This is a genomic window from Brucella pituitosa, from assembly GCF_965577835.1.
Classification (GTDB): Bacteria; Pseudomonadota; Alphaproteobacteria; order Rhizobiales; family Rhizobiaceae; genus Brucella; species Brucella pituitosa.
Genome location: NZ_OZ264092.1, coordinates 2,097,968 through 2,324,298, shown reverse-complemented (window position 1 = coordinate 2,324,298; position 226,331 = coordinate 2,097,968). Strand labels below are relative to the sequence as shown.

Genomic DNA, 226,331 nt, shown 5'->3' with positions numbered 1-226,331 from the left:
AACTTTACGAGCCGGATTCCATATGAGGCACATGCCTCAACGGTATTTCGGACTCACTTTATATATATGGTCGAAATCGAGCCCAAACGTGAGAGACGCGACTGCACGCCGCCTCGCCGAACAGAACATTCTCTGTGTTCAGAAAATTATCACTGCCCTGATTGCGATTTGCGGAAAGATTTGGCGCATGTAAGCCAATGAGCAAGATTGCTTGCCTTCAATTAACTGAGTGCACCTCTAAAATTCCCAAGGATCACACACTGCGACATCGGTTCGGCTTACAGAATCGATGACTTCAAAAATTTACGCGCCTGAAAGGGCTGAAATTTCAGCCTTGGGCAAAAGACAGGATTCGCAAGGAGAGAGCGTTGGGCACATATCTGCTTGCCAGCGGTGACGTTCTGGTCATTTTGGCCGGAATTCTCTCAGTGGCTTACCTCTCGTGGAAGAAAAAGGCAAAATAGCCTCAGCTTTCAACGCGGAATCACATCGCTCTCTACCTAGCGAATCCCAATTTTCGAAGCAAACTTGCCAAACGCAAAAACCACTGAATCAAAACAATGATTGCAGCGATCAATTTCGAATATTTAATAAAAAGAGAAAAAGAGAAAAAGAACGCGAGGTGCGCCATTTCCATCAGGATTTCTGTTTGATTTCCTGAATGAAAATGGCGCGAGTGACGGGGCTCGAACCCGCGACCTCCGGCGTGACAGGCCGGCACTCTAACCAACTGAGCTACACCCGCGCATTTCATTTTCAGCCGTTTGGCTGGGTAGTCACCGGCGTTTCCGTTCGGTGTGAGCGGTCGTTTAAGGGGTTCTCTCACCAGTGTCAAGCGAGTGGTTTGAAGAAAAAAGAAGAATTTTGTTTTTATTCAAAAAGCCACGCTTTTATAGGCTTCCGAATTTGACCTGTATTATCCACAACGAAGCGCCCCTCACCCGAAGGCATTCAAAAATCACATGAATCGGAATCACGATTCAGGTCAGTGACCATGAATCATACAATTCCCAGTGCTCTATTTGGAATGACTCTGCTCGTTATAATTGATGAGGCCTGTGGATTTTAGCCGGGAAAATAAAAAGAATGCATTTTTGTAATTTTGCGCTTGCACTCTTCGAACGAATTGCCTAAACGGCTCTCACAGCGGCTGACAAGTCAGTCGGGCGATTAGCTCAGTTGGTAGAGCGCTTCGTTTACACCGAAGATGTCGGGAGTTCGAGTCTCTCATCGCCCACCATATTTTCCAATTACTTAGATCGAAAATATGAAGTTCCCTTGAGGTTCAAAGAACCTTGGGACTGCCTGGACAATCCCTCTCTCAGTCCTACCTCCATTCAAAACGGAGGACACCATGAACGGCCCAAAGCACGAGGGCAAGTAATCATGCGAACGACCTTGCTATCGAAGCCGGCCCGTTCAGTTCAGCATATCCTCAAAATATCAGCGAGACTCAGAAATTCGCAATATAGTGGCTATGGGTGCAAAACAACGAACGACCCAATATGGGCATCGGCGGAATTCCCCCTACAGAAGCTGAAACTGCTGCGTAAGCTCTACTGCTCAACTCCGTTAAAAATGGGGGGATTATAGCCTATCTCGCTCAATATCTTTTTCCAGAGGTCTACAAGTTTTCGACCGGTTGCAATGTCCGGATCAAAACTCTGGTGTACCGCTATGCCGCGCAGCACCGACAATATGAGATGAAGTTTTAAGGTGTCCGCTTCGTTGTCGGGTTCAAAACCCACCAACTTCGATACGCGCAAATCACGTATATCAACCCATCGCTTCATTTCATCGCGTAACCTCTGCCCCAATTCGTTATCCAACCGCGCTGCAAGCATCAGTTCAATGGCTGCAATGTATCGCGGGTCGGCGAAGATATTGAGCCACAGCGTTTCAGTTAGTTCAGCGAGTGAATAACGTGTCTCATCCGGATTTGCCGCAACAGGATGAACCACCTCCCAGTCCTCGTGAAGCTGGTGAAGCGCTGCAACGAGCAAATCATTGCGCGAAGGAAACTGGTGTGTCAGCGCGCCACGTGAAACTTTTGCCTTTTGCGCGATCATAGCTGTCGAAATAAGCCCGTGGCCAACTTCAGCGAGCGCTTCAAGTGTTGCCTGGCAAACTCTCGACCGGGTGGATGACGAGCGTTCCGCTTGCGTTTTTCTACGCAAGTGCGCCGAATTTTGAGCCCTGATCGGTTTAGCGGAGCTGTTCATTAGGTGAGGTCTCTACAGATGACAACGGATTAAATAACTGCCTCAATATTAAGCGAACTGCATCGAGAATCAACACATGCGGCCATCCACCCCTTTCTAAATATAAATTAAAACAGTGGCATACACTGGCTTTCAACAAAAAAACAAGCTAGCCTGTTTTTATGTAGACAAACCCCAAACCTCGTGCAAGGATGCGACGAATATACTTGTTGTATACAAGCGTCGAAACTGGCGCATTATGGGGAATGAACAATGACGAGCTTTGTGTTTTTTGGTGGCCAGGTTCTTGATGTTGACCACGGCGTACTCAAGTCGGGACTTGAGGTGCTGGTCGAGGGAGATCGCATTGTTGCTGTCAGTGACCAGCTGATCGATGCTCCAGATGCGCAGAGAATTGATCTTGCCGGCCGCACATTGATGCCAGGCCTCGTCGATGCACATGTTCACGTGGCAGCCACGCTCGTCGATCTTGCTGAGAATGCAGCTCTGCCAACTTCCCTGATCGCTCTGCGCAGCGCGAAGATTATGCGCGACATGCTTATGCGTGGTTTTACAACTCTGCGCGATTTGGCAGGCGCTGATCTTGGCTTGAAACTTGCTGTCGATGAAGGAGCAGTTGAAGCCCCTCGTCTGGTTATCTGCGGTAAGGCCTTGAGTCAGACGGTCGGCCATGGCGATTACCGGAAGCGCTACGACAATCGTCCCTTGCACGAATCGCGACTTGGAAGTCTGGGACGCATTGCCGATGGCGTTGATGAAGTTCGCCGCGCTGCTCGCGAAGAAATCAAGAATGGTGCGCAGTTCATCAAAATCATGGCCAATGGCGGTGTCGCCTCTCCCAATGATCCCATTCACGTGCTGCAATATTCGCGCGAAGAAATTTGCGCCATCGTGGAAGAAGCCGAGAATTACGGGCTTTACGTTGCAGCTCACACATATTCAGACGCCTCCATTCGCCGTGCAGTTGAATGCGGTGTCAAATCCCTTGAACATTGCAATCTCATAACACCTGAAACAGCAAAGCTCGCCGCTGAGGCTGGAGCAATTGCCTGTCCAACACTGGTTGCTTATGAGGGCTTGGCCCTGGAAGGTGCAAACTTCGGGTTAGGTGCGGATTCCCAAGCCAAGATTGATACGGTGCGTCGTGGCGGGTTGGAATCGCTGGCAATTATGCGTGATGCCGGTCTTCCAATGGCATTCGGATCAGATCTTCTCGGGCAACTTCACAAGTATCAATCGATGGAATTTTCATTGCGCGCAAGCGTTTTGACCAATCGCGAAGTGCTGCATTCAGCAACAAGGGTTTCGGCAAAGCTCTGCGGCATGGAAGACGAAATTGGGGTGATTATGCCCGGTGCCTTTGCCGACCTTCTGATTGTGGATGGCAACCCGCTGGAAGATATCACCACATTGGAACGTCACGACGAGTGTTTGACTGCCATCATGAAGGGCGGCGTCTTTCATAAAAACACCCTGGCGGAGTAAGTCGATGGTCCGAGGCAAATCTCTTACAGAGCGCCTGGGACGATTGGGAGCAGCGACAATGATTGCATTCAGCCTTGTGCTGATGCTTCTGCCCCTGGTGCTGGTTTTCTGGCTGTCTGTGATCTCGAATGAGATACTGTCTTTGCCAGTCGAAGGCTACTCACTTCACTGGTTCTCGGAAGCCTTTCGTCAACCTCAGTTTCTGAGTGGTTTCCTGCTTTCTATAGCTGTCGCAAGCTTTGCGATGCTGGCCGGTCTTCTGGTTTCCGTTCCTGCGGCTATGGTGATTGTGCGGCAGAGTTTTCGTGGTCGCAGTGCTTTGATCCAGCTTTTGATGTCACCTCTTACGGTGCCAGCAATCGTTATTGGTGCCGCGCTGTACGTGACGGCTGTTGAAATTGAAATTGCGTCTGGCGCACCGATTGTCGGTTCAACCGGTGTCTTTGTGGCAGGGCATGTTTTGCTGACAATTCCTTGGTGTATCCGCTTACTTCTTGCTTCGCTTGAAGGCGTGAACATGTCTGTCGAAGAGGCTGCAGCATCACTTGGAGCCAAGCCAGCGACAGTTGTTTGGTTGGTAACGCTACCGCTTATCAAGCCGGGGATTTTCGCAGCCGCTGTATTCTCCTTCGTCGTCAGTTTCGGCAATCTGGAGGTCTCTATATTCCTTTCTGGTCCCGGTCAGGTGACGCTTCCAGTTGCAATGATGCAGTATCTGGAATGGAAAATTGATCCGACAATCGCCGCCGTTTCTGTCCTGCAGGTGCTCTTTGTGGCGCTTATGCTGATGATTTCCAATCGCTTTGTAAATATTTCGAGGATGGTCTGATGGCTGACGTTCAAATTCAGGGACTGACCAAAACCTACGGGGCTTTCAAGGCCGTGTCCGATATGACGCTTGAGGTTCATGAGGGCGAATTCCTTATCTTTTTGGGGCCATCAGGCTGTGGGAAGACGACAACTTTGCGCATGCTGGCTGGTTTTATTGAACCAGATGCCGGAACCATGCGTCTGGGAAGCCGGGAAATCACCTACGAGCCGCCGCATCGACGCAATATTGGTCTGGTGTTTCAGAATTATGCGCTTTTCCCGCATCTGAGCATTTTCGAGAATGTTGCCTTTGGTCTGCGCCGCCGAAAGGTGGCGGAACCCGAACTGAAAAGTCGTGTGCAGCATGCTCTGGAACTTGTGGATCTTGCGCATTTGATGGACCGCTTACCAAAGCAGCTATCCGGCGGTCAGCAACAGCGTGTCGCGATTGCTCGCGCTATCGCAATCCGGCCCGACATGCTGCTCCTTGATGAACCATTGTCCAATCTGGATGCACGCTTGCGTCTGCAAGTGCGTGACGAGCTTCGTAGCCTGCAAAAGTCACTTGGTATCACGACAATTATGGTCACCCACGATCAGGAAGAGGCCATGTCGGTCGGCGACCGGTTGGTGCTGATGCGTTCCGGAGTGATTGAACAGATCGGCAATGCGGAACAATTGTACAAGCAGCCCGCAAACCGCTTTGTTGCTGATTTTATTGGTCGTGCAAATTTTCTAACCGGAAAAGCAACTGGAAATGGGAGTTTTACGACCGATGGAGGTGTGCAGTTTCATGCCGCTCAGAGTTCCAACGTGGCAACCGAGGTACTTATCCGACCAGAAGCACTACGTTTGAGCAAAGCGCCCTTACCTTCCGCTCAGAACAATCAGACAGCAATTATCAAAAAGCATGTGTTCCTGGGTGGCATGGTCGAAATTGATCTCGTGCTTGCCGACGGCCAGCATCTGACAGCCGTTGCTTCGCCACGCGAACTCAATGAGGCCGGCATCAACCTTAATCCTGATACCTCGATAACAATTAGCATCGCGCCGGAGGACGTCGTGTTGCTTTAGCCACTCATTCCCGAACGAGGCGGCAGACCTCCGGGAACAGTCAATCAACGATTAAAAGGGGAATTAACATGACCAAAATAAGCAGACGGACTTTTGGAATTCTTTCCGGTAGCCTTCTGGCGTCTACGATGCTGCCTTCTTTTGCCAAAGCCGCTGGACGGCTTGTGGTTGGTACCTGGGGTGGTGACTATCAGAATCTGCAACAAATCAATATCGCGGATGGCACCCTGAAGGGCAGTGGAACACAGGTCATCTATGATCCCGCGACAGATACAGTGCGCAGGGCAAAACTGTTGGCGGAACGGCGTTTGCCGCGCGGATCGATGGATATTGCCTGCCTTACCCGACAGGGTAGCTTTGAGATGTTCCAGAACGGACTGACTGAAGAGCTGGATGAGACCAAGGTTCCCAACCTGAGTAAGGTTCTGCCCTTCATTCGTACAAATTATTCGATCCCGCATATCTATACTGGTCGCGTTATTCTTTATAATCCGAAGCAGGTTAGTCCCGCACCGACGTCCTACGCTGACTTGTGGGACCCGAAATATGCCGGTCGTGTAGGTGTAATCGATCTCCAGTATCAGACGACGATTGAATCTGCCGCGATGATTGCTGGCGGTGGTCCTTCGGACTACGAGCCAGGCAAGGCCAAGCTGCTGGAATTGAAGAAGCAGGGCGTTAAAATCTACCCGACAAATGAAGCTCTCGCACAAGCACTTAAGTCCGGTGAAATCGTAATGTGCATCATGTGGAATGCACGCGGTTACATGTGGAAAAAGGCAGGCATCGATATTGAAATTGCTATTCCGAAGGAAGGCATTGGCCTCTACCTCTCGGATATGAGTGTGCCTAAAAACGCACCAAACAAGGCAGCCGCATATCAGTATCTAAATGCCATGCTTGAACAGACGCCTCAGTCTGCATTTGCAGAGCAGATGGGATATGCGCCGACAAATGCCGAGGTCAAGTTGCCCGATGAACTCGCATCAGCCGTTGATTACACATCAGAGCAACGCGAAAAATTTGTACTCCCCGATCTCGAATACGTCGCGAAAGCGGATGCTGATCTGCAAAACTGGTGGAACAAAGAGTTCAAGGCCTGATTGTTGCCACGGCCTGTCTGGCTTGGCCAGACAGGTACAGCTCTAACTTTCTCGGTATAGCCATGCAAAAAACTTCTTTCTCCGCCGCCGCACTTCTCATGCCTGCGACCGGGCTGGTCATCGTGTTCATGGCCCTGCCGCTGCTCTACCTGTTGCGCTATAGTTTCAATGATTTTGTGCCCGGCGAATTCTTGATGCAGGGCTTCACTTTAGCAAACTTTGCAACATTCTTTACCGACACATATTACCTAAAAGGCATGGGTACGACCCTGCTCATGGCTGGGTCAGTTACCGCAGTCTGCATAATACTCAGCTTACCACTGGCAAACTGGATTTCGCGCCAAAGCGGTAGCCTTAAAACGTTGCTTCTAATGGCAGTTATCTTACCGCTGTTTATCTCGAATGCTGTTCGTGCTGCAGGCTGGATGGTGGCTTTCGGTCAAACCGGTGTACTTAATTTTCTTCTCATGAAGATCGGTATCATCGACACGCCACTGACGATCATGCAGACACCGACGGCGGTGTTCATCGGCATAACTGCAGTCAATCTTCCCTATGTCGTTCTGACTCTGCAAAGTGTTTTTGAGGGATTGGACGAGAATATTGATTACGCCTCAGCAAGCCTCGGGGCGTCGCCATTGCAGAGCTTTATGCTTGTCCGCTTGCCACAGATCATGCCTGGCCTTCTTGCAGCTTCGGTTCTGTCTTTCATTCTGACTATGAATGCATACGCCACGCCGGTACTTCTTGGCGGTCCATCTTTCCGAATGATGGCACCGATGATTGTGACGGAAATACTGAACAAGGCAAACTGGCCGCTCGGTGCAGCCCTCGCCTTTATTCTGCTCACCGTAACGGTCACGATATCTGTGCTTGCCGGGCTCTTTATTCGCCGCCGATACTAATCGGTATTTAGATCTGGTTGAGCTTTAAGACGTAGCGACTACGCGCTTCAATAAAAGCTAAGGATATGTCGCGGTCGAGTTAGCTCTCCGCGCCAGTCCGCCACTACGTCTTAAATACTTCTCTCTTAGAGCATGATTTCGAAAAGTGGGAACCGGCTTTCGGATAAAGTCATGCTCAAGCAAAAGTTTAGAACGGGATAACGATTCAACTTAAAAACATCACGCTCTAATCTGATAAATTGCGCTCGGAGGAAATCAGCACAACAAAAAAGGCCGGGGCAAAAATGCACCGACCTTCCTGATCATCAATGTCTACCAGTGCCAGTACATCCGTGGTCAAAAGCGTCAATTGATGGAGGCTATTGCGAGCGACAGACGCGTTCCAGCGCTCATAAGCAATGCCTATGTCGCGTCGTATAAACCGACATTGTGTTCAAAGAAAGTTTGTTCGCAAAAACTCAGGCGCGGCGAGCAAGCTTCAAGCCTCTGTTAAGCGCCAGAAATGCAATAATAAGCACGGCACCCAGTCCATAAGCCAAAACGTCAAGCCAGTCAGGTGTTGCGCCAAGAATAATCCGCAGGGCTCGATTGCCAATTTCAACACCCGTTATTTTTGCGAGATACTGGCCCAGCTCGATAGCAGCTCCAACCAAGAACGCTGCAAAAGCCAACAAAACCCTGTTCCCGTCAATCATGATGCGGAATGCTGAATAGACAAAGATCACTGCGATCACATCGCCAAGAAAGCTTCTTATCCAGCCCAGACCAGCGCCTGCCGTGGCTAAGAGAGCCAACGCGACGAGCAGAGCAATGGTTACGATGAGAGCAGGTAGAGAAAACTTGAACTGCACCAAAGGACTCCTGAAAGTCAGCCGCAGAAAGCTTTGGAACGCAAATTGTTAACCAGAAACAATTGAATTAAAATCCGCCACCCCTGCAAAGCGTGCGGCGCGGACCTTGCCGAATTTGCTTTCATCAACGACGAGATGCTTCTGCAATGCTCGCTGCATCGCCATTTGTTTGACCGGCACTTCATGGAAATGAGAGCAGGTTACACCGTGCTGTTCATCGACCCCGCCTGCTGACAAGAACGCCTTGTTGATATTGATCCGCTTGAGCACTTCAATACCCTCGTCGCTCGAAAAAGATGCCGCTTCGGGATGATAAACACCACCAAGCACGATCAGCCGGACATCATCCCGACGAGATAGAATCTCGGCAATATTCAGGGAGTAACAAACCACGGTGATATGCTGGTTGTGCGGAATCAACTGCGCCAGATGCGGAGTTGTCGTGCCACAATCGATGAAGACAGTATCATGCGGCTCGATAAGCGCGACCGCGGCGGCACATGCCTGCATCTTGGCATTGGCGTGACAGTCTTTTTCAAAATCAAAGACATAATCGCTGCCGTTTCCGTTATCCTGCACCGGAATAATGTAGCCACCCAAACAATTGAGCGGCCCGGTATCATTGCCAATATCACGCCGGATTGTCATCTCCGAAACGCCGAGCCTCAAGGCCGCATCGCGAATACGCACGACCCCTGTTTCATCCACAAGGGCTGCGAGTTCGGCAATCCGTTCGTCTTTACGGCTGATTCTGCTCACTGATTCCCCATTTCGGTTGCTGCTCACCTTCGTTTAGCTTGCCGCATCAATTGGTGCAATTGCGACGACACATACTTGACAGGCCGAACAGAAATATGAAACGATCCAAACATAATGATCGAATTGTAACATTATAATTCGCATTATCGGGAGATTCTGACAACAAGAATTTATGGCAACGGCAGCGCGTCATGCGGCCGGTGCCAAAGAGAGGAATTTGCGGCCTTTAGCGCTGCAAAGGAGGAGACACTGGTGTCAGCAACAAACTGCAAAGCACCAGCGTAGAGATAAGTAGTCACCAATCTCGTCTGACGATGATGCGTTTGGGCGGGGGCTATTCGTTTCCAGGGAGGAAATACCGGTGAAGAAGTTTATAGCGTCCATGGCTATTGCCATGTCTGTTGCCGTGCCACATGCTTTTGCTGAAGGCGTCGTCGATACATCCAAGATCAACAAAGATCTGATCACCACTGCCAACGACAAGAAATACACGATTGCGACAGTCGTTAAGGTCGACGGGATTGCCTGGTTCGACCGCATGCGTGATGGTGTCGAACAGTTCAAGACAGATACCGGTAACGACGTATGGATGGTCGGCCCGAGCCAGGCAGATGCTGCGGCTCAGGTGCAGATCGTCGAAAATCTGATTGCACAGGGCGTTGACGCCATTGCCATCGTGCCCTTCTCCGTCGAAGCTGTTGAACCAGTTCTGAAGAAGGCGCGTGAACGCGGCATCGTGGTCATCAGCCATGAAGCTTCCAACATTCAGAACGTCGACTATGACATCGAAGCCTTCGACAACAAGGCTTACGGCGCCAATCTCATGAAGGAACTCGGCAAGTCGATGGGTGGCAAGGGCAAGTATGTTGCTACTGTCGGCAGCCTGACGTCCAAGTCGCAGATGGAATGGATCGACGGTGCCGTCGAATACCAGAAGGCCAACTTCCCGGAAATGGCAGAAGCAACCGGCCGTCTCGAAACCTATGACGATGCGAACACCGACTATAACAAGCTTAAAGAAGCGATGACCGCTTATCCGGACATCACCGGTATTCTCGGCGCTCCAATGCCAACTTCTGCTGGTGCTGGCCGTCTGATTGCCGAAGGTGGCCTTAAGGGCAAAGTCTCCTTCGCAGGCACGGGTCTTGTGTCGGTGGCCGGTGAATACATCAAGAATGACGACGTTCAGTACATTCAGTTCTGGGACCCGGCAGTTGCTGGCTATGCCATGAACATGCTGGCCGTCGCAGCACTTGAAAAGAAAAACGACCAGATCAAAGCCGGTCTCAATCTGGGCCTGCCGGGCTATGAAAGCCTGCTTGCGCCGGACGCTGCAAAGCCAAACCTGCTCTATGGTGCTGGTTGGGTCGGTGTAACCAAGGAAAACATGGATCAGTACGATTTCTAATCGTTGCTGAACCGGAGAAAGAGGCCCTCGCCTCTTTCTCCTTCTCCATCTGCATTTGCATTTGCAGCCTTGTACGAGGCCTTCATGACTGAGAATCTCATCGAATTGCGCCATATCGGCAAGCGCTTCGGCGGCGTTAAGGCGCTGGACGACGTATCTCTTGCCATCAAGCCGGGCGAAATTCACTGCCTTGCAGGCGAAAATGGCTCTGGCAAATCCACTGTAATCAAAATCATGTCTGGTGTTTACACGCCTGAAGACGGTGAAATCCTTATCGACGGCAGGACCGTCGGCAAGCTTGATCCCGTCAAATCCGTGCATCACGGCATTCAGGTTATTTATCAGGACTTCTCGCTATTCGGGAATCTGACGGTCGCAGAGAACCTTGCGATCAATACATTTCTCATGGAAGGCCGCAAGGCTGTGGACTGGAAGCGCGTGCGCGAACTTGCGCAGCAGGCGCTCGACCGTCTTGGCGTTCAGATGGATCTGGATGCCGATGTGGACAGCCTGCCGACCTCCGGCAAGCAGATCGTAGCAATTGCGCGCGCCGTTATGGCTGATGCGCGGCTTCTGATCATGGATGAACCTACAACCGCCCTCACCCGGCATGAAGTCGATGCGCTGTTCAAGATCGTGCGTGATATTCAGGCGCAGGGTATCGCCGTACTCTTCGTCAGCCACAAGATGCGCGAAATGCTGGAAATCAGCGAGCGGCTCACGGTTTTCCGCAATGGCAAGAAAGTCGCGGAAGGCCCTATCAACGAATTTGACGAACCGGCAATCACCCGTGCCATGACCGGCCAGGAGTTGACGGCGCACAGCTATCATTGGGCTCCGCGCGATGGAGCGACCAGCCCACCAAGCCTTGAAATTGAAAATCTGATTGTTCCGGGTGCAGTTGAAAAAGCCAGCCTTACGCTCCATGCCGGTGAAATTGTAGGTATTTCTGGTCTTATCGGCTCTGGTCGCACCGAGCTTGCCTTGGCTCTCTTCGGCATGAAGCCGGATTTCACCGGCACTGTTCGTATCGAAGGCAAGCCTGTTCATCCGAAAACCGTACAGGAAGGGATCGCCTGTGGCGTCGCCTATGTACCGGAAGACCGTCTCACAGAGGGGCTTTTCCTGACCCAATCGATTGAGCGCAACATCATCGTCACTTCCATCGAGAAATTCGTGCGCGGCCTCTTCATCGACCGCAAGAAGGCTGACACCACGACGCGCGACATGTTTTCGGCAATGCACATTGTTGCCCCTGGTCCGCATACGCCGGTCAATCACCTGTCAGGCGGCAATGCGCAGCGCGTGGTGCTGGCACGCTGGCTTTTGACAGGCGCGAAAGTGCTGATCCTCAACGGGCCGACTGTCGGTGTCGATGTCGGCTCCAAGGCTCAGATCCACAATATCATCCGCAAGCTTGCCCGTGATGAAGGTCTCGCCGTCCTGATGATTTCCGACGATGTGCCCGAGTTGGTGCAGAACTGCAATCGTGTGCTGGTGATGCATCGCGGACGTTTCGTCGACGAACTTTCCGGTGAAACCATGACCGAAGATGCCGTCAATGACCGGCTCAAGACGCTGAATTGAGGAACCGGCACATGAAATTCTTTCGCAGCACCGAATCCATCATTGCCTGCGTGCTTTTCGCGGCGATGGTCATTATCGGCCTCATCAATCCGGCTTTCTGGTCGCTGGACAATATCTTCGGCCTTCTGCGCTCCAATGTCGTGATCGGCATCATGGCGCTCGGCGTTCTGCTGGTGATGATTTCCGGCGGCATCGACGTCTCCTTCACCGCCTTTGCCATCGCGGCCATGTATCTGACCGTCCGCGCCATGGTCTATCTCGGCTATGACGGCGTGTTCATTCCGTTCGTGGCGGCGACACTGATCGGCCTGCTGCTCGGTGCATTCAACGGTTTCATCATCCATCGCTTCAAGATGATCCCGCTGATCGTGACGCTCGGCACCGGCTCCATCGTACGCGGGCTGGTGCTGGGCCTTGTCGGCACCAGCATCGTCAACATCAACAAGATGCCGAAGGAATTGATCGAATTCGGCAAGACAGATGTGATCTCACTGACATCAGCCTCCGGCACGGCGTTCGGCCTGACCGCAATGTTCCTTGTCTATCTGGCGCTGGCGCTGCTGATCCACATGGTCCTCAATTATACGATGATCGGGCGCAGCGTTTATGCCTATGGCGGCTCGCCGGAAGCGGCAAAGCGCGTCGGCTTCAATACGCGCCGCACCATCTTCTTCGTCTATTGCGTGGCCGGAGCGCTCGCAGGTTTCGCGGGCCTTCTGCATTCCTCGATGATCTGGCTTGCCAATCCGCGCGATTTCGTCGGGCTGGAGCTGGACGTGATCGCAGCCGTGGTTCTGGGCGGCGCATCAATCTTCGGCGGACGCGGCACGGTTCTCGGTACGCTTATGGGCGTCTTCATGCTCGTGATGGTCAAAAACTCTCTCATCATCATGAAGGTAGACACCACGTGGCAGCGCGTCGTGGTCGGCCTCATCATCATAATCGCTACAGCCATCACCGCATGGCGCGATCGCAAAAGCATCGCCTGAAGGGAGAACGCGACATGAAACAGTCTTTCGACATGCGCCGCATCCTTGGCGGAGACAACAACATCATCCAGCTCATCGTCATCACCATACTGGTCTTTGCGCTGATGACCTGGATGAACCCGGACAAGTTCCTGCGCTATTACAATTTTGAATCCATCAGCTACATCATGCCGGAGCTGGGCATCCTCTCGGTCGCCATGATGATTGCCATGCTGACAGGCGGCATCGATCTTTCGGTGGTGGGCATCGCCAATCTGGCGGGCATCGTGGCCGGGGTTTATTTCCACTCAAGCATGGTACAGGCGGCACAGACGTCGGGTTCCGGCATGCTGTTCTACACCATCATCGGCATATTGCTTGCCGTGCTGATCGGCCTGCTATCGGGACTGGTCAACGGCCTGCTCATAGCCAAGCTCCGCATCACGCCAATCCTTGCCACACTCGGCACCGGACAAGTGTTGATGGGACTTGCTCTGGTTCTGACCGGCGGCCCGGCCATCGTCGGTTTTCCCGATGCATGGAACTGGGTCGGCAACGGCAAGCTGTTCGGCGTCGCCACACCTTTCCTGTTGTTCATTGCGGTTTGCATCGTCGTGGCAATTCTGCTGACACGCACGACGCTCGGCATCAATCTCATGCTGATCGGCACCAATCCGCGTGCTGCCGTCTTTGCTGGTATCCGCAAGGATCGCATGGTCCTCTATTCCTACATGCTCACCGGCGTGCTTGCCTCCATAGCCGGGATCATTCTTTCGGGCCGCACCAATGCCGCCAAGTCGGACTATGGCGCATCCTATCTGCTGCAGGCCGTGCTGATTGCCGTCCTCGGCGGCACCAATCCGGCAGGTGGAAAAGGACGTGTTCTGGGCGTCGCCATCGCGCTGATTGCTCTGATGCTGCTTTCCTCCGGCTTCCAGATGATGCGGTTCTCCAACCACCTCATCGATTTCATCTGGGGCGCTTTCCTCATTCTCGTCATCGCGATCAACGCATCGCGCAATCAGGGCAGGTGATCCCTTATGCAGGACATCGAATTTCATCTTCGCCGTCAGGATTTTGTCCAACAGCCGCATGTCATCGCCAACACTTACGGCCTCAGCGTCACTGCCTTTCGCTATCCAAGCGGTATCGAGGCGCTGCTGGTCGAGAACGAACGCGGCAATATCATTGTGCTGCCTTTCATGGGGCAGATGATATGGGGTGCAGAGTTTGACGGCATCGAGCTGACCATGGGCAACAGCTTCTCCATGCCACGCCCGGCAACCACCATCGTCGAGACCTATGGCTGCTTTGCGTTCCATAGCGGCATCCTGCGCAATGGCTGCCCTTCGCCTCAGGACAATCATCTTCTGCATGGCGAAATGGCCTGCGCAAAGATGGACAAGGCCGGTCTTCTCTTCGGCCATGACGAGCGCGGCGTCTTTGTCGAAATCACCGGCGAATATGAATATGTGATGGGCTTCGGCGCGCATTATCTGGCGCGGCCAAGCGTGCGGCTTTATGCCGATGAAACTCTGTTCGACATCACCATGGATGTCGAGAACCTTTCATCCGCTCCGATGGAGCTGATGTATATGTGCCACGTCAATTTCGCTTATGCAGAAGGTGCGCGGATCGTCCAGCCGGTGCCCTATACGCCGGATCACGTGCAGGTGCGCACCGCCGTTCCCGGCCACGTTACGCCCAATGATGATTACCTGTCGCTGATCGATGAACTGGCCTCCGACCCAGCCGCGATGGAAGTGCTGGACGAACCGGAGCGCTACGATCCCGAGCAGGTCTTCTATATTCGCGGACTGCCGAAAGATGCCGAAGGCAACACCCATCTGATGATGCAGCTTCCCGAGGGCGACGGATTTGGCATTTCCTACCCGACCGAAATCTTCCCAAAAACCGTGCGCTGGATTCTCGTGAACGGGGACGCTCAGGTTGCAGCCTTTGCTCTCCCCTCGACCTGCGAGCCGGAAGGCTATCTGGCGGAAAAGGCCAAGAACAATGTGCAGGTGCTGGCATCGGGTGAGCGCGCCGTTTTCCCCGTACGCGTCGGCTATCTCGATACAGCCGCCGCCGAACAGTTTGAAGCCACGATCAAGGCACTCTGAAATTTCAAAGGAACGTCTCATGACCAGAAAGATCGGAGTGGTCGGCTCCAACATGGTGGATCTCATCACCTATGTGAACCGTATGCCCGGCCCCGGCGAAACACTGGAAGCCCCGACATTTGAAATCGGCTGTGGTGGAAAAGGCGCCAATCAGGCCGTGGTTGCCGCGCGCCTTGGCGCAGATGTGATGATGGTCACGCGTGTGGGCGACGATATTTTTGCCGACAACACCATCCGCAACCTGAACCAGTTCGGCGTCGATACGCGCCATGTGTGCAAAGTGCCGGGCAAATCGAGCGGTGTAGCACCCATCTTCGTCGAGCCATCGGGGGAAAACTCGATCTTGATCGTCAAAGGCGCCAATGCCGATCTTCTGCCTGCCGAAGTCGACAAGGCTGCCGACGATCTGAAAGCGTGCGGCCTCATCCTGATGCAGATGGAAGTTCCGGTCGAGACAGTCTACCACACCATCGCTTTTGCGGCTGAAAACGGCATCGAAACCATTTTGAATCCTGCGCCTGCTGCCGCCGATCTTGATCCCGAACTGATCCGGCAGGTGACCTTTCTCGTGCCGAACGAGAGCGAGCTTGCAATCCTCTCCGGCCTGCCGACCGGCACGGACGATGAAATCGTCACCGCAGCGCGTTCGCTGATCGCTCGCGGCATCCGCACCGTCATTGTCACGCTCGGCGGACGCGGCGCGCGCATGATTACCGCAAGCGAAATCGTCAATATACCACCGGTCAAGGTCACGCCCAAAGACACCACCGGCGCGGGCGATGCCTTTATCGGCTCCTTTGCCCGCTTCTACGCCGGGACCGGCGATGTGGAAGCCTCGCTTCGCAAAGCAGCGCTCTACGCGGCCCATTCCATCACCCGGCCCGGCACGCAGAAAGCCTATGCCAGCCAGGAAGAATTCGAAACGTTCTGCCGCGATCACGCCCCCTTGATCGAACGCGCCTGATCGTAATTGAACCTATGAACGGATAATGAAATGACCGAAGCCCTTCCCCGCAATAACGGGACACCGCTCAAGCCGGAATGGTTTGAGGATGTATCCGTCAATCGCAGCGCTTCCGAGCGCCGTGCTGCTACGATTAGCGCCCGCCGTTCGGTGAAAAAGGAATATCAGGCGGCGTGGCTCATCCGCGCCATCCAGTGCATAGACCTCACCACGCTTGCAGGCGACGACACGGCGGGCCGCGTGCGCAGGCTCTGCGCCAAGGCGCGCCGCCCGGTACGCGAGGATATTCTGGAAGCGCTCGGCCTTGCAGATGCAGGCATCACCACAGGCGCGGTCTGCGTTTATCCCACCATGGTGCCCCATGCCGTGAAGGCGCTTGAAGGTTCCGGCATTCCGGTTGCCTCGGTGGCGACGGGCTTTCCCGCCGGGCTGACGCCGCTGCCGCTCCGCCTTGCTGAAATCACCTATGCCGTCGAACAGGGCGCGCATGAAATCGACATCGTGATTACGCGCGAGCATGTGCTGACACAGAACTGGTCAGCGCTTTACGATGAAATTGCCGCCATGCGCGAAGTCTGCGGGGATGCGCATATGAAGGCGATCCTCGCCACCGGCGATCTCAATACACTCACCAATGTCTATCGCGCCTCGATGGTGGCGATGCAGGCAGGCTCCGATTTCATCAAGACCTCGACGGGCAAGGAAGACGTCAACGCCACCTTGCCAGTGAGCCTGACCATGGTGCGGGCACTGCGCGATTATGGCGAGCTTTCCGATCAGAGTGTCGGCTTCAAACCTGCAGGCGGCCTCAAGACCGCCAAGGATGCGCTCGCCTGGCTCACACTGATGAAGGAAGAACTCGGCAATCGCTGGCTGGAGCCCGATCTGTTCCGCATCGGCGCATCGTCGATGCTTGGCGATATCGAACGGCAATTGGAGCACTTCGTGACAGGGCGCTACTCCGCCACCAACCGTCACGCCGCTGCTTAAACTTGGAATTTCGCATTCTCCTACGCAAAACCGCTTCGCACTTTTGCTGGAAATGCTCGTAAGGAAAATTTGAAATGCGACCCATCAAGGACATCCTGAAGACCATGGAATATGGACCTTCCCCCGAAGCAAACGGCGATGTGAACCTGTGGCTGGAACAGCATGGCCGTTCTTTCGGCCACTATATCAACGGGGCCTTTGTCAAACCGGAAGGCCGCAAGGCAATTTCGGTTGCCAATCCGGCCAATGGTGACAAGCTCGCCGACATCATCTGCGGCAATGCGGATGATGTCGATCAGGCGGTGAAAGCTGCCCGCACCGCTTTCGGCAAATGGTCCAAACTTTCGGGCTATGAGCGGGCCAAGTATCTCTATGCCATCGCGCGCCATATTCAGAAGCGCGAGCGTTTTCTGGCCGTGCTGGAAACCATGGATAACGGTAAGCCGATCCGCGAAACCCGCGACATCGACATTCCGCTCGCCGCCCGTCACTTCTATCACCATGCAGGCTGGGCCGAGATGGTTGAAGACGAATTCAAGGGCTTTTCGCCGGTTGGCGTCTGCGGTCAGGTCATTCCGTGGAATTTCCCGCTTCTCATGCTTGCCTGGAAGATCGCACCAGCTTTGGCCGCCGGTAACACGGTCGTGCTGAAACCCGCCGATCTGACGCCGCTCTCGGCCATTGCCTTTGCCGAGATCTGCCATGAAGTCGGCCTGCCCGCCGGTGTCGTCAACATCGTGCAGGGCGATGGCACCACCGGCGCGGAAATCTGTGGCCATGATGGCGTGGAAAAGGTGGCCTTCACCGGCTCGACACAGGTCGGTCGTGTCATTCGCGAGCAAATTGCCGGATCGGGCAAGAAGCTGTCGCTGGAACTGGGCGGAAAATCGCCCTTCATCGTCTTTGAAGATGCCGATCTTGATGCCGCAGTTGAAGGCGTGGTCGATGCCATCTGGTTCAATCAGGGCGAAGTCTGCTGTGCGGGTTCGCGCCTGCTCGTGCAGGAAGGCATTGCCGAGCGCTTCTATGCCAAACTCAGAAAGCGTCTCGAAAGCTTACGCGTCGGCGATCCGCTCGACAAATCCACCGATGTCGGCGCCATCGTTTCACCCGGTCAGGTGAAGCGCATTTCCGATCTTATCCAAAAGGGTATCGACGAAGGCGGCGAGCTCTGGCAGACGCCAAACCCGCTGCCAGCCAAAGGCAATTATATCGCTCCCGGCTTCTTCACCGATGTGGATCAGGCCTCAACCGTCTGTCAGGTGGAAATTTTTGGGCCGATTGCGGCAGCAACAACCTTCCGCACTCCCGATGAAGCCGTCTCGCTTGCCAACAATACGCGCTACGGGCTTGCCGCGTCGATCTGGTCTGAAAATATCAATGTCGCGCTCGATCTTGCTGCGCGGGTGAAGGCCGGCGTCGTCTGGATCAACTGCACCAACATGCTGGATGCGGGCGCAGGCTTCGGTGGCTACCGCGAAAGCGGGTTCGGTCGTGAAGGTGCACGCGAAGGCATGTACGAATATCTCGTCTCCGATTGGGAGAAAGCACTCCCCTCGGCCAAGGTTACGGACGCCTTCGTGCCATCAGCTTCACCCTCCGGCGATGACAAGATCACCATCGACGGTATCGACCGCACGATGAAGAACTATATTGGCGGCAAGCAGGCCCGCCCGGATGGCGGCTATAGCTATTCGGTCACTGGCAAGGGCGGCTCGGTCATCGGGCAGGCAGGCATCGGCAACCGCAAGGACATCCGCAATGCGGTGGAAGCTGCAAGCAAGGCTGGAAGCTGGGGCGCGGCGACGGCGCACAACCGAGCGCAGGTACTCTATTATCTTGGTGAAAACCTCGATGCACGCCGCACGGATTTCGTGGCACGGCTGATCGAAAACACCGGCATCAGCGGGAAAAAAGCGGAAGAGGAATTTGAAACCGCGCTGCGCCGGATTTTTTATTATGCCGCGCAGGCCGACAAGTTCGATGGAGCGGTTCATTCCACCAAGTCGCGTCATGTGACACTGGCAATGAATGAACCTTGGGGCGTGATGGGCATCGTCTGCCCCGACGAAGCGCCGCTTCTATCGTTCGTTTCGCTGATACTTCCCGCCATTGCCATGGGCAACCGCACGGTGGTCGTACCTTCGAGCCGTCATCCGCTGATCGCAGGTGATTTCTATCAGGTGCTCGACACATCCGATGTGCCGGGCGGCGTGGTCAACATCGTCACCGGCGAACGCGATCTTCTGACGAAGACACTTGCCGAACATGATGAGGTTGCAGCGCTCTGGTATTTTGGTTCACGCGAGGGCAGCGCCATGGTCGAAAAGGCATCAGCGGGCAATCTCAAGGCCACATGGGTCAGCAATGGCCGCCAGCCCAACTGGCTCAACAAGACGGAAGGGCAAGGCCGGGATTATCTGCGCCGCGCCATTCAGGTGAAGAATATCTGGGTGCCTTACGGAGCATAAGAAGAAAGGCCCGGTCACAATGACCGGGCCTTTCTTCTCTCAATACCCTCGCCAGCTTTAAAGCCGGATCACATATTCCTTGCGCGTGGTTTCGATCACTTCCCAAGTGCCCTTGAAGCCAGGGCGGATGACAAAGCTATCGCCCGCTTTAAGCGTGCGCGCCTCGCCACCCTCTTCCGTCAAAACCGAATGGCCAGCGAGAATATGACAAAACTCCCATTCGTCATATTCAACACGCCACTTGCCCGGCGAACTTTCCCATATGCCTGCGAAGAGCTTGCCATCGGCAGTTTCTTCGAGGTTCCATGTGCGGGAGCGCGGATTACCGGACAGGACACGCTCTGGTAAAGGCGCGCCCTCCTCCGGTTCAACCTCAGTCAACTCGAAATCAACAAGCAGGCTCATCACATCAGACCTTGGCAAGTGCCTGTTCGATATCAGCGATGATGTCATCCGCATCTTCGATACCGATAGAGAGACGAACCACTTCCGGACCGGCACCGGCTGCAGTTTTCTGTTCATCGGTCAACTGACGATGGGTCGTTGATGCCGGGTGAATGACCAACGAGCGCGTGTCGCCAATGTTCGCGAGCAGCGAGAAGAGATCAAGGCTGTCAACGAACTTGACGCCCGCATCATAGCCGCCCTTCAGACCGAAGGTGAAAACAGAGCCTGCACCCTTTGGTGAGTATTTCTTCTGCAACGCATTGAACTTGTCGCTCGGAAGGCCAGCATAGCTTACCCATGACACCTTATCGTGGCCGCTCAGCCAGGTCGCAACCTTGAGCGCATTGTCGCTATGGCGCTGCATACGCAGCGGAAGTGTTTCAACACCCGTCAGGATCTGGAATGCATTGAACGGCGAGATCGCAGGACCAAAGTCACGCAGACCCAGCACCCGAGCCGCTATTGCGAAAGAGATATTGCCGAATGTCTTGTGGATTTCGAGGCCAGCATAATCAGGACGCGGCTCTGTCAAAAGCGGATAATTGCCCGACTTTGCCCAATCGAATGTTCCTGCATCGACAAGAATGCCGCCCATCGAATTGCCATGTCCGCCGATGAACTTAGTCAACGAATGCACGACAATGTCCGCGCCGTGTTCAATCGGGCGGATCAGATAAGGTGACGCCAGCGTGTTGTCGACAATCAGCGGTAATCCGTGCTTGTGTGCAACTTCAGCAATAGCTGCGATATCTGTGACAATGCCGCCCGGATTTGCAAAGCTTTCAATGAAGATTGCACGGGTGCGTTCATCAATATGCTTTTCGAAGTCGGATGGATCCGTTGCTTCGGCCCAGCGCACCTGCCAGCCAAAAGATTTGAAAGCCTGACCAAACTGGTTCATCGAACCGCCGTAGAGCTTGTTAGCGGCGATGAAATTATCACCTGGCTGTAGCAGGCAATGGAAGATCAGCAATTGTGCCGCATGGCCAGATGCCGTGGCAACAGCAGCCGTCCCACCTTCGAGTGCGGCAATGCGCTCTTCCAGAACAGCGGTGGTCGGGTTGGTAATCCGCGTATAGATATTGCCGAAAGCCTGCAGGCCAAACAGAGAGGCTGCATGGTCGGCATCTTCAAACACGAAAGACGTTGTCTGATAGATCGGCGTCGCACGTGCACCCGTCGTTGGATCGGGTTTTGCGCCCGCATGGATTGCCAGTGTTTCGATGCCGGGTGAGCGTTTGGACATAAGTTCCTCCTGACAGTCTATGCCAAATAATTCGAGTGGACGTTAGGCTGTGCCACAAAGAAAGCAAAGGAGGAATTTGCGCCAAACCACGCAATCGCGGAAATTAATTTCCGAACTTCAAGTCATCGCATAAGGCGTGGATACTCAATGGCCGGGCAGCGGTCCATTACCACTTTCAGCCCTGCTTCTTCCGCCCGCCTTGCGGCCTCTTCATGCACAACGTCAAGCTGGGTCCAAAGAACCGTTGGCCGTTGTTTCATGGCAAGAATTTCATCCACAATGCCCGGAAGCGAATGTGACGCGCGAAAAACATCCACCATATCGACTGGTTCATCAATATCAGCGAGATTGGTTACCACTTGCTGCCCATGGATGCTTTTCCCAACCTGCCCCGGATTAACGGGAATGACATGGTATCCCCAATCGAGCAGGAATTTCATAACACCGTTGCTCGGGCGCTCGGGCTTGGGCGATGCACCAAGAAGCGCAATCGTTTTGACGGACTGAAGAATTTCGCGAATCTGATTGTCTGAAGACGCTTGCATTTCATTCCTCCGCTGTAAATTCGGGGCCAGAGCGGTCTCGTTAAGATTGAAACGTTTGAACTGCTCTATCTATTTTGCTTCGCATTATCCTACGCAAAACCGCTGCGCACTTTTGCTGGAAATGCTTTATTTTTTGCATATCGCAACGCGTGCTTGCAAGATTGGCCAAACTCCCCCTATTCCTTATTATAAGGGAGAGAACATGAATATCAGCACTGCACACCATGCGGCCTTGAGCCCGGTCATGAATATCGACGATTTACGCCTCTTCATGAAGCGCGAATTTCCGCAGCTCGATGACAGTTTTGAGATCGTCTCGATCGATGACGGTGCAGCGACCATGCACCTCCGCGCCAACGATCAGCACTTGCGCCCCGGTGGCACCGTTTCAGGCCCTTCCCTTTTCGCACTTGCCGATGTGGTAGCTTATGCAGCAATCCTCGGTCATATCGGGCCGGTTGCTCTCGCAGTGACCACAAATCTCAATATCAACTTCCTGCGCAAGGCCACTCCGGGAACGGTCAAGGCAGTGGCTAGGATTCTCAAACTTGGAAAGCGTTTGGCCGTACTGGAAATAAGCCTGACCAGTGATGAGACAAATGGGCTAATAGCCCATGCGACGGCGACTTATTCCATTCCACCGCGATAAAAAGATAGGGTATTATAATACCAATATCGTAAGTCATTGTTTTTATTAGTCTATTAAAAGAATGCTGTAAAAACAGCGCTTGACGATCTTCCAGAGTTTGTGTATCGACCCGCCCAGTGCGTATGGAAGCTCGCTTTCTAACGCCCTTAGGGTTGGCCGTCCTTATGATTGGCGTGACCAACACAAGCAACAAGAAAAGCCCGGGTCGCAAGATCTGGGATTAAGTCAAGGAAGACTTCAATGGCAACTTTTTCTCAGAAGCCAGCCGAAGTGGTGAAGAAGTGGATTCTGATCGACGCAGAAGGTCTCGTCGTCGGTCGTCTCGCATCCCTCGTCGCCAATCGCCTGCGCGGTAAGCACAAAGCAACCTTCACCCCGCACGTTGACGATGGCGATAATGTCATCATCATCAATGCAGACAAGGTTGTTCTGACCGGCAAGAAGTACACCGACAAGGTTTACTACTGGCACACTGGCCATCCAGGTGGCATCAAGGAACGTACTGCTCGCCAAATTCTCGAAGGCCGTTTCCCGGAACGCGTTCTTGAAAAGGCTATCGAGCGTATGATCCCACGTGGTCCACTCGGTCGTCGCCAGATGAAGAACCTGCGCGTTTATGCAGGTGCAGATCATCAGCATGAAGCTCAGCAGCCAGAAGTTCTGGACGTTGCAGCGCTGAACCGCAAGAACAAAGGGAATGCATAATCATGGCTGAGCAGCTCAACTCGCTCGAAGAACTCGGCAGCGTAGTCGCCGAACAGGCCGCTCCGGTTCATGTTCAGAAGATCGACGCTCAGGGCCGCGCTTATGCGACCGGCAAGCGTAAAGACGCGATTGCTCGCGTTTGGGTCAAGCCAGGTTCCGGCAAGATCACCGTAAACGGCAAAGAATTTGCTGCGTATTTCGCACGTCCGGTTCTGCAGATGATCCTGCAGCAGCCAATCGTTGCGTCGAACCGCGCTGGTCAGTTCGATGTTGTCGCAACTGTTGTTGGCGGCGGCCTTTCCGGTCAGGCCGGTGCAGTTCGTCACGGCATCTCCAAGGCACTCACCTATTACGAACCAGGCCTTCGCACGGTTCTTAAGAAGGGTGGCTTCCTTACTCGCGATAGCCGTGTTGTTGAACGTAAGAAGTACGGTAAGGCCAAGGCTCGCCGTTCTTTCCAGTTCTCCAAGCGCTAATACGCTTAGGGCCAGTTCTCAAGGCGCTAATATTTATCGCTTCAAAATTACAGAAAAACGGGCCTTCGGGTCCGCTTTTTTGCTTTGAATTATCCGGATTGCTTTAGCCCGCCCAAGCGCGAATGGTTTTGCGGTTAATCTCCAGCTGTTTCTCAACAGGCTGTTTGTAATAGTCCGGCGCCATGCCCGAAATCCAATCTCCATAGTTTGGATTTGGCAGCATGAAAAACTTCGTACCGAACGCTTCGCTATTGGCTGCGACGAAAGTGCGGCGTTGCTGGTTATTCTTATGATAAGTGGCGCTTCCGAAATCATTCAGATTGTCACCAACATAGACCACCACATCGAAGCCAGCTGCTTTGACGGCGTCAAAACGCGCCTGTTTGTTGGATTGACCACTATTGAGAAGCAGGGTCTTCGCTGAGACCCCGGGAAAGCCGAGCTTCCTGATGTTGGCAGCTGTATGGTCAAATGATTTGGCATCACGGTTCGTGACATAGAACATTGTGCCTCCATGCGAATTCACATAGCGCGCAAACTCGACAGAGCCCGGGATAGGTCGTGCCTGTTCGGCAGCCACCCAACGACCCCAGGTCTTCTCCGTGTACGGCACATTATGCTGGATGCGCCATCCGGCATAAGCCGAATTGTCGATCATCGTCTCATCAAGATCAACGATCACCGCTTTCCTGCGTCCCTTCCTCACCTTTGCCGTATCGAATGCTTTACGTGCACCGTTAAAGGCCTGATAGGCAAGCGCATCATATTCGCCCGATTGTTGCATCCAGTTGAGCGCACTCACATTCTGCTGCTCCAATTGATGGCGGGCCGCATGCTGATCGGTCATACAACCGGACAAGGCTGCGGAACAGGCAAGCGCGATTGAAATTGGAAATACTGCTTTCTTCATAAAGTCCCTCTCTGAAAGAGAAGTATTTGCCAACACGCTCCGTGTTCTCACAATCGCGGTTTATCGCTCGCGCAATCTTGCACCCTTCGTATGACGGGCAGCGCTCTAACTATTGAATTTGCGCATCGTGCTTTCGAAAAATCGATTCGGATTTTTGGGCTCATGCCGTAGACGCAGTTGCAAGCCCCGGCGACAACATTCATGAAGGGTGAAGCCCAAGATTCTTCGATAATGGAACACGCCCATGTCTACGACTGAACGTTTCGCCAACACGCCGCAACCGCCTTACTTTGTTGTGTCATTCTCGTCGCAACGCTTCGGCGATGATGGAGGTTATGGTGAAATGGCCGAGCGCATGGCAGAACTTGCTGCACGGCAGCCTGGCTATATCGGTGTTGAAAGCGCACGCGATGCCGAAGGATTTGGCATCACCAATTCATTCTGGACGGATGAAGAAAGCATTCGGGCATGGAAACGCGATGTCGATCATCTTGTCGCGCAAAAACTTGGTCGTCTGCAATGGTATGAAACTTATCGCGTTCGCATTGCCCGTGTAGAACGTGCATACGGATTTGAAGCAAAAACCGCATAAAGCAATCTCCCAATTTGCTTCATGAAGCGCTATGAGAGTTGAGACGCCATCCGGGAGCCGGCCATGCCCTCTAAGACGATTGACCATGCTTTCACTGCCAGCAGCCTGAACAGTGCTGCCACTGACCCCACCCACGCGGGTGTGTTGTCATTCATGCGGCGCCTTTATAGTAAGTCGCTGAAAGGGGCCGAAGCCGTCGTCTGGGGCATTCCGTTTGATGCAGCGGTTTCCAACCGACCCGGCGCGCGGTTTGGTCCGCAGGCGATCCGTCGTGCATCGGCCATTTTCGACAACGATCCGCAATATCCGTTTGAGCGCGATCTGTTCGAAAATCTTGCTGTCATCGACTATGGCGACTGCCTGCTTGATTATGGCAATCATTATAAGACGCCAGCAACGATAGAACGGGAAGCCGCGAAGATTCTCAAATCTGATGCGTTTTTGCTGACGCTTGGCGGCGATCATTTCGTAACTTGGCCCCTACTCAAAGCCCATGCTGCGAAATATGGTCCGCTGGCACTGGTTCAATTCGATGCACATCAGGATACATGGTTTGACGATGGCAAGCGGATCGATCACGGTTCTTTCGTAGCCCGTGCCGTGCGGGATGGAATTGTCGATCCCGAGCATTCTATCCAGATTGGCATTCGCACGCATGCGCCGGAAGACTGCGGTATCAAGATCATCTATGGCCATGAAGTTGAGGATATGTCAGCGCAGGCAATCGCCGACGAGATTCTCAAACGCACAGCTGGCAAAAAAACCTATCTGACGTTCGACATCGATTGTCTTGATCCGGCCTTTGCACCAGGAACCGGAACACCCGTTGCTGGCGGTCCCTCTTCGGCAAAGATGCTTTCCGTGCTTCGCAAGCTGACGGCTCTTGATTTTGTGGGCGCCGATGTGGTCGAGGTTGCACCGGCTTACGATCATGCCGATATAACGGCAATCGCCGGAGCGACCATCGCAATGTATTATCTTGGGCTTCTGGCTGAGCAAAAAGCACGACGACGATAAATGCTGCTCAGAAACTGATTCAAGCAGCTCAAAAATTGATTCCGAATATTGGCGTAACTTTCTGAAATCCAAAGGCAAAGCGCATGAAACCGAAAATCTTCATCGACGGCGAACACGGCACCACAGGTCTGCAAATCCGCAGCCGCCTTGCCGAGCGCGACGATCTTGAAGTTATTTCCATCCCGGAAGCCGAGCGTCGCAACAAGGACTTGCGCGCTGACTATCTGCGCTCTGCCGATATTGCGATCTTGTGCCTGCCGGATGACGCGTCCAAGGAGGCTGTTTCACTGCTCGAAGGTCACAACTCGACCCGGATCATCGATACTTCGACTGCTCATCGTGTGCATACTGATTGGGCCTACGGCTTTGCAGAACTTGCCAAGGGTCAGCGTGAGCGCATCGCAGAAGCACGCCTCGTCGCCAATCCGGGCTGCTATCCGACCGGCGCAATCGCGCTTGTGCGTCCATTGCGCGATGCGGGATTGTTGGCAGCTGATTATCCGATCAGCGTCAATGCAGTTTCCGGCTATACCGGCGGCGGCAAGCAGATGATTGCGCAGATGGAGGACAAGAACCATCCGGAGCATCTTGCGGCCAACAATTTCCTCTACGGTCTGCCGCTGCGTCACAAGCACGTTGCGGAACTGCAATTGCATGGCCGCCTGGATCGCCGCCCACTCTTCAGCCCAAGCGTCGGCCGTTTCCCGCAAGGCATGATCGTTCAGGTACCACTGTTCGTGACTGAACTTGAAGGCTCACCGTCGCTTAAGGATGTCCATAACGTTTTGACCGCACATTATGCCGGGCAGAATATCGTCGAAGTTGTTTCGCTGGAGGAAAGCAGCCAACTGCCGCGTGTCGATGCGGAAGAGCTTGCTGGCAAGGATGGCATGAAGCTTTTCGTGTTTGGTACGAAAGGTGACAATCAGGTCAATCTCGTGGCGCTCCTCGACAATCTCGGCAAGGGCGCATCGGGTGCCGCTGTTCAAAATATGAACCTGATGCTCGGCAAAGCCTGATGACGGAAAGGCCGATATTCCCCGCCGAATGGAATATCGGCTCTTATGTGCCGCTCGCAGACACGCATTCCAGCCTCGTCTGGAAAGTCGAACGTAGCGATTATCCAGGCGAGTTTTTTGTTATCAAGCAGCTGAAACCTGCAGGAATGGAAGAACTGCGCGGCGCGCATTATCTCGACTGGCAGGACGGCCATGGTGCCGCACGATTATACGGCCTCAATGGCACATCGATGCTGCTTGAATATGCGGGCGACTATCATCTTGACGAGCATCTGAAACGCGGCAAGGATGCCGAATGTTTGCAGATATTCGGCGAGGTTCTGAACGCGCTGCACACGCCCTCTCCTGCCCCGATACCGGCTGATTTGCAACCACTGGACAAGCATTTTTCCGGTCTCTTCGCAGTAGCAAACGAGAGCTCTATCTATGCGGATGGCACGGCGGTCGCGAAGTGCCTGCTGGCGACGCCGCATAATGCTATTCCGCTGCATGGTGACATTCACCATGAGAACATAATCAAGGGACCGCGTGGCTGGCTTGTGATTGATCCCCATGGGCTGGTGGGGGATGCAGCCTTCGATGCGGCTAACATCTTCTACAATCCGCTCGATCGTGATGATTTGTGCCTTGATCTCGAACGCGCTCAGCGCATGGCAGAGCATTTCGCACCGATCCTCAAATGCGACCCCGCTTATGTCCTCGATTACGCATTTGCCTATGGCTGCCTCTCCGCCGCCTGGCATCGCGAAGATGGCAATGATGCCGATGAAGCACGGGAGCTGAAAATTGCTTCCGCGCTAAGGCATCTGCGTCAGACGGCTTACTCTTTGTAAGCGCCCTTTGTTGCGCGCCAATGTGCAACGGCGAAAGCCAGAACCATCAGGGCCACAAACTGGTGCGTGAGGCCGAGATCCAGCGGCACGCTCATCAGGAGCGTCGCGATTCCAATCGCTGCCTGCACCAATATCAGGCCGAGCAAAACGATTGTGCGACGGGCATGGGTGGTTGCTGCCGCATTTTTCCAAACCTGCACAGCATGAACAACCGCCAGAACCAGAACTGTGTAGGCAAACATGCGATGTACGAACTGTACGGTCTTGGGATTTTCAAACAGATTGCGCCACCATGGCGACTGGATGAACAGGTCTGACGGGATGATCGCCCCGTCCATCAGCGGCCAGGTATTGTAGGTAAGACCGGCATGAAGCCCGGCGACAAGACCGCCAAGGTAGATCTGCACCAACACGGCAAAGACTAACCAGCCCGCAAAACGCTGGATAGACCGTTCCGCCGGGCGCTCGGTATAAGTGACGAGCCCCCGCGCGATATAAAACACCGCCGTTATGATGACGCAGGCTGTCGTCAGATGAATGGCAAGGCGATACTGGCTGACACTGGTAAGCTCGCTCAGTCCCGATGCAACCATCCACCAACCGATAGCACCCTGAAAGCCGCCCAGCGCCAGAAGGCCAAGCATCCGGTATTTAAGACTGCTGTTCAGGCGTCCGGTAAGCCAGAAGAAGGCAAGTGGAATTGCAACCAGAAAACCCACGAAGCGCGCGAGCATGCGATGCGCCCATTCCCACCAGAAGATGGACTGGAATGCTTCGAGCGACATGCCCTTATTGATCTGCTGATATTGCGGAATCTGGCGGTATTTATCGAACTCTTCCAGCCATTCGGCATGGTTGAGTGGTGGAATGACGCCGTGGATCGGTTTCCATTCAGTGATCGACAGGCCAGAGCCTGTCATGCGCGTCGCGCCACCGACCATGACAATAGCGATCAGAACGACAAAAACCGCATAGAGCCAATAACGGATCAGTCGACGGTTTTTATCCTCGCCGGATCTCACTGTGCCCTGCCCTTCATGTCGAACGGAAATTGCCGCCATGCCATCTCATCCTTCAATATTAAGTCTGGATTAAGTCAGGGATACATGCCGCATAGGAGAAGCGGTTACAAGTCAGGCTCACGCGACATGCCGACGCGTTTTCTCTTCCTTTGTGCGTTCTCACAAGCTAGTGAAGAAGTGGATAGAGGAGAATGACATGCCCGTTCGGCTGAAAAAACTCATAGGCACATTTCTGCTGGTTGCTCTTGTGATCGTCTATGCAGTTTTTGCAACAATCATTGCCGTGGCTCAGCTTGGTAATTCGCCTGCATGGGTGCACCTCCTTTATTTCTTCTTCACCGGTATTCTCTGGGTATTGCCTGCAATGGGAATCATCTGGTGGATGGCTCAGCCTCCGCGCCCAAAACGTCGTTGATTAATTTGCGGGGGCAAACGAAACGTGACTGATGAAGCCAGAGCCAGTCTGACGCCACGTCTCGTTACCGACTACGCGCAACTGCGTGACTTCTGGACAAAGCCGGGCGCACTACATGGCAATGCGCAAACTTTCGACTGGATCGACTGCTGGCGCAGGCATGTCAATACGGACAGTCTGGTTGCCGGTCTGTTTACCAACGATACGCCAATCATGATGCTGCCGCTTGAAGCTGTCAACGAGAATGGCGCGCACGTGTTGCGCTATCCGGGCGGAAGTCACGCAAACTGCAACTTCCCCTGGCTTGACGGTTCGGTCGACCGCGCATCCGTGAGCCAGCTTGTGTCGGCCATTCGAACCGCTCGACCAGATATCGATATGCTTTCGCTAACAAGGCAACTGCCCTCTCTATCGGGCGAAGATAACCCTTTATTGCAGTTGAAGAATATCGAGAACCCCAATCCTGTGCTTGCTGCGTCTCTCGGACATGGTTTTGATGCCGTGCTTGGGCGGAGCAATACAAAGCGGAAACTCAAAAAACATCGTCAGCATGGACGTCGTTATGAAGAATCCGGCGGTTGGCGCATTTACGCTCCGCAGTCTCGTAAAGAAGCCGACGAGATACTCGATATTTTCTTTACTCTCAAGGCGCATCGATTCAAGCAAATGGGGATCCGTGATCCTTTTGCCGGTGCACATATTCAGGCATTCTTCAAAGAGCTTTACGGCGATGCGGCTGAAAGCCAGAACGCGGTATACCAACTGCAAGTTCTTGAAGTCGGTGGCAAGATCCGCTCACTTATAGGTAAAGCCTTCTCAAAAGATGGTCCGACCGTTGAATTCAACGCGATAGCGGATGACGAGTTAATAACTGCCAGCCCCGGCGAGTTTCTGTTTTTTGAAGATATCAAGAAAAGCTGCGACGCTGAACTGCCAGTTTATAGTTTCGGTATTGGCGATGAGCCGTATAAGCGAGAATGGTGCGATATCGAATCGCGCATCTACGACGCCTTTGTCCCGTTGACGACCAAAGGCAGAGCATTCACCGCTCTGCAATCAATACGCAGCCAAGCCGTCGCAACGGTCAAAAGCAATCCCCGCCTATGGCGGTTCGCGAAAGCACTCCGCAGCAAACTGGCAAAGCGCTAAGATTTAACAATAAGCAGCTCTCAATTTGATTCAGACGAGAGTGCTATCTTGTTGATCGTGAATCGAAATCAGGCTGTTGGTTGCGATGCATCAGGGTTAGCACCCGTTGTGCGCTCAGGATTGTCCATCAGAATGATGACGTCTTCATAGCCACCCTGATCCATATCGAGCGCCGCCGCGACAACGCTGTTGTCGTCGGGATTGACGATGTTCATGATCACGACCGCCGGACCATCCGCAATACGGCGTATCTGTCGCGATGTAGACGGACCGCATTCAACCACCACGAAATCATAAACCGTTTCCAACGCGTCCAGGATATATGGCAGGCGATCAGCCGAACGCATCGCGTTCTCCGGCGGCACGTTTCCAAGCGGCATTACATGCGCCTGAGAATAGTGATCCGTATGAATGACATCGTTGAAACGCCGTTCACCAGCCAGAAGCTCAGTAATACCGGCTCGGCTGTTGCCGTCGAGCATAACCAGACCCAGCGTGCCGAAGGCCGTCATATCGATCAGAATAGCGCGTTTGCCCCGATCCGCCAGCTCCCGCAGCAGACGCACAGTTGCAGCTGATGCGTTATCTCCTTCCGGAGATACCGCAATGACCCGCTTCAAACTGCCATCAATCAGGCGGTTGGCCACTGTCTTCACACCATTTGGATTTTCTGGCGCCTCTTCCTCAGAGACAATTTTTGATCCCGACATGAAAGGCGAAGTCCAGCGTCGTACAGGCTTACCGGAAGCTTCCAGTTCTCTTTCAGAAAGTGGGGTAAAAGCCATGTCAGTTGCCGCTTCAATCACCGGCATTTCGATTTCTTCCACTGCTGTAATACGGCGTCCATCCACGCTGACAAAGGCGCGTCCACTGAACAATTCACGGAGCAATACGAAAATCGAAAGGAGCAACAGTCCAGCAACAAAGGTCGCGCTGACAACCGGCAAGGTTTTTGGATAATAGGGCAATCCCGGCGCATCGGCGCGTGAGAAAATCCGCGCGTCGGCAGGGACATAATTGCGGTCCGTGCGCGAAGCAGCTTCGCGATAGCGTGTCAGATAGGTTTCAAGAAGCTGTCGCTGTGCCGCCGCTTCACGTTCGAGCGCTCGCAGTTCGACTTCCTGCTCACCAGCCTGAGCCGCCTGCGCCTTGACGCGGTTTAACTCACGGTTGAGTTCATCTTCGCGCAGTCTTGCAGCACTCACCTCGTTGTTGAGGCTCGCCAAAAGCTTGCGCCCTTCCACATTGATTTGCCGGTCAAGATCGGCGAGTTGCGAGCGCAACGATTTAATACGCGGATGGCCTTCAAGCAGCGTCACCGAAAGATCAGCAATTTGCGAATTGAGCTGAATGCGACGTTCAGAAAGGCGCTGCATCATACCGGACGCTACAACATCCGGCAGGGTATCAACAGGAACACCGGCTGCAAGCGCTCTGCGAATGCTTTCCGCTTTAGCTTCAGACGTCGCACGGCTTGAACGCAGCCGCGTCAATTCCGTCGAGACTTCGGATAGCTGCTGGGTGGCAATGGTGCTGTTTGTCTGCCCCGTCAAAAGGCCATTCGCTGCACGATAGTCTGCGACCTTCTTTTCCGAATCCCGCACTCTGCCGCGCAGATCCTCGATTTCTGGCGCAAGCCAACCGGTTGCATCATCATTAGACTGGAGCTTTGCAGCGCCTTGCAGCGCGATATAGGCGTCAGCCACGGCATTTGCGATACTGGCTGCTTCCTGCGGATTTGCAGACGTATATTGGACAACAATCACACGCGAACCGGTGATGTTGAAGACCTCTAAGTTCTGGCGCAACTTTTGCAGTACACGCTCTTCAGGTGTCAGACTGGCCGGATTATTGCGCATGCCAAGAAGAATCAAAGCGCGCGTCCAAGGCTTTATATTTGTTGAGGTAAATGCATCATTGTCTGTGAGCTTCAGCTTGTCGGAAACCTGTTTCAACAGATCTCCGGAAGTCAGCACTTCGACCTGGCTTTTAACCCCTTCCGGGTCCATCAATGGTCGCTCAGTTGTAGCTTCACCATTTGGACGTGTGAAAACGGATTCGCGGGATTCGATCAGAATACGGGTCTCAGCGCGATAATCAGGCGTCAGAAGGAGGCAAATGATCCAGGCAAGCACTGCCATAATGACCGCGCCGCTGACAATCAAAAGCCAATTGCGGCGCAAGCTCGAAAAGAGCGCGCCAATATCAATATCTGCGTCTTTCGACAGCCTATCGACTTCAGACATTCTCATACTCCGCCCGATGCTCCGCCCAACACTCCGGATGCGCGGTGCTCGAACAACCGCCTCGCTATTTGTTCTTACGCATTATCCAACGCAAAACCGCTTCGCACTTTTACTGGAAATGCTTCAAAGGTATCGCAGGCCAATTTTGTAAGAAAATGTAAACGAACAAGGTAACCAGAGGGTTAAACTGTCTATTTGTTCGACCTTGCGGGAAAGAGAGAAAGTTTTTCCAGAACCGCACCACTTCTTTACCAGCCATTAACCTTAATCAAACGATAACGTCATGTATCAGCATTCGGATATTACCCGTCCGAATCTACAAATGCGGCAGTGCTTTTCGGAAGAGACCGAGGCGACAATGACGATGCAGAAAACTCATAAAAAGCGCACAGGCCGACTGGTTCTTGTTGCGCTTGGCCTTGCGGCGATGACGCTTTCCGCATGCTCGAGCTATCGCCCTGCCCCACCGGCGTTTCATGCCGCATTAAACGAACCCTATTTGCTCAATGCTGGCGACCGTGTGCGCGTTACCGTGTTTGAGCAGGCAAGCCTCACCAATAATTATAGCGTCGACCAGTCGGGTTACATCGCGTTCCCACTTATCGGCAGCGTTCCGGCAAGCGGAAAAACCGTAAAGCAGCTTGAAGGTGTTATTGCCTCAAAATTGCGTGGTGGCTATCTGCGCGATCCAGACGTAAGCGTCGAGGTCGACCGTTATCGCCCGATCTTCATCATGGGTGAAGTGGGTGGTGCGGGCCAATATTCATACGTGCCGGGCATGACAGTGCAAAAAGCAATCGCTGCGGCTGGCGGATTTACTCCACGCGCCAATCAGGAAAGTGTCGATATTACACGTACTATCAATGGAGACGTGATGACAGGTCGTGTCCTGATCTCTGATCCGATCCTGCCGGGCGACACCGTCTATGTGCGCGAACGTCTGTTCTGATGGCGATAAATGTCTGATGAAAAGCACAACAAGCCCTTACGGATTGTCCATTGTTTTCGAGAACCTGCGGGTGGCCTGTTCCGCCATGTCCGCGATCTCATCAGCATTCAGGCTTCAAACGGGCATCAGGTTGGCATTCTCTGCGATGCGACGACCGGTGGTCCGCGCGAAGATGAACTACTGGAAGAATTACGGCCCAAGCTTGCGCTGGGCATCCATCGTATCGCCATGCAAAGACATGTCGGTATTGGCGATATCAAAGCAGCATACAAAGCCTATCGCATTGTCAAGAAATTGCAGCCGGACATCTTGCACGGACATGGCGCCAAAGGTGGCGTTTATGCGCGTCTGTTCGGCTCAGTTCTACGGGTTTTTAAGTCTCGCGTAGCCCGTATCTACTCACCGCATGGCGGCAGCCTGCATTTTGACAGAAAGACGCGTCGTGGCGGCGCGGTCTTTCTGATCGAAAGGCTGCTGGCTCCGCTCACTGACGCTGTTCTGTTCGTTTCAAACTTCGAGAAGCGGACATATGAAGAGAAGGTTGGCAGGCCATACGACCTCCATGCGGTTATCTATAACGGCTTGTCGGATGAAGAGTTTGTTCATACGGCGACCGCACCTGACGCTACTGACTTCCTGTTCATAGGAACGATGCGTGCGTTAAAGGGGCCGGATCTGTTGATCCGCGCCCTTGCTTCTCTTCGTGACAAACATGGTGAGCGCTTTACCGCGACTATGGTCGGCGACGGCACAGAGAAACCTGATTTTCTGGCACTTGCAGATGAGCTCGGTGTGGCTGATCAAATCCGCTTCCTTCCCGGCATAGCCGCACGAGAAGCATTTCCGCTTGGCAAAATCATGATCATTCCATCACGCGCGGAAGCATTTCCTTATATCGTGTTGGAGGCGCTGGCCGCTGGCAAAGCCGTCATTGCGAGCAATGTTGGCGGCATTCCGGAAATCTTTGGCCCCAACTCCCCGGCTCTTGTTGAACCAGACATCGAGTTGCTTGCAGCCAAGCTGCTTGCAGTTGTGAATGATGAGAGTGGTTTTCTCTCATCAATGCCCAACAGCATGCGCCTGCGCGAACGGTTCAGCCTTCAGGCAATGGCACATTCTATAGAATTGGTTTACCGTGAAGCACGTTCCTGAAAATCTCGCAGCCGCCAGGACCGTTTGATCAGCAAATCCTTAGGATTTGGCATTAGATATAGTCCGGCACTTTGATTAGCAGGGGTAAAATTGTGCGGGATATTGATGCGCCTTCTCCAATCGATCCTGAGGCAAGCAATGCCAAAGATACGAATGGTTCCAAACCGAGCGAACAGATCGGGTTGAACGCCATGGCGCGCCAGATGGCTGCGCAATACGAACGGAATACCCTGTCGCCGACCATGCTGAGTGGTGTGATACGGCTCGTTGAATTTGGCATTGTTTTACTGTCCGGCATTCTGAGCTTTGCTTACTACGTCAGTTTCAACACCTCGCTCCTTATCTACTATCTCCTCATCATGCTCGCGGGCGGCGGCCTCTACGTGCTTTTGATGGAAATAAACAATGGCTATCAGATCAACATTCTGCGCAGCCCCAGCCGCCATCTGAAACGCGTGATCATCAGCTGGGCAACCGTGCTGGGAGCCGTTGCCGTAGCAGGCTTTCTCTTCAAGGTTTCGTCGGATTTTTCGCGCGCCTGGTTTCTGATCTGGGCCTTGAGCGGCATGATCGTGCTCATCATCTGCCGACTCTTTGTCTCGTGGAGAATCCGTCGTTGGGCACGAAATGGCATTATGGAGCGCCGCGCTGTCATTGTGGGCGGCGGCCCCAATGCCGAAGCACTGATCCGTACACTTGAACAGCAACCAGACAATGACATTCGCATCTGCGGTATCTTCGATGACCGCGACGACAAGCGTTCGCCGCCCATCGTAGCAGGCTACCCCAAACTCGGAAATATCAAGGAGCTGATCGAGTTTGCGCGTATTGCGCATATCGACATGCTGATTGTTTCGCTACCAATCAGCGCCGAAGAACGCATTCTGATGATCCTCAACAAGCTGTGGGTCTTGCCCGTCGACATCCGCCTATCAGCGCTTAACAACCATCTGCGTTTCCGCCCACGCGCCTATTCCTATATCGGCAGCGTGCCGATGCTCGACATTTTCGACAAGCCAATTAACGACTGGGACTCGGTTGCCAAGCGTATTTTCGACATCACCTTCAGTCTGCTTGGCATCGTCTTTCTTTCGCCCATCATGCTGGCAACCGCAATTGCCATTAAGCTCGATAGTAAAGGCCCGGTGATCTTCAAGCAGAAGCGTCATGGCTTTAACAACGAAGTCATCAATGTCTGGAAGTTCCGCTCGATGTATGCAGAGCAGAGCGACCCGACTGCACGCAACGCTGTCACGAAAAACGATCCCCGCGTGACCCGCGTCGGGCGCTTCATCCGCAAGACATCCATCGACGAACTGCCGCAGTTCTTCAATTCGTTGACGGGTTCACTGTCGCTTGTCGGCCCGCGCCCACATGCGGTGGCCGCACACTCGCACAACGTGCTCTACAATGAGGTCGTAGACGGTTACTTTGCGCGCCACCGCGTCAAACCGGGTGTAACTGGCTGGGCGCAGATTAATGGCTGGCGCGGTGAAATTGACAATAATGACAAGATACGTATGCGCACAGAATATGACCTGTTTTATATTGAAAACTGGTCGCTCTGGTTCGATCTAAAAATCCTGTTCCTGACACCCATCAGACTTCTCAACACGGAAAATGCCTATTGAGGACGGTCGCAAACAGAGCCAGCGATATATCGACACCTTACCGCGTTTTACCTGCAACAGAGGTTGCAGGTAAGCGCGCTTTAAACAGAATTATCGCCAATTTTGCCATCGGACTTGGTATTTTTCTGCTTGGTTTCGTGATGAGCGAACCCGCTCCCTATGAGCTTTATATGGTCGCGCTCATAGCTGTGGCCCTGCTTTTTGGGATGCGGCTGACACGAACGAACCTGGTGTTGCTAGCCCTGCTGACCCTATTCAACTTCGGCGGCATGGTTTCAGTCATGCAAATGGCGGATACGAAAGATGCACCGCTATATATCGCCGTTTCGCTATTCCTTGCCTTCACGGCTGTCTTTTATGCTGCAATTATTGAAGCAGACTATCGTCGTCTGAAAACAATATTCAACGCCTATCTTCTGGTCGGCATCCTGTCGTCGTTGCTCGGCATTGCGGGCTATTTCAACCTGTTTCCCGGTGCCGATGTCTTTACCCGCTTCGGTCGCGCGATGGGTGGATTTAAAGATCCGAATGTTTACGGGCCGTTTTTGGTGCTCCCCTTCACATGGAGCCTTTACCGCATCATGAAAGGCAACGGTCGAGATCTGCTCGTCTATTTGCCTTTATGCTGCATACTGACACTTGGCATACTGGTTTCTTTCTCGCGTGCTGCCTGGGCCATGGCACCATTCTCATTTCTCTGTCTTTTTGCAGTTTTGTTTCTTCAGAGCGAGAGCAACAGATTTCGCTTGCGATTAATCGCAATCGGTCTGCTTGCGGTTCTTGTCATTGTTCTGGCTATTGTGCTGCTCCTGCAAATTCCCGATGTAGGAGCATTCTTTTTCGAGCGCGCGCGCCTGGAGCAAAGCTATGACAGTGCGCGTCTGGGCCGGTTTGCCCGACACTGGCTCGGCATGGTGCTGGCGACAGAACACCCTTTGGGAATTGGACCGCTGGAGTTTGGTCCCATGTTCGGTGAAGACACCCATAATGTCTGGCTGAAAGCAGTGCTTGACTACGGCTGGATCGGTTTCATCGCCTTCATAACGCTGACATTCCTGACGCTGGCCATCGGTTTCAAACTGATGTTCAGAAACCGGCCATGGCAACCATTCCTGCTTTGTGCCTATGCGACTTATCTTGGCCATGTGCTCATCGGCAACGTGATCGACACCGATCACTGGCGGCATTTTTATCTGCTCTTTGGCCTCATATGGGGGTGTGCCGGGTTGGAATATAAACACCAACGCGAAGTTGCTTCACACAATCAATACCAAGGAAATCTGCTTTGCAATTCTTGATCTATGCCGCCGCAGCTATATTCGAGATTGCGGGATGCTTCTCGTTTTGGGCATGGCTTAAACTGGACAAATCCCCGCTCTGGCTCATTCCTGGCTTGGTTTGTCTCGCCCTTTTTGCCTATCTGCTGACGCTGATCGAGAGCGACGCTGCGGGACGCGCTTACGCCGCTTATGGCGGGATTTACATTATCGCATCGATTGTGTGGATCTGGGCCGCCGAAGGCATGCGTCCAGATCGCTGGGACATTATCGGCGCGACCGTAGCTTTTGCCGGAGCGTGCATTATTCTCTTCGTTCCACGCACTTAGAACACCTACCGAAAAGTGTAAAACGCTTCAGCTGATCTTGCTGAATTCGATATAAAAATCGCGGATACCCGACGCAAGAAACTGTACGGCCACACAGGTCAGCAGAAAGCCCATGATTTTTGTCACTGCCTGCATACCGTGTTCACCGAGCACCTTCTCGATGAGCGGTGCGGAGGACAGTGCGAGATAGGCTACGCAGATCGTTATAGCGACACCCAAAATAACGACCACATGGCCGACAATGGAGTGTTCAGATGGTATCTGCGACGCGAAGCTCATGACAACCGCTATAGAGCCCGGGCCTGCGAGGCTGGGCATTGCCAGCGGTGAGAACGAATAATCCAGATCAGCCTTTTTAATATCGGCAGGCTCTGCATCTACTTCCGACGACGAATCCTCACCAGAGAAAATCATTCGCAGCGCCAGAATCATGATGATCAACCCGCCGGCCACACGAATACCCGGCATGGATATGCTGAAAAGCGAAATGATCCCGTTCCCAAGTAGCAGGAAAGCAGTCAGAATCGAAAACGCATATATGCAGGCTTTTCGTGCCTGAACGCGTTTGTTTTCAGCACTCATGCGTTTGGTCAGCGACATATATAATGGAATTGTGGTCAGGGGATTCATGATAGGCAAAAGACCGATCACAACGATCGACACGTATTTTACAAACTCAATAATCAAACTCATTCCATTCAGCCTCAAACACCAAGCATATCTGAAAACAATATCGCAGAAAAACTTGGATAAACAGTGCTTTAATACGACCAGCTACCGCATTCGGCTGCCGATTAACACTTGGAAAGTCGATCAAGTACCTATGCAATTTCGGCCATCTTAAGGCGCATTAAATTGTATCAAAAGGTCAAATTATTACTGTGGAGAATATTCCTATACGGAAATAAATATCGCGGTCTCTCTGCATCATCTACATTATTGCGAGCGCACAAGTGCGATTGTTAAAACAGAAAATTATTATTAAATTGCCTCATACTACAATGATAAAATTTTGTATTTATAATTCATGGATAATGCCGATTAGTTATTTCTCTAAACTCCATTGAAACAAAAGGGTCACGTTGCCCCCGTACGTGATCTTTTGAATATGTATAGGGTTAAGATTGCCCCCGCTGACAGCAGGGGCTTTTTTTTGACCGCAGAGCATGGTTTTTTCTATAGACTCATAAAATCGCCATAACTTCTTCACGTGCACAACTAAGCAATCCATGACTGACTGTTAATTTTATCAGTATTTTTAAGTAAATAATAAATATCTATTTATGGAGCTTTGCACCTTTTACCAAATTTTTGACTATTTTCTTTTCTGCCCGAATAGCTATACCGACAACATTTGCCGATTCAGGTGTAAAATTCGAGAACACATCTCTGTTAGCAGCGTCATGCCCAGTAGAAAACATCTCCTCAACATACAAGGATGTTGTGATCCCTCTCTCCAGCGACTTCATGTGGATCTTGCGCATTTGGCTAGCATCCACAGACAAGACAACTACCGGCTGGACAGACAAAGCATTGTAAGTGTTGCCGGCCCCATCCTGATACGGCTCACCGATAATATCCGGATATTGACTGACAATCCCGCTTGCTAGAAAAGCGGTGACATTCAGCCCCTGCCAGGAAGCCAAATCGTCCCGCAAAACAATTGTGAACTTTGTATCAAACATGCAAAAATGATCCCGTTATATTCGTGCTAAGCGGATAATAGGGACCGCAATATTTTGAGTATTGAACGTTTGTGCAAATCTGAACGAATTCTGCATGCTCCGACAGAACGGGGTATTGATCGCATTGATGCGAGATTCCATGGCGTGGGGTTTAGCCCACATCGTCATGATACTTATGCGCTCGGAATTACCTTAGCCGGCGTACAGACATTTCGTTATCGTGGAGAATCTCGTGTTAGCGTTCCTGGAAATACGATCGTCATTCACCCCGATGAACTACATGACGGTGCAGCAGGCTCTGAAAACATGCTGCATTACAGGATGTTCTATTTTCCCCCGGAATTGTTGCTGGCAGCGTCAAATCGCACGCATATCTTACCTTTTGTCAAAGAGCCGATACTATCTGACAAGATGCTTCATCAACTGTTGGTCGAGGTTCTTATAGATCTGAATAACGAACCCGATGAACTACTACTCGACGATGTTATAACACGTCTGCACTCCAATCTCTGGAAGCATGCCGATGGAGAGATTAGACATCCCAAAGTTATTGCACGTGACGCGATCCTGAATACTCGCGAGTACCTTAAGGAGAATATTGACAACACAGTGTCGTCTGACGACCTTGAGAACGTTTCCGGCCTCGACAGGTACACATTATCACGCCATTTCAGAGCACTTCATGGAACGAGTCCGCACCGTTATCTGATTATGCGCCGGCTTGAAAAAAGTCGACGTATGCTGTCTGACGGCAACTTAAGCCTGGCGGAAATTGCCGTAGCCTGCGGCTTCGCAGATCAAAGCCATTTCACGCGGCACTTCAAATCAGCCTTTGGAATGACGCCCGGTCGCTGGTTACGTTTTACACAGCCATAACAGACCACCCATCACGCAATTCTATGTTAGTTGCGCAAAGGAAAGACCGAAAAAGGGACCTAGCTACAAGCTAGACCGCAAACGGTTCATCAGCGTCATTAATGCATTTCGATTATCGGGGTAAATGGTCGGAGCGGCGGGATTCGAACCCACGACCCCTTGACCCCCAGTCAAGTGCGCTACCGGGCTGCGCTACGCTCCGAGCCGGAGAAAGCCCTAGAATATAAAGGCTTTTCCCGCAAGCCTAAAAATCGAGTCCCATAACAAATTGAAAGCTGATGAATAGATTCAGAGGATTGAGACCGAAACCCCTACCACGATCTTTCAATCCAGTGGCTCATTCCGCCGCTTCGAAAGTAAACGGTTCTGCAGGAACGAACTGATCTGATACTTCTCCGACAAGCACGCGGCTCATATCAATACCCAGATCAAGCTTGCGAACTTGTGCGCCCTCGGAGAAGTCGAGTTTCTTCATGTCCACCGAGAAAATATTGGGTGATGTCGCCGATTCGCCGTGGAAAAACATAGCCTTCTGATCAGCCACCACTCGCCAGCGAGTTGTGGACAGGTTCGGCGCATCAGGAAGGCTCACGCCATAAGGCACTGAAGCGTTCCGGATCACACTGAACACCGCAGCAGCAGCAATTCGCGGGTTATCGCTTTGGGTCACCGCATTTACGTAAAAACCGGCGCGCACGAAACGATCTTCAGAGCGGCCACTCCCGGGAAGAAAGTTGAGCGCGTTGACCCCACTCCAGTATTTCTGATTGGCAAGTTGAATATCAAATGGCGGATCGTTGGTGACAACCTGATATGAACGATCGTGATGAATACTCAGCGCCCCGTCGATCCACTCAAGAACGGCACTATCGCCAGTTGCATCTGAGAGCGTCAAATGGAGTGGGGCAAGACTGCCGGGACGCCCCGGCACTTCCCCGCTCACGACCTGAACAGGATTGTTGCGCGTATATTCGACTGCCTCTGAGACTGTTGCGAACTGATCAAGATAGAATTGGGCCCAAATCGCAAGCGACATGCGGGGCGTGCTCTTGTCATCTTCGGGAAACGCGGTGGCATTGAGCCACAAAAGGCTGGCATTGAGGCCAGCTTCGTTCATGCCGTCGACCGTTGAAATGTCATAACCGGATACGGCAAGACTGCCGAACTTTGAAGTCCATTCCATTGAACGTGCGCCGGCCCGTCCGTTGCGCTTCATTCCACGGGGAAACACCCAGAAATTGCTGACCATAGGATCTTTGAAATCCATATTTCGGCCTGTGAGCGTCCGACCGGCTTCTCCGTGATAGACGACCCGCGTACAGGCTTGAACTTCTGCGGTCATCAATCCCGTGGTGGCTGCTAGTATGGCAAGCATATGGGCGAAACGAGACATGTCAGATACCTATTCATCAAAGAATGCTCTTGCCCTGTCAGTCATAACGGGATTTTCTTCGGGAAAGTAGAAATATTTTATGTAAACCAATAGTTTGTCGGCACGGGTTGCACTCGACTTAAATAAGTCAGGATAAGTGATTGAGGCTAAAACTATAAAGTTCATTCAATGCTTTGGTGGAACATCGCGTTCTGAGCCGAAAAAACACAATAGAGCAACCCACGGTGCAAGGTTTATTTTCCAGCTTCGTGAAAATGAAACCCCTTGCACCGCAAGTCTGTCGATTTAAGTGTTACGAATTTGGTAGGTTTCCGGGATGTAACGATAGCCCTCACCTTCACGCTGCAGATATGCAAGCGACGGAAATGGCATGTGATAACCAATGAAAGGCAGCCGGTCGGTAGCAATCATATCGAAGATGCGCTTTCTGGTCTCAACCGCCATGTCCTTGTCTATATCGAATGAAACGTGCCAGTCGGGACGCTGCAAGGTAATAACCGAATGGTTAGCCGTATCTGAAATCAGCATGAGCGATTTGCCATCCGATTCCACCCGGAATGCCAAATGCCCCGGCGTGTGGCCGTAAGCGCCGATAGCATGAATACCGGGGACCACTTCTTTGCCATCATCGATGAAGGTGGTCTTTTCTGCTAACGGCTTCACATTCTTTTCGACCATTTGTGCGACAGTCTTTGCCGGGCTTTCGAGCCGGGCTGGATCAGTCCAGAAATCAAACTCTCTCTGTCCGGCAGCATAGCGTGCATTTGCAAAGGCTGGTTTGCCGTCCTCCATCAAACCGCCGATATGATCGGGATGGAAATGGCTGAGAACAACAAGGGAAACATCACCCGCCTTGTAGCCTGAAGCCTCCAGTGCACTGATCAATTTGCCTTGCCCTGCTTCACGGGCTCCTGCCCCCATTCCTGTATCGAACAGAACCAGCTCCTTGCCAGTATTGATCAGAACGGGCGTAAAACTATTCACAAAACGATCGGTAGGAAGCAGATTTTCTTCCAGCAGGGCCGCGACATCTTTCGGATCCTGATCGATCGCATAGGTCTTCTCTGGTGCTTCGCCTGCCCGGCGCCCATCAGAAAGCGTCGTGATTTCGAAGTCGCCAAATTGAAACCTATGAAAACCAGAGTTTTCAACCTTCGACACAGGCGTTTGCGCCGCAGCTTGCGAAGCTTCAAATGGCGATAAAGCTACTCCACCACCTGCAGCGGAAGCTGCAACGATAAAATTTCGCCGTGAAATAGCCATCGATCTGTCTCCAGAGTTGTTGAGGTAATTAAGGATAGCGTAAAAAGCTTATCGATCCAGAGCGAAACAATTAACTTTTCGTAAGCTTCGGCTCGTTCACGGACTTGCAGCTCGCAAAAAAATTCTCTATCTGAGGGCTGCGCGGGACGACCCGCGCCTGTGTTCGCATAGGGGACGGCCCCATTTGGAGGGGCGCTCCATGGCCGGGCCTATAGAACAATTTGCAATCCGACCTATCGTCGAGCTTGGCACCGTGGGTGGCCAGCAGATTGTTTTCACGAATTCCGCACTTTACATGCTGCTGACTGTAACAGTTGCTGCAGGCTTTCTCTTCATGGCCTCGCGACGCAGTAGAGTCGTGCCAGGTCGTTGGCAGTCGTCGGTGGAAATGCTTTACGAGTTTGTATCAAAGACTATACGTGAAAATGCAGGTGAACACGGGATGAAATTCTTCCCCTTGGTGTTCTCGCTTTTCATGTTCATTCTTGTGGCTAACCTCATCGGCATGTTTCCTTATGCCTTCACGGTAACAAGCCACATCATCGTCACGTTCGCGCTGGCAATGCTCGTGTTTCTGACGGTTACAATTTACGGATTGCTGCGCCACGGTTTCAAGTTCTTCCGGTTATTCATGCCAGCCGGCGTCCCGGTGATGCTCGCTCCGATTATCGTTCCTATCGAACTCATGTCTTACATTTCGCGCCCGATCAGCCATTCGGTACGTCTGTTTGCAGTCATGCTTGCCGGTCACATCACGCTGAAGGTATTTGCCGGATTTGTCGTTGGACTGGGCAGTCTGGGTTCGCTGGGGCTCATGTCAGCCATCATGCCTCTCGCCATGACAGTCGCACTGACAGCACTTGAATTGCTGATGGCTATCATTCAGGCATATGTCTTTACCATGCTGAGCTGCATGTACCTCAATGACGCTCTGCACCCTTCTCACTAGATTTACAATATTGACGAAAGGACGGCCTTTCGTTCTCTTAAAAATTGGGACGGCCCATACCTAGGAGCACTAAAATGGCATGGATCTATCTGGCACTGGCTGGTGGCCTCGAAATTGTTTGGGCCTACTTCATGAAAAAATCGGAAGGCTTTTCGCTTTTAACGCCCAGCGTCATCACGATTGTAACGATGATCGGCAGTTTCGCCCTGCTTTCGATTGCAATGCGCACCCTGCCTTTGGGCACAGCCTATGCAATCTGGACCGGTATTGGCGCAGTTGGCGCATTCGTCGTCGGAATTTTCATTCTGGGTGAAGCAGCAACATTCTTCCGCGTTGCCAGCGTCACACTTATTCTGGCCGGTATTATCGGCCTGAAACTATCGTCGACGTAAGTGATAAAAAGAAAGGGAGGCATCGCCTCCCTTTTTCATTTTATTGCCCGGCAAGCGTGAGCTGACCTACTAGCGAACCTGGTCCAGCAGGCGTTTGCATTCCAGCAGGTCGAAAAGCGCTTCCTGCAGAAGCGAACGGTTATCCTTCGATGGACGCTTCCCGTCAGCGCCAATCGGGCCGTCTTCCTCACCCTTCAACAAGCCAAACAGCTTGCGCGCAGGTTGCGGTGCTTTGATGCCGCTTGGCAGCGCCATTTCATTATCGGCGGCGCTTTCCATCGCTTGCTTTTCAGCAGCAGCCTGCTTTTGGCGCGTGATGGCTTCAATAGCCTGAACATCACCATTGCCAAGCGCGATGATGAATTGTGCATTGTTTTCGCGGAGGAGTCGCTGGACACCCTTGATAGTGTAACCCTGATCATAAAGCAGGTGGCGAATGCCTTTGAGCAATTCAACATCAAGCGGACGATAATAGCGACGACCGCCGCCTCGCTTCATCGGTTTGATCTGGGTAAAGCGCGTCTCCCAGAAGCGCAGCACATGCTGCGGAAGATCGAGATCTTCTGCTACTTCGCTTATAGTCCTGAATGCATCAGGGCTTTTGTCCATCTGCTTGCCCTTTCCAGTGGTTTGGCCTCGCCGTGCAGCGAGTCCTGCCAGCCCAGATCGTTCAAATGGCAATCGACACATAATTTCGTGTCGGCCAAAGTATCATAATAATCGAACGGCGTTTAACATATAAATATCGAACGAAAAGCCCCTACTTTTCGGATTGTTATATTAGGGAACCGACTCGCTCTGTCCGTAGATTATATAATATCAGAACTTTATAAGCACCCCTTCATATATAACAGGAAGAAGCACAGATTTCAGGCTGCTGATGTCACTGGATATATAAGCAAGCGAAATACTTCGCCCCAAAAGGGGCGACGCAATAAAGAATAAAGAGATTAAAAACCTCTATCCATCTAAAAACTACGATTTGGCGCTTTTCGACCCGCGCTTCTGATGTTCTTGGAGGATGCGTTGCTTGAGAACGTTAGACGCTTTGAACGTCATGACGCGACGTGGAAGAATTGGTACTTCCTCACCGGTCTTCGGGTTGCGGCCGATGCGCTCATTCTTGTCACGGACCTGAAATGTCGCGAATGACGACAATTTCACAGTTTCACCGTTTACGATAGCGTCACAGACTTCGTCGAGGATCATCTCGACCAGAGCCGCCGATTCAGTTCTGGATAGGCCTACCTTGCGGTAAACAGCCTCTGCCAGATCAGCGCGTGTGACCGTCTTACCTCCCATAACAGAACCTACCTGGTTAGCGTTTGAACAGATAATATCCTTAAGTGACAGGAGGTTACACAAATAAACGCGGTCCGGTCAAGCCGCGAGTTTCCTCGCGGCCCATCAAATTTCTAATTACCAGCGCAACAACACCGCGCCCCAGGTAAATCCGCCGCCCATGGCCTCCAGAAGAACAAGGTCGCCCTTCTTGATGCGACCGTCTGCAGCGGCTGTCGCAAGCGCCAGAGGAACCGAAGCTGCCGATGTGTTGCCGTGCTTGTCAACGGTGATAACCACCTTTTCCTCGGCGATATTCAGCTTCTTGGCCGAAGCGTCGATAATGCGCTTATTGGCCTGATGTGGTACGAACCAGTCGATATCGTCTGCAGTCAGACCTGTTTCGGCAAAGGACGCTTCAATCACATCGGTGATCATACCCACAGCATGCTTGAAGACTTCACGGCCTTCCATGCGCAGATGACCGACCGTTTGTGTGGTCGATGGGCCACCGTCCACAAAAAGCTTTTCCTTGTGATTGCCGTCAGAACGAAGGTTCGCAGCGAGGATACCGCGATCCGACGTCAGGCCCTTGCCCTCGCCCGCTTCAAGGACCAATGCGCCCGCACCGTCGCCAAACAGCACACAGGTCGTGCGATCGTTCCAATCGAGAATGCGCGAGAAGGTTTCCGCACCTATGACCAGCACACGCTGAGCCATGCCACCACGAATATAAAGGTCCGCTGTTGTCACGGCATAGATGAAGCCGCTGCAAACGGCCTGAAGATCGAACGCAAATCCTGAAGTGATGCCCAACTCGCGCTGAATTTCGACGGCACTTGCCGGAAATGTATGATTTGGCGTCGAGGTTGCCACTAGGACCAGATCGATATCGGAAGCTTGCAGACCAGCATTTTCAAGGGCCGCACGCGCAGCCGCGGCACCAAGCGATACTGTGGTCTCGGTTTCATCTGCGATGTGGCGCTGGCGAATGCCCGTGCGCTGGACGATCCATTCGTCAGAGGTTTCAATCACGCCTTCAAAATCGGCATTTTTCATGATCCGCTTAGGCAGCGCTGAACCAATACCTCTTACGACAGATCTTATCATCTTTTTCCTGTCCTTGAACGGCTTCTATTTTCCCTGAACCGGAAGAGCCGCTCTATCGTTTTGTTTTATCGCAGTTTCGTTTTGCTTTATCGAAGTTTCGGGCGAAAAATCGGTCCTCACTTTTTCTGAAACTGCTCTAGCCTGACCACATCAGTCGCACGCTTACCGGTCTACATTCACACCCAATTTAAAGGGCTAACAATCACTTGGCTGCTTCGCTGCCGTCATTGGACACAGCATGCGGATGACTGTGGTGGAAATGAGCCAGATCGGCTTCAATCTTTTCAAGAAGCTTGTTGCGTACCATGTCATACCCAACTTCGACTGCTGAGCAGAAACCTTCGGCGGTGGCACCGCCATGACTTTTGATCACAACACCGGTCATGCCAAGCAACACGCCACCATTCACCTTGTTCGGGTCCATTTTTTCGCGAATGCGGTCAAATGCGCCCTTTGCAAAAATATACCCAATCTTCGCAAGCCATGTGCGGGTCATCGCCTGACGGAGCAGTTGCGCCATTTGTTGCGCCGTACCTTCAGCCGTTTTCAGTGCAACATTACCCGTGAAGCCCTCTGTCACGACCACATCAACAGCCCCTTTGCCGATACCGTTGCCTTCAACAAAGCCGGTATATTGCAACCCCTCCAGCGGTGTATCGCGCAGAATCTGGGCAGCTTCCTTGATCTCGTCGAGGCCTTTAACTTCTTCTGTACCGACGTTAAGCAGGCCAACCGTTGGCTTTTTTATCTCGAAAAGCGCGCGCGCCATACCCGCGCCCATCACCGCATAATCCACGAGTTGGCGCGCATCGGCACCGATAGTCGCACCGACATCCAGCACAATACATTCACCGCGCAAAGTCGGCCAGATAGCCGCAATAGCCGGGCGCTCTACATCGGACAACATGCGCAGACAGAACTTTGACATGGCCATAAGCGCACCAGTGTTTCCGGCTGAAACACAGACATCGGCATCACCGGTCTTTACGGCTTCGATCGCCTGCCACATGGAAGACTTGCCGCGACCGGAACGAAGCGCCTGACTCGGCTTATCATCCATTCTGACCGCAACCTGACTGGCGCGGAATTCAGATGCTGCCTGCAGTTTCGGGTAACGTGCCAATACAGGCTCAACCTGACCGGCCAGCCCGAAGAAAATGAACCGGATGTCAGGATGGCGTTCAAGTGCCTTCGCCGCGCCGGGGATGACCACTTCTGGGCCAAAATCACCGCCCATGGCGTCAATCGAAATTTTTATCACTATTGATTATTCCTGTGCGATCCCTTTCCCCAATCCTGCCTGTCTGAAAGCAGAGGGGTTTTCCGCGAAAATAGTGTTTTTCCGGTCGCGCACAACCAGATTCTCTCAAGCATCGGTTAAATCACGGCTTATTCTGCCATTCCGAAAGCTTGGCAAAAGGCGAATCAGGCTTCTCTTCCTCTTCCACGTCACCGAAAACGGCCGGTTCAGCGTCATCGGGCAAACCCGGCTTGCGCGGATATGGATCAAGTGCGAGTTCAAAAAACTCTTCAGCAACAGCGCCAATATCAATCTTATCGCCGACAAACGTCTCGGGAATATCTGCGCCGTCAGCATCCAACAGCAACTCGCCGCTTTCATCGAGCTGAATTTTAGCCAGGCGTGAATTTTCTGGTACGAAAATCGTGTCCACTTCTTCAGAAACCGTAGCATTGATGGGTTCCAGCGTCACAACGCAAGACTGCACGATTTCTGCATTGATGGTGCCACGCAGGCGAATGCCGTTCTTTTTCCACTGCGTCAGCAAAAACTCAGCGTCAAAAGAATTCACAGCCTGGAGGCCATGTTCGGCTGCCAATGCTGCTCTTTCCCTGTCGTTTGTCCCGATCTTCACCGTTAAGCCCTTCTGGGGCAGATGAAGAACCGGAACGGGATAGGTCAGCGCCGGTTTGTCAGTCATTCTCGTTTGCCTCTTTTGTACTATCAATTGGCGTAAGCATCATTTCGTCAGCATCCATAAAGGATATGTCGCCTGCTGCCAAAGCACTGTTTTCAATCTCTGCCAACCGATCACGGCAGGCAAATACATATTCACTCAGATAGTGAGCATGTGGCCAGAATTCGAGATCAGGCTGAATGTTTCGCGTCAAAGCGATAGCCAACGCGTTTTTGTCATCGGCATCCAGTGCCGTACCATACGAACTGACGCGCCCGTAAAACATGCGCGCGAGCTTCTTCATACGCTTGGGAACGCCTTGATCACCGATTCCCAATTCTCGCAAAGAATGATCCACATCCTTGAAAAATTCGTCTGCGATGTCTTGCGCAAGCGGCATCAGCACAGAATTTTCGCCCTTCATGCGATGAAGAGACAAGAAAATATGAACCGAAAGCATCTCGTAACGACCTAATGGCGTATCAGGCACCTGAAATTGTGCATAAAAACGCTTTTGCCGCGCCGCCGCCACGATCGTCTCGTAAACGCGAAGCACAACTGTCTCATTTGCTTTGTTTTTGCGGCGAAAAAGTCGAAGAATCATTCGTATACGACCGTACTTGTTGCATCCAGAAGCAAGGTGGTTTACCGAAGTTCTCCTGACGGCGAAAGTGCCGCGCTGATATAGAATGTATGGAGAGGTCTTTGTTGCAGCGAATTTTCCCAAGCGCACGCAAACAGCGTGCCCTTCTCGCAGGCACAGCAATTCTCTTTTCGGCGGCTCTTGCCGGATGTAACACTGCATCCACGCTAAATCCGTCGGAAACGCTTACAGAGGGTTATGTGCTCGATCAGGAGGCGCTTGATTCGGTTCCGGTTGGCTCCAGCCGTGAACAGGTGCTTCTCGCACTCGGCACACCGTCCACCACGGCAACCTTCGACAATGAAGTGTTTTATTACATTTCGCAGAAGCGCTACCGTGCGGCACAGTTCATGAAGCCGAAGATCATCGACCGCCATATCCTTGCTGTTTACTTCGACAAGGACGGTAAGGTCAGCAATATTGCCAATTACGGCCTCCAGGATGGCAAGCTGTTCGATTTCGTGTCGCGCACGACACCAACGGGCGGCAAGGATCAGACCTTTATCGGTCAGATCATTCAGGGTGTTGGCAAGGCTCCAACATCCTTGCCGGGTGCGGTAGGCGGCGCAAACAACTGATTTGCTACAAAATTCACAAAAAAGCCCGGCGGTTTGCCGGGCTTTTTATTTCTGCGGTTCACATCAGAGCGGTTCCAATTGATGTTGAATCGTTAGAACCACTCTAACTATTTATTTTTACGCATTTCCGAACGCAAAACTGGTTCCCACTTTTGCTGGAAATGCTCTAAGCCGTATGTGCCAGCACCGCCAGCAGCAAGAGCGCCACGATATTGGTGATCTTGATTGCAGGGTTGACCGCTGGGCCCGCGGTATCCTTGTAAGGATCGCCGACGGTATCACCGGTTACGGAAGCCTTGTGCGCTTCCGACCCCTTCATGTGCTTCACGCCATCGGCATCGGTAAAGCCATCCTCAAAGCTCTTCTTGGCATTGTCCCATGCTCCACCACCCGATGTCATGGATATAGCCACGAACAATCCGTTGATGATGACGCCCAGGAGCGACGCACCAAGCGCTGCAAAGGCTGCTGCTTTTGAGCCTGAAATGAGCAGCACACCGAAATAGACGACGAGTGGCGCCAAAACCGGCAGCAGTGATGGGATAATCATTTCGCGAATTGCTGCTTTGGTCAGAAGATCGACTGCGCGCGCGTAATCCGGACGTTCCTGCCCCGTCATGATGCCGGGCTTCTCACGGAACTGACGTCGTACTTCCTGCACTACCGCACTTCCTGCCCGCCCCACGGCCGTCATAGCCATGCCGCCGAAGAGGTATGGAATCAAGCCACCAAAGATCAGACCCGCAACCACATATGGGTTGGACAGTTCAAAGGAAACCGGCCCCATATCGGCAAAATATGGATAGGTTTGGCCGTTCGCGGCAAAATAAGCCAGATCGTTGGAGTAAGCTGCGAACAGCACCAGAGCACCCAAACCTGCCGAACCAATCGCATAACCCTTTGTGACGGCCTTGGTCGTGTTACCAACAGCATCCAGCGCATCGGTTGATTTGCGGACTTCGGGGTCGAGCCCGGCCATTTCCGCAATGCCACCCGCATTATCGGTCACCGGGCCAAAAGCATCGAGTGCCACAATCATACCGGCAATGCCCAGCATGGCCGTCACAGCGATTGCAGTGCCAAACAAGCCCGCCAGCTGGTAGGTACCAATAATGCCGCCAACGATGACAATCGCAGGCAAAGCGGTCGATTCCAGCGAAACGGCCAGCCCCTGAATAACGTTTGTGCCATGGCCGGTAACGGAAGCCTGCGCGATGGAATTGACCGGGCGTTTGTTGGTGCCGGTATAATATTCCGTAATCACCACGATCAGGCCCGTGACAAGGAGACCAATCAGGCCACAGATAAAGAGATTGGTGCCTGTAATCGTCATTCCTGCAACAGTGCCGATTTCACCCCAGCCAATTGTCAGCGTGTTGGCAACTACCAGGCCCACAATGGACAGAAGTCCGGTTGCAATGAGACCTTTGTAAAGCGCGCCCATAATTGAGCCATTGACGCCAAGCTTCACAAAGAAGGTGCCTGCAATCGAGGTCAGCACACACGCGCCGCAAATGGCTAGCGGATAGAGCATGACGCTTGAAAGCACATCGGAGCCGTTGAAGAAGATCGCACCCAGAACCATTGTCGCAACAACAGTGACTGCATAGGTCTCGAACAAGTCCGCCGCCATGCCCGCACAGTCGCCGACATTGTCTCCCACATTATCGGCAATAGTTGCAGGATTACGTGGATCGTCTTCGGGGATGCCCGCCTCGACCTTACCAACCAGATCGCCGCCGACATCAGCACCCTTGGTGAAGATGCCGCCGCCCAGACGGGCGAAGATCGAAATCAGCGAGGCACCAAAACCGAGCGCCACAAGTGCATCGATCACTGTACGGTCAGATGGCGAGTAGCCCATCCAGGCTGTTAGAATCAAATAATAGACGGATACACCGAGCAGCGCGAGGCCAGCGACAAGCATGCCGGTAATAGCGCCAGATTTGAACGCGAGTTCCAATCCGCCAGCAAGGCTTAGGGAAGCGGCTTGTGCAGTTCGTACATTTGCACGGACTGAAACATGCATGCCGATAAATCCGGTCAAACCGGAGAGAACAGCCCCGATGAAAAAACCGATAGCTGCAGTAATCGACAGCAAATACCAGACTGCCAGAAAGACGACGACGCCAACAAGGGCGATCGTGGAATATTGTCGTGTGAGGTAGGCGGACGCGCCTTCACGGATAGCGCCGGCGATTTCCTGCATACGCGGCGTGCCCTGATCGGCCGCAAGCACCGAGCGAATCGCCCATACGGCAAAAAGAACGGAAACGACACCGCAGGCAATGACGAGAAGAAGAACTCCAATTCCCATTTAGGCCAACTCCCATTGAGCTCGCGCCAGCCACAAGCAGATCGCTCACAAATGAGTTGCGATTACCTGCACACATCGGCGCATAAAAGACCCGAAAACCCCTCCCCGGGCCAGGACTGGCGGCATGGAAGTGCCTGAAACCGACTCTTCACCGGGCTTCATCGGCTAATTCTTATTTGTTTTTAGTTCTCGAAACATCTGCCTGAAATCAAATATTTGGCAGAAGTTTCTGCATTTCAGCATTCTCAATGCCGCAGGCTCAACATGCGGAAGCTGCCTTAAAAGGTCAAGCCGTAGTTTGTCGGTGAACAAACCAAAAAGGCTGCGATTTCTCGCAGCCTTTTTCAGTTCTCATGATCCGCTGACTATTACTTGCCGCGCGGCTTTGTACCGCGGCTTTCGCCGCGCAGCTCAAAGGCAAGACGATCAAGTACGGCATTAACCAGCTTCGGCTCGTCTTCCGTGTAGAACGCCTTGGCAATATCCACATATTCGGAAACGATCACAGCTGTTGGCACGTCTTTGCGGGTCTTCAATTCCCAGGCACCTGCACGCAAAATTGCGCGCAAGGTCGAATCGAGGCGTGAAAGCGGCCAGTCCTCAGTCAGTGCATGGTGGATCAGTGGATCCAGCGTAAGCTGATTATCGACGACACCTGCAACAATACCGCGGAACCATTGTGGATCAGCATCGAGATACTGCATACCGTCCACTTCCTTGCCAAGACGATGTGCCTCATATTCAGCCACAACTTCCATGACGCCCGTACCGGCGACATCCATCTGGTAAAGCGCCTGCACGGCGGCCAGACGGGCAACGCCGCGCTTGTTTGCAGATCGTGGGGCGTTCGGTGCGGAACGGCCTTCAGAAGAAGAAGTCATCGTCTCAGGCTCCGAATTTCTTACGCAGATCGATCATGGTCAGCGCTGCACGAGCAGCAAAGCCGCCCTTGTCCTTGTCTTCACGACGCGCACGCACCCACGCCTGTTCGTCGTTTTCGACCGTTAGGATACCATTGCCGATTGCGAGTCCTTCCTCAACCGAAAGATCGGTCAGAGCGCGGCAGGATTCATTGGCAACAATATCGAAATGATAGGTTTCGCCGCGGATGACTGTGCCAAGTGCGACAAAGCCATCATACTCGGTGCCGCCATTTTCGGCACCATCAAGGGCAAAAGAAATAGTCGCAGGCACTTCAAGTGCGCCGGGCACTGTCACAACATCATATGTTGCGCCAGCCGCATCAAGAGCCGCCTTTGCGCCATCGAGAAGCGCATCGGACAAATCCTCATAGAAACGCGCTTCGACAATGAGCAGGTGCGGCGCATGCGCCTCGTGCTTGGACATGAGAAACTCCATGACAGAAATCGCGGACCGCAAATCCTGCGGTCAACGCTAAATTCAGAAAATAGCTTAGGGTTCTTAGGCTCTAAGCTTATTTCTGATATTGCGCAAGCCTTGCTGCATAACGTGCAAGCTGATCGATCTCGATATTGATCTTATCTCCCGTCTGACGATCACCCCAAGTGGTGACTTCCAATGAGTGGCGAATGAGCAGAACATCGAACTCGTTTCCATTCACGCCATTGACCGTCAGCGACGTGCCATCAAGCGCAACAGAACCTTTTTGAGCAATAAAAGGCGCAAGCTCTTCCGGCACGCGCAGAGTGAAACGGACTGCATCGCCCTCGTCCTTGCGCGCAACGATTTCCGCCTGCCCATCGACATGTCCGGACACCAGATGACCGCCCATTTCATCGCCAAGCTTAAGCGAACGCTCAAGATTAATGCGTGTGCCATTTTCCCATTTTGAGATGGTGGTCAGGCGAAGAGCTTCTTCCCATGCTTCAACTTCAAACCAACGCGCATTGGTGCCTTTTTCCGGCAAAGCCACTACGGTAAGGCACACGCCGGAACATGAAATAGAAGCACCGAGTTCGATTGTTTCAGGATCGTATATCGTTTCAATGCGCAGCAGTACGCCTTCATTCAGCGGTTTGATACGATCCACTTTACCGATGTCGGTGACAATCCCAGTAAACATTACGCGTTCCTTACATACTCGATACAGGCATCGTCGCCGTACTGCGCTCTGCGCAAAATAGTAAATTCATTATCAATATGGGATTGCAGATCCGTGACAGCAACCCCAATTGTTGCGCCGATTTCCACAGGCGAATGGAAAAGGACAAGCCGATCAACCAGCTTTTCCTTCAGGAAATTCTTGGCAACGCTGGCGCCACCTTCAACCAGAACGGAAGAAATGCCCTGTGCTGCAAGATCGTCCATCAGTTCCGGGAGGGCGATATGCCCACCATCGCTTTCCGCAGCAACGATCCGGCATCCTGCTGCCTGCATTTCATAACGCCGTTCAGACGCTACATGTTCGCAGCACGCCAGCCATAGTGGAATGGCCTCAGAACTGCGTACAAGCTTTGAATCGAGTGGCAGCTTCAAGCCGCTATCGAGCACAAGGCGGATCGGGGAACGTTGCTCCAGGCCCGGGAGGCGGCAGTTGAGGATGGGATCATCGGCGATTGCCGTATCGACGCCAACAAGGATCACATCGGTCTGCGACCGCAGAATATGTGATTGCGCGCGTGAAATCGGGCCGGTAATTGCGACCTGTCCTTCACCTTTTTTCCCGATGAAGCCATCGGCAGAAAGTGCAAGTTTCAGAATCACTTCCGGGCGTTTTTTAGAAGATCGATTCAGATAGCCCGCGAGATCGTCCGCAGCCTTATCGGACAGGATGCCAGGCAAGACCTCGATGCCCGCTTCACGCAGAATGGCAAAACCTTTTCCACTTACTCTTTCATCGGGATCAGTAGCCGCAACGAATACCCGCGCAACGCCAGCGCGTACCAGTGCCTCTGCACAAGGCGGTGTGCGACCGTGATGAGCGCATGGTTCGAGAGAAACATAAGCGGTTGCTCCGCGTGCCGCTTCGCCAGCATCTGCCAGCGCCTGTGGCTCTGCATGCGGTCGCCCGCCAACCGCCGTTACACCTCGCCCGACGATAACGCCATCCTTGACGATTATCGTGCCAACGGAGGGGTTGGTGCCTGTCAGACCTTTATTACGGCGTGCATAACGGATGGTTGCTTCCATGAAACGGAGATCATCCGAGGTCACATTGGCATGCGGGAATTCCAAGCGGCTCATATTATGCGTCCGGATCGCGTTCATTCTCGGTCGTCGTCAGCTCGTCAATCACATTGTGGAAATCAACGGCCTTGCTGAAATTGCGATAAACCGATGCGAAACGGATATAGGCAATATCGTCGACACCCTTGAGCGCGTCCATCGCCAACCGACCAATTTCATCAGACGTCACTTCCGCCTCGCCAGAACTTTCCAGCTGTCGCACAATGCCGGAGATGGCACGCTCGATTCTGTCGATATCCACATCACGTTTGCGCAAGGCCACGTCGATGGAGCGGGTAAGCTTGTCGCGATCAAAAGGCACACGGCGACCGCTCTTCTTCACGACCATAAGATCACGCAGTTGCACGCGTTCAAACGTCGTAAACCGCCCGCCACACACTGAACAGACGCGACGCCTGCGAATAACCGCGCCATCTTCCGCAGGGCGGGAATCTTTCACTTGAGTGTCTTCAGATTGGCAGTAGGGACAACGCATGGCACTCTTTCAACTGAACGAGTGTTTCCTATTTTGATTGAATAGCAGGAAACGCTCCAATTATTTCTCTTTCGCATTGTCCTACGCAAAAAGCTCACGCCTTTTGCAGGAAATGCTCTGTTGATTCCTTCAAATGATAACCCATCAGGCGAATGCCGCCTAATTGAGACAGATATGAAAAAGCCCCGCTCAACAAGGTTGAACGGGGCTTCATCAAAATTTGAAGGGTTTTAGCCCTGATACCCGTACATAGGGAAACGGTCGGTCAGTGTAATGACCTTCGCCTTAACAGCTGCTTCAACGGCTGCATTGCCTTCATCGGAATTTGCAACCTTGAGACCATCAAGTACTTCCGCGATCAGCGAACCGATTTCCTTGAATTCAGCTTTGCCAAAGCCGCGGGTCGTGCCAGCAGGCGTACCAAGACGAACACCCGACGTTACGAATGGCTTTTCCGGGTCGAATGGAATGCCGTTCTTGTTACAGGTGACATTTGCGCGGCCGAGAGCTGCTTCAGCGCGCTTGCCCGTCGCATTCTTCGGACGCAGATCAACCAGCATCAGGTGGTTGTCAGTACCGCCTGAAACGATGTCGAGGCCCTGCGACTTCAGTTCGTCCGAAAGCGCACGCGCATTGTCGACAACGTTCTGAGCATAGACCTTGAATTCCGGCTTCAGAGCTTCCGCGAAAGCAACTGCCTTACCAGCAATTACATGCATCAGCGGGCCGCCCTGCAGACCAGGGAAGACAGCCGAATTGAACTTCTTCGCCAGATCAGGATCATTGGTCAGGATCATACCGCCGCGTGGGCCGCGAAGCGACTTGTGAGTCGTCGTGGTGCAAACATGAGCATGTGGAATTGGTGATGGATGCACACCACCGGCAACCAGACCGGCGATGTGAGCCATGTCGACCATCAGATATGCACCAACTTCGTCGGCGATCTCACGGAAGCGCTTCCAGTCCCAGATACGGGAATAGGCAGTACCGCCAGCAAGAATCAACTTTGGCTTGTGTTCACGTGCAAGGCGCGCAATTTCTTCCATGTCCAGAAGATGATCGTCTTCACGAACGCCATAGGAAACAACATTGAACCACTTGCCCGACATGTTGACTGGCGAACCGTGCGTCAGGTGGCCACCCGAATTGAGGTCGAGGCCCATGAAAGTGTCGCCCGGCTGCAGAAGCGCCAGGAACACGGCCTGATTCATCTGGCTGCCGGAGTTTGGCTGCACGTTGGCGAATTCTGCACCAAACAGCTTCTTCGCGCGTTCGATTGCCAGTTCTTCAACCACGTCAACATACTGGCAACCGCCGTAATAGCGCTTACCCGGATAACCTTCAGCATATTTGTTGGTGAGGATGGAACCCTGAGCTTCAAGAACCGCACGCGAAACAATATTTTCCGAGGCGATCAGCTCGATTTCATGACGCTGACGACCGAGTTCGTTACGGATCGCACCGAAAATATCGGCATCGATTTCTTCAAGAGTTGCGTTGAAAAAAGCGGTATTGGCTTGCGACATGTTTCACACCCTCCGGGTTAGCCGGTGATAGCTATATGATATGAGGCGCAGTATCACACTTCGATTGGCAAGGCCAATGGCGCTTAAGCGAAAAGCATCTTCCAAAATGCGGCATGACGTAGCTTGGAGTATTCCCCCCAATAAAAAAGCCGTCCGAAACGGGTCCGGACGGCTTTTTTTGTAAGTGAATTCAGATCAGGTATCAGTGCCGAGAGCCAGTTCGGTTGCGCCATCCATCTTGTAGATATCGTCGCGGAACTGCACCACACCATCGCCGGTCGACCATGCTGTAATGTAAACGAAATGCAGCGGCACAGGATCAGACACCTGAATAGGCGTGTTAACGCCTGATTTAATGGTGTTCTCGATGTTCTGACGATCCCAGCCTGCAGTGTTCTTCAACAGCCAGACATCGAGGTCACGAACATTCTGCACACGGACACAGCCAGACGAATCGAAACGCATGAGCTTGTTGAAATAGCTCTTCTGCGGGGTGTCGTGCATGTAAACGGCATGCTGATTGTGGAAGTTGATCTTCGTCGAGGACATCGCGTTGATCTTGCCCGGGTCCTGACGGAACATCAGCTTGACGGCATCATCCGTGTTCCAGTCAACGCTTTCCGGCGGAACTTCCTGTCCCTGCGCGTTGTAGAGACGGATCTTGTTGTTTGCCAGATATTGCGGGTTTTTCCGCATCAGCGGAATAATATCCTTCTGGATGATCGACTTTGGTGCCGTCCAGTAAGGATTGAGAATAACTTCATGGATCTTCGAGTTGAGGATCGGTGTCTGACGGTCGATTTTACCGACGACAGCGGTATGACGCTGAGAAACGTTGCCGCCCTCGACTGCCTCAATACGAGCAGCCGGAATGTTGACCATCACAAAGCGCTGCTCTGACTGGCTTGTAGCAGCCATGCCCGAAAGGCGCTGAAGGTTGGTTTGCAGCTGTCCAAGACGCGTATTGGCGTCCACATTCATGGCAGCATAGGTAAACTGGCCCATAACGCCATCAGCTGGCAGACCATGACGCGACTGGAAGCGCTTGACGGCTGCATCAACATAAGTATCGAACGCGCCGGAAACACCTGCTTCGCGCGGAAGATCACCAGAAACAATAAGACGCTGACGCAGAGCCTGCACCGACTGCGCATTCGCACCCAGTTGCAGCTTCGCATTGCCGGGAACCTGTGGCCAGCCACCGCGGCCTGCTATATCGGTATATTGGGCAATCGCTGACTGAAGATTACCAACAGTCTGCTGGCTGAGAACCGGCTGATTGGTTGCAACTTTCTGACCACCTGTCGCACGGGCATCAAACTGGTCATCCCAGTTGCCACGGCGGGGTGCGGCAAGAATATCATTTAAACCCTGCTGCTGGGCAAAAGCTGCTGGAACCATTGCCGAAGCAGCGACGGTAAGACCGGCAGTTGCTGCGCCACGCAGGAAGCTGCGACGACCTACATTGAAAGCTTGCGTCTTCTTGTCGGTTTTGGTCATAGATTTGGTCCCAAAGGCTAACAGGTTGCGCCCAGATGCGCTGCATCTGCAGATAGCTCTAAATTATGCGCTGTATATTCGCTTATGTCGATTTTTATGGCTTATTCATGTCGCGGAGAACCAATTTCAAGTCAGGCCATGCTGAAATAGCTCGCAATCATGAAGTTCCATGAACAAATCATACTAATTGTGACCGTTCTGCAACAACCTGTTAGAGCCGGTAAGCAATGCTGTCATTCCAGAAGCGATCAAGACGCTGGAGCGAACGGTTCATTGCGGTGAACTCTTCCACCTGAATTCCGCCCACCTGCTCAATGGACGCAATGTGGCGCTGATAAAGAGCCTGCACCTGATCGGCAATCTCATTGCCCTTATCGGTCAGGCTCACGCGAACCGAACGACGGTCAGTGCTGGAACGCTCATGATGGATAAAGCCCATCTCGACCAGCTTTTTGAGATTATAAGAGACATTCGAGCCCAGATAATAGCCGCGCGAACGCAGTTCGCCAGCTGTCAGTTCTGAATTGCCGATATTGAACAGGAGCAACGCCTGCGTTGCATTGATATCGCTGCGTCCATTGCGGTCGAATTCGTCCTTGATAACGTCGAGCAGACGACGATGCAGACGCTCAACCAGCTGAAGAGCTTCGAGATAAAGCGTGCGGAGAGCTGCTTCGGGATTCAAAAGCGGAGCAGATGCATCCATTCTGTGCTGTGCATTGATCATTTCTTTTGCCTCTCTGTCGGAGCAACCTTTCATGAGGTCGCTCTCTTTGTCCTGTTTTATGCGGTGTATTTTCTCACCGTTCATGAGAGGACTTTAGGAGAGATGCATAAAATTCGAATTAAAAGTCAGCCTTAACAGTAGCTTACCAAAGGAAATGCAGTTTCAGGCTTAATGTTCTGTTACTGGTGGATTGAATTTGACGTTTGAATCCCGCCTGACATAAATGCTGTTTCAAACGTCAAATTCGTAAAATCCACTAGATTCAATATTATACTAGTATGGCTTGGAACCCGAAATTCGTTCCAACTGTCGCTTTATGGTGTGACGAATTTCGGGTTCGGCATACTAGGCAATAATTTCAGCTGGCAATTCCCATACGTGGCCCCATACGTGATTGCCGCTTTTTCTCCAGGAAAAGCACCACACGGAAAATGATATAGACAACGATGCAAACCGCATTAAACCCGACGGTAATTGGCTTATATTCAAAGTGGCGCGCAAAGACGGAATAGATGGCGATTTCGCCAATTGCCGCAACAAACCACAATACAGCACCCCATGGGGCGCGCATCCAGAGGCCTGTCGCTGCAACGGGCATGAGAAGAGCAAGTGCTACAGATGCAGTCTGCCACTGCCATGGCATGAGATCGAAGCGCCACAGCAATCCCGGCTGAATACCGATCAGTTTTATCCAGTAAAAAACACCACTGGCCAGAGCAGCCAATGCGATCAGCCGCATGAACCAGACAAAAGACCACTCAGCACCACTGGGCTGTAAATGCTGGTGCAACTCATCCTGACGCATCAAAAGCTCAGTTCCCTCTCGCCAAGATTTGCAAAATACGCGCTCACCATTTCCGGCTTCACATCTTCGATTGAATCTGGCTTCCAGGCAGGCGCACCATCCTTGTCTATCAGGACAGCCCGCACACCTTCGTAAAAATCATGTGCCTCAAGCATACGCGATGCGATGCGATATTCCATCCGCATACAATCATCCAGATCGAGAGCTCGCCCATCGGCAATCTGGCGAAACGTGACTGCGACACTTGTCGGCGAACGTGTTGCTAAAACAGTGAGAATATCGTTGGCATGCTTGCTGCCAGCTGCGGCCGACTTTTCCAGAGCCGCAACACATTCAGTAAGTGTAGCGTGAGCAAAACTTGCTTCAATCAACTGCCGCATTTCCACAGGAGTTTCAAAATCCGGATACTGGCAGCGTGCCAATGCCGTATCGACATCAGCCGTTGCGATGAGGTCGTCGCGCAGATCATCAAGATCATTCACAGCGACTGCATGGGTAGCAATACCGCTTTGCAGGCAATCGCCCCAGCGAACGCGATTTCCGGTCAGCGCCAGATAATATCCGAAATTGTCATGCAAATGTGGAAGGAAAGCACTTCCGCCTACATCCGGGAAAAAGCCAATTCCAGTTTCAGGCATCGCGAAAAGTGTGTTTTCGGTCACGATACGATGGGAACCATGCACAGAAATACCTGCACCTCCGCCCATCACAATACCGTTCAACAACGAAATATATGGCTTTGGAAAACGTCCGATGCGCGCATTGAGACGATATTCGTCACGGAAAAAATCGAATGCAGGCGTGCCATTCTGTCCCGCCTTGTAGGCCGCAACCACATCGCCGCCAGCGCAGAAGGCACGGCCCTCACCCTCAAGAATCACACAGGCGACGTCTGGATCGGCTTCCCAGGCTTGAAGCGCGCGGTCGAGAGTAAGAATCATATTATGCGTGAGCGCGTTGAGCGCAGATGTGCGCGTTAGCTTGACAAGCCCTGCCTTGCCCTTGCGTTCAAAGCCGATTTCGCTACCGCCACCGAAGTCAATCTGCATGTCGTTTCTCCCGTTTGATTAAATGGGTAGAAACTGAGAAGCCCCGCGTCAATCCTGCACAGGCCATTGTGCTTGGTTTAGCCACTTTTCCCGTGATAAACCGTGGCCATCTGATAACAAGCTTCCGAACCGTTAGATTCCCAAGCTTTATTCTCTCGGGAACGTTTCCATGACTGATCGTTTGTCCAACATTTCTTCTGCCAACATTTCAGGTCACGTTGATGATGTGACGGGAGGCCGTCGCCTGCGCCGCATGCGCAAGGCCGATTGGTCGCGAAGACTGGTGCAGGAAACTCATCTAACGGTGAACGATCTTATCCTGCCATTCTTCCTTACCTATGGAACAGGCGTCAGCGAACCCGTGGATGCGATGCCAGGCGTCGAGCGCTATTCGGTCGATATGGCTGTGCGCATGGCCGAGAAGGCTGCGAAGCTTGGCATTCCGGCCATTGCGCCCTTCCCGCGTGAAAAGGCTGAAGTGAAGACCGAAGACGGTGCTTTCGTTGCAAGCCCCGACAATCTGATCAATCGCGCCGTGCGGGCTATCAAGAAGGAAGTGCCGGAAATCGGTATCATTACCGACGCGGCCCTCGATCCATTCACGACCCATGGCCACGACGGCATTTTGCGCAATGGCGAGATCATCAATGATGAATCGGTTGCGATGGTCGTGCGCGGTGCGCTCGCGCAGGCTGAAGCAGGTGCAGATGTTATCGCACCGTCCGATATGATGGATGGCCGTATCGGCGCAATTCGTCAGGCCTTGGATGCCCATGGCTTCAATCATGTGCCGATCATGTCCTATGCGACCAAATTCGCATCTGCCTTCTATGGTCCTTATCGCGATGCAATCGGAACGGCAGGTCTGCTGAAGGGCGACAAGAAGACCTATTACATCGACCCAGCAAACCCTGAAGAAGCGGTGCGCGAGGCCGAACAGGATGTGGCCGAAGGCGCCGACATGCTGATGGTCAAGCCCGGTATGCCTTATCTCGACATCATCCATCGTCTGAAAAGCACGTTCCGTCTGCCGACCTATGCCTATCAGGTGTCAGGCGAATATTCGATGATCAAGGCCGCAGGCATGAACGGCTGGATCGACGAAGAGAAGGTCATGATGGAAAGCCTGCTGGCTTTCAAGCGCGCTGGCTGTGATGGCATTCTGACTTATTTTGCGATGGAAGTGGCAGAAAAGCTGAAAAGCCAGAACTAAATTCCGAAACACTGCTTCCTTGAAATAGCCAGTTTCATACACCACCTTGAGACTGTTCCGCGTAGTGCGGAACAGCGGACGGGTTTATTTTTCCGGACGCTTCTCGTTTTAACGACTGGAAGGGACAATGTCCGACCATATTCTGCACGGCGAAATAATGGGGCCGCGTTACGAAAGCCGCGCATTTTTTGAAGGCGTACGTACACGCCGTATCATGGCTTTCCTCATCGACTATCTGATCGTCTTTTTGCTCTGCATTCCAGTGGCAATCGTGATCTTCATTCTGGGCATTGTCACCCTCTCTTTGGGATGGGCGCTCTATGCCATCATGTTCCCGGTTGCCGCTTTGTTTTATATATCGCGTACACTCGGCGGGCCTCAGCAGGCCACCAAGGGTATGCAGATGATGAATATCAAGCTGGTTCGACTTGAAGGCGGTACAGTCGACCCTATGCTGGCGGTGGTTCATACGGTCCTGTTCTGGGGCCTGAATGTCGTGCTTACGCCGTTCATTCTGTTGGCTACACTGGTGATTGACCGTAAGCGTACTGTGCACGACCTCTTGCTTGGAACAGCAGTCATCCGTTCGGACCGCTAAATCAAGCATCAAAAAAATTCAGGGCCGGCTGCACAAAATGTCTATTGACGTTTTGTGCAGCCGGCTCAATCTTTAGAGCATGTCTCCCGAAAGTGGGAACCGGTTTTGGGAGACGTGCGTAAAATAACTCATCGTGATGGTCCGGTATTGCCGTTTCGTGGATATTGAATGACCCATCAACCGCAACAGTCTCCGCAGTTTTTTCTAACGGCTCCATCGCCTTGCCCTTATCTTGAGGGTCAGCTGGAGCGGAAAGTTTTCACACATCTCGTCGGCGACAAAGCCAGCGAGATCAATGATCTGCTGACACAAGGCGGCTTTCGCCGCTCCCAGAACATTGCCTATCGACCAGCCTGCGAGCTTTGCCGCGCCTGCGTTTCGGTACGAATTCTGACTGGCGAATTTGAGATGAACCGGAGTATGCGCCGAGTCTGGAACCATAATCGCGATCTCATCGGTCGCCAGCACAAAGCGCAGCCAAGCACCGAACAATATGCACTCTTCCGCGACTATCTGGATGCACGTCACCACTCCGGCGGCATGTCCGATATGACGGTACTAGATTACGCAATGATGGTGGAAGATACGCACGTCAACACGCAGATTATTGAATATCGCAGACGCGGGCCGGACAGCTTTATCAGTGCCAAGGGCGACGGAGAGCTGATCGCAGTAGCCCTCACTGACGTGATGGCAGATGGCCTATCTATGGTCTATTCGTTCTTCTCTCCGCATATGCATGAGCGTTCGCTCGGAACTTTCATGATCCTCGATCATATCCAACGTGCACGAGCCGCTGGCTTGCCGCATGTCTATCTCGGCTATTGGGTCGAAGGGTCACGCAAGATGCAATATAAGACGCGCTTCAGGCCGCAGGAGCATCTCGGCCCACGCGGCTGGCAGAGGTTTGAGAGATAAACAGAGAAAAGGCGGCTTAAAAGCCGCCCTTTTTATTTGCATCTAAACCTTAGAACTTACCCGAACGCGGGAACCCCTTGGGCACCAAACGCCCTGCGGACGCGCGGGCAGCAATCCACTCGACAAGCTCTTCCTTGCTGCGATTGAAGGTGCGATCTGCTGAATCCTGCCATGACAGGCCCTCAGCAATCGCAAAGGTACGGACATCGGACACGCCGCCGTCCTTGTACTTCTGCAGGCGCACGCCCTTGCCGCGTGTCATTTCCGGGATTTCTGAAAGCGGGAAGACAACCATCTTCCGGTTTTCACCCACCACTGCAATGTGATCGCCCGAAATGCGTTGGCACAGCTTTGTCTCGTCCGGGACTTTCACGTTCATCACCTGCTTACCCTTGCGGGTATTGGCGACGGCCTCATTTTCCGGAACGATGAAACCATTACCCTCATGAGAAACCAGAAGAAGCCTGGCTTGAGGGTCATGCACGAAGGCTGTCAGGATATCCTGATCGTTCTCCATATCGACCAGAATACGAATCGGCTCGCCGTGGCCACGACCGCCGGGAAGCGTGTTCGCACCAATAGTGAAGAATTTTCCGCCTGTCGTGACCAACAGAATTTTGTCTGTCGTCTCCGCATGGAAAGCGAGCTTGAGCTTGTCACCTTCTTTGAAAGCCAGCGTGGAGAAGTCAGCCAGATGCCCCTTCATTGCACGCAGCCAGCCTTTTTCAGACACGACAATGGTCACTGGCTCGCGTTCAATCATCGCCTGATGAATGTCTTCGAGATCATGAGTCGGCGCTTCAGCAAAAGTGCTGCGACGCTTACCCAGTTTTGTAGCCGGGCCAAATTTCTCGCGTACTGCCTTAATCTCGGCACTGATCTTCTTCCACTGGCGCGTGCCCGAAGCGAGCAGGCCTTCAAGATCAGTTTTCTCAGCAGTCAGACCGTCGAACTCCTTGCGGATTTCAAACTCTTCAAGTTTGCGCAAGGAACGCAGGCGCATGTTGAGGATTGCTTCGGCCTGATTATCCGTCAGATCGAAGAACCGCATCAGCTCCTGCTTCGGTTCATCCTCTTCACGAATGATGCGAATGACTTCATCGAGATTGAGGTAAGCCTTCAGGAAACCGCCCAGGATTTCCAGACGTTTCTCAATTTCCGCCAAACGATATTCGGAACGGCGAACCAGCACTTCCTTGCGGTGTTCCAGCCATTCACGCAGCACGCCGCCCAGTGACAGAACATTCGGCACTTTGCCGTGCGAGAGCACGTTCATGTTGAGCGAAACGCGGTTCTCAAGCTCAGTCAGCTTGAACAGCGATTCCATCAGCAGTTCTGGATCGACCGTGCGGTTCTTGGGTTCCAGAACGATGCGGATATCTTCGGCAGACTCATCACGAATATCATCGAGCAACGGCAGCTTCTTTGCGAGAAGCAGCTCCGCAATCTTCTCGATCAGGCGCGATTTCTGCACCTGATATGGGATCTCGGTTACAACGATAACCCAGGTTCCGCGATTCCCCTCTTCCTTCTCCCAACGCGCACGTGCGCGGAAAGAACCACGCCCTGTGCGATAGGCTTCGACAATGTTGGCATGGTCTTCAACCAGAATGCCGCCGGTCGGGAAATCCGGGCCGCGCACTTTGCACTTGAGAAGTGCAGCCGGGTCGCTCTCCGCTTCCTTCTTCAACTCTTCCCACTGTTCTGGGGAAGTGATGAGTTCTTCCACCGACGCATCAGGATGATTGATGAGATAAAGAGCCGACGAGCAAAGTTCAGCTACGTTATGCGGTGGAATATTGGTGGCCATGCCAACCGCGATACCGGCCGATCCGTTGGCAAGAAGATTCGGGAAAGCACCCGGAAGAACGATAGGTTCCTCGTCTTCTTCGTTATAGGTCGGGCGGAAGTCGATAGCATTTTCGGTAATGCCCTCAAGCAACAGCGTTGCCACTTCAGTCATACGCGCTTCGGTATAACGCATCGCGGCGGCATTATCGCCATCGATATTGCCGAAATTGCCCTGTCCGTCCACGAGCGGATAGCGCACTGCAAAATCCTGAGCAAGACGCACCAGCGCATCATAGATCGAAGCATCGCCGTGCGGGTGGAACTTGCCCATCACGTCGCCGACAATACGTGCACATTTTGCGTAGGCCTGATCGGGATTGAGCCGTAACAGACGCATGGCATGCATTATGCGGCGATGAACCGGCTTCAAACCGTCGCGCACATCCGGCAGCGCACGATGCATGATCGTGGACAGCGCATAAGCGAGGTAGCGCTCCTCGAGGGCCGACTTAAGATCGACCCGTTCGATATGTTCTTCGCCGTCGCCCGGCGGAATCAGACTTTTACCCATACTTCTCAGTACCAATTGCGCGATTCGTCAGCAAGTAGCGATGAGAACCAATCCAGTACATTCGTCGCAATGTTGCCGTCATTAAGCATCTATAGAGGAATTGTGGATGTTTTCTCCACAGCAATCATGGCGCGAACGAAACGGGCTGTTTTTCCTTGCGTAAAGGCTTATGAAGGCTATCTAAAATTTACCAAATGATCAGGAGCCAATAAATGAAGGTTTTCGTTGTTAGCAAGCAGGCCGTGCGTGTCTTCGCCGCAAGCACCGCGCTCTCGCTTGTTCTTGGCAGTGCGGCAATGGCTGCAGATGCAAATGCAGTCGCAGAGCGCGTCAAGGCCCTCTATACAAAGCAGGGCGGAGAGCTGAACTTCGCCGAAGTTCAGGCTGACGGCGACAACATTTTGCTCAAAGGCACAACAATCAAGCTGCCCACCGTTTCTGACCGCGCGACGCCTGTCGGCGATATAACGCTCGAAAACGTGCAGGACACGCCAGAAGGCGGCTATAGCATCGAAAAAGTTTCGGTTGCAGATATGGCCTTCGCTCCGGAAGGCGCGGACAAGAACGATAAGGCCACGATCAAAGGCATTTCGATGGAGAACGTTGTTCTTCCATCCGAGAAAGCCGAAGGCCCGCTCGCCAAGATGGTCTTCTACGACAAGATGAAGATCGACGAATTTTCGGTTGGCACTCCAGGCAAAGATGGCGCCCTGATCAAGGGCATGGAAGTGACGCTGAACTCGGCCAACAAGACCGAAAAGATCGACTACGCGCTGACAATCGCCGATATCGATGCAGTTTTCGAGAAGAACGGCAAGAATCCACTTGCTCCGCTCGATATGAACGCACTCAAAGGTTCGATCAATTCGAAGGGCACATGGCAGCCAACTTCCGGCAATGCGACGTTGGATCAGTTTGAAATCGATGCCAAGGACCTTGGCAAGATCAACCTGACGGGCGCTATCGACGGCTACGATCTTTCCTTTGTCGAAGCTCTGCAGAAGACACAGGAAAACATGACCAAAGCCGATGCAGAAAAAGATGCCGCTGGTTTGGCACTTCTCGGTCTGGCTGAACAGCTGAGCCTCAAGAACCTGACAATCCGCTTCGATAACGAAACACTGACGCAAAAACTGCTCGAATATTACGGCAAGCAGCAGGGTGCGGATGGCAAGCAGCTGGGCGAACAGCTCAAGATGATGGTTCCGCTGATGGCAACACAGCTCAAGAACCCTGAGTTTGCTCAGCAGCTCAAGGCCGCAGCTGAAAAGTACTTCGATGATCCAAAGTCGCTGACGATTTCCGCTTCGCCTGACCAGTCGGTTAGCTTCGCATCCATCGTTGCGACCGCTTCGCTCGATCCAACGAAAATCATTCAGCTTCTGAAAGTTGGCGTTGAAGCCAACAACTAATCAGATTGATGCTAATGAAGAGAAGCCCGGTGAGTTCCGCTCACCGGGTTTTCTTTTTGCCTTTTCATTAGAGCGCGTTTCGATCTGATTGGATCAGATCGGCGCTCTAAATATTTGTTTTAACGCGCATCTTTGTCCGAAAACCGTTTCACACTTTTCGGGATGCGCTCTAAGCCAAACAAAAAGCCCGGTCTTGCGACCGGGCTTTTCTGTTTTAAATCTTAGATGGATCAGCTCTTCTGAGTCGGCGCCAGACGAATGTGCAGATCACGCAGCTGTGCTGGCGTTACATCCGAAGGCGCATTCATGAGAAGATCGAGCGCCTGCTGATTCATCGGGAACAACGAGATTTCGCGCAGATTCTTTGCACCAACCAGCAGCATGATCACGCGGTCAACACCGGCAGCCATGCCGCCATGTGGAGGCGCGCCATACTGGAACGCACGGTAAAGACCACCGAAGCGCTCTTCCACGTCCTGCTGGCTGAGGCCTACCTTTTCGAACGCTTTAACCATGACATCCGGCAGCTGGTTACGGATCGAACCCGAAGCGATTTCAAAGCCGTTACAGACCAGATCATACTGGTAAGCCTTGAGTGTGAGCGGATCCTGTGTTTCCAGCGCTTCCATGCCACCCTGCGGCATCGAGAACGGGTTGTGTGCGAAGTCGAGCTTCTTGTTGTCTTCGTCCCATTCGTAGAACGGGAAGTCGATGATCCACGCCAGTTCAAAACGCTCGCGATCAACGAGGTTCAGTTCTTCACCAGCACGGGTGCGTGCGTCGCCTGCAAACTTGTAGAACTTCGATGGCTGGCCGGCCACGAAGAAACAGGCATCGCCATCACCGAGACCAAGCTGGTTGCGGAGGGCTTCAGTGCGTTCTTCGCCGATGTTCTTGGCAATCGGACCAGCGCCTTCGAGCTTGTCGCCTTCTTTGCGCCAGAAGATGTAGCCGAGGCCAGGCTGACCTTCACCCTGTGCCCATGAATTCATGCGGTCACAGAATGCGCGGCTGCCGCCGGTCTTAGCCGGAATGGCCCATACTTCAACCTTAGGGTCGTTGGCGATCATGTTCGCGAAGACCTTGAAGCCCGAACCTGCAAAATGCTCGGTCACAGCCTGCATTTCAATTGGGTTGCGCAGGTCTGGCTTGTCCGAACCATAGGTGCGGATCGCATCATCATAAGCGATGCGGCGGAACTGCTGCGTGACTGGTTTACCTTCGGCAAACTCTTCAAAGATGCCGCGCATGACTGGCTCCATCGTTTCCCAGATTTCTTCCTGGGTCACGAAGCTCATTTCGAGGTCGAGCTGGTAGAATTCGCCCGGCAGACGGTCGGCACGCGGGTCTTCATCGCGGAAGCAAGGTGCAATCTGGAAGTAACGATCGAAACCGGCAACCATCAGAAGCTGCTTGTACTGCTGTGGAGCCTGCGGCAGCGCGTAGAACTTGCCTTCGTGAATACGGCTCGGTACGAGGAAGTCGCGCGCGCCTTCCGGCGACGAAGCCGTCAGGATCGGCGTCGAAAACTCGTTGAAGCCGATTTCGGTCATGCGGCGACGCATCGCTGCAATGATTTTCGTGCGGCTCATGATGTTTTTGTGCAGCGTTTCACGACGCAGGTCGAGGAAACGGTACTTGAGGCGGATATCTTCGGGATAATCCGGCTCACCAAAGACCGGCAATGGCAATTCCTTGGCAGCAGCGAGAACTTCAATCTCAGTTGCAAAGATTTCGACTTCACCGGTCGGAAGGTTCGCGTTTACCGCTTCGTCTGCACGCGCCTTCACTTCACCGTCGACGCGAATAACCCACTCGCCACGAACAGTTTCAGCAATCTTGAACGCGGGCGAATCAGGATCAGCAACAACCTGCGTCAGGCCATAATGATCGCGAATGTCGATGAAGAGAATGCCGCCATGGTCACGGACGCGATGAACCCAGCCAGACAGACGGACTTTGGAACCAACATCCGATTTGCGAAGGGCTGCGCAGGTGTGGCTGCGATAACGGTGCATGATTTCTGCCTTTTGGAACTCAATAATCTTGTGCAGGCAAAGCGCTGCAAATTCGGGCGGAAAAGCGCATTTTGCTCACGCTTTGTCAAGCCGACACTGTCTGTGTTAAACCAGCTTGACAGAATATGTCGACAAAAATCACTATTTCCGTGTTATTCCCTCGCAATATCATTCTTGCGGCGCGACAAGCGGCCCGCCTTTGTCTAAAAAGAAGAACATGCAGCTCATTACGACAACAGAGGCCCTTGAAGAGGCCGTATCCGCCCTCGCCAAATCCGACTTTGTGACTGTCGATACCGAATTTATTCGGGAAACGACCTTCTGGCCGGAGCTCTGCCTCATTCAGATGGCTTCTCCCGACCACACTGCATTGGTGGATGCACTGGCTCCCGGCCTCGATCTTGCACCATTCTTCCGGTTGATGGCCGATGAAAAAGTGGTCAAGGTTTTCCACGCCGCACGTCAGGATATCGAAATTGTCTTCCATCTTGGAAACCTGATCCCTGCTCCCATCTTCGACAGCCAGGTGGCTGCGATGGTTTGCGGCTTTGGCGACGCGATTTCCTATGATGCACTGGTTCAGAAAGTAACTGGCAAGCAGCTCGACAAGTCGTCCCGCTTTACCGATTGGCGCCGTCGCCCGCTTTCTGACAAGCAGCTCGATTATGCGCTGGCTGACGTTACCTATCTGCGCGACATCTATCTCTACTTGAAAGCAGAACTGGAGAAAGAGGGTCGCAGCGAGTGGGTCAATGAGGAAATGGCCGTACTCAGCGCGCGAGAAACCTATGACCTACATCCGGACGATGCGTGGAAGCGCGTTAAAACCCGGATGCGCAAGCCGATTGAACTTGCAATTGTGCAGTCCGTTGCAGCGTGGCGCGAACGCGAAGCGCGCGAGCGCAATGTTCCGCGCGGCCGCGTCATCAAGGACGATACGATTGCGGAAATCGCTCAGCAGCAACCAAAAGATGCGGAAGCGCTGGGCCGTCTTCGCTCGATTCCAAAAGGTTGGGAACGCTCAGCTCAGGCAGCAGGTCTTGTGACTGCCGTTCAGGCCGCACTGGCTATTCCAAAAGAAGACCTACCGCGTCTGCCAAAGCAGTCGCATTCGCCTGAAGGCAGTGCAGCAGCGGGAGATATTCTTAAAGTGTTGCTGAAGCTTGTGACCGAAGAACACGGTGTTGCTGCAAAGATCGTCGCAAATTCCGATGATATCGACAAGATCGCAGCAGAAGGCGAAAACGCCAATGTGCCTGCATTGCACGGCTGGCGACGGGAAGTCTTCGGGCAAAAGGCACTCGACCTTATCGCTGGCAAGATCGGTATCAAATTTGAAAACCGTCGCATTCAGGCGGTCGAACTGGACTAGAGCGCATCCCGAAAAGTGTGAAACGATTTTCGGGATGCGCGTTAAAACAAATATTTAGAGCGCGTTTCTATCTGATCCAATCAGATCGAAACGCGCTCTAAGCAAAAAGGCCGGCGGAGGAAGCTCCAGCCGGCCTTTTAATTTCCAGATCATCTTTTTCAATGATGCTCGTTTGCTTCAATGGCGCTATCGCCGACGGCAAAATACAGGTTTTTTCCTGTGAGCTTTGCAAGCTGTTGCAAACGTCCTTCAGGCCGATCCGAAATCAAATCTGCCAGATCTCCAGGCACAACCAGCGCAATGCCGTTATCCTCTTCACGCCAGTAAAGGCGCGGAATCACGCCCGGCATGGACGCTGAAAGCAGATAGATAACGCGTAGCAGCGCACCCAGCAGTCTGGCTCGCTCGCGCAGACGCGGCGTTGCAAGCTGCAAAATCTCCGGCGCAATCTCGTCTTCGACCAGTCCCTCATGACGATAGTAATTTGCCAGTGCCATGAAAGAACGGCCCGGATGATCAATACCACCGAAAGAACCATGCGCAATGATGTTCAGTGCCTGCGAGCCACGATAATCAGGATGTGCACGCCAGCTTATATCGGCCACAAGGCATGCGGCCTGCCGATAACGGCTTTCGTCTTCGGTCTCGTCAAATCCGAGAACCGGCAAAGAAAGCGTCGTCCATGTTGCAAGTTCGCGTGCGTGACGCGGTGAACGCGAACGCAGGATTGCCAGCTCTTCCGCCGATGCCAGCAGAGGATCCAGCCTCTGCTCATTCTTCGGCAGCAACGAATAAAGATATCCTTCACGCACACCGAGAGCCGAAAACACGATCTTGGATGGTTTCATGCGACGGATGGTTTCAAGCAGAACGGTCGCGCCATAAGCAAGAAGCTGACGGCGATTTTTCGACACGGCTTCGATGCCGCGCATCGTGTCGAGATTGCCTTTCGCAACACGCTTGAGGAAACTCTGCGCTTCTACCGGGTCCATCTCATAGCCATGCATGACATGAAGCGTATAGTGCTTTGCAGTCATATGCAGCTTGGCAAGATTTCGCCACGTACCGCCAACAGCGTAGAACACCTCTCCCTGATGCTGTTCAAGCAGCGTTGCACGCGCGAGCTCCGTACGGGTGATTTTGGCCGCCTCAGGAAGCTGTTCGTTGGACATGTCCTGCAACCGAAGTCCGCCAAGCGGAAGCGTAATCCCCTCGCCGACTTCGTGATCGTTGACGCTGACCAATTCAAGGCTGCCGCCACCAAGATCGCCCGTTACCCCCTGTGGCTTGTAGAACCCCGAAATAATGCCGAGCGCGGAATAATAGGCTTCTTCCTTGCCGGACAAGACTTCGATATGCCGCCCGAGAATGGCTTCAGCCTGCGCGATAAAATCGGGACCGTTCTTCGCTTCGCGCGCAGCTGCAGTTGCCAGCGCATGAATGGAAATCGCGCCAGCCTGTTCGGCCAGAACGCGAAACCGTTTCAATGCGCGCAATGCTATATCGACAGATTTTTCATTAAGCTTACCGGTCTTGGCCAATCCTTTGCCAAGACCGCAGAGTAGCTTTTCGTTAAAAAGCACCGTTGGCGAACGAACGATGCCTTCATAAACCACGACACGAATCGAGTTGGACCCAATGTCGATGACTGCGACGGGCTTGAGGCCTTTTAAGCGGCCTTGTGCGATTGCTGGACTCATGAAGTCGTGTTTCTTTCCGCCTGCGCGCGTTTACGATGCGCAATAAGGCGGGGGGCAGATGACTTCAGCGACTTTCCGCGACCCGACAAGCTTGGATTTGTCATGAAATATTCCTGCGCGTTGAAAGCTTCCTCTCCATCTTCTTTTTCTATCCGGCGAGAGGTGCCATCCGCAAGTAGCTGATAGCTCTGCTGGTTATCAATTATGTTGGCAAACATAATCTGCGACAGGATTTGCTGATGCACGGTGGCGTTGGTAATGGGCACCAAAGTCTCAACGCGACGGTCGAGATTGCGTGGCATCATATCGGCGGAACCGAAATAGACGATTGCCTTGCCAGAAGGCAGATCATGCCCGTTTCCAAAGCAGAATATGCGACTATGCTCAAGAAAACGGCCAACGATGGACTTCGCGCGGATGTTATCCGACAGGCCAGGAACGCCCGGTCGCAGGCAACATATGCCACGCACCACCAGATCGATGTGAACGCCTGCCTGACTTGCCTTATAGAGCGCATCAATAATCTGTGGATCGACGAGCGAATTCATCTTCATCCAGATCGCAGCAGGCTGTCCGGCCTTCGCATTGGTGATTTCGTCCTCGATATGCTTGAGGATTCGCGTGCGAAGCGTCAGCGGTGAAATAGCGATTTTCATCTCTTCAGCCGGCTGCGCATAGCCGGTGATGAAATTGAAGATATGTGCCACATCGCGCGCAATATCCGGATCGGATGTAAAGAACGACAGATCGGTATAAATTCGTGCGGTGATCGGGTGATAATTGCCGGTGCCAAGATGCACATAGGTGCGCAGTCTCTGGTCTTCACGGCGCACCACGAGTGACATCTTCGCATGCGTTTTCAGTTCAATGAAGCCGAACACAACCTGCACGCCAGCGCGTTCAAGATCGCGTGCCCAGCGAATATTGGCCTCTTCGTCGAAGCGCGCCTTCAGCTCGACGAGTGCTGTGACTGACTTACCAGCTTCTGCGGCATCCACCAGCGCGCGCACGATCGGGCTGTCATTGGAGGTTCGATAAAGCGTCTGCTTGATAGCCAGCACATCCGGGTCTGCGGCCGCCTGACGCAGAAACTGTACCACAACGTCGAATGATTCATATGGGTGGTGGACAACAATGTCCTTTTCGCGAATCGCCGCAAAGCAATCGCCGCCATGTTCACGAATACGCTCAGGGAAGCGTGGATTGTAGGATATGAACTTGAGATCATCGCGGGGAATCGACACAATTTCCGAAATCATGTTGAGCGCGAGGAGGCCTTCCAGAACGCTGATCCGGTTTTCCGATACGCCAAGCTCGGTCGCAACGAACACGCGCAGCGCTTCAGGAATTTCGGAGTCAAACTCGATACGGATAACCTGACCGCGCCGACGACGCTTCAATGCGGTCTCAAAAAGGCGCACCAGATCTTCCGCCTCTTCTTCCACTTCGATATCGCTGTCACGAATGATGCGGAACGTTCCTGCGCCACGCACTTCATAACCTGGGAAAAGGCGCCCGATGAACAAGCTGACTGCGTCTTCAATCGTGATGAAGCGGTAAGCATTCTGCTGCTCGGTCGGAAGCTGGATGAAACGCTTCAGCGCAACAGGAATGCGCAGGAGTGCGGTCATCGGATGGCTGTCGAGACGACGCGCCAATTGCAATGCAATGGAAAAGCCGAGATTTGGAATAAACGGAAACGGATGGGCCGGGTCGATGGAAAGCGGGGTCAGAACCGGGAAAATCGTCTCAAGGAAATGGTTCTCAAGCCAATCCTTCTCCGGCTTCGACAAAGCCGAAGCCCGCACGATCTCTATGCTTTCTTTTTCAAGCTCTTCGCGCAGCGTGCGCAAACGCTCCTGCTGGCCTTCCTGAAGGCGCCCTACCTCCTCCAGAACGAAATCAAGCTGCTCTTGGGGTGTGCGGCCATCCGCGCTGCGCATGGCAACGCCAGCACGCACCTGTGCAGCAAGTCCGGCAATGCGGACCATGAAAAACTCATCCAGATTGGCGGCCGAAATGGACAGAAATCGCAGGCGTTCCAGCAGTGGCTGGCTGATATTCGCAGCTTCTTCCAGAACGCGACGATTGAACTGAAGCCAGGAAAACTCGCGATTGACGAAGCGCTCGGGGCTTTGCATCAGCGCAGATGTCTTGTCATCGTTCAAAGCTTCGTGAGCGTTTTGAACTTTGCTGCCATTCTTACCCGCAGAAACATCATTTGCTGCCTTGCTGCTCGCATTGGAGGCCAAATCGGTGGTTTGGGGTGCCATAACGCTGTTTTCGTTCATTTTTCCTGTCCCGGCTTTTACCGGAAAATCCCGGCGCGACCATAAGCCTATGGCTGTCATATGACAGTTTGATAGCAAACCGCTTGAAATGTCTTCAGAATTGATGAAAACGCTTCCAGAAACAAGCCGTTCGCGGTAAACCCACCCCAAATAGCCATCCTATTCAGATGTCGCGATCCACAAGCACCGGAGCGTATCATGTCCGATCACATCATCCCACACTTCCAGAATGACGCTGGCCATAATGCCATTGAAATCGGCGTGAAGGAATTCATGTGCGTCGGCGCGAATCCTCCTTTCGATCATCCACATGTCTTCCTCGACATGGGTGATGAGAGCGAAGTCGTCTGCCCTTATTGCTCGACGCTCTATCGCTACAATGCGCAGCTTCATGCTGACGAAACTGTTCCAGCGGGCTGCGTCTACGAAGCTCCTGCCGACAAAGCTGCCTGAAAGTAACTTGGGCAAAGGGCGCATATTGATTGCAGGAGCGGGCGTTGCAGGATTAAGTGCAGCGCTTGAGCTTGCAGCCAGAGACTGGTCAGTAGAGCTTTTCGAAAAAGCCACTGTGCTCTCTGAGGTTGGCGCGGGCCTGCAACTGGCCCCGAATGCCATGCGCCATCTGCAACGTCTTGGTATTGCAGACAGGCTTTCCACACAAGCTGTCGCGCCCGAAGCACTTTTCCTCGTTGATAGTCGCAGCGCACGCCCCCTTCTCGCGATGGAGCTTGGCGATAAAGCGCTCAAACGCTGGCACCATCCTTACCTCGTCTGCCACCGCGCCGATCTGCAATCCGCTCTTCTTGCTGCTTGCCTAGAAAATCCTGCCATAAACATTAATCTTGGCTCGGAAATCACTCGACACGAACTTATTGGCCAAGAGATAGAGGCTGAGGTTCGCCGCGGAAATTTAACCGAGACTATCAAGGCGCACCATCTCCTTGGATGCGACGGCGTGTGGTCGGCAGAGCGGGCCAATGCTGCACATAGCAAAGCCCGCTACAGCGGACACATCGCGTGGCGCAGCACTATCGCTACCACTGATTTGCCCGCAACTTTTATCAATGCGCTGCCGCTCAAAAAGGCTGTATCGGCATGGTTGGGCAAACAGGTTCATTTTATCGCCTATCCGGTCAAAGGTGGGGCGTATTTCAACTTCGTCGCAATAACGGGTGGTGAAAACCCGGGCGAAGGCTGGTCAAAGGCCGGAGATCGCGAGCGGCTCAAATCAATTTACCAGAACTGGCATCCGGCGGTCCGTGATGTGATCGCTACAGCGCCAGAATGGACTTACTGGCCATTGTTCGAGATGCCAGACGCGCAATTTGTCTGCGAAGGACGCACGATTCTGCTCGGCGATGCTTCTCATGCTGTTACGCCTTTTGGGGCGCAAGGTGCAGCCATGGCCATTGAAGATGCCGCAGCACTTGCGGAAGCATTGGATGCGACCGATCAAACGGCAGCGCTTCAGCATTTCGACAAAGTACGCAAGGAACGGATTGCTGCTGTCGCCAAACGAGGGCAGCTGAATAAGTTTGCCTATCACTCAACCGGCGTCTTTGCGCTCGGCCGCAACATGCTCTTTGCCATGCGCAGCCCGGATAGTTTCCTGAAAGATCTGGACTGGCTTTATGGCTATGATGCTGTTGCGGCCGTGCGAAATTAACGCGCGTCGCGCGCTGCTTCCAACGTTGCAATATCGATCTTGACCATTGTCATCATGGCATTTGCGACACGCTGTCTGACGTCCGGCGCACCGTCTTGCAGGATATCGAGCAGAAATTCCGGCACAATTTGCCAGGCAAAACCATATTTATCCGTAAGCCAACTGCATTCCATTGGCGAGCCACCTTCCAGCAACCTGTCCCAAAATGCATCAAGCTCTGCCTGATCCTTACATTTCAGAATAAGCGATGTGGCCAGATTGAACTTGAACTCCGGTCCACCATTCAGAGCGGTCATCGCCTGTCCGTCCAGCGTAAAGTTTGCGGTCACGACATCCGTACCGCCAGTTTGATGACCATGTTCAAAGCGGATAAAACCATCAATTGATGCAGGCCTTCCCAAATCACGGAAGAGCGACACGTAATAATTAGCTGCCTCTTCGGCCTTGTTATCAAACCAGAGGCAGACATTTAAACCAGACATGGATTTCTCCTCCCATATGTCTCAGCCCCCTGTCTTTTAGAACGGTTCCCGCTGATATTAATCGTGGAACCGCTCTATTTCGTTTCCGCATTATTCCGCGCAAAAAGCTCACGCACTTTTGCAGAAAATGCTCTGTTTATTTTTCGCATTATCCCACGCAAAACCGCTTCGCACTTTTGCTGAAAATGCTCCAGATTTAGCCCATAGCTTTGGCAGCGGCTTCCATATCCATCCACATCAGTTCCCATATATGGCCATCAAGGTCTTCAAAGCTGCGACCATACATGAAACCATAATCCTGCTTGGCAGCAGGGTCGGCCCGACCGCCAGCCTTCACGGCTTTCTCAATTGTTTCATCCACTTCCGCCTTGCTGTCCGCTGATAAGCAGATCAACACTTCGCTTGTAGCATTCGCATCAGAAATCTTCTTTGGCGTGAACTGGCTGAACTTGTCATGGCTGAGGACCATCGCGTGGATGGTGTCAGAGAACACCATGCAGGATCCTGTTTCATCCGAAAACATCGGATTTTTGGTCGCACCAATCGCTTCATAAAAGCTGGTGGAACGAGCAACGTCTTTGACGGGCAGGTTCACGAAAATCAACTTAGGCATGTTATTCCTCCATTGGTGGGCTTGAAACACCCATTTTTAATTTTGGTTTTCTATCGCCCGCCCGATCCCCTTGGCGATATAGTTGGGTTCAATGCAGTGGCTAGCCCCAACCAGCGTAAGTTTGCTTGCACACAATGACAGATAAGTTATAATTAGCAACTATGAAGTTAGAAAAAGTAACTAAAAATGAACAACCCACTGCAAGACGCAGCTATGATGATGCATGCGCTGCAGCCCATGCCCTTGATTTGATTGGTGAACGTTGGGCCTTGCTCGTCATTCGCGAATTGATGTTTGGCCCTAAACGCTTCAGCGATTTACGCGCCGACCTACCGGGCATAAGCGCCAATGTCCTCACCCAGCGGCTTGAGGGGCTGGAAGAAGCCGGTATCTTACGCAAATCGAAGCTCCCACCTCCTGCTTCAGTGCAAGTCTACGAACTGACCGCATGGGGCTATGAGGCTGAACCCATCCTACAGACGCTTGGCCGGTGGGCAGCGCGTTCACCCAGCCATGATCCGAACTTGCCAATCTCGACCACTTCGTTCCTGCTTTCTCTCAGAACCATGATCGATCCCGGTCTTTCAAAAGGCCTGAAAGCCACTATTGGGCTTCGACTGGATGGAGAAGATTTCATCGCGCATTTGCAAGGCAGCAAACTGGAGATTGTGCGCGGCAAAGCTGAGCAATATGACATCGCCTTTGAAAGCTCGCCTCGCATGATGGCTGCAGCCATTTACGGCGGGCAACCCCTCCCGGCTCTTGAAGCTGCAAATGTGCTCACACTCAAAGGCGACCGCGTTTTAGCGGAAAAGTTCGTTATGCTTTTTCCTCTTCCAGCCAAAGCATCTCCGCACGATTAATTAAATGCAACCTTTTGGTTGCTTTTTGATTCGGATCGTGTAAATTGGCAACCATTCAGTTGCTAATTTGAAAGGATGTAGACCATGACAACGGCATTAGTAACAGACCGGATAGAGAAGACTGTGGACCTTCGCGCGGGCATTGATCGCGTGTGGCGCGCACTCACTGATCACGAGGAGTTCGGTGAATGGTTCAAAGTCAAAATTGATGGGCCATTTATCGTAGACACCCCTTCGACTGGTCACTTTACGTTTGACGGATGCGGCGATACCAAATGGACGTCCTTCATCAAGGACATGAAAGCTCCGCATTATTTTGCCTTCACCTGGCATCCTTATGCGGTTGAAACCGATGCTGATTACTCTAAAGAGCCGCAGACACTGGTGGAGTTCAAGCTTAGGGAAATTGAATCCGGTACAAGGCTTACCGTCATCGAAACAGGCTTCGACGCGCTACCGGCTGACCGTCGCCCAATAGCTCTTCGAATGAATACTGGTGGGTGGGAAGAGCAAATGCAGAATATAAAGGAATACCTCGAAAACAAATGACCGAAGCCTCGTTCACGCAATCAGGAAACATGTCTGCCATTTTTGCAGCGCTGGCCGATCCTACCCGGCTGGCGCTGATCGAGACCTTGAGTGATGGCGAAAGCCGCTCAATCGTCTCACTTTCGCAAAACGGCAGCATCAGCAGGCAGGGAATGACCAAGCATCTTTCGGTGCTTGAACAAGCAGGACTGGTTGAGCGCGACAAAGTGGGCAGAGAGAGCCGCTTCCGGCTTTGCCCTACCCCGCTTGTCGATGCCAGAGCTTATCTCGCCACCGTTTCCTCGCAGTGGGACGATGCACTGCAGCGTCTGCGCCGCTTTGTTGAAGACTAATTCATCGTTGATAGAACAGCAGGGTCGAAGTGCCCTTCACAAAGCCGAACTTTTCGTAAAAAGGGGTGAGCCTTTCGGGACAATAAAGCTCGAAACTTTTCACCCCCTGCAGTTTTTCGTGGTTGATAATGCGCTGGACGAGAGCCTGTCCAAGCCCTTGGCCGCGGCACTGTTCAGCCACGATCACATCAAAAATCATAGCCTTGAAGGTGAAGTCGCTCAGCACACGTGCGAAACCGACAACCGCTCCATTTGCATCGCGTCTGAACAGCGTAAGATCGCAATGCGTGAGCATATGCGAAACATCCTCAAAGCTGCGTGCGGCGGTCCACCATTCTTTGCTGTAAAAAGCGTGGAACTCGCGATATTGCTCTGGCTCCAGATGTTCCGTCCAACCATACTCTGTCACGATTACCTCATTTATCGAAGATGAAATACCAGTTGCAAAGGCCAGCCGGAATGACAATCCATTTTGAACAGACCTGCCCTATCTTCCGCATTTTCGATATCGAGAAAGCCAAGGATTTCTATGTCGGCTTTCTGGGCTTTACGCTCGATTGGGAACATCGCTTTGCAGAGGGAATGCCGCTTTATATGCAGGTTTCGCGTGGCGATCTGGTGCTTCATCTAAGCGAACATCACGGCGATGGTAGTCCAGGCGCAAACATTTTCGTCCGTATGCAAGGCGTCGAGGAATTCCAGAAGGAAGTCAATTCGCGGGGGTATCGCTATATGCGGCCCGGCATCGAGAATGCACCGTGGGGCCGTGTAATGGCTGTCATCGATCCGTTCGGCAATCGCATTCAATTTTGCCAGGGTCCGCACGACGAATAAGCCATCACACCCAACCTAAAAGAAAACACCCGCCAGATCATCTCTGGCGGGTGTTTTTAATGCAAGGTACTCAACCGGATTAGTGCAGAATCTGGCTCAGGAACAGCTTGGTGCGCTCATGTTGTGGATTGTCGAAGAACTCGGCAGGCGAATTCTGTTCGACGATCTGGCCCTGATCCATGAAGATCACACGATTGGCAACCTGACGCGCAAAGCCCATTTCGTGCGTCACACAGATCATGGTCATGCCTTCATCGGCAAGACTCACCATCGTATCCAGCACTTCCTTGACCATTTCCGGATCGAGCGCCGAGGTCGGCTCGTCGAACAGCATGACCTTCGGGTTCATGCAAAGCGCACGGGCAATCGCCACACGCTGCTGCTGGCCGCCTGAAAGCTGGCCCGGATATTTGTTGGCCTGTTCCGGAATTTTCACGCGCGCCAGATAATGCATGGCGATTTCTTCCGCCTTCTTCTTTGGCATCTTGCGTACCCAAATCGGTGCCAGGGTGCAGTTTTCCAAAATGGTCAGATGCGGGAAGAGATTGAAATGCTGGAACACCATGCCGACTTCGCGGCGTACTTCATCGATCTTCTTCAAATCGTTGGTGAGTTCAATGCCATCAACAATGATCTGGCCCTTCTGGTGTTCTTCCAGACGGTTGATGCAACGGATCATCGTCGACTTGCCCGAGCCCGACGGACCCGCAACAACGATACGTTCGCCGCGCATGACCTTCAGGTTGATGTCACGCAGAACGTGAAACTCCCCATACCATTTGTGCATATTCTTCAGTTCGATGGCCACTTCGGTCTTCGATACTTCATGTTTTTTACGGTCGATTTCGACACCGAGCTCGGATTGTGGGAGGGCGCTTTGTGCACTCATTTCCATTATTCCCTTGATTCTTATCGTTTATGACCCGTGTCGAGCCTTCGTTCCATGAATATAGAGTATCGCGACATAGCGAAACAGAAAATCCAGAAAACAAAGCCCGCAAAGATCAGTCCTGTTGCAGGTGTCTGTGGAGAAGCCCAGTTGGCATCGGAGAAATTCTGACGGACGATACCGAGAAGATCAAACATGCCAATGATGTAAACAAGGCTTGTATCCTTGAAAAGGCCGATGAAGGTGTTCACAATACCTGGTATCACCAGCTTCAAAGCCTGTGGCAATACGATCAGGTTAGTCTTCTGCCAATAACTGAGACCTAAAGCATCTGCGCCTTCATATTGTCCGCGTGGGATCGCCTGAAGGCCACCACGTACCACTTCAGCCATATAGGCCGACGCGAAGAGTGCCACACCAATAAGTGCACGCATCAACTTATCAAAGGTCACGCCCGGTGGCAGAAACAGTGGAAGCATTACGCTGGCCATGAAGAGCACAGTGACCAGCGGCACGCCGCGCACCATTTCAATAAAGATGATGCAGAAGGTTTTGATGACCGGCAGCTTTGAACGTCGACCGAGAGCAAGCACCACACCGAGTGGTAACGAAACCGCAATACCGACGAAGGACAGAACAAGCGTTACCAGAAGACCGCCCCAAAGCGAGGTTTCGACATAACGCAAGCCAAACCAGCCGCCGACGAGAAGGAAGAATGCGACCACCGGAAACACAAGGAAAAACAAGATGGCATTGATCGTCTTGCGCGGGACCTTCGGAATCATCAGCGGCACCAGCAGAATGACAAACAGTGCTGCCGTCAGATTAACGCGCCACCGTTCTTCAAACGGATAACGACCATAGATGAATTGCTGGTACTTCGCGTTCACAAATGCCCAGCAGGCACCCGACCAGCCTTCCGGCTGCACACCACCCTGCGCGACAGTCAGACATGCCGTGCGATCACTACCAGTCCATGCTGCATTGACGAATAGCCATTGGATCATTGACGGGAGAAACCACGCCACAATCGCGAGACCGAAGAGTGTCAGTGCGGCATCAACCGGCGTTGCAAAAAGATTGACACGCAGCCAGTGCGAGAAGCCCTGAACCGACCGCGGCGGCGTCTCGCCCTCGACCATTTGCGTGCGCACATATTGGAGATCAGCGTTTTCCATTGTCATCTCTCCACCAGCGCCATCTTGGCATTGAACCAGTTCATAAGACCGGATGTAACAAGGCTAATGCTGAGATAGATAACCATCCAGATTGCCACGACTTCCACAGCCTGGCCGGTCTGGTTGAGAATCGTTCCGCCGACGGCCACAAGATCCGGATAGCCGATGGCAATGGCGAGCGAGGAGTTCTTGATAAGATTGAGATACTGGCTCGACAGTGGCGGAATGATAATCCGCAATGCCTGTGGCACGATGATAAGGCGCATCGTCTGCCCTGATCTGAGGCCAACAGCATAGGCTGCTTCCGTCTGCCCCTTGTTCACCCCAAGAACGCCTGCACGCACAGTTTCAGCAATGAACGAGGCTGTGTAGAACGACAAGGCCAGCAGGAGAGCGAGAAATTCTGGCTTAACCTGCGCGCCGCCTGTCAGATTGAATGTTCCAAGCTTCGGCAAATCGAAAGTAATCGGAAAACCTGTCACGATCAGCGCGAGGATCGGCAGACCGATGATCAGCGCTGCACACACACGAAGCGTATGAAAAGGCTGACCGGTTGTCATCTGACGGCGCTTTGCCCAGCGAGCGACAAAAAACGAAGTCACGATGCCCAGCAGCAGCGCTACCGGTAATAGCCATGCCCCCTCACCCCATACAGGTGATGGCATGAAAAAGCCGCGATTGTTCAGATATGTTCCGAGCGGTAATGAGAGACTTTCACGCGCTTGTGGGAGAACGGAAAGAACGCCGAAGTACCAGAAGAAAATAACCAGAAGTGGCGGAATATTGCGGAACACCTCCACATAGACCATGCAGATTTTGCGGATCAGCCAGTTGCGTGAAAGTCGGCCAATACCGACGAGAAACCCAATAACTGAGGCCAGAACTACACCAAGAGCTGCGACGTAAAGCGTGTTCAGCAGACCAACGAGAACTGCCCGGCCATAAGTGGAATCGCTCGAATAGGAGATCAGCGTCTGGCTGATATCGAAGCCCGCGCGTCCGTTCAGGAAGCCAAAGCCCGAGGCAATGTTGGCGCGTTGAAGATTAGTGATCGTGTTACCCACGATCCAATAAATAGAGGCCACAACAGCGGCGAACACCAGAACCTGATAAAAGATGCCGCGAACGCGCGGATCATACAGGAGAGACGTTCCACCGCCGCTGCGGCGTTGTTCGGTTGCGGAATAGGAAGCCATATGTTTCCTGTCTTCTTTCGGCCTTCGCATCAGCTTTGAAAAAATAGCTGTCGCTCCCGACCCCCACCGGGATAATCAGTTCAAAGCAGTTACGTTTAAATGCCGAGCCGTGCAGCCTGCACATTGGGTGCGAAGCGCGGGTTAAATTGCTTGGTACGATGCGCCAGATCTTGAGTTGTGATCTGGTTGCACGAAGGATGTCTGAACTTGCTACTTCTGCGCAGTATCGCAGAGCCGAAAAATCCGGCGGGCGCATAACTGCCCCCGCCTGACATCATCCAACAAGAGCACAATCCTTAGCGGATAGGCATACCGTACTGAACACCGCCCTTGGTCCACTGGGCATTCAGACCACGAGCAATCTTGAGCGGGCTACCGGCGCCGAGATTGCGCTCGAACAATTCGCCGTAGTTGCCAACACCCTTGATGATGTTCACGACCCAATCATTGGTGAGACCGAGATCCGTTCCAATCTTGGTGTCAGCTTCAGAGCCAAGCAAGCGCTTGATTTCCGGGTTGTCGGAGTTTTTCATCTCTTCGACATTTGCCTTGGTGATGCCGAACTCTTCAGCATTCAACAACGCATAGTGGGTCCAACGGATAACATCGGCCCACTTGGAATCACCCTGGCGGACAGCTGGTCCAAGCGGTTCCTTGGAAATAATTTCCGGCAGAACGACGTGATCGTCTGGATTGGCCAGAGTCAGGCGGGTCGAGTACAGACCGGACTGATCAGTCGTGTAAGCGTCGCAACGACCGGAATCGTAAGCCGCGTTGGCTTCTTCGAGCTTTTCAAAGACGACCGGATTGTAGTCCATCTTGTTGGCACGGAAATAGTCGGCCATGTTCAACTCGGTGGTCGTGCCAGCCTGAACGCAGATGGATGCGCCGGAAAGCTGAAGCGCGGAATTGATGCCCGAAAGCTTCTTGGAATTGATCATGAAGCCCTGGCCGTCATAATAATTGACGCCCGGAAAATCGAGGCCAAGCGACGTATCGCGGCTGATCGTCCAAGTGGTGTTGCGGATCAGTACGTCCACTTCGCCCGATTGCAGCGCAGTAAATCGTTCTTTCGCGTTCAGTGGTGTAAACTTAACTTTGGTTGGATCGCCAAAAATGGCAGCGGCAACCGCACGGCAATAATCCACGTCAAAGCCCGACCATTCGCCCTTGTCATCTGGCGATGCGAAACCAAGCAAACCTGTATTGACGCCACACTGCAGGAACCCCTTCGCCTTCACATCAGAAAGCGTGTCTGCCGATGCTCCCGAAGCCGCGCCAAACAACGCCGCTGCACCCAATACCCCTGTCAAAACAGTTTTTTTCATCTGGTCTGCAACCTTTTATGTTCCCTGGAGATCGACGAGCCAAACAGCCCAATCGTCCCTGTTGCTTTATTTTTAGCATTAAGCTGAAGAACCAGTCGTGCGACCTCCCCCAACCCCTGCTTTACGCAAGCCATCCTCCGCCCGGAGCCGTTATCGACCCTTGTTGGTTTTTATGAGCGTAAGATGCCTGTCGCCTTCACAACTCTATCGAAGGCGATATTTTGGTTTTGGTCAAGCTATTAACGTCTGGAGAAAAGCCTGTTCATCCAAAAAAACGTTGCGACGTATGCAGAAATTTACATGATTTCCCAATTTTCGGGTAAAATGGCTCTGCCTATGAAATAGGCTATGCTTAAAAAGAAGCTAACCGAAATAATGAAATAAAAACAATAGTTTATGATTATTTCGTAGTGATGCGCCAGTTGACAAACACCTCACTTTTGCCTCGCTCATACGCGTGGCATCATCTGATCTTCATCAACAGAAAAAATAATATTTCGCGTCGCCATAAAGCGAGCTGTCCACCATGTCGCAATAAAGCCAATTGCCAGTCCAGCCACGACATCAGTCGGGTAATGAGCACCGGCAGCAAGTCTGCTTATCACGAAAAGTATGCAAACCGGCACAGTCAGAAATCGCCAGCGCGGTAAGAAAATCCACAGTGATACCAACATGATACCAGCCATCATGGAATGCCCAGACGGAAAGCTTTCATAGGAGTGCTCACCGCGAAACGGCGCGAAATAGGCCGAACCCAGTTCATCAAGCAGAAGTGGGCGTGCACGCCCTATAACAAGCTTACCAATCTCGGTTGGGAAACTGCCGACAACAATCGAAGCAAGCACAAGTGTCGCCCAGCTGTGAAAACGAACGAGCATCTGCTGCGCGGTAAGACGGACGGAAGGCGAAAGCAGTAGCGCTGTGACGAGCCAAACGATCATACCTATGCCCAGCCAGACAATCGTACGAATCAGATCGGTAATCGTGCGAAGCACTTCCATGACGATGAAACCACTGTTCATCGCGGCACGAACAATCTGTGCGTCCCAAATATGCAATACCAGCAGCACAAAAGGGAGAAGCACGACGAGTGCTGTCATCTCCATCGTCCAACTGGAAGGTGCACCCGGATAAGCAGGCCTCACAAGCGCCCTTACCAGCTCCGATGCTGCACGAACCGGATAAAGGATAGTGCTTGTAGCCTTACGCTCATTCAGATCGGGCATATCGGGATTACTCTTTCTTTGATTAACATTATCACTGTTACAAAGCTCCATGTTGCATCCGCCCCATGCGCGCTTTATCCAATAATTGGAGCGTCCACTGTCAGCGGACACAAACCCATTCCGTTGCAAACTTGTTTCGACTGAAAAACAAGTTTGCAAAACTCTCCAACGGAGAGTCGGTGGATCAGCATGCAACACGGCCTGGAGGCAATTTCGTGACTAACAAGCAGGACAAGACAGAAAAGCTGGGCATAAACACACGCTTGACCCATGATGGGTATGAGCCTCGCGACTATCACGGCTTCGTTAATCCACCGGTCGTGCGCGCTGCTACGGTCCTGTTTCCTGATGCGCAAACAATGGCGACAGGCAATCAGAAATACACTTATGGCACCCGCGGAACCCCGACCAGCGAAGCCTTATGCAAGGCAATCGACGCCCTTGAGGGCTCTGCTGGAACTGTCTGCGTCCCGTCGGGTCTGGCTGCTGTCACAATTCCTCTGCTGGCATTTCTATCGCCTGGCGACCATGTTCTGTTTGTCGACTCGATCTACAATCCGACCCGTCACTTTGCTGATACGATCCTGAAGCGTATGAGCATTGAGGTTGAATACTACGATCCGGAAATCGGCGCAGGCATTGCAAAGCTTTTGCGTTCCAACACCAAAGTGGTATTTACGGAATCGCCAGCCTCTAACACATTCGAAATACAAGACATTCCGGCAATCGTTGACGCAGCCCACAAGGCTGGCGCCATCGTCATGATGGACAACACGTGGGCAACACCGTTGTATTTCAAGCCGCTGGATTTTGGCGTCGATATCAGCATCCACGCATCCACAAAATATCCCTCCGGCCATGCCGACATTCTGTTCGGAACCATTTCGGCCAATGAGAAATGCTGGCCACAGTTGCTGGAAACCCATGGCACGCTTGGACTGTGTGCAGCACCTGATGACGCCTATCAGATCCTGCGTGGCCTACGCACGATGGGTGTTCGTCTGGAACATCATCGCAAGAGCGCGCTAGAGGTTGCACATTGGCTGGAAAGCCATCCAGCCGTGGATCGCGTATTGCACCCGGCACTTGAAAGCCATCCGGGCCACGAATTGTGGAAGCGCGACTTCAAGGGCTCGTCCGGCGTGTTTGCCTTTGTGCTTAAGAGTGGCTGTCGACAAGAAGCACATGCTTTTCTCAATGCACTGACGATTTTTGGCTTGGGCTATTCATGGGGCGGCTATGAAAGTCTGGCAAACGAGGTCGGGCTGAAAGATCGAACCGTTGCCAAGGGTGATTACCCAGGCCCGGTCATTCGCCTGCAAATCGGCCTTGAAGATGTGCCTGACCTGATCGCAGATCTTGAAAAAGGCTTTGCCGCGATCTGAATTATAAAGGCGCGTCGCATTTAGAGCACTTACAAATGCTGCTAAAAAACGTCGATCTGAATGCATCAGATCGACGTTTTACATTTTGAGCTGACAACCGCCTCACCACAAAGCCCAGTCCTGCTTTTTTTGAAATGAGGGCCCATTAAGAAATACTATATATGCAATATGCGTTATATATAAATATCAAATAATAAATTTAACGACACTATTCTTTTGTTTCCATCATCAGCTGAAATATCTATACTACCCCACCATCGACAATAAAAATTCGGCTTGTGACAGTGTTATCCCAGAATTTGACTAAAAATGCGGCTATTCTTTTGGTCCAGAGTCTTCTCGCACTCTTTTTGTTAACACTCTCAGTGTTTCCTACTGCGGCTCAGGATGCACCTTTACGTCAGGTGAAGGTGGGCGTTTATGTCAGCGAGCCTTTTGTCAGCAAACAGGGCGACACATACACTGGAATGGCGGTCGACCTCTGGAACAGCGTGAGCACGCGTCTGGGATTAGCATCTCATTTCATCGAGTATCCGAACTACAATGCATTGGTGAAAGCTGTTTCCGCGAACGAGGTCGATGCGGCCGTTACCAACCTCACCATCACCGAAAAACGTGCCGAAGTCGTAGATTTCACCCATCCATGGTTCGATGCAGGCCTGCGGATCATGGTGCACACACAAGCCGGTAATGGATGGAATGATCTGATCGGCGATCTGGAAGACGCCGGCCACCTCGCCACTTATGCATGGATCGGCATAGTCATTCTGATTGCTACCATTCTGCTAACACTATTTGATCGCCGGTTCGATCAGAACTTCCCGCGCCGCTGGCTGGAAGGCTTGGCCGAAAGCTTCTATCACGTCGTTTCCCTTGCCACTTCAGGCAAAAGCTCACGCAAGAATCTCTTCGGATGGGCGGGTCGCATTTGGCAGGCATTTTGGCTGGTCTTCGGCATAGCCGTGGTGGCTTATGTAACTTCGTCAGTTACCAGCGTTATGACAGTTGCGCATATTTCAAACAATATCAACAACTTGGCTGAGCTGCAAAACAAGACTGTGGGTGTACGTACAGGCAGCATTGCAGAACAGATGATGGCTGCGCGCTCAATCTCGACAGTTACTTTTGATCACCTACCCGAAGCGGTGTCCGCACTGACAAACGATGAGATTTCAGCAATTGTCGGCGACAGCCCGGTACTGGAATATTATGCGCACAAGAATGCAGCCGAACCCGTTGAGTTGGTTGGAAACATCTTTAGTCCAGACAAATATGGCTTTGCCTTCCCGCGCCACAGCGACCTTGTAAAACCCGCCTCTGTTGCAATTATCAGCCTTCAAGAAAGTGAAGAACTTGCGGCTATCAAAGCAAAGTATTTCGGAAGAGACGAATAGCAAGCTCCAGACAAAGCAAAGGCGGCCGAATGACCGCTTTTGTGACGCCATTGCGGGATTTTAAAATTCAATATTTTCAAAGACCTGGACACACCGCAACACTTATCCATTTCACAGCCCTCTGAAATACGATAGGGAACCAATCGGATTAGTTTATTCTGACCTCGGGTGCCGGAAACATCAGAGCGCGTTTCGATCCGGTTGAATCAGATTGGTGCGTCTCAACATTTGTTTTCACGCACATCTTTCCCGGAAGCCGTTTCACACTTTTCGGGATATGTTCTAAAGGAAAATGCCATGATGAACTGGGTTTTCGTGTTGCAGGGTGTTATCGCCATAGGCTTGGCTGGCTTAGCTATCGCCGTCATTCTGCGTCACCGTCGCTGAAACACGCGCAACAGACGAACCAACGGGAACTTCTTACCGTCCTTCATCGTTTACTACCCAATGGAGTTGTTCAGGGAGAACCCCGATGAGACTTTCTTTCAAAGCAGCAATAGTTGCACTAGGTGTCTTTTCTGCGGGTGCGGCACAAGCGGCGAATGCAATCGTAACCACCAATCTTAATGTCCGCACAGGCCCGGGTACGGGCTATGCTGCGCTTGGTAGTATCCCAAGCCGCGCACCCGTCAATGTGCGGGGCTGCACGTCGGGTTATGGCTGGTGCCAGATCAGTTACGGCGGCTTATCCGGTTGGGCTTCCTCTCGCTATCTCGCGATGCGTGAGGGATCAAGTGGCGGTTATTCCGACGACTTTGGCCGCAACGCAGCACTGATCGGTATTCCACTGATCGCAGGTGTAGCCATAGGAGCAGCACTCAATGATCGTAACGATCGTTGGGATCGTGACTATTATCGCGGTCGCGGCTGGGATCGCGGCCATTGGCGTCGTGATCGCCATTGGGACCGTGGTCGCGGATGGGATCGCGGCGGCAGACATTGGGATGGTCCGCGTGATCGTGGCCCGAGATTTATCCCACGTTCCCGCAGCGGTGACGGCCCACACGGCCAATAAATCGCCTGCTCGCAGAATAAAAGCGCCGCAAATTTAGCGGCGTTTTGTTTATCATCGCTCGGAGCAGGTTGCTTGTGCCTTACCCGGCTGCCAACGCATGCGCGATGAGAACAAACAATGAAGGAAAGTTGGAACTTTAGGAAATCAATAAACCTAAGTCATTGATATGATGGCGATCCCGGCAGGATTCGAACCTGCGACCTACGGCTTAGAAGGCCGGTGCTCTATCCAGCTGAGCTACGGGACCTCACCATCAGAACCCGGCCTTAACACAATGCGTTGGGCCGGGAAAAGCTGTTACTTCATTATCCTCAAAATCGCACTGGATTTAAGGCAAAACATGTAACGAATTTAAACTGTTAATGCGTCCAAGGCTGAACGCGGTAGAAGCTGAAGTTATCCGAATAGGAAACCTTACGGCGCTTTGCTTCGTGCGGCTCGATCACGCGATAAGCAATACCATTGCGGGTCGCGTATTCGATCGCATCTTCGCGGCTGTCAAATGACAGTCGAATCTGGCTCTTCATATCGCCAGAAGAAGTGTAGCCCATCAAAGGCTCAACCTTGCGAGCGCTTTCCGGCTCATATTCCAGAAGCCAGTTTTCTGTTTTGGCTTTACCAGACTGCATTGCGGTCTTAGCTGGACGGTAAATACGTGCAACCATTTGAAGAACCTTGATCTATGCTTTGTGCCCGGAGGGCGATAATTTCAACAAGGCAATAGTTTACACGCCACATCATGTCAACGCGATAAAGGCGCACGCCACAGCAACTAATTGCGACATACTCATCATGGCAAATTGTCAGGAAGAAAATGGTCGGAGCGAGAGGATTCGAACCTCCGACCCCCTGATCCCAAATCAGGTGCGCTACCAGGCTGCGCTACGCTCCGTGCTTTGTAAGCGGCCCTTCCCTAGATAATAGCCGGATATAAAGCAAGTGATAAAAATAGCTTTTTCGAATTTTATTCACACCCTTACGCTTATTTGCGTTTTTCGGGGCTTTCGGAAAGGTCAGGAACCATCGGCAGGCTCGCGCGTTCCTTTTGCATCCTCAAATTTTTGGAGTTTCAGAGTGAATCGCAACGGACTTTATCTGATCATCGGTGCTCTTGTCGTCGTAGTGGCAGGCTTTGCAATTTATACCTATCAGCAAGAAAGCAAACCTTCCGGCATTGAAATGAAAATCGGCGAAGGCGGCATTTCCATTCAAGAGAACTAATCCTTTAGGGTGTTCGAAACACCCAAACGCACCAATAGGTAGGCGACCCCAAGCAGTTATAAACATATAAACCGATTAAGATTTCAATCGCTTACCGTTTGTGATGCAACGATTCCGCTCTGTCCATGTTATTTGCGTTGCCACGACAACGGAGGATAGAAATGGATATCCAGACTTCAGATGCGCTGTACCGTCGCCATGAAAATGAATGGGCGGCATTCCGTGATGCAGTTCAGCAAAAAGAGTCCAGCCAGAAAAGCAATGAGCCTGTTTCCGGTGAGACCTTTTCGGGCAACAAGTCATCCGGCCAGGAATAGTCCATTCCATCTATTTTAATTAAACGCCGCGCAAGCGGCGTTTTTTATTGTCTGAACAACGCCATAAAATCTTATAATCAAGAAAATTCACTTGGGATTTCAAACCTGTTCGCTACTTTCAGCGCATTGGAACAGTTTCATTACGTCAGGATCAGGAAATGTCGGCACAGAAAGTTGCAATCATTACAGCAGGCGGCAGCGGAATGGGGGCTGCATCCGCTCGCAAGCTCGCACAGGATGGCTTTGCCGTCGCTATTCTCTCATCATCAGGCAAAGGCGAAGCACTGGCCAACGAACTGGGCGGTATTGGCGTGACTGGCTCAAACCAGTCAGCCGATGACCTGAAGAAGCTTGTCGATCTCACTGTCGAGAAATGGGGACGTATCGATACACTGGTTAACAGTGCCGGCCATGGCCCTCGCGCTCCGATTCTCGATATTACCGATGAAGATTGGCACAAGGGGCTCGACACTTACTTCCTGAATGTCGTTCGCCCGAGCCGTCTTGTCGTCCCTGTCATGCAAAAGCAAAAATCCGGCACGATCATCAACATCTCGACGGCATGGGCTTTCGAACCAAGCGCAATGTTCCCGACTTCGGCGGTGTTCCGCGCAGGCCTCGCCTCTTTCACGAAGGTATTTGCCGACACTTATGCACCCGACAACATTCGCATGAACAATGTTTTGCCGGGCTGGATCGACAGCCTGCCAGCCACTGAAGAGCGCCGTGACAGCGTGCCTATGCAGCGTTATGGCAAAAGCGAAGAAATTGCCGCAACAGTTGCCTTCCTGGCATCAGACGGTGCGGCCTACATCACAGGTCAGAACCTGCGCGTAGATGGCGGCCTCACCCGTTCTGTCTGATAATTGTTCCCGGTAACGAAATGCGAAGGAAGACCCGCTAATGTCTTCCTGTCGCGATTCGGACAGGGGACATGAAAAATGGCGCCACGGAAACGGAGCTCCCGCCCGACAAAACGCTCAACTGGGCGTTCCACTGGGCGTAAGAGTGGTTCAGGTTCATCCGCACCAATATTAGCGCTTGGCGCGATTTTGGGTCTGGGTGCGTTCAGTCTGTGGACCACAGCCCAACATAAGAGCCCGCAAGCAGCGTTGACTGCCTTGTTCCAGCGTGCCGCACCGCAGTTCAGTTCTTCGGCCCCAGCAAAGGTGGAAGACAAGCAGCGCGTCGAAAAAGCTGCAGTTGAAAAGAAAACGCCTTCAAAAGATTATGCAGGCGCGGTGGGTCCTGTCCCTCGCCCGGTTGCGTTGGTCGCACCTGCGCAGAATAAGCCTGTGCAACAAGCTGCCATTCAGGCACCAAAGTCGCCAATGCCAATGCAGAGAGTAGCTCCGCCACCACCACTCCCTGCATCTGCACGCGCATTGCCGATGCCGCCGCGCGGCACCAATACGGCCGCTCATTCTCCATCGGTGATTTATGCCAAGGCAAAACTCACCATTCACAAGAATGCATGGGATAAATCGCCTGCTATCGGCACGGTCGAAAAGGGTCGCGAAATGCGCTCTTATGGCAAGACAGGCAAATGGCATCGTGTTGTCGTGCCTTCAACCAACATGATTGGCTGGGTGCATGAAGACCAGTTGCGGGGTGGTCGTAACAAGCCTGACAGTGCACAGATGATTACTACCGGATCGATTGCCAAGAAGCCGCAAGCGGCAGCACCTGCCACACCATTGACGCAGAAGGCGCGCATCCAGCCGCCAATGGCCGTCGGACAGAAGAACTAAATTTTCTGTGCCGCTGTTGCCATGGCCGCGATTTGCGGGTCGCCCGGGAGATATTCAAAGCCGATGTCAAGCAGTGAAGACGTATCGGCGACCATGTCTCCGAACAGCTGCTCATAAAGTGTCTTTTTGCCCAAGAGTGTGAGCAGCATTTCCATGCAGAAGGCAGGAACAGGCACCAACCGTGACGGACGTCCCATAGCCGCGCGTGCTTTTGATACAAGTTCATGCGTTGAACGCGGTTCTGGCTCAGCAAGATGGAAAATGTTCCCCGAAACCTGATCTGATCCCGTATTTGCAAGAAACGCCAGAGCACGTGCCACGTTTTCCAGTGAAACAAAGCTACGCCGATTATTTGCCGATCCGAATGGTAATGGCAGACCAGTGTCGCAAAGCTTCATCAAAGCCCGCAGATTGGCCCGTGCGTTCGGTCCATAAACAAGAACGGGTCGAGCGATCACCACTTCAATGTCGGTCATAGCAAGCAAAGCAACTTCTGCCTTTGCTTTGGCCTGGCCATAATCATCTCGCGGTGCAAGCGGCATGTCTGGCACCAGCGGCGATGGATTACCCGCAATCGTGTAGATAGTGGAAACGAAGATGAAGCGACGCACACCAGCCTTTCTGGCTTTTTCCGCCAGCTGGACGGTCAGTCGATGATTCACAGCATCAAATTCATCCGCCTGCGGTCGTTCAGCACCTGTTCGATGGGCGAGAGCCGCGCAATGAATGACCACTTCAACATCTGAAAAATCAGGAGCTGGCAAATCGTTGCGCGAAAGGGCAACGGTCTCATGTCCGTCATTCACCAGTTGGCGAAGAACAGCGCTTCCGATAAATCCGTGGGCTCCGGTGATGGCTATCCTCATCCCTCACCGTGGCCCGCTTCTGACAAGACCTGCGCGGCAAGCGTGCGCGTTATACGAGTTTTCTGTTCTAGAGCTGCGCGATCAAGACGATCCACAATCTGGATTGCAGACAAAAGTGACCGTTCGATACGGCTCACCAAATAGCTGACCACATGTGGCTCAACACTGATCTGCCGGTCGGCAAAAAGCTTGTGAATGACACCGCCGAGCAACATATCGTCGGGTTCTGCAATCTCGACGACTGTTGCAGCCTTAAGGCGCGATGCAAGATCAGGAAGCTTTACCTTCCAGTTTGCGGGCAAGAGGCGCGAGGTCATCAGGAGTGAAGGTCCCGGACCAAGCGCTGCATTCTGCCGAACGCTGTTGATGAGATGAAACAGGCCCGTCTCATCGAAAGGTGCACCGCCAATATTGTCGATCAGCACCGGATATTCTGCAGCACCCGTCACCACCTCATCGCTGATGGCTTTAGGATCGGCCAACAGCGCACCTGTTGCCGCGCGCCAGACTTCCGCCAAGTGCGTCTTGCCAGCACCCGTCGGCCCGGCAAGGATTACCACCGGAGCAACCCAGTTTGGCCAGCGATCGATAAGATCCACCGCTGCACGGTTCGACCCCGTGACCATGATGTCTTCGCGGTGATAGCCGGGCTGATGCTCAAGAGCGAGCGGAATCTGACGCGGTGCGTCACTCATCGCTGCCTCCAGAATGTCTGGCTCCCGAAAATCTCGCCCGGTTACGTGTCAGTTTCATTTCTCTTTGCCTGTATTCTCGCCAGCCTCGATCAGCGGCCCGGCATCGGAATGAGGGCGCTTATAGACCGGGTCGTACATCGGAGAATGGAGATAGCGATTCAGGGCAAAACGCACAAGCACCCCGACCGCTGCCGCAGCTGGCACTGCCACTAGCATGCCCGTGAAGCCAAACAGAGAACCGAAGGCGAACAGAGCAAACATCAGCCAAACCGGATGCAGACCCACAGACGATCCGACGAGCTTTGGCTGGAGGATGTTTCCTTCAACAAACTGGCCCAGGAAAAACACTGCTGCAACGGCAACGATCATGATCCAATCCGGCCAGAACTGGACCAGTGCAACACCGATCGCGAGCGTCAGACCGACGAAGGAACCGATATAGGGAATGAAGCTGATAAGCCCTGCGAAAAAGCCGATGAGCAGGCCAAAATTAAGCCCCGTCAGGGTCAGGCCGATCGCATAATAGGTGCCGAGAATGAGGCACAAAGTGCCCTGTCCACGGACGAAACCCGCCACTGCCGCATCCATGTCACGCGCAATGCCGCGGACGGTGTAAAGCTGCCTGCGCGGCACCCATGAATCAATGCGATCAACCATGCGATCCCAGTCAAGCAGCATGTAGAATGCAACCACCGGCGTAACGATGAAAAGGCCCGCAATATCAATGAGAGATTTCCCCGAATTCCACAGGGACTGGAGCAGTGTCGAAAGGAAACCAGCACCTTGTTGCAGCAATGTACTGAGATTTTCCTGAATGACGGAGCTATCGATGCCGATATAACGCTTTAACCATTGCGAGTTCTCGTTGGTCATCAGTGCCTGTAGCTGCGAGATATAATCCGGTAGCTTGGAAATGAAATCCGCGAGCTGTGTTGCCAGAATCGGGATGATGATCATCAGCCCTATGACCAGGATCATAAGGAAAACGAGCAAAATGACGATTGTTGAGGCCAGTCTCGACAGACCCAGCCGCTCCAGACGGTCTGCAACAGGATCAAGAAAGTATGCCAGCGCCATGCCGGCCACGAAAGGCAGAAGGACCGGGCTGAAAATCACCAGAAACAGGATGAACACAGCAACGGCGCATGTCCAGAACATGGCTTGGCGACGAATGACGGAGCCCGTAAAGCCGCCGACTTCTACATTGACGTGAATATCGCCATCGCGTGCCACGGCCTCTGACTGCTGTATCGTCTTGCTTGTCGTGTCACGCACCGGCGCTGGTTTCTTGACCATCTTGATCCATTCTCTGCAAAGCTGGGTCCTGAGCCCCAGCTATAATAAAACGATGTTACTTTTCTCGTAAGCGCCGACAGATAAGGATAGTTAGACCGTAGCAAAAAGATTGCAATGTTTATGAGCGAGGAGTTCTCCCTGCATCGACAGGTTACTGCAAATCCACAGTATCGGAAATTTCGGCAGATTCGTGCAGTGTTTTGCGCTTTTCCAGCCTCTCGGCCTTGCAGGACAAGCAATCTCATGTCATTGCGCCGGTAAATAATCCCCACAAGGGGCACAGCCCCGTTTCAGGCCAGTTTCAGGAGCAGGTGATGACCACAGAAAATAACCCCGCCAAGAAAAATGGACTGACTTACGCAGAAGCTGGCGTCGACATCGATGCGGGCAACCTGATGGTCGACAAGATCAAGCCTCTCGTCCGCTCCACGCGCCGTCCCGGTGCCGATGGTGAAATTGGCGGTTTCGGCGGCCTGTTCGATCTCAAGGCTGCAGGCTTTACCGACCCTGTACTCGTCGCAGCCAATGATGGCGTTGGTACCAAGCTCAAAATTGCAATCGATGCAGACAAGCATGACACGGTCGGCATCGACCTCGTGGCGATGTGCGTGAACGATCTCGTCGTTCAGGGTGCGGAGCCGCTTTTCTTCCTCGACTATTTCGCCACTGGCAAGCTCTCGCCTGATCAGGGCGTAGCTATCGTCTCCGGTATTGCGGAAGGCTGCCTTCAGGCTGGCTGCGCACTGATCGGTGGTGAAACCGCCGAAATGCCGGGCATGTATCGCGATGGCGACTACGATCTGGCCGGCTTTGCCGTAGGTGCCGCTGAGCGCAATCGTCTGCTGCCGCGTGGCGATATCTCCGAAGGCGACATCATTCTCGGCCTTTCGTCTTCGGGCGTTCATTCCAACGGCTTCTCGCTGGTGCGTCGCATCGTTGAAATGTCGGGCCTTGGCTGGAAATCCGATGCGCCATTCCAGTCCGGAGCAACACTGGGCGAAGCTCTGCTGACGCCTACCCGCATCTATGTGAAGCCTCTGCTCGCTGCGATCCGCGCATCGGATGGCATCAAGGCACTGGCGCACATCACTGGCGGCGGCTTCCCGGACAATATTCCGCGCGTCCTGCCGGAAGGCCTTGCCGCTGAAATCAATCTCGATGCAATCGATGTTCCAGCCGTATTCTCCTGGCTTGCCAAGACCGGCGGCGTCGAGCCACTCGAAATGCTGCGCACTTTCAACTGCGGCATCGGCATGATCGCTGTTGTCACGCCTGACAAGGTTGATGAAGTGCTTGCAGCCCTCGCCGCCGAAGGCGAAAATGTCGTTACGCTCGGTCGCATGATCAAGCGCGAAGGCGAAGGCGTCGTCTATCAGGGTACTCTGGCACTATGAGCCGCAAGCGGGTCGTTATTTTCATCTCGGGCGGCGGCTCCAATATGGAGGCGCTGATCCGCGCTGCTCAAACACCCGATTTTCCGGCTGAGATTGTTTCAGTCTTTTCCGACAAGCCAGATGCTGGCGGCCTTGCGAAAGCACAGGCCGCTGGTATCGCAACGCAAGCGTTCGCCCGCAAGGATTATGCCTCGAAGGATGCACATGAAGACGCAATCCTTGAAGCACTTGCAGCGCTGAATCCCGATATCATTTGCCTAGCTGGCTATATGCGACTTCTGTCGGGGAAGTTCATTGCACCTTATGAGGGGCGTATCCTCAATATCCACCCTTCCCTGCTACCGCTTTTTCCTGGCCTGCATACGCATCAGCGTGCGCTAGATGCTGGCATGAAGCTTGCTGGCTGCACCGTGCATCTGGTGACGGAAGGTATGGATGAAGGGCCTATTCTGGCACAGGCTGCAGTTCCAATTGTTGACGGCGATACAGAAGACAGTCTCGCTGCTCGCGTGTTGAAAGCCGAACACAAGATCTACGCTCTGGCGCTTAGCAAATTTGCCACCGGCAATACGGAAGCAGGAGTGCCGCAAGATACAATGGTGATCAGCGCCTGATCCTAAACAGGAGATTAGGCGCGACAAATTCATCACACGTGAATTTTTTCGTTAACAAAACTTTAATTCTCGTGAAAATGCCCTAATTCCAGTGCGTAAGGGGACTTGCTTCGGCAACCCTTGAGAGTCGCATGAGCGTCTCTTTCTGTATTGTGTTTTATTAGAGGACAACATCATGTCTCTCCGTTTTTCGACTTCCTTCCTGTCGGCTATGGCCGTCGTTTCGGGCATAGCAATTACCGCACCTGCCCTTGCTGCTGACTTCGTGGCGCCTCCTGGCTCAGGCCGCACCCAGCCGCGTTCGGAAGTTGGCACCCTCTCCTGCAATATTTCCCCTGCTATCGGTGTTATCATCGGTAGCCAGCAGGATGTGGATTGTGTGTTCAGCCCTGTTCACGGTCGTGGTCCGGTTGAACATTATACCGGTAACATCACCAAGATTGGCGTTGATGTAGGCTTCATCAATGGCGGCACGATTGCATGGGCTGTCTGGGCACCAACCGTTCGCCCTGAGGGTGCATTGAAGGGCCGTTATGTCGGCGCATCGGCAAATGCCGCGATTGGCATCGGCGCAGGCACCAACATTCTGACCGGCGGTTCGTGGAAGACGATTTCCCTGCAGCCTATCTCGCTTCAGGGCCAGAAGGGTCTCAACGCAGCCGTTGGCCTTTCCAAGCTCAAGCTGAACTACGCAGGCTAATCAACTTCATAAATACAAAAGCCCGCGCTGAGCATTTGCTCAGCGCGGGCTTTTGATTCATTTCCTTGGCGCGCATCTTATCCGAAAACCGCTTCACACTTTTCGGGATGCGCTTTAAGTGATTTTCTTGATCCAGATCTTCGTGTCGTGAACCGCCAAGCCGCCATAAGGGGCGGCAGGTTCGGCCCCGATCAGTGTATTGATCCCCTCGCCACGCTCAAAAGTGGAATTGGGGAAAATACCCTCCGACACCACCACACCGCGTTTTTGACCAGCGCGCAATACGGCATGAAGTACGACTTCACCGCGATGATTGCCGATTTCAATCCGCTCGCCATCAGCAATATCAAGATCTGCCGCGTCATCCGGGTGGATGAGAAGTTCCGGCCTGATTTCCTTGGCAAGCGATGTCGGCGTTTCAGCAAATGTCGAATTCAGGAAATTATGCGCTGGCGACGTTGCAAGGCGGAATGGATGGTCTGCATCCACAGCCTCAATCACGTTCCAGTAGTCTGGAAAGACCGGCATAGATTGATGCGGGCCTTGCAGACCCATAACTTCCGGCGGCTTGTTCGGCGATGGGCTTCCGGTCCAGTCGGGGCGGAAGCGGAATTTGCCGTCCGGCCAATTAAAGCCGTTGATGTAATGCGCTTCCTCGAATGGCGGCTGCAAGTCGACAAAGCGTTTTTCCTTCAGCTCGTCGAAATGCGGGAGATCACTATTGGCATTCATATTGTCGATCAGCGTGCGCTCATCGAGGTCAAAGCCGGGCAAATGCGCAACGCCCAATCGCTTTGCGAGTTCGTTAATCACAAAGATGTTCGGCTGCGCCTCCGCAAGCGGTTCAATCAGTTTGGGCCCAAGCACCACATGCTGCTGACCGCCGCCACGATAAATATCGTCATGCTCGAGGAAGGTCGTCGCAGGCAGAACGACATCAGCCATCTTTGCCGTATCCGTCATGAACTGCTCATGCACAGCGACAAACAGGTCTTCACGAGCAAAACCTTCGCGCACCAGACGCTGTTCCGGCGTTACATTCATCGGATTGGTATTCTGGATCAGCATCGCAGTCACAGGCGGACCGCCATAAAGTGCTTCGCTATCGCCCGTCAGGATGCGCCCGATCTTGGACTGATCGAGGAAGCGGATATTCATATCCTGCATCGCGCGACCTTCAATCTCGCGCTTGTCCATCTTGAAGATGCCGGAATTGGAATGAAATGCACCGCCGCCCTCATATAAAAATGCGCCGGTCACACAGGCAATCGATGCGGCTGCATGCATGTTCACCGCACCATTTCGCTGGCGTGTGAAACCATAGCCAAGGCGAAAATAAGTGCGCTTGGTCTTGCCCACCAGATGCGCGAACGCCTCAATCTCTTCGACGCTGAGACCGGTAATTTCAGCAGCCCATTCAGGCGTGCGCGTAGCAAGGTGCGCTTCCAACCCCTTTGGATCGTCAGTATAGCGATCGAGATATTCCCAGTCAGCAAGGCCGTCACGGAACAAAACATGCATGACAGCACAGGCAAAGGCACCATCGGTGCCGGGCTTGAGCACAATACCCATATCCGCCTGCCGCACAGTGGCATTGGCATAAATATCAATGACAACGATCTTGGCGCCGCGATCTTTTCGGGCCCGCACCGCATGGGTCATAACATTGACCTGAGTGGCGGCGGCATTGGTGCCCCATATGACAACCACATCAGCTTTTGCCATCTCGCGCGGGTCTGGACCTGTCAGACTTCCTGTTCCGGCAAAATAGCCGGTCCAAGCCATGTTTGTGCAGAAACTGTCGAACTGGTTGGAATAACGCTTGGCAAAACGCAGTCGATTGATGGAATCGCGCTGCACCAGTCCCATCGTGCCCGCATAGTAATAAGGCCAGACGCTCTCACTGCCATATGTCTCTTCGGCTTTGACAAAGCGTTCTGCAATCAGATCGAGCGCTGCGTCCCATGATGCCTGTTTCCACTCGCCGTCACCTTTGCGTCCTGTGCGAATAAGCGGATGCTTCAAGCGATCCGGGTGATGCACGCGTTCGGCGTAGCGTGCAACCTTGGCGCAAATCACGCCTGCGGTGTAGCTATTATCCTTTGCACCGCGCACACGGCCAATGGTGCGCTCATCCAGCAACTCGACGTCGAGCGCGCAAGTGGACGGGCAATCATGTGGACAAGCAGAATGTCCAATTTTGATGTTCGCTTTTGGGGACAGCTGGTTCATGGTGCTTTTTTTAGCGCAACCCATGTTCCGCAGAAACGAATTTCTTACGAATTAAGAAGCCTGCGACGAAATATATCTTCAAGCCAGCCGCAGCGTGATCGCGCCCAGAACAATGAGGCCTGCTGCCAGGAAACGCGGCAAACCGACTTTCTCTTTGAGAATGAACACAGATATCAGCACACCAAACAGGATCGCTGTCTCTCGCAGAGCTGCAACCACTGCAATCGGTGCCATCGTCATCGCCCACAGAGCAAGGCCGTAAGAACCCAATGTCCCCAAACCGCCCACGAGCGACGGACGCCAATGGTTGCGAACATAGTTCAGAAAGCGATCCGGCTCGCGATAGAGCGCCCAACCGGCAAGCGGAAAGGCATTTATCAAAAACAACCATAACGTATAAGATAAAGTATGGCCCGATGCGCGGACGCCCACGCCGTCGATGATGGTATAGGCCGCGATAAAGCCAGCATTGGCCAAGGCAAGCAGAGCGGTTTTACTGGACGTGCCACCATTGCGACGCCGCGCTTCAAGCGCCATCGCCAAAACGCCCGAGCAGATCAGCATAACGCCAACCCAGCTACGCCAGCCCATCACTTCGCCAATCAGCGGCGCACTGACCAGCGCCACCAATAAAGGTGGGGTGCCGCGCATGATCGGATAGGCCTCGCTCATGTCGCCCGATTTATAAGCGGCCGCTACCAGCGACATGTAAAAGACCTGAGTGATCGTCGAGAGCCCAATGAATATCCAGCTCGACGGATGCGGCAGCGGTAAAAATAGCAGGAAAAATACAGCGACCAATCCGGCCGCACCAGTTACACTGGCTGCAGCGAAAAACTTGTCACCACTCCCCTTTACGATAGCATTCCAGCTTGCGTGAAGAAACGCGCCACAAAGGACTATCAGCAGAACGCTACCAGACATGCAAAACTCGACTCAGATGAGAGCAGATGATGACAGTTTTATGTCACATTTAACTGAGCACGGATATTGCCGAAAGCGACGAGGCATGAAACAAGCGCGAACATGAATTACCGTCACGCCTATCACGCCGGGAACTTTGCTGATGTCGTCAAGCACGTCATCCTTTCCCGCATTGTTGAATATCTCAAACGCAAGGATCAGGCCTTCCGTGTGATCGATACCCATGCGGGCATCGGTCTTTACGATCTGCGCGGCACTGAAGCCGAGAAAACAGGCGAGTGGACCGGCGGCATCAGTCGTGTGGTGGATGCAGTCGAAAAAGGTGACGTTCCACAAGCGGCTATCGAACTGCTTCAGCCCTATCTCGACACAGTTCGCACGGTGAACAAAGGAAATAAGCTCAAACATTATCCCGGCTCTCCGCTTCTGACGCGGCATCTTCTACGCAAGCAGGATCGTCTTTCAGCGATTGAGCTACATCCGCAAGATGCCAAAAATCTGGCAAAGCTGTTTGACGGCGACTATCAGGCGCGCGTCATCGAGCTTGATGGCTGGCTGGCTCTTGGCGCGCATATGCCGCCCAAGGAAAAGCGTGGGTTGGTGCTTGTTGATCCGCCTTTTGAAATAGAAGGTGAATTCGATCGCCTCGTGGATGGGCTCGTCAAGGCTTACAAGCGTTTTCCCGGTGGAACCTATGCGTTCTGGTATCCAGTGAAGGACCGCAAAGAGACGGAGCGGTTTTCGAGGCGTCTGCGCGAAACCGAGATTCCCAAGATCATGCGGATCGAACTTGCGATTCGGGCACCGTCACTGGAGCCGCGTCTTGACGGCACCGGAATGATTGTCGTGAACCCGCCATTTACACTGGAAAGTGAGATGCAAATCCTGCTTCCCTGCCTTACCAAGTTGCTTAGCGAGGAAAAGGGAGGCAATTTCAGCATTCAATGGATACGCGGTGAGACGGATCGTACTTGACCGTTTCCAATTGCTGAATGAAACTGCGCCCAGATAAGTTTGGAAAACGAGCTTCATGCTCGAATTGTGAGACAGGAAAAAGACATGCAACGCAAGTTGGATCGCATCGGACAGTTTTCTCGAGCAGCCCTTCTGGCTGCTTCGGTTCTTCCCCTGACGTTCGCTTCCCTGCCCGCAAGCGCCGCCGATTACCTGACTTCGGCACCGGCATCTGTCGGCGATGCCGGTCTTTGCAGCCAGCAGGGGGTTTTGCGCAGTGTCGTTGCTGATTTCGGCTATCAGGTGCGCAATGTTCCAAACCTGCTGCAAGTTGGCATTTCCGCGATGAGTGATGTTCGCCTCACCCGCTATGAGCCAAAAAACAATCCAGCGCAGATCGAACGGACCTATTGTAAGGCCACCGCTGTTCTCAGCGACGGTCAGCATCGTTCGGTTTGGTACATGGTAGAAGAAGGCCAGGGCTTTGCTGGCGTTGGCCAGAATGTTGAGTTCTGCGTTGACGGCTTCGACCGCTGGTTCGTCTACGACGCAAGCTGCCGCGTCCTGCGCTGATTGTGACCACGATGATGCGCAAACTGGCGGTGCTTTCAACCGCCCTTCTTGCCACCTCTTTTGCAGCGCTACCCGCAATGGCGCAGGACCGGGGCAATAGTCGCCCCGGTGATTTTGATTTCTATGTGCTGTCTCTTTCCTGGTCGCCGAGCTATTGTACTCTGGAAGGTCCAAGAGCGAACAAACAGCAATGCGGCACCGGTCGGCCATTCGGTTTTGTGGTCCACGGTCTCTGGCCACAGAACGAGTGGGGCTATCCCGCCAATTGTCAGTTTGACAATGCCCGCAGCCGTGGAAGCTTTGTGCCTCGCCAGATTGTTTCAAGCGTTTCCGATATCATGCCCTCAACAGGGCTTGTTGCGCATCAATGGCGCAAACATGGAAGCTGCTCCGGTCTCTCGCAGAACGACTATTTCGCCACAGTTCGCCAAGCCTATCAGCACGTGAACATTCCGCCGAGCCTTCGCAACCTTACTTCGGGTCGGCGCGTCGACCCGATGCTGGTTGAGAAAGCATTTATTGCGGCAAATCCCGACATGAAACCTGACGGCGTGTCTGTATCATGCAAGAGCAACTATCTTCAGGAAGTTCGCATCTGTATGACCAGGGACCTCAAGTTCCGTGCCTGTGAACAGATCAATACCAATGCTTGTCGCAGCCGTTCCGTTATGATGCCAGCGGCTCGTTGAAACCGTCTAACTGCTTGTTTTTTCGCATTATCTTACGCAAAATCGCTTTGCACTTTTGCCGGAAATGTTCGCCGTAGTTTTCACAATCAGGAATGAAGATGACTCAGATCCTCTATTCACCGGCCTCGCCTTACAGTGCGAAGGTGCGTATGGCCGCACAACATGCGGGTATTCCATTTGAGAGCGTGGTGGTTACGACATCTGCCGAGCCGGACGATCTCATCAATGCCAATCCACTCGGCAAGATTCCGACCTTGGTGACGGATGATGGCAAGTCGATTTTCGACAGCCGCGCGATCATGCAGTATCTCAACCGCATATCGGGCAACAAGCTTTTCCCACGCAATGCTGAAAAGCGCACCGACGCAGAACGTTACGAAGCAATTGCTGACGGTTTGTCCGATGTTCTGCTCGCGCATGTTTACGAGCGCCGTATGCGTCCGGAAGAAAAGGTGCACCAGCCGTGGCTTGATCTGCAATGGCGCAAGGCGGAACGCGCGCTCGACCTTTTGAACGAAGCCCCGCCTCGCCTTGCTGGCAAGCTTCATGGCGGCCATCTGGCCGTGGCAGCCACACTTGGCTATCTGGGTTTGCGCTTTGAAGGCAAATGGGAACGTGGTCGCCCAAAACTCAAGCGCTGGATGAAGCGCTTTGAAGAACTGCACCCCGAACTTTCAAAGCTCCTGCCCCACGCCTGAAATTTGAATAATAAAAAAACCGGGCAGTTTCCTGCCCGGTTTTTTTCTATCCAATTACGGCGTAATTAGAACTTGTAGCCAACGCCAACGCGAATGTCGTGGGTGTCAAGCTTGTTACGGACCGATTCGGTTCCGAGGTCGTAGGTCTTGTTACCGAACTGGGTGTAGCGGTATTCAACGCGACCAAGGATGTTTTCGGTCAGCTTAGCTTCCAGACCGGCACCAGCAGTCCAACCAACGCGGAACTTGCTTTCGTCTTCAATGCCGTTGTCCAGCTTGACCTGCGAGCCAGCAACACCAGCGGTGATGTAAGGCATAACTGGGTTCAGGTCGTAACCAAGACGGCCACGGAGCGAGCCTTCAAAGCCCTGCTTGGCTTCCAGACCATTCTTGGACTTCTTGGCCCAGGAATAACCTGCATCACCTTCAACACCATATACGAACTGGTCCTGCTGGAAGTTCCAGCCAGCATATGCGCCAGCCTTCATGTCGTCAGGCTTGATCGAGCCGTCGGTGTTGGTCTTTACCTTGTTCCAGCCGTAGCCGAGGTACAGACCGGTGTAACCACCAGCCCAGCTGGACTGTGGAGCCATTTCAACAGGTGCTGGAACAGGAGGCTGTTCCATGATGGCGTCAGCTGCGAAAGCAGTTGCAGAGAACGGCAGCAGCGCAGCCGAGGCGATTACAAGAGACTTAAGAGTGCGCATAGCATTCTCCTTGACTAAAAATTACCTTTAGCGCGGTCCCTTATCGGGTGGGCAACATCTTGGGGAGTAAACCGCCCATGCCGCGCTGACAGGACAGACATATCGAGGGTAAATGCGGCACGATCTGCCCCCTTCTGTGGAGAGAACCTGACGAGAACGTGGCAAAATTGCGATGTTGCATTCTCGCAACGCTCCCACCTCACACCTATATAGGAATAAGCAGCATCTCTATTCTGTGAACTGAAAGAGCCTCATCCGATTGAAACCACTGAATTCGCTGCGTTTTTGTCAGCAGTAAACAGCGAGCCCTTTAATTTTAGCTGTATTTTTTCCGGCAAAATGGCATGAAATGAAGCGATGAATCACGATAAGAAAGTGTTTACCCTGTTGGAAAATCCGGAAACCAACCCGCTTGCAAATTGCCCTGTTCTGGTGACGGGCGGTGCACGGCGCATAGGAAAGGCAATTGTCGAAGACCTGGCAGGACACGGCTTTCCGGTGGCTATTCACTGTAACCGCTCCGTTGATGACGGCGAGGCGCTTGCAGCGCAAATCGCTGAAAATGGCGGCAAGGCCTGCGTTGTACAGGCTGATCTCTCAGATGAGAATGATGTGCGCGGATTGTTGCAGCAGGCAGCAGAGCAGCTCGGTCCGATTCGTATGCTCATTAACAACGCATCGCTGTTTGAAGATGATCGCGTTGGCAATCTGGATATGCAGCTTTGGGATCGTCATTTTGCGATTCATTTGAAAACGCCGGTAATTCTTGCCGAAGAAATGGCGAAAGCTCTGCCTGACGATACAGATGGTCTTATTATCAACGTCATCGACCAGCGGGTCTGGAAGCTGAACCCACAGTTCTTTTCCTACACGCTTTCCAAGACTGCCCTCTGGAATGCCACAAAAACGCTGGCACAGGCACTGGCACCGCGCATTCGCGTCAATGCCATCGCCCCCGGCCCTACTTTGCCGAGCGAGCGCCAGAATGCAGATGACTTTGAATTGCAGGTTAGCCGTTTGCCTTTGCACCGCGCGCCCGACCTGTCAGAGTTTGGACTCACTGTTCGCTATTTCTGGGAAAGCCGCTCAGTGACTGGTCAGATGATTGCGCTTGATGGTGGGCAGCATCTGGCATGGGAGACCCCGGATATTGCAGGAATTACGGAATGACCGGACCACGCAAAACCATTGATGATGCCATTTCACACCTGCCATCGGATGATGAGCAGGATGTGGCTGGTATAATCATGGGCGATGCAGAATCTGATGACGACGATGACGCAATCGAAGAGGCACCAGCCGTTGCCTCTGCGGCCGATTCGATACAGTGGGATTCGTCGGATGGATTGCCGGATACGAAAGGTCTGAGCGGCGCAGACATTATCAATGCCTTCGTCAAACGCTTGCCGAATAATCCGGGCGTCTATCGCATGTTCAACAGCGATGGCGACGTGCTCTATGTCGGCAAGGCACGCAGCCTGAAAAAGCGTGTCTCCAATTATGCGCGCGGAGTCGGCCATTCGAACCGCATCACACGGATGATCGGTGAGACGGCAACGATGGAATTCGTCGTCACACGCACGGAAACCGAAGCTTTGCTGCTTGAAGCGAATCTTATCAAGCGCTTGCGCCCGCGTTTTAACGTGCTGCTGCGCGACGATAAGTCATTTCCATACATTTTATTGAGCGGCAATCATCGTGCACCCGGCATTTTCAAACATCGCGGCGCACGCACGCGCAAAGGCGAATATTTTGGCCCGTTTGCTTCTGCAGGGGCCGTTGGTCGCACGATCAACGCGCTTCAGCGCGCTTTTCTACTGCGTACATGCACGGATTCTGTGTTTGAAACGCGCACCCGTCCCTGCCTGCTTTATCAAATCAAACGCTGTTCCGGTCCATGCACCCATGAAGTCAGTGACGAGGATTATGCTGAGCTAGTGGGCGAAGCTAAAGCCTTCCTGTCGGGCAAAAGCCAGACTGTGAAGGATCATCTTGCGGCAGCGATGCAGGCAGCTTCTGCAGAGCTCGATTTCGAACATGCTGCGGTTTATCGTGATCGCCTCTCGGCCCTTTCCCATGTGCAATCGCATCAGGGCATCAATCCGCAGACCGTTGAAGAAGCCGATGTCTTTGCCATCCATCAGGAAGGCGGCATGACCTGTATTCAGGTCTTCTTCTTCCGTACCGGGCAAAACTGGGGTAACCGCGCCTATTTCCCAAAAGCGGACAGTTCACTCGGACCTGCGGAAGTGCTCGGCGCGTTCGTGTCACAGTTTTACGATGACAAACCCTGCCCCAAGCTGGTTCTGCTCTCCGAAAGCGTTGAAGAACAATCGCTTATTGCTGAAGCGCTATCTTCGCGTGCGAACCATCGCGTTCAGGTCAATGTTCCGCAACGCGGAGAAAAGAAAGAATTGGTCGATCATGCTCTGACCAACGCCCGAGAAGCACTCGGACGCCGACTTGCGGAGACCTCCTCGCAGGCGCGTCTTTTGAAAGGTTTGGCCGAGACCTTTGGCCTTCCACATACGCCGCGCCGCATCGAAGTCTATGATAACTCGCATATCATGGGCACGAATGCGGTTGGTGGTATGATCGTTGCCGGGCCAGAAGGCTTCGTCAAGAATCAGTATCGCAAGTTCAATATCAAATCGACGGACATCACGCCGGGCGATGATTTTGGTATGATGCGCGAAGTGATCGAGCGGCGATTTTCACGTCTCGTCAAGGAACACGGTGAACCGGAGCCTGTGACGGGAACGGAGAGCCCGGAAGCCGTCAACGATGCCTTCCCGGCATGGCCTGACGTTATACTGATTGACGGTGGTCAGGGTCAGGTGGGAGCGGTTCGCCAGATACTCGGGGAATTGGGCATAAGTCATCTGGTGACCGCCATCGGTATCGCCAAGGGTGTGGACCGCGAAGCAGGACGCGAGCGTTTTTTTGTCGAAGGTAAGCAAGCCTTTACGCTGCCACCGCGCGATCCGGTTCTCTATTTCATCCAGCGCATGCGCGATGAAGCACACCGTTTCGCCATTGGCACACATCGGGCAAGGCGCAAGAAGGAAATGGTCGCGAACCCGCTGGATGAAATTTCGGGAATCGGTCCAACGCGCAAGCGTGCACTTCTCCATCATTTTGGCACGGCAAAAGCGGTATCCAGAGCGGCAATCGAGGATCTGATGCAGATCGATGGCATATCGGAGGCCATGGCAAAGACCATTCACGACCATTTTCATGATCGATGACGTAATTTTGTCCGGGTTTGGGCAACTAATCCTGTAAGGGCGTCATTACGTCCCGACAGAACACATGAGCAGGTGTTGATTTTCTTGGTCATCCCTGATGTTGTGCACCAATAACGAATGCGGCGGTACAATGCGGAAAAATCACACTCTCTCCTTGCCAAATATACTGACCTACGCGCGGATCATTGCCGTTCCGCTTGTTGTTTTGTGTTTTTTTGTGGAGGGACGCCTTCAGTCGAGTGATAATTCCCGCTGGGCCGCACTGGCAATTTTTGCCATCGCCAGCATCACCGACTTCTTTGATGGCTATCTCGCACGCATCTGGCAGCAAACCTCCACGATCGGCCGTATGCTTGACCCGATTGCGGACAAGCTTCTGGTTTCTGCCTGCCTACTGCTTTTGGCAGCGGATGGCACAATTGCCGGATGGACGCTGTGGGCCGCGATCATCATTCTGTGCCGCGAAGTGCTTGTCTCTGGTCTGCGTGAATATCTCGCGGAACTGAAAGTCAGCGTCCCAGTTTCGCAATTGGCAAAGTGGAAGACAACGGCCCAAATGGTTGCTCTATCTTTCCTGTTGGCCGGTCCAGCCGGCGACAAGATCATGCCTTATGTAACCGAAATTGGCATCGTTCTGCTCTGGATTTCCGCAATCCTGACGCTTTACACGGGTTGGGATTATTTCCGCGCAGGCCTCAAACATGTGATGGATTGATCGTCTTGCGCGTAAATCTGATCTACTTCGCCTGGGTGCGTGAAAAAATCGGCAAGGGAGAGGAAGTCATAGAACTCCCTTCTAAAACGATCAGCGTTGGTGCACTTATTGCTCACCTTAAAGGCCTTGGCGCTGAATATGAGGCGGCGTTCGAGCATGAAAATGTCATTCGTGCCGCGATCAATCAGGAACATGCTGAACATGACGAGTTGGTCAGAGACGGTAATGAAGTAGCACTTTTTCCACCCATGACGGGTGGCTGATATAGTCCGAACATGATCAGCCAATCGACCTGCCCCCTTTTCATCAGCATTCGCGATACAGACTTCGATATCGCCGAAGAAATCCGTCAGCTTAGTGAAGGTCGCAAAGATATTGGCGCTATAGTCAGCTTCACCGGCCTTTGTCGTGATGAAGGCGGCAAGCTTTCAGCACTTGAGCTGGAACATTATCCCGGAATGGCAGAAGCTGAAATTCGCCGTATCGCTCATGATGCCATTGAGCGCTGGCCTCTATCTGGTGTTTCCATCATTCACCGTTTTGGGCTGATTAAACCCGGTGAAAATATTGTTCTCGTTGTCACAGCATCAGCCCATCGTCAGGCCGCTTTCGAGGCAGCATCGTTCCTGATGGATTTCATGAAAACGGGGGCCCCATTCTGGAAACGCGAACATCTGATTGAAGGCGGAACCGGCGACTGGGTAGAATCAAAAGCCGAAGACGAACAAAGCCGAGGACGGTGGCAGAGGACCTGAAACCCTCATCTTTTGCGGGCAAGTTGTCGCAGGTAAAACTGTTTTTTACATGGAAAGAATTTCACGCGTTCTATTTAATCGCGAATTAACTATTTAAGCCCCTAAAATATAGGGTATTTTGGATGGTGCGTTACTGCACTGCCACAATTTTCACATGAAGCAGCGTTTATTGTCTGCCTCATGAATCAAGATGTGTACGGGTATGGGATCACTGACACAATCGACCGATTGTGAGTACCACCGAAGACACAAGACAAAAATGCGAGGAACGGAAGTTTCGGATTTGGCAATGCTAAAAGGACTTACGAAAACTCTTTCAATCGTGGCAGCGCTCGCTGCAGGCATCGGCGTGCTCGGCGGAGCGGCCATGTTTTTCACGACGTCCATGCCAACTGCCAGCATTGCGGCTGACAAGACAATCAGCGGTAAGGTTGTTTACCGTGAGCGCATCGCTCTGCCGCCGGAAGCGCACCTCATCGTGCAGCTCAATGATGTTTCCCTCGCTGATGCGCCTTCCAAGACCATTGGAGAGACACGAATCGAGGCTCCGCAGGGCTCACCGATTCCATTTGCCATCAATTTCGATACAGACGGGATTGAACCACAGCACACCTATGCTTTGCAGGCCCGCATCGTTGCTGGCGACACGCTCTGGTTTGTGAGTGACGAACGTTACACGATCGACCCAAAGAACCCTGAAGAGCCTGTTGAGCTTAAGGTGGTGATGGTTCGCAAAAGTGCCGATGAGGCCGTAACGATTGGCATCGAGGGCAAGGACTGGCTTGCAGAAGACATTCAGGGCGGCGGCGTCATTGACACTGCACAGACGACGCTGTTGGTAGGCGCTGACGGCACTGTCAGCGGTTCGGGTGGCTGCAATCGCTTTATGAGCAAAGCAGCAATCTCAGGAAGCAGTATTTCGTTTGCCGAAATCGGCTCGACCTATATGCAATGTCCACCTGCGCTGATGAATCAGGAGCGCAAGTTCCTCGATGTTCTTGGAAAAACACGCTCATACAAGATGGACGCGGGAAAACTCGTTCTGATCGATGAGGGCGGCGACGAGCTGGCAAGGCTTGCTCAGAGCCTTTGATTTTCTGAATACCTACATAAAAAAGCCCGGTCTCGCGACCGGGCTTTTTCTTGATACCGATATGGTATTAGCCGACGATTTCGGTGCCGGAGAACCAGTAAGCGATTTCTTCAGCTGCAGTTTCAGGAGCGTCCGAACCGTGAACCGAGTTTTCGCCGATCGACAGAGCAAATTCCTTACGGATCGTGCCTGCGTCTGCGTTTGCCGGGTTGGTTGCGCCCATGACTTCACGGTTCTTGGCAATGGCGTTTTCGCCTTCGAGAACCTGAACGATTGTGGGGCCGGAAGACATGAATTCAGTCAGTTCGCCGAAGAAAGGACGTTCTTTGTGAACAGCGTAGAAGCCTTCAGCTTCACGCAGGCTCATCCAGACGCGCTTGGAAGCGACAACGCGCAGACCAGCTTCTTCGAGCTTAGCGGTGATAGCACCGGTCAGGTTGCGGCGGGTCGCATCAGGCTTGATCATGGAGAAGGTACGTTCGATTGCCATTATGACACCTTGTATGATGGAAAATTAGAAAAGTGAGGCTCTATAGCGTTGATAGCCCCGATTGCCAAGGGGGAGCCCCTCCAGCAAACCTCTTATCAGCTTGAGACGGCAGAAAATTGACTGCATAGATGGTGAAATCGATTCACGAGAGTGGTTTGGATTCAAAAGGAATGATTGAAGCCGCTCTGTCTTTTTATTTTTCGCATTTACCTCACGCAAAACCGCTTCGCACTTTTGCTGGAAATGCTTTCGGGGGCAGTCATGGAACAGCACTTTCAAATGTTCGCCTACTATAATCGTTGGGCCAACGAATTGCTCTATTCCGCGGCTGCCGATTTGAGCGATGCTGACTACAGGCTGGACCTGGGATTATTTTTCGGATCAGTGCACCGCACCTTCAACCATTTGCTGGTTACTGATCGTATCTGGATGAAGCGCTTTACTGGCGAAGGTGATCATCCAAATCAGCTTGATGCTATTATCACTGACGATTTCATCAAGCTCCGCGACATGCGAAGGGCCGAAGATGAGCGCATCTGTAAGTATGTTGAAGGCATGAATGCGGAACAGCTCGCTGGTCGCTTCACTTATATGACGGCAACCAATGTTCGCACGATCAGTCAACGAGTCGCACCGGCGCTTGCCCACCTCTTCAACCACCAGACACACCATCGCGGACAAATCCATGCAGCACTAACGCGGCTCAGTGCTGATGCGCCATCGTTGGATCTCATTCAGTTTCAGCGCACCGAAGCGGGCCGCCGCTTCGCCTGATAGTTGATAGTCGATACTTGCGGAAATTTCCGAAGCCGTGCAAAAGCCTTTTCACCATGCTTATTCTTGACGACATCTCCGTACGTATTGCCGGACGCCTTCTGATCGACCACGCCAGTGTAACACTGCCTGCGGGGTCGAAGACGGGTTTTGTCGGGCGTAACGGCACCGGAAAATCCACCTTGTTTCGCGTCATAACCGGTGACCTTGCGTCTGAAACGGGCAGTATTTCTTTACCGAGAAATACGCGCATCGGTCAGGTGGCTCAGGAAGCACCCGGCACAGAAGACGCACTGATCGAAATCGTCATGAAGGCCGACAAGGAGCGAGCAGCGCTTCTTGAAGAAGCTGAGACGGCGGCTGACCCGCATCGCATTGCCGAAATTCATACACGTCTTGCCGATATTAACGCGCATTCCGCAGAAGCGCGTGCCGGCGCAATCCTGTCAGGTCTCGGTTTCAATGCTGAGGCACAGCGCAGACCTGCTTCAGCCTTTTCGGGTGGGTGGCGTATGCGCGTGGCTCTGGCTGCCGTGTTGTTTGCGGAACCTGATCTGCTGTTGCTCGATGAGCCGACCAACTATCTCGATCTCGAAGGCGTGCTGTGGCTTGTCGATTATGTGAAGCGTTATCCGCACACAGTCATCATCATCAGCCATGATCGCGATCTGCTGAACTCAGCCACATCTTCGATCATGCATCTTGATCAGAAGAAGATCAGCTTCTGGCGCGGCAACTATGACCAGTTCGAGCGACAGCGGCATGAAATGCTGGAGCTTCAGCAAAAGGCACATGCCAAGCAGGAAGCGCATCGCAAGCATATGGAATCCTTCGTCGAACGATTCCGGGCCAAGGCTACCAAAGCTCGTCAGGCGCAGTCGCGTATGAAGGCTTTGGAAAAGCTCAAGCCCATTGAACTTTATGTTGAAAGCAATGTGCAGCCATTCCGCTTCCCGGATGCGGAAAAAAAGGCCGCCTCGCCGATTATTGCGCTCGATAACGCCGATGTTGGTTATGTGCCAGGCAAGCCAGTGTTGCGCAATGTCACGCTGCGCATCGACAATGATGATCGCATTGCGCTGCTCGGTTCAAACGGTAACGGCAAGTCGACCCTCGCCAAACTCATTGCAGGACGGTTGCAGCCCGAAAAAGGCAATTTAACCCTTTCACCCAATCTGAAGGTCGCCTTCTTCGCACAGCATCAGATGGATGATCTGGTCCCCGAGGACAATGCGATTGAACATGTGCGCAAGCTCATGCCGGGAGAGTTGGAAGCCAAGGTGCGCGCGCGCGTGGCTCAGATGGGGCTTTCAACCGAGAAGATGCTCACGCCTGCCAGGGATCTCTCCGGTGGCGAGAAGGCACGTCTTCTGATGGGACTTGCGACCTTCCATGGTCCAAACCTGCTGATCCTCGACGAACCGACCAACCACCTCGATATCGACAGTCGCGAAGAGCTCGTACACGCACTCAACGCATTTAACGGTGCGGTGATCCTGATCGCCCACGATCGTCACCTGATCGAAGCGACCATGGACCGTCTGTGGCTGGTGCGCGAAGGTAGCGTGAAAGCATTCGACGGCGATCTTGATGAATATCGCCAGATCGTTCTGGCCGACGCCAAGGGCGAACAGCTTTCTGAGCGTGACGAAGGTCCAAAGGTCAACAAGGCAGAACAGCGTAAACTCGCTGCTCAGAAGCGCGAAACATTGGCGCCATTGCTCAAAAAGATCAAGGAAACCGAGAGCTTGATGCAGAAACTGCAGAAACAGATTCAGGGTTTCACTTCGCAGCTGGAAGATCCCGTTCTTTATGAAAAGGAACCGCAGAAAGCGATCCGGATCAACAAAGAGATGAGCGATGCAAAATCAGCGCTCGCAGAGGCAGAAGACAAATGGCTGGAAATGTCTTCTGAATATGAAGAAGCAATGGCTGATTAGAGCGCGTTTCGATCTGATTGAATCAGATCGGTGCTCTAAATATTTGTTTTAACGCGCATCTTTGTCCGAAAACCGTTTCACACTTTTCGGGATGCGCTCTAAACTTGCGGGCGGCGAATGCGCGTCCGCATCAGCGCATAGACGCCGAGCACACCCAGAATGAGACCAATCGTTGTATAGGTCTCGTCTGCTTCTTCGGCACCGCGCCTCAAAACAAGATCGATTTTCGACAGTTGTAGGCCGTCCGTATTGCCCTGAACCGCGCGGAATGCGTAGGTTCCGGATAAAACCGGATCGATATCGCCCGCACTCTGACGCAGCACGCTGCCATCCTGCGGACGATCCGTATTGATTGAACTGCTTGTCGATGCAAAGTCGAGACCTTGCGACAAGACGGGCATGCCGTTGCGGCTAACAGCAAGTGTTACAGCCGAACGACGCTCAGCTGGCACATAGCCCGGCAACGGCACCGCATCGAGAAAAATACGCACAGGCGCGTCGCTTGCCGTAAGCGGGATTTCCTGCGTGATAAAGCCACTCTGACGGCTTTCAAGGATCGGCCAGCGACCAATCTCATCGCCAGTGAAATGGCGCACATACCAGGGATAACCGAGTGCGAGACCGAAGCCCGCAATAATCATTGCGACGAAAATAGCTCGCATCAGGCTTTGCGCTCCCAGCGACGATCTGTTGTCTGTTGCCAGTAAGTCAAATCGTGGTTCTCCGTCTTGAAGGCTTTCCACTGTGCCCGTGCATGGTCGAGTTGATCCTGATCATGCCCGTCAAACATGACGACCAGTCGCTCATATTCCCCTGTCTGCTCAAGTGCCGCACCTTCCACCAGAAAGCGAACCGTCGCTCCATTGGGGTTGGCTTCCGATGTGGTCAGCAATACAGGCTGCTGCTCAGGGTACGGCTCCTTATCCGTGCCGTGTGCGACGAAAGATGTGTCGGAAAAAGTCCATAGCAGGTTATCGAGCGCATCACGCCGTTCATCGCTCACCGCCTGTATAGTCACGCGCCAGCCGCGTCCAAGCGAACGCTCGACGAGCCCCGGCAGAGCTTCATCCAGTGTCGATTCTGTCAGGTGGTAAAAGAGAATTTCAGCCATGCGCTCTCTTTAAAGCATTTGAGCCAAAAGTGCGAAGCAGTTTTGCGTGAGGCAAATGCGTCAAAACAGATGGGTAGAGCATTCATTATACCAAGGCGGCTCAAGATACTAACACATCACGCCTTGATAAAGTTCAAGCGCCACTCGGGCTTAACCAAGGTCCAATGAGTTTCACTCAATGAACTTTGGTATTAAAGCATGTCGCGGAAAAGTGGGGACCGGTTTTCCGTTAACGACATGCGTAAAAACAAAGACCTAAAGCGCATCGTCTGGGCATGATAAAATGCGACGCGCTTTAGGCCAAGAAAGTGATTCACTTTCCTGGCCCAACTTGTTGTTCCTGAATCAGATTCAGCTTTCGAAATTATCGCGAACGAGACGGTCGAGAAGTCGAACACCATAGCCCGAAGCCCATGACTGGCTATATTCGTTCGTTGGCGAACCCATGGCTGTTCCGGCGACATCGAGATGCGCCCAAGGTGTGTCGCCAACAAAACGCTTGAGGAACTGCGCCGCCGTGATCGAACCTGCATAACGGCCCGAGCTGTTTTTCATGTCGGCAAATTTGGAATCGATCATCTTGTCGTATTCCTTGCCCAGCGGCATGCGCCACAACTTTTCACCCGTTGCCTGACCTGCTTCATAAAGCTGATCTGCGAGTTCATCATCGTTCGAGAACAAACCTGCGTGATGTGTGCCGAGCGCCACCATGATAGCGCCAGTCAGGGTTGCAAGGTTGATCATGAACTTCGGTTTGAAGCGATCATTGGTGTAGTAGAGCGCATCGGCCAACACGAGGCGGCCTTCGGCATCGGTATTGATCACTTCGATAGTCTGTCCAGACATCGATGTCACGATATCACCCGGACGCTGTGCATTGCCGTCAGGCATATTTTCAACAAGACCGATCACGCCGATTGCGTTGACCTTGGCTTTACGGCCTGCAAGAGCGCGCATCAAACCTGTAACGGCTGCAGCGCCGCCCATGTCGCCTTTCATTTCTTCCATGCCAGCAGCAGGCTTGATAGAGATACCGCCGGTATCGAACACCACGCCCTTACCGACAAAAGCGACAGGCTTTTCCTTGGCCTTGGCACCCTGCCACTCCATGATGACGAGACGCGGCGGACGCACAGACCCTTGCGAAACGCCCAGAAGCGAGCCCATGCCGAGCTTCTTCATTTCTTTTTCGCCGAGAACTTCGACTTTCACACCAAGCTTCTCAAGCTTTTCAGCTTCTTCAGCGAACTCGACAGGACCGAGAATGTTGGCTGGCTCATTGACGAGATCGCGTGCTTTTAACACACCATCGGCCACGGCTTCAGCGGCTTCAAGAGCTCTTTTGGCACTGTGTACGTCTGCGGTATGAATATTGATCTTGGCTGCGTGCTTCGGCTCGCCGTTTTCTTCACTCTTGCGTGTCTTATAGCGATTGAACTCGTATGAACGAAGAATCATGCCCAGAGCCACATCGCCCGCTTCGTCGCCAGCAATCGTGGTTTCAGGCAGAGCCAGCGTCAGCGTTGCGCGTTCGGATTTGCCGATTCGCGAGAAAGCTGCGCCACCGATCTTGATCCAGTCGTCATTGCCAAGTTCGCCGGGCTCACCCACACCCACCAACACGATCTTATCTATACCGCCTTGAGAAGTTTCAATTGCTTCCGCAGTTTTGCCCAAAGCACCCGTAAAACCTGAGATTTCGGCGATGCGAGCAATCTTTTCGGCTCCGCCAACCGCCTGCCCCGCTTCTTCTGCGAAGCCTCCACCCTTGGCAACGAGAACAATGCTTACGCCTTTTTGCGGTGCTGAAAATTCACTGAACGAAATGGAAGGACGTTTCGACATAACAACTCCAAACAGAGGTCGGACCATGAGATGACACGATTGTGTCGCGACTTTTTCTTACTCATGTGAGACGAATATGGCGAAACGGCAAGTCCGCCGCATCATGAAAATCAGTTTTACGTTAACTTCGGTGACAACTTGCCAAGCTCCGTTTCGGTCCCCACCTATGTTCGGCAAAAACAGGTTGCAACAGCCCGCTCTCTCCATTTAGAGAAGCTTGCGCTAGCTTCGGCTGGAAATCTTTAGTAATCTGTTAACCTAATTTCTTTGGCTAATTTTAGCCAAGTGCAATTAGACTGAATTTTCATTTACGAGCATTGTTTCTTCAGGGACAGGCTCCTTCAACGGAACCGGGATGTAAACTCCGCCTATGAAATTGATCGAGTTGTACATCCTGCGCCGCGTGGCGATCATGTTCTTTGCGGTGCTGGGCGCTGCAGTGGGCATCACGTGGACTGTGCAGGTGCTGCAACGCGTCGACTTCCTCACCACAAGCGGTCAGTCCATTCAGACTATTATCCAGTTCAGCTCCCTCCTGATCCCTTCCGCAATTCCACTGGTCATGCCATTCGCGCTGATCATTGCAATTACGCAGACGCTCTCGACGATGAACCAGGATTCCGAGCTCGTGGTTATCAACGCATCCGGTGCGCCACGCAGCGCAGTAATGCGTCCGATACTTATGCTCGCAGCCATTATCTCGGTGGTTTCCTTTCTCGTAGCGAACTATGTCGATCCATATGCCCGCATGAATATGCGCGCGATGATCGCAAATGCGAGTGCGGATTTGCTCAATGTCGTTGTGCAGGAAGGCAGCTTTCGCAAACTTGCAGATAATCTCTATATCCAGATCGCCGAGCGCCGCGCCGATGGCAGCATCGGTGGCCTATTCATTGCCGATTCCCGCGACCCTTCGCTTGACCTGATTTATTATGCCGCCGATGGCAACATCGCCAGCACGCCAGCGGGTGACATGCTGCTGATGAAAGACGGCGAAGTTCAGCGTCGCGATGTTTCGGACGGCACCGTTTCGATCATCAAGTTCAATTCCTATGCCTTCGATCTCAGCCAGTTTACCTCTGCTGGAGACGATTTCGTCATCTATGCTAAAGATCGCCCACTTAACTATCTGCTCAACCCAGACCCGAACGATCCAATTCTGCAAACGCGACCATTGCGCTATAAGGCTGAATTGCATCGTCGTTTGACGGAATGGCTCTATCCGGTTGTTTTTGCGATGATTGCGCTGGCCTTTGCCGGTGACTCCCGATCCCATCGTGAAGCGCGCGTATCCGCATCATTTTCAGCAATCAGCACAGCGCTGCTTGTCTATTGGGCCGGATATTTTTCTGCCGACCGCGCTGATAAGGACGAAACTTATATCGTCATCATGTATCTCGTCCCGCTCAGTGTAATCCTGCTGGCTGGATATGCCCTTGTCACGGGCCGACGTATCGGAATTCCAGACAAATGGAATGACCGTATTCTTGACGGTCTCGACCGTCTGAGAAGACGTGTGTCTGGCACTTATAACCGCTTGCTTGGACGATTCCGCGGAGATGCGGGAGGTCGCGCATGATCGGCTGGACGCTTGGGCGCTATTTCTTTGCACGTTATATGCAGATCACATTCTATTTCCTTTTTGGCATCTTTGCGCTGGCGCTTCTTCTCGATTTTACCGAGAACGCAAGCAAGCTTGCCAATCTGCCCGGCTATACCGTATGGGCAGCACTTGGCCTTTCTGCCATGCGTGTACCCTTCATCATGCAGCAGATGATTCCCTTTGTTGCGTTATTCTCGGCAATGGCGACACTCATTTCGCTTAATCGCAAATATGAGCTGGTCGTTGCGCGTTCTGTCGGCGTTTCTGCCTGGCAATTCCTGCTGCCTGCTTGCTTTGGCGCATTGCTGTTTGGTCTGGCAACGATCTTTATTCTCAATCCTTTTGCCGCTTATGGTTTTTCGAAAGCTGACGAGATCGCTTCCAACTGGAAGAATGGCAAAGTGACGGATGTTTCTGCGCTGCGTGATCCGTGGTTGCGCCAGAAAACCGATGAAGGCGAGACCATCATTGGTGCCAAAAACATTCTTGACCGTGGCGCAACACTTGCTGATGCCACGTTCATCCAGTTCGATGACAAGAAGAAAATCAAGGACCGTTATGACGCTCGCACTGCGAAACTCATGGATGGTCATTGGAAACTAACTGACGTCACACGATTCTCGCGTGGTGAGGAACCGCGCAAACTGGAGAGCATCAATATTCCAACGCAGTTGCGTCCGGAATATGTGGAAGAAAAGCTCGCCTCCCCTGATACAATTCCGTTCACGCAGCTCCGTCACAAGATCGAAGTTGCGCGTTCGTTTGGCTATTCGGCAAACGCATTTGATATGCAATACCAGTCACTTCTGGCATTGCCTGCATTGCTGATGGCCATGACTCTCATTGCTGCAACAGTGTCCCTGAAATTTGTGCGCTTTGGTCAGTCCGGCGCGATGATTCTGGGTGGCGTTGTTGCTGGCTTCATGCTTTATGTCGTTTCGGTGCTGGTGAAGGCATTCGGGAATGCGGGATTCGTTCCGCCATTCGTCGCTGCTTGGGTTCCGGTTGTTATTGCAACATTTTTTGGTATCTCCTTTTTGTTGCATAAGGAGGATGGTTAGTGGGTTTGAGTAACGCCCGCATGGTGCTGCCCCATTTGTTCTCGCGTCTTGCGCGCGGGTCTGCCTTGGCGTGCGCCCTTGCTATACCTTTCATTTCAGTTGCAATTATCCCTTCGCAGGTTCAGGCGCAGGATGCTCTGGGGGCAAATTACCAGAGCGATCCGAATGCTCGTATGCTTCTGCAGGCGGATGAGCTTGTCTATGATCGTGATGTGAACGTTGTTACCGCTCAGGGTAAAGTTCGCATTGAGTATGACGGCAATCGCCTCGTTGCGGACAAGGTTACCTACAACCAGCAGACCCGCCGCATGACCGCGACCGGGAATGTGGAGATTGTCGAACGCGACGGCAACAAGATTTACTCCGATCATCTTGATGTGACGGATAGTTTCCGCGACGGCTTTGTGAATGGCCTGCGCGTTGAGACGACAGATAACACGCGCTTTGCTGCGGAAAGTGCCGAGCGTAGCAATGGTGAGATCACCACCTTTAACAATGGTGTCTACACTGCTTGCCAGGCTTGCGAAAAAGATCCTGATAAGCCGGTTCTCTGGCAGATCAAAGCACGCAAGATCATTTGGAACAGCGCGACCAAAACTGTTCGTTTCGAGCGCGGTAGGTTCGAACTGTTCGGTATGCCGTTGGCATATTTCCCAGCTTTCGAAATGGCCGACCCGACCGTCAAACGTAAGAGCGGCTTCCTGTTCCCAGGCTTTGCTTATAAGGACGACCTCGGCTTCGGTATCAAGAACTCGTATTTCTGGGCTTTGGCACCAAACTACGATCTGACGCTTTCAACAACTGCTTACACGAAGCAAGGCTTCCTGACGCAGGCCGAATGGCGTCATCGCCTCGAAAACGGCAGCTATAATCTCCAGATTGCCGGTATTCATCAGATGAAGCCCGGTGAATTCGATGCTGACACTCTTGATCGCGGCGAAGACAACCGCGGCATGGTGGCATCGAAGGGTGATTTCGATATCAACTCGCGCTGGAAGTTCGGCTGGGACGTGATGGCTCAGACTGACCGCAATTTCAGTCGAACTTATAACCTCGAAGGCTATAACGCACAGACACAGGTCTCGAAAATCTATCTCACCGGTATCAACAACCGGAACTATTTCGATCTAAACTTCTATCGCTTCAACGTGCAGGAATCTTATCCGCTTACGAGCACGTATAAAGATGTCGAGATGCATTCAAAGCAGCCTTGGGTTTTCCCAAGTCTCGACTACTCCTACACATTGCCGGATCCGGTCTATGGTGGTGAACTAAACATCACCACCAATGCTCAGGTTCTGTATCGTCAGAATGCGAATTACACTCTTAATCCTAATAACGGATCGATTTACTATCCGCGTATTCCTGGCTTTAGCGGCACGAATGCCCGGTTCACAACTGAGGCTGAGTGGAAGCGTACATTTATCACGCCAGCAGGCTTGGTAATCACGCCGCTTCTGGCTCTGCGTGGCGATGCTATCAGCGCCAATACAAACTTTGATCCTGCGGTGGCTGGTTACACGGATGCCGTTGTTCGGTCTGAAGCATTGCGAGCAATGGCAACGGCAGGTCTTGAACTGCGTTGGCCGGTCCTGTTTTCGACCACCAGTTCGACACATATTCTTGAGCCAATTGCACAGATCTATATGCGCAATAACGAACGCTATGCTGGCCAGCTTCCAAATGAGGATGCGCAGAGCTTCGTGTTCGATGCGACCAACTTGTTTTCGCGCGATAAGTTCTCAGGATACGACCGCGTTGAAGGCGGCACCCGTGCCAATCTCGGCCTGCGTTATTCTGGCAATTTCAGCAATAGTGACTGGGGGCTTTACGCCCTTGCCGGACAGTCGTTCCAGTTGGGCGGCGTAAACTCCTTCGGCACGAGTGATTTCGTCAATGTTGGCGCTGATTCAGGTCTGCAGGATGCTCGTTCTGACTATGTTGCCATGATTGGCACGTCGAATTCGACTGGCCTTGCACTTGCTGCACGTGGGCGGTTCGACAAAGATAGTCTCAATGTCCGCCGTGGTGAACTTGAAGTGCAGCAGAACTGGCAGAAACTGTCTGTTTCGGCGCAATATGCTTATATCGCAGCACAGCCAGCCTACGGTTATGCCGATCTCAGACAGGAAGTCACGGGTGCGGCAACTGCACGTCTTGATGCAAACTGGCGCGTTTTCGGTTCCGGAACTTATGATCTTGTGTCGGATACGCTTGTTCGTGCATCTTCCGGCCTCGCCTATGACGATGAATGCTTCACTTACTCGATGGCTTACGTTCAAACCCGTAATCCGGGAGAGGACAAAGCATCTCATAGTGTGGGTTTCAATATCTCGTTCCGAACGCTTGGCGACATCGGCAGTGGCGCCCAAACCTTCTAAACTTAGAAAGAGCGGAAACAATTGATCTTGTTTCCGCTCTTTCCTTTTAGGCGTCAGCATTGCTGCTGATATTCAAATAACGTTACGATTTTTATCGATTTTATTCAGTTAAGTGCCTCCCATAACCTCGCAAAATGCTAAAGGGTCATTGTTTCGCCGCTTTGGCTCCTCTATACAGGCATCATAATATGATTGGCTTCTGATACGTCAGTTCACTTTGAAGGCGTTATTTGGACACCGACCTGAAAGAAATCGGGAAAGAAAGATGATGTTTGCAAGACCTCTATTCGCCTCCCTGCTAGGCGCTGCCGTATGTATGACAGCGCTTGGAACGGCTGCGACCCTGAACCCGGCTTTTGCTGCCGGCGGAACGGAGGTCAAGGTCATTGTCTCCGGCAATGCGATCACCAATGGCGATATTCAGCGTCGTGCGGCTTTTCTGAAGCTACAGCGTAAGGGCGGCAACCTCAATCAAGTTGCACGTGAAGAACTGACCGAAGAAATGCTGAAGCGCGTGGAAATGAAAACACGCGGCGTCAACATCTCCGACAAGGAAGTCGACGAGGCCTATGCAGGGTTTGCAACGCGCAACAAGATGAGTGTCGCGCAGCTTAATCAGGTCATGAATCAGGCGGGGATTACCCCTGATCACTTCAAGAAATACATCATGGTCCAGATGGGTTGGGGTCGTCTTGTAAGCGCACGTTTCCGTGCAACCGGCATGGTGAGCGAACAGGATGCTGTGCAGCGCATGCTGAAAGATGGCGGCAAGAAGCCGGTCGCAACAGAATATCAGCTTCAGCAGGTGATTTTCGTTGTCCCTAGTTCGAAGCGTTCGCCTGCCCTGCTTGCCAAGCGTCGTCAGGAAGCAAACGCATTGCGCTCACGCTTTCAGAGCTGTGATTCCACCCGTCAGCTGACCAAAGGCATGATCGACGTTACAGTTCGCGACCTTGGCCGTATCATCGAACAGCAGCTTCCGGGCGACTGGGCGAAGGACGTCAAGGCAACTGGTGCCAACCGTGCAACACCGCCGCATGACACCGAAAAGGGCGTCGAATTTTTGGCGGTATGCTCGACCCGTCAGGTGTCAGACGACCGCGTTGCTCAGCTCGTTTTCTCGATGGAAGGCACAGATTCTGAAGCCGGACAGGAAAAGAAGGCGGATGAAATGAGCAAGAAGTATCTTCAGGAACTGCGCGAAAAAGCGACGATCGTCAATCGCTGAGCTTACGTCTGGAGCGCACCCCGAAAAGTGCGAAGCGGTTTTGCTGAAAATGCTCTAATGCCTTGGCAGTAACAATCTGACCGTATAATTTGAGGGGGCTTTTGCCCCCTTATTTCATCAGCCGAGAAAATAGCTATGCCAAATCAACCGGTTCCTCCGCTCGCCGTCAGTATTGGCGATCCCTCTGGCGTTGGAGCTGATGTTGCTCTTAACACCTGGTTAAGACGCGCAGAGCTTTCTCTGCCGCCCTTCCTGTTGATTGCCGATCCAAAGCAGCTGGCTGCCCGCGCGCAGCATCTTGGTTTGGACCTGCCGATTGCGGCAATAGAGTCACCGGCAGAGGCTGTTGATATTTTCAGCGAGAAACTTCCTGTTTTGCCGCTCGTCAATGCGCATAAGGAAAGCCCCGGCAAGCCTCTTCCAGAAAATGCAGCCGGGGTCATTGAAGCTATTGAACGGGCCGTGGCCCTGACATTACGTGGTGAGACATCAGCTGTCGTTACCTGCCCAATTGCAAAGAAACCGCTCTATGATGCCGGCTTCAAACATCCCGGCCATACCGAGTTTCTAGCAGAACTTGCGAGCCAGCATCTCGGGCGCACAGTCATTCCGGTCATGATGCTTGCTGGCCCGGAATTGCGCGCGGTTCCGGTCACGATCCACATCCCGCTCGCTGAAGTACCGCGTGTATTGACCAAGGATGACGTTCTGGAAGTTGCGCATATCACTGCGCAAGAACTTACAGATCGTTTTGGTATCACCGCACCACGCCTTGCAATTTCCGGTCTCAACCCGCATGCGGGTGAAGGCGGCGCGCTTGGCAAGGAAGATGACGCGATTATTCGGCCAGCAGTCGAAGAATTGCAGCGCGAAGGTATCAGTGCCTGGGGCCCACTGCCTGCGGACACGATGTTTCATGCACCCGCACGTGCAACTTATGACGTCGCTATCTGCATGTATCACGATCAGGCACTTATCCCGGCGAAGGCCCTCGCTTTTGACGAGACAGTCAACGTCACGCTGGGCCTCCCCTTTATCCGAACATCACCGGATCATGGCACGGCCTTCGACATCGCCGGAAAAGGCATTGCCCGGCCAGATAGCCTCATCGCCTCCATAAGACTGGCGCAGGAACTCGCAGAAAACGAAGCAAGGCGGAAATCATGAGCATCGACAATCTTCCGCCGCTACGTGAGGTGATTGAACGGCACGATCTGATGCCGAAAAAATCGCTTGGGCAAAACTTCCTCTTTGACCTCAATCTGACATCGAAGATTGCACGACAGGCAGGCAATCTGCAGGATCAACCGGTTATTGAAGTCGGCCCCGGCCCTGGCGGGCTTACGCGCGCCCTTCTCGCCCAAGGCGCTTATGTGACTGCGATTGAACGCGATGAACGCTGCCTTGATGCGCTGGCAGAAATCGAAGCCCATTATCCGGGTCGATTGCGCATCATTTCCGGCGATGCGTTGGAACAAGATTTCAAAGCGCTGTTTCCCGATGGCCCGAAGCCCCGCATCGTTGCCAACTTGCCTTACAATGTCGGCACGCAATTGCTGCTAAACTGGCTCCTGACCGAGCCATGGCCACCCTTTTATTCATCCATGACGCTGATGTTCCAGAGGGAAGTCGCCGAGCGTATTGTAGCCGCTCCCGATAGCGACCATTATGGCCGCCTTGGCGTTCTGGCAGGTTGGAGAGCACATTCAAAAATTGCTTTTGACGTGCCTCCACAGGCGTTTACACCGCCGCCCAAGGTGATGTCGTCGGTCGTGCATATTACGCCGCGCGAGGAGCCGCTTCCGTGCCGTGCCGACGCATTGGGGCAGATCACGCAGGCGGCCTTTGGCCAGCGCCGCAAAATGCTGCGTCAGAGCCTGAAGCCCGTTGGTGGTGCCGCGTTGCTGGAAAAGACAGGTATCGACGGCACGCGTCGTGCCGAGACCCTGAGCGTCGAAGAATTCGTCGCGCTCGCGAATGCTTATCGCCCGGTGTGATCAAAACTGGTGTTGGGCGCAGCTGTCATCGGCGTCAGGTTCATCTGTTTGAAAACCTTGTCCACGTGATCGATTTCCGAACGGAAACTGGACATGGATGAACCTGTCAGCTTTTCGCCCGCATTGAGCTGCGCTTTGAGCGGATCGACATAGTGATCGCCGACTTTCAGTTCGTAGTAGAGGTGTGGACCCGTCGAATAACCAGTTGATCCGACATAGGCGATCACCTCCCCCTGCTTCACATGCTGTCCGACTTTCAGGCCTTTAGCCTCAGCGGACAGGTGAGCATAGGTGGTGCTATAGCCGCCTTGGTGGCGGATGCGAACATACTTGCCATAGCCCTTTTGCGATGAAATCAGTTCAACAGTTCCGTCGCCCGCTGCGACGATCGGAGAACCGATCGGAGCGTCGTAATCAACACCGTTATGATGCTTGCGCACATGCAGAACCGGGTGAACACGCCAACCGAAGCCATCATTCAGCCGACCATTCGGCAATGGCTTGTGCATGAGATACTTGGTCATCGAGGAACCGTCCTCGTTGAAGTAATCCGCGTTTCCTTCAACCTCATGTCTGTACAGACGCTTACTCTCACCGTTCGACGTGAATTCGACGAAAACCAGTTCCGGATCAGTATCCACGCTTTCACGGAACAAAAGATCGATTTTATCAACCCCGTTGGCGCCCCTCCGGAGAGATACATTGTTCTCAGAAGCAAGCTTCTTCACATCGTCTGCAACAGCGCGTGGAGCCCCTGCTGCAATCAGTCGGGACTGAACAGAACCATCCGTCCGAATTTTGGCAGGCTGACGCGATGCCGAGAGCATGGCATCGTGAGAAAGCCGTGCGAAAAGCCGCTGATTATCATTGGCGCGGAAAATGCCATCGTCTGTTCGTCCATAAACAGAATCGGATGCACTACCATGCCGGAAGCGCGCCATAGTTATATGAGCGGGTTTGTTGGGTGACTGATCCAGAAGCAGAATAAGATTATCACCAGGAACCAAGTTCTTGCGTCCGAGCGCCTGTTCGAGATTTGCGGCGTCTTCGGCCGCAACGTCCGCTGCCTGCATAAGTACGCCCACCTTCTCACGCGACTGTGGGGCGAGGACAATTTCATGCACTGTCTGGTGAGCCGTGCTGGCAGGCCTTGCGAAGCTCACATTCAGCGGTACGCCTTTCTGATTGGCGAGCGCAGATATTTCCGTATCGTGATTAGAGTCCTTGCCCCCTCGATGTTGATCTGTTGAGGGATCATGACCGATCAGGGCTTGTGACCCTCTTTCGTTTGCCAAATCAAGAATCACATGCTGATAGGTAAAGAGCGTCGCTTCGCCGTCGTCGGTGCCTTCTGCAATATCGATGCGTTTAGCAATCCGGCGGCTCTTGTCGACATCATTCTGCGGAAGCAAACGGGCTTCCTTCATTGCCGCGTGACTATGAACAAGCATGGCGGGATCAACCAGCACAGGTTGTGAAGCATGTCCATGACGCACCAAACCGCCAGTCACAAGCGCCATCGCCCCACCTGCCAACAGCGTCGCAGAGGCAAGCGCTATACAGGCGCGTTTATGCGTGTGAAATGAAAAGCGAATGCGTTCTAAAGGTTTAAGGGCACGCTGCGAAAGTGGCGCAAGCCTCGCATGCATAGCCGACAGAGCATCATGGGAAGCATCAGACCGGATCGCAAGATCTGGGGATACAACCACATGAATCTGCTTATCTCTGCGGGCGGTACGAAACAGCATGCAGCGAATGGCTCCAAATTCCATCTGAAATAACAAACGGACCAGAAGGCCAGAGCGCGGCCAAATTAAGGCTCCGGTGACCTTAATCCACCGGAGATAAAGCACAAACGCTCAAGTTAAATTTATCAAGCGCTGGCGCGTGCCTTGCGATGCGCCGACAAAGACGACCAAGTGTAAATGATCAGGCCGGTCCAGATCAGCACAAAAGCCACCAGCTGCGCATTGGAGAAAGGCTCATGAAAAATGAAAATCGCGAAGATGAACAGCAGTGTCGGCGTGAGATACTGCATCAGACCAAGCGTCGTGTAACGCAGAAGCTTGGCACCGCCCGCATAGAGGATCAGTGGAATTGCAGTGAACGGCCCTGCCAGCAGAAGCAGCGAAACGTTCGAGATCGTGCCCGAGAAGAAATGGTCCTGACCATTGGACATCAGCCACAGAACATAGCCCAGCGCCGGTACTGACAGAATGACCACTTCCAGCGTGAAGCCCTGCAAAGGTTGCATTGGCAATGACTTGCGGAAGAAACCGTAGAGGCCAAATGTTACCGGCAGGACCAGCGAAACCCATGGAAGGCCACCAGCATTGAAGGTAAGAACCAAAACTGCAGTGAAAGCAAAGCCGACGGCAACGTACTGCACCTTCGTCAGGCGTTCGCCGAGAAACAGACCACCAAGCACCACATTAAACAGCGGGTTGATGTAATATCCGAGTGCTGCGCCAATAATCTGATCATGAGCAACCGCCCAGACGTAAACCGACCAGTTGATAGTAATCAGTGCCGCGGTGAGCGCCGCCATTGCCAGCATGCGCGGATTGCGCAGAGCATCAAGAATGGTCCTGAACTGCCCGATAAAGATAAGTAAGATTATAGCAACCGGCACAGACCAAATCACACGATGTGCGACGATTTCAAGAGCGGGAAGATGCGACAAAGCCTTGAGATAGAACGGCAAAATAGCCCAAAGACCATAAGCCCCCATAGCCATCATGAAGCCACGGCTTCCATCTGAAAGCTGGCCTCCGGATAAGGTTTGCTCGGTCATTTCCATCTCCGCATTGAATATAGTCTCGAAAAAGCAACGGGCTATTTCAAGCTGGTCAGATTGCTATGCGCCGATCAATCCATAAAATCTATTCAATTAAACTGATCAAAGCATCAATCTTCGTGAAAGGAGCGGCTATTCAGCCGCCACCAGACCGGCGAGAGAACGGTTCTTCATCAGCTTATAATTGACCGAATCCATCAATGCCTGAAATGAAGCATCAATGATGTTGTCGGAAACGCCAACAGTGCGCCAGCGAGCACCTGTTGCGTCACCGGACTCGATCAACACGCGGGTGATAGCCGCCGTACCGCCATTGAGGATACGCACCTTGAAATCGACCAGTTCAAGGTCTTCGATCTCATCCTGATAGCGACCTAAGTCTTTGCGCAATGCAATGTCGAGTGCATTGACGGGACCATGGCCTTCGGCAACCGACATATGCATTTCACCGTCGACTTCGACCTTCACCACGGCTTCCGACACGGTTTTCAACATGCCATTGGCATCAAAACGTCGCTCCACGAGACAACGGAAAGAATCGACCTTGAAGAATTGCGGTTGCGGGTTGAGCATGCTGCGCGCCAGCAGCTCGAAGCTCGCATCGGCGCCTTCATAGGCATAGCCTTCCGCTTCACGCTCCTTGACCAGCGCGATCAACGTATCAAGCCGCACATCATCCTTGGCGACGCGGATGCCACGACGCTCCAGTTCCGCAATGAAATTCGACTTGCCGCCCTGATCAGACACCATGACGCGGCGGCGGTTCCCAACGGTTTCAGGCGGAACATGTTCATAGGTCTGCGGGTCTTTGAGCAACGCAGAAGCGTGAATGCCAGCTTTGGTGGCAAAGGCAGATGTTCCCGTATAAGGAGCCTGTTCTGTCGGCGCGCGGTTCAAGATATCATCAAAGGCACGCGAAATGCGCGTAATGGCCTTCAAGGCATCCGGCTTGACGCCTAGCTCAAACCGTTCCGACCAATAGGGCTTCAGCGCCAGCGTCGGAATCAGTGAGACAAGATTGGCATTGCCGCAGCGCTCGCCGATACCGTTGAGTGTTCCCTGTACATGCCGAACACCGGCATCAATTGCGGCGAGAGAGACAGCGACTGCCTGTTCGGTGTCGTTGTGGGCATGAATGCCAAGGCTTTCGCCTGGAACGACAGTTTTAACTGCAGCAATGATATCAGCAACTTCCGATGGCTGCGTGCCACCATTGGTATCGCAAAGAACGACCCAGCGCGCACCGGCTTCATAGGCTGCTTTGGCACAGGCCAACGCATATTCAGGATTGGCCTTGTAGCCGTCGAAGAAATGCTCGCAATCGACGAGAGCTTCACGCCCCGCCATGCGAACAGCCGTGACCGAGGCTGTAATCGATTCCAGATTTTCCTCGTTGGTACAACCGAGCGCGATCCGCACATGATAGTCCCAGCTTTTGGCAACGAAACAGACCGCATCGCTTGAAGCCTGCAAAAGCGCCGTCAGTCCCGGGTCGTTTGAGGCGGAAACGCCAGCACGCTTGGTCATACCGAAAGCCGCAAACTTGGCGCGGGAAGTCTGACGCTTCTTGAAGAAAGCAGTATCGGTCGGGTTTGCCCCGGGATACCCACCCTCGACATAATCGACGCCCAGTTCTTCGAGCAGAATGACAATCGCTTTTTTGTCTTCGACAGAGAAATCAACGCCGGGAGTTTGTTGTCCGTCCCGCAAAGTTGTGTCGTAGATATAGATGCGTTCACGTGTCATCACTCATCCCCCGCCATCGAGACCGGACAACCAACTCCCGTTTTCAGCTTTGCCCGTCCTCGCACGCTACGCGGCTGCGGGCGGGCGGTATGCGTCTGCTGCCCATCCCGCAAAGTTGTGTCGTAGATATAGATGCGTTCGCGTGCCATTTTGCCTGCCTGTCGGTGGGTATAAGCCGTATGGTCTGTTGAATTAATCAGTTTTCAGTGTCGTGGTCGGGGTGCTGGTAAGACACCATCGTTCTCACAAACTCGATACTTTCCGGATCGCGCTCCGTTTCGTAACCGGGTAGTTCTGCGAGGCTATCGACATAAGGCAGCTTGACCTCAACGCCCCATTGAACGGTCGGCTCGATCTCCTCCGGTGCATCGAAAGCACCGATAGAAAGGGCAATACCATCCGGCGCTTCATAGGTGAGCGGGGTTCCGCACTGGGGACAGAACCCACGCTTGACGTGATTGGATGACTGGAAGCGCTTTGGCTCATCGCGGGTCCATGTGAGGTTCGCTTCCCCCACCGAGACCAGCGGTGCATAGAAATTGCCAAATGCCTTCTGGCACATGCGGCAATGACAGATCGAAGCGGAACCGAGCGCACCTTCCACACGAAAGCGCACCGCGCCACACTGGCATCCCCCGCTATAAAGCGGCTTGTTATCAAGCGTCATGGCATCCTCCCTCCAATTAGAGCGCGTTTCGATCTGATTGGATCAGATCGGCGCTCTAAATAGTTGTTTTAACGCGCATCTTTGTCCGAAAACCGTTTCACACTTTTCGGGATGCGCTCTAAAAGGCACTAGCTTACCACATCCCACGTCGTGACACGTTCGCCGGTGGCAGGGTCCTTGCCATCCTTCAACTGCACGCCCTGTGCCAGCAGGTCATCACGGATGCGATCAGCTTCGGCCCAGTTCTTGTCGGCGATCACACGCAGACGCTCGGCAATCAATGTTTCAATTGCAGCCGTATCGACATCGGCCTTTGCAAAGACCGGAACGTCCTGCGCCGTCACAAAATAAGGATCGAGCAAGCCCAACAGCACCATGCCTTCGCCTAATGCTGCAACATCCTTGGCTTTGAATGCTTTGCGCAGCGCCGTGATTGCCGTCCAAGTGTTCAGATCGTCTGACAGAGCTTCCGCCACCTCTCCAACGACCGAAAGCGCAGACGGAGCAGCAAAACCGGCATCACGCAGTAAACCATACCAGCGATGCAGCTCTTCGGCGGATTCTGCCAAGCGCTGTGCCGTCCAGTTGATCGGTTCACGATAATGCGTTTGCAGCATCGAAAGACGCGCAGCCAGTCCAACCCAGCGATCGCGCGCACCCTTGTCATCCCATGCGCCAAGCTGCGGCAGACCATCGTTCAGCACGTCTCGAATGGTGATGAAATTGCCAAGCGATTTCGACATCTTCTGCCCTTCGACCTGCAGGAAGCCATTATGCATCCAGATGCTGGCCATTCGCTCGGTGCCAAACGCGCAGCATGATTGTGCAAGCTCATTTTCATGATGCGGAAATACAAGATCAATACCGCCGCCATGAATGTCGAACTGGTTCTTATAAGGATCGTCGCACTTCAGACCGCCACCAAAAGGTGACAGCAGCTTGGCCATGGACATGGCCGAGCATTCAATATGCCAGCCGGGGCGGCCAAGCGTTTGAATGCTCGCAGGCGATGGCCAGCCGGGTTCACCATTGCGCGATGGCTTCCAGAGTACGAAATCCATCTCGTCGCGCTTGTAGGATGCGACATCAACGCGAGCGCCAGCCAACATTTCATCAAAAGGACGGTGCGAGAGCGCACCATACCGTGCGCCACCCAGCGTATTCATCGAAGACGGCGAGAACAACACATGCTCATCGGCAACATAGGCGACACCGCGCTCAACCAGCTTTTCAATGATATCGCGCATGTCATCGAGATGCTCAGTCGCACGCGGCTGACTGGACGGTTCGAGATTTGCCAGCGCCTTGATATCCGCCTGAAACTGGTTGTTTGTACCCTCTGTCACCCGGCGGATTGCTTCATTAAGCGGAAGGTCGGGATATTCGCTGGCGGCACGTGCGTTGATCTTATCGTCAACATCCGTGATGTTGCGCGCATAGGTGACCTTCTCCGCGCCATAGACATGACGCAGCAAACGAAACAGCACATCGAAGACGATGACTGGGCGTGCATTGCCGATATGGGCGAAATCATAAACGGTTGGTCCGCAGACATACATGCGCACATTGTTCGCATCGATGGGGACAAAGTCCTCTTTCGTGCGGGTGGCAGTATTGTACAGACGTAGTTGCGGCGCATCAGCCATTTTATTTCCCCAAAAAGACCTGAAAATACGGGCACGAAGGACCGCAGCCGACTGGCCGGGGCGTTATCATCCTGTTTTATGGTAGGGGAGACGAAAACGGCCGGGCCAGCAAGCTGCTAGCCAATAATAATCGAACCAGTACAAATGATCGTGGTCGGCGTTTTCATGACGTTACTTATCTCTCTCGACCTGATCCCCGTCAAGAGCTTTTGGAAAAGTTCGAGTGAATTAAAGCATTTCCGGTAAAAGTTTGACGCCCAGTTTACTGAAACGAATACACGCAAATAGAGAGTTTGGTTTACGGATGGTTAAAACGCTGTGGCATTTCAGCAACCGTATCAAACCTTCACAACGGTCAACCGGAATTCCTCAAAACCGGCTCCAAACAGCCTTCATTCCGTCTCAATCAATCACAAAATAGTGAGTGTAATTGGAAGAGGAATGAACCAATGCCTAAAAGTGAACCGCAACCACGACAAGACAAGCTGATTGACCAATATCGCGAAATCGGCCCCGCCGTGCTTCTTGCAGCACTGATGAGCAAGAAGAACCGCAAGGACGAAGCCCGTAACGACAATAAGCGCCGCTCGATTCTAGTGGATTGAATTTGACGTTTGAATCCCGACCGACATGAATGCCGTTTCAAACGTCAAATTCGAAAAATCCACTAGATTTATAAAGTTGCTAGTGGTCTTCGCGATTCCGACATTTGTTCGGTGCTTGTAACTGCGGAATCCAAATGTCGGAATCGGACCACTAGCTGTTAAAGAATCTGACTAAAAGGCTGATGCCGATCAGCGCCATCACAACACCGATGATGCAATCGAGCACACGCCAGGCCGCAGGCTTCGCAAAGATGGGCTGCAACAGACGCGCCCCATAGCCGAGCGAGAAAAACCAGACAAATGATGCGATCACCGCCCCTGCACCATAAGCGGCGCGGGCAGAACCTTCATAGCGGGCAGAAAGGCTGCCCAATAAGACCACCGTGTCGAGATAGACATGCGGATTGAGGAAAGTCAGCGCCAGACAGGTTGCAACTGCTGCTTTCAGACTGACACTGCCGTTTGATCTCACCTGCATTGCTTCCGGATGAAATGCGCGCCGAAACGCGACGGATGCATACCAGAACAGGAATGCCGCGCCTGCAAGCGTGACGAACGAAATCAGCTTTGGTGATTGTGCAATCAGCGTGCCGAGACCTGCAACACCGGCCGCGATCAGAACGGCGTCAGAAAGCGCGCAAATCAGGCTCAGAATAAAGACATGCTGCCGCAACAAGCCTTGTCGCAGGATGAACGCGTTTTGCGCGCCAATTGCGATAATAAGCGACGCACCAAGAAAAAAGCCTGAAAAAGCTGCTGAGAACACGAGGGATTTTCCTGAAATTATAGCATTTCCAGCAAAAGTGCGAAGCGGTTTTGCGTGGGATAATGCGTAAGAACAAGTAGCTACAGCGGCTTCAACTATTCAGTCGTAACTGGAGCCGCTGTAAGTGATCAGAACATTGAAAGCTGGTCGCCTGAGTCCTCTTCCGGATCAGGCTTCTTCTTTCTTTTTGGCAAAGATTGTTCCGCCGTCAAGCTTTCTTCCACCCTTGTCTGCAAATCGGGTGAAGTATTGGCGACCTTGTTGACCTTATCCGACACCGGAATGGCTTCAAAGAAATCATCCTGAACCGGGCGCATAATGTCCGCCACGTCTTTCGGAAGCAAAGTCTTGCAATTAAGCCAGCGCGCGAAATCCTCTGGCTTCACCACCACCGGCATACGTTCGTGAATAGGACGCAGTAGCCCGTTGGCGCTTGTCGTCAAAATACCCGCAGTATCGATTTGAGAACCGTCTGAGCTGCTCCAGGTTTCGACCAGCGCACCAAAAGCGACAATTCCACCGTTGCGCGGCCTGATCCAATAAGCCTGCGCCTTGTTCTTTCCCTCGCGCCGCCATTCATAAAAACCAGAAGCAGGAATCAAAGCACGCCGATGATTTAACGCTGCCCGGAAGGAGTTCTTCTCTGCCGCAGTTTCCGAGCGAATATTGAAAACCAGATTCCAGTCATTCGGATCTTTGACCCATGACGGCACAAATCCCCAGCGAACCAGCATGCCGATCCGGTCAGGCCGATTGCTCCCCGGCGGCGGGGTTTCACCAGCCAGAATGGAGAGTATCGGCTGGGTCGGCGCGATATTGTAACGGGGAGGAAAATCCTCCTCGATCATTGCACCAAGCAATGCTTCAACTTCTTCGCGGCTGGCAGTCAGAGAAAAACGTCCACACATGGTAGTCATGTTCAGGCTTTTGTTGGAATGGTCAAGTGGGGTTTGCTGTTGCCAAAGCAGGTCGACCGGATCATAGCTTGCATATGGTTACAGTTCCCGTCATCCCCGCCCCTCTTCAAATCCACGGCGTCTCCCTCATCTGTCGCCGTGATGGTCGCTTTTTGCTGGTCGAGCGCGGCAAGGAGCCATGGAAGGGTTGGCTCGCCTTTCCCGGAGGCAGCATTGAAGCCGGTGAAACACCTGAGGAAGCAGCGATTCGTGAGCTGAAAGAAGAAACTGCACTCGATGCGGGCTCACTCAGCCACGTCATCACGGTTGATCTGGCGCTCGAAGGCAAAGCCTATGCGAAGAGCTACTTTCTTTCCGTTTATCGTGCCCTTGATGTTTCAGGCATTGAACAGGCGGGCGACGACGCTGCAGCCATACATTGGTTGACCATTGAGGAAATGACGAGCGCCGATGTCACGGACAGCACACTTGATGTGGCACGCGCTGTGGCTGAAATCGAGGATGCTTCGGGCGCGCATTCCGTATCGCCTTGAAGTGGCCCTGTTTCTCATTCAGGAATTTGTTTCATTCAGAGGGGCGAATATTGCAGGGAAAGCAGCTTTCCATATTGGTGATGGCATTCTGGCTAGGCATTCTGCCCCCGGCCCTTTCTGCGCAGGATGCTCCCTATGAAGGCAAAATGCTCAGAATTGCTGAAGTGCTCGGTTCACTTCACTATCTGCGTAACCTTTGCGGGGAAACCAGCAACGAATGGCGCGAGCGGATGGATGCCATTATTGCGGCTGAAAAGCCCGATGAAGCCGAGCGGTTGCGGCTCGTTTCCAGTTTCAATCATGGATATCGTGCTTTCAGTGACAATTATGTCCGCTGCACGCCCTCAGCCCTTGCGGCGATTGATCGCTACATGAAAGAGGGAGAAAGCTTGTCGAACGAGCTTATCTCGCGCTATGGGAATTAACCAATTATTCAGTCTTGTGCGGATGGGCAGAAATTGCCTCATTCAAATCCGCTTTAATCTGTTAACACTGTCTTAAACGTGACAGTCAGGCTGCAGGTGATTGTGCTCCCGATGGTGAGAAATCAGCTGATGCAGCAAGAAGGGCGCAAGCCGGGATGAAATTGATGGAACATATGCCAGCCGATCTGGACGAGATGATCGCCCGCGAAAAGAAGCTTGTGGCGATTGAGTACCAGAACGAGGCCTGGGCCGATGGCATTTCCGAAGGGATTGAGCCTGAAATTCTTGCTGAAGCTGCATTCACCACAGCTTTGACTGAACTTATGCGCTCTACAGGCGAAGACAGCGCTCTCGACCTAATCGAGAAAATGCGCGAGCAGATCATCGCAGGAACATTCCTGCCCGAACGCATTCTTCAATAAGTATCGATACCAGCTCCAAGCATTCGTATTCGACTTGGTGGGGCATCATAAATCCGCTCCCAGACCCTGCGAAACTGCCGCGCAGAAGCAAAACCAGCCCGCTCGGCGATATTTTCCATATCCAGCGTCGAATTCAGAAGCATCTCGCGCGCCAGATTAACCTTTAGCCGATTGGCATAGTCCGTCACGCTCATATGTGCGTGCTCATTAAACAGTCTTGAGAGATTGCGTGGGCTTGCACCACTGATGTCCGCCAGCTTTTCCACCGACCAGCTGGCTGCCGGATTTTCCGCAATGGCATCCTGCGCACGATGCACCACCGGATGCATATGATTGCGCCCTTCCAGCCACGGCGAAAGCTGCGGGTCTCCCCCGCTGCGACGCAAGTAGACGACCAGATAACGCGCAATCGATAGTGCCAAAGCGTGCCCGGCAATTTCGGCTACGATATGCAGCATGAGATCGATGCCCGCGGTGATACCCGCACTTGTCAATCGATCCCGATCTTCCACAAACAATCGATTTTGCAGCACACGTGATGTCGGCGCCAATCGGTTCAACTCTTCAATGGCCATATGATGGGTTGTACAATCATAACCATCAAGCAGGCCTGCGCGTGCCGCCAGAAGCGCTCCCGAGCAGATTGAAACCAACCTGATGCCTGGACGGATAGCGCGTCGCATCCAGCTCACAATCTGTGCTTCAAGAACATCATCTTTTTCGCCGCTATTGCCGACACCACCCAAGGGAATATCAGCAGAACCGGAGATAACGACCATCGCATCGTCCGGCAGGTTTTCTGGCAGAGGCTCAATATTGGAAATCGTGAGGCCAATTGAGCTGAGTGCTGTCTCGGAAGGCCCGATAAACGTCACTTCAAACTGCACTTCGCTCTGCTCAAGGTTGGCCTTGCGCAAAACCTCTATCGGCCCCGCCACATCAAGCAAAAGCGTGCGTGGCGGGACGACGACAAAGACCCGGACAGTTTGATGGCTGCCAGCGGTTTGGTTCATGCAGCTTTCCGTTCCGTCCGACCTGCAAGAGCTTCTTCCACCGTCGCAATCCGTGCGAAGCGATCTGCAAGCACCAGCTCGGTACGTGCACGAATTTCGGCAGCACTCCATGTGCGACCATTCACATCGGTCATCGGAAAGGTGAGCGTCGCCTCGCCGACATAATCGACATCGAAGCCAAGATCTGAAGCATGACGCGTCGTCGTCTCGCAACATTGCTCAGTACGAATACCTGAAACGATAACCCGTCTGATGCCATTGGAAACAAGCCACACATCGAGTCCCGACCCCACGAGTGCGCTATGGCGACGCTTACGGAAAACGGCATCCGGCTCGATCCTGACCGGCGCGAGCGCCTTCACGAAACCTGAAGCTTCAGAGAATGGCCCTTCGTTCTCGACGTGAAAGATTTGCACAACCGGGATGCCCTTGCGCTTCGCACCGTCGATCAGAGCCTGCTGACGCTCGATGTAAGCGGCAACCTCCTCGTCACGATAATAAGGCCGATGGCGGAAAGATTCCTGAACATCGATAACCAGAAGTGCCGTATCATTAGCGGACATTTTGTGCTCCTTGTGAATTTATACAAGAAGACAATAATCCCTATAATCAAGCCCGAAAGATCGGCATCGGACAAAGAAGGGACATTTCACGCCAACCGACCAGCTATCAACGACGCGGCAACGCTTCCAGAAACTCGACCGGCTCACCCTTGTTCGGGTTGACGATTTCCGCTTCCCACATGACCTTGATGCCGCGCACGAAAGTACCAACCGGCCAGCCAGTAACGGTCTTGCCGTGATAAGGCGTCCAGCCAGCCTTCGAGCCTGCCTGTTCATGCGTGATGGTTTCGCGGCGCTTCATATCGACGATTGTGAGATCGGCATCGTAACCAACAGCGATGCGCCCCTTGCGTGCCATACCGAAAATACGGTTGGGGCCATGGCTCGAAAGATCCACAAAACGCTCCAGCGAAAGCTTACCGGCATTCACATGGTCAAGCATGATAGGCACCAGCGTCTGCACACCGGTCATGCCGGAGGGCGATGCCGGATATGGCTTCTGCTTTTCTTCCAGCGTATGCGGCGCATGGTCGGAACCGAGCACATCAATGATACCCTGATCAACGCCCTTCCAGACACCATCGCGATGGCGCTTTTCACGTACCGGCGGGTTCATCTGAATGAGATTACCGAGTGTCGCATACTCATCGGCTGACAGTGTGAGGTGATGCGGCGTGGCTTCACAGGTCGCCACATCCTTGTGGCCCTGCAGGAAATCGATTTCTTCCGCCGTTGAAATATGCAGTACGTGAATGCGCGCGCCGGTTTCGCGTGCGATACGGACGAGGCGTTCGGTGCATTGCAGTGCGGTGGCTTCGTCGCGCCAGACAGGATGGCTCGATGGGTCGCCGGCAACTCGCAGCCCTTCGCGTTCTTTCAGACGGAATTCGTCCTCCGAATGGAACGCTGCGCGGCGGCGCGTATTTTTCAGAATGGAGCGAACACCATCGTCATCCTCGACCAGCAGATTGCCCGTCGATGAGCCCATGAAAACCTTGATGCCAGCAGCGCCCGGCAGACGCTCGAGCTCTGCAACATCATTTGCGTTTTCACGCGTTCCGCCCACCCAGAAAGCAAAATCGCAGTGCATACGATGACGACCGCGACGAATCTTATCTTCCAGCGTTTCGGCAGATGTTGTCAGCGGCTTGGTGTTCGGCATTTCGAATACTGACGTCACACCGCCCAGAACGGCTGCACGCGATCCCGTTTCCAGATCTTCCTTATGTTCCAGTCCCGGCTCACGGAAATGGACCTGACTATCGACCACGCCCGGCAAGATATGCAGACCGGTGCAATCGATCACTTCGCCAGCGGAATTTGCGGAGAGCGACCCGATCGCCTCAATGCGTCCATTACGAATGCCGATATCGCGCTGACCTATACCGTCATGGTTGACGATGGTTGCACCTTTCAGGATCGTATCAAACGTTTGGGCCATTGTTGTCTCCTGCTGGCTGAATGGGACTTGCGAGCCTTTTCAATGCGGCTTACGTAACGATGACTATAAAGGCAAGGAAGAAGCGATGGCGACGGTAGCGGAAACGATCAATCTTTCCAACAGAGCACTGGTTCAGATCACAGGCGAAGACGCGGAAAAATTCGTGCAAGCCGTGATTACCACCAATCTCGACAAGCTCGGTGCCGATGAACTGAAGCCCGGCGCACTGCTTGCCCCGCAAGGCAAGATCATGTTCGACTTCCTTGTATCGCGCATCGAGAATGGCTTGCTGTTCGATATGCCAGCGGGCATCGCCGCCGATTTTGCCAAGCGAATGACGCTCTATCGTCTGCGCGCCAAAGCAGAAATTACCCAATCGCCAGAATCACTTGTCAGCGTTTGCTGGCAGACTGATTCCGCTTCTTCAGAAGATGATTCAATCAAAGAATACGGCAAGCGCGATACCCGCTTTCCGGAAGAGCTGAATGTTCTTCGGATTTATGGAAAAGCTGGAGACATCAGCGACGAGAGCGCATGGATCGCACTTCGGGCAGAGTATGGTATTGCCGAAGGCGAAGCTGATTTCGCCTATAATGACGTCTTCCCGCATGACATCAATTTCGACCAGACGGGCGGTGTGACCTTCCCCAAAGGTTGTTTCATTGGGCAGGAAGTTGTCTCGCGCATGCATCACCGCAGCACGCCCCGCCGCCGTGTACTTGTCGCCAAATCCGACACGCCACTTCCCGCGATGGGTACGCCGGTGACGGTCAATGGACGTGAAATCGGAACACTTGGCAGCTCCTCCGGCAAGATCGGTCTCGCTCTTGTGCGAATTGACAAGGTAAAAGATGCCCTTGATTCCGGCACGGCCATTATGGCCGGTGAGGTCGTCATCACGCTCCTCTTGCCGCCGCATGTCGCCTTCACATTCCCAACGGCTGAAGCGGATAAAACTTAATGGCAGCTGCGGACCGCACCTCGGGTAAAGATCGTGCCTGGCAGCGCATGTTGTCCGGGCGCAGGCTTGATCTGCTCGACCCATCACCACTTGATATCGAGATTGAAGACATAGCTCACGGGCTTGCACGCGTTGCCCGCTGGAACGGGCAAACTATCGGCGAGCACGCTTATTCGGTGGCGCAGCATTCGCTGTTGGTAGAGCAAATTTTCAATCGGCTGGTTCCTGATGCCAGCATTGAATGGCAGATACTCGCACTTCTGCACGACGCACCCGAATATGTGATTGGCGATATGATTTCGCCATTCAAGGCCGTGATGGGTGGCAATTACAAGCTGATTGAAGATCGGCTTGAAAGTGCCATTCACTTACGTTTTTCGCTGCCAGCTTCCATATCCGCATCCCTCAAGAAATTGATCAAGCGAGCCGATCAGGTGGCCGCCTATTTTGAGGCAACACGGCTGGCAGGGTTTACGGAAGCTGAGGCCATCAAGTATTTTGGACGTCCACGTGGCTTTGATCCCGCGGGTCTCGATATCACACCGCGTCCGACGCAGAGCGTTCAGAATGATTTCCTCGCCCGGTTTGCTACTCTGGATCAGGCCCGAAAGAAGTAGACCATGACGTATATCGTGGTCAGTCCGCTCTCGAAGCTTGAAGCTCAAATTGAACGGCATCAGCCCAGCCATATCGTGACGCTCAGCAGTGGCGATCTGCCTTTGCTCTCTGGCACCATGAAACGTCTCAGTTTGATCTTTAACGACATCATTGAGCCGCATGACGGACTGGTGATGCCCCAAAGCTTCCATGTCGAACAATTGCTGGAATTTACGTCTGATTGGGATAAGGAAAAACCGCTGCTGATCCATTGCTATGCGGGGATATCGCGTTCAACGGCAGCAGCCTATATCGCAGCGCTTTCTCTTGAGCCGCAGCTTGATGAAGCTGAGATCGCAAGAACATTGCGTAAGCTTTCACCACCCGCCACTCCCAATATGCGCCTGATAGAATTGGCAGACGAGATACTCGCTCGCAAGGGACGTATGGTCGAGGCTATCCGCACCATCGGACGCGGCAAAGATGCCTTTGAGGGCAATGTGTTCAGCCTGCCTGTTGCAAACTAGAGCGCATTCCGAAAAGTGGGAACCGGTTTTCGGGACAAAATGCGCAGAAAACAAATAGATCGAGCATTTCCAACGAGTCATCTTAAACTGGAAATGCTCTAATTGTGCGCGCTATCGCATTCAAAAACCCGCCGCGCGCATCGGGTGGAGTTTGTGCGCGAGGTTCCCACACATGGCGCAGGAAGAAAAACCCTGTCATTCGGAAAGCATCGTTGAGATCATCATAACAGGACGGGCGCACCGATGTGCTGTTAACGAAGGCGGGCAATGGCAACATCTTGTCAGCCCAGGGAGCACCTGCATCACCACAGACCGCGCGCCCTGATTTGGGTGACACATAAATCAGATTTTCGCGAACACCGGTGGCTGCACATTCCTTGAGATCAAGACCAAAGCCCAGCTCTTCAAGCATCATCACTTCAAATCGCAGGAGCAACTCGCCAGAGGCCAGCGGATCATCAAAATGCTCGATGATGAGGCGGAGCGTTTCATAAAGCGCGCCTTGCGGATCGCGTTCCGGCAGCAGCCGCAAATGCGCAGCCGCAAGCTGAATACCATAAAGCGCAACAGGCGTTTCGATAAGGCGAGCCGCCGCAAAGCCAAGCGGTTCGATGGTGAAACTGCCCAGATGTTCGTCCAAGCGCGCCCACCATGCCAGGTCGACATGGTTGCCAGGCTGGAGCAGCGGTTGCATGCGGCGGGACCGCCCGCCCCGCACCATACCCATATGACGGCCATGCTCACGCGTCATCACTTCGACAATGGCGCTTGTTTCGCCATGTCGTCGTGTGCCGAGAACTATGCCTTCATCGCGCCATTCCATGGAGGTGTGTACCACATTCCTTTTTGCGCATAATTCTATACAAAAATCGAACGACTTTCTGAATTATGCGCGGCTATCGCGCCATTCCATGAAAACCTGACTTTAACTTACTTCGGGAAATCAAGACCCATTTCGCGATAGCGTTCAGGATCATTACCCCAGTTCTCACGCACTTTCACAAACAGGAAGAGGTGCGCATTCTGCTCCAGAATCTCGCTGATCTCTTTACGTGCCGATTGCCCGATTGCCTTGATCGTTTCGCCTTTGTGGCCAAGAACGATCTTCTTCTGGCTTTCACGCTCGACATAGATGACCTGCTCGATACGCACCGAACCGTCCTTGCGCTCTTCCCAGCGCTCGGTTTCCACCGTCGAGGAATAAGGCAGTTCTTCATGCAGACGCAGATAGAGCTTTTCGCGGGTGATTTCTGCCGCAAGCTGACGCATCGGCATGTCGGAAATCTGATCTTCCGGGTAATACCACGGGCCGTTTGGAACGGTCTCTGCCAGGAACTTTGCGAGATCCTTACAGCCGGAGCCGTTGAGCGCTGAGATCATGAAGGTCCGGTCAAAAGCGACCTTTTCATTTGCCTTCTGCGCGAGTTCAAGCAGTTTTGGCGGATCAACACGGTCAACCTTGTTCAAAACCAGCACTTTCTTCTGGCGAACATTGACCATGCTTTCGAGAAGCGCTTCGGCGTTCTCATTCAGACCGCCCTGCGCGTCGAGGATAACGAGAATGATGTCGGCATCCTTCGCACCACCCCAGGCCGTTGTGACCATCGCGCGGTCCAGCCTGCGTTTGGGCCGGAAAATACCGGGTGTATCGACGAGCACGATCTGCGCGTTGTTTTCGATGAAAATGCCACGTACCAGCGCACGCGTCGTCTGCACCTTATGCGTGACGATGGAAACCTTCGTACCCACGAGCTGGTTGACCAGCGTGGATTTTCCGGCATTTGGCGCACCAATCAGCGCCACAAAGCCAGAACGGGTCTGCCCGGTTTCAGTTTCGCCGGCTGACGGCGTCGTCGGATTATTCATTGCTTATCCTTTTGAGAGCGCTCTTGTTCTCAAAGAAACAGGAGCCGCCCTATCTTTTGTTCTGCGCAATTCCCGACGTAAACCGGTCCCCACTTTCGCTGGAATTGCTCTATGTAATCTCGACAGCAGGAAACGGTCCTCGCCCAAACCACTCTGCCAATGCGACGGCCCACCACTGTCGCTGTTAATCTGATTATAGCCGAATTTCACTTACTGCAAAATTCCTTAAACTTGGATCAATATAAGGTAAAATTATGCAGCAAATTTAAACTGTTAGAGCGATTTTCGTGCATCCGACAGGACACACGGAGTTCTAAAAGAATGTTGATCACGCCTCACGCAGAACTGTCTCTCTTCCAGACAGTTTCCCTGTACAACATTGCTTCAGCAGCAGCTTGCTCAGCAATGCGCTTGGAACGCCCCTCGCCGGTTTCAGGAGCAAATCCTTTCACAGTCACTTCAACTGTAAAAAGCGGATCATGATCCGGACCACTGCGGCTCACAATGGCGTAGACAGGGTGCACATTGCCCTGCTGATGCGCCCATTCCTGCAGCTCTGTTTTTGCATCGCGGCGCGCGGCACCTGTTTCCAGCGACCGCTTCTGCCAATAGCGCTTGATGAAACCACGTGCTGCTTCCAGTCCGCTATCCATATAAATGGTCGCAATCAACGCTTCGACGACATCGGCACGAACATTGAGCAGACGCGTGTCATTAAGAGACTTGATGTCGGAGCCGGTATGGATCAGATCGGCAAGACCAATCTCATCGGCAATTGCGGCACAGGTTTCGGCATTGACCAGCGCGTTGAGGCGAACTGACAATTCCCCTTCCGGCGCATCTGGAAAGGCTTCGAAAAGCATTTCAGCAACCACGAGACCAAGCACGCGGTCGCCAAGAAATTCCAGTCGTTCATAATTGGCACGAGAAGGTGCCTGGACGCTCGAATGGGTGAGCGCACGTTCCAACCGCTTCAGATTGAGAAAACGGTGTCCCGTGCGCTCCTCCAGAATTGCTGCTGCTTTGTTCTCGGAGACCATTTCAGTTTCCGGTTACGGCAGTATGCGGCTCACCACTCACCCAGGAGATGAGGCGGCTGAAGCGAACATCAGATGGCCATTTCCAGATTTCGAGCGGGCTTGTCTTATCGGCAATCGAGAAGAAAATAATGTTCGCACGACCAACCAGATTTTCGAAAGGCACATAACCAACGCCAAAACGGCTATCGAGCGAGTTGTCGCGATTATCACCCATCATGAAATAATGACCGGCAGGCACTTCGAACACACGTGTATCGTCACCGATGGAATTCGGTGCAAGATCGAGCGTATCGTAAGAGACGCCATTGGGCAGTGTCTCGCGATAGACTTCAACCGGACGATTGACTTCGGTCACGTCAGGATTGTCGATTGTGCCAACACGCTCGCGCTTAACAGCGACATCATTGATGTAGAGAACGCCGCCACGCATCTGCACGCGATCACCTGGAAGACCGATCACGCGTTTGATGTAATCGACGTTGGTGTCACTTGGCAGCTTGAAGACCACGACATCACCGCGCTTGGGCTCAGCCCCCCAAATACGACCGGAGAAGAGGTCCAGACCGAACGGCAGCGAATAGCGCGAATAGCCATAGGCGTATTTCGAAACGAACAAATAATCGCCTTCCAGCAGCGTTGGGCGCATGGAGCCGGACGGAATGCTGAAAGGTTGGAAAAGCAGGCTGCGAATGATCAGTGCCAGCAGGAGAGCTTGCACGATAACGCTGACGGTTTCGCCAAGGCCGCCTGATTTTTTAGTTTCACTTTTGCTGGACACGCTCATTGTATCTCCGCTTGCCGATGTGCGATCTAATAACGGCTAAGGTTGCTCGAAGCAATCCAAACACCGCTATCTCGCATGATTATGAGCAGGAGTTTACCTGCCACAATCGCAATTGTTTTGGTGCACACCACTATCGGAAAAGCGTTTTCGCCTTTCCGCAGCATGCATTACTCGGTTTCTGGCAGCGCTTCGATAATGACAAAAGCCTGCGCGAGAGGAAAATCATCGGTAATTGTCAGATGTATGGCAGCGCATTTGCCTTTTGGCAGCATGCGCTTCAGTTGCTCAGCTGCGCCGCCGGTCAGCTGCATGGTCGGCTTGCCGGAGGGTGTATTCACCACCCCCATATCGCGCCAGAAAACGCCATTCGAAAGGCCTGTACCAAGCGCCTTGGAACAAGCTTCCTTTGCGGCGAAACGCTTTGCATAAGAGGCGGCGCGCTGTCTGCGCCCATCTGATTTTGCTTGTTCAACTTCGGTAAAAACACGTTGGGTGAAACGGTCACCGTGTTTTTCGAGCGTCTTTTCGATGCGGCGGATATCAATCAGATCGCTGCCAATGCCGATGATCATATTTTCTGCGGCTCCCGGGCATGGTGCTTATTGTGTTTTTCGGCAAGTCGTTCGAGCCTGCGACGACGGAAGGCAGTGACCGCAAAACGCGTCACAAAATAGGCGATCACCGCAAAAAACGCTCCAAGTATGGTCGAACCGAACAACATCGGCTTGAGCAGAGGTGTCCAGACTTCTCCAAACTTCATCGTTTGCAGAGCATGTCCCAGATGCAAAGGCGGCGCGCTTTCGATATCCCCGCTGATGACAAAGCGGCCAAGCTCATAAGTGCTGCCCCAGATGAACGGGAGCGTCAGAGGGTTGGCAAGCGTGGTGCCCAGCGCTGCTGCAGCAATGTTACCGGCCAGAAAATATGCCAGAACAATTGCAATAATCAGGTGAAAACCAAAGAACGGTGTGAAAGCCGAAAAGACACCAACGGCCAGCCCTGCGGCTACCGCATGTGGAGACGCAGTAATGCGTAGCACGCGCTTGCCGCCATATTTAAACGAGCGAGCGAAGGAACGGCGCGGCCAGACGAGCAGCCTTAAGCGCTCTTTGCGGGTCGGCGGATTTCGACGTTGGAATAACATAAACTTCTCATACTGTTCTCTACGCACCGAGACAATTGTTATTATTGTTCAATCGATGCGGCAGAGATCCTATCGCTACGCTCGAAGCGTACTCCATCAAGACGCGGCAAATAGAACTTCGGTGATACACCCAGCATGCGGCGAAACATTGTCGTAAAGGCGGAAACACTATCATAGCCCAGATCAAGCGCCACGCTTGTGACTGCTTCGCCTTCCGTAAGGCGTGGAACGGCAGCAAACAGGCATGCTTGCTGGCGCCACACAGACAAGCTTACGCCTGTTTCGCGCTGAAAGTGGCGGGTGAATGAGCGACGGCTCATCGCCATGCGATCCGCCCAATCATCGATTGTCGCGCGTGCGGAGGGCTTCTTCACAAATTGACGGCAGAGATTTTGCAGCCGCGGATCTGACGGGAAAGGCAAGCCGAGCGGCCTTTGTGGCAAAGTATGCAGATCTCTGAGGATCAACTCAATCACCAGAGCGTCGCGACTGCCCGGTTCAGGAATGCTGTCGACCGAAGTCGCATCGATAATGAGGCAACGCATCAGATCGGTCATGCCAACCACGTGTAAATAGTCAGGCACGCCCGAAATGGCATCGAGCGCGATATAGATTGAGCGCATGAAAACATCTCCGACAATCTCGACGGAATGTTTTACACCAGCCGGAATCCACATCGCGTGATCCCCGGGAATCAACCAGCGACCGGCATCGGTCGTCACCAGAACTACGCCTTGTGAAGCGCACAAGAGCTGCGCCCGACTGTGGCTGTGGCGCGGTACAAAATAGCCATCCGGATATTTTGTCGGCAGCGCGATCACCGGCCCGCTCAGGCGTTCCAGCATCTCGATGCGCTGTTCATGGAACTTTTGCAGGTCCTCACTGCCCGGTAACAGGAGCCCCGGAGGCGATTTTGGCTTCATCTGCTTTGGCCCACTCTCGAAAGTAATGGACCAAATCACGAAAGCAGGCGCGAAACAATATAATTATGAAAGGGTCAGGTTAGAAATATTCGAAAACATTCGAATTGGACTCCCTGCCCAACCAACGCAAATTATAGGGAAATTTCCCTCACGGATTATCTTCGGAGTAGGACTATGAGCATGAGTGCTGCCGAGCAGCCTTCAAACACTGGCGCAAACAATACGGTTCTCGCCATTATTCTGGCTACGAGTATGGGCCATTTCCTGAACGACATGATGCAGTCGCTCCTTCCGGCCATCTATCCGATGCTCAAGGACAATTACAGCCTGTCTTTCTGGCAGATCGGCTTGCTCACCTTCACCTTTCAGGTAACGGCTTCGATCTTGCAGCCAATCGTCGGCATTTATACCGACCGCCGTCCTATGCCCTACTCACTGCCATTCGGCATGGGCTGTACGCTGATCGGTCTGATCCTGCTTGCGTCCGCACATCACTATTCGGTTCTGCTTCTCGGTGCAGCCTTCATCGGCTTCGGTTCATCGGTATTCCATCCGGAAGCTGCACGCGTTGCACGTCTCGCATCCGGCGGTCGTCATGGTTTCGCACAGTCGATGTTTCAGGTGGGTGGCAACTTCGGCTCGTCCATCGGACCGTTGCTTGCAGCTTTTATCGTTCTGCCTTTCGGACAGGCCAGCGTGTCGTGGTTTTCGATCGCAGCACTGATCGGCATGGCGCTGCTCTGGTATGTTGGTAACTGGTACAACCAGCATAATCTTGCCAACAAGAGCAAGCCAAAGCCTGACAAGACATTGCCGCTGCCACGCAACAAGGTTATTGCCTCGATCTCCGTGCTCGCCATGCTGATCTTCACGAAGTATGTCTACATGGCCAGCCTCACGAGCTACTACACCTTCTATACGATCAGCCATTTCGGCGTGACCGTTCAGGCATCGCAGTTGCTGCTGTTCCTGTTCCTCGGTGCCGTTGCAGCGGGCACAATTGTCGGCGGCCCTATCGGCGACAAGATCGGTACACGCACTGTGATCTGGGTCTCGATCCTCGGTATCGTACCCTTCACTCTGGCATTGCCTTACGCAAACCTCGAGGTCACAGCCGTTTTGACCGTTATCATTGGTTTCGTTCTGGCCTCTGCTTTCCCTGCAATCATTGTTTTTGCACAAGAGTTGCTACCGGGACGCGTGGGCATGGTGTCAGGACTGTTCTTCGGCCTTGCATTTGGCATCGCCGGCATTGCGGCGGCAGCGCTGGGTGTCGTGGCAGACCGGACGAGTATCGAGTTTGTCTATCAGATATGCTCTTATCTTCCGCTTCTCGGATTGCTGACCATCTTCCTGCCGAAGATTGAGAAAGCTCGATAAGAAAGCATAGATAGCTCAAAAAAGTGGAGCACCGCTCATCCCCCAACGAACGGTGCTCCTGATGCCACTGACCTTTTGACGGCCCGGTGCAGCGGCAGCTCTGAATAGAGTGAAATGCACTCTACTTCTTTGTTCTGGCGCACATTGCGATGTCTTTGCTGCAATGTGCCTGCAATCTCTCACACGGCGGAACTGAAGCCGTGCATACTGTCCCTGCGAAACTCATCAAATGTCGCTGCAACCAAACGGATGAGCGGCTTGCCGTCTTCCGTTGCGCTGATGACGCCGTTGTGCACCTCCACCAGACCATCAGCCACCAATGGGCGCAGCAAGGCCAATTCATCAGAGAACTCAACGCCCGGTGCGGTTGCATTCAGATCAACGCGGAAATTGCACATAAGTGCTGTGATAATGCCTGCACGGAGCCTGTCACTGTCGCGCATCGTGTAGCCGCGCACGGTTGCAAGGTCTCCCGCTACAACGCGTTTGCTGTATTGTCCCACATCGGAAATATTCTGCGTGTATCCCGCTGGATATTGCGAAATCGACGATGGGCCTAACCCAATCAATGTTTGGCAGCGATCTGTCGTGTATCCCTGAAAGTTGCGATGCAACGTGCCATTTTCAGCCGCAACAGCCAGCGTATCGTCGGGCAATGCAAAGTGGTCAATACCGACTGATTGATAACCGAAACCAAGAAAGCTTTCTGCTACAGCACTTGCCTGTGCGAAACGCTCGTCGGCATCTGGCAGAATGCTTTCATCAATCAGTCGCTGATTGGCGCGACGCTGTGGCAGATGCGCATAGCCAAAGCAGGCAACTCGATCAGGCTTGAGCTCAGCCACCCGCTTGCACGTTTCGCGCAATGTCTCAATCGTTTGCAGCGGCAGACCGTAGATCAGATCGAAGTTGAGTTTATCGATGCCGACTTCCCGCAGCAAAGTTGCAGCACGGATAACCGTCTCAATTGGTTGAACGCGGCCAATAGCTTTCTGCACATCAGGGTCAACATCCTGTACGCCAAGGCTGGCACGATTCACCCCCATCAGGGACAGGGTCTTTGCCAGAATGGGATTGACCGTGCGTGGGTCAAGCTCAATGGCGTGTTCCATATCCGGGTGAAAATCGAATGCCAGACGAAGAGCCGCCATGATCCGCTTGAACTGCGTGGCATGAAGAATAGAAGGAGTGCCCCCACCCCAATGTAGATGCACGACCTGCGGACGCGCCGTCAGACTTGTACTTACGGTTTCAATCTCGCTTAAAAGTGCGATGACGAAATTCTCGATGACATCTTCGCGGACCGCCATCTTGGAATGGCAACCGCAATAGTGACAGATCTCTTTGCAATACGGCACATGGATATAAAGCGAGACGCTTTCTTCCGGGCCTATCTGACGTAGCCAGCGCTTTGTGCTGTCAGGCGTTATCGATGTGAAATCCACAGCCGTTGGGAACGAAGTGTAGCGAGGCACGGCAAGCGCCGCATAACGTCTTATCGTGGCTTCATGCATGATGCTTCCACCCCGCCCGCTTTGCGTTCTGGTGATAGCCTGTCGCTACCACGCGCACTGGATGAAGACGAACATTCTGCCGGGCAAGTCGGCATGATGCGGCAAGGAAGCCCGCATGCATGACAGCCGATATTGTAATTGCCAGCCACAATGACACCTGTACACCTCGTTAAGACCGAGCAGCACTTGACTGTGCTGCGTCAATTTCCATGATCAGGTGTAGTGGCCGTTTAAGAAACCTTCATTGATTTAAATCAACGAAATGAAAACAAATAAATAGGGATCAGAGCGGTTCGTTTCAGGACTTAAGTGTTGGAACCGCTCTATCTATTTTTTGAAACATATCCCAACGCAAAACTGCTTTGCATTTCTGTTAGAAATGCTCAAATAGCTTCAATATCCATTCCGGCGACCGCCGCAAGCGAACGACGCGACAATATCTCCACGGTGTTCGCATCAAGCAGCTGGATAAGGCCCTGTGTCTTTAGCTTGGTGAAGCTGCGGCTGACTGTTTCAATCGTCAGGCCGAGATAATCGGCAATGTCTGTGCGGTTCATTGCCAAGTGAACGAGATTGGCCTTTTCGCCTCGCTTTTCAGCACGCGCAGCTAAGACCAGAAGGAAACTTGCAAGCTTTTCCACTGGTGCAAGGCGCCCCAGCACGAGCTGGTTGTCGCGCGCGGTGCGCAGCGCTTCACGCGTCATCTGGTGAAGACGTTCCCTGAGCCTCGGAAAGCTAACCATCAATGCTTCCATTTCCTTGGAGGAAAAGGCGCAGAGGACCGAAGGAACAACAGCCTCCGCCGATTGCGAATAAACATCATCGTCGGCCAGCCCCAAATAGTCGCCAGGAACCAGAAAACCTGCAATCTGGCGGCGCCCATCAGGCAGTGACGTATAGATGCGCAGCATGCCCGAAGTCAGGCTGAAAACCCGGCGCTTCGGATCGCCCTCTTCCACCAGCATCTCGTTCGCATCGAGCTTCTTGGAGGTCATGATAGCTTCAAGCGCGCCAAGATCGCCGTCATCGAGTGCGGAGCAAACCGCCATGCGGCGTACATCGCAATCGACGCAAACACCGCATGGAGCCCGATATGGAGATTTTGGATCGAAAACCAGAGGCACAACAGCCACGACATATTCCTAAACAGGGGGATGGGCATGGGCTTGCCCTTCCCCCTAAATTAAGGGTGCGAAACAAATACCGCAAAGCGCAATTTCGACGCAGGGTGGTAATCACGTCCAACGAAATCAATGTTATGGTACGAACCGCTTAAATATTGCGGCTACCTGGCTTAATCGCAGGAATTGCAGCCAATTCCGGCGGCAAATTGTCTGGCGAATAGGCTGGTACTTCGTATTCGGCAAGCGAAATAAGCTTCGTGCCCACATCCGCCTTGCCCGCTGAACGATCCACGATACAAGCGGCGGCTACGACTTCGATGCCAATGTCCTTCATGCAATCAATGGTTTCGCGAATCGAAAGCCCCGTGGTGACGATGTCTTCCACGATCACGACGCGCGATCCTTTCGGCACATCGAAACGACGTAAACGGAACACACCATTCTCGCGTTCCACCCATACCGACGGCACCCCCAGATGGCGCGAGGTTTCGTAGGACGGAATAAGGCCACCGATTGCAGGTCCGACAACATAGTCGATCTGTCCGAGATCAGCTGCTTTGATCTTCTCGGCTAATGCCTTGCAAAGCTTTTCGGTCTTGTCGGCATGCATGAAAACGCGTGCCTTCTGCAAGAAGATCGGGCTACGCAGACCTGAGGTTAGAATGAAATGGCCTTCAAGGATCGCTCCCGCTTCGCGGAAGACAGCAAGGACGTCTTCGGTTTTCATAGTGCCTTATCCGTTCACGCGCCTTGCGCCACTGACGCTCGCGCTTTCTTTCAATTGAGAAATGATACGATTGAGGTGTTTAAGGTCCCACACTTCAACGTCAATGATCATTTCAGTAAAATCGGGCGCAGTCCGCACCATTGAGAGATTATGAATATTGGCGTCATTCGATGCAACGATCTGCGCAATTTCAGCCAGAGACCCTGGTGAATTAATCGCCGACACACTGATCCGGGCCGGGAAGCGTTCATGCATCCCCTCATCAATATCCCAGCGCACATCAATCCAGCGCTCAGGCTGATCGTCATAAGCGGTCAATGCCGGTGACTGGATCGGATAAATCGTGATCCCTGCTCCCGGCTGCATGATACCGACGATACGGTCGCCCGGCACCGCCCCTTCCGGGGCAAAACGTACGGGCAGGTCGGAATTGGTACCGCGGATCGGCAGGGCCTTACGCTTTGGCTTTTCGCCAGTTGCAGCAGGCTCTTCTGCGCCTTCAGAACCTTCCGGTACCTTGAAGATCATGCCGGCTGCGTTCTGAATATTGAACCAACCCTTTTCGCCAGTTTTCGCCGGGCTATTCTGCGAAGTAACGCGTGTGTCCTGATAATCCGGATAGACTGCCTTCACCACATCAGTCGACGGCAATTCACCGCGACCTACAGCCGCCAGAACGTCCTCAACCTCTTTGCGTGCAAGACGTGGCAGACCAGGCTTGAGGATATCCTTACTGAAAGGCTTCCCAGCACGTTCGAAAGCCCGCTCAAGAATACGCATACCGAGACCGGAATACTGCTTGCGAACGGCAGAACGCGTTGCACGGCGGATCGCAGCACGCGCCTTACCTGTTGCGACAAGCGACTCCCATGCGGCAGGCGGAACCTGCGCTTTGGAACGAATAATGTCGACTTCATCACCGTTTTTAAGCTCAGTCATCAACGGCATAATGCGACCGTTGACCTTGGCGCCAACACAGCTATCGCCAATATCGGTGTGAACCGCATAGGCGAAATCGATTGGCGTTGCACCGCGTGGCAGCGCGATAAGACGGCCCTTCGGCGTGAAGCAGAAAACCTGATCCTGAAACAATTCCAGCTTGGTGTGTTCAAGGAACTCTTCAGGATTATCGCCTTCGGAAAGCTGCTCAATAGTCTGACGCAACCAAGCATAGGCATTGGTTTCGGTCGAAATCTGATGCGGATTACTGGCGCTGCCGCGATCCTTGTAGATCGAGTGGGCAGCCACACCGAATTCGGCAATTTCATCCATGACGCGCGTGCGGATCTGCAACTCGATACGCTGGCGCGACGGACCGATGATTGTCGTATGGATCGAACGATAGTCGTTTTGCTTGGGCGTCGAAATATAGTCTTTGAACCGACCCGGAACCATCGACCACGTCGTATGGATCAAACCAAGCGCGCGATAGCAGTCCTGTGTGGATTCAACCATAACGCGGAAGCCGAAAATATCGGAAAGCTGTTCGAACGACAGGCCCTTGGTTTCCATTTTACGGAAAACCGACCACGGCTTCTTCTGACGGCTTTTAACGCTCGCCTTGATGCCGTTCTTCTGGAAAATCTCAGACAGGTCTTCTTCAATCTTCTGCAGAAGGCCGCGGTTCTTTTCAAGAAGTTCAGCAAGCCGATCTGTTACCGCACGCCAAGCGTCTGGATTGATATAGCGGAAGGCCAGCTCTTCGAGTTCTTCGCGTGTGTCCTGCATGCCCATGCGGCCAGCAAGCGGCGCATAGATATCCATGGTTTCTTCGGCAATGCGCAGGCGCTTGTCTTCGCGCATCACGCCAAGGGTACGCATATTGTGCAATCGGTCTGCAAGCTTCACCAGAAGCACGCGCACATCTTCGGAAATCGCAAGCAACAGTTTGCGAAGGTTTTCCGCCTGCACTGCCTTTTTGGAAACCAGATCAAGCTTCTTGAGCTTGGTCAGACCTTCAACAAGCTTACCAATCTCCGGGCCGAATAGCTGGTCGATTTCCTGTCGCGTCGCCGTGGTATCTTCAATCGTGTCATGTAGGAGAGCAATAGCAATGGTTGCCTCATCCAGATGCATATCCGTGAGAATTGCTGCGACTTCGAGTGGATGTGAAAAATATGGATCCCCAGATGCACGCTTCTGGCTGCCATGCTTCTGCATGGCATAAACATACGCCTTGTTGAGAAGCGCCTCATTGACGTCAGGCTTGTATCGCTGAACACGCTCTACAAGCTCATATTGGCGCATCATCTACAGAAACTCCCTACCAGTCACATACGCAGCGGTCATTTTGACCGGAAATCGCTAAAAAATATAATAATTTGCGAGTTTCCGAACCTGTTTTCTGCCAACAGGCTTAATTTCAGTCCCAAACGCCTCAGCGGCAAGCCAAATACCCGACAGCCAATCACGATATCTCTGGCCACCATGTACATAAAAACGTGCGCCACAGCCTGGGAGCTGAAGCGCACGCAAAAACAAGGGCCTGTTTATCTTCAAGTCGTTATCGGTGCAAAACTCGTTCCGATTTTTGCCTGAAACACTCGAACAACAGAGCGACGATTAGAAGTCGTCGTTCTTTTCCGGAGCAACGAGGCCTTCAATACCGGCAAGCAGTTCTTCTTCCGACATGCGGTCGAAGGAAACAACATCGTCTTCGCCAGCTTCAGCAATACCTTCAGCCAACGCATCCGAAGCGTCGGTGATCTGGGCTGGAGCAGCGGCTTCCGGTTCGTCAACTTCAACGTGCTTCTGCAGCGAATGAATCAGGTCTTCCTTCAGATCGTCCGGCGAAAGTGTTTCGTCAGCGATTTCGCGCAGGGCAACAACTGGGTTTTTGTCGTTGTCGCGGTCGATCGTGATCTGGGCGCCCTGAGAAATCTGGCGGGCACGGTGACCGGCCAGTAGAACCAGTTCAAAACGGTTCTCGACCTTATCTACGCAGTCCTCAACGGTGACGCGGGCCATAGGCGGTCCCTTTCATTTCTTAAACTTTAACGGAATTTTTCTTGCACATAACGCTTGTGAGCCAAAATTACAAGCAAAAGCGCAAAACACCAACGACAAGGTTCAGAAATCTAGGCTAAGATATAACTGTTCATCAATCTGTCTGACAAATACACGATCCGGATCAAATTGGAACAATAGATTTCAAGCGATTATCGGTTGCTATATCGAAATATAGCGTAAAAGTAATTAAGGATGACCAAATAACAACCATGAGTTGCTTGTTTTTCTATAATATCTCCGTAGAACGCAATAAACGTCATTGGTAAAAATGAATACCCCCGCCGTTTAAGAAACAAATCTGAATACGCGGTCGCAGGCCCACTCACTTACCGGCCGCAGAGTGGATATATTGCACGATGTTCGATTCTCGTGAAAAAATTGCGCTATTTATTGACGGCGCGAATTTATACGCAGCTTCAAAGACACTCGGTTTCGATATTGATTACCGGAAACTTTTGAAGGCCTTCCAGAAACGCGGTTATTTGCTGCGCGCCTATTATTACACGGCTCTGGTTGAGGATCAGGAATACTCGTCGATCCGTCCGCTTATCGATTGGCTCGATTACAACGGCTACAAGGTTGTCACCAAGGCAGCCAAGGAATTTACCGACTCGACCGGTCGCCGCAAGGTGAAGGGCAATATGGATATTGAACTTACCGTCGATGCCATGCAGCTTACTGACACTGTCGACCATTTTGTGATTTTCTCGGGCGATGGCGATTTCCGTTCGCTTGCCGAAGCACTGCAGCGTAAGGGTCGTAAGGTCTCTGTCGTTTCCACTCTGACGACACAGCCTGCAATGATTTCTGATGAATTGCGCCGTCAGGCCGATCATTTCATCGATCTGGTCTCGCTCAAGGCCGAAATCGGCCGCGACCCTTCCGAGCGTCCGCAGCAACAGCAGCGTCGTCAGGAAGACGATCTGGATGACGACTATTGATATCGGCAATTGCCTGGTTCATGTAGAGTTATAATTTCCAACCTCATGAGCCAGTTCGCACCATCTAAAAAAGAGCGCCTTCAGGCGCTCTTTTTTTGTTGTGGCAATATATGTCTGTCTTAGAGCGACCTTTGCGCGCCCAATAAAGCGCCCGGCGCTCTAGCCGCGATCGCGCAGCAGGCGCGACTTCTCGCGATTCCAGTCGCGCTGCTTCTCAGTCTCGCGTTTGTCGTGATTCTTCTTACCGCGCGCCACGCCGATTTCCAGCTTCGCCCGACCACGATCGTTGAAGTATAGCTTCAACGGAACCACGGTCATGCCTTCGCGTGAAACCGAGTTGAAAATCCGTGACATTTCGCGACGGCTGATCAGCAGCTTACGCAGACGGCGCGGCTCATGATTAAAACGATTGCCCTGCGTGTATTCCGGAATATAGGAATTGATCAGCCAAAACTCACCGTTCTCAAAGCTCGCATAGCTTTCAGCAATATTGGCCTGATTGGCACGCAAGGATTTAACCTCTGTGCCGGTCAGAACCAGACCAGCTTCGAGTGTATCGGTAATCTCGAAATTGTAGCGCGCTTTACGGTTTTCGGCGACCATTTTGCGGGCGGGAGAGTTTTTCGGCTTATTCATAATGGCACCATATAATGCTCATTGCCGGAAATGAAAACGCTCTCGCATGCGCGAGAGCGTAAAAATCACTCGACCGGACAAAATTAGCAGCCTTAGTTGACAAGGCCAGCGTGTTTCATAGCCTGATCAATCTTCTCAGCCGTCGCAGCTTCAACCGTAACCATTGGCGAACGCAGAACATTTTCAACGCGACCAAGGCGGGACAGAGCATATTTCGGTCCGGAAGGATTTGGCTCAATGAAGAGTGCCTTATGCAATGGCATCAGACGATCCTGAAGCTCCAACGCCTTAGCATAGTCACCGGCCTGACAGGCATCCTGGAATTCTGCGCAGAGACGCGGGGCGATATTGGACGTCACCGAAATACAACCAACACCGCCATGTGCATTGAAACCCAGAGCGGTTGCGTCTTCGCCGGAGAGCTGGATAAAATCCTTACCGCAAGTCAAACGTTGCTCGGAAACGCGTTCGATCTTGCCTGTCGCGTCCTTCACACCAACAATGTTCTTATGATCGCGTACAAGTGAACCCATGGTTTCCGGGGTCATATCGATGACGGAACGGCCCGGAATGTTATAGATAATCAGCGGGATCGAGATCGAACGTGCAACGCGCGAGAAATGCTCATAGAGGCCGCGCTGGTTCGGCTTATTATAATAAGGCGTGACGACAAGAACCGCATCAGCACCGGCCTTTTCGGCGTGCTGTGCAAGTTCGATCGCCTCAACCGTATTGTTGGAACCAGCACCCGCAATCACCGGCACGCGACCTGCGGCTACTTCGATGCAGACCTCGATAACACGCTTGTGCTCATCATGAGACAAGGTCGGTGTTTCGCCTGTTGTGCCAACCGGTACGAGCCCTTTGGTGCCCTCTTCGATCTGCCAGTTCACAAAAGCACGAAAGGCTTTCTCGTCGAACGCTCCTTCACTATCGAATGGCGTGACAAGTGCAGTAATCGAGCCTTTCAGCATCAGTGAACTCCTGAGAAATAGAGACGGTACCTGGCAATACCACGCTGGCTTTTGACTGTGCCAGAATAGCTGCGAGGCGATGCACCATAGTCTCGCAGTGCAAATCCGGCAAGCGGGGGGCTAGCCCAAATCAGCTTCCGGATGACAGTTTTGCAAAAATTCCTTCGCTTTTTTAGTCCGATCTGCTCAGACCGAGCGTGCAACAGTTGTCCGGCGCGTATGGAGCCTTTAGACAAATGTTCGAAAAGAAAAACATAACCATTTATTAACCAATGCTTCATGCATCGGCATCATAGTCTTATGCAGGACAATCACCCTATCTTTCAGGCTTAGAAAAGCCCGATTTGAACAATATTTTACCCGCAATCAGGCACTCTATTCTCGTTAGATCATGTGTAAGAAAAATATAGATATGCCAATAAAGCAAAGAGCGCTCTTTTCGAGTGGATTGATTATTGCTGCTTCGCTTCTTGCGGGACAGACGGGGGCTGCCTATGCCCAGTCATCTTTGCCATCGGATGTTCCTACACCGCTGGCGCGTCCGTTCGCGCCTACTGCCACACATGAATCGCCAATCAATCTGGTTACGCCCAAAGCACGTCCGGTCACCCCCGACCCGGTTATCACGTCTTCCTTCAGTCGTGTCGAGAACCCTGCCGCAATCAGCGGCACATTAAAGAGCGGACTTGATGCGCTCTATTCCCGCGATATCATCGGCGCAATTGCCTATCGCAACGGAATGACGAAAGGCTCACTTGACCGCCAGATATTGACCTGGTCGATAGCGACATCCGGAATGGATGGCGTGCCGAGCGCTGAAATTGCAATGGCTGCCTCTGAACTGCCGGGCTGGCCCGGCATGGCGGCGCTGCGCCGCAATTCGGAACGGGCGCTTTTCAGGGAAAATGCCCCGCCAGCAACCGTTATTGCCACATTCGGCACAACACGCCCGCAAACAACAGAGGGCATGATCGCCCTCGCCCGCGCATATGTGGCCACTGGAAACAACACAAAAGCGCATCAGCTTCTCGCGCCCTGGTGGGCGACAGAGCGCCTTTCGGCAGATGATGAAGCGAAAGTTCTGAAAGAATTCGCAAGCGTTCTTACACGTGACGATCATCAACGTCGCCTTCTGCGCTCGCTTTACAATGACCGCATGCAATCGGCTAAACTTCTGGCTGGCCCAGCACAGGCCCAGTCGCTTTATAATGCTTATGCAGCATTGGCACAGAAGTCGCCAAACACGGCCAAAGCCATCGCCGATGTGGACCGCTCGTGGCACTCGAACCCTGCTTACATGTTCTTACAGATTCGCTTTCTGCGCCGTGCAGACCGCATGAGCGAAGCGACAGACTTGATGCTGAAAGCTCCGAAAGACGCCGCGTCGCTAGTGGATCCGGACGCATGGTGGGTGGAACGTCGCATCCTGTCGCGCGAGCTCCTCGATATTAACAAGCCACAACTCGCCTATAGACTAGTCGCAGCACATGCCGCAGAATCACCGACGATGGCCGCAGAAGCGGAATTCCATGCCGGTTGGTATGCTTTGCGCTCATTGAAACAACCAAAGCTTGCTGTACCGCATTTTGCAAAGATCGCCGAGATTTCATCTCGTCCGATTTCCGCTTCGCGCGCTTATTATTGGCTCGGCCGTGCCGCAGAAGCTGGTGCTGGCGGCGATGCTAACGGCTATTATCGCCGCTCCGCGCATTTCGGCACAACATTCTATGGGCAGCTGTCCGCAGCTAAGCTCAGTGAAAAAGCGCCCGAGCTCGCCTATCCAAGACCATCCGATGCAGAACGTGTGCGTTTCTCTGGCCGTCCCGCAGTCCAAGCCATCAAGCGCCTTGAACAGATCGGCTATGGCAACCGCGCGACTGCTCTGTACAGCCAGCTGTCACAAGAGCTCGGTAGCGTTGGAGAACTGGCGCTTCTCGCCGTGATGGCGGAGAAGAACGAGAATCATTATCTCGCTCTCCGCGTTGGCAAGACGGCAGCATTCCGTGGACTGGACGTCGGAGCGCTATCGCACCCGATTGGCGCCATTCCGGCTCATGCGAATATCAGCGGCTCCGGCAAAGCGCTTGCCTATGCGATCGCTCGTCAGGAAAGCGAGTTCAACGTTGGTGCAGTGTCAAAAGCTGGTGCGCGCGGGCTGTTACAATTAATGCCAGCCACCGCAAAGAGTGTCGCAACACGCAATGGAATGGCGTTTTCTGCTCCGAAACTCACAACCGATGCAGCCTATAATGCGACGCTTGGCGCGCATTTTCTTGGCGAACAGCTCGACCGATTCAACGGATCTTACGTGCTGACCTTTGCCGGATATAATGCTGGTCCGCGTCGTGCATCCGATTGGGTGGAAAAATACGGCGACCCGCGTGGCAAGCCAATCGAAGAGGTTGTCGACTGGATTGAGCGCATTCCTTTTTCCGAAACCCGGAACTATGTTCAGCGCGTGATGGAGAATTATGAGGTTTATAAGGCGCGCCTCACCGGCAGTGCGGATATACGCACCGACCTGATCTATGGCCGACGTTAAAGCGTGTCGCGTTTTACGCTATTCACTCGGCACGCTTTAAGCCTACGTTTTCTTGGTTCGAGTTGAAGCCTTGGACTTCGGAGCAGCCTTCTTTGGTTTTGGGCTCTTCTTGGACGCCGCGCGCTGCGTGGCCTCTGCCAATTTACTGGCCTGAGCGGTCCAGTTTTCGCGGGTAACACGTCCAGCAAATCCGATATGGCGTTCAATCCATGCAGATTCGTCCATGTTCCATTGCGCAATCTGCGCATAATGGAATATGCCGAGCTTTTGCAGCATTCCTTCTACTGCCTCGCCAATACCGCTGATTGCAGTCAGATCGTCCGGCTTCCCCCGTAAAGGTGCATCAAGCAATTCTGGACGATCAGGATCCTGAGCTTCCGCGGACGACTCTTCGACTGAAATCTCTTCTACAGATTCTGGATCGGATTCGAGCTCTTCTATTTCTGCCTGTGGCAAAGGCTCTTCGACTTTTTCCGCCACTTCACTGACCTTATCTTTCAAAGGTTCTTCTACCGCGACCGCTTTGGTCGGCGTCACCGGCTCAGGCTTTTCCACTATCGCAGGCTTTGAGAGCGCCGCCGCGATAATCGTGTTTTCCTTATCCGTGTCGGCAGCTTTTTTGCCTCTGATGAGGCGTCCCAAAACGCAGCCAATTACAAAAGCAACGGCAATAAGAATCGCCAGTTGAATGATCAACATCGGCATGTAGGTTCCCTCATACTCTACGCACTTGCACGCAGCCACGATGGCCACAGCGGCAAATCAAAAAACCCCGCACATATTGGCAGGCCTGCCTAAGGACCGCCAGAAAACTATCCAGACATATTCACTTCGCAGTGGTCAGCCAACCCACAGCCAGACCAATCACCGCCGAAAGCAGAAGAACTGGCCAAAACATCTCCGCAAGATAAAGCATATGGAATCCGCCTGCCGTTCAATCCGAAGCACCTGTCAATATATACAGGAAAGGCAGCGAAGCGCCCGGTGTCAATTGGGTAAAGAGAAGAAACAGGGGATGAGGCCAGTTAGCGGCCAAATGATATCAGGGCTTTGTAATATCAGAACTCAATAATCGCAGCCCATGGGGTAGAGGCGCATTGAGAACAGAAGACAACTCATTGTAAGTCGCACCGTCGAGTGCTGCGCCTTTAACTGAGACTGTCGCTTCCGAGACTTCAATCTCCGCTTCAGAAAATTTCCCGGCGAGATCAATCGCAAAATAAACGCGTCTCTCAAATTCCGGCTGTGCACCACGTGCAAGCGCCATCTCGTCGTCAACCAATCCGCCTTGTCCGGCGGTCTCAGCTGCACTCATGATCGAATCGCGCATCGCATTGTCGGGAATGAACCCCGAAAGGGTGATACCCTGCCCGCCTTTGGTCAGTTTGAAAACATATGGGCTTGCTTCCTGAAGAACAGTCGTCAGATCGGAAAGATCGCCAACGCCGCTGACCTGCTGCACAGCCTTAATTGCGGCCTTCTGCGATTCAGGATCTGGAGCCATACCTTTTAAGGTCACATCACGGCCATCGACGTCGAAACCGGTCCAGGCATAAGGCGCGAGCGCCTGCCCTGCTCGTTCAGCTATGTCGGTTTCAACCCGGTCCGCACCAAACCACAGCGCCAATGATGTCAGCGCCGCAGTCCACGTCACGCCCGGCCAGAACCACTTCAACATATGCACGCTTCTCCAACTACACCGGCCCGTCTTTATTGACGTCACCAGAGAAACCGCCACGCCTCAAAATGCAAGGTTTATGCTGAATTTAAGAATCACAAACAACAAAAAACCCGGCAGCGATGCTGCCGGGTTTCCTGTAACCAATCCGTAAGGATTAGAACGAACGCTGGAAGCGAACCATACCCTGCCAAGCGTCCTGGCCGTCGAGGACGGAGAGCTTGTCGTCCCACTTGGTGTAGGAAACTTCTGGAGTAATGGTGAAGCCTGGAACCAGTTCGTAAGCTACGTTTGCAGTAGCTGCGAAGGTCTTTGCGTCTTCGTAAGCGAGCTGAAGGTTGAAGGTAGCCTTGTCGGTTGCCTTGAACTTCGCGCCACCCCAAACAGCCCAATCGCCACCCCAGGTGCCGTAGAAGCTGTCGATTGCACGGATGCCACGGAAGCGACCGTCTGCATCGGTGTAACCGTAGTAGGTGTCGTCGTTCGACTTGTAGCCGCCCTGTACCCAAACGGAGAACTGGTCAGTTACGTTTACGTCCAAACGAACCTTACCGGCCCATTCTTCGTTAACTGCGTCGTATGCACCAACAGCTGCGATCGAACCCCAGCCCTGAGCATACTTCAGACCACCAACAACATGTGGTGTGTAGTCATCGATAACGCCGTTGTAGTCAACGTCTTTGTCGTTACCCTGTTCAAGAGCGATTACAGCCGAGAAGCCGTTGCCGCCAGTGAAAGTGTAGCTGATTGCGTTGGTGCGGTAACCGCCAGCAAGGATCACGTCATCGTTGATGACGTCGCCAAGGTAACCAGTGAAGGTTACGAAGTTCGACTCATCAAGACCGAGGCGCAGGCCGCCGAGCTGGATGTATGCGTAACGCAGGTCGCCCGAAGAACCGTTGGTGCCGTCGTTCCAGTCGTAACGGGTTTCAGCATAGGTCTTGAGGGTGCCGAGTTCGGTTTCCGAAGCAGTCGAGAAACGAAGCGTGAAACGTGCCTTCTGAGCGTAGGTATCACGATCCTTGCCACCGAGGGTGATCGAGTTACCGTCAGCTGCACGGCTGATGCTGCCGCCACGAGCGTAAACGTCATCGCCACCAGCAACGTCGTAACGAACATAGCCCGATACGCGCAGGCAGGTTTCGGTGCCTGGGATGTAGAAGTAGCCAGCGCCGTATGCATCGCAAACGCGGACATATTCAACTGCTTCTGGCTCTGGTGCGACGATTGCGTCGGCAGCCTGAGCGCCGGAAGCTGCAACCAGAGCTGCAGCGGAGCCGAGGAGAAGGCTCTTGATGTTCATTTCTGACCTCCAGTCAAAGTTAAAAATGGGTCTGGGCATTCTGATTTGGCTGAAGGACAACCTGTCCCCATCCCCTGATGAAAAAGTCGCCCCGAAGCGCTCCTTCTTCTGGATGTGAAGATACTCGCCAACTTTTTCGTTTCAACATCGAATATCGCTCTCAACCGTTGTGGAGCCTCTATGAGGGACGGTTGTTGCAGAAATGACACGAAATCGCCCCCTTTGGGGTGAGGATTTTAGACATTATTAATGTTCGTAAACGCCGGTTAACGGGTCTTAACGATTGAAAACACGTATTTTTTGACTCTTTCGCACAGATCGACGTCCGAATCCGTCTGACGCCGGTCCAAATGTGGCGGTCGGCTGACTTATTAAGAGCGATAAGCTGGATGCTGTGCAAAATTATCCGAATCTCTGTTTGGCCAGGGAGCATTCGGCCTTGTTTCATTTGAGGGCAAAGGCCCGCAATTCCGGCTTATTCACACATGCCTATATATAAAAGATGAAATTATGCTGGGAATTTTACCGTAAGCTGCGCAAATCGCTTGAAATGATGAAGCGTACCGGCTATCTCGCCTTTACCGGAGAGGTGGCCGAGTGGTCGAAGGCGCTCCCCTGCTAAGGGAGTAGACCTCATAAGGGTCTCGTGGGTTCGAATCCCATCCTCTCCGCCATCATCGAAACGATGACCTTTGCCCCTCCAAGCAGTGTTTCTTCTCTAGAGTAGATATATTTCGCCCGCCCAACAGCGCCCTAAAGCCTTGTTTTGCGACCCGGACGATTCTTGTCATTTTCTGATTTCAAACCGTGATTACAGACAAGTAATTGTATTTACTATGTTTTTTCGATCGCAGTCGATTCTTGACTGGAGGTCAGAAATGAACATCAAGAGCCTTCTTCTCGGCTCCGCTGCAGCTCTCGTTGCAGCTTCCGGCGCTCAGGCCGCAGACGCAATCGTCGCGCCAGAGCCAGAAGCCGTTGAATATGTCCGCGTTTGCGATGCTTACGGCGCTGGCTACTTCTACATCCCAGGCACCGAAACCTGCCTGCGCATCCATGGTTATGTTCGTTACGACGCAGCCGCTGGCCGCGATCCGTACGACAGTCACGACGCGAAGACCTGGAGCAAGAACACACGCTTCACGCTCCGCACGTCGACCGCTTCGGAAACCGAACTCGGCACCCTCAAGACCTACACTGAAAACCGCTTCAACTTCACGAACGGCGATCAGGGCGATCACACACTGAACTTCGCATACATTCAGCTCGGTGGCCTGCGCCTCGGTCTCGATGAATCGGCATTCCATACCTTCACCGGTTACCTCGGCGACATCATCAATGATGACGTGGTTGCTGCTGGCGTCTACCGCACCAACCTGATCAGCTACACCTTCACTGGCGGCAATGGCTTCTCGGCAATCGTATCGCTTGAACAGGGTGGCGGCAGCTACACCGATCATGGTGACTTCGACAATGACGGCGATTTCTCTGAATCGAACGTAATTGACGACTACATGCCACACGTAGTTGGCGGCCTGAAGTTCGCTCAGGGCTGGGGTTCGATCGCTGGCGCAGTAGCATACGACTCGCTGCTCGAAGAATGGGCCGGTAAGGTTCGTTTGGACGTAAACGTCACCGAACAGTTCTCCGTCTGGGTACAGGGCGGCTACTCTTCTTATGAAGACGACATCGGCATGTACGGCAACTGGGGCGGCGATTGGGCTGTCTGGGGCGGCGCAAAGTTCAAGGCTACAGACAAGGCAACCTTCAACCTTCAGGGCGCTTACGAAGATTGGGGCAAGACCGCAATCGCAGCAAACGTTGCGTATCAGCTGGTTCCTGGTTTCACCATCACGCCAGAAATCAACTACACCCGTTGGGACAGCGATCACCCACTCCGTCAGGCTGGCGTTATCGAAAACAAAGATGCGTTCGGCGGCATCATCCGCTTCCAGCGTTCGTTCTAATCAGAACTACGCTTAAGCATCGGACGCCAACGGGAAACCGTTGGCGTCAGTCATTTGGGGAAGCGTTCACGAAAGCGTGAACATTGGTTCTTTCGAGATGGGGATCTCGGCAGAACTTGAATTGAGGGAGTTGCGGGGACGAACAAATGGGGGGCAGCGGGTTCTAAAAAGGATCGAAACATGTCTCCACATAAAGTTAGCTCACTTATCTTGTACTCGATGAATTATTTCTTTATGCATGCATCCCATAAAAAAATGGGGGACTTGCTATGATCGTCGTTGGGGGCACGAGGATCGATGGAGGCGAAGGATATTCGCCGGTTATCGACTACAACCTTGAATATACATCCGTTAAAAGCCTGAAGCATCGGCTCGTAGAGCAGTTTTCTTTGGCCGAATTAGCGGGCAAGTATATCAACATCCTTTGGGATGATGGCTCACACAAGTATAATGTGAAATCGTTCCTTGGTGAGATCGACGAAATTTTGAAAGGTATCCGCTTTTCAGGTTTCGATCAGGAAATGCTCGACTCCGTCATTGGTTCGCTTCGTGAACGCGGCAACAGCAATGCAACCATCAACAGAAAGATGGCTGCGCTGAGCAAGCTGCTGCGAAAGGCGCACAAAATGGGGGACGTTTACAGCCTGCCGGAGTTTGTCCGACAGAAAGAGCGTGCGGGGCGCATCCGTTTCCTCGAATATGAGGAAGAAAAACGCCTATTTGCCGCGGTTAGATCGCGTTGCGAAGATAGCTATCGGCTATCCGTTTTTCTCGTCGACAGTGGCTGCCGTCTTGGTGAAGCAATCGGACTCACCTGGAATGATATCCAGGAGCATCGTGTTACGTTCTGGCTGACCAAATCGAACCGCAGTCGAACCGTTCCACTGACTAAACGCGCACGAAAATCTACCGAAATTGCGCATGAGCGGCTGAAAGGCCCCTTCTCCATGCTCAATCAGGTGAGATTCCGGCAGATATGGAATGACGCGAAAATCGAAGTCGGTCTCGGTACAGATGATCAGGTCGTTCCGCATATTCTGCGCCATACATGTGCATCGCGTCTCGTGCGTGGCGGCATAGATATACGGCGTGTGCAGATGTGGCTCGGTCACCAGACCTTGCAGATGACAATGCGTTACGCACACCTTGCCACACATGATCTCGATTCCTGCGTCAAGGTTCTGGAGATTCGTTAGGGCACGTTTTCCAAAGAGTTGGTTTCGCGAGACATGCGCGAAATCAAATAGCAAAGCTATATCCGCTTTTTGTTCATGTATCATCGACACAGGAACGGTGAATCGCCCTGAACTTGCAGGAGGCTCCAACTCCTGAGCAGGATGGAATACCGTGGGCAGAACGAGGAACTCGAGCAGTTCTGATGATTCAACTTAGTCCAGAAATGATCTTATCTTTGAGGCTGACATCGGTGACCAGCTTTCGCATTTGATACTGGTTAATCCCACGATGCGCACAATCACGTTTTTCGAATAAGCGATGTGGCAAGGCTTGCCACAAGTTGCTATGCCTGTCTGATCTTTTATCGGGTGCCGGGGGCATTGACCCATTAGGCGAGATCGCCTCGCCGTCACCATTTTGCTACTCCGTACCATCAGACCAAATTGACCGGAAATACTATGGCATCGCCTCGTCTTACGCCGCTTGTTGAAAGCCTCCCCTCCACCGTCCCTTTTGTCGGCCCCGAAACGCTCGAACTTCAGCGTGGCAAACCTTTTTCGGCTCGTATCGGCGCCAATGAAAGTAGCTTCGGCCCTGCTCCATCCGTCATAGAAGCCATGCGACAGGAGGCTTCCGAAGTCTGGAAGTATGGTGATCCGGAAAACTATGCGCTGCGTCATGCAATTGCGGCTCATCACAATGTAAAAGCTGAGAATGTCATGCCAGGTGCTGGTGTCGACGCATTGCTGGGTCTTGTGGTGAGGCAATTTGTTCAGCAGGGCGACAAGGTCATCAACTCGCTTGGCGGTTATCCGACCTTCAACTATCACGTCGCTGGTTTCGGCGGAACACTGCTGACTGTCCCATATAATCAGGACAAACCCGATCTGGACGCGTTGATCAAAAAGGCGCGTCAGGAAAATCCGGCGCTGCTTTACATCGCCAACCCAGATAATCCCATGGGTACATGGCATGAACGGTCGGATATTCAGGCGTTTATCGAGCGCATTCCAGAAACAACAATGTTGATTCTTGACGAAGCCTATTGCGAGACTGGCCCCGCTTCTGCCTTTCCGGCCTTTGAACTGGATCGCCCGAATATTCTGCGCATGCGCACTTTCTCAAAGGCCTATGGACTTGCTGGAATTCGGGTTGGTTATGTTCTGGGCTGCGCCGACGCGATCAAGTCTTTTGACAAGGTTCGCGATCATTTTGCCGTCAACCGTATTGCGCAAGCTGCAGCAATCGCGGCATTGAAAGATCAGAATTATTTGCGTGATGTGGTCAGTAAAATCCATGCCGGACGAGATCGAATCGCAGCAGTTGCGGCGCGCCATGGGTTGAAACCTATTCCTTCAGCGACGAACTTCGTCACCATTGATTGTGGGTATGATGGAGCTTTCGCGACTGCCATTCTCAATAGTCTGATCGAGCGCGATATTTTTGTCCGTAAACCGGGCGACCCGGTGCTGGATCGCTGCATTCGCGTGAGCGTTGGCGTCGATGAGCAGATGGATATGTTTGAAGCAGCACTTCCCGAAGCACTCGCAGATGCCCGAAAAGCCTTGAACATCGCCTAACTGCGGAGAAACCAATGTCCGATCAAAACAATATCCAACCTCGCAATGTTCTGTTTGGTACACTTGCCGGCCTTTGCGGTGCTCTCGCAATTGCTGCGTACGCCGGCGCCGCCCATGGTGGCGAGAATCATTTAGGTGCGATAGCGCCGCTTCTTCTCGGCCACGCCCCCGCCCTTCTGGTGTTGTCACTCATCGTTCCCAACAGCCGCGTTGCGAATATTGGTGGTGCGCTATTAGTGGCTGGACTGATGCTGTTCTGCGGCGATCTGTTCTTGCGAGATGTGACCGGCAACCGGCTTTTCCCAATGGCAGCCCCTACAGGCGGAAGTTTGATGATTTTGGGCTGGCTCACGGTTGGTGTCAGCAGCTGGTTCAAGAGAACCTGAAACCGCCTCACTTCGTAGGAATACCACGGCATAATTCCCTTAGAGGGCTTTCTACTTTGTTTGAAGCAGACGAAACGCTCTAAGCATTTGTTTTAACGCATTTACCTCACGCAAAACCGCTGCACACTTTTGCTGGCTATGCTCTAAAAAGAAAAAGGGGCCCTGCATATCTGCAAGGCCCCTTCTCTCTAAAACGGTGTAAGTTCAAGCCGACTTATAAGCCGTCCCAGATTTAAATTCTTTGAGCAGAACGCGGTTTCCGTCAATTGATCCTGCGGAAACCTCGCTGAAATTACGAGTTACCCTTTAGGCGTGCGTTGCAGAGGCTGTAATAACCGCCACCCTTCTGAACCCACTTCAGGCCGCCCAGTGCATTTGCATCCTTGGCTGCATGATACTGCTCAAGGCAAGTGTGCATCCGCGCCTTACCTGGAGATTCGTTCGAGAACTTCGACGAAACTGCGGTCGGGAACTTCACACCGCGTGGCGCGGCTGCGGTTGGCGCTGCAGGTTCTGAATTGCCATCAGTGGTCAACGCAACGGGATCAGCGCCCGGGCCGCATTCCGATTTACGGAAATCATTCCACTTGGTGCCACCATCGGTACCGGCATCTTTAGCCGCCTGATACTTGGCGCTGCACTGCTTCATGGTGAGGCTCTTGGCCCCATCATCCGCTGCGGGTGCCGCTGCATTTTTAGCTGGTGCTGCAGCTTTCTTTGCTGGCGCGGCTGGTGCAGCCGGAGCGGCTGCGGCATCGTCACCGCATTGTGTCTTACGGAAATCATTCCACTTAGCATCGCCCAGCGTGCCAGCATCTTTGGCAGCCTGATACTTCGCACTACATTCTTTCATTGTCAGCGCACTTGCCGGCGATGAAAAAACAAAGGCAGATGCGCCCATAATGATTGCGGTGCCAGCCAAGGCTGTGATGGTACGAATAGACATCTCGTCGCTCCCTGTCGGATACGGACTATTGAATTCGTTGTTCTGGAGCGCGTTTCGATCTGGTTGAACCAGATCCGCGCCCCAAACGTTTGTTTTTACGCGCATCTTATCCGAAAACCGTTTCACACTTTTCGGGATGCGCTCCAGAACGGCTCCACAAAGACTGAAACGTCACAACCGTTCTGTCTCTACGCATTATCCTTAGGCAAAACCGCTTCGCAGTTTGGTAGGAAATGCGTTTGGCTCATTCGCGGATCGCTTGTCGCGATAATTTAAAACACCAAGTCTGCTTTGCCGGTCTCTATACCTTTTAAAGTTTCACATCCGCCGTGTAACTTGATGCCAGGCAAGTTGACTGTCAATCAGTTGCTTAATATTACCACCGCCTACAATACAAAATTTCTAACTGTCATTCTTTAGAAGTTACGTAAATTTGAATGACACAAAGTAAATATATAGTAGTTCTAAACTCTTGTCCTGTCTTTATTGGAATAGAGTTAAAATCCGGGGCATCCAAGTGACACAAAAAATCATGATCATTGGCGGTGCTGGCTCGGGAAAGTCTACCCTTGCACGCAGGCTTGGGAAAATCAGTGGCTTACCTGTAATTCACATCGACACTATTTACTGGAAAGCCAACTGGGTCATGCGTCCGCGTGCCGAGATCAGCCGTCTTACGAACAAGGTTGCTGATCGCGATAAATGGATATTCGAGGGCAATCATAGCGAAACGATGGCGCACCGCGCATCACGCGCCGACATGCTCATATTCCTCGATATATCGACGCCGCGGCGCCTCTGGCGAATCATCCGAAGAACGGTTCGCCATTACGGCCAATCGCGCCCGGACATGGCTGAAGGATGCAAAGAACGTTTTGACTGGGAATTTCTCAAGTTTGTCGCCAATTATCGAAAAAATGGCCGTATTCAGGCGCTTTCCTTCTTAGAAAAGGCTCCTCCTCACCTGCAAAAACACCATTTGCGCAATCCGGCCGATGTGAAACGTTTTCTCTCTAAAGCAGAGCACGAAATATTCCTAAAAAATTGATGCTTAGAAATTACATTAAATCAACAAAGCCCCACCTAAAATAACAATATTGCTAGCGGTGCGGGCAAGTTCTCTGAATGCTATATTTGCAATGTCTCTCAAGACTTGACGCTGGCGCGTGGCGCGATAGCCCATCAGTACAGCGCGAATTTACATGCACTCGGATAGCGGAACGTTAGTTCGGGCCGTTTGGGTAATCTTGTCCGGATTTCCGGTTTTCGCAGCTCTGGAGTTAAACGTGGCTGATATCGCAGATAGCGCCTCCCCGCTTGCCGATGTGACCAGCGCAATGGGTTTCGATCGTCATCGTCTTTATGAGGACGCGATCGCCATGCTGATAGGCACCTCATTCATTGCCTTGGGCATTACGCTTTACAGTCAAGCAACGCTGATGACAGGCAGCACCGCAGGCATCGCCCTTTTGATCCAGTATGCTACCGGCATCGGATTTGGCCTGCTCTATTTTCTGATCAATCTGCCATTCTATTATTTCGCAGCAAAGCGTATGGGCTGGCCGTTTACGATCAGGACATTCATCGCAGTCGCGCTCATGTCGTTCTTCGCAAAAGTCATACCTCTGTGTGTTGATTTCAGTTCAATTAACCCACTCTTTGCAGCACTCATGGGCGGCACCTTGATGGGAATGGGGGTATTAGCGCTATTTCGTCACCGCTCCGGTGTTGGCGGCGTCAACATTCTCGCCCTTTATTTACAGGACGCCTACGGGATTCGCGCTGGCTGGTTTCAGCTTGGACTCGATGTCCTCATCATGTTTGGATCGCTGTTTTTCATTCCTCTGGAAAATATGCTGCTCTCGCTGGTAGGGGCGATAGCGATGAACGTCATCATTGCGATCAACCACAAGCCGGGGCGTTATCTTGGCATAAGCTAACAAAAAGCCGCCTGATGAGGCGGCTTTTTTGTCAGTGCGTCGAGCAATTTTAGTGCGCTGTCATCCACTCACGCGCACCACGAAGAGCTGCAGCGAGTTCAGTTTTGCTCATGGTCGCAGCGACCTGATTGCGCATGCGCTCGGCTTTCTGATTGCCGCGAATGGCAGCGATATTGAGCCACTTATGTGCTTCGACGACATCGATTTCACAGTCACGACCAATAGCGTATTTCAAACCCATCTCAAGCAGAATGCGATCCTGGGAACCTGCTTTGTCGTGCTGCGTAACGCTCTGAAACTGTGTCATTTTTCTTTGTCCCTGTTAAATCCCGAGAACCGTCCGCTCTTTGTTTCCAAGACTGGCTTTCACCGTCCCGGAACTGTCGGATCTGTCGTTCCGTTCATGGTCTTTAAGATAAGCGACAGGACTAAAATGCACGTTAAACCAGATGCTTAACAAGCGAACAACGAAATCCCAACAAGGAGTAAATTTGGGAATTCGTTAAACATCCAAGCCGTCCGAATTACAGCGTTTTTCCGAAATGGCTATCTTTTCTGCATCCTCGCCTGGAAACCAGATGATAACCATAGTGCAGATTGGCTTCGTTCAGAATGTTGCCGTCAGCGAATTCGAACACGCAAATTATCCCTCTTCCGCTCAGGCAAAAACTGGATTACGTTTACGTTTGCGTAAGTATTCTGCAAGGCTGTGAGCCTTGTGGCATTTTGGGAGGAATGCATGATCCGCAATTTTATTATGGGAATGACAGCAGCTGTTGCATTGACTGCAGGCCTGTCCGCACCGGCGTTCGCTGAAGAAGCCATTGTCGGCACATGGAAGCGCCCGAACGGTACGATCATCAGCTATGCAGCATGTGGCGGCGGCAAATATTGCGGCACGGTGCAGACAGGTGAATATAAGGGCAAGTCAATCGGCTCGATGTCCGGCAAAGACGGCACCTACAAGGGCGAAGTCAACAAGCTCGATGAAGGCAAGACCTATACCGGCAAGGCCAGCGTCAAGGGCAATACGCTATCGCTCTCTGGCTGCGTTATGGGCGGACTGATCTGCAAGAGCGAAAGTCTCACGCGCCAATAAGCAAACAAAAAAGGCGGCTTCTCAGCCGCCTTTTTAAATTAGCGGGCCTTCTGGCCGAACAGGATTTTCTGCGCTTCCTTGTCATTGGCCAGATTAGATTTTTCTCGCTCTTCCTTGCCAACCACGAGACCACGCTGCACAGCAGGACGTGCGTTCATCGTTTCATGCCAGCGCTTGAGGTTCGGAAAGTCTTCCAGCTTCTGATCGTAATTCTTGTAAGCATTGATCCAGCCAATGCTTGCCATGTCAGCGATAGAATATTCGCCTGCGATATAGTCTTTGCCTTCAAGCTGCCGATTGAGCACGCCGTAGAGGCGATTGACCTCGTTTGTATAGCGGTCGATGCCATATTGCACCTTTTCCGGCGCATAAACACGGAAGTGGCCAGCCTGTCCCGACATGGGTCCAAGTCCACCCATCTGCCACATCAGCCATTCATCGACGGCCACGCGCTTGCGTTCATCGGTCGGATAGAACTTGCCGAACTTGCGGCCGAGATATTGCAGGATCGCACCCGATTCAAATACCGAGATCGGCTCGCCGCCCGGGCCTTCGGGATCGACGATGGCTGGCATACGATTATTCGGCGCTATTTTGAGAAAGTCCGGCTGGAACTGATCGCCTTTGCCGATATTCACATATTTGACTTCGTAGGGAACACCTAGCTCCTCCAGCATAATGCTGATTTTGAAGCCGTTCGGGGTCGGCCAATAGTAAAGCTCAATGGGTTTTGTCTGCTCAGCCATGGGTATCTGTCTCCCGCTTTCTTGGCTTTGTCCGTATTTCCAATGCGGGTTAACATAAGCGCCGTGCGGCCCGGCACAAGTGCGAAGCGATCAAGTTAGTGAAACATCAATATTTTTGAACGCCGGATGAATGCAGCTCTCAGGAGCAGTTCAGGTCGCATCCTTAAACTCAAGCCCGTAAAGCAAACGATTTTGAAGCTGGGGGAATTATGCTGCTGTGGCGCGTTACAATTGTCTGTTTAATGATTGCCGGCTTTGCGATCATTGCTGGCCTTTTCGTTGATCGCAAATATGACGTTTATCGTGATCAGCCAGTCGTTGGCCCCATTACAGCGATGCATCTCAAGCATGTGAGCGGAGACCAACAATTATGATGTCTCGCTTCCGTATCTCCGCAGGCATTGCACTTCGCGTTCTGCTGTTCACGGCTGTATTCACCGGGCCTGCTGCAACATTCGCTTATACGCAAATTGGTCAGAAAGCACATATGAGCGGAGTGGGTCTTGTGCTTTATGTGAGCCTGCAAAGAAGTGCGTAAACAGGGACATGCGACTGTCATGGAGTTTGCTATACTAAGCCATGACACAGCGAATCGAACAACCTTTTCTCACAGAGATAAAAACGCCTCCTTTCGTGGAACCGGCGGTTTTCACCGATGCCAGCGCGGCAGTTGTCGCGCTGCGCAAGCTTTATGATCGCAATACAGAATTCCTGCGCAAAGCTTTTGAGCAGCTTGCACGCGGCGAAGTTCGCCCGCAACGCTACCGCGCGTTTTATCCCGAAATTTGCCTGTCCACCTCCAGCTTTGCTCATGTGGATACACGTCTCGCTTTCGGTCATGTGACCATGCCCGGCGACTATTCGGCAACGATCACCCGGCCTGATCTGTTCGAGCATTATCTCAACGAACAGATTCGCCTTCTGATGCGCAATCATGGCGTGACAGTCACTGTTCGGGAATCGGCCACGCCAATTCCTATTCATTTTGCTTTCATTGAAGGCACCTATGTCGAGGCATCGGTTGCCAACGCCTTCACGCATCCGCTGCGCGATCTTTTCGATGTGCCGGATCTTGCCGCAACCGACGACAAGATCGTTAATGCTGACTTCGATCCAATTCCCGGCGAGCCGATGCCTCTTGCGCCATTTACGGCACAGCGCGTCGATTATTCGCTGCACCGCCTTGCGCACTACACGGCAACAAGCCCCAAGCATTTCCAGAATTTCGTGCTGTTCACGAACTATCAGTTTTACATGGATGAATTCTGTGATTATGCCCGCAGGCTCATGGCGGAAGGCGGCGGCGGATATGACAGCTTCGTCGAGCCGGGAAATGCGATAACGCGTGCAGGTGAATCTGCGCCGAGCAGCGGAGTTCCATTACAACGATTGCCGCAGATGCCCGCCTATCATCTGCAACGCGGTGATCATTCGGGCATCACCATGGTCAATATTGGCGTTGGCCCGTCCAATGCCAAAACCATTACCGACCACATTGCAGTGCTGCGGCCGCATGCGTGGCTGATGCTGGGCCATTGTGCAGGTCTGCGTAACAGCCAGCAGCTCGGCGATTATGTGCTGGCGCATGCCTATATGCGTGAAGATCACGTCCTCGATGACGACCTTCCGGCATGGGTGCCTCTGCCAGCCCTTGCAGAAATTCAGGTGGCACTTGAAGAAGCCGTCGAGGAAATCACCGGTCTTGAAGGTTATGATCTCAAGCGCATCATGCGCACCGGCACGGTCGCGACAATCGACAATCGTAACTGGGAGCTTCGCGACCAGCGCGGCCCGGTCCAACGTCTTTCACAGGCGCGTGCAGTTGCACTCGATATGGAATCGGCCACGATTGCGGCCAATGGTTTTCGCTTCCGCGTTCCCTATGGCACGCTTCTCTGCGTTTCCGACAAACCGCTTCATGGTGAGCTGAAGCTGCCGGGCATGGCGACTGAGTTCTATAAGCGTCAAGTCGCCCAGCATTTGCAGATCGGTATTCGTGCGATGGAAAAAATCGCAGCAATGCCGGATGAGAGGCTGCATTCACGCAAACTCAGAAGCTTCTACGAGACTGCCTTCCAGTAAAAATAAGTCCGTAGGGCAATAGATGATTAGGGCAGTATGTTTTTCGCGAATACATACTGCCCTCTCTCCATCATCGCGCCGTAATCAATCGCTAATCGAGCATGATGTCAAAACGCCGCGAAAACCTTTCATTTTTCTTGCTGATCATCGCTGTTCTGGTGTCAGTTCCACTCGTGCTTGGTTTTCTCGGATCAGCACACCCGGCGCTTGATTCATTCGCGCATTTCCGCCCATATCTCGCAATTCTGATGGGGCTGCTCGCGCTCCCGCTTCTGTTCTCAACGATGCGGCGCGAAGGTGCGATGATCCTGTTGTTTGCGATCCTTGCTTTCAGCACGACATTGGGAGCGACACGCAACCTGCTGGATGGATCATCCTCGGCACAAGCCAATGTGCCCACAATTGGCGCACGCTACAGTCTGGTGCAGATCAATCTGCGCTACAATAATCCTGAGCCAAAACGCGTCTTACAAATGGTTGCGCGGGAAAAGCCAGATGTCATTGCCTATCAGGAAGCTGGTTCAGACTGGACCATGTGGATCGACATTCTGAAGGGCACATATCCCTATCATTTTGAATGTCGCAAGGATGGAAGCAACATGGGTGTCGGTATTCTTTCCCGCCGACCATTCAGTGAAGGTAGCGAACAGACCTGCCTTGGTGATGATCGCCTTGCCATAACTTCCATCGACTTCAGTGGCACAAGGGTCAATGTTGCAGCTTACCACTCGATCCTGCCATGGCCTTTTGGCCAGGCGACTATTATCGATGCGCTGGTGCCGGAACTGCAGAAGATTAGCGGCCCTTCGATCATTGCCGGTGATTTCAACGCCACGCCATGGAGCAATGCAGTCCATCGTATCGAAAAAGCTTCGGGGACGAAGGCTGTCACTGGCATTGGCGGCACATGGATGCCGCAAAGTCTGTCCGTAAAGCTCGCGCCTTTTATCGGCCTGCCGATCGACCAGGTTTTGGTGAGCCACGAGATTGAGAAACCTGTCGCCGCTTCGCGTGAAGAAGCTGGTTCCGATCACCTGCCTGTAAGGCTCGAGTTTTCGGTTCCAATGTCAGTGCATCCAGACACTGACGAGCCGGAAACTCAATCCGTTATGCTCCAATAAAAAAAGGCGGCTTTAAACCGCCTTTTTCAATTCTGCTTTCCCGCAAACATTACATGTTCACGTAAACCGGTCCTTCGCCGACATTCCTCATACGCATTATCCGGACGCAAAACCGCTACGCACTTTTGCTGGAAATACTCTCACGGCGGTCGAGACGGACACAGTTCCCGCAAACATTACATGTTCACGTAAACCGGTCCTTCGCCGCCTTGTGGCGGAACCCAGTTGATGTTCTGGTTCGGGTCCTTGATATCGCAAGTTTTGCAATGCACGCAATTCTGCGCGTTGATCACAAAACGAACATCCTTGGCCTGCGGATCGGCAGCGGAATTGCCGTCTGCATCGACCCATTCATAAACGCCCGCCGGGCAGTAACGCGTCGATGGACCTGCAAAGACATCATGTTCTGATGTCTGCTGCAGCTTCATATCAGCGACCTGCAGATGCACAGGCTCGTTTTCGTCGTGGTTGGTGTTCGAAAGAAACACCGACGACAGGCGATCAAAGGTCAGAACGCCATCCGGTTTTGGGTAATCGATCTTCTTGTGCTTTGCCGCTGGCTCAAGGCTTTGCGCATCGTTCTTGCCATGCTTCAGCGTGCCGAAAAATGAGAAACCAAACAGCTGATTGGTCCACATATCAAGACCACCGAGAGCAACACCAACAACCGTGCCGAACTTCGACCAAAGCGGCTTCACATTGCGGACCTTCTTGAGATCCTTGCCGATGGCGCTGTTACGCCAGCTGTTTTCGATTTCAATCGGCTCATCATTGGCACGACCAGCGGCCAAAGCTTCCGCAATCTTGTCGGCAGCGAGAATGCCCGACAGAACTGCGTTATGACTGCCCTTGATGCGGGGAACGTTGACGAAGCCAGCCGAACAGCCGATCAGCGCACCACCCGGGAAGGACAGTTTTGGCACTGACTGGAAGCCACCTTCGGTAATCGCGCGCGCGCCATAAGAAAGGCGTTTGCCACCCTCGAATGTATCGCGGATCGCCGGATGCGTCTTGAAGCGCTGAAATTCCTCAAACGGCGACAGATACGGGTTCTTGTAGTTGAGATGCAGCACGAAGCCGACTGCAACCATATTATCTTCAAGATGATAGAGGAACGAGCCACCGCCGGTCTTCATATCAAGCGGCCAGCCAAATGAATGCTGTACCAGACCCGGCTTATGCTTGGATGGATCTACCTGCCAGAGTTCCTTGAGGCCAATACCGAACTTGGCTGGTTCACGACCTTCATCAAGCTTGAACTTCGCGATCAGTTCCTTTGCCAGCGAGCCGCGTGCACCTTCACCGATCAGAACATATTTGCCGAGCAGCGCCATACCGCGTGTGTAGTTTGGACCGTGCGAGCCATCACGCTCGACGCCCATATCACCAGTAGCAACACCGATTACAGCGCCTTCATCATTATAAAGCACTTCAGTCGCAGCAAAGCCCGGATAGATTTCAACGCCAAGTTCTTCCGCCTTGGTGCCAAGCCAGCGGCAGACGTTGCCAAGCGACACAATGTAATTGCCATGATTGTTCATCAATGGCGGCATGGCGAAATTTGGCAGACGCACCGAACCCGCAGGACCAAGCAGCAGGAAATGGTCGGCGGTCACAGGGGTCTTGAACGGATGCCCCTCTTCCTCACGCCAGCCTGGCAGAAGCTGATCGATACCACTTGGATCAACGACGGCGCCCGACAGGATATGCGCGCCAACTTCCCCGCCCTTTTCAAGAACGACGACTGAAAGCTCAGGATTGATTTGTTTGAAACGGATGGCCGCAGCAAGACCGGCAGGGCCTGCGCCAACAATCACAATATCAAATTCCATGCTCTCGCGCTCGGGAAGCTCCTGGCTCACGATTGCTGGGGCTTCGGACATTTGTGCCTCCGTCGGGTTTACATTTTCCCTCACTATTTCAGCGCGAGTAATGCATCCAATTGTTTTTGCTCATGAACCTATCGCGAATGGGGATAAACCATATTCGGACAGGCCTTGTTTCCCCTTTAGAACGCTATGCGTCCTGGTGGCTTTACCCTCTCGCAGAGTTAAAGACTGTCGCATATGCGTCCAATTGTCCAAAACCGTTGCGAAATGCATCGCTATAATATTTACCTTAACGTAAACGTCAATTTCTAAACGGTCATGTGGTCAGTTATAGGCTATTGTGACGCAACGCGGGATCTTTTCATCAGATAAATCGGCTCCCGCATTTGGAAAGCGCATAGATTAAATTCCACGCATACCTACATCTCATCTTGGTGGGTTTCGAACTCAACCCAGTGGACTAATCTCCCAGAGGAGGCCGCCCCCACTTTTGGGAGACATGCTTTAATCACTCTATGAACCGGAATTATGCGCTGCGCTCTTGCAATCGACGTCAAAATTCGCCACCTCAATCTGTGAGGTAAAAACATGATTGATGACCGGGAAACACTGGATATGGAAGGTCTGCTCCGCTTTTATGCGGAAGCGGGCGTTGATATGCCGCTTTCCGATACACCCATCGATCGCTTTGCGGAACCGCAGCGCCAGTCGGCCCGACCGGCACCAGCGCAAGAAAACAGACTTGCCGCGCCAGCAGACCACACGCGTCCACAACAACAGCCCCGCCAAGCAGCAGTCCCCTCGCCCACCAGCCGTCCTGTGCAGGCTGCAACCGATGTTCCGGACGGCGCGCAGATTGCTCTCGCTCGCGAAGCAGCGGCACAGGCTTCCACGCTGGAAGAACTGCGCGAAAAGCTTGCGGCCTTCGACGGCTGCAATCTGAAATTTACAGCGAAGAACCTTTGCTTCGCTGACGGAGACCCATCATCCGACGTCATGTTCATCGGCGAAGCTCCGGGGCGTGATGAGGACATAGAAGGGCTGCCATTCGTCGGCAAATCCGGGCAGCTTCTCAATCGGATGATCGAGGCCATCGGCCTCAAGCGCGAGAACGTCTATATCGCCAACACAATTCCATGGCGACCGCCGGGTAATCGGACTCCTACACCGGTCGAGACCGAACTGTGCCGTCCATTTATTGAACGCCAGATTGAACTTGTAGCACCCAAAATACTCGTCGCGTTAGGCGGTCCGGCCGGTAAGGCGCTGACAGGCGCAACCGAAGGCATCCTGCGCCTGCGCGGCAACTGGAAAGTGCATCGCACGCCTTCGGGCATTGAAATTCCTGTTATGCCGACATTGCATCCGGCTTATCTGCTGCGCACGCCCGCACAAAAGCGCTTTGCCTGGCGTGATTTTCTCGCAGTTAAAATGAAGCTCTCCGAATTAGGCGATTGATATTCCATCATTTCAGTGGCATCGCCAGCGGGACTGTCACCAACATGCCGCAAACATGCAGTAGTTCGCATTTTGAACGACGCCTGACGGTAACAGGTATTCTTTAAATATAGTCCTCGTGGACAATAAAGCCCTTCGTGGAGTTTCTCATGGCTGGACAGCTCCTGCCCATAGCTGCCTTGCTGGCAAGCACGTTTCTCATGCTGCTTGCAGGTGGGCTTGCGGGTATTCTTCTGCCTATCCGCGGCGGGATCGAAGGCTGGTCAACCACGACCATAGGCTGGATGGGAACGTCCTATTCACTCGCCTTCACATTGGGCTGCATCCTGATCCCGCATCTGGTGCGGCGCGTCGGGCATGTGCGCGTGTTTTCAGCCTTGCTGACACTGCTCTCCATTGCACTGCTCCTGCATTCACTGATCATAAGCCCATATGCCTGGATGATCTTTCGCGGTATTGCAGGCTTCTCGCTTGCCGGCTCCTATATGATTATCGAAAGCTGGCTGAATGAGCGCGTCACAAATGAAACGCGCGGCAAGATTTTCTCGATCTATATGATCATCACGATGCTTGGCCTGATGTGCGGGCAATATATCCTGCCGTTTGGCGATGCGACAACCGTCACGCTCTTCATCGTCTGCGCCATAATCTATGCCAGTGCCCTGCTTCCGACCACACTTTCAAGCGCACAATCACCCAACCCGCTGACACAGGCTTCGCTGGATCTGAAAGGTCTCTATAGACGCTCTCCGGCTGCAGCCGTCGGTTCGTTCATTGCGGGCATCGTCGCCGGTACATGGAGCTTCCTTGCCGCAATCTATGGCGAAATGAATGGGCTATCGACCTTTGGCATTGCGACCATGCTTGCCTGCGCCATGATCGGCGGCGCTATCTTTCAGTACCCGCTTGGCCGTGCATCGGACCTGGTAGACCGTCGCATTGTGATGGTCATCGCAGGTATAATCGGCTTTCTGCTGTCCGCCGTCATGCTGATTGCTCACCCGACGTCCCCTTATGCACTTTACATGATGATGTTTCTGTTCGGCTCGGTGCTCTACCCGATCTATAGTCTCAATGTGGCGCACGCCAATGACTATGCCGATGCCAGCGAATTCGTGAAAATCTCAGGCGGGTTATTGATTATTTATGGCTGCGGCAGCGTAGTTGGACCAGCGATTTCCGGCCCTATGATGGATCTGATTGGTGCATCCGGCTTCTTCGTGACCATGGCTGTTGCTTACGCCGTCTATGGATTACACGCTTTCTGGCGCATACGCCGGTTCGAACGACCCGCAATCAGTGATCAGAAGACGGAGTTCAAATTCCATACACCCGATGGTCAGTCAACACCGGAAACGATGCAGCTCGACCCGCGCGCCGAAGGAACGCCGGGTCAAGCATAGGTTTTACTGCGCCTGTTGAGGTGTATTAGCCTTGTGCGGTTCGATCGCCAGCTGATGCTCGCGATAGATGATATAGCCGCCAGCTGCCATCACGATTGCACTGCCTAAAAGCATTTCAAAGGTCGGAATATCACCAAAAAACAGGAAACCGATCCCCAGACCCAGCAGCATTGACGTGTATTCAAATGGCGCAATCGTGCTCATCGGCGCGTGCCGATAGCATTCAGTAAGCAGGATTTGAGCGATACCGCCAGCGATACCTGCACCGATCAGCATTGCGAGCTGTGGCAAGGTTGGCATGACCCAGCCAAACGGGATGCTGAACAGCGCAATGATACTGGCGGAAATCGAGAAATAAATAACGATTGTCGATGTGCGCTCCGTCTGCACGAGACGACGAACCAGCATCATCGCAAAGGCAGCCATGACCGCCCCGCCGAGAGCTGCGAGCGCTCCCATGGCTTCATTGCGCCCGACATTGCCTTCGGCAAATAATGTCATGCGTGGCCAGATAATAATCATGACGCCAAAAAGGCCAATAATCACCGCGCTCCAGCGATAAAGCCTGACGACTTCATGCAGGATAAGAGCGCCCAGCACCACAGCAATAAGAGGCGACGCGTAATTGATCGCGATTGCTTCAGGCAAAGGCAGCTTGGTCAGCGCATAAAAGCTCAACGACATAGCGCCTACACCAACCATTCCGCGCCAGAAATGGCTGAATCCGTGGTGCGTTTGAAGAATGCCAGAGAGTTGCCCGCGCAACGCAAAGTAAACAAGGATCGCAAGCACTGCGAAGAATGAGCGGAAGAAGATCAACTGACCAAGCGGAATGCCCTCGGCAGCCTTGAGCAAGGTCGACATTCCCACAAAAACAGCAACCGAAGCGACTTTAAGGCTGATCCCCAACATTGGGTTATTCTGAAGCAGATCAGGCTCGATGGTTTCGCTGACCTGAGCATTTGCGGAGACCGCGTCCGGAAGGGACTTCACAACGCAATTCCTTAAACGGGAGATATGGGGCAAGGCGGGAAATTACAGTTATTGCGCTATCCATAGGCCTGTTCGCAATAAAGTGCCAGCCAAGCAAAGATCAGCACGCAAAAAATATTGAACAACTTCGCTTTTCTTGTCGTTTGCTAAAAAGCCGGATACGACTCTAGTGGTTTGATTCCGAAATTTGCATCCCTCGATACAGACGTTAAACAAATTTCGGAATTCAAAAACCACTAGTAAGCATATGAATCTAGTGGATTTTTCGAATTTGACGTTTGAAAGAGCGTGGATGTTGATCGTGATCCAAACGTCAAATTCAATCCACTTGCATCGAAGCGCTTGGAGCGCCTTTCGATTTGATTAAATCAAATCGACGCTCTCATCGTTTATTTTAACGCGTGTCTTATCCGAAAGCGGTTTCACACTTTCGGGCTGCGCTCCACAGAAGAGTTTCGCAATGCGTACTGAAACTGGCCAGACATTCCGCCTCGAAGATTATCGCCCGACCCCTTACGCCATACCAGAAACGAAACTCGACTTCATACTTGAGCCGGAAAAGACAATCGTTCGTGCCCAACTGACAATCGAGCGGCGCGCGGATACTGTCAGGGGGACGCCGCTTATTCTGGACGGCGACGAACTGAAATTGATCGGCTTGCGCCTGAATGGAGCGCCAGTTGGCGACAACGGCTATTCAGCAACGCCCGACCGGCTCGAAATCACCGACCTGCCTGATGCAGATCGTTTTACATTGGAAATCGTCACCGAAGTGAATCCAACGACAAATCGTCAGCTCTCGGGGCTTTATCGATCGAGCGATGTCTATTGCACGCAGTGTGAAGCAGAAGGTTTCCGCCGCATCACCTATTATTATGACCGGCCGGACGTGCTTTCCGTTTATACCGTACACATCGATGCCGAAAAGGCAGCCGCCCCGATTTTGCTCGCGAATGGCAATCCCGTTAAACACGGTATTGTGGCAAACAATGCTAGTCGGCATTTTGCTGTCTGGCATGACCCGCATCCAAAGCCATCCTATCTGTTTGCCCTTGTCGCGGGCTCACTTGATGTCGTGAAGGACCATTTCACCACACTATCAGGACGCCCGGTCGATCTCGCCATTTATGTCGAACACGGTAAGCAGGACCGCGCGCTTTACGCTATGGATGCGCTCAAACGCTCTATGCGTTGGGACGAGGAAAAATTCGGCCGCGAGTATGATCTCGACGTCTTCAATATCGTTGCGGTTTCCGACTTCAACATGGGAGCGATGGAAAACAAGGGCCTCAATGTCTTCAATGACAAATACGTGCTGGCCGACTCCGATACGGCAACGGATGTGGATTATGCAGGCATCGAAGCTGTTATTGCACACGAGTATTTTCACAACTGGACCGGCAATCGCATTACCTGTCGCGACTGGTTCCAGCTTTGCCTGAAAGAAGGTCTGACGGTCTATCGCGATCATGAATTTTCTGCGGATGAGCGTTCGCGCCCAGTGAAACGCATCGCCGAAGTAAAGATCCTGAAAGCACAGCAGTTCCCGGAAGATAGCGGTCCCCTTTCGCATCCGGTACGCCCTCGCGAATATAGCGAGATCAACAATTTCTACACGGCGACCGTTTATGAAAAAGGCTCGGAAGTAGTGCGCATGATCCGCACCATCATCGGGCCTGAACTGTTCCGTAAAGGCATGGACCTTTATTTCGAACGTCATGACGGTGATGCGGCAACCATTGAAGACTTCATCAAGGTCTTTGCCGATGTTTCGGGACAGGACTTCTCACAATTCTCATTGTGGTACGATCAGTCCGGGACGCCGAAAGTCGAAGCGAGCTTCGACTTTAATGCGGCAAAAGAGACGTTCACTGTTGAATTTATACAGTCGCTTGCACCAACTCCCGGACAGCCAACAAAAAAGCCAATGCATATTCCTATCGCTTTTGGCCTTTTGGGAGCAGATGGCAAAGATATTCAGCCTTCATCAGTCGAGGGTGGCGATGTTCATGATGGCGTTATCCATCTTCATAAGGCCTCGGAAACCATTGTCTTTCATGGCATCAGGGAACGCCCGGTCCCGTCACTGCTGCGCGGCTTCTCCGCGCCAATCAATCTGGTCTCCCCGTTTGATGCAGAAGACCGTATATTCTTGGCATTGAACGACAGTGATCCCGTCGCCCGGTGGCAAGCGCTGACCGGCATTTTCACGCAAGCCCTGCTGGACGGTGCCAAGCGTGTACGGGGCGGGTATGAACCGGAGACGGACGACAGGATCATTGAGCTTGCAGGACGCGTTGCCTCCGATGAAACGCTTGACGCCGCCTTCCGCGCACTCTGCCTGACCTTACCGACAGAGAGCGATATCGCACGCGAGATGGGTCACAATGTTGACCCTGATGCAATTTGCGCAAGCCGCGATCACCTCATCGCGGCAATCGTATCCGCCTATTCGGATGACTTCGCATCGCTTTATGCAAGCTTGCAGCAAGAAGGTACGTTCTCCCCTGATGCTGTATCGGCTGGCAAACGCGCATTGCGCAATGTGCTGCTCGACTATCTCAGCCGATATGAAAACAGCCCTGCCCGTGCTGCCCAACAGTTTGCCGACGGCGATAACATGACTGATCGTGCGGCAGCTCTCAGCGTATTGGTGCATCGCTTCGGTGACAGCCATGAAGCTCAGGGAGCGCTTGCATCATTTGAAAAGCGGTTTGGTGACGACGGATTGGTGATGGACAAGTGGTTCATTGTGCAAGCAACACGCCCCGGCGAAAAAGCACTTGATGCTGTCCGCGCGCTCACCAGGCACAAGCTGCTTTCGTTCGACAATCCGAACCGCGTGCGCGCGCTGATCGGGGCGTTCTCAGCCAGCAACCCGACGGGGTTCAATCGCAAGGATGGCGCGGCTTACACTTTCTTCGCCGATATCATTCTGGCAATCGATCCGGAAAATCCACAGCTTGCAGCGCGTCTTCTCACCGCTTTGCGTTCCTGGCGTTCGCTGGAAGACACACGTCGTGAACATGCTCGCGCTGCATTGGCTCGTATCGCCGGTACACCGAAGCTTTCGACCGATCTTCGCGACATCGTGGACAGAACCCTCGCTTGATTCGCGAATCATATATCGCGACATACTGATTCGTTATACCCGGCCCCGAAATGGGCCGGGCACGACCGTTCCGCCATTGTTCAAGCAGAGCCGTATAAAACCTGCCAAGGCTTACGGCTTTCATGAGTCTTTTCATGATGTTAGATGCGCACCTTCTCAAACTGATTCCGCTTAACAGATTGAGATTCTACGGAAAAACCAAACGCGCAGATGGTGTTTTTTACATCTCGTTAACGAATTCGCTGGACAGCGCGAATCACTTTTGATTCATTGAAGTTGTTCGGAGACGGCGTATTCCGAAAGATTTTGAGTAGAGATTTCAGTTCACGCAGTTTCGGGCGGACAGCGCTTCTGGCGCATCTTGGGAACTGTTACGGCAAATCAAGAGGGGCTAACAGATGGCGAGCACCGACGCGTACGACGCGACGGCGGGGAAGCATCGCGACTCCGGACGGAAGCGGAAGAAGGGCAGACTCTCAGGACATGCCAAGCTTCTTGCAGGCCCTGCCTACGGCAAGTTCGTGGCGGTTGAGCCCGTATTGCGTCGTCTTGTTCCGGCCCTCATCATCATCTTTCTCATCATACTCGGCGTGGCGCGCGTGTTCTCGATGTTGTCGTGGCGCGAAGACATCGAACTGCAGCACAAGGCGGCTTTGTCTGCAACGACGGCCAATCTGGCGCAGATGATCGAGCGTGCGGCCAACGGAACGCAGGCTGGCGCGCAAATGGCGCCCAAGGAACTTGATAATACGATTGCGGAGTTTCGCTCCCGTGGTCTGTCTTCCAGCGGCATGACGATTGCTCTGGTTAATGACGATTCAGTCATCGTCACGGCTTCCGGCCCGGCAACAGACATCGTCGGCAAACAGGCCGATGATGTATTCAGCGACATCCAGCCTCTGTTCATGTTTGCGGAACGTGCTGGCGTTCTGACAGTCGTCATGAACGGAGAAGCAGCCTACGGCACGGTGTCAAAACCAATGACCGTGCCTTATGCGATCATTGCTGCAGAACCGGAAAGCACAATATTTGCTGAATGGAAACGCGCCGTATCGCTTAACGTGACGCTCTTTGCAGGCACGACCGGCGTGATGTTCGCAATTCTCTATGCCTATTTCAGTCAGGCAGCGCGTGCCCGCGAAGCCGACGATCTATCTGGCCAGATCCAGCGTCGTATTGATATGGCGCTTGCGCGTGGTCGTGGTGGTCTGTGGGATTGGGATATGGCGCGCGGACGCATCTACTGGTCGCGCTCCATGTATGAGATGCTCGGCTACGAGGCGCAGGATGCCGTGCTCGCTTTTGGCGACGTGTCGGCGATCATCAATCCTGAAGATGGCGATTTATATTCGATTGCAGAACAGGCAGCGGCTGGCGATATTTCGCATGTGGACCGTGTCTTCCGTATGCGCCATGCAGATGGTTCGTGGGTATGGATGCGGGTTCGTGCGGAGATCGCATCTGAGAATGATCTGCACCTCGTCGGCATTGCATTCGACGTCAGTGAGCAGCATCGCTTTGCGCAGCAGACGGCAGAAGCCGATATGCGTATCCGCGAAGCCATCGAGAATATTTCCGAAGCATTCGTTCTCTGGGATTCCAATAACCGTCTGGTGATGGCCAATTCCAAATTCAGCGAATATGCTGGCCTTCCGGTCTGGACACTGAAGCCCGGCGTGCCGCGCAACGAAGTTGATGCCCACACGCGTCCGTTCAGCTTTGAGCGTCGCATGGCGAATGAACATAATCGTGCAGGCGGCCAGACTTTCGAACGCCAGCTAAGCGATGGTCGTTGGCTACAGGTCAATGAACGCCGCACTCAGGACGGTGGTCTTGTTTCCATCGGCACAGACATTACCCAGATCAAGCAGCATCAGGAACGCCTGGTTGACAGTGAACGTCGACTGATGGCCACCATTCACGACCTCTCGATTGCCCGAAAGGGTGAGCGCGACCGCGTACGTGAATTGTCGGAATTGGCGCGCAAATACGGTCAGGAAAAGGAGCGCGCGGAAGCTGCGAACCGCGCCAAGTCTGAATTCCTTGCCAATATGTCTCACGAATTACGTACGCCGCTCAATGCGATCATCGGTTTCTCCGAAATGATTCAGGCTGGCACTTTCGGGCCACTCGGCTCGGATCGCTACGAGGAATATATCAACGATATTCACACCAGCGGTAACTTCCTGCTCAACGTGATCAATGACATTCTCGATATGTCGAAGATCGAAGCAGGCCATTTCTCGCTGGATCGTGAAGAAATCGATCTTTGTCCGCTGATCAATGAAACCGTGCGCATGATTTCTCTGCAGGCAGACGAAAAGAACATCACAGTTGAGACGCGCATCGAAGAAGCCATGCAGCTCAATGCAGACCGACGTGCGGTCAAACAAGTGCTGATCAATCTTCTGTCCAACGCGGTGAAGTTCACTTCCCATAATGGTCGCATCACGGTGCGCGCGCGAAAGACTGGATCAGCTCTGTTCATGACCATTCAGGATACCGGCGTTGGTATCCCGAAATCCGCTCTACGGAAAATCGGACAGCCGTTTGAGCAGGTCGAGAACCAGTTCACAAAATCGCATACTGGCTCAGGTCTCGGCCTTGCGATCACCCGCTCTCTTGCTGAACTCCATGGTGGCTGGCTGCGCATCCGTTCGACTGAAGGCATTGGAACCGTTGTTTCGGTTTGCATACCGGACCGGAGGCAGGCCATTGCCTCCAGCCAACATACTGAGATCCACGCAGCATAGTCAGTTTATCAGCTTGTCAAAACTGGCTCGAACATTTGCAGCCAGTTCCGTCAGATGATGTTCAACGCGTTTGATGTCCGGCAGTTCGGCCGCACGACAGAGAATATCAATCATTCCAGGAATGAACTCTTCACGCGTTGCATCGCTGCCAAGGCATAGACGAATTGTCTGGCTGAGATTGGTGTAGAAGCGATGCGCTTTAACCAGTGTATCAATCGTAGCCGGATCGGCGAATGAGGGATCAAGGCCAGCGAGCACTTCCTCAGTTGCAAGAGGACGTGGCGTCTTTGCGACCTTTCCAACGAGAACCGCGAACTGCGCTATGAATTCAAGATCGACAATACCGCCGGGTTTCAGCTTGAAATCCCAATCGTCGCGCGGTGGCTTTTCCTGATAAATGAGGTCGCGCATCTCACGCACGTCCTTGGCTATTTTCCGCGTATCCCGCTTGGTGGACAGCACTTCATCAATTTCACCCTTGATGAAATCAATAAAGGCCGCATCGCCGTGAATGGCGCGCGCGCGCGTCAGGGCCATGTGCTCCCATGTCCAGGCCTCTGTGCGCTGATACTTTCCGAATGATTCAATATGCGTAGCTACAGGACCTTTATTGCCCGATGGGCGCAATCGCATATCGACTTCGTAAAGCACACCTTCCCCGGTTGGCGCGGAAAGTGCCGCGATAAGGCGCTGTGTCAGCCGGATATAATATTGCGACGCAGCCAATGGTTTGTCGCCATCCGATTCATCCGTATCCTTATCATGGTCATAGAGTAGGATAAGATCGACATCCGAACCTGCGGTCAGTTCGCGGCTGCCAAGTTTGCCCATAGAAAGAAGCGCTACCCTGGCACCCTTTACCTTGCCATGACGCCGTTGCAGTTCAGCTTCGACGACCTCAAAGGCTTTACCGATCATCAGTTCAGCCAGATCGGAAAAGGCGCGCCCGGCACGGACGCCATCAATTGCACTTGTCAGCAGACGGATGCCAATCAGAAAGCGATGTTCGGCCGCGAATATACGCAGGCGATCCAGAACTTCCTCGAAATCAGTTGCAGCCCCCAGAAAAGCGCGCAGTCTCTCTTCAAGATAGGTGCGGGTCGGAACTTCAGAAAAAATCGCCGGATCAAGCAAACCGTCGAAAACATGCGGCTTCCGTGTAATGATTTCGGCAAGTCGTGGTGCCGCACTCATGATCATCACGAGCAGATTGAGAAGGCGCGGATTAGATTGCAGCAGGCTGAAAAGCTGGATGCCCGCAGGCAGGCCTTGCAGGAATCCATCGAAACGCAAGAGTGATTCATCTGCGCGTTTGGTGGCAGCAAAAGCCTGCAACAATGCCGGTGTCAGCTCTGTAAGGCGTTCGCGCGCTTCTGCTGATTGCGTGGCGCGATAGCGGCCGAAGTGCCATGTACGGATAACACGGCAGATATCGCTGGGACGCTCATAGCCCATAGAGGCCAGCGTTTCCAACGTACCCGGATCATCTACATCGCCGGTGAAAACGAGATTGCCGCTGGAAGAACCAAGCTCCGGCGCTTGTTCAAACAACGCCGCATAATGCTTTTCGACAACCTTGAGGGCCGACAGAAACACTTCAGAAAACTCTGCCGTATCGTCATAACCCATCATATGAGAGACGCGGGCAAAGCCTTCGTCGTCTTCCGGCAGAATATGGGTCTGCTCGTCAGCAATCATCTGGATGCGGTGTTCGACATCACGCAGGAAATAATATTCCTTGGCAAGACAATCGCGTGCTTTCTCACTGATCCAGCCACGCTCTGCAAGCTTTCCGAGCATCGGGACAGTCTGATTACCGCGCAATTCGGGGAAACGACCGCCTGCGATCAATTGTTGCGTCTGCACGAAAAATTCGATCTCGCGGATACCGCCACGACCAAGCTTCACATTATGGCCACGAATGGCGATGTCGCCATGCCCCTTATGGGCATGAATCTGTCGCTTGATGGAATGAACGTCGGCGATTGCAGCATAGTCAAGATATTTACGCCAAACATATGGAGCGAGCTCAACTAACACCTGTTTGCCAGCCTCCCGATCTCCGGCTACAGGACGCGCCTTGATCATGGCCGCGCGTTCCCAGTTCTGCCCACGCCCTTCATAGTAATGCAGGGCCGCACCAACTGGGATCGCCAAAGGCGTTGAACCCGGATCAGGACGCAAGCGCAGATCAACGCGGAAGACATAGCCGTCCGCTGTGCGATCCTGAAGAATACGCACCAGACGCCGCGTCATGCGAGAGAATGTATCAACGCATTCATATGGATCGCCAATAGCCGGACGTGTTTCATCAATAAAGACGATCAGATCAATATCAGAAGAATAATTGAGCTCGCGGGCACCGAGTTTGCCCATGCCAAGTACGATCCAGCCACATTCCTTGTCTGGATTATCACGGTCGGGCAGTTTGATCTTGCCCGCACTATCCGCATCGCACAGCAGGAAGCGAATAGCAGCACCCGTACAAGCTTCGGCCAGGTCGGTGAGCCAGCCGGTTGTCGCTTCCGTATTGAAGATTTGCGCCAGATCGCAAAGCGCTATTAGCACATGTGCCTCTCGCTTTCGCTGGCGCAGACCGCTCATCAGAGAAGCTTCTGTGACGCCCTCTTCCGTGCCGGATGCAGAGATCTCGGAAAGAATATTGGCGAGAGCCTCTTCCGGCGCTGCGGCTGCAATTCGATCAAGAATGCGTGGCTGACGGATCAGCGATTCACGAATAAATGGCGACAGATCAAGAACCGCTGCAAGAAAACTCCCGGCCTTCTTATTGCCTAAAAGGCTGGTAACACGGTCAAGCCCCTCTTCCTTTGCCCGCCCTTCAAGGTCGACAAGAAAGGATTGTGCCCGTTCAGAATCAAGCGGTGTCAGCCCACAAAGGTTACGGTCGAAAAGCAGTTCCTTTGAATTTTCAGCCGCCATGATCCCCTCATGCATGTAGTTTTAAGATTGTGCGTCCTTCGGCAGAGGGAACTCAAGAACTGCACGCAGGCCGGGTTCATTGTCTTCCAGACGCAGAGCGCCACCGTGCAATTTCATTACCGCCTTGGCAAGACTTAAACCAAGTCCCGATCCCGGCTGTGTACGGCTTTCCTCAAGCCGTACGAAACGCTCGGTTGCCTGCTCGCGTTTGTCTTCTGGAATGCCTGAGCCGTTGTCTGCCACCACGATGCGCACCCATTGTGAATCACACTCCATGGAAAGCGTAACTACTGCGGGGTTCTCGCCTACAAGCGCATACTTAATAGCATTGTCGACAAGGTTGGAGACGGTTTGGCCAACGAGTTCACGGTTGATATGCAGCGGCGTGTCGTCAAGCGCACCAAGCGTCAAAGTAGCACCCGCATCTTCGGCGACCGGCTCATACATTTCGGCCACATCACTGACGATTGATGCCACCGGCATGTTCTCCAGATTCTCACTTGAATAGCCTGCTTCAAGGCGGGAGATCATCAAAATAGCATTAAAGGTGCGGATCAGCTGATCGGATTCGCCGATAATGTCCTCCAGCGCCTCCCGATATTCAGGACCGGCCTTCTTGCCTGACAGTGCCTCTTCGGCACGGTTGCGCAGACGGGTGAGTGGTGTCTTGAGGTCATGCGCAATATTATCGGAAACCTGCTTCAAGCCTTCATTGAGTTCAAGAATTCGTCCAAGCATGACATTGAGATTGCCTGAGAGACGGTCAAACTCGTCACCGGAACCGTTGACCGGCAATCTCCCCGTCAAGTCACCATCCATAATGCGCTGCGAAGCGCGCGAAACTTCATCGATACGTTTAAGTGCGCGTCGCCCAACGAAGAACCAGATCAGAAGCGCACCGACACCCATGATACCGAGAGCCAGCATGAGCGAGCTGCGCACAAGATCCCGGAAACGCTCCGGCTCACCCAGATCGCGACCAACCAGCAGACGCATACCATTAGGCAAAGCAATCACAACTGCAATTGCGCGATGCTCAGTCTCGGTTCCCTGCTCACCATAGCGGCGATATTTGAAGGCGCGCTCCACGATACCATCCGTATCCAGCACGCCCGGCTCAACACCTTCGACGTTGCCGGACAGAATGCGGCCAGACGGATCTGCAACAAGATAGAGATAGGCACCGGGTTGGCGGGAACGATAATCAATCGTGCGCACAAGTTGCGGAATGCCGCCCCGTGCATAGGCCTTGCCGATACTCGCGACTTCTTCGCCCAGCGCTTCCTGAGTCTGGCTATTGATAATCGATGCAGAAAGATTGGTCATATAGAAGACCAATGCCACCGCTCCAACGGCAAATAAGAGTAGGTAAAGCGTGGACAGGCGAGCAGCTGTCGTGCGCATAAGCGCAGAGAAACGCCCCATCATTCCACCTTGGCGCTCGCAGTAGCGGCTTTGGTGCGCCCGGCTTTGAGCATATAGCCCGCACCACGCACGGTGTGCAGCAACGGGACGTCAAAGCCTTTTTCAATTTTGCTGCGAAGTCGGGAGATGTGCACATCGATCACATTGGTTTGAGGATCGAAATGATAATCCCAGACATTTTCAAGCAGCATCGTGCGCGTAACCACCTGTCCGGCATGACGCATCAGATATTCAAGCAGACGAAACTCTCGCGGCTGAAGCGTGATATCCACGTCCTGCCTTCGTGCCGTGTGAGCAAGCCTGTCAAGTTCCAGATCGCCGACGCGATAGATTGTATCTGCTTCGCGCGGACTTGAACGGCGCTGCAGAACTTCAACACGTGCAAGCAGTTCAGAAAATGCATATGGCTTGGTTAGATAATCGTCTCCGCCTGCGCGCAAACCAGTTACGCGATCATCCACTTCGCCGAGGGCAGAAAGGATAAGAACCGGCGTTTCCATGCCTTTGGCACGCAGACCAGCAACTACGGAAAGACCGTCGCGCTTGGGCAACATGCGATCCACGACCAGCACATCATAGTTTCCGTTTTCAGCCAACGCATAACCGATCTCACCGTCGCCAGCGATGTCGGCAGAATGTCCAGCCTCAGTAAAGGCCTTCTCAAGATAGCGGGCCGCTTCGCGGTCGTCTTCGATAACGAGAATCTTCATGGCGATACTATAAACCGGATCGTTGGAGAAAATGAAGGAATGCCAGGCGGATTGTCCGCCTGGCATTTTTTTCAGATACTCAGCGTCATGCAACCGTTATCCCTGATCGATCGGAAGGGCTACGAAGCGGCTCTGGTCGTTGCTCTGAAGTTGCAACAGCACAGCCTTACGACCAGCCTTTGAGGCTTCTTCAATCGCCTTGTCAATATCCTTGGCGCTTTTGACGACCTGATTGTTTACTGAGACGATGATGTCACCGGAACGGATACCACGGTCGGACGCATCGCTATCAGGATCCACATTAGTGACAACTACGCCGTCACCATCTTCCGACGGCGTAACCGTCAGACCATAGGTGTCGAGTGATCCACCCTGTTCGGTGTCCCCACCGCTGGACTGGCTGTCCGCCTTGCCGAGATCCTGTGGCATGGCCGCAATCGTAATATCGACTTCTTCAGCCTTGTTCTTACGCCAAACGGTCAGAGCAGCTTTTTCACCAGGAATGATATTGGCAACCTTACGAGCAAGATCACGTGGGTCCTGAACAGTTTCACCGTTAACGGCTGTGATTACATCACCGGCCTTGATGCCTGCCTTTGCAGCCGGACCGTCAGCCTGAGGGGATGCGACCAGAGCGCCCTTCTCTTCAGCGAGACCAAGCGAAGCGGCAATGTCCTTGCTCACAGGCTGAATCTGAACACCAATCCAACCACGTTCAACCGACCCCTTCTTGATCAGCTGATCGACGACCTGCTTGGCAGTCGATGCTGGAATTGCAAAGGCAATACCTACGCTGCCACCCGAAGGTGAGAAGATTGCGGTGTTGATGCCAATGACTTCGCCGGACAGATCGAAAGCCGGGCCACCAGAGTTGCCTTTGTTAACCGCGGCATCAATCTGGATAAAATCGTCGTAAGGACCTGCGCCGATGTCACGACCACGAGCTGAAACGATACCGGATGTGACCGTGCCGCCAAGACCAAACGGATTGCCAACAGCAACGACCCAGTCGCCCACCCGGATCTTGTTGTCATCACCGAGCTTCACATATGTGAACTTGCGCTTGGCATCATCGATCTTCAGGACAGCAAGATCTGTACGCGCGTCGGTGCCTATCAGCTTCGCATCGAGTTCGGTGCCGTCATCGAGAACGACGCTGTAGGCGTCACCATCAGAAACAACGTGGTTGTTGGTGACGAGATAACCGTCTTCAGAAATGAAGAAGCCGGACCCCTGTGCCACAGGACGTTCATGACCCGGACGCGGCTTGCCGCGATTGCCCGGACGGCGACTATCGGGACGTGCATCGCCACGAGGCTCCATGCCGAAATCACGGAAGAAGCGCTTTAGCGGATGGCCATCTGGCAGCTGATCGAAACCGGGAGGCGTTCCGAACTGCTGACCACGGCTATCGGCTTCCTGCACATCTTTCTTGACGCGAACGCTAACGACTGCCGGGCGCACTTTTTCAACCAGATCGGCAAAGCCTGCCTGCTGAGGCGGAGTGACACTGACTGCTTCGGCGCGGGCATTGTTCATCACGCCCATTGGGCCGGTTGCGACGAACGCACCGGCCAGCGCGGCTGACAGCGCTACGGCTGCAACACCCTTGCGATACTTTGAAGTTATGATCTTCGACATCTGTCTCTCCTTACGAGCAGCAATCCCGGACCAAGAATTCCCACCAAGGCAAATCTGGTCCTGTAATCCTTTATAGAGCTCAAGATAGTTCGGGCTACCTTACCGCTCAATTTCCGGAAGATGAAAGTTTTGTAAGGTTTGAGAAGAAAATCAGAACCGAATACTGGCTTACTTATCGTCGAGAAGCCTGGAAAGCTCGGCTTTTTCTCGTTCCGACAACGGCTTTTGGACTTCAGCTGCCGTGTTGCGCCGACGGAACGCAATGGCCAAAGCAACCCCACCAATCAAAAGAATCAGCACCGGAAAACCCCAAAGGAGTGCTGTCTGTGCATTGAACCGGGGTTTAAGCAGGACGAATTCGCCATAACGATCTACGACAAAGTCCATAACCTGCTTATCAGAATCGCCAGAAGTCAGGCGTTCACGCACGAGAACACGCAGGTCGCGCGCCAGTTCCGCATTGGAATCGTCAATAGATTCGTTCTGACATACCATGCAGCGAAGTTCCGCAGATATCTCGCGCGCACGTTTTTCAAGCTGAGGATCGGCGAGCACCTCGTCCGGATTGACAGCCAAAGCGGCTGATCCGCTAAAGACCAGCGACAATCCGAGAAGAAGCAGGGAAAGACGTTTGCCTATCCTCATGCTGTTGCCTCTGCTTCCTTCGACGCGGACTTGCGCGTCTTTGATGGAGCGCCAACACGCAGGCGGCGATCTGCGAGCGAGAAGATAGCTCCCACCATCATGATCAGCGCACCGTACCAGATCAGTGTGACATCCGGCTTCCACCAAACGCGCACGACAATGGAACCATTGCCAGGTTCGTCACCCAGAGCCACATAAACCTGACTGAACCACAGAGTCCGGATGCCTGATTCAGTGGTCGGCATCTGACGGGCCGGGAAAAACCTCTTGGATGGCTCGATCAGGCCCAGATCGCGATTTGACGAATCCAGCAGCGTAAACGTACCGCGGTTTTCAGTGAAATTCGAACCGGTCAAAGGACGCAGACCTTCAAAGCGCAGCGAATAATTCGCGACCTTTGTCGTATCGCCCGGACGCATCAGCAATACACTTTCGGTACCATAGGTGGTGACGCTTATAATACCGAGCAGAGTTACGCCCAGGCCAATATGCGCAAGAGCTGTTCCGAACACTGAACGTGGCAATCCTTTAAAGCGCGAAAATGCTTTGCTCGCGGAAACCTTGCCAATACCGGCCTTCAACCAGAGGTCAGTCAGGCTACCGAGAATCAGCCATACAGCAAGACCAATGCCGAGAGCTGCAAGGACTGAGTGAGCCTCGCTGCGCCAAATCACGATACCGACCGTAATGAGCGACAATGCGAATGCTGTCATCAGCCGTTGCGCAACGCCGTACAGGTCCCCGCGCTTCCAGGCGAGCAGCGGACCGAAAGGCACAGCGAACAGCAGTGGGATCATCAATGGCCCGAAGGTCATGTTGAAGAAGGGAGCCCCGACCGAAATCTTGTCGCCAGTCAACACTTCCAGCAACAGCGGATAGAGCGTGCCGATAAGAACGGTCGCAGCAGCAGTTGTGAGGAAGAGATTGTTGAAGACCAGCGCACCTTCGCGCGAGATCGGCTGAAACAGTCCGCCCGAAGACAAGCTCTGAACACGCAGAGCAAAAAGCGACAGCGAACCACCGATAAAGATGGCGAGAATAGCGAGAATGAAAAGGCCCCGCCCCGGATCAGTCGCGAAACTATGCACTGACGTCAGCACACCGGAACGCACAAGGAAGGTTCCCAAAAGCGATAGTGAGAAGGTCAGGATCGCGAGCAACACGGTCCAGATTTTGAGGGCGGAGCGCTTTTCCATGACAATGGCCGAATGCAGCAGCGCCGTTCCGACAAGCCATGGCATGAAGGACGCATTTTCGACCGGATCCCAGAACCACCAGCCCCCCCAGCCGAGCTCGTAATAGGCCCAGTAAGAGCCCATTGCGATGCCGCCGGTCAGGAACATCCAGGCGACCAGCGCCCAGGGGCGAACCCAACGCGCCCACGCCGCATCAATACGGCCTTCAATCAGAGCAGCTACGGCAAAGGAAAAGCATACAGAAAAGCCGACATAGCCGAGATAGAGCAACGGTGGATGGATCGCGAGGCCGATATCCTGAAGGATAGGGTTCAGATCGCCGCCTTCAATCGGTGCCGGAATGATGCGTGTGAATGGATTGGATGTGAAAATGATGAAGGCCAGAAAGGCGGTTCCAATCCAGCCCTGAACGCCAAGGACATTCGCACGCAGGGTTTCCGGCAGATTGCCGGAAAAAGCTGCAACCAGCGCACTGAAGAAACTGAGGATCAGTACCCACAGCAACATGGAGCCTTCATGATTGCCCCAAACGCCGGTAATTTTATAAAGCATCGGCTTTTGTGAATGAGAGTTTTCAACCACATTGAGGACGGAAAAATCAGAGACGACATAGGCGAAGGTCAGAACCACGAAAGAGAAGGCAATCAGCGCAAAGACGGCCAGTGCAGTTGGTACTGCCACGCCCATCAGCTGCATGTCTCTACGCTGCGCGCCTACAACGGGTGCAACAGACTGAACCACTGAGAGGGCCAGTGCCAGAACAAGCGCGAAATGACCAATCTCGACATTCATAAGCTTTTTCCAGTTCCAATTCCGATTATTGGCCCGATACTCATCATTGACCTTCCCAAACGCCCTTTTTCTTCAGACTGTCGGCGAGGTCTTTCGGAACATAATTTTCATCGTGTTTGGCGAGCACATTATCGGCTCGAAACACGCCGTCAGAACCAAAGCGACCTTCCGCAACGACACCTTGTCCCTCACGGAAAAGATCTGGAGCAATACCCTCGAAGACAACTTTGACCGTCTTGATTGTGTCGGTGACAGTAAAGCGCAGTTCACTGCCTTCACGCATCACAGAGCCTTCTTCAACAAGGCCACCCAAACGGAACCGGGCACCGGAGGTGATTTCCTGTTCAGTCAAATCGGCAGGTGTTCGGAAAAATCGAATATCCTGATTAAAAGCCATAAGCATGAGGCCGACTGCGACAGCGAGAACGGCCAACGCACCGCCGATCAACATCAGACGCTTGCGCTTTCTCTGACTGACTGTGCGGGCTAAACTGCCCTTTGGCTTCGTATTGCGTCCGTTGCTTTCTGCAGTCGCACTCATTGTGTTGCGCTCCCTGCTTCCAAACCCAACCCTGCGGCAAAGCCTGTCAGCTCAGCCCGTTTTTCACCATCCAGCGCCGCAACTCCACGCTTTAACGCATCAAGTGCATCATCTCGACGATTAAGGATCATATAGGAGCGCACCAGGCGCTTCCAGCTATCGATATCCCCGCCATTTTCGCGAAGACTTTCGTCCAAACGTTGAACCATACCTTCAACCATGGCCTGACGATCTTCAGGGTTCATGGAAGCTGCCGCGTCTACATCCTCGGTTGTAGGACCCTTCGCAGGGGCCTGTGGAGCAGTTCCGCGAATACGCGCAATTGTCTGTTCAACCTGTGCGCGCCAAGGCGCATCTTTCGGTGCTTTATCGAGGACGGTCTGCAATCTCTTTACTGCACCGTCAGCATTGCCATCCTGCATCTCACCTTGCGCAAGATAATATTGCGGCCGGATGTCATCAGGCTCGAGCGTAGCCGCTTTTTCAAACAAGCCTTCCGCCTCGGCTGTGACCGGCCCGCCGGATACTCCGATCAATGCTTCACCAAGACCTAGAATTCGTTGGAAATTTTCACCTTCAAGTCGAATCGCTGAACGGTAGGCGTTGACTGCATCAGCACCGCGACCAATCCGCAGATAAATTGGCGCCAATACATCCCATCCGCGCGCATCACTGGGGTTTTGTGCAAGATGCGCTTCGGCGCGAGCAATGAGTTCATCAACAGAGCTGTTCTGCGGGCTATTCGCCAAGCGCGCCGCCAATGGCATCGCCGGTGTGTCAGGAGCTCCGAAAAGCGGGTAGACACCCCAGGCGATCAAAGGGACAGCCAGTACAGCTGCGAGAGCCAGTACCCGACCAGACCGAACTTTCCGTATAGTGGCAGCCGATTCCGCGCTGGCCTTTTCGGCATTCAGAATGCGACGGGAGATTTCGATACGAGCCTGTTCGGCGCTGGGAGTATCGATCATGCCGCGCGCAGCGTCGGCCTCAACCTCGCGCAACTGGTCGCGATACACTTCCAGATCGTTCTTTTCAGGGGGCAAAAATTCCTGCTTGTTCCGTGTCAGCGGCAACAAAACAGTCAATGTAGCTGCAAGAGTCAGCAATGCGGCAGTCAACCAGAATTCCATGGCTGAGACTTAATCTCAGCCGAAGGAAAAACCAACACTAACCTGCCGGAAGTTGCAGCCTAGGGCAATTCGCCGCAAAGGCCTGCAGCGATCAGTTCAGTGGCGTCCAGCTTCCATCCGCATTACGGCATGCAGTACCGCGCGCAGTTTGCATTGAATCTGCAATTGTAAAAGTGTGGGTATATTGGCGGCAGTTCTGGGAACCCACCTGATAAGGCTGTGCAGCTGTTACATCCCCAGATGTCGATCCACTGCCACTCCATGAAACTACCTTACCAGCAGGCGAATATTCAAGCGCACGATATTCTGCTTCGAGCGCCTTCTTGCGATCACCTGCGGTCAACTGCCCTGCCGAACTGCCCAAAAGCCCGTTCCCGAGTGGCGCCAGCAAATTTGGACGTGTTTCTGCTGATGACGACGACCCGCCAAGCGAAGTCAGTCCCAAACCTTTTCCACCACCGGATGTTCCACAGGCAGCAAGCATGAACGCCATCGAAGCGACCAGAAAAGGAGCGGAAAACCTTGATACCATCATCATAACAAACCGGCCTTCATAAAAAATGAGCATGCATACTATCGTAGGATGCAGCTAATAAGTCTAACCTTCTACTTCGCCCCGTGGCAAAAACAACTATCAATCTTCAGTCAGCGGCAACACAACGCGCACCTGTAGTCCGCCCCAGTTGCTTTTGCCCAAATGCAAGGTGCCACCATATTCCCGCACGGTGTCCTGAACGATTGCCAATCCAAGCCCCGTACCCGGCTTGGTCTCATCGACACGGTTGCCACGTTTCAGTGCTTGTTCGATCTTATCCGGAGCAAGGCCCGGACCGTCATCCTCTATCAAAATCTCAAACTGCCGTTGCGCATCAGCGGCCGGTCGCAAAACGATCTCAATCTGTCTGCGCCCCCATTTGCCCGCATTCTCCAGCAGATTACCGACAATTTCTTCCAAGTCTTCCTTTTCGCCAGCAAAAACCGCCTCCGGCAACACATTTCTGAATGTGATTTTGAAAGCAGGATTAAGCTTTGCGGTCACTCGCTCCATCCGCTCAAGCACTGGAGTGACCGGCGTTCTGAATACGACACTGTCACGTTGAGCAGCGATGCGAGCACGTTGCAGATAATGCTGTATCTGCACCTGCATGGCTTCACTCTGCTCTAGAACAACTCGCCCCTGTTCGCCCCCCATGGTCCGCGCTTCATTTGTCAGCACAGACAACGGCGTTTTCAAAGAATGAGCAAGATTGCCAACCTGCGTTCGCGAACGCTCAACGATACGACGGTTATTTTCAATAAGAGCATTCATCTCGTTTGCCAGTGGCGCGATTTCCAGTGGCAGCGACGTACCGAGTTTTGCTGATCGTCCTTCGCGAATATCAGCCAGAGCCTGTCGCACTTTATCAAGCGGACGCAAACCAAAGAGAATAATGCCAGCATTGATGAAGACACTGCCAAGCCCAAAAATCGCCAGATAAAGAGCAAGCTTACTGCGGAAGTCTGAGATTTCACTCATGACTTCACTCAGGTTTCCCATCACGCGGAAGCGCGCAACGCGGTTGTCATTATCAAGAACGACTTCGGTTTCTACAATGTAGAGTTCCTCACCATTCAAGCCCGGCAGCGTATAGCTGCGCATAAAGGAACTATCGAACGGCGCTTGATTTATGGGTATTTCAGGCACAATACGCCCTACAAGAGATAGCGATTGCAACTTTCCGTTGATGTTTGAAGAAACGGGATCAACAGACCAATACCAGCCGGAAAGCGGACTGGAATAGCGCAGCTCACCAAGCTCGGGACGGCCTTGAAGAGTGCCGTCCGGCGATATGCTGACAGCACCTACAAGACTGAACAAATGCGCAGTCAGAAGCCGCTCGAAATTGTTGCGTGCAGCATCGCCATAAAGTGTGCTGATAAGCGTTGCCACAACGACGAGCGCTAAAATGACCCAGAGCGTCGAAAGGGTGACAACGCGTATCGCTAGTGAACGCAACGGGGGGAAAACGCTAAAAAGCTTCAGTTCCCGTTTCCTCTCGTATCACCTTGTCCGTCCGAACGAATGCGATAGCCCATGCCGCGCACAGTTTCGATCAGATCGACGCCCATCTTTTTGCGCAGACGACCAACGAAAACTTCGATCGTGTTGGAATCACGGTCAAAGTCCTGATCATAGAGATGCTCAACCAGCTCCGTCCGCGAAACAACCTCGTCCATATGATGCATGAGATATGAAAGCAGGCGATATTCGTGGGATGTCAGTTTCAACGCAACGCCATCCACACTGGCTTTCGACGTCTTTGTATCAAGATGCAGAGAACCGCAGACCAGTTCCGACGACGCATGGCCGGCAGCTCGACGGATCAATGCGCGCAATCGAGCCAAAACCTCTTCGATATGAAAAGGCTTGGCGACATAATCGTCGGCACCAGCATCAATACCGGCAACCTTATCACTCCAGCGATCACGCGCTGTCAGCATTAGAACCGGCATGGTGCGGCCGCTGCGGCGCCAGCGTTCAACAACACTGATGCCATCCATCTGCGGAAGGCCAATATCGAGGATCACAGCATCGTAAGGTTCGGTATCGCCCAGATGATGGCCCTCTTCGCCATCAAAAGCACTATCAACAACATAGCCCGTGGCAACCATCGCATCCGAGAGCTGCCTGTTCAGGTCCTTGTCGTCTTCAACGATCAGGATACGCAAGTTTGAGGCTCCTCGCGGGGGTGTATTACTGTGCGGGGACGGCTACTTCTACACGGCGCGGGCGTTCGCCATCGCGGCCGGGGACAAGTACCACGATCACACACATGGCGCGGCCATTCTGCGTGGTCGGAGTTGCCTTGGCCAACTGGCCACCCTGTGAGGCAGCCACTTGTTCGCCAACCGCCGCACAATCGCCAGCAGCGACAACCAGAAGATTAGACTTCTGGGGCGTCGCTATTGGCAAGGCACCGGCATCAACCGGCAACAGACCAATGCTAACGGCCAGAAGCGCGAAAATTTTGAGAGCAGGGTTCTGTTTCATCATGTCCCTTTTATAGCGCCTTTCAGCTGAACGATGCATGAACAATCGTCCCCGCTTATAGGCACAAAGGAATTTGGGCCTGTAAAACAGCTCCAATCAGAAAACCCTGAGTGGCGCCATTCTAAACTATTGTTTTTATGCATAATATTATCCGGGACATCCGTCAACATTCCGGAACTATGCCACTTTTCAAAACTTTGCTATCACGCTTTATAAAATTATGAAATGCGCGAAGTTGCCCCTATGCGACCAAAAACAGCAATAAGGCCAGCGATGCCGGTCGCAAGTTGCAGCAATACATCAGTTAAAGCGCCCTGATCGACCGTATCGCTGATAAGGCCAAAAGCGCCAACCAACGATAAAAACAGAGCGACCAATCCAGCCCAAACAGTACGAGACAGATACCAAGGCTTATCTTCAGCCATTAGATTTCCTTTCTGATTTTCACAAAATATTTGAAATATCGAGCGTAGCGAAATCACCAGCTCCAGTTTTTGCACTCACCATCGCAACGCGAATCTGGAATTCTTTTGTGTCTAGTTCAGCAAGACGTTCCGAAACCGGATAAATCCAGGACGCGGTTTGCACCTTTGCACTGCGCACAAGTGCATCGGACTGCCAGATTTCCACCTGATAGGCTTCACGCTCTTCCCCAAGCGGAATATCCTCACCCATCCAGCTATCAGCATCGATCCGCCCACGCCTGATCCAGTGAACCGACAAATCACCATTGGCGAGTTGTTCGGTCCTAAGATGTACCGGGCTTAAAGGCTTCAGGGCTTGCAAGCCGCCGACTGCCTTCACGGTATCGAAGAACTCATCCGAGAACGATTTGCCTGCCGCCCCTATGCGCCAGTTCAGCTCAAACCCGATTTCGGAAGCTAGCAGACCAATGTCCTGCACCCCACCGTCAAGCAATACAAACGGGGTCCCGACTGGCTTCTCAATGAGGCTTGCTGTTTCCGTACCAAGCTGTCCGCGTAAAAGCCTGCTCAATCGCCAGCGGTTTTGTCCAATCTCTTCTGCTTCGAGAAACTGAAAAACTTCCCATTCTCCATTGGGGGATTTTAGAAATGCCGTATTGGCCCCGTTCAATATCTGAGTAAGTGGCTTTGATCCCAGTTCGCCTGAGTAAAGTACAAGCTCTATCGCATTCCCGTCGATCAAACGTCCGCTCGGAGCTCCTATAAGCGGCCTTGTCAGTTCACCCATTACAGCGCGTTCACCGATCAAGCTGCGTTCAGCAAAACCATCGTCGGATGGTGACGCGTAAGCCGCGACACCGCGCCATGGCTTCGCATGACACGCAACGCGGAACTGACCAGCGGGGGCTTCCGCACTCGGCCAAAGCGGCAGATCTATGAGGTGAAAAATCGGCTTCATATCTGAGGCCGGTTTTCCCGGTGGAAACTTTGGAGTTTCACCTTTGTCTGCAAACACGACATTCGGTGCAAGGGCGACGGCTTTGACAGCCCGTACTTCGCCATCTTCCAGCGCCGATACGATATAGTCGCGCCCGCCTCCCAGCAATTCAAGCCGGACACGGTCGCCCACGTGAAGTGCAGCCTCAGACCACGGCAAAGAGAAACTTGCCGTTCGTCGTTCAGCATAGCGGCGCGCCATCCAGCTTTCGGCAAGGGCAGTTGCCTGCCCTGTTTCCATCGAGCCAGATAGGCTGAGGCTTTCAGTGCCCTGACCTGTATCGCGACGCACGGATGCGCCGACAACCTGAAAGTCGCGCAGCGGATCATTACAGTATAGCTCGGCCACGGAAGGCAGATCGCCCTGATCTTCGAGAACAGAGTTCAGCGCTTCGCCATCCTGTGGCTCGACCAGCATATGCGCCACATCGAGCGCAGGAGCTGCACGGGTGATACTCCGAAACACAAACCGGCCTGCCTGCTCAAACCCATGCACGCCAAACACATTCATCAGCGGTTCCAGAACACCGCGTGCTGTTGACGGTTCCGAAATAACAAACCCGGTGAGATGCCCATCCGCAGCAGTACAATCCGCTTCAGGCAATTCAAAATCGGCCAGTATGGCAGCAATCAGTTCATCAAGCGAAACTCCACTGACGCGACCGTTAAGCCAGTGACCGAGGCGCCAGTTTGGCGTATCGCCCCACACGTCGCCTTTCAGTGGAAACTCCGGAAACGGTCGCGTATCCCAGGACCACAAATAAATGCGATCCATGTCCAACATCGACCCGCCATAGACAGTTGAAACCGGATTGTTTCCCGGCCAGTGCTTGAAATGTGCGCGCAGGAACCGGTCCATACCGATATCGGCGCGTGAGCCGTTCGAGAAATATGGCGTCGCATTTTCCGACGATTTGGGATCAGGAAAAACATTGGGCTGGTTCGGACCTTTGTCTACTGCCGGGCATCCAAGTTCTGTAAACCAAATTGGCTTGGATTGCGGCACCCAAACTGTCGGTGCAGCAACCTCTGTCCCATCAATGCGGTTATAATGCGGATTGCTCCACCAGGCGCGAATATCCTTGTAGCGATAGACCCACGGTTTGCCAGCAAGCCCATCGCTAATCGGTGTACGAACACGCGCGACACGGTCTTCGCTGCTCGCGTAATACCAGTCAAAGCCCTCCCCCGTTTCTACGCTCGCTGTCAAACCATCGAGGTCATAAGGGCTTTCGAACCGATCAGGGTTCCCGCCATCGAAATCACTATCCCGCCAATCGGCAAGCGGCATATAATTGTCGATGCCTACTGCATCCACTGCAGAGTGTGACCATAGCGGATCGAGATTGAAAAACAGATCGCCGCTGCCATCCTGTGCCTGATATCCAAAATATTCAGTCCAGTCGGCACCGTAGGTTATGCTGCAGGCACTGCCCAGCTTCACCCGCATCTCCGTGGCCAGCGCGCAAAGATACGTGACGAAAGGAAAATTTTCGCGGCTGTCACGGATGCTGGTAAGGCCGCGTAATTCTGAACCAAGCAAAAAGGCATCGACACCGCCAGCCTGCACCACCAGATTTGCACAGTGATTCAAGAAACGCCTGTAACCCCATGTTCCGTTGACGAAAGCTGAGACCTGATTTCCTGCTTCGGCTGTCTTGTCTGGAGAACCAGCAACACCGATTGCGGGATGGCAGGTGATACGTCCGCGCCATGGATAGACGGATTGTCCAACACCACCATAAGGCGACGGCAACCGATTGTCGGCAGGCACGTCCATCATGATGAACGGATAAAGCGTAACCTTAAGACCGCGCGCTTTCGCGTCACGAATAGCGTCGATTACGCTCTGATCGGAAGGGGTTCCGCCATAAGCCGCACCGTCACCACTGGTCGAAATAAGATGTGCATCAGCACGAGTGACATTTTCAACCTTCCAGGTCTGGCTTGAGGACAATGTGCTCTGATGCGTGACACCTGGGCGAATACTGCACGCACCAGCCCTCAGATCATTACCAAACCATGGTAGAACAATTGCCACATGGCGTAGGTTCGGGCACAGCATCTGCAACTCGTCCATGGCGACCGTCCAATCGCTGCGCCCGCGCCTTGCATTGCGGTTGATCGTGCGGCTTTCACCCGGAAAAGGCCTATCTTTGACCGGACTTGGCGACAGGCCGAACTCGGTGGAGCCCGGAATGAGCGCCACAGCACGGACATCGCGCGCCACCTTGCCTACCGGCCGCATGACCTCGAACTGGAATTGTGGCAGACGGTTTCCATACACATCGAGCGGAATACGTTCAAACACCACATAAGCAGTGCCGCGATAGGCAGGCGCGTTGCCTGTTCCCTGCTTGGCCTCAATCAAGGGATCAGGCTGTTGTTCCTGCGTACCGCGATAGATGCGCATGTCAATGTCAGTGAGATCAAGTTCCTGACCATCAGCCCAGACACGACGGATGCCAGCGATTTCACCTTCAGCAACGGCATAGGCTGCATTGCCGAAATAGCTGTAACTAGTCACTTTCGGACCACCTTTGCCGCCTTGGCGTTCGGTGGTTTTCTTTTCTTCAAACCGCGTCGCCCAGATCAACGTGCCTGAAAGCCGCGCTGTGCCGTAGACAAAGGGAAGTGCGGCACCTTCTTCTGCTGTTGCCAGGCGACCACCATTGAGGCGCGCACCTTCCATATGGCGGGTGGAATTGATGATCGCCGTATCGATGGCATAGCCGCCCATAGCGCCCAGACCAGCACCGATCGCTGCCCCCACAGGGCCAAAAATGCCGCCAACAGCAGCACCAACCGCTTGCAGAACGATAGTCGCCATTGTTTACACTTTCGCTTCAGGGAAGATAAAGACCCCGGCAATCCGCTTGCGCCATTGCGGCACCAGCGCGGAAGCCATCACGTGATGACCTTCATAGGCATGGATAAAGCGGTTCTCTCTCGTCATGATGCCAAGATGCTTCGCCGCAACATCGGCGCGCCAGCGGAAGATGAGCAAGTCACCCGGCTGGGGATTACCGCTGATGCGTGATCTCATATGCCTTTGCGCCGCTTCCATAAGCAGATCGCTGGAAGCGGCCTCCGCCCAGTCAGGTGCATAAGCCCCCGGATGTTCTGGCTCATTGCCATAAAGCGCCCGCCAGATACCGCGTACCAGCCCCAGACAATCACAGCTCACGCCACGCATCGATGCGCCGTGGCGATAGGGCGTACCTATCCAGATTTCGGCTTCAGTCAAAACTCTCTCGGCAACCATCATGGCACCAATGCACTTCCGTCATATTCATTGCCACCGCTGACGTAGGCGAAGGCTGCGTCATTACCGGGAAGATGCGGAAAGCCTTGAAAATTGGTGCCATTTGCGAATTTTGCTTTGCAGGTTGCAAAGCTTTTGTCGCAACCAGCGGTGATGCGAAACGTGTCGCCGGTTTCCACCGGCAGAACGAGAGATTCAATCAAACGCAGACTGTTACCATTCTGTCCCAGAACTCGAATTGCTTTTCCCGAGCTTTTCCCGCTTGTCCAAACAAGCAACCCTTCGGCAAACCAACCACTTGCAAAACCCTCAAGTCCAGCCACCGCCAGCATCAATCCATCAGCAACTGTTACCGATCCAGAAGCAGCGAACCGAGGATCGCTTTGGTTCACACCACAGCGTTTATCGCCCAAAACAGCATTGCACTGACGCAGAACCCGGCGGCCGCAAACGGCATCGAAAGCAGCCGCAGCGCCTTTCAACTCCATGACAAATCGGCCACCGGATCGGCTGATCGTGCCAACGGTCCAGCGGCGCAGAAGCATGTACTGTTCAGGGCTTGTCCAATTGACCAGATAGTTTTCGATGACCGCTCCGTCGTAACGGCCCTGCTCAATATCAATGTCGCTGATGCGGGCAGAAGACAAAGCACCTTCGACTTCGCCGCCCGCAACAGACAGCCCGAGTGGTGTCGTGGCTTCGCTACTGTTCAGACCCGTCAGCGGCTCGCAGGCAATTCCATCCAGAAACAAGTCACGATCATGGTCTGTGAAACCAAGCACAACCCCATCCGAACGTCTTATAAGCCAGGCAAAGCAATGGGTTGTGACTTCACCCTTCAAATGTGATTCAAGCGCTGCCGGAACAGGGATCATATCTTGACCTCGACAATCGGAATGGAAGGGATTTCGCCTGCTTGAAACGACGCAATGCTGGCCATCAGCCTGTCTGTATCGAAGCGTACTGGCACATCGAAGAGAAAGCCCGCCGTCACGACGGCGCCTACGGCAGGCCGATAATCAGGCATGAAAGTAACGTTACCGTTGGCACTGTCGAGCGTGAACGCCTCGCCTTCTGCAAGTCGCACACCGTTGACGCCAATCAGTACCGATCCATCAACCGGCCGTGTAATCGGACGATCATAAGCTTCGTAGCGTTTGATGAGCTGGAACTTAACACTTGCTCCGTCGCCTATTCCAATCTGTTGATCGAATGGCGACGGCGCTGCGCTGCCCGCAGCGGATGAAAAATCGAATGAGTCGCGGAAACGAAAACTATGGAGTGAACCATGCCGGGCCTCGAAGAAGGCAAGCACGGCTTTCAAATCGTCAAGCGAACGCAATCCCGTGCCTGCATCAAAATGGCGTCGGGAATGTGCCCAGCGGGCGTTACGCTTTTCCATGCCGGATGTGAGCGTAACGATTTCATTGCGCCATTCCGGCCCTCCGGTTGCGCCGAAGGAAACCCCGAGTGGAAAACGGACATCGTGAAAAGCTTCCATCTCAAAGTCTCCGCGCGCCGCGGCGCACGGCACCTGCCAGCATGGTCGAAAGCTGCGCTTCGGATTTGCGGAAAGAGGATGCATCGGGTGAAGACATATTGAAGACGACCTGCACAGGTTTGCCAGCATTGCCACCTGTTGCAACTCCAAGCCTGCCGTCTGCACCACGCGCGAGCGGCAGGATGGCTTCTGCACCTGCTTCCCCGGTTAGGCCCAGCGAACCATTGCCCATGCCAAAGTAAGTCGGACTGGAAACCACGCCGCCTTTGGCAAATGGCATGATGCCACGGATACCCGTCATCATGCCCGACATCAGCGACGAGCCCAAACTTTGTAATGGCTGGAGACCAGCCGATAGTGCTGAGCCTGCCAGATTGCTTGCGAGGCCGCGCAGCACATCTTCCAGTCCTTTACCGGATACAATAGCGCTTTTTAGTGCCGTCGTGAGGTTGGAGCCGAAGCTCGACGAGCGCTTTTCAAGATCGGTCAATGCGCGATCGAACGCGCTCGTGTCCGCTTCAACAGAAACGGTTACGGTTTCATCTGTCATTTAAATTACCTGTCGGGAAAAGCGTGCATGAGCGCATCAAGCGTCGCACGCGAAGGAGCATAGCTGTCGCGCGACACGGGTCCGAGGGCCGCTGCAAATTCGCGTGGGGTCATTGCCCAGAAATCTCTTGAGGAAAGCCGCAGCAAACCAAATCCTGCCCGCATAACCTCATCCCATGGAAAAGGCTTCTGTGAAGGATCTGATTCAACTGCGGCACTCAAGGGTTTGACGTGGAATCGCTTTCCGGCTTTTCAGCGCTTCCGAATGTGGCAGTCAGAAGTGATGAAACGATATATGCGAACCCGGCTGCACCGCCTTCAGCCCGCATTTCTGCAACATCGTCATAGCTCACATTATGACCGCCACCGCGCAGGCCCGCGCAAATGATGCGCTGCATATCATGGGCGGCAAGTCGTCCTGTCGAAAAGCGTGCAATAAGGTCTGAGAGATTATCTGCTTCAAATGCCGCTTCCAGCTCGGCAAGCGCGCCAAGAGTAAGGCAGAGTGTCCAATCGCGGCCGTCCAGTTTTGCCGCAACCTCACCACGATGGCGATTGACCATCATAGAGCCTCTCCAAATGCAATCAGCCCCGCCGATTCCAGTGCGATCTCGAAAGTCACTTCAGCATCGTGATTGCCGCCATATTCAAGTGCCACAATCTGAAACGGTCCCGTAATGGTGCCGAAATCCGGCAACACGACCTGCCAGTTGGGGATCTCTCCATTAAAGAAGAGGCTACGGATCAATGCATCCGATGCCGCGTCCTTGAAAATACCTGATCCACTAACCGAAGCGCGCTGCACACCGCTTCCAGCCAGTAACTGCCGCCAGCGGCCAGCTGCATCGGCGTCCGTTACGTCCACTGTTTCGGCATTGAAAGCGATGCGTTTGGTGCGCAAACCCGCACAAGTTTCAAACGCATTTTCACCAGCTGCGATTTTCAGCAAGATATCCTTGCCGCGTTGAGCTGCCATTTATTGATCCTTGAATTGTGCGTTTCCAGCGAAAATGAAAAACGGGTTTGCGTCTGGAAACGCGTAATAACTAACGATTAGAACGGGTCCGCTCCAAGTATTTGTTTTTGAGCGCACCTTGTCCGAAAGCCGCTTCACACTTTTCTGGATGCGAATTAATCAGCGGGTTCAGTCACTGCGCGATAGCGCATGGTGCCGAGATAACTGCCGAACCCATCGGTGTTACGTGCCAAAACTTCCGTCAGCATGAGATTGATGACCTTATGCCCATCCACTTCAAGCGGCTCCTCATCGAGCCGCGTGGCAATGCGCCCGGCGATATCAAGCACACGCTTGCGTCCTGCCTCGCGCGCCCATATCTGGATATTGAGAAAATGTTCGCCTCCCGGCTCACTTGCCGTACTCCAGTCCTTGCTAAGTGTTTCACCCAACGTGACATAGGGGAAAGGCGTTTTAGGTGGCACGTGATCATAAACGTGCTCGCCACCAAGAGTTTCAATAAGCTCGTCGTCGTTCTTCAAGGCCTCATAAAGTGCTTTCTGCAATGCGCTCGCGCCATTCTTCATTTTGATCCCCGCTCGTTTTCTGATTGTCACCTCGGGTGTCCAAACGCCCGACGGCAATATCCTCCCGCACAGCTGCCTGCCTGAAACGCAGCGCCCGGATGAGACCTTCGAAGGTCAGTTTCATGGTGAGGTTCAACGCCCCTCCTCCACTGCAAGACAAATGAGGTAGCGTCCGCTTTCATCCGGATCGTGTACTGAACGCAGCACAAATATGCGTCCGCCCTTACGCAAACGCTGATCGGATGAAATGTCCGCGCGATAACGCACCAGAATGCGATGCGTTATTTCTGGGCGTGGGCGGATGCCAAAATCTCTCTGGTTGCTCGATACGGGTTCGATGCGCCCCCATACCGATGCAATTTCCGACCAGGTTTCACGATAACCGCCCATACCATCTGCAATCGGATGCATGGTTTCCAAGGCCAGCTCGGCTGTGAGCTGGCCTGGATCAATAAACAGCACATTGTTCATAGGGATATGCGTCGCCAGCTATCCACCATCTGACCGACCATCGGCGGAAGTTCCGCCTGCTTGCTGTCGAGGCCAGCGCGGTTTTCATATAGGTGTGCAGTCAGAGTGAGTATCGCCTGTTTGATCGCGTCCGGCACTTCAACGCCGGTCTCGCCAAACCCGGCAATGAAATCCACCTCAAGACCGCAGAAAGACTGCGCGTCTGGATATTGTGCCATATAAACGCGTTGAGGTCGTCGGCCATGCTGAAGCATAAACTCTTCCGGTTCCATGCTGATGGCACTTCCATCCGGTTGATAGGCAACCACAGCAGTCACCGCCTTAGCCGGATACTTAAATAGAGCCAGACGCCCTGAACGCGGCCAGCGATCCACGCGCAAACGCCATGTCTGGTCGATAAGTGCCAACCCCGTTTCGGCTTCAACAAGCTCACGGGCCGTCTTGATGAGACGCCGCAGAATGTCGTCTTCGCTTTCAGTAGAAATTCGCAAAAATGCGCGCGCGTCGGCAACCGTCACCGGCTCGAGCGCCGGTGGCGTGACAAGAAACATTGTCATTTATTTTCCCCTTAAAATAACTCTCAAATCAGACAGTTACACATGACACCCCAGAAAAAGATTCAACGTGTTCGCGAACTGAATCTAGCTGCCAAAATCGGCAGGGTTTCCCCGAAAAGGACTGTAAAAAATGACAGCAAAACCGCTGTCGTATGCGTTTTTAAGCTGCAAATTTCAGAAGCTTGATCGCATCGAAGTCCTGCACACCACCACCCACACGCTTGGTGGTGTAGAACAGCACATATGGCTTGGCGGAATATGGATCGCGCAAAACACGCAAACCAATACGATCCACAACCAGATAACCACGCTCGAAATCGCCAAAAGCAATCGGAGTACTGTCGGCTGCAATGTCCGGCATATGCTCAGCTTCAACAAGACCAAATCCCATGAGTGATGCCTTCTCGCCGACAGCTGCAGGTGGCTGCCAGAGATAATTACCGTCAGCATCTTTGAGCTTGCGCAGCACGCTCTGGGTCTTGCGGTTCATGACAAAATTTGCGTTCTGTCGATAACCGGCTTTCAGCGCATAGATGAGTTCGATGAGCTTATCGGATGGATTCGAAGCAGGTAGCGCACCATCAACACCAGTTGCGATGTGACCAATTTTGCCCCATGCCCAGCTTGCATCCTCGACAGTATCGTAGCTCAGGAAACCCATCGGCTTGTTCACACCGTTACCGGTGATGAAAGCAGCGCCTTCCTGTTCAGCAAAAGCTGCTTCCACTTCCTCAGCAATCCACTGTTCCACATTGACTGCAGCATCATCGAGCAACGATGAGGTTGCCGCTGGCATTGCGTAGATTTCCATAGTGGGGAACTGGAGTTCCGCAAGCTTTGCCGATGCAGTCTGTGGACGTGCATCGGTTTCACCGACCCAGCCCGTGGCAGGACCGCTCACCGAGAATGGCTTTTTCAGAACGGCGCCCGAAACCTGACGTACGCTGGAGATGCCACGGATAGGAGAAAGCACAGCCAGCCTGCGACCAATTTCCATTTCAAGTTCCGCCGGGACAAGATAACCGCCATCAGGTCCGGAAGCATAGGAATGCGCTTTCAGCTCAATGCCGCGCAGCGCCTGTTCATCGCCCCGACGAACATAGCCATCGAAAGCCTGTTTATGTTCGACGTTGGCCACAGGCATATTCTTGCCCATTGGCGGGCGCGCAGTTTTCAGCACATATTGATCCAGAGCCTGCTTCTGTTCATCAAGAGCGCGGTTGATGCGATCAACCTTCTCGCGCAAAAGCACATCGACATCAGCACTTTTTTCGACCTTCTTCAGGCGTTCATCATTGGCTTCGCGGAAGGCCGAAAATGCTGTCATAAATTCATCGAAAGCTTCCGACACATCGCCGTCATTGCTAAGGTTTGAGCCAAGCGCCTTCGTTTCCACGCTCTTGGTTTCGAGCGGGATTGCATTGATATTTTTCATATTGTTCCTGTTTATTTAAAAGACATCATCTTGCAGGCGGCGCGCATACGCTGTGCGAGGCCTGCATTGTCTGACTGGATGGCTTCCCGCCCGTCCCTGCCGTGAAAAGCTGCAAGTGCTGCATAGCCTTTTGCTATCACCGTACGTGCAGAAGAACGGCTCAGCCCCGCATCCCGCGTGAGCCAGCGTTCAAACTGTCTGACTGTTGGCAATTCAGCCTTCAGATTATTAATTCGCGCCTGTGGCAGCATCGGAAACGTGACCACTGAGATTTCCCAGAGATCCGCTTCAACAATGTGACGTAAGCCGGTGCGCGCATCCTTGCGTGCCTTGATCGTTCGGAACCCAATGGACAGCCCATCAAGTCCGCCCGCGCGCATCAGCTCCAGAGCTTCGCGTGCCCGCGCAACGCCTTTAGCAAGCCTACCCTCGACATACAGCCCACGTGCATCTTCACGAATATCCGTCCACACGCCTATAGGTTCGGCAGCATCATGTTGCCAGAGCATACGCACGCCGGATGACTTTCGAGATGAAAGCGACTTCGCAAATGCGCCCTTTTCGATAACGTCATTGCCCAGATCAGGCAGACCAAAGACACTGGCATAACCCGAGAAGCTGCCGTCAATTTCAACCTCTTCCAGCGCAAGAGAGGCACGCTTTGTTTCAAGCCTGAATTCAGATTTTGCCATTCCTGCTCCTCTCAGAAAATGGAATTCCGGGAAGCGTTGACTGCTTGGCTCGTTCAGCAAAGCGCTTGAGAATGCCGAGTACTGACCAAGCGGCAAGGCTTGCAGCAGTCGATCCCATCAGCATCAGTTCCGCACGGCCAAGAAGGGTCTGTAGCGACAACGTTTCGGCAATTTTCACCCCTGCCGCGCCGCCAAAAACCATGCCGCATATGATACCGACTGCAAAACGGATTGCCGCCTCGCGCTTGCCGTTTGGCAGCATATAGGCCAGCGAGACTGCAGAACCTGCCACTGCACCGGCGATTTTTGCGAACCACACCAATGTCGCATCCGAAGTCAGAACGGTTTCGCTCAGATTGCTCATGGCGTTCTCCTTTCTGCACGCGGCTGATAACCAACCGCATCGCGTTTTTCATCGTCACTCAGGAACGAAGCCTCCGAGACACGCCGCCACAAGGACTCGCGCTCAAGGGAGAGCCCCTCAATCCGGTCTGAATCATGCTCAAGTCTGAGGTCATCACCAAACAGCGGCCCAAGCCAACAGCCCAGCGCTTTGGCGGTGCGGTTGATCAGCGGCAACACGGTCAGGCGGTAGAAGGCACGATTGGCTTCTGCATAATTGGCGTAAGTATTGTCGCCCGGAATGCCGAGCAGCATCGGCGGCACGCCAAAAGCCAGTGTGATGTCACGTGCAGCTCCATTTTTCGCCTCGATGAAATCCATGTCCTGTGGACTGTAGCCCATGGCCTTCCAATCGAGCCCGCCTTCAAGAAGCAATGGTCGTCCCGCGCCTGATGCACCCGTATAACCTTCCTCCAGTTCCACCTTCAGCCGCTCGAACTGCTCTTCCGTCAGATTGCCGCCGTCTTTTGGCGCATACACAAGAGCACCAGAAGGACGTGCGGAATTATCCAGCAATGCCTTGTTCCAGGCGCCGGCCGCATTGTGAATATCGAGCGCCATAAGAGCTGCTTCCAGCGGCGGAAATCCATAGTGATCGTCCAGCGGATGGAACAATTTGAGGTGCAGCCCGGAAGGGGCTGATCCAGAAAGCGATACGGCTCTGCTTGCGTTGCCCGAACGATAGACCAGCGATTGCGGCCAGCCATCGCTCGATGTTTCAAGTGTTACCCGTTCTGGCCGCAAAAGATGCAACTCCATGCGACCACTCGGCAAATCAACACGCTCCACATAGGCATTGCCGGAAATCAGCAGATGCCCGTAAAGCCTCTCGAAGAAACTGCTTCCATCCAGACCGCCCTGCGGCCTCACAATGAGATCCAGCAACGGATGTGTCTCATGTTCGGCGGTTCCTTCATAAAGCAGCAAAGGCACATTGCTCGCCGCTTCCGCGATCAGTCGCACACAGCGGTGCGCCACCGGATTGCGCATAAACCCCTCGCGGGCGAGCGATGTATAATCCCGCGCAATCCACGAAGGCCCACGTTCCATATGCAAGGCCACAAAGCCGTTCGCCATCTTGGTCTGCCGCCCGTCGTAAGAATGCAAAGGCTCATTCGCGGCACTTCTGCGCCACGGCCAGTTCCACGCCATATATTGGCTCTCCAATTTATCTGAATGTTTAGAGCGCGTTTCGATTTGATTAAATCAGACCGGCGCTCTAAACCCTTTTATTTTAAGCATAATCTTATTGATCCTCGTTTCACTCCGGTCGGATTATGCTCTAACCAAAGCGGCGGATACGCGGCTTTCGGTCTGCACCAAGCATCAACTCGCCCAAAGCCCAGACCAGCGCGTCAAGACGATCCGGCGAGCGCCCGCTCGATAGACCTTCGGGCGCAAAATCACACATCTCATCTTCAAGCGCCGGAAATCGTCCGGCATGCCAAACGCGGTCTTGCTCATAAAGCGCCGCGACCGGCTCAGCACGCAGCCACTTGCCACGCGATGCCCTCCGCATCAGGACGGGCACAGAGGCGTCTTCTGCCGAAAGAACAGCCGCAACCATCTCGCCCCCCTGATTGACTTCGGCCAAAATCGCATCAGCCTCAAAGCTGTGATAGAGCGCAATAGCGCGGCGCGCCCACTGATGCGGCTTGGCCATCGACATGCTTTCATCAGCAAGCACATGGCCAATGCCATTTTCATCGATACCGGCAACCACTATTCCACAGGCATCCGACGATTTGCCCGATGAAGCGGGCGGATCAACGGCTACCAGAATACGCACAAGCTGCGGTGCCTCCGGTTCGAAACATTGTTCGATCCGCTCCCTCGACCACAAAGCACCGGCGCGTTCTTCAATCAACTCGCCATCGAGCTCTTGTCGCCCAAGCCGCGTGCCGGCATAACGCTGATTGATGGCCTGCATGAAACCATCGGCCAGATTGCTGGCATTTTCCGATGTCCGCATATGTGTCATTGCAACTGAATCGTCAGTCATCAGCGTTTTCAGCAACGGCACCGCACGTGGCGTCGTCGTCACAACCTGACGAGGAAAATCGCCCAGTCGCAAGCCAAACTGCAACATGTCCCATGTGGCTTGCGGGTTCTTCCATTTCGCCAGTTCATCGCACCATGCGGCATCAAATTGCGGACCACGCAAACCATCCGGGTCTTCAGAGGAATAGAGTGACGCCACAGCGCCATTATCCCAGAGGAGCCGTCGCCGCGTCGTTTCATAGCGTGGCCGACTGGCACGTGAGACAGACAGAATACCCGATGGACCGTCCACCATCACCTCACGTGCATCGGCAAAGGTCTCACCGACAAGTGCGATATGTCCACACGCTCGCGTCGCGAAAGGCGCAAGTCCCAGCGCCATGCCAGACACCCACTCAGCGCCTGCCCTTGTCTTGCCAGAACCGCGGCCACCGAGAATTAACCAGACCCGCCAGTCGCCCGATGGCGGCAATTGCGCGTCACGCGCCTCAATCAGCCATTCGCATTCCGCCGCCATTATCTGTTGTTGCGTCAAGCCCTCGCCCCAAGATTTCCCGCGCGCGCCTTTGTGCAAGTTCGTCAATTCTCCTGTCTATGTGTGCTAAAGCCCGCCTAATTTCACTCAGGCTCACCACCGCGCCAGTTTCGCGACATTGCTCGGATGGAGCTGTTTCGGAAGCGAGTTCGCCGACAGTCTTAACAGCCTTGGCCAGCGCCATCAGCGCTTCAGCCTTGCTCTTGTCCGGCAGTTCATCACCATCGATCAGCTTATTCAGTTCCGACTGCAAACGCTGAAGAGCGCTTTCTGAACTTGAGGGCTTGTTGTTATCTTGATCATCCAAACCGAGACGCCGGATACGAATGCGATAGGTTTTCTCGGAGAGCCCCATCATCTGCGCGACGTCCGCGCTTGCTATATCGTGTTTTGTTTGCAGGCGAAAAGCCAGCCTGACCCGCGCCTCGCGACGCTCGTCAATTTTTCGCGTTTTCAAAAAGCTTTGCCCAATATGCTTTGCAGTAAACTTGGACCCCTTTTACGCAAAACCCCGAAAGCAATTTGCTTCCGGGGTTTTGCGTTGCCGATAAAGCCGGGGGTATCGAGGCTGTTATCAGCGTCAGCCACACTTTCTTGACTGTATCTAATTGATAGCAAACCACCGTTACACCGTCAAGGACTATTTTCCTAATTCTGATTTTTTTCCCAAAAGTTTTATGAATTTCGTTTACTAATTAACGTGAGTTCTCGCTTATTAATCTGTTATGATTAAAGGGCAGGTTTTGCTCGTCTCCCAATTCTCACGGTGCCGAAGTAGAGTTTATGCGTAAAACGGCGAAAAAAGATCCTGAAGAGCAAAAGCGCAAACCATTCCGGGTTTCGCGTTTGATTGGCTTTGATGCCTGGATCGATTCCGGCCTCTATAATCTTCGTTTTTATGCCGGGGAGTGGTGGGAGAATATCACCATCTTCTCTCGCCGCTTTCGTGTAAGGGGCTTCCGGCGCCTCGTCGTAGAAGTTCTTGATGAAGGCTTTACACTCGGCGTCATTGGTTCTGTGATCATGCTGGCACTTGCCATGCCCGCATTTGAGGAAACCAAGAAAGATTGGCGCGCACAGGACGATTATGCGGTTACATTTCTCGACCGCTACGGCAACGAACTTGGCCAACGTGGTATTCTGCACCGACAGGCAGTACCTATTGATGAACTTCCAGATCATGTCATCAAGGCCGTGCTTGGCACAGAAGACCGCCGTTTCTTTGATCATTACGGCATTGACGTCTGGGGTCTAAGCCGTGCACTGAGCCAGAACCTCCGTGCCAATGGTGTGGTTCAGGGCGGCTCGACACTCACGCAACAGTTGGCCAAAAACCTATTTCTTTCCAACGAGCGAACCCTCGAACGGAAGATCAAGGAAGCGTTTCTCGCTCTATGGCTTGAAAGCAATCTTACCAAGAAAGAGATACTCCAGCTTTACCTGGACCGCGCCTATATGGGCGGCGGCACCTTTGGGATAGCGGCGGCATCCGAGTTTTATTTCGGTAAGAATATCAAGGATGTGAACCTTGCCGAAGCTGCAATGCTGGCAGGCCTGTTCAAAGCGCCCGCCAAATTCGCACCGCATGTTAATCTCCCCGCCGCGCGTGCCCGCGCAAATGTTGTGCTTTCCAACATGGTGGAGAGTGGCTTCATGAGTGATGGCCAGGTCGCGGTTGCGCGCCGCAATCCTGCAAGTGTGATCGACCGCGCCAAGAACGAAAGTCCCGATTATTTCCTCGACTGGGCTTTTGAAGAAGTGAAAAAGGTTGCAGGAAAACTGCCGCAACACACACTCACCGTGCGCACGACACTCGACCGCAACCTTCAGAAGGCTGCAGAAGAATCGCTTGAGTATCATCTCCGCCAGCACGGCAAGGAATATAACGTTTCCGAAGCTGCAACGGTTGTGATCGCAAATGACGGATCGGTACGCGCGCTTGTCGGCGGACGCGACTACGGCGAAAGCCAGTTCAATCGTGCGACCAAGGCGCTGCGTCAGGCGGGATCGTCCTTCAAGCCCTATGTTTATGCAGCAGCAATGGAAAAGGGCCTGACGCCCAATACAATTGTTTCCGACGCACCTATCAGTTGGGGCAATTGGTCTCCCCGCAACTACGGTCGCAGTTTCGCCGGTCGCGTTGATTTGACAACCGCACTGGTGCGTTCACTGAATTCAGTGCCTGTCAGGCTTGCGCGCGATCATCTGACCACGGCCCCTATCGTGGCACTGACCAAAGCCATGGGCGTGGAATCGCCGATTTCGTCGCACAAAACGATGGTACTTGGCACATCGGAAATGACCGTGATGGATCAGGCAACGGGCTTCAATGTGTTCCCGAACGGCGGCATGGCTGGCAATCGCCACGCATTCACGCAAATCATTTCGTCGGAGGGTAAGGTTCTGTGGGATTTCACGCGCGACGCACCCAAGCCCCATCGCGCTCTGTCTGAAAAAGCTGCTTTCGAGATGAACTCTATGCTGGTGCAGGTTCCTGAACGCGGCACTGCTCGCCGTGCGGCGCTGCCAATGACACGCGTGGGCGGCAAGACCGGCACAACGCAGAATTATCGCGATGCCTGGTTTGTCGGTTTTACAGGCAATTTCACTGCTGCTGTCTGGTTTGGCAATGACAATTTTACCCCGATGAAAGAACTGACCGGTGGTGTCCTGCCCGCCATGGCCTGGCAACGAATGATGAGCTATGCGCATCAGAATATTGAACTGAAGCCGATACCGGGCATTACGCCCGCCTTCCCGGCTCCTGCAAAAACGACAGAGCCTAAAATTGCGTCTAAGGACAAGCCCGATGAAATGATGGTAGCGCCACCGCGAGTTCTCTCACCGGTGGCCACGAAAGCGCTCAAGGAGCTTAACGACAAATTCCGTAACGCACCGCCTGTTCCGGCCCTTGCCGGACGCACCAAGGTGTCGGTACTTTGAGCATAGAGCACATCCCGAAAAGTTGGCACCGGTTTTCGGAACAAGATGTGCGCAAAAACAAAGAGATAGAGCATTTCTAATGACCAAACTTAAACCAGAAACGCTTAGGGTCTGTGGGAAGTTAGGTTTTGAGCGTGGCGTGAGACGGATTTTGTTTCTGAACAGGAGAGCAGGACGCCATGGAGTGTATCTCCACAAGGGCTGTTCGACGTATTCAGAGAGAAAATCCGCCACGTCCTGAAGGGATATGGATGAAAATGGCCCAGCTTCGCGTCGCAAAACCTCGATGGAGAACCACTCCACCCTCGGCTTTGCTCCTAAACCTGTGTCATTTTCATCCATACCACGCTTCAAAACTAATTCTCCACAGACCCTAGAATGCTGAAAACAATTCTCAAAGTCTTGACGGTATTGGCTATTGCGCTTGGCGGCGGCATATGGGCAACCGATTACACACTCGACCATTTTGACGGCTTCGGCGAATTACAGCTCGGAGCATGGAATGCCTATCCGGCCTCTGGCACAATCGACGCTGACCCTTATTCCAAGGCGCGAGCTGCACGCAAAGCCTATCTCGCGCTGGGGGCTGCAGAAGGGCTTCCCTTTTACGCACGCCGCGATAGCAACGGACGCGAACTTAAACGCGGATGCAGCTACCGTCTGAGCGGTTTCACACCGTCGGCGCGTTTCTGGACCCTTTATCCGGCCAATTCCAATCTGGAACCGATCACACCGCGTGTGGGCCTACAGCCAGCACTTCATTCACGTGAAGTGCTTTATGAAAGCGACGGCAGCGTGCAAGTCACCGTAGGGCCGAGTGCCCGCCCCGACAACTGGCTTCCTGTCGAAGGAAGCGGTAATTTTGTGTTGGTCATGACACTCTACGATACACCGGCTGCAAGCTCTTCCGGACTGGTCGATCTCGTCATGCCACGTATTGTGCCTGTCACAACTGTGGAGGCGTGCCGTGGCTAAACTCGTCCGCCTGTTGCTTCTTGGTCTGGTTGGTGCCGCAATCGTGCATATCGCCGTTCTGCTGCTCGTCCCGTTTTATTCAAGCAAAAATGCCTGGTCGCATCTGGAAGCCTTGGGTGATGGCTATCGCTTTCATTATCTTTCCGAGAAATCGGGACTTGTAAGCGATCAGGATCCGCTGATGGAACAGGCAGCATGCCGCTTTGATCTCACGGATGGTCCGGTACATATCACAGCAAAAGGCAATCCGCCTTTCTGGTCGCTGTCTATTTATGCACCCAATGGCGATAATCTTTATAGCATCAACGACAATGTATCGCATGATCGCGAACTCGATCTGATCGTTGCTGATCCGATCGGCATTGCAGCTCTTCGCGCCGAGGGCGTACAGAACGACGGTCGCTCCATCATTATCGAGCAGGACATCAGCGAGGCCGCAGTTGTCCTGCGAAGTTTCGTTCCAGACGCAAGCTGGCAGCAGCAGGTGAAGAACTTCCTCAGCCAAGCCAACTGTCTGCCGTATGAAGCGAGTTAACCACCTGCAAAACAGACACTTTCTTACTCACGGTTAATAAGTTGCTAAGGCTTCATACCTATTATCCAATCTGCCGACATGCGGCAGGCCGCGTTAATAGTTTTAGCCTACCGGAGTACCTTGCGTGACAAACGATCAGTTCCGCATCCTGGAAGAGATTTCAGGTAATCGGAACCAATCAAAATCAAGAGCTGATGGTAGCAAAGCAGACGACCTTCTGGTCGCTGCAATAGCTGCGTTTGCCTCGATCACGCGTCCCGGACGTCAGGAAGCTCATCAGCTTGAAGACCTGACATTTCCGCTGCTTGAGCGTGCAACCATGCGCGGCAAACGGCAAGCTGCCCATGCAATTGCGCAGATCGAAGAAGCACCGCGCCGTCTTGTCCTGTCGCTCGCAAACGAACCCGTTGAGATTTCGGCCCCTATTCTTCTGCGTTCTCCGGTTCTCAGGTCAGAAGATCTCGTCGAGACTATCGGTAAGAACGGCCTTGCCCATGCCCGCGCCATCGCGCGCAGGCAGTCTGACGACCCAATATTAAAAGGCGTGCTGCAAAGCTTCGCTGATCCAGCAATTGATCGCTTGTTGGCATTACAGGAAAATCTTGCTGGTCTTGAAACCGATATGCCCAGCACATCGGCGGATCTGAGCAACAACGAAAATCCGAATAATGACTTACCCCAGCAGCCGTCTTTTTTCGGCACAAGTGCGCTGTCGGGCCCCGAACACCTTATCGACACAGCACTTTTGATTGATGATCAGATTTTCCGCACAGCATTGGCCGATTCACTGGACGTATCGTTTGAACGTGCAGACCGCATTATCGGCCAATGGCCAGAATCGCATCTGCCGATAGCCTTACGTGCACTCGGCCTATCAGCCGCCGAATGCTTCATGACCATGTCCGCAATTCTGGGCCCCGTTGCAGCGGACCGCCATAGCCTGCGAGAATTCATTCAGATCTATCGTTCTATCGACCGCGAGAAAGCGATGATGCTTGTGCGGCGCTGGAAAGCTGATGACATGTCGAAACTACTGCGCAGCAAACTGCGCGAGATGATAACTGCTGCGGATGAAAACCCGGCAACGCTGCGTTCGAGCCTATAAACTATCCGGTGTAACTAAAAACAGGCTCGCCGGGTCGGCAACATCTTCCAACTCAATTAACCACAGATCAGGATCAAAGCGGACTTCGCGCTCCATACGCTCACTTGCTTTGATATCCTCGACATCATGGAGGATACGCAAAAACATGCGCTCTCCATCGGTATTTTCTTCATAGGACGTTTGCGGAGCTGGTGAGTATAGGTCGTAGGTGCCGAAGCGCGAGCTGAGCTTGATGAAGATCGCACCTGCTTCTTTAGCACCACGACGGGCGAGATAAGCAAAGCCGCCCTCTCCCTGTACTTTACGGATCAATGCCGAAACCCAGAAATCCGATGTCAGGCGCATGGTTCACCTTGGATCAACTTATGAGCCCGATTTCACGCATTTTGGAGATCAATGCAGCGTCAACTTCGCCGGTTACCCGCAAGTTGAACAGTTTCTGGAACTCGCGAATGGCATCCTGTGTGGATTTACCCGGAACACCGTCAACACTCACCATTTCATTGCCAAAAGCCTTCAGGCCAGCCTGCACACGCACGATGTCCTGTGAGGAGATATTCGCCTGCTGCTGCACTGCTGGTGCTGCCGCTGTTTGCTTCTTTTCCTGTGCTGGCTTGCGTTCCAGCGAAGCAAGATCGGGCGCACGCTTTGCCATTTTGTCGGCTTTCAAGACAGCAGGCTCAGGGCGGGGCGACGGTACGGCCAAGTCGATCACCTTGGCCACGTCGTCTTCAGTTGTCGCCTGCGTTGCACCATTTTGTGCCGGAACGCCAACCTTCTTCTGAAGAGTCTGCCAACGGTCGATAGCCTCACGGGTTTGAGGACCTGTGAAGCCATCAACTGCGCCTTGGTAGATGCCGAGTGTCAACAGCCTTTGTTGCAGCCGTGCGATCTCAATATCGGCATTGGGCGCAAGCGCTGGCAGCATCTCATCGATAGAACCTGTAACTTGCAACCGATCCGGAGACAATTCTGCGACTTCCGTCTGCGATTGCGGCGGTGTGGTCTCAGGCGTTTCTGTGCTTGCAGTTTTCGTTAGCGATTCTTGAGGTTTATCTACTTCAGCCGTGCCGGGCAGAACTGCGCGCGGCGTTGCCTTGAAGACGAAGTCTGCACGTGTTTTGAAGAAGACTGCATTATGTGCTTCGGGTTGATACCAGAGTGCGTTGGCCGAAACAAAGCCCAACACCACGGCAAACGCTGTTGCACCGCCCGTTAGGACGGGATTGCGTACAATGAAATCGCCAGCGAAAATCGCCAGCGCGGAAGCCGAGCTGAAAAAGAATTTGAGCAGGCGGCGGCCGAGACTATGCTGTTTTGCGGGTTTGCGCATCGATCCGCTCTGGGCCTTGTTCCCGGTCTTCGTCTTTCTGCCACTCATTATTCCGTTCTCCCTGGTGACGGTGCATGTCAATCACCGTGCCAAGCTGCTGTTGATCTTCTGCTCCCAAAAAATCCTGTTCGAACAGTTTTTGCGGACCCGCCACTGGCAAGTGAACGGTTACGACCGTTCCTTCGCCCACACAGCTTTTAATTTGCATTGTGCCCTGGTGCAGTTCCACCAAGCCCTTGACCACTGACAGGCCAAGACCAGTCCCCTCTTGCGCGCGTGTATAGTTATTGTCGGCCCGCACGAAAGGCGATCCAATGCGCTGCATGTCTTCTGGCTCGATACCAATACCAGTATCGGAAACGATAATTTCGAGCTGAGGCCGGCCATCGACCATCACGCGCGCCGCATCGATAGTGACGCAACCGCCCGATTCCGTGAACTTTACCGCATTGGCTGTGAGGTTGAGCAAAATCTGCTGCACTGCGCGACGGTCGGCCACCACTTCTCCCGCAGTCGCATTCACACGATGGCAAAGCGCAAGGCCCTTCTTTTCAGCTTGCGGGAGCATGACTGCGGCACACATTTCAGCCGCGTCGCGGAAAATGAAACTCTGTGGTTCAATGCGATAAGTGCCAGTTTCAAGCCGCGAATTATCAAGCACTGAGTTCACCAGCTCCAGCAGATAATGGCCCGACTTATGAATAAGACCTGCATATTCGCGCTGCTTTTCATTCTGCAGCTGGCATCCCATTTCATGCGACAGCATATCTGAAAAGCCGATGATCGAGTTTAACGGCGTGCGCAGTTCATGGCTCACAGTTGCAAGCAGACGACCTTTGCCGATACGCTCGGCTTCAAGCTGCGCCTTCAGCGCATTAATTTCTTCGATGAGCTTCTGTTCACCCTCAAGCGAGCGCCCAACAAGTGTGATGACGCCATTGACGGCAAGACCTTCCATGCGGAAAGCGAGGAAAACTGGATTGCCATTTTCAAGCGTACGCAGGCGGATATTTGCCGGACGTGCAGAAGGACCCGAACGCAAGTCTGCAAGAAGCGATAAATATTCTACCCGATCAGCGACATGAACGCGGTCAATCAATGCAATGCCTTCACACATCTTAGGCTCTACGCCAAGAAGTGCTGCCGACTGTGTATCAATCTCGGTGATGACACCCTCAAAATCCATTGAGAGCTGAACATCGCCCTTTGCAACCACGGGCTTTTGCTGTGCGAGCGGTTTCGATGCAACAGCACTTTTAATTGTGAAGCTACGAGCAACGAGGCTTGCCACGTAAAGCATCAAGACGATCAGCGACGCCAATGATCCACCAGCAACTGAAGTACCGCTTGTCAGTGCAAAAGCGCTCAAAACCAAGCCTGCAAGCGCCACACCTGCAAACGTTGCCAAGGGCTTGCGGCTTACGAACCAGACCTCAAGAGGCAAGGCTGCAGCCATCACCCAAAGAGCGATAGTGCTGGTGCTCGCAAATATACCAATCGTGGCAAGACCCGCGCCATAGATCGCGAAATTTGATGTTCCAAGAGCAGTGGCGCTCAAGCCCATCAGGCTCAAAGCACAGAAAATCATCGCAGCGCCGGCGAAACTGGCACCGAGCACAGCAAGTGCTGCAAAATCTGTCGTAACACCAGAAGCGAGCACGGCGGCAAACAGGAGAACCGGAACGAGCATGAACGAGCCAACAACCCGAATCGCAGATGCATCCGACTGCTCGGTCCAGCGCTGGCAAAAACGTTCGTGAAAACGCGCAAGCACCTGCACCTTCGTGCCTACGGTCTGTGCTACGTTTAAAAGAATGGCGTTCAACTTGCCTTACCCACTCAATACTCGTGCGGCTTATCCATCAGGGATCTGCCTGTTGACGCTAGAATTGCAGGTGAGGCTTTAAAGAAACGATAAAGCGAGAGCATCTTGAACGTCTCTATGCAGAATCTGACAGATCGGAGCCCGAGTTTTTCCGCTATGGTAAACAGATGGTGGATATCGACACGCTGGAGGCTCTCTCGCGCCTATGACAACCGCTCCTGACAGGCTCTAACCACTTGGTTACGGAATCTTTTCAAATTGAGAGGACAATGATCCCACCAATCCCGGCCAACAAACCCCGAGCGTAATGATCCGTTTTCTCATCAAATCCGCAATCTGGCTGTCGCTGGCATTCATGGTAATGCCGCACTTCTTTCCTGCGGACGAAAAAACAACGCCTCAAAAGGCTTCGGTTCAGGCCAAAGGCGAGCCCGACTCCGTTGATCAGCTATTGGCCAATGGCAAAACAGCGTTGGAAATCGGCAAGCTCTGTGTAAACAACCCTTCGTTCTGTGAGAACGGAACATCATTTCTTTCCAGCGCCGCAAGTGGAATGCTCGAACGTAGCGGCGGCATACTCGAATATCTGAGCGACCGTTTCGGCACAAAACAGCAATCATCTGATCCAGTTGTGCCCATTGTCGCGAAACAAGAGCTGCCAGCCGAGCCGACATCAAGCTCGTCACACATTGTTCCGATTCCC

220 protein-coding genes, 6 tRNA genes and 1 pseudogene (1 of these 227 cut by a window edge) are annotated in these 226,331 nt (G+C 53.1%); 103 read left to right on the top strand and 124 right to left on the bottom strand.

Features of this window, described 5'->3' with window-relative positions:
* Positions 1-668: 668 nt before the first annotated feature.
* Positions 669-745, bottom strand: a tRNA-Asp gene (locus ACSME1_RS11225).
* 419 nt (positions 746-1,164) lie between these two features.
* Between ACSME1_RS11225 and ACSME1_RS11220 the strand changes: the two genes are divergently transcribed.
* Positions 1,165-1,240, top strand: a tRNA-Val gene (locus ACSME1_RS11220).
* Between the two features lie 196 nt (positions 1,241-1,436).
* Positions 1,437-1,553 (top strand): annotated as a pseudogene (locus ACSME1_RS11215) (IS3 family transposase); the annotation flags it as partial.
* 3 nt (positions 1,554-1,556) lie between these two features.
* Here the strand turns inward: ACSME1_RS11215 and ACSME1_RS11210 are convergent.
* Entirely contained in the window at positions 1,557-2,222 is a 666-nt protein-coding gene (locus ACSME1_RS11210; protein WP_105706751.1) for a TetR/AcrR family transcriptional regulator, read from the bottom strand.
* A 252-nt stretch (positions 2,223-2,474) separates the two neighbouring features.
* On the opposite strand from ACSME1_RS11210, the gene ACSME1_RS11205 reads away from it, so the two are divergent.
* From ACSME1_RS11205 to ACSME1_RS11185, 5 genes are all read left to right on the top strand, one after another.
* Positions 2,475-3,707: a metal-dependent hydrolase family protein gene (locus ACSME1_RS11205; RefSeq protein ID WP_105706752.1), complete on the top strand. Its 1,233-nt coding sequence runs from the start codon at positions 2,475-2,477 to the stop codon at positions 3,705-3,707.
* 58 nt (positions 3,708-3,765) lie between these two features.
* Positions 3,766-4,536: an ABC transporter permease gene (locus tag ACSME1_RS11200; RefSeq protein WP_051514755.1), complete on the top strand. Its 771-nt coding sequence runs from the start codon at positions 3,766-3,768 to the stop codon at positions 4,534-4,536.
* Positions 4,536-5,591: an ABC transporter ATP-binding protein gene (locus ACSME1_RS11195; RefSeq protein WP_024897471.1), complete on the top strand. Its 1,056-nt coding sequence runs from the start codon at positions 4,536-4,538 to the stop codon at positions 5,589-5,591. Before ACSME1_RS11200 ends, ACSME1_RS11195 begins: the two co-directional genes overlap by 1 nt.
* 68 nt (positions 5,592-5,659) lie before the next feature.
* Complete coding sequence (locus ACSME1_RS11190; RefSeq protein WP_036567218.1) at positions 5,660-6,694, top strand: ABC transporter substrate-binding protein; 1,035 nt, start codon at positions 5,660-5,662, stop codon at positions 6,692-6,694.
* Positions 6,695-6,756: 62 nt separating this feature from the next.
* Positions 6,757-7,599 carry an ABC transporter permease gene (locus ACSME1_RS11185; protein ID WP_235822332.1) on the top strand — a complete coding sequence of 281 codons (843 nt, stop codon included), beginning with the start codon at positions 6,757-6,759 and terminating at the stop codon, positions 7,597-7,599.
* Between the two features lie 458 nt (positions 7,600-8,057).
* Here the strand turns inward: ACSME1_RS11185 and ACSME1_RS11180 are convergent, their stop codons facing one another.
* Positions 8,058-8,450: a DUF2809 domain-containing protein gene (locus ACSME1_RS11180; RefSeq protein WP_024897468.1), complete on the bottom strand. Its 393-nt coding sequence runs from the start codon at positions 8,448-8,450 to the stop codon at positions 8,058-8,060.
* 48 nt (positions 8,451-8,498) lie between these two features.
* Entirely contained in the window at positions 8,499-9,209 is a 711-nt protein-coding gene (locus ACSME1_RS11175) for a DeoR/GlpR family DNA-binding transcription regulator (protein WP_100559215.1), read from the bottom strand.
* 361 nt (positions 9,210-9,570) lie between these two features.
* Here ACSME1_RS11175 and ACSME1_RS11170 point away from each other — a divergent pair, with 361 nt between their 5' ends.
* The 8 genes from ACSME1_RS11170 (at position 9,571) to ACSME1_RS11135 (ending at position 19,720) form a co-directional block, all read left to right on the top strand.
* The gene (locus tag ACSME1_RS11170; protein WP_024897466.1) at positions 9,571-10,617 is read left to right on the top strand and encodes an autoinducer 2 ABC transporter substrate-binding protein; all 1,047 of its coding nucleotides are present in this window, start codon (positions 9,571-9,573) and stop codon (positions 10,615-10,617) included.
* An 84-nt stretch (positions 10,618-10,701) separates the two neighbouring features.
* Positions 10,702-12,204, top strand: coding sequence for a sugar ABC transporter ATP-binding protein (locus ACSME1_RS11165; protein WP_024897465.1), 1,503 nt, complete (start codon positions 10,702-10,704; stop codon positions 12,202-12,204).
* A gap of 11 nt (positions 12,205-12,215) precedes the next feature.
* Positions 12,216-13,193, top strand: a complete 978-nt coding sequence (locus ACSME1_RS11160; RefSeq protein WP_105706753.1) for an ABC transporter permease — start codon at positions 12,216-12,218, stop codon at positions 13,191-13,193.
* Positions 13,194-13,207: 14 nt separating this feature from the next.
* Positions 13,208-14,206: an ABC transporter permease gene (locus ACSME1_RS11155; RefSeq protein ID WP_024897463.1), complete on the top strand. Its 999-nt coding sequence runs from the start codon at positions 13,208-13,210 to the stop codon at positions 14,204-14,206.
* Between the two features lie 6 nt (positions 14,207-14,212).
* On the top strand, positions 14,213-15,295 hold the full coding sequence (locus ACSME1_RS11150) for an aldose 1-epimerase family protein (protein ID WP_105706755.1): 1,083 nt from the start codon (positions 14,213-14,215) through the stop codon (positions 15,293-15,295).
* Positions 15,296-15,314: 19 nt separating this feature from the next.
* A complete protein-coding gene (gene rbsK, locus ACSME1_RS11145; RefSeq protein ID WP_435654923.1) occupies positions 15,315-16,259 on the top strand; it encodes a ribokinase in 945 nt (314 codons plus the stop codon).
* Positions 16,260-16,289: 30 nt separating this feature from the next.
* Positions 16,290-17,249, top strand: a complete 960-nt coding sequence (gene deoC / locus ACSME1_RS11140; protein WP_105706757.1) for a deoxyribose-phosphate aldolase — start codon at positions 16,290-16,292, stop codon at positions 17,247-17,249.
* Between the two features lie 74 nt (positions 17,250-17,323).
* Complete coding sequence (locus tag ACSME1_RS11135) at positions 17,324-19,720, top strand: aldehyde dehydrogenase family protein (RefSeq protein WP_181153637.1); 2,397 nt, start codon at positions 17,324-17,326, stop codon at positions 19,718-19,720.
* A 57-nt stretch (positions 19,721-19,777) separates the two neighbouring features.
* Here the strand turns inward: ACSME1_RS11135 and ACSME1_RS11130 are convergent, their stop codons facing one another.
* From ACSME1_RS11130 to ACSME1_RS11120, 3 genes are all read right to left on the bottom strand, one after another.
* Positions 19,778-20,125 (bottom strand): cupin domain-containing protein, encoded by a 348-nt coding sequence (locus ACSME1_RS11130; protein WP_105706759.1) that lies wholly within the window; start codon positions 20,123-20,125, stop codon positions 19,778-19,780.
* A gap of 4 nt (positions 20,126-20,129) precedes the next feature.
* Complete coding sequence (locus ACSME1_RS11125) at positions 20,130-21,413, bottom strand: O-acetylhomoserine aminocarboxypropyltransferase (RefSeq protein ID WP_024897457.1); 1,284 nt, start codon at positions 21,411-21,413, stop codon at positions 20,130-20,132.
* 122 nt (positions 21,414-21,535) lie between these two features.
* Positions 21,536-21,958 carry a CoA-binding protein gene (locus tag ACSME1_RS11120; protein WP_105706760.1) on the bottom strand — a complete coding sequence of 141 codons (423 nt, stop codon included), beginning with the start codon at positions 21,956-21,958 and terminating at the stop codon, positions 21,536-21,538.
* Between the two features lie 202 nt (positions 21,959-22,160).
* Here ACSME1_RS11120 and ACSME1_RS11115 point away from each other — a divergent pair, with 202 nt between their 5' ends.
* The 3 genes from ACSME1_RS11115 to rpsI all read left to right on the top strand — a co-directional run bounded on the left by ACSME1_RS11115 (position 22,161) and on the right by rpsI (position 23,788).
* The gene (locus ACSME1_RS11115) at positions 22,161-22,607 is read left to right on the top strand and encodes a PaaI family thioesterase (protein WP_105706820.1); all 447 of its coding nucleotides are present in this window, start codon (positions 22,161-22,163) and stop codon (positions 22,605-22,607) included.
* A gap of 240 nt (positions 22,608-22,847) precedes the next feature.
* Positions 22,848-23,312, top strand: a complete 465-nt coding sequence (gene rplM / locus ACSME1_RS11110; RefSeq protein WP_024897454.1) for a 50S ribosomal protein L13 — start codon at positions 22,848-22,850, stop codon at positions 23,310-23,312.
* A 2-nt stretch (positions 23,313-23,314) separates the two neighbouring features.
* On the top strand, positions 23,315-23,788 hold the full coding sequence (rpsI, locus tag ACSME1_RS11105; protein WP_036567214.1) for a 30S ribosomal protein S9: 474 nt from the start codon (positions 23,315-23,317) through the stop codon (positions 23,786-23,788).
* A gap of 103 nt (positions 23,789-23,891) precedes the next feature.
* On the opposite strand, the gene ACSME1_RS11100 is transcribed toward rpsI, so the two are convergent.
* Complete coding sequence (locus tag ACSME1_RS11100; protein WP_105706761.1) at positions 23,892-24,698, bottom strand: 5'-nucleotidase, lipoprotein e(P4) family; 807 nt, start codon at positions 24,696-24,698, stop codon at positions 23,892-23,894.
* A gap of 244 nt (positions 24,699-24,942) precedes the next feature.
* Here ACSME1_RS11100 and ACSME1_RS11095 point away from each other — a divergent pair, with 244 nt between their 5' ends.
* The 4 genes from ACSME1_RS11095 (at position 24,943) to ACSME1_RS11080 (ending at position 28,159) form a co-directional block, all read left to right on the top strand.
* The gene (locus ACSME1_RS11095; RefSeq protein WP_024897451.1) at positions 24,943-25,290 is read left to right on the top strand and encodes an antibiotic biosynthesis monooxygenase family protein; all 348 of its coding nucleotides are present in this window, start codon (positions 24,943-24,945) and stop codon (positions 25,288-25,290) included.
* Positions 25,291-25,353: 63 nt separating this feature from the next.
* Positions 25,354-26,307, top strand: a complete 954-nt coding sequence (gene speB, locus ACSME1_RS11090; protein ID WP_105706763.1) for an agmatinase — start codon at positions 25,354-25,356, stop codon at positions 26,305-26,307.
* 83 nt (positions 26,308-26,390) lie between these two features.
* The gene (gene argC / locus ACSME1_RS11085; protein ID WP_435654922.1) at positions 26,391-27,326 is read left to right on the top strand and encodes an N-acetyl-gamma-glutamyl-phosphate reductase; all 936 of its coding nucleotides are present in this window, start codon (positions 26,391-26,393) and stop codon (positions 27,324-27,326) included.
* Positions 27,326-28,159, top strand: a complete 834-nt coding sequence (locus ACSME1_RS11080) for an aminoglycoside phosphotransferase family protein (RefSeq protein WP_024897448.1) — start codon at positions 27,326-27,328, stop codon at positions 28,157-28,159. The genes argC and ACSME1_RS11080 overlap by 1 nt, the downstream gene beginning before the upstream one ends.
* Here ACSME1_RS11080 and ACSME1_RS11075 read toward each other — a convergent pair.
* Positions 28,147-29,220, bottom strand: coding sequence for a COX15/CtaA family protein (locus ACSME1_RS11075; protein ID WP_024897447.1), 1,074 nt, complete (start codon positions 29,218-29,220; stop codon positions 28,147-28,149). The two genes, ACSME1_RS11080 and ACSME1_RS11075, sit on opposite strands and share 13 nt — an antisense overlap.
* Before the next feature lie 157 nt (positions 29,221-29,377).
* Between ACSME1_RS11075 and ACSME1_RS11070 the strand changes: the two genes are divergently transcribed.
* Both ACSME1_RS11070 and ACSME1_RS11065 read left to right on the top strand, forming a co-directional pair.
* Positions 29,378-29,596: a DUF2842 domain-containing protein gene (locus ACSME1_RS11070; protein ID WP_024897446.1), complete on the top strand. Its 219-nt coding sequence runs from the start codon at positions 29,378-29,380 to the stop codon at positions 29,594-29,596.
* Positions 29,597-29,620: 24 nt separating this feature from the next.
* Positions 29,621-30,745, top strand: a complete 1,125-nt coding sequence (locus ACSME1_RS11065) for a GNAT family N-acetyltransferase (RefSeq protein WP_105535376.1) — start codon at positions 29,621-29,623, stop codon at positions 30,743-30,745.
* Positions 30,746-30,813: 68 nt separating this feature from the next.
* Here ACSME1_RS11065 and ACSME1_RS11060 read toward each other — a convergent pair whose 3' ends face one another.
* Positions 30,814-32,991 (bottom strand): GumC family protein, encoded by a 2,178-nt coding sequence (locus tag ACSME1_RS11060; RefSeq protein ID WP_024897444.1) that lies wholly within the window; start codon positions 32,989-32,991, stop codon positions 30,814-30,816.
* Positions 32,992-33,355: 364 nt separating this feature from the next.
* Here ACSME1_RS11060 and ACSME1_RS11055 point away from each other — a divergent pair, with 364 nt between their 5' ends.
* The 5 genes from ACSME1_RS11055 (at position 33,356) to ACSME1_RS11035 (ending at position 38,329) form a co-directional block, all read left to right on the top strand.
* The gene (locus ACSME1_RS11055) at positions 33,356-33,940 is read left to right on the top strand and encodes a polysaccharide biosynthesis/export family protein (RefSeq protein WP_181153638.1); all 585 of its coding nucleotides are present in this window, start codon (positions 33,356-33,358) and stop codon (positions 33,938-33,940) included.
* Between the two features lie 9 nt (positions 33,941-33,949).
* Positions 33,950-35,092: a glycosyltransferase gene (locus tag ACSME1_RS11050; protein WP_105706764.1), complete on the top strand. Its 1,143-nt coding sequence runs from the start codon at positions 33,950-33,952 to the stop codon at positions 35,090-35,092.
* A gap of 92 nt (positions 35,093-35,184) precedes the next feature.
* Positions 35,185-36,723 carry an undecaprenyl-phosphate glucose phosphotransferase gene (locus ACSME1_RS11045; RefSeq protein ID WP_105706765.1) on the top strand — a complete coding sequence of 513 codons (1,539 nt, stop codon included), beginning with the start codon at positions 35,185-35,187 and terminating at the stop codon, positions 36,721-36,723.
* Positions 36,720-38,021 (top strand): O-antigen ligase family protein, encoded by a 1,302-nt coding sequence (locus tag ACSME1_RS11040; RefSeq protein WP_105706767.1) that lies wholly within the window; start codon positions 36,720-36,722, stop codon positions 38,019-38,021. Before ACSME1_RS11045 ends, ACSME1_RS11040 begins: the two co-directional genes overlap by 4 nt.
* Positions 38,009-38,329: a YnfA family protein gene (locus tag ACSME1_RS11035; protein ID WP_024897439.1), complete on the top strand. Its 321-nt coding sequence runs from the start codon at positions 38,009-38,011 to the stop codon at positions 38,327-38,329. The genes ACSME1_RS11040 and ACSME1_RS11035 overlap by 13 nt, the downstream gene beginning before the upstream one ends.
* 27 nt (positions 38,330-38,356) lie before the next feature.
* On the opposite strand, the gene ACSME1_RS11030 is transcribed toward ACSME1_RS11035, so the two are convergent.
* Together ACSME1_RS11030 and ACSME1_RS11025 are read right to left on the bottom strand one after the other, a co-directional pair.
* A complete protein-coding gene (locus ACSME1_RS11030) occupies positions 38,357-39,022 on the bottom strand; it encodes a MarC family NAAT transporter (protein WP_024897438.1) in 666 nt (221 codons plus the stop codon).
* 584 nt (positions 39,023-39,606) lie between these two features.
* Entirely contained in the window at positions 39,607-40,014 is a 408-nt protein-coding gene (locus tag ACSME1_RS11025) for a DUF2000 family protein (protein WP_024897437.1), read from the bottom strand.
* A gap of 54 nt (positions 40,015-40,068) precedes the next feature.
* Between ACSME1_RS11025 and ACSME1_RS11020 the strand changes: the two genes are divergently transcribed.
* On the top strand, positions 40,069-40,890 hold the full coding sequence (locus ACSME1_RS11020; protein WP_235822331.1) for an AraC family transcriptional regulator: 822 nt from the start codon (positions 40,069-40,071) through the stop codon (positions 40,888-40,890).
* A 125-nt stretch (positions 40,891-41,015) separates the two neighbouring features.
* On the opposite strand, the gene ACSME1_RS11015 is transcribed toward ACSME1_RS11020, so the two are convergent.
* The 3 genes from ACSME1_RS11015 to ACSME1_RS11005 all read right to left on the bottom strand — a co-directional run bounded on the left by ACSME1_RS11015 (position 41,016) and on the right by ACSME1_RS11005 (position 43,546).
* Positions 41,016-41,092, bottom strand: a tRNA-Pro gene (locus ACSME1_RS11015).
* 135 nt (positions 41,093-41,227) lie between these two features.
* A complete protein-coding gene (locus tag ACSME1_RS11010; protein WP_024897435.1) occupies positions 41,228-42,283 on the bottom strand; it encodes a linear amide C-N hydrolase in 1,056 nt (351 codons plus the stop codon).
* Positions 42,284-42,568: 285 nt separating this feature from the next.
* A complete protein-coding gene (locus ACSME1_RS11005; protein ID WP_105706768.1) occupies positions 42,569-43,546 on the bottom strand; it encodes an MBL fold metallo-hydrolase in 978 nt (325 codons plus the stop codon).
* Between the two features lie 199 nt (positions 43,547-43,745).
* Here ACSME1_RS11005 and ACSME1_RS11000 point away from each other — a divergent pair, with 199 nt between their 5' ends.
* Both ACSME1_RS11000 and sugE read left to right on the top strand, forming a co-directional pair.
* Positions 43,746-44,495, top strand: coding sequence for a F0F1 ATP synthase subunit A (locus ACSME1_RS11000; RefSeq protein ID WP_105706770.1), 750 nt, complete (start codon positions 43,746-43,748; stop codon positions 44,493-44,495).
* Positions 44,496-44,569: 74 nt separating this feature from the next.
* Positions 44,570-44,887, top strand: a complete 318-nt coding sequence (gene sugE / locus ACSME1_RS10995) for a quaternary ammonium compound efflux SMR transporter SugE (protein ID WP_024897432.1) — start codon at positions 44,570-44,572, stop codon at positions 44,885-44,887.
* Positions 44,888-44,956: 69 nt separating this feature from the next.
* Here the strand turns inward: sugE and ACSME1_RS10990 are convergent, their stop codons facing one another.
* From ACSME1_RS10990 to ACSME1_RS10965, 6 genes are all read right to left on the bottom strand, one after another.
* The gene (locus ACSME1_RS10990; protein WP_024897431.1) at positions 44,957-45,496 is read right to left on the bottom strand and encodes a MerR family transcriptional regulator; all 540 of its coding nucleotides are present in this window, start codon (positions 45,494-45,496) and stop codon (positions 44,957-44,959) included.
* A gap of 366 nt (positions 45,497-45,862) precedes the next feature.
* A complete protein-coding gene (locus ACSME1_RS10985) occupies positions 45,863-46,189 on the bottom strand; it encodes an integration host factor subunit alpha (protein WP_024897430.1) in 327 nt (108 codons plus the stop codon).
* A gap of 117 nt (positions 46,190-46,306) precedes the next feature.
* The gene (locus tag ACSME1_RS10980) at positions 46,307-47,278 is read right to left on the bottom strand and encodes a beta-ketoacyl-ACP synthase III (RefSeq protein WP_024897429.1); all 972 of its coding nucleotides are present in this window, start codon (positions 47,276-47,278) and stop codon (positions 46,307-46,309) included.
* A gap of 202 nt (positions 47,279-47,480) precedes the next feature.
* Entirely contained in the window at positions 47,481-48,539 is a 1,059-nt protein-coding gene (plsX, locus tag ACSME1_RS10975) for a phosphate acyltransferase PlsX (protein WP_024897428.1), read from the bottom strand.
* A 121-nt stretch (positions 48,540-48,660) separates the two neighbouring features.
* Positions 48,661-49,218, bottom strand: a complete 558-nt coding sequence (locus ACSME1_RS10970; protein WP_024897427.1) for a YceD family protein — start codon at positions 49,216-49,218, stop codon at positions 48,661-48,663.
* On the bottom strand, positions 49,211-49,798 hold the full coding sequence (locus ACSME1_RS10965) for a ubiquinol-cytochrome C chaperone family protein (RefSeq protein ID WP_024897426.1): 588 nt from the start codon (positions 49,796-49,798) through the stop codon (positions 49,211-49,213). Before ACSME1_RS10965 ends, ACSME1_RS10970 begins: the two co-directional genes overlap by 8 nt.
* Before the next feature lie 101 nt (positions 49,799-49,899).
* On the opposite strand from ACSME1_RS10965, the gene ACSME1_RS10960 reads away from it, so the two are divergent.
* The gene (locus tag ACSME1_RS10960) at positions 49,900-50,415 is read left to right on the top strand and encodes an outer membrane protein assembly factor BamE (RefSeq protein ID WP_024897425.1); all 516 of its coding nucleotides are present in this window, start codon (positions 49,900-49,902) and stop codon (positions 50,413-50,415) included.
* Positions 50,416-50,581: 166 nt separating this feature from the next.
* Here ACSME1_RS10960 and ACSME1_RS10955 read toward each other — a convergent pair whose 3' ends face one another.
* From ACSME1_RS10955 to ACSME1_RS10905, 11 genes are all read right to left on the bottom strand, one after another.
* Positions 50,582-52,732 carry a sodium-translocating pyrophosphatase gene (locus ACSME1_RS10955; protein ID WP_435654921.1) on the bottom strand — a complete coding sequence of 717 codons (2,151 nt, stop codon included), beginning with the start codon at positions 52,730-52,732 and terminating at the stop codon, positions 50,582-50,584.
* Between the two features lie 368 nt (positions 52,733-53,100).
* On the bottom strand, positions 53,101-53,613 hold the full coding sequence (gene nusB, locus ACSME1_RS10950) for a transcription antitermination factor NusB (RefSeq protein ID WP_024897423.1): 513 nt from the start codon (positions 53,611-53,613) through the stop codon (positions 53,101-53,103).
* A 4-nt stretch (positions 53,614-53,617) separates the two neighbouring features.
* The gene (locus tag ACSME1_RS10945; RefSeq protein ID WP_024897422.1) at positions 53,618-54,079 is read right to left on the bottom strand and encodes a 6,7-dimethyl-8-ribityllumazine synthase; all 462 of its coding nucleotides are present in this window, start codon (positions 54,077-54,079) and stop codon (positions 53,618-53,620) included.
* Positions 54,080-54,167: 88 nt separating this feature from the next.
* Positions 54,168-54,776 (bottom strand): riboflavin synthase, encoded by a 609-nt coding sequence (locus ACSME1_RS10940; protein WP_100559312.1) that lies wholly within the window; start codon positions 54,774-54,776, stop codon positions 54,168-54,170.
* Complete coding sequence (gene ribD / locus ACSME1_RS10935; RefSeq protein WP_024897420.1) at positions 54,776-55,897, bottom strand: bifunctional diaminohydroxyphosphoribosylaminopyrimidine deaminase/5-amino-6-(5-phosphoribosylamino)uracil reductase RibD; 1,122 nt, start codon at positions 55,895-55,897, stop codon at positions 54,776-54,778. The genes ACSME1_RS10940 and ribD overlap by 1 nt, the downstream gene beginning before the upstream one ends.
* 1 nt (position 55,898) lies before the next feature.
* Positions 55,899-56,375 carry a transcriptional regulator NrdR gene (gene nrdR / locus ACSME1_RS10930; RefSeq protein WP_024897419.1) on the bottom strand — a complete coding sequence of 159 codons (477 nt, stop codon included), beginning with the start codon at positions 56,373-56,375 and terminating at the stop codon, positions 55,899-55,901.
* Positions 56,376-56,605: 230 nt separating this feature from the next.
* Positions 56,606-57,901, bottom strand: coding sequence for a serine hydroxymethyltransferase (glyA, locus tag ACSME1_RS10925; RefSeq protein ID WP_024897418.1), 1,296 nt, complete (start codon positions 57,899-57,901; stop codon positions 56,606-56,608).
* 195 nt (positions 57,902-58,096) lie between these two features.
* A complete protein-coding gene (locus ACSME1_RS10920) occupies positions 58,097-59,401 on the bottom strand; it encodes a L,D-transpeptidase family protein (protein WP_024897417.1) in 1,305 nt (434 codons plus the stop codon).
* 211 nt (positions 59,402-59,612) lie between these two features.
* Positions 59,613-60,128 carry a transcriptional regulator LdtR gene (gene ldtR, locus ACSME1_RS10915; RefSeq protein ID WP_024897416.1) on the bottom strand — a complete coding sequence of 172 codons (516 nt, stop codon included), beginning with the start codon at positions 60,126-60,128 and terminating at the stop codon, positions 59,613-59,615.
* 358 nt (positions 60,129-60,486) lie between these two features.
* On the bottom strand, positions 60,487-60,933 hold the full coding sequence (locus tag ACSME1_RS10910) for a DUF6163 family protein (protein WP_024897415.1): 447 nt from the start codon (positions 60,931-60,933) through the stop codon (positions 60,487-60,489).
* Positions 60,933-61,982, bottom strand: a complete 1,050-nt coding sequence (locus ACSME1_RS10905; RefSeq protein ID WP_024897414.1) for an enoyl-CoA hydratase/isomerase family protein — start codon at positions 61,980-61,982, stop codon at positions 60,933-60,935. Before ACSME1_RS10905 ends, ACSME1_RS10910 begins: the two co-directional genes overlap by 1 nt.
* A gap of 169 nt (positions 61,983-62,151) precedes the next feature.
* Here ACSME1_RS10905 and hemB point away from each other — a divergent pair, with 169 nt between their 5' ends.
* The 3 genes from hemB (at position 62,152) to ACSME1_RS10890 (ending at position 64,711) form a co-directional block, all read left to right on the top strand.
* The gene (hemB, locus tag ACSME1_RS10900) at positions 62,152-63,195 is read left to right on the top strand and encodes a porphobilinogen synthase (protein WP_100559320.1); all 1,044 of its coding nucleotides are present in this window, start codon (positions 62,152-62,154) and stop codon (positions 63,193-63,195) included.
* A 127-nt stretch (positions 63,196-63,322) separates the two neighbouring features.
* Positions 63,323-63,793 (top strand): RDD family protein, encoded by a 471-nt coding sequence (locus tag ACSME1_RS10895; RefSeq protein WP_105706771.1) that lies wholly within the window; start codon positions 63,323-63,325, stop codon positions 63,791-63,793.
* Positions 63,794-63,961: 168 nt separating this feature from the next.
* Positions 63,962-64,711, top strand: coding sequence for an arginyltransferase (locus ACSME1_RS10890; protein ID WP_024897411.1), 750 nt, complete (start codon positions 63,962-63,964; stop codon positions 64,709-64,711).
* Positions 64,712-64,760: 49 nt separating this feature from the next.
* On the opposite strand, the gene ACSME1_RS10885 is transcribed toward ACSME1_RS10890, so the two are convergent.
* Complete coding sequence (locus ACSME1_RS10885) at positions 64,761-67,073, bottom strand: DNA topoisomerase IV subunit A (RefSeq protein ID WP_024897410.1); 2,313 nt, start codon at positions 67,071-67,073, stop codon at positions 64,761-64,763.
* Between the two features lie 212 nt (positions 67,074-67,285).
* Here ACSME1_RS10885 and ACSME1_RS10880 point away from each other — a divergent pair, with 212 nt between their 5' ends.
* Positions 67,286-68,485, top strand: a complete 1,200-nt coding sequence (locus ACSME1_RS10880) for a hypothetical protein (protein WP_105706773.1) — start codon at positions 67,286-67,288, stop codon at positions 68,483-68,485.
* A gap of 230 nt (positions 68,486-68,715) precedes the next feature.
* Here ACSME1_RS10880 and aspS read toward each other — a convergent pair whose 3' ends face one another.
* The gene (gene aspS, locus ACSME1_RS10875) at positions 68,716-70,503 is read right to left on the bottom strand and encodes an aspartate--tRNA ligase (RefSeq protein ID WP_105706774.1); all 1,788 of its coding nucleotides are present in this window, start codon (positions 70,501-70,503) and stop codon (positions 68,716-68,718) included.
* 217 nt (positions 70,504-70,720) lie between these two features.
* On the opposite strand from aspS, the gene rnd reads away from it, so the two are divergent.
* The gene (gene rnd / locus ACSME1_RS10870; protein WP_105706776.1) at positions 70,721-71,875 is read left to right on the top strand and encodes a ribonuclease D; all 1,155 of its coding nucleotides are present in this window, start codon (positions 70,721-70,723) and stop codon (positions 71,873-71,875) included.
* 158 nt (positions 71,876-72,033) lie between these two features.
* Here rnd and ppx read toward each other — a convergent pair whose 3' ends face one another.
* Together ppx and ACSME1_RS10860 are read right to left on the bottom strand one after the other, a co-directional pair.
* Positions 72,034-73,575, bottom strand: a complete 1,542-nt coding sequence (gene ppx, locus ACSME1_RS10865) for an exopolyphosphatase (protein ID WP_024897406.1) — start codon at positions 73,573-73,575, stop codon at positions 72,034-72,036.
* Complete coding sequence (locus ACSME1_RS10860) at positions 73,572-75,716, bottom strand: RNA degradosome polyphosphate kinase (RefSeq protein WP_235822356.1); 2,145 nt, start codon at positions 75,714-75,716, stop codon at positions 73,572-73,574. The genes ppx and ACSME1_RS10860 overlap by 4 nt, the downstream gene beginning before the upstream one ends.
* A gap of 348 nt (positions 75,717-76,064) precedes the next feature.
* Here ACSME1_RS10860 and ACSME1_RS10855 point away from each other — a divergent pair, with 348 nt between their 5' ends.
* Both ACSME1_RS10855 and ACSME1_RS10850 read left to right on the top strand, forming a co-directional pair.
* Positions 76,065-76,319 (top strand): zinc-finger domain-containing protein, encoded by a 255-nt coding sequence (locus ACSME1_RS10855; protein WP_024897404.1) that lies wholly within the window; start codon positions 76,065-76,067, stop codon positions 76,317-76,319.
* A 7-nt stretch (positions 76,320-76,326) separates the two neighbouring features.
* On the top strand, positions 76,327-77,532 hold the full coding sequence (locus ACSME1_RS10850; RefSeq protein WP_435654955.1) for an FAD-binding protein: 1,206 nt from the start codon (positions 76,327-76,329) through the stop codon (positions 77,530-77,532).
* Here the strand turns inward: ACSME1_RS10850 and ACSME1_RS10845 are convergent.
* Together ACSME1_RS10845 and ACSME1_RS10840 are read right to left on the bottom strand one after the other, a co-directional pair.
* Positions 77,529-78,014 carry a VOC family protein gene (locus ACSME1_RS10845; RefSeq protein ID WP_105706778.1) on the bottom strand — a complete coding sequence of 162 codons (486 nt, stop codon included), beginning with the start codon at positions 78,012-78,014 and terminating at the stop codon, positions 77,529-77,531. The two genes, ACSME1_RS10850 and ACSME1_RS10845, sit on opposite strands and share 4 nt — an antisense overlap.
* 196 nt (positions 78,015-78,210) lie before the next feature.
* The gene (locus ACSME1_RS10840; RefSeq protein WP_100559326.1) at positions 78,211-78,627 is read right to left on the bottom strand and encodes a VOC family protein; all 417 of its coding nucleotides are present in this window, start codon (positions 78,625-78,627) and stop codon (positions 78,211-78,213) included.
* A gap of 161 nt (positions 78,628-78,788) precedes the next feature.
* On the opposite strand from ACSME1_RS10840, the gene ACSME1_RS10835 reads away from it, so the two are divergent.
* The 3 genes from ACSME1_RS10835 (at position 78,789) to ACSME1_RS10825 (ending at position 80,371) form a co-directional block, all read left to right on the top strand.
* Complete coding sequence (locus ACSME1_RS10835; RefSeq protein ID WP_105706780.1) at positions 78,789-79,490, top strand: winged helix-turn-helix transcriptional regulator; 702 nt, start codon at positions 78,789-78,791, stop codon at positions 79,488-79,490.
* A gap of 84 nt (positions 79,491-79,574) precedes the next feature.
* Positions 79,575-80,039, top strand: coding sequence for an SRPBCC family protein (locus ACSME1_RS10830; protein WP_024897399.1), 465 nt, complete (start codon positions 79,575-79,577; stop codon positions 80,037-80,039).
* A complete protein-coding gene (locus ACSME1_RS10825) occupies positions 80,036-80,371 on the top strand; it encodes an ArsR/SmtB family transcription factor (protein ID WP_105706782.1) in 336 nt (111 codons plus the stop codon). Before ACSME1_RS10830 ends, ACSME1_RS10825 begins: the two co-directional genes overlap by 4 nt.
* 1 nt (position 80,372) lies before the next feature.
* Here ACSME1_RS10825 and ACSME1_RS10820 read toward each other — a convergent pair whose 3' ends face one another.
* Positions 80,373-80,780, bottom strand: coding sequence for a GNAT family N-acetyltransferase (locus ACSME1_RS10820; protein ID WP_105706826.1), 408 nt, complete (start codon positions 80,778-80,780; stop codon positions 80,373-80,375).
* A gap of 50 nt (positions 80,781-80,830) precedes the next feature.
* Between ACSME1_RS10820 and ACSME1_RS10815 the strand changes: the two genes are divergently transcribed.
* Positions 80,831-81,205 (top strand): glyoxalase superfamily protein, encoded by a 375-nt coding sequence (locus tag ACSME1_RS10815; RefSeq protein WP_105706784.1) that lies wholly within the window; start codon positions 80,831-80,833, stop codon positions 81,203-81,205.
* 79 nt (positions 81,206-81,284) lie between these two features.
* On the opposite strand, the gene ACSME1_RS10810 is transcribed toward ACSME1_RS10815, so the two are convergent.
* From ACSME1_RS10810 to lpxE, 5 genes are all read right to left on the bottom strand, one after another.
* Positions 81,285-82,094, bottom strand: a complete 810-nt coding sequence (locus ACSME1_RS10810) for an amino acid ABC transporter ATP-binding protein (protein ID WP_051514753.1) — start codon at positions 82,092-82,094, stop codon at positions 81,285-81,287.
* A 20-nt stretch (positions 82,095-82,114) separates the two neighbouring features.
* Positions 82,115-83,272: an amino acid ABC transporter permease gene (locus tag ACSME1_RS10805; RefSeq protein ID WP_036567189.1), complete on the bottom strand. Its 1,158-nt coding sequence runs from the start codon at positions 83,270-83,272 to the stop codon at positions 82,115-82,117.
* 2 nt (positions 83,273-83,274) lie between these two features.
* Positions 83,275-84,468, bottom strand: a complete 1,194-nt coding sequence (locus tag ACSME1_RS10800) for an amino acid ABC transporter permease (protein WP_024897393.1) — start codon at positions 84,466-84,468, stop codon at positions 83,275-83,277.
* 296 nt (positions 84,469-84,764) lie between these two features.
* The gene (locus ACSME1_RS10795) at positions 84,765-85,796 is read right to left on the bottom strand and encodes an amino acid ABC transporter substrate-binding protein (RefSeq protein WP_024897392.1); all 1,032 of its coding nucleotides are present in this window, start codon (positions 85,794-85,796) and stop codon (positions 84,765-84,767) included.
* A 449-nt stretch (positions 85,797-86,245) separates the two neighbouring features.
* A complete protein-coding gene (gene lpxE, locus ACSME1_RS10790; RefSeq protein WP_036567185.1) occupies positions 86,246-87,022 on the bottom strand; it encodes a lipid A 1-phosphatase LpxE in 777 nt (258 codons plus the stop codon).
* A gap of 215 nt (positions 87,023-87,237) precedes the next feature.
* Here lpxE and ACSME1_RS10785 point away from each other — a divergent pair, with 215 nt between their 5' ends.
* The 3 genes from ACSME1_RS10785 (at position 87,238) to ACSME1_RS10775 (ending at position 90,816) form a co-directional block, all read left to right on the top strand.
* A complete protein-coding gene (locus tag ACSME1_RS10785) occupies positions 87,238-88,407 on the top strand; it encodes a cystathionine beta-lyase (RefSeq protein WP_024897390.1) in 1,170 nt (389 codons plus the stop codon).
* Between the two features lie 323 nt (positions 88,408-88,730).
* Positions 88,731-89,801 (top strand): transporter substrate-binding domain-containing protein, encoded by a 1,071-nt coding sequence (locus ACSME1_RS10780; protein ID WP_235822330.1) that lies wholly within the window; start codon positions 88,731-88,733, stop codon positions 89,799-89,801.
* 472 nt (positions 89,802-90,273) lie between these two features.
* Complete coding sequence (locus tag ACSME1_RS10775; protein WP_024897388.1) at positions 90,274-90,816, top strand: SH3 domain-containing protein; 543 nt, start codon at positions 90,274-90,276, stop codon at positions 90,814-90,816.
* A gap of 170 nt (positions 90,817-90,986) precedes the next feature.
* Here the strand turns inward: ACSME1_RS10775 and ACSME1_RS10770 are convergent.
* From ACSME1_RS10770 to ACSME1_RS10760, 3 genes are all read right to left on the bottom strand, one after another.
* Positions 90,987-91,063, bottom strand: a tRNA-Arg gene (locus ACSME1_RS10770).
* A gap of 112 nt (positions 91,064-91,175) precedes the next feature.
* Positions 91,176-91,481: an ETC complex I subunit gene (locus ACSME1_RS10765; RefSeq protein ID WP_024897387.1), complete on the bottom strand. Its 306-nt coding sequence runs from the start codon at positions 91,479-91,481 to the stop codon at positions 91,176-91,178.
* A 150-nt stretch (positions 91,482-91,631) separates the two neighbouring features.
* Positions 91,632-91,708, bottom strand: a tRNA-Pro gene (locus tag ACSME1_RS10760).
* A 182-nt stretch (positions 91,709-91,890) separates the two neighbouring features.
* Here ACSME1_RS10760 and ACSME1_RS10755 point away from each other — a divergent pair.
* The 4 genes from ACSME1_RS10755 (at position 91,891) to ACSME1_RS10740 (ending at position 94,105) form a co-directional block, all read left to right on the top strand.
* Entirely contained in the window at positions 91,891-92,037 is a 147-nt protein-coding gene (locus tag ACSME1_RS10755; protein ID WP_024897386.1) for a hypothetical protein, read from the top strand.
* A 161-nt stretch (positions 92,038-92,198) separates the two neighbouring features.
* Positions 92,199-92,354: a hypothetical protein gene (locus tag ACSME1_RS10750; RefSeq protein WP_164844631.1), complete on the top strand. Its 156-nt coding sequence runs from the start codon at positions 92,199-92,201 to the stop codon at positions 92,352-92,354.
* 158 nt (positions 92,355-92,512) lie between these two features.
* The gene (locus ACSME1_RS10745; RefSeq protein ID WP_024897385.1) at positions 92,513-93,217 is read left to right on the top strand and encodes an SDR family oxidoreductase; all 705 of its coding nucleotides are present in this window, start codon (positions 92,513-92,515) and stop codon (positions 93,215-93,217) included.
* Between the two features lie 78 nt (positions 93,218-93,295).
* The gene (locus ACSME1_RS10740) at positions 93,296-94,105 is read left to right on the top strand and encodes a hypothetical protein (RefSeq protein ID WP_024897384.1); all 810 of its coding nucleotides are present in this window, start codon (positions 93,296-93,298) and stop codon (positions 94,103-94,105) included.
* On the opposite strand, the gene ACSME1_RS10735 is transcribed toward ACSME1_RS10740, so the two are convergent.
* The 3 genes from ACSME1_RS10735 to ACSME1_RS10725 are packed head-to-tail and all read right to left on the bottom strand — an operon-like array spanning position 94,102 to position 96,962.
* Positions 94,102-94,971 carry an NAD-dependent epimerase/dehydratase family protein gene (locus ACSME1_RS10735; protein ID WP_024897383.1) on the bottom strand — a complete coding sequence of 290 codons (870 nt, stop codon included), beginning with the start codon at positions 94,969-94,971 and terminating at the stop codon, positions 94,102-94,104. The genes ACSME1_RS10740 and ACSME1_RS10735 overlap by 4 nt on opposite strands.
* Entirely contained in the window at positions 94,968-95,678 is a 711-nt protein-coding gene (hdaA, locus tag ACSME1_RS10730; RefSeq protein ID WP_024897382.1) for a DnaA regulatory inactivator HdaA, read from the bottom strand. The genes ACSME1_RS10735 and hdaA overlap by 4 nt, the downstream gene beginning before the upstream one ends.
* 42 nt (positions 95,679-95,720) lie before the next feature.
* Positions 95,721-96,962 carry an AI-2E family transporter gene (locus tag ACSME1_RS10725; protein ID WP_024897381.1) on the bottom strand — a complete coding sequence of 414 codons (1,242 nt, stop codon included), beginning with the start codon at positions 96,960-96,962 and terminating at the stop codon, positions 95,721-95,723.
* A gap of 314 nt (positions 96,963-97,276) precedes the next feature.
* Here ACSME1_RS10725 and purM point away from each other — a divergent pair, with 314 nt between their 5' ends.
* From purM to ACSME1_RS10710, 3 genes are all read left to right on the top strand, one after another.
* Positions 97,277-98,356, top strand: a complete 1,080-nt coding sequence (purM, locus tag ACSME1_RS10720; protein WP_024897380.1) for a phosphoribosylformylglycinamidine cyclo-ligase — start codon at positions 97,277-97,279, stop codon at positions 98,354-98,356.
* Positions 98,353-98,970: a phosphoribosylglycinamide formyltransferase gene (purN, locus tag ACSME1_RS10715; protein ID WP_105706786.1), complete on the top strand. Its 618-nt coding sequence runs from the start codon at positions 98,353-98,355 to the stop codon at positions 98,968-98,970. Before purM ends, purN begins: the two co-directional genes overlap by 4 nt.
* A 175-nt stretch (positions 98,971-99,145) precedes the next feature.
* Positions 99,146-99,670, top strand: a complete 525-nt coding sequence (locus ACSME1_RS10710; RefSeq protein ID WP_024897378.1) for a DUF992 domain-containing protein — start codon at positions 99,146-99,148, stop codon at positions 99,668-99,670.
* 114 nt (positions 99,671-99,784) lie between these two features.
* Here ACSME1_RS10710 and ACSME1_RS10705 read toward each other — a convergent pair whose 3' ends face one another.
* Positions 99,785-101,902 carry a molybdopterin oxidoreductase family protein gene (locus tag ACSME1_RS10705; protein WP_105706788.1) on the bottom strand — a complete coding sequence of 706 codons (2,118 nt, stop codon included), beginning with the start codon at positions 101,900-101,902 and terminating at the stop codon, positions 99,785-99,787.
* Positions 101,903-101,980: 78 nt separating this feature from the next.
* Positions 101,981-102,826, bottom strand: a complete 846-nt coding sequence (locus ACSME1_RS10700) for a DMT family transporter (protein WP_024897376.1) — start codon at positions 102,824-102,826, stop codon at positions 101,981-101,983.
* Positions 102,827-102,928: 102 nt separating this feature from the next.
* Between ACSME1_RS10700 and ACSME1_RS10695 the strand changes: the two genes are divergently transcribed.
* The 4 genes from ACSME1_RS10695 to ACSME1_RS10680 all read left to right on the top strand — a co-directional run bounded on the left by ACSME1_RS10695 (position 102,929) and on the right by ACSME1_RS10680 (position 105,740).
* The gene (locus tag ACSME1_RS10695) at positions 102,929-103,801 is read left to right on the top strand and encodes a 23S rRNA (adenine(2030)-N(6))-methyltransferase RlmJ (RefSeq protein WP_105706790.1); all 873 of its coding nucleotides are present in this window, start codon (positions 102,929-102,931) and stop codon (positions 103,799-103,801) included.
* 84 nt (positions 103,802-103,885) lie between these two features.
* Positions 103,886-104,353: a hypothetical protein gene (locus ACSME1_RS10690; RefSeq protein ID WP_105706793.1), complete on the top strand. Its 468-nt coding sequence runs from the start codon at positions 103,886-103,888 to the stop codon at positions 104,351-104,353.
* Between the two features lie 11 nt (positions 104,354-104,364).
* A complete protein-coding gene (locus ACSME1_RS10685; RefSeq protein WP_024897373.1) occupies positions 104,365-105,042 on the top strand; it encodes a ribonuclease T2 family protein in 678 nt (225 codons plus the stop codon).
* A gap of 98 nt (positions 105,043-105,140) precedes the next feature.
* On the top strand, positions 105,141-105,740 hold the full coding sequence (locus tag ACSME1_RS10680; protein WP_024897372.1) for a glutathione S-transferase: 600 nt from the start codon (positions 105,141-105,143) through the stop codon (positions 105,738-105,740).
* Between the two features lie 65 nt (positions 105,741-105,805).
* Here the strand turns inward: ACSME1_RS10680 and omp25 are convergent, their stop codons facing one another.
* Entirely contained in the window at positions 105,806-106,447 is a 642-nt protein-coding gene (gene omp25, locus ACSME1_RS10675; RefSeq protein ID WP_024897371.1) for an outer membrane protein Omp25, read from the bottom strand.
* A gap of 357 nt (positions 106,448-106,804) precedes the next feature.
* Between omp25 and ACSME1_RS10670 the strand changes: the two genes are divergently transcribed.
* From ACSME1_RS10670 to ACSME1_RS10645, 6 genes are all read left to right on the top strand, one after another.
* Positions 106,805-107,617: an SDR family oxidoreductase gene (locus ACSME1_RS10670; RefSeq protein ID WP_036567148.1), complete on the top strand. Its 813-nt coding sequence runs from the start codon at positions 106,805-106,807 to the stop codon at positions 107,615-107,617.
* Positions 107,614-109,695, top strand: coding sequence for an excinuclease ABC subunit UvrC (uvrC, locus tag ACSME1_RS10665; RefSeq protein ID WP_105706795.1), 2,082 nt, complete (start codon positions 107,614-107,616; stop codon positions 109,693-109,695). The genes ACSME1_RS10670 and uvrC overlap by 4 nt, the downstream gene beginning before the upstream one ends.
* 130 nt (positions 109,696-109,825) lie before the next feature.
* Complete coding sequence (gene pgsA, locus ACSME1_RS10660) at positions 109,826-110,410, top strand: CDP-diacylglycerol--glycerol-3-phosphate 3-phosphatidyltransferase (RefSeq protein WP_024897368.1); 585 nt, start codon at positions 109,826-109,828, stop codon at positions 110,408-110,410.
* Between the two features lie 5 nt (positions 110,411-110,415).
* Positions 110,416-110,673, top strand: a complete 258-nt coding sequence (gene moaD / locus ACSME1_RS10655; protein WP_024897367.1) for a molybdopterin converting factor subunit 1 — start codon at positions 110,416-110,418, stop codon at positions 110,671-110,673.
* Between the two features lie 12 nt (positions 110,674-110,685).
* Positions 110,686-111,165 (top strand): molybdenum cofactor biosynthesis protein MoaE, encoded by a 480-nt coding sequence (locus ACSME1_RS10650; RefSeq protein ID WP_024897366.1) that lies wholly within the window; start codon positions 110,686-110,688, stop codon positions 111,163-111,165.
* Between the two features lie 289 nt (positions 111,166-111,454).
* On the top strand, positions 111,455-112,258 hold the full coding sequence (locus tag ACSME1_RS10645; protein ID WP_024897365.1) for an META domain-containing protein: 804 nt from the start codon (positions 111,455-111,457) through the stop codon (positions 112,256-112,258).
* Between the two features lie 67 nt (positions 112,259-112,325).
* Here the strand turns inward: ACSME1_RS10645 and ndk are convergent, their stop codons facing one another.
* Complete coding sequence (gene ndk, locus ACSME1_RS10640) at positions 112,326-112,748, bottom strand: nucleoside-diphosphate kinase (RefSeq protein ID WP_007874342.1); 423 nt, start codon at positions 112,746-112,748, stop codon at positions 112,326-112,328.
* 261 nt (positions 112,749-113,009) lie between these two features.
* Here ndk and ACSME1_RS10635 point away from each other — a divergent pair, with 261 nt between their 5' ends.
* Both ACSME1_RS10635 and ACSME1_RS10630 read left to right on the top strand, forming a co-directional pair.
* The gene (locus ACSME1_RS10635; RefSeq protein ID WP_024897364.1) at positions 113,010-113,522 is read left to right on the top strand and encodes a DinB family protein; all 513 of its coding nucleotides are present in this window, start codon (positions 113,010-113,012) and stop codon (positions 113,520-113,522) included.
* Positions 113,523-113,578: 56 nt separating this feature from the next.
* Complete coding sequence (locus ACSME1_RS10630; protein WP_024897363.1) at positions 113,579-115,462, top strand: ABC-F family ATP-binding cassette domain-containing protein; 1,884 nt, start codon at positions 113,579-113,581, stop codon at positions 115,460-115,462.
* Positions 115,463-115,560: 98 nt separating this feature from the next.
* On the opposite strand, the gene bspB is transcribed toward ACSME1_RS10630, so the two are convergent.
* Both bspB and ACSME1_RS10620 read right to left on the bottom strand, forming a co-directional pair.
* Complete coding sequence (gene bspB / locus ACSME1_RS10625; RefSeq protein WP_024897362.1) at positions 115,561-116,124, bottom strand: type IV secretion system effector BspB; 564 nt, start codon at positions 116,122-116,124, stop codon at positions 115,561-115,563.
* A complete protein-coding gene (locus ACSME1_RS10620) occupies positions 116,124-116,573 on the bottom strand; it encodes a DNA polymerase III subunit chi (protein ID WP_024897361.1) in 450 nt (149 codons plus the stop codon). The genes bspB and ACSME1_RS10620 overlap by 1 nt, the downstream gene beginning before the upstream one ends.
* 198 nt (positions 116,574-116,771) lie before the next feature.
* On the opposite strand from ACSME1_RS10620, the gene tilS reads away from it, so the two are divergent.
* Positions 116,772-116,852 (top strand): tRNA lysidine(34) synthetase TilS, encoded by an 81-nt coding sequence (gene tilS / locus ACSME1_RS10615; protein ID WP_084486790.1) that lies wholly within the window; start codon positions 116,772-116,774, stop codon positions 116,850-116,852.
* Between the two features lie 72 nt (positions 116,853-116,924).
* On the opposite strand, the gene ACSME1_RS10610 is transcribed toward tilS, so the two are convergent.
* On the bottom strand, positions 116,925-118,418 hold the full coding sequence (locus ACSME1_RS10610) for a leucyl aminopeptidase (RefSeq protein WP_024897360.1): 1,494 nt from the start codon (positions 118,416-118,418) through the stop codon (positions 116,925-116,927).
* A gap of 370 nt (positions 118,419-118,788) precedes the next feature.
* Between ACSME1_RS10610 and lptF the strand changes: the two genes are divergently transcribed.
* From lptF to rsmA, 6 genes are all read left to right on the top strand, one after another.
* Complete coding sequence (gene lptF, locus ACSME1_RS10605; protein WP_036567144.1) at positions 118,789-119,997, top strand: LPS export ABC transporter permease LptF; 1,209 nt, start codon at positions 118,789-118,791, stop codon at positions 119,995-119,997.
* On the top strand, positions 119,994-121,082 hold the full coding sequence (lptG, locus tag ACSME1_RS10600; protein ID WP_024897358.1) for an LPS export ABC transporter permease LptG: 1,089 nt from the start codon (positions 119,994-119,996) through the stop codon (positions 121,080-121,082). The genes lptF and lptG overlap by 4 nt, the downstream gene beginning before the upstream one ends.
* A 20-nt stretch (positions 121,083-121,102) precedes the next feature.
* Positions 121,103-123,463 (top strand): LPS-assembly protein LptD, encoded by a 2,361-nt coding sequence (locus tag ACSME1_RS10595; protein ID WP_036567142.1) that lies wholly within the window; start codon positions 121,103-121,105, stop codon positions 123,461-123,463.
* 265 nt (positions 123,464-123,728) lie between these two features.
* Complete coding sequence (locus tag ACSME1_RS10590) at positions 123,729-124,691, top strand: peptidylprolyl isomerase (protein ID WP_024897356.1); 963 nt, start codon at positions 123,729-123,731, stop codon at positions 124,689-124,691.
* A gap of 135 nt (positions 124,692-124,826) precedes the next feature.
* Positions 124,827-125,858 carry a 4-hydroxythreonine-4-phosphate dehydrogenase PdxA gene (gene pdxA / locus ACSME1_RS10585; RefSeq protein WP_024897355.1) on the top strand — a complete coding sequence of 344 codons (1,032 nt, stop codon included), beginning with the start codon at positions 124,827-124,829 and terminating at the stop codon, positions 125,856-125,858.
* Complete coding sequence (gene rsmA / locus ACSME1_RS10580; RefSeq protein ID WP_024897354.1) at positions 125,855-126,688, top strand: 16S rRNA (adenine(1518)-N(6)/adenine(1519)-N(6))-dimethyltransferase RsmA; 834 nt, start codon at positions 125,855-125,857, stop codon at positions 126,686-126,688. The genes pdxA and rsmA overlap by 4 nt, the downstream gene beginning before the upstream one ends.
* Here rsmA and ACSME1_RS10575 read toward each other — a convergent pair.
* The 6 genes from ACSME1_RS10575 to cysS all read right to left on the bottom strand — a co-directional run bounded on the left by ACSME1_RS10575 (position 126,673) and on the right by cysS (position 133,544).
* Positions 126,673-128,436, bottom strand: a complete 1,764-nt coding sequence (locus tag ACSME1_RS10575; protein WP_024897353.1) for a M23 family metallopeptidase — start codon at positions 128,434-128,436, stop codon at positions 126,673-126,675. The two genes, rsmA and ACSME1_RS10575, sit on opposite strands and share 16 nt — an antisense overlap.
* A 125-nt stretch (positions 128,437-128,561) precedes the next feature.
* Positions 128,562-129,482, bottom strand: a complete 921-nt coding sequence (gene rarD, locus ACSME1_RS10570; RefSeq protein ID WP_024897352.1) for an EamA family transporter RarD — start codon at positions 129,480-129,482, stop codon at positions 128,562-128,564.
* A gap of 135 nt (positions 129,483-129,617) precedes the next feature.
* On the bottom strand, positions 129,618-131,231 hold the full coding sequence (gene cimA, locus ACSME1_RS10565) for a citramalate synthase (RefSeq protein ID WP_105706796.1): 1,614 nt from the start codon (positions 131,229-131,231) through the stop codon (positions 129,618-129,620).
* Positions 131,231-131,380, bottom strand: a complete 150-nt coding sequence (locus tag ACSME1_RS10560; protein WP_084486789.1) for a 2-isopropylmalate synthase — start codon at positions 131,378-131,380, stop codon at positions 131,231-131,233. The genes cimA and ACSME1_RS10560 overlap by 1 nt, the downstream gene beginning before the upstream one ends.
* Before the next feature lie 47 nt (positions 131,381-131,427).
* On the bottom strand, positions 131,428-131,898 hold the full coding sequence (locus ACSME1_RS10555; protein WP_024897350.1) for a GFA family protein: 471 nt from the start codon (positions 131,896-131,898) through the stop codon (positions 131,428-131,430).
* Positions 131,899-132,026: 128 nt separating this feature from the next.
* Positions 132,027-133,544 (bottom strand): cysteine--tRNA ligase, encoded by a 1,518-nt coding sequence (gene cysS, locus ACSME1_RS10550; RefSeq protein ID WP_105706798.1) that lies wholly within the window; start codon positions 133,542-133,544, stop codon positions 132,027-132,029.
* 449 nt (positions 133,545-133,993) lie between these two features.
* Between cysS and ACSME1_RS10545 the strand changes: the two genes are divergently transcribed.
* Positions 133,994-134,149: a hypothetical protein gene (locus ACSME1_RS10545; RefSeq protein WP_024897348.1), complete on the top strand. Its 156-nt coding sequence runs from the start codon at positions 133,994-133,996 to the stop codon at positions 134,147-134,149.
* Between the two features lie 151 nt (positions 134,150-134,300).
* On the opposite strand, the gene ACSME1_RS10540 is transcribed toward ACSME1_RS10545, so the two are convergent.
* Together ACSME1_RS10540 and ACSME1_RS10535 are read right to left on the bottom strand one after the other, a co-directional pair.
* Positions 134,301-134,915 carry a LysE/ArgO family amino acid transporter gene (locus ACSME1_RS10540; RefSeq protein WP_024897347.1) on the bottom strand — a complete coding sequence of 205 codons (615 nt, stop codon included), beginning with the start codon at positions 134,913-134,915 and terminating at the stop codon, positions 134,301-134,303.
* A gap of 128 nt (positions 134,916-135,043) precedes the next feature.
* The gene (locus ACSME1_RS10535; protein ID WP_105706800.1) at positions 135,044-135,823 is read right to left on the bottom strand and encodes an SOS response-associated peptidase; all 780 of its coding nucleotides are present in this window, start codon (positions 135,821-135,823) and stop codon (positions 135,044-135,046) included.
* 83 nt (positions 135,824-135,906) lie between these two features.
* On the opposite strand from ACSME1_RS10535, the gene ACSME1_RS10530 reads away from it, so the two are divergent.
* The 3 genes from ACSME1_RS10530 to ACSME1_RS10520 all read left to right on the top strand — a co-directional run bounded on the left by ACSME1_RS10530 (position 135,907) and on the right by ACSME1_RS10520 (position 137,212).
* On the top strand, positions 135,907-136,365 hold the full coding sequence (locus ACSME1_RS10530) for an NUDIX hydrolase (protein WP_105706827.1): 459 nt from the start codon (positions 135,907-135,909) through the stop codon (positions 136,363-136,365).
* Between the two features lie 80 nt (positions 136,366-136,445).
* The gene (locus ACSME1_RS10525; RefSeq protein ID WP_084486788.1) at positions 136,446-136,790 is read left to right on the top strand and encodes a TIGR02301 family protein; all 345 of its coding nucleotides are present in this window, start codon (positions 136,446-136,448) and stop codon (positions 136,788-136,790) included.
* Between the two features lie 164 nt (positions 136,791-136,954).
* Complete coding sequence (locus ACSME1_RS10520) at positions 136,955-137,212, top strand: hypothetical protein (RefSeq protein ID WP_024897343.1); 258 nt, start codon at positions 136,955-136,957, stop codon at positions 137,210-137,212.
* Here ACSME1_RS10520 and ACSME1_RS10515 read toward each other — a convergent pair.
* The 3 genes from ACSME1_RS10515 to ACSME1_RS10505 form a co-directional block, all read right to left on the bottom strand.
* Positions 137,206-138,225, bottom strand: a complete 1,020-nt coding sequence (locus tag ACSME1_RS10515) for a GlxA family transcriptional regulator (RefSeq protein ID WP_105706802.1) — start codon at positions 138,223-138,225, stop codon at positions 137,206-137,208. The two genes, ACSME1_RS10520 and ACSME1_RS10515, sit on opposite strands and share 7 nt — an antisense overlap.
* On the bottom strand, positions 138,222-138,788 hold the full coding sequence (locus ACSME1_RS10510; protein WP_024897341.1) for an isochorismatase family protein: 567 nt from the start codon (positions 138,786-138,788) through the stop codon (positions 138,222-138,224). The genes ACSME1_RS10515 and ACSME1_RS10510 overlap by 4 nt, the downstream gene beginning before the upstream one ends.
* A 106-nt stretch (positions 138,789-138,894) precedes the next feature.
* Positions 138,895-140,229, bottom strand: a complete 1,335-nt coding sequence (locus tag ACSME1_RS10505; RefSeq protein ID WP_024897340.1) for a dihydroorotase — start codon at positions 140,227-140,229, stop codon at positions 138,895-138,897.
* Positions 140,230-140,314: 85 nt separating this feature from the next.
* Here ACSME1_RS10505 and ygfZ point away from each other — a divergent pair, with 85 nt between their 5' ends.
* The 3 genes from ygfZ to ACSME1_RS10490 are packed head-to-tail and all read left to right on the top strand — an operon-like array spanning position 140,315 to position 142,314.
* Complete coding sequence (ygfZ, locus tag ACSME1_RS10500) at positions 140,315-141,190, top strand: CAF17-like 4Fe-4S cluster assembly/insertion protein YgfZ (protein WP_024897339.1); 876 nt, start codon at positions 140,315-140,317, stop codon at positions 141,188-141,190.
* Entirely contained in the window at positions 141,190-141,807 is a 618-nt protein-coding gene (locus ACSME1_RS10495; RefSeq protein ID WP_024897338.1) for a YfbR-like 5'-deoxynucleotidase, read from the top strand. The genes ygfZ and ACSME1_RS10495 overlap by 1 nt, the downstream gene beginning before the upstream one ends.
* A 3-nt stretch (positions 141,808-141,810) precedes the next feature.
* Complete coding sequence (locus ACSME1_RS10490; protein WP_024897337.1) at positions 141,811-142,314, top strand: tyrosine phosphatase family protein; 504 nt, start codon at positions 141,811-141,813, stop codon at positions 142,312-142,314.
* Between the two features lie 82 nt (positions 142,315-142,396).
* Here ACSME1_RS10490 and recO read toward each other — a convergent pair whose 3' ends face one another.
* The 7 genes from recO to ACSME1_RS10455 all read right to left on the bottom strand — a co-directional run bounded on the left by recO (position 142,397) and on the right by ACSME1_RS10455 (position 148,071).
* The gene (recO, locus tag ACSME1_RS10485; RefSeq protein ID WP_024897336.1) at positions 142,397-143,137 is read right to left on the bottom strand and encodes a DNA repair protein RecO; all 741 of its coding nucleotides are present in this window, start codon (positions 143,135-143,137) and stop codon (positions 142,397-142,399) included.
* Between the two features lie 107 nt (positions 143,138-143,244).
* Complete coding sequence (gene era, locus ACSME1_RS10480; protein WP_024897335.1) at positions 143,245-144,180, bottom strand: GTPase Era; 936 nt, start codon at positions 144,178-144,180, stop codon at positions 143,245-143,247.
* Positions 144,181-144,515: 335 nt separating this feature from the next.
* Positions 144,516-145,220 (bottom strand): ribonuclease III, encoded by a 705-nt coding sequence (rnc, locus tag ACSME1_RS10475; RefSeq protein WP_094541790.1) that lies wholly within the window; start codon positions 145,218-145,220, stop codon positions 144,516-144,518.
* A gap of 1 nt (position 145,221) precedes the next feature.
* The gene (gene lepB / locus ACSME1_RS10470) at positions 145,222-146,004 is read right to left on the bottom strand and encodes a signal peptidase I (RefSeq protein ID WP_024897333.1); all 783 of its coding nucleotides are present in this window, start codon (positions 146,002-146,004) and stop codon (positions 145,222-145,224) included.
* Between the two features lie 167 nt (positions 146,005-146,171).
* A complete protein-coding gene (gene acpS, locus ACSME1_RS10465) occupies positions 146,172-146,576 on the bottom strand; it encodes a holo-ACP synthase (protein WP_105706804.1) in 405 nt (134 codons plus the stop codon).
* Positions 146,573-147,148, bottom strand: coding sequence for a type IV secretion system effector BspA (gene bspA / locus ACSME1_RS10460; protein ID WP_105706806.1), 576 nt, complete (start codon positions 147,146-147,148; stop codon positions 146,573-146,575). The genes acpS and bspA overlap by 4 nt, the downstream gene beginning before the upstream one ends.
* A gap of 41 nt (positions 147,149-147,189) precedes the next feature.
* Entirely contained in the window at positions 147,190-148,071 is an 882-nt protein-coding gene (locus ACSME1_RS10455; RefSeq protein WP_105706808.1) for an AraC family transcriptional regulator, read from the bottom strand.
* Between the two features lie 174 nt (positions 148,072-148,245).
* On the opposite strand from ACSME1_RS10455, the gene ACSME1_RS10450 reads away from it, so the two are divergent.
* Positions 148,246-149,451 carry an MFS transporter gene (locus ACSME1_RS10450; RefSeq protein WP_024897329.1) on the top strand — a complete coding sequence of 402 codons (1,206 nt, stop codon included), beginning with the start codon at positions 148,246-148,248 and terminating at the stop codon, positions 149,449-149,451.
* Positions 149,452-149,630: 179 nt separating this feature from the next.
* Here the strand turns inward: ACSME1_RS10450 and hemN are convergent, their stop codons facing one another.
* The 5 genes from hemN to rpoZ form a co-directional block, all read right to left on the bottom strand.
* On the bottom strand, positions 149,631-150,965 hold the full coding sequence (hemN, locus tag ACSME1_RS10445; RefSeq protein ID WP_024897328.1) for an oxygen-independent coproporphyrinogen III oxidase: 1,335 nt from the start codon (positions 150,963-150,965) through the stop codon (positions 149,631-149,633).
* 383 nt (positions 150,966-151,348) lie between these two features.
* Positions 151,349-152,098: a helix-turn-helix domain-containing protein gene (locus tag ACSME1_RS10440; protein ID WP_024897327.1), complete on the bottom strand. Its 750-nt coding sequence runs from the start codon at positions 152,096-152,098 to the stop codon at positions 151,349-151,351.
* Between the two features lie 139 nt (positions 152,099-152,237).
* Positions 152,238-152,816 carry an orotate phosphoribosyltransferase gene (gene pyrE, locus ACSME1_RS10435; protein ID WP_100559397.1) on the bottom strand — a complete coding sequence of 193 codons (579 nt, stop codon included), beginning with the start codon at positions 152,814-152,816 and terminating at the stop codon, positions 152,238-152,240.
* Between the two features lie 6 nt (positions 152,817-152,822).
* Positions 152,823-155,066: a RelA/SpoT family protein gene (locus tag ACSME1_RS10430; RefSeq protein WP_024897325.1), complete on the bottom strand. Its 2,244-nt coding sequence runs from the start codon at positions 155,064-155,066 to the stop codon at positions 152,823-152,825.
* A gap of 312 nt (positions 155,067-155,378) precedes the next feature.
* Complete coding sequence (rpoZ, locus tag ACSME1_RS10425) at positions 155,379-155,783, bottom strand: DNA-directed RNA polymerase subunit omega (RefSeq protein WP_024897324.1); 405 nt, start codon at positions 155,781-155,783, stop codon at positions 155,379-155,381.
* A gap of 398 nt (positions 155,784-156,181) precedes the next feature.
* Between rpoZ and ACSME1_RS10420 the strand changes: the two genes are divergently transcribed.
* Positions 156,182-156,766, top strand: coding sequence for an NYN domain-containing protein (locus tag ACSME1_RS10420; protein ID WP_024897323.1), 585 nt, complete (start codon positions 156,182-156,184; stop codon positions 156,764-156,766).
* Positions 156,767-156,925: 159 nt separating this feature from the next.
* Here ACSME1_RS10420 and smpB read toward each other — a convergent pair whose 3' ends face one another.
* Together smpB and dapA are read right to left on the bottom strand one after the other, a co-directional pair.
* Entirely contained in the window at positions 156,926-157,402 is a 477-nt protein-coding gene (smpB, locus tag ACSME1_RS10415; RefSeq protein WP_024897322.1) for an SsrA-binding protein SmpB, read from the bottom strand.
* A gap of 92 nt (positions 157,403-157,494) precedes the next feature.
* Positions 157,495-158,376, bottom strand: a complete 882-nt coding sequence (gene dapA, locus ACSME1_RS10410; protein ID WP_024897321.1) for a 4-hydroxy-tetrahydrodipicolinate synthase — start codon at positions 158,374-158,376, stop codon at positions 157,495-157,497.
* Positions 158,377-158,788: 412 nt separating this feature from the next.
* Here dapA and ACSME1_RS10405 point away from each other — a divergent pair, with 412 nt between their 5' ends.
* The gene (locus ACSME1_RS10405) at positions 158,789-160,918 is read left to right on the top strand and encodes a lytic transglycosylase domain-containing protein (RefSeq protein ID WP_435654920.1); all 2,130 of its coding nucleotides are present in this window, start codon (positions 158,789-158,791) and stop codon (positions 160,916-160,918) included.
* Between the two features lie 42 nt (positions 160,919-160,960).
* Here ACSME1_RS10405 and ACSME1_RS10400 read toward each other — a convergent pair whose 3' ends face one another.
* From ACSME1_RS10400 to ACSME1_RS10390, 3 genes are all read right to left on the bottom strand, one after another.
* The gene (locus ACSME1_RS10400) at positions 160,961-161,623 is read right to left on the bottom strand and encodes a hypothetical protein (RefSeq protein ID WP_024897319.1); all 663 of its coding nucleotides are present in this window, start codon (positions 161,621-161,623) and stop codon (positions 160,961-160,963) included.
* Positions 161,624-161,960: 337 nt separating this feature from the next.
* Positions 161,961-162,596, bottom strand: a complete 636-nt coding sequence (locus ACSME1_RS10395) for a BON domain-containing protein (RefSeq protein ID WP_024897318.1) — start codon at positions 162,594-162,596, stop codon at positions 161,961-161,963.
* A gap of 157 nt (positions 162,597-162,753) precedes the next feature.
* A complete protein-coding gene (locus ACSME1_RS10390; RefSeq protein WP_024897317.1) occupies positions 162,754-163,899 on the bottom strand; it encodes a porin in 1,146 nt (381 codons plus the stop codon).
* Positions 163,900-164,482: 583 nt separating this feature from the next.
* Between ACSME1_RS10390 and ACSME1_RS10385 the strand changes: the two genes are divergently transcribed.
* The 5 genes from ACSME1_RS10385 (at position 164,483) to ACSME1_RS10365 (ending at position 169,008) form a co-directional block, all read left to right on the top strand.
* Positions 164,483-164,573, top strand: a tRNA-Ser gene (locus ACSME1_RS10385).
* A gap of 204 nt (positions 164,574-164,777) precedes the next feature.
* Positions 164,778-165,866 (top strand): porin, encoded by a 1,089-nt coding sequence (locus tag ACSME1_RS10380; RefSeq protein WP_036567135.1) that lies wholly within the window; start codon positions 164,778-164,780, stop codon positions 165,864-165,866.
* A 269-nt stretch (positions 165,867-166,135) separates the two neighbouring features.
* A complete protein-coding gene (locus tag ACSME1_RS10375) occupies positions 166,136-167,062 on the top strand; it encodes a tyrosine-type recombinase/integrase (protein WP_024897315.1) in 927 nt (308 codons plus the stop codon).
* Between the two features lie 438 nt (positions 167,063-167,500).
* Positions 167,501-168,622 carry a pyridoxal phosphate-dependent aminotransferase gene (locus tag ACSME1_RS10370; RefSeq protein WP_105705279.1) on the top strand — a complete coding sequence of 374 codons (1,122 nt, stop codon included), beginning with the start codon at positions 167,501-167,503 and terminating at the stop codon, positions 168,620-168,622.
* Positions 168,623-168,636: 14 nt separating this feature from the next.
* Positions 168,637-169,008, top strand: a complete 372-nt coding sequence (locus ACSME1_RS10365; protein WP_105705281.1) for a DUF423 domain-containing protein — start codon at positions 168,637-168,639, stop codon at positions 169,006-169,008.
* 292 nt (positions 169,009-169,300) lie between these two features.
* Here ACSME1_RS10365 and ACSME1_RS10360 read toward each other — a convergent pair whose 3' ends face one another.
* Complete coding sequence (locus ACSME1_RS10360; RefSeq protein WP_105534770.1) at positions 169,301-169,954, bottom strand: antifreeze protein; 654 nt, start codon at positions 169,952-169,954, stop codon at positions 169,301-169,303.
* 517 nt (positions 169,955-170,471) lie between these two features.
* Here ACSME1_RS10360 and ACSME1_RS10355 point away from each other — a divergent pair.
* Together ACSME1_RS10355 and ACSME1_RS10350 are read left to right on the top strand one after the other, a co-directional pair.
* A complete protein-coding gene (locus ACSME1_RS10355; protein WP_100559413.1) occupies positions 170,472-171,002 on the top strand; it encodes a DNA topology modulation protein FlaR in 531 nt (176 codons plus the stop codon).
* A 238-nt stretch (positions 171,003-171,240) separates the two neighbouring features.
* Positions 171,241-171,894 carry a YitT family protein gene (locus tag ACSME1_RS10350; RefSeq protein WP_084486785.1) on the top strand — a complete coding sequence of 218 codons (654 nt, stop codon included), beginning with the start codon at positions 171,241-171,243 and terminating at the stop codon, positions 171,892-171,894.
* Between the two features lie 49 nt (positions 171,895-171,943).
* Here the strand turns inward: ACSME1_RS10350 and ACSME1_RS10345 are convergent, their stop codons facing one another.
* Positions 171,944-172,201, bottom strand: coding sequence for a sel1 repeat family protein (locus ACSME1_RS10345; protein WP_024897309.1), 258 nt, complete (start codon positions 172,199-172,201; stop codon positions 171,944-171,946).
* Between the two features lie 432 nt (positions 172,202-172,633).
* Between ACSME1_RS10345 and ACSME1_RS10340 the strand changes: the two genes are divergently transcribed.
* A complete protein-coding gene (locus tag ACSME1_RS10340) occupies positions 172,634-172,993 on the top strand; it encodes a DUF2147 domain-containing protein (protein ID WP_024897308.1) in 360 nt (119 codons plus the stop codon).
* Positions 172,994-173,031: 38 nt separating this feature from the next.
* Here the strand turns inward: ACSME1_RS10340 and ACSME1_RS10335 are convergent, their stop codons facing one another.
* On the bottom strand, positions 173,032-173,739 hold the full coding sequence (locus ACSME1_RS10335; protein ID WP_024897307.1) for a glutathione binding-like protein: 708 nt from the start codon (positions 173,737-173,739) through the stop codon (positions 173,032-173,034).
* A gap of 370 nt (positions 173,740-174,109) precedes the next feature.
* On the opposite strand from ACSME1_RS10335, the gene ACSME1_RS10330 reads away from it, so the two are divergent.
* The 3 genes from ACSME1_RS10330 (at position 174,110) to ACSME1_RS10320 (ending at position 176,942) form a co-directional block, all read left to right on the top strand.
* Complete coding sequence (locus tag ACSME1_RS10330) at positions 174,110-174,277, top strand: hypothetical protein (RefSeq protein ID WP_157803352.1); 168 nt, start codon at positions 174,110-174,112, stop codon at positions 174,275-174,277.
* 41 nt (positions 174,278-174,318) lie between these two features.
* Entirely contained in the window at positions 174,319-175,821 is a 1,503-nt protein-coding gene (locus ACSME1_RS10325) for an AMP nucleosidase (RefSeq protein ID WP_024897306.1), read from the top strand.
* 101 nt (positions 175,822-175,922) lie between these two features.
* Positions 175,923-176,942, top strand: a complete 1,020-nt coding sequence (locus ACSME1_RS10320) for an endonuclease/exonuclease/phosphatase family protein (RefSeq protein ID WP_435654919.1) — start codon at positions 175,923-175,925, stop codon at positions 176,940-176,942.
* A gap of 176 nt (positions 176,943-177,118) precedes the next feature.
* Here the strand turns inward: ACSME1_RS10320 and ACSME1_RS10315 are convergent, their stop codons facing one another.
* Entirely contained in the window at positions 177,119-178,825 is a 1,707-nt protein-coding gene (locus ACSME1_RS10315; RefSeq protein ID WP_105705285.1) for an electron transfer flavoprotein-ubiquinone oxidoreductase, read from the bottom strand.
* A 534-nt stretch (positions 178,826-179,359) separates the two neighbouring features.
* On the opposite strand from ACSME1_RS10315, the gene ACSME1_RS10310 reads away from it, so the two are divergent.
* Both ACSME1_RS10310 and ACSME1_RS10305 read left to right on the top strand, forming a co-directional pair.
* Positions 179,360-180,229: a uracil-DNA glycosylase gene (locus ACSME1_RS10310; protein WP_024897303.1), complete on the top strand. Its 870-nt coding sequence runs from the start codon at positions 179,360-179,362 to the stop codon at positions 180,227-180,229.
* 149 nt (positions 180,230-180,378) lie between these two features.
* On the top strand, positions 180,379-181,632 hold the full coding sequence (locus tag ACSME1_RS10305) for an MFS transporter (protein WP_024897302.1): 1,254 nt from the start codon (positions 180,379-180,381) through the stop codon (positions 181,630-181,632).
* 3 nt (positions 181,633-181,635) lie between these two features.
* On the opposite strand, the gene ACSME1_RS10300 is transcribed toward ACSME1_RS10305, so the two are convergent.
* Positions 181,636-182,544 (bottom strand): DMT family transporter, encoded by a 909-nt coding sequence (locus tag ACSME1_RS10300; RefSeq protein ID WP_051514752.1) that lies wholly within the window; start codon positions 182,542-182,544, stop codon positions 181,636-181,638.
* A 541-nt stretch (positions 182,545-183,085) separates the two neighbouring features.
* Between ACSME1_RS10300 and pepN the strand changes: the two genes are divergently transcribed.
* Positions 183,086-185,737, top strand: a complete 2,652-nt coding sequence (gene pepN, locus ACSME1_RS10295) for an aminopeptidase N (RefSeq protein WP_024897300.1) — start codon at positions 183,086-183,088, stop codon at positions 185,735-185,737.
* Between the two features lie 398 nt (positions 185,738-186,135).
* A complete protein-coding gene (locus ACSME1_RS10290; RefSeq protein WP_024897299.1) occupies positions 186,136-188,490 on the top strand; it encodes a PAS domain-containing sensor histidine kinase in 2,355 nt (784 codons plus the stop codon).
* On the opposite strand, the gene ACSME1_RS10285 is transcribed toward ACSME1_RS10290, so the two are convergent.
* From ACSME1_RS10285 to ACSME1_RS10135, 31 genes are all read right to left on the bottom strand, one after another.
* The gene (locus ACSME1_RS10285) at positions 188,491-191,430 is read right to left on the bottom strand and encodes a bifunctional [glutamine synthetase] adenylyltransferase/[glutamine synthetase]-adenylyl-L-tyrosine phosphorylase (RefSeq protein WP_105705287.1); all 2,940 of its coding nucleotides are present in this window, start codon (positions 191,428-191,430) and stop codon (positions 188,491-188,493) included.
* A 21-nt stretch (positions 191,431-191,451) separates the two neighbouring features.
* On the bottom strand, positions 191,452-192,858 hold the full coding sequence (locus tag ACSME1_RS10280) for a sensor histidine kinase (protein ID WP_024897298.1): 1,407 nt from the start codon (positions 192,856-192,858) through the stop codon (positions 191,452-191,454).
* Positions 192,855-193,565, bottom strand: coding sequence for a response regulator transcription factor (locus ACSME1_RS10275; protein WP_024897297.1), 711 nt, complete (start codon positions 193,563-193,565; stop codon positions 192,855-192,857). The genes ACSME1_RS10280 and ACSME1_RS10275 overlap by 4 nt, the downstream gene beginning before the upstream one ends.
* A 96-nt stretch (positions 193,566-193,661) precedes the next feature.
* Positions 193,662-195,206 (bottom strand): Do family serine endopeptidase, encoded by a 1,545-nt coding sequence (locus ACSME1_RS10270; RefSeq protein ID WP_024897296.1) that lies wholly within the window; start codon positions 195,204-195,206, stop codon positions 193,662-193,664.
* Positions 195,207-195,374: 168 nt separating this feature from the next.
* Positions 195,375-195,851 carry a cytochrome c-type biogenesis protein gene (locus tag ACSME1_RS10265; protein ID WP_024897295.1) on the bottom strand — a complete coding sequence of 159 codons (477 nt, stop codon included), beginning with the start codon at positions 195,849-195,851 and terminating at the stop codon, positions 195,375-195,377.
* Positions 195,848-197,839: a heme lyase CcmF/NrfE family subunit gene (locus ACSME1_RS10260; RefSeq protein ID WP_024897294.1), complete on the bottom strand. Its 1,992-nt coding sequence runs from the start codon at positions 197,837-197,839 to the stop codon at positions 195,848-195,850. Before ACSME1_RS10260 ends, ACSME1_RS10265 begins: the two co-directional genes overlap by 4 nt.
* Positions 197,840-197,882: 43 nt before the next feature.
* The gene (gene ccmE / locus ACSME1_RS10255; protein WP_024897293.1) at positions 197,883-198,380 is read right to left on the bottom strand and encodes a cytochrome c maturation protein CcmE; all 498 of its coding nucleotides are present in this window, start codon (positions 198,378-198,380) and stop codon (positions 197,883-197,885) included.
* Positions 198,377-199,510, bottom strand: coding sequence for a c-type cytochrome biogenesis protein CcmI (gene ccmI / locus ACSME1_RS10250; RefSeq protein WP_024897292.1), 1,134 nt, complete (start codon positions 199,508-199,510; stop codon positions 198,377-198,379). The genes ccmE and ccmI overlap by 4 nt, the downstream gene beginning before the upstream one ends.
* A gap of 91 nt (positions 199,511-199,601) precedes the next feature.
* Positions 199,602-200,048: a membrane protein gene (locus tag ACSME1_RS10245; protein WP_024897291.1), complete on the bottom strand. Its 447-nt coding sequence runs from the start codon at positions 200,046-200,048 to the stop codon at positions 199,602-199,604.
* Positions 200,049-200,144: 96 nt separating this feature from the next.
* The gene (locus ACSME1_RS10240) at positions 200,145-201,491 is read right to left on the bottom strand and encodes an ATP-binding protein (RefSeq protein WP_051514751.1); all 1,347 of its coding nucleotides are present in this window, start codon (positions 201,489-201,491) and stop codon (positions 200,145-200,147) included.
* A gap of 38 nt (positions 201,492-201,529) precedes the next feature.
* Positions 201,530-202,219, bottom strand: a complete 690-nt coding sequence (locus ACSME1_RS10235) for a response regulator transcription factor (RefSeq protein WP_024897289.1) — start codon at positions 202,217-202,219, stop codon at positions 201,530-201,532.
* A gap of 25 nt (positions 202,220-202,244) precedes the next feature.
* Complete coding sequence (locus ACSME1_RS10230) at positions 202,245-202,541, bottom strand: hypothetical protein (RefSeq protein ID WP_024897288.1); 297 nt, start codon at positions 202,539-202,541, stop codon at positions 202,245-202,247.
* Positions 202,542-202,759: 218 nt separating this feature from the next.
* Positions 202,760-202,966, bottom strand: a complete 207-nt coding sequence (locus ACSME1_RS10225; protein WP_024897287.1) for a hypothetical protein — start codon at positions 202,964-202,966, stop codon at positions 202,760-202,762.
* Positions 202,967-202,985: 19 nt separating this feature from the next.
* Entirely contained in the window at positions 202,986-206,792 is a 3,807-nt protein-coding gene (locus ACSME1_RS10220) for a baseplate multidomain protein megatron (protein WP_105534767.1), read from the bottom strand.
* A 3-nt stretch (positions 206,793-206,795) separates the two neighbouring features.
* Complete coding sequence (locus tag ACSME1_RS10215; RefSeq protein ID WP_024897285.1) at positions 206,796-207,230, bottom strand: NlpC/P60 family protein; 435 nt, start codon at positions 207,228-207,230, stop codon at positions 206,796-206,798.
* Positions 207,227-208,102 carry a DUF2163 domain-containing protein gene (locus tag ACSME1_RS10210; RefSeq protein WP_024897284.1) on the bottom strand — a complete coding sequence of 292 codons (876 nt, stop codon included), beginning with the start codon at positions 208,100-208,102 and terminating at the stop codon, positions 207,227-207,229. The genes ACSME1_RS10215 and ACSME1_RS10210 overlap by 4 nt, the downstream gene beginning before the upstream one ends.
* The gene (locus ACSME1_RS10205; RefSeq protein ID WP_024897283.1) at positions 208,099-208,728 is read right to left on the bottom strand and encodes a DUF2460 domain-containing protein; all 630 of its coding nucleotides are present in this window, start codon (positions 208,726-208,728) and stop codon (positions 208,099-208,101) included. The genes ACSME1_RS10210 and ACSME1_RS10205 overlap by 4 nt, the downstream gene beginning before the upstream one ends.
* Before the next feature lies 1 nt (position 208,729).
* Positions 208,730-209,278 carry a phage tail tape measure protein gene (locus ACSME1_RS10200; RefSeq protein ID WP_024897282.1) on the bottom strand — a complete coding sequence of 183 codons (549 nt, stop codon included), beginning with the start codon at positions 209,276-209,278 and terminating at the stop codon, positions 208,730-208,732.
* Between the two features lie 5 nt (positions 209,279-209,283).
* Positions 209,284-209,499, bottom strand: a complete 216-nt coding sequence (locus ACSME1_RS10195; protein ID WP_024897281.1) for a rcc01693 family protein — start codon at positions 209,497-209,499, stop codon at positions 209,284-209,286.
* Entirely contained in the window at positions 209,496-209,843 is a 348-nt protein-coding gene (locus ACSME1_RS10190) for a gene transfer agent family protein (protein WP_024897280.1), read from the bottom strand. Before ACSME1_RS10190 ends, ACSME1_RS10195 begins: the two co-directional genes overlap by 4 nt.
* Positions 209,840-210,253, bottom strand: coding sequence for a phage major tail protein, TP901-1 family (locus ACSME1_RS10185; protein ID WP_105534766.1), 414 nt, complete (start codon positions 210,251-210,253; stop codon positions 209,840-209,842). The genes ACSME1_RS10190 and ACSME1_RS10185 overlap by 4 nt, the downstream gene beginning before the upstream one ends.
* Positions 210,254-210,408: 155 nt before the next feature.
* Entirely contained in the window at positions 210,409-210,819 is a 411-nt protein-coding gene (locus ACSME1_RS10180) for a DUF3168 domain-containing protein (RefSeq protein ID WP_024897278.1), read from the bottom strand.
* Positions 210,779-210,955, bottom strand: a complete 177-nt coding sequence (locus ACSME1_RS10175) for a hypothetical protein (RefSeq protein ID WP_161662543.1) — start codon at positions 210,953-210,955, stop codon at positions 210,779-210,781. Before ACSME1_RS10175 ends, ACSME1_RS10180 begins: the two co-directional genes overlap by 41 nt.
* Positions 210,952-211,290, bottom strand: coding sequence for a phage head closure protein (locus tag ACSME1_RS10170; protein WP_024897277.1), 339 nt, complete (start codon positions 211,288-211,290; stop codon positions 210,952-210,954). The genes ACSME1_RS10175 and ACSME1_RS10170 overlap by 4 nt, the downstream gene beginning before the upstream one ends.
* Positions 211,287-211,847: a head-tail connector protein gene (locus tag ACSME1_RS10165; protein WP_105534765.1), complete on the bottom strand. Its 561-nt coding sequence runs from the start codon at positions 211,845-211,847 to the stop codon at positions 211,287-211,289. The genes ACSME1_RS10170 and ACSME1_RS10165 overlap by 4 nt, the downstream gene beginning before the upstream one ends.
* Positions 211,848-212,007: 160 nt before the next feature.
* Positions 212,008-213,282: a phage major capsid protein gene (locus ACSME1_RS10160; RefSeq protein ID WP_024897275.1), complete on the bottom strand. Its 1,275-nt coding sequence runs from the start codon at positions 213,280-213,282 to the stop codon at positions 212,008-212,010.
* 11 nt (positions 213,283-213,293) lie between these two features.
* Positions 213,294-213,974 (bottom strand): HK97 family phage prohead protease, encoded by a 681-nt coding sequence (locus ACSME1_RS10155; RefSeq protein WP_024897274.1) that lies wholly within the window; start codon positions 213,972-213,974, stop codon positions 213,294-213,296.
* On the bottom strand, positions 213,961-214,338 hold the full coding sequence (locus ACSME1_RS10150) for a DUF6107 family protein (RefSeq protein WP_024897273.1): 378 nt from the start codon (positions 214,336-214,338) through the stop codon (positions 213,961-213,963). The genes ACSME1_RS10155 and ACSME1_RS10150 overlap by 14 nt, the downstream gene beginning before the upstream one ends.
* Positions 214,335-215,528: a phage portal protein gene (locus tag ACSME1_RS10145; protein WP_024897272.1), complete on the bottom strand. Its 1,194-nt coding sequence runs from the start codon at positions 215,526-215,528 to the stop codon at positions 214,335-214,337. Before ACSME1_RS10145 ends, ACSME1_RS10150 begins: the two co-directional genes overlap by 4 nt.
* Positions 215,529-215,658: 130 nt before the next feature.
* On the bottom strand, positions 215,659-216,894 hold the full coding sequence (locus ACSME1_RS10140; RefSeq protein WP_024897271.1) for a DNA-packaging protein: 1,236 nt from the start codon (positions 216,892-216,894) through the stop codon (positions 215,659-215,661).
* On the bottom strand, positions 216,866-217,369 hold the full coding sequence (locus tag ACSME1_RS10135) for a hypothetical protein (RefSeq protein WP_105705289.1): 504 nt from the start codon (positions 217,367-217,369) through the stop codon (positions 216,866-216,868). Before ACSME1_RS10135 ends, ACSME1_RS10140 begins: the two co-directional genes overlap by 29 nt.
* A 326-nt stretch (positions 217,370-217,695) precedes the next feature.
* On the opposite strand from ACSME1_RS10135, the gene ACSME1_RS10130 reads away from it, so the two are divergent.
* The 4 genes from ACSME1_RS10130 to ACSME1_RS10115 all read left to right on the top strand — a co-directional run bounded on the left by ACSME1_RS10130 (position 217,696) and on the right by ACSME1_RS10115 (position 222,470).
* A complete protein-coding gene (locus ACSME1_RS10130; RefSeq protein WP_105705291.1) occupies positions 217,696-219,855 on the top strand; it encodes a penicillin-binding protein 1A in 2,160 nt (719 codons plus the stop codon).
* 378 nt (positions 219,856-220,233) lie between these two features.
* On the top strand, positions 220,234-220,830 hold the full coding sequence (locus ACSME1_RS10125) for a DUF1214 domain-containing protein (RefSeq protein ID WP_024897268.1): 597 nt from the start codon (positions 220,234-220,236) through the stop codon (positions 220,828-220,830).
* Complete coding sequence (locus tag ACSME1_RS10120; RefSeq protein WP_024897267.1) at positions 220,823-221,365, top strand: DUF1254 domain-containing protein; 543 nt, start codon at positions 220,823-220,825, stop codon at positions 221,363-221,365. The genes ACSME1_RS10125 and ACSME1_RS10120 overlap by 8 nt, the downstream gene beginning before the upstream one ends.
* Before the next feature lie 124 nt (positions 221,366-221,489).
* Entirely contained in the window at positions 221,490-222,470 is a 981-nt protein-coding gene (locus ACSME1_RS10115; protein WP_024897266.1) for a DUF2336 domain-containing protein, read from the top strand.
* Here ACSME1_RS10115 and ACSME1_RS10110 read toward each other — a convergent pair.
* From ACSME1_RS10110 to ACSME1_RS10100, 3 genes are read right to left on the bottom strand one after another with little or no spacing between them, the layout of a single operon-like run.
* Positions 222,465-222,815: a DUF1491 family protein gene (locus ACSME1_RS10110; protein WP_024897265.1), complete on the bottom strand. Its 351-nt coding sequence runs from the start codon at positions 222,813-222,815 to the stop codon at positions 222,465-222,467. The genes ACSME1_RS10115 and ACSME1_RS10110 overlap by 6 nt on opposite strands.
* 13 nt (positions 222,816-222,828) lie before the next feature.
* Positions 222,829-223,803, bottom strand: coding sequence for a peptidoglycan-binding domain-containing protein (locus tag ACSME1_RS10105; protein ID WP_024897264.1), 975 nt, complete (start codon positions 223,801-223,803; stop codon positions 222,829-222,831).
* A complete protein-coding gene (locus ACSME1_RS10100) occupies positions 223,778-225,628 on the bottom strand; it encodes a sensor histidine kinase (protein ID WP_105705293.1) in 1,851 nt (616 codons plus the stop codon). Before ACSME1_RS10100 ends, ACSME1_RS10105 begins: the two co-directional genes overlap by 26 nt.
* A gap of 307 nt (positions 225,629-225,935) precedes the next feature.
* Here ACSME1_RS10100 and ACSME1_RS10095 point away from each other — a divergent pair, with 307 nt between their 5' ends.
* Positions 225,936-226,331 carry the 5' portion of a hypothetical protein gene (locus ACSME1_RS10095; protein ID WP_024897262.1) on the top strand. Its footprint extends 72 nt past the window's final position, so 396 of the gene's 468 nt are visible here — the first part of the coding sequence; the start codon lies at positions 225,936-225,938; its stop codon lies off the right edge, out of view.

What these genes read in the sequence shown, in the direction of transcription:
- ACSME1_RS11210 (WP_105706751.1), bottom strand. Translation starts at nt 2,222, where the DNA reads ATGAACAGCTCCGCTAAACCGATCAGGGCTCAAAATTCGGCGCACTTG.
- ACSME1_RS11205 (WP_105706752.1), top strand. Translation starts at nt 2,475, where the DNA reads ATGACGAGCTTTGTGTTTTTTGGTGGCCAGGTTCTTGATGTTGACCAC.
- ACSME1_RS11200 (WP_051514755.1), top strand. Translation starts at nt 3,766, where the DNA reads ATGATTGCATTCAGCCTTGTGCTGATGCTTCTGCCCCTGGTGCTGGTT.
- ACSME1_RS11195 (WP_024897471.1), top strand. Translation starts at nt 4,536, where the DNA reads ATGGCTGACGTTCAAATTCAGGGACTGACCAAAACCTACGGGGCTTTC.
- ACSME1_RS11190 (WP_036567218.1), top strand. Translation starts at nt 5,660, where the DNA reads ATGACCAAAATAAGCAGACGGACTTTTGGAATTCTTTCCGGTAGCCTT.
- ACSME1_RS11185 (WP_235822332.1), top strand. Translation starts at nt 6,757, where the DNA reads ATGCAAAAAACTTCTTTCTCCGCCGCCGCACTTCTCATGCCTGCGACC.
- ACSME1_RS11165 (WP_024897465.1), top strand. Translation starts at nt 10,702, where the DNA reads ATGACTGAGAATCTCATCGAATTGCGCCATATCGGCAAGCGCTTCGGC.
- ACSME1_RS11160 (WP_105706753.1), top strand. Translation starts at nt 12,216, where the DNA reads ATGAAATTCTTTCGCAGCACCGAATCCATCATTGCCTGCGTGCTTTTC.
- ACSME1_RS11155 (WP_024897463.1), top strand. Translation starts at nt 13,208, where the DNA reads ATGAAACAGTCTTTCGACATGCGCCGCATCCTTGGCGGAGACAACAAC.
- ACSME1_RS11150 (WP_105706755.1), top strand. Translation starts at nt 14,213, where the DNA reads ATGCAGGACATCGAATTTCATCTTCGCCGTCAGGATTTTGTCCAACAG.
- rbsK (WP_435654923.1), top strand. Translation starts at nt 15,315, where the DNA reads ATGACCAGAAAGATCGGAGTGGTCGGCTCCAACATGGTGGATCTCATC.
- deoC (WP_105706757.1), top strand. Translation starts at nt 16,290, where the DNA reads ATGACCGAAGCCCTTCCCCGCAATAACGGGACACCGCTCAAGCCGGAA.
- ACSME1_RS11135 (WP_181153637.1), top strand. Translation starts at nt 17,324, where the DNA reads ATGCGACCCATCAAGGACATCCTGAAGACCATGGAATATGGACCTTCC.
- ACSME1_RS11130 (WP_105706759.1), bottom strand. Translation starts at nt 20,125, where the DNA reads ATGAGCCTGCTTGTTGATTTCGAGTTGACTGAGGTTGAACCGGAGGAG.
- ACSME1_RS11125 (WP_024897457.1), bottom strand. Translation starts at nt 21,413, where the DNA reads ATGTCCAAACGCTCACCCGGCATCGAAACACTGGCAATCCATGCGGGC.
- ACSME1_RS11120 (WP_105706760.1), bottom strand. Translation starts at nt 21,958, where the DNA reads ATGCAAGCGTCTTCAGACAATCAGATTCGCGAAATTCTTCAGTCCGTC.
- ACSME1_RS11115 (WP_105706820.1), top strand. Translation starts at nt 22,161, where the DNA reads ATGAATATCAGCACTGCACACCATGCGGCCTTGAGCCCGGTCATGAAT.
- rplM (WP_024897454.1), top strand. Translation starts at nt 22,848, where the DNA reads ATGGCAACTTTTTCTCAGAAGCCAGCCGAAGTGGTGAAGAAGTGGATT.
- rpsI (WP_036567214.1), top strand. Translation starts at nt 23,315, where the DNA reads ATGGCTGAGCAGCTCAACTCGCTCGAAGAACTCGGCAGCGTAGTCGCC.
- ACSME1_RS11100 (WP_105706761.1), bottom strand. Translation starts at nt 24,698, where the DNA reads ATGAAGAAAGCAGTATTTCCAATTTCAATCGCGCTTGCCTGTTCCGCA.
- ACSME1_RS11095 (WP_024897451.1), top strand. Translation starts at nt 24,943, where the DNA reads ATGTCTACGACTGAACGTTTCGCCAACACGCCGCAACCGCCTTACTTT.
- speB (WP_105706763.1), top strand. Translation starts at nt 25,354, where the DNA reads ATGCCCTCTAAGACGATTGACCATGCTTTCACTGCCAGCAGCCTGAAC.
- argC (WP_435654922.1), top strand. Translation starts at nt 26,391, where the DNA reads ATGAAACCGAAAATCTTCATCGACGGCGAACACGGCACCACAGGTCTG.
- ACSME1_RS11080 (WP_024897448.1), top strand. Translation starts at nt 27,326, where the DNA reads ATGACGGAAAGGCCGATATTCCCCGCCGAATGGAATATCGGCTCTTAT.
- ACSME1_RS11075 (WP_024897447.1), bottom strand. Translation starts at nt 29,220, where the DNA reads ATGGCGGCAATTTCCGTTCGACATGAAGGGCAGGGCACAGTGAGATCC.
- ACSME1_RS11070 (WP_024897446.1), top strand. Translation starts at nt 29,378, where the DNA reads ATGCCCGTTCGGCTGAAAAAACTCATAGGCACATTTCTGCTGGTTGCT.
- ACSME1_RS11060 (WP_024897444.1), bottom strand. Translation starts at nt 32,991, where the DNA reads ATGTCTGAAGTCGATAGGCTGTCGAAAGACGCAGATATTGATATTGGC.
- ACSME1_RS11055 (WP_181153638.1), top strand. Translation starts at nt 33,356, where the DNA reads ATGCAGAAAACTCATAAAAAGCGCACAGGCCGACTGGTTCTTGTTGCG.
- ACSME1_RS11050 (WP_105706764.1), top strand. Translation starts at nt 33,950, where the DNA reads ATGTCTGATGAAAAGCACAACAAGCCCTTACGGATTGTCCATTGTTTT.
- ACSME1_RS11030 (WP_024897438.1), bottom strand. Translation starts at nt 39,022, where the DNA reads ATGAGTTTGATTATTGAGTTTGTAAAATACGTGTCGATCGTTGTGATC.
- ACSME1_RS11025 (WP_024897437.1), bottom strand. Translation starts at nt 40,014, where the DNA reads ATGTTTGATACAAAGTTCACAATTGTTTTGCGGGACGATTTGGCTTCC.
- ACSME1_RS11010 (WP_024897435.1), bottom strand. Translation starts at nt 42,283, where the DNA reads ATGTCTCGTTTCGCCCATATGCTTGCCATACTAGCAGCCACCACGGGA.
- ACSME1_RS11005 (WP_105706768.1), bottom strand. Translation starts at nt 43,546, where the DNA reads ATGGCTATTTCACGGCGAAATTTTATCGTTGCAGCTTCCGCTGCAGGT.
- ACSME1_RS11000 (WP_105706770.1), top strand. Translation starts at nt 43,746, where the DNA reads ATGGCCGGGCCTATAGAACAATTTGCAATCCGACCTATCGTCGAGCTT.
- sugE (WP_024897432.1), top strand. Translation starts at nt 44,570, where the DNA reads ATGGCATGGATCTATCTGGCACTGGCTGGTGGCCTCGAAATTGTTTGG.
- ACSME1_RS10990 (WP_024897431.1), bottom strand. Translation starts at nt 45,496, where the DNA reads ATGGACAAAAGCCCTGATGCATTCAGGACTATAAGCGAAGTAGCAGAA.
- ACSME1_RS10985 (WP_024897430.1), bottom strand. Translation starts at nt 46,189, where the DNA reads ATGGGAGGTAAGACGGTCACACGCGCTGATCTGGCAGAGGCTGTTTAC.
- ACSME1_RS10980 (WP_024897429.1), bottom strand. Translation starts at nt 47,278, where the DNA reads ATGATAAGATCTGTCGTAAGAGGTATTGGTTCAGCGCTGCCTAAGCGG.
- ACSME1_RS10970 (WP_024897427.1), bottom strand. Translation starts at nt 49,218, where the DNA reads ATGACTGACAAACCGGCGCTGACCTATCCCGTTCCGGTTCTTCATCTG.
- ACSME1_RS10965 (WP_024897426.1), bottom strand. Translation starts at nt 49,798, where the DNA reads ATGATTCTTCGACTTTTTCGCCGCAAAAACAAAGCAAATGAGACAGTT.
- ACSME1_RS10955 (WP_435654921.1), bottom strand. Translation starts at nt 52,732, where the DNA reads ATGGGAATTGGAGTTCTTCTTCTCGTCATTGCCTGCGGTGTCGTTTCC.
- nusB (WP_024897423.1), bottom strand. Translation starts at nt 53,613, where the DNA reads ATGACTTCTTCTTCTGAAGGCCGTTCCGCACCGAACGCCCCACGATCT.
- ACSME1_RS10945 (WP_024897422.1), bottom strand. Translation starts at nt 54,079, where the DNA reads ATGTCCAAGCACGAGGCGCATGCGCCGCACCTGCTCATTGTCGAAGCG.
- ACSME1_RS10940 (WP_100559312.1), bottom strand. Translation starts at nt 54,776, where the DNA reads ATGTTTACTGGGATTGTCACCGACATCGGTAAAGTGGATCGTATCAAA.
- ribD (WP_024897420.1), bottom strand. Translation starts at nt 55,897, where the DNA reads ATGAGCCGCTTGGAATTCCCGCATGCCAATGTGACCTCGGATGATCTC.
- nrdR (WP_024897419.1), bottom strand. Translation starts at nt 56,375, where the DNA reads ATGCGTTGTCCCTACTGCCAATCTGAAGACACTCAAGTGAAAGATTCC.
- glyA (WP_024897418.1), bottom strand. Translation starts at nt 57,901, where the DNA reads ATGTCGCAAGCCAATACCGCTTTTTTCAACGCAACTCTTGAAGAAATC.
- ACSME1_RS10920 (WP_024897417.1), bottom strand. Translation starts at nt 59,401, where the DNA reads ATGACCAAAACCGACAAGAAGACGCAAGCTTTCAATGTAGGTCGTCGC.
- ldtR (WP_024897416.1), bottom strand. Translation starts at nt 60,128, where the DNA reads ATGATCAATGCACAGCACAGAATGGATGCATCTGCTCCGCTTTTGAAT.
- ACSME1_RS10910 (WP_024897415.1), bottom strand. Translation starts at nt 60,933, where the DNA reads ATGCGTCAGGATGAGTTGCACCAGCATTTACAGCCCAGTGGTGCTGAG.
- ACSME1_RS10905 (WP_024897414.1), bottom strand. Translation starts at nt 61,982, where the DNA reads ATGCAGATTGACTTCGGTGGCGGTAGCGAAATCGGCTTTGAACGCAAG.
- hemB (WP_100559320.1), top strand. Translation starts at nt 62,152, where the DNA reads ATGACTGATCGTTTGTCCAACATTTCTTCTGCCAACATTTCAGGTCAC.
- ACSME1_RS10895 (WP_105706771.1), top strand. Translation starts at nt 63,323, where the DNA reads ATGTCCGACCATATTCTGCACGGCGAAATAATGGGGCCGCGTTACGAA.
- ACSME1_RS10890 (WP_024897411.1), top strand. Translation starts at nt 63,962, where the DNA reads ATGACCCATCAACCGCAACAGTCTCCGCAGTTTTTTCTAACGGCTCCA.
- ACSME1_RS10885 (WP_024897410.1), bottom strand. Translation starts at nt 67,073, where the DNA reads ATGGGTAAAAGTCTGATTCCGCCGGGCGACGGCGAAGAACATATCGAA.
- ACSME1_RS10880 (WP_105706773.1), top strand. Translation starts at nt 67,286, where the DNA reads ATGAAGGTTTTCGTTGTTAGCAAGCAGGCCGTGCGTGTCTTCGCCGCA.
- aspS (WP_105706774.1), bottom strand. Translation starts at nt 70,503, where the DNA reads ATGCACCGTTATCGCAGCCACACCTGCGCAGCCCTTCGCAAATCGGAT.
- rnd (WP_105706776.1), top strand. Translation starts at nt 70,721, where the DNA reads ATGCAGCTCATTACGACAACAGAGGCCCTTGAAGAGGCCGTATCCGCC.
- ppx (WP_024897406.1), bottom strand. Translation starts at nt 73,575, where the DNA reads ATGAGTCCAGCAATCGCACAAGGCCGCTTAAAAGGCCTCAAGCCCGTC.
- ACSME1_RS10860 (WP_235822356.1), bottom strand. Translation starts at nt 75,716, where the DNA reads ATGCAAAGCCCCGAGCGCTTCGTCAATCGCGAGTTTTCCTGGCTTCAG.
- ACSME1_RS10855 (WP_024897404.1), top strand. Translation starts at nt 76,065, where the DNA reads ATGTCCGATCACATCATCCCACACTTCCAGAATGACGCTGGCCATAAT.
- ACSME1_RS10845 (WP_105706778.1), bottom strand. Translation starts at nt 78,014, where the DNA reads ATGTCTGGTTTAAATGTCTGCCTCTGGTTTGATAACAAGGCCGAAGAG.
- ACSME1_RS10840 (WP_100559326.1), bottom strand. Translation starts at nt 78,627, where the DNA reads ATGCCTAAGTTGATTTTCGTGAACCTGCCCGTCAAAGACGTTGCTCGT.
- ACSME1_RS10835 (WP_105706780.1), top strand. Translation starts at nt 78,789, where the DNA reads ATGAAGTTAGAAAAAGTAACTAAAAATGAACAACCCACTGCAAGACGC.
- ACSME1_RS10830 (WP_024897399.1), top strand. Translation starts at nt 79,575, where the DNA reads ATGACAACGGCATTAGTAACAGACCGGATAGAGAAGACTGTGGACCTT.
- ACSME1_RS10825 (WP_105706782.1), top strand. Translation starts at nt 80,036, where the DNA reads ATGACCGAAGCCTCGTTCACGCAATCAGGAAACATGTCTGCCATTTTT.
- ACSME1_RS10815 (WP_105706784.1), top strand. Translation starts at nt 80,831, where the DNA reads ATGACAATCCATTTTGAACAGACCTGCCCTATCTTCCGCATTTTCGAT.
- ACSME1_RS10810 (WP_051514753.1), bottom strand. Translation starts at nt 82,094, where the DNA reads ATGAGTGCACAAAGCGCCCTCCCACAATCCGAGCTCGGTGTCGAAATC.
- ACSME1_RS10805 (WP_036567189.1), bottom strand. Translation starts at nt 83,272, where the DNA reads ATGGAAAACGCTGATCTCCAATATGTGCGCACGCAAATGGTCGAGGGC.
- ACSME1_RS10800 (WP_024897393.1), bottom strand. Translation starts at nt 84,468, where the DNA reads ATGGCTTCCTATTCCGCAACCGAACAACGCCGCAGCGGCGGTGGAACG.
- ACSME1_RS10795 (WP_024897392.1), bottom strand. Translation starts at nt 85,796, where the DNA reads ATGAAAAAAACTGTTTTGACAGGGGTATTGGGTGCAGCGGCGTTGTTT.
- lpxE (WP_036567185.1), bottom strand. Translation starts at nt 87,022, where the DNA reads ATGCCCGATCTGAATGAGCGTAAGGCTACAAGCACTATCCTTTATCCG.
- ACSME1_RS10775 (WP_024897388.1), top strand. Translation starts at nt 90,274, where the DNA reads ATGAGACTTTCTTTCAAAGCAGCAATAGTTGCACTAGGTGTCTTTTCT.
- ACSME1_RS10765 (WP_024897387.1), bottom strand. Translation starts at nt 91,481, where the DNA reads ATGGTTGCACGTATTTACCGTCCAGCTAAGACCGCAATGCAGTCTGGT.
- ACSME1_RS10750 (WP_164844631.1), top strand. Translation starts at nt 92,199, where the DNA reads ATGGATATCCAGACTTCAGATGCGCTGTACCGTCGCCATGAAAATGAA.
- ACSME1_RS10745 (WP_024897385.1), top strand. Translation starts at nt 92,513, where the DNA reads ATGTCGGCACAGAAAGTTGCAATCATTACAGCAGGCGGCAGCGGAATG.
- ACSME1_RS10740 (WP_024897384.1), top strand. Translation starts at nt 93,296, where the DNA reads ATGGCGCCACGGAAACGGAGCTCCCGCCCGACAAAACGCTCAACTGGG.
- ACSME1_RS10735 (WP_024897383.1), bottom strand. Translation starts at nt 94,971, where the DNA reads ATGAGGATAGCCATCACCGGAGCCCACGGATTTATCGGAAGCGCTGTT.
- ACSME1_RS10725 (WP_024897381.1), bottom strand. Translation starts at nt 96,962, where the DNA reads ATGGTCAAGAAACCAGCGCCGGTGCGTGACACGACAAGCAAGACGATA.
- purM (WP_024897380.1), top strand. Translation starts at nt 97,277, where the DNA reads ATGACCACAGAAAATAACCCCGCCAAGAAAAATGGACTGACTTACGCA.
- purN (WP_105706786.1), top strand. Translation starts at nt 98,353, where the DNA reads ATGAGCCGCAAGCGGGTCGTTATTTTCATCTCGGGCGGCGGCTCCAAT.
- ACSME1_RS10710 (WP_024897378.1), top strand. Translation starts at nt 99,146, where the DNA reads ATGTCTCTCCGTTTTTCGACTTCCTTCCTGTCGGCTATGGCCGTCGTT.
- ACSME1_RS10705 (WP_105706788.1), bottom strand. Translation starts at nt 101,902, where the DNA reads ATGAACCAGCTGTCCCCAAAAGCGAACATCAAAATTGGACATTCTGCT.
- ACSME1_RS10700 (WP_024897376.1), bottom strand. Translation starts at nt 102,826, where the DNA reads ATGTCTGGTAGCGTTCTGCTGATAGTCCTTTGTGGCGCGTTTCTTCAC.
- ACSME1_RS10695 (WP_105706790.1), top strand. Translation starts at nt 102,929, where the DNA reads ATGAATTACCGTCACGCCTATCACGCCGGGAACTTTGCTGATGTCGTC.
- ACSME1_RS10690 (WP_105706793.1), top strand. Translation starts at nt 103,886, where the DNA reads ATGCAACGCAAGTTGGATCGCATCGGACAGTTTTCTCGAGCAGCCCTT.
- ACSME1_RS10685 (WP_024897373.1), top strand. Translation starts at nt 104,365, where the DNA reads ATGATGCGCAAACTGGCGGTGCTTTCAACCGCCCTTCTTGCCACCTCT.
- ACSME1_RS10680 (WP_024897372.1), top strand. Translation starts at nt 105,141, where the DNA reads ATGACTCAGATCCTCTATTCACCGGCCTCGCCTTACAGTGCGAAGGTG.
- omp25 (WP_024897371.1), bottom strand. Translation starts at nt 106,447, where the DNA reads ATGCGCACTCTTAAGTCTCTTGTAATCGCCTCGGCTGCGCTGCTGCCG.
- ACSME1_RS10670 (WP_036567148.1), top strand. Translation starts at nt 106,805, where the DNA reads ATGAATCACGATAAGAAAGTGTTTACCCTGTTGGAAAATCCGGAAACC.
- uvrC (WP_105706795.1), top strand. Translation starts at nt 107,614, where the DNA reads ATGACCGGACCACGCAAAACCATTGATGATGCCATTTCACACCTGCCA.
- pgsA (WP_024897368.1), top strand. Translation starts at nt 109,826, where the DNA reads ATGCGGAAAAATCACACTCTCTCCTTGCCAAATATACTGACCTACGCG.
- ACSME1_RS10650 (WP_024897366.1), top strand. Translation starts at nt 110,686, where the DNA reads ATGATCAGCCAATCGACCTGCCCCCTTTTCATCAGCATTCGCGATACA.
- ACSME1_RS10645 (WP_024897365.1), top strand. Translation starts at nt 111,455, where the DNA reads ATGCTAAAAGGACTTACGAAAACTCTTTCAATCGTGGCAGCGCTCGCT.
- ndk (WP_007874342.1), bottom strand. Translation starts at nt 112,748, where the DNA reads ATGGCAATCGAACGTACCTTCTCCATGATCAAGCCTGATGCGACCCGC.
- ACSME1_RS10635 (WP_024897364.1), top strand. Translation starts at nt 113,010, where the DNA reads ATGGAACAGCACTTTCAAATGTTCGCCTACTATAATCGTTGGGCCAAC.
- ACSME1_RS10630 (WP_024897363.1), top strand. Translation starts at nt 113,579, where the DNA reads ATGCTTATTCTTGACGACATCTCCGTACGTATTGCCGGACGCCTTCTG.
- bspB (WP_024897362.1), bottom strand. Translation starts at nt 116,124, where the DNA reads ATGCGAGCTATTTTCGTCGCAATGATTATTGCGGGCTTCGGTCTCGCA.
- ACSME1_RS10620 (WP_024897361.1), bottom strand. Translation starts at nt 116,573, where the DNA reads ATGGCTGAAATTCTCTTTTACCACCTGACAGAATCGACACTGGATGAA.
- tilS (WP_084486790.1), top strand. Translation starts at nt 116,772, where the DNA reads ATGTCGCGGAAAAGTGGGGACCGGTTTTCCGTTAACGACATGCGTAAA.
- ACSME1_RS10610 (WP_024897360.1), bottom strand. Translation starts at nt 118,418, where the DNA reads ATGTCGAAACGTCCTTCCATTTCGTTCAGTGAATTTTCAGCACCGCAA.
- lptF (WP_036567144.1), top strand. Translation starts at nt 118,789, where the DNA reads ATGAAATTGATCGAGTTGTACATCCTGCGCCGCGTGGCGATCATGTTC.
- lptG (WP_024897358.1), top strand. Translation starts at nt 119,994, where the DNA reads ATGATCGGCTGGACGCTTGGGCGCTATTTCTTTGCACGTTATATGCAG.
- ACSME1_RS10595 (WP_036567142.1), top strand. Translation starts at nt 121,103, where the DNA reads ATGGTGCTGCCCCATTTGTTCTCGCGTCTTGCGCGCGGGTCTGCCTTG.
- ACSME1_RS10590 (WP_024897356.1), top strand. Translation starts at nt 123,729, where the DNA reads ATGATGTTTGCAAGACCTCTATTCGCCTCCCTGCTAGGCGCTGCCGTA.
- pdxA (WP_024897355.1), top strand. Translation starts at nt 124,827, where the DNA reads ATGCCAAATCAACCGGTTCCTCCGCTCGCCGTCAGTATTGGCGATCCC.
- rsmA (WP_024897354.1), top strand. Translation starts at nt 125,855, where the DNA reads ATGAGCATCGACAATCTTCCGCCGCTACGTGAGGTGATTGAACGGCAC.
- ACSME1_RS10575 (WP_024897353.1), bottom strand. Translation starts at nt 128,436, where the DNA reads ATGCTGTTTCGTACCGCCCGCAGAGATAAGCAGATTCATGTGGTTGTA.
- rarD (WP_024897352.1), bottom strand. Translation starts at nt 129,482, where the DNA reads ATGACCGAGCAAACCTTATCCGGAGGCCAGCTTTCAGATGGAAGCCGT.
- cimA (WP_105706796.1), bottom strand. Translation starts at nt 131,231, where the DNA reads ATGACACGTGAACGCATCTATATCTACGACACAACTTTGCGGGACGGA.
- ACSME1_RS10560 (WP_084486789.1), bottom strand. Translation starts at nt 131,380, where the DNA reads ATGGCACGCGAACGCATCTATATCTACGACACAACTTTGCGGGATGGG.
- ACSME1_RS10555 (WP_024897350.1), bottom strand. Translation starts at nt 131,898, where the DNA reads ATGACGCTTGATAACAAGCCGCTTTATAGCGGGGGATGCCAGTGTGGC.
- cysS (WP_105706798.1), bottom strand. Translation starts at nt 133,544, where the DNA reads ATGGCTGATGCGCCGCAACTACGTCTGTACAATACTGCCACCCGCACG.
- ACSME1_RS10545 (WP_024897348.1), top strand. Translation starts at nt 133,994, where the DNA reads ATGCCTAAAAGTGAACCGCAACCACGACAAGACAAGCTGATTGACCAA.
- ACSME1_RS10535 (WP_105706800.1), bottom strand. Translation starts at nt 135,823, where the DNA reads ATGTGTGGACGTTTTTCTCTGACTGCCAGCCGCGAAGAAGTTGAAGCA.
- ACSME1_RS10530 (WP_105706827.1), top strand. Translation starts at nt 135,907, where the DNA reads ATGGTTACAGTTCCCGTCATCCCCGCCCCTCTTCAAATCCACGGCGTC.
- ACSME1_RS10525 (WP_084486788.1), top strand. Translation starts at nt 136,446, where the DNA reads ATGGCATTCTGGCTAGGCATTCTGCCCCCGGCCCTTTCTGCGCAGGAT.
- ACSME1_RS10520 (WP_024897343.1), top strand. Translation starts at nt 136,955, where the DNA reads ATGGAACATATGCCAGCCGATCTGGACGAGATGATCGCCCGCGAAAAG.
- ACSME1_RS10515 (WP_105706802.1), bottom strand. Translation starts at nt 138,225, where the DNA reads ATGAACCAAACCGCTGGCAGCCATCAAACTGTCCGGGTCTTTGTCGTC.
- ACSME1_RS10510 (WP_024897341.1), bottom strand. Translation starts at nt 138,788, where the DNA reads ATGTCCGCTAATGATACGGCACTTCTGGTTATCGATGTTCAGGAATCT.
- ACSME1_RS10505 (WP_024897340.1), bottom strand. Translation starts at nt 140,229, where the DNA reads ATGGCCCAAACGTTTGATACGATCCTGAAAGGTGCAACCATCGTCAAC.
- ygfZ (WP_024897339.1), top strand. Translation starts at nt 140,315, where the DNA reads ATGGCGACGGTAGCGGAAACGATCAATCTTTCCAACAGAGCACTGGTT.
- ACSME1_RS10495 (WP_024897338.1), top strand. Translation starts at nt 141,190, where the DNA reads ATGGCAGCTGCGGACCGCACCTCGGGTAAAGATCGTGCCTGGCAGCGC.
- ACSME1_RS10490 (WP_024897337.1), top strand. Translation starts at nt 141,811, where the DNA reads ATGACGTATATCGTGGTCAGTCCGCTCTCGAAGCTTGAAGCTCAAATT.
- recO (WP_024897336.1), bottom strand. Translation starts at nt 143,137, where the DNA reads ATGGAATGGCGCGATGAAGGCATAGTTCTCGGCACACGACGACATGGC.
- era (WP_024897335.1), bottom strand. Translation starts at nt 144,180, where the DNA reads ATGAATAATCCGACGACGCCGTCAGCCGGCGAAACTGAAACCGGGCAG.
- rnc (WP_094541790.1), bottom strand. Translation starts at nt 145,220, where the DNA reads ATGGTCTCCGAGAACAAAGCAGCAGCAATTCTGGAGGAGCGCACGGGA.
- lepB (WP_024897333.1), bottom strand. Translation starts at nt 146,004, where the DNA reads ATGAGCGTGTCCAGCAAAAGTGAAACTAAAAAATCAGGCGGCCTTGGC.
- acpS (WP_105706804.1), bottom strand. Translation starts at nt 146,576, where the DNA reads ATGATCATCGGCATTGGCAGCGATCTGATTGATATCCGCCGCATCGAA.
- bspA (WP_105706806.1), bottom strand. Translation starts at nt 147,148, where the DNA reads ATGTTATTCCAACGTCGAAATCCGCCGACCCGCAAAGAGCGCTTAAGG.
- ACSME1_RS10455 (WP_105706808.1), bottom strand. Translation starts at nt 148,071, where the DNA reads ATGAAGCCAAAATCGCCTCCGGGGCTCCTGTTACCGGGCAGTGAGGAC.
- ACSME1_RS10450 (WP_024897329.1), top strand. Translation starts at nt 148,246, where the DNA reads ATGAGCATGAGTGCTGCCGAGCAGCCTTCAAACACTGGCGCAAACAAT.
- hemN (WP_024897328.1), bottom strand. Translation starts at nt 150,965, where the DNA reads ATGCATGAAGCCACGATAAGACGTTATGCGGCGCTTGCCGTGCCTCGC.
- pyrE (WP_100559397.1), bottom strand. Translation starts at nt 152,816, where the DNA reads ATGAAAACCGAAGACGTCCTTGCTGTCTTCCGCGAAGCGGGAGCGATC.
- ACSME1_RS10430 (WP_024897325.1), bottom strand. Translation starts at nt 155,066, where the DNA reads ATGATGCGCCAATATGAGCTTGTAGAGCGTGTTCAGCGATACAAGCCT.
- rpoZ (WP_024897324.1), bottom strand. Translation starts at nt 155,783, where the DNA reads ATGGCCCGCGTCACCGTTGAGGACTGCGTAGATAAGGTCGAGAACCGT.
- ACSME1_RS10420 (WP_024897323.1), top strand. Translation starts at nt 156,182, where the DNA reads ATGTTCGATTCTCGTGAAAAAATTGCGCTATTTATTGACGGCGCGAAT.
- smpB (WP_024897322.1), bottom strand. Translation starts at nt 157,402, where the DNA reads ATGAATAAGCCGAAAAACTCTCCCGCCCGCAAAATGGTCGCCGAAAAC.
- dapA (WP_024897321.1), bottom strand. Translation starts at nt 158,376, where the DNA reads ATGCTGAAAGGCTCGATTACTGCACTTGTCACGCCATTCGATAGTGAA.
- ACSME1_RS10405 (WP_435654920.1), top strand. Translation starts at nt 158,789, where the DNA reads ATGCCAATAAAGCAAAGAGCGCTCTTTTCGAGTGGATTGATTATTGCT.
- ACSME1_RS10400 (WP_024897319.1), bottom strand. Translation starts at nt 161,623, where the DNA reads ATGCCGATGTTGATCATTCAACTGGCGATTCTTATTGCCGTTGCTTTT.
- ACSME1_RS10395 (WP_024897318.1), bottom strand. Translation starts at nt 162,596, where the DNA reads ATGTTGAAGTGGTTCTGGCCGGGCGTGACGTGGACTGCGGCGCTGACA.
- ACSME1_RS10390 (WP_024897317.1), bottom strand. Translation starts at nt 163,899, where the DNA reads ATGAACATCAAGAGCCTTCTCCTCGGCTCCGCTGCAGCTCTGGTTGCA.
- ACSME1_RS10380 (WP_036567135.1), top strand. Translation starts at nt 164,778, where the DNA reads ATGAACATCAAGAGCCTTCTTCTCGGCTCCGCTGCAGCTCTCGTTGCA.
- ACSME1_RS10375 (WP_024897315.1), top strand. Translation starts at nt 166,136, where the DNA reads ATGATCGTCGTTGGGGGCACGAGGATCGATGGAGGCGAAGGATATTCG.
- ACSME1_RS10370 (WP_105705279.1), top strand. Translation starts at nt 167,501, where the DNA reads ATGGCATCGCCTCGTCTTACGCCGCTTGTTGAAAGCCTCCCCTCCACC.
- ACSME1_RS10365 (WP_105705281.1), top strand. Translation starts at nt 168,637, where the DNA reads ATGTCCGATCAAAACAATATCCAACCTCGCAATGTTCTGTTTGGTACA.
- ACSME1_RS10360 (WP_105534770.1), bottom strand. Translation starts at nt 169,954, where the DNA reads ATGTCTATTCGTACCATCACAGCCTTGGCTGGCACCGCAATCATTATG.
- ACSME1_RS10345 (WP_024897309.1), bottom strand. Translation starts at nt 172,201, where the DNA reads ATGACACAGTTTCAGAGCGTTACGCAGCACGACAAAGCAGGTTCCCAG.
- ACSME1_RS10340 (WP_024897308.1), top strand. Translation starts at nt 172,634, where the DNA reads ATGATCCGCAATTTTATTATGGGAATGACAGCAGCTGTTGCATTGACT.
- ACSME1_RS10335 (WP_024897307.1), bottom strand. Translation starts at nt 173,739, where the DNA reads ATGGCTGAGCAGACAAAACCCATTGAGCTTTACTATTGGCCGACCCCG.
- ACSME1_RS10330 (WP_157803352.1), top strand. Translation starts at nt 174,110, where the DNA reads ATGATGTCTCGCTTCCGTATCTCCGCAGGCATTGCACTTCGCGTTCTG.
- ACSME1_RS10325 (WP_024897306.1), top strand. Translation starts at nt 174,319, where the DNA reads ATGACACAGCGAATCGAACAACCTTTTCTCACAGAGATAAAAACGCCT.
- ACSME1_RS10320 (WP_435654919.1), top strand. Translation starts at nt 175,923, where the DNA reads ATGATGTCAAAACGCCGCGAAAACCTTTCATTTTTCTTGCTGATCATC.
- ACSME1_RS10315 (WP_105705285.1), bottom strand. Translation starts at nt 178,825, where the DNA reads ATGTCCGAAGCCCCAGCAATCGTGAGCCAGGAGCTTCCCGAGCGCGAG.
- ACSME1_RS10310 (WP_024897303.1), top strand. Translation starts at nt 179,360, where the DNA reads ATGATTGATGACCGGGAAACACTGGATATGGAAGGTCTGCTCCGCTTT.
- ACSME1_RS10305 (WP_024897302.1), top strand. Translation starts at nt 180,379, where the DNA reads ATGGCTGGACAGCTCCTGCCCATAGCTGCCTTGCTGGCAAGCACGTTT.
- ACSME1_RS10300 (WP_051514752.1), bottom strand. Translation starts at nt 182,544, where the DNA reads ATGTTGGGGATCAGCCTTAAAGTCGCTTCGGTTGCTGTTTTTGTGGGA.
- pepN (WP_024897300.1), top strand. Translation starts at nt 183,086, where the DNA reads ATGCGTACTGAAACTGGCCAGACATTCCGCCTCGAAGATTATCGCCCG.
- ACSME1_RS10290 (WP_024897299.1), top strand. Translation starts at nt 186,136, where the DNA reads ATGGCGAGCACCGACGCGTACGACGCGACGGCGGGGAAGCATCGCGAC.
- ACSME1_RS10285 (WP_105705287.1), bottom strand. Translation starts at nt 191,430, where the DNA reads ATGGCGGCTGAAAATTCAAAGGAACTGCTTTTCGACCGTAACCTTTGT.
- ACSME1_RS10280 (WP_024897298.1), bottom strand. Translation starts at nt 192,858, where the DNA reads ATGATGGGGCGTTTCTCTGCGCTTATGCGCACGACAGCTGCTCGCCTG.
- ACSME1_RS10275 (WP_024897297.1), bottom strand. Translation starts at nt 193,565, where the DNA reads ATGAAGATTCTCGTTATCGAAGACGACCGCGAAGCGGCCCGCTATCTT.
- ACSME1_RS10270 (WP_024897296.1), bottom strand. Translation starts at nt 195,206, where the DNA reads ATGTCGAAGATCATAACTTCAAAGTATCGCAAGGGTGTTGCAGCCGTA.
- ACSME1_RS10265 (WP_024897295.1), bottom strand. Translation starts at nt 195,851, where the DNA reads ATGAGGATAGGCAAACGTCTTTCCCTGCTTCTTCTCGGATTGTCGCTG.
- ACSME1_RS10260 (WP_024897294.1), bottom strand. Translation starts at nt 197,839, where the DNA reads ATGAATGTCGAGATTGGTCATTTCGCGCTTGTTCTGGCACTGGCCCTC.
- ccmE (WP_024897293.1), bottom strand. Translation starts at nt 198,380, where the DNA reads ATGAGTGCGACTGCAGAAAGCAACGGACGCAATACGAAGCCAAAGGGC.
- ccmI (WP_024897292.1), bottom strand. Translation starts at nt 199,510, where the DNA reads ATGGAATTCTGGTTGACTGCCGCATTGCTGACTCTTGCAGCTACATTG.
- ACSME1_RS10245 (WP_024897291.1), bottom strand. Translation starts at nt 200,048, where the DNA reads ATGATGATGGTATCAAGGTTTTCCGCTCCTTTTCTGGTCGCTTCGATG.
- ACSME1_RS10230 (WP_024897288.1), bottom strand. Translation starts at nt 202,541, where the DNA reads ATGAAACAGAACCCTGCTCTCAAAATTTTCGCGCTTCTGGCCGTTAGC.
- ACSME1_RS10225 (WP_024897287.1), bottom strand. Translation starts at nt 202,966, where the DNA reads ATGGCTGAAGATAAGCCTTGGTATCTGTCTCGTACTGTTTGGGCTGGA.
- ACSME1_RS10220 (WP_105534767.1), bottom strand. Translation starts at nt 206,792, where the DNA reads ATGGCGACTATCGTTCTGCAAGCGGTTGGTGCTGCTGTTGGCGGCATT.
- ACSME1_RS10215 (WP_024897285.1), bottom strand. Translation starts at nt 207,230, where the DNA reads ATGATGGTTGCCGAGAGAGTTTTGACTGAAGCCGAAATCTGGATAGGT.
- ACSME1_RS10210 (WP_024897284.1), bottom strand. Translation starts at nt 208,102, where the DNA reads ATGATCCCTGTTCCGGCAGCGCTTGAATCACATTTGAAGGGTGAAGTC.
- ACSME1_RS10205 (WP_024897283.1), bottom strand. Translation starts at nt 208,728, where the DNA reads ATGGAAGCTTTTCACGATGTCCGTTTTCCACTCGGGGTTTCCTTCGGC.
- ACSME1_RS10200 (WP_024897282.1), bottom strand. Translation starts at nt 209,278, where the DNA reads ATGACAGATGAAACCGTAACCGTTTCTGTTGAAGCGGACACGAGCGCG.
- ACSME1_RS10190 (WP_024897280.1), bottom strand. Translation starts at nt 209,843, where the DNA reads ATGATGGTCAATCGCCATCGTGGTGAGGTTGCGGCAAAACTGGACGGC.
- ACSME1_RS10185 (WP_105534766.1), bottom strand. Translation starts at nt 210,253, where the DNA reads ATGGCAGCTCAACGCGGCAAGGATATCTTGCTGAAAATCGCAGCTGGT.
- ACSME1_RS10180 (WP_024897278.1), bottom strand. Translation starts at nt 210,819, where the DNA reads ATGAAGAATGGCGCGAGCGCATTGCAGAAAGCACTTTATGAGGCCTTG.
- ACSME1_RS10170 (WP_024897277.1), bottom strand. Translation starts at nt 211,290, where the DNA reads ATGAACAATGTGCTGTTTATTGATCCAGGCCAGCTCACAGCCGAGCTG.
- ACSME1_RS10165 (WP_105534765.1), bottom strand. Translation starts at nt 211,847, where the DNA reads ATGACAATGTTTCTTGTCACGCCACCGGCGCTCGAGCCGGTGACGGTT.
- ACSME1_RS10160 (WP_024897275.1), bottom strand. Translation starts at nt 213,282, where the DNA reads ATGAAAAATATCAATGCAATCCCGCTCGAAACCAAGAGCGTGGAAACG.
- ACSME1_RS10155 (WP_024897274.1), bottom strand. Translation starts at nt 213,974, where the DNA reads ATGGCAAAATCTGAATTCAGGCTTGAAACAAAGCGTGCCTCTCTTGCG.
- ACSME1_RS10150 (WP_024897273.1), bottom strand. Translation starts at nt 214,338, where the DNA reads ATGAGCAATCTGAGCGAAACCGTTCTGACTTCGGATGCGACATTGGTG.
- ACSME1_RS10145 (WP_024897272.1), bottom strand. Translation starts at nt 215,528, where the DNA reads ATGGCGTGGAACTGGCCGTGGCGCAGAAGTGCCGCGAATGAGCCTTTG.
- ACSME1_RS10140 (WP_024897271.1), bottom strand. Translation starts at nt 216,894, where the DNA reads ATGGCGGCGGAATGCGAATGGCTGATTGAGGCGCGTGACGCGCAATTG.
- ACSME1_RS10130 (WP_105705291.1), top strand. Translation starts at nt 217,696, where the DNA reads ATGCGTAAAACGGCGAAAAAAGATCCTGAAGAGCAAAAGCGCAAACCA.
- ACSME1_RS10125 (WP_024897268.1), top strand. Translation starts at nt 220,234, where the DNA reads ATGCTGAAAACAATTCTCAAAGTCTTGACGGTATTGGCTATTGCGCTT.
- ACSME1_RS10110 (WP_024897265.1), bottom strand. Translation starts at nt 222,815, where the DNA reads ATGCGCCTGACATCGGATTTCTGGGTTTCGGCATTGATCCGTAAAGTA.
- ACSME1_RS10105 (WP_024897264.1), bottom strand. Translation starts at nt 223,803, where the DNA reads ATGCGCAAACCCGCAAAACAGCATAGTCTCGGCCGCCGCCTGCTCAAA.